Source organism: Anaerococcus jeddahensis, from assembly GCF_001182725.1.
Taxonomy (GTDB): domain Bacteria; phylum Bacillota; class Clostridia; order Tissierellales; family Peptoniphilaceae; genus Anaerococcus; species Anaerococcus jeddahensis.
Map to the genome: position 1 here is coordinate 1,038,083 of NZ_CWHU01000005.1, position 188,188 is coordinate 1,226,270.

Below are 188,188 nucleotides of genomic sequence, written 5' to 3' on the forward strand. Positions count from 1 at the left end.
TATTATTTTTACATTTCCAGAAGATTCTGTTCCGCTACCATATGATGAAACATCCATAAATTCCAAAGTGCAATCTATTTTGATATTCTTAGCAAGTTGAGCCATAAACATAATTGAACCTTTTAAAATTCCAACAAGCACAAGTTCGTTTTTATCTTCATAATATTCATTAATTTGACTTGCAAGTTGTTTTATTCTTTTGTTTAAACTTTCTTCATCAATTAGTACTTGGTCTATTACTTCTTCTAAATCAACTTTCATATATCCTCCACACTTATCATTAAAATATTATCATCATTTTTTTTCACTTTAAAATCTTCACTTCTTCTCAAATTAACAATCCAAGAAAGTTTATTATTTATAAACAAAAGCGGGATTTCATCTCTTAAATTTTTATCGATTTTTTCATCAATAAAGAAATTTTTGAGTTTTTTTCTTTTTCCATCTTTCATGGCAGTAAAATAATCGCCATTTACTCTATACCTTATTTTAATTGAAATATCATCAAAATTTTCAAAACTATAAAAAACTTTGTTCTTTTTACTGGAATTTTTGTAATAATCATAAGAAACTAGAGAAGTTTTAAATTTATATTTTCCAAAAATTTTCTCATCATTTGTTTTCATATAAATTTCTTCATATTTTTTTTGAGAATTTTTATTATTTATGTAAAAATCATAAGACCTATAATTTTTCTCAAATATCAAATCATCTTTAATAATTTTTTTACCATTTGATAAATACTTGATTTTCAAAAAATCTTCTATATTTGTTTTTGAAAAATCATTGATGTTACCATATAAAATTTCTATAGCCCTTCTAATAAGCCTTGCTTTTAAAGGATCTGAAATTTCTTCAAATTTAGATTTATCAAAAGAAAGATGATTTTTTTCTTTTTTTATTATAATTTTTTCAAGTTTTTCATCTTCAATTTCTCTTAAAATATCAAAGTCATTTTTTGCAATTTCAGATAAAGATACCAAAGAATTTTTAAAATTGGGATTGATCTTTTCTATCTCTGGTATTATTTCAAGCCTAATTTTATTTCTGGTATAATCAGTTTCCAAATTTGTGTAGTCAATGTGATAGGAAATTTTAAATTCATCCAAAAATTCCAAAATTTCACCTTTACTAAAATCCATTATTGGCCTAATTATATCTTCATTTTTATAATCCATAGCCCTTAGTCCATCAAGGCCTGTCCCTCTAATTATTCTCATAAGAACTGTTTCAGCCTGATCGTCCTTGTTGTGGGCAATGGCAATTTTTGGATTTTTATATTTATTTTTTACAGACCTAAAAAATTCATACCTTAAAATTCTTCCAGCATGCTCAGAAGATATTTTTTTCTCTTTGGCAAAAGTATCCATAGATTTTCTTTCAACAAAAGTCTCAAAAGATAAATTTTTTCCAGTTTCAATTACCAAATTTTCATCATTAGTGGCATCAGCCCTGTGCATATGGTTAAGATGGGCAAGGACAATATTAATCTTATAGAAATCTTTAACTTCATTTAATAAATAAATTAAAAATTGACTATCTGGTCCCCCGCTTGCTCCAACAATTATGGTATCATTTTCTTTAATTAGATCATATTTTCTTACAGTAGACTTAAACTTATTTATTATTTTCGTCTTTGTACACATATTCGTCTTTCTTGATCATGCCCAATTTTTCTCTTGCAACTTTTTCCATGTACTCGTCCGTATTTCTATTTTCATAATCTTCTTTAATAGAATCTATATCTTTTCTTAATGAAGAAATTTTACCAGATGTTAATTTGATATCATTATTTACAGTACCAATTTGTGCATTTATTTTATTATTAAAAGATTTAGCTAATAAAAAAACTAATACAAAGGCAAAGATACACATCATTAAAAATCTTTTATTTTTTTTGGACCTATTTTTTAGGTATCTTTCGTACTTATTCATCTAAAACCTCATACATTTCACTTGCGTCATTTTTTTTGGCGCCTTCAATTAAATCAAGGACTTTCACCTTCAAATTGCTTTTTCCAAAGCTAATTTCAATAATATCCCCATTTTCAACTAAGCTTCCGGGCTTTGCAATATTGCCATTGATTTTTACTCTTTCATTTAGGCAAGCATCTTTTGCAACCTGCCTTCTTTTAATAATTCTTGAATTTTTTAAAAATTTATCTATTCTCATTAAATCACCTTAAAATTATTATAACAAATAAAGCCCTATTTAGTCCATAAAAAACAATTTCATTTATTTTTTATTTATATAGTATAATCATAGTGGTGATATTATGAATAAAATCCTACATATAGACTGCGATGCTTTTTATGCTTCTTGCGAGGAGCTAAGGGATAAAAATTTAAAAAATCATCCTATGGCAGTCGGAGGTCTTTCAAATAAATCAATTATTACAACAGCAAATTACAAGGCAAGAGAATACGGAATTCATTCTGCCATGCCAGTTTTTATTGCAAAACAACTTTGCCCAAATTTAATTATGGTAAAGGTTGATAGAAAATATTATAAGAAAAAATCCCAAGAAGTTTTTGATATTATAGAATCCTATTCTCACATTAAAGAGCAAGTTTCAATTGATGAGGCTTATATTTATGTAGATAATGATGAGGATAAAAAAATTCTTGCCAAAAAAATTCAAGACCAGGTATTAAATCAAACTGGAATTGGTGTATCTATTGGAATTTCCTACAATAAATTTTTGGCAAAACTTGCAAGTGACTGGAATAAGCCTTTTGGAATCAAAGAAATAAATAAGGAAGATGTTCCAGAAATTTTAAAAAATTTGGATATAAAAAAAGTCCACGGGCTTGGAAATAAATCAGTTCAAAAATTAAAAGATATTGGAGTTTATAAAATATCAGATTTATTAAAACTTGACCAAGAATTTTTAGAGTCACTTTTTGGAAAACAAGGATCTTATGTCTACAAGGTTATTAGGGGCGAAGATAAGAGAAAAGTTCAAACAAATACAAAAAGAAAATCTATTGGGAGGGAATTTACTTTTAGAAAAAATACCAAGGATAAAAAAATTCTCTATGCCTATATTGAAGAAATTTCTGAAAAAATCGAAGAAGATTTAAGGCAAAAAGATATAAAAGCCTACACTATAAATTTGAAAATAAAAACAGAATATTTCAAAACTCATACCAAATCTTACACTCTCCAATCACCTATTTCAAAAAAAGATAATATTTCAAAAATTGCAAAAGAGCTTTTAGATCAAATTCTTTCTAATGAAAAATTAAGGCTTATTGGAATTTCCCTATCAAATTTATCAAAAAAAGATCATAGACAATTATCACTTTTTGATTTTTAAAATAAAAATCGCAAGCTAGTAAGAATTTACCTGCTTGCGATTTTTTTATTCTTCTTCGTTTTCAATTTTTTCTTCAACTTCTTCGGATTTTTTATTGTCAGTCTTTATTGTTTGTCTTAATTTTTCTTCAATTTCATTTAAAATATCTTCATTTTGTTCAAGATAATCTTTTACATTCTCCCTACCTTGACCAAGCTTTTCGCCGTTATAAGAATACCAGCTTCCAGCTTTTTCGACGATATCTTCATCAACTGCAGAATCTAAAATTACTCCAGATTTCGAAATTCCAGTTCCATACATTATATCAAATTCAACAACCTTAAAAGGAGGAGCAACTTTATTTTTTACAACTTTTACTCTGGTTCTGTTTCCAACCATATTATCGCCTTGTTGGATTGTTTTTATTCTTCTTATATCAAGTCTTACAGAAGAATAAAATTTCAATGCCCTACCACCAGTTGTTGTCTCAGGACTTCCAAACATAACTCCAATTTTTTCTCTTAATTGGTTTATAAAAATTACTGTTGTATTTGTTTTTGAAATAATTCCAGTTAATCTTCTTAAGGCTTGACTCATAAGTCTTGCTTGAAGACCCATGTGGCTGTCTCCCATTTGTCCTTCGATTTCTGCTTTTGGAACAAGGGCTGCAACTGAATCGACAACAATTAAATCTACCGCCCCAGATCTTACCAAAGATTCTGCAATATCTAAAGCTTGTTCTCCAGTATCTGGTTGAGATAAAATTAATTCATCAATATTTACGCCCAATCTTTTTGCATATTCTGCATCCATAGCATGTTCTGCATCGATAAAGGCACAAGTATTTCCTAATTTTTGATCTTCAGCAATACAGTGAAGAGTTAGGGTTGTTTTTCCTGAAGATTCTGGTCCAAAAATTTCTATAACTCTTCCTCTTGGAAGTCCACCAACTCCAAGAGCAATATCAAGATTTATAGCTCCAGTAGGAATTACAGTTACATCAACCTTTGGCGCCTCACCCATTTTCATGATTGCGCCTTTACCGTATTTTTTTTCAATATTTTTAAAAGCCTGACTTAGGGCTTTTTCTTTTTCCTTATCAATCTCTTTAGTCATGTATTTTCCTTTCTATTATAATTTATATTTTTAATTTAAATATCATCTAAATTTAAAACTTTTTTATTTTTAACCAAATAATCAATTCCTGATAAAACTGTCAAAACTACAGCTATATAAAATATTACAAGGCCTATTGAGTTAAGGGTTTGATTGTTTAATAAAAGCATAACTGTTGATACACATTGGCTCATTGTTTTTGCTTTTCCGCCCTTACTTGCCGCAATTGTAATATTGTTGCTTGCTGCAAGAGTTCTAAGTCCTGTAATAATTAGCTCTCTTGAAATTATCAAAATAACTGCCCAGCTAGGAATTATATTTGTTGCTGTTAATAAAACAAATCCTGCCATGGTCAAAATTTTATCAACTAATGGATCCATAAATTTTCCAAAAGTTGTAACCAAATTTCTACTTCTTGCAAGATGTCCATCAAGAGCATCTGTTAAAGATGCAACTGCATAAAAAAAAGCAGCAACATTATACAATCTACCAAAAATTAAATATAATAACACAAAAACTGGTACCAAAATCATTCTTACAGTCGTAACTTTATTTGCTATATTCATTTTACTCTCCTTCTAAATAGCTATGATCTACTAAAACTTTTCTAGGCTTGCTGCCCTCGTAACCACCAATTATTCCACGAGCTTCCAATTGATCAATTATTCTTCCAGCTCTCGCATAGCCAACTTTTAATTTTCTTTGGATAAGAGAAACAGAAGCTGTATTTTCATTTATAATAATTTCTATTGCTTCATTAATCAATTCATCTTCGTCGTCGTTTTCAATAACTTTTGTTTTTTCTTCAACAGTTTCCATAGCTTTTTTGTCATATTCTTCTTCGCGAGTTTCTTTTATATAATTTACAACTCTTAAAACCTCAGAATCTGAAACAAAAGCTCCTTGAATACGCATCGGTTTCATTGCATCTGACGGAGAAAATAACATATCTCCTTTACCTAGAAGAGTTTCTGCCCCACTCATATCAAGAATTGTCCTTGAATCAATTTGACTTGTAACAGCAAAGGCAATTCTTGATGGAATATTTGCCTTGATTGTTCCTGTTATTACATCAACAGTTGGCCTTTGAGTTGCAATAATTAAATGAATTCCACAAGCCCTAGATTTTTGAGCAAGTCTTGTAATATAATCTTCAACCTCGCCTGCTGCTGTCATCATCAAATCTGATAACTCATCAATTATTATAACAATATATGGAAGTTTTTCTATATTTTCATCGATTTCTGTAAGGTCTCTATATGAAGAAATATCTCTAACATGATTTTCTTCAAATAATTTATAACGTCTTTCCATTTCCCTGATTGCCCAAAATAATGAAGACGAAGCTTTCTTTGGATCAGTTATTACTGGCATAATCAAATGAGGAATTCCATTATAAATTGAAAGCTCTACGATTTTTGGATCAATCAATAGTAATTTAACCTCGTCTGGCGAATGCTTATATAAAATTGACATGATAATTGTATTTATACAAACACTTTTTCCAGATCCTGTCGCTCCCGATACAAGAAGATGGGGCATTTTTTCTATAGCAGAAACTTTTGGAGATCCTGATATAGATTTACCCAAAACAAAAGGAAGTTCCTTTGTGTTTTTTATAAACTCTTCGCTTGCTATCATTTCTTTTAAGCCAACAACTTCTTTTTTAGAATTTGGAACTTCAATTCCTACATGACTTTTGCCTGGAATTGGTGCTTCAATTCTTATATCGCTTGTTGCAAGGGCAAGAGAAAGATCATCAGATAAGTTTAAAATTTTTGAAACCTTGACTCCTCTTTGGGGTTTTAATTCAAAACAAGTTACACTTGGTCCAATGTTTATTTGAACAACTTTTGATTTTATACCAAAAGAATCCAGGCATTCTTCAATTCTTCTAGCCTTATCTTTAATATCATTTTGGTCAACTTCACTTCCATTTTCCCTATCATCCAAAAGGTCAAGTTTTGGAAATTTATAATTTAGAGTATATTCTTCCTTAAAAGTCTGGTCAAAATCTGACAAATCAACTTGTTTTGACTTGTAAGAATTTATTTTTGCTTTTTCAAATCTTTCATCAAAATCATCGTTTATATTTTTTTTGTTTTCTTCTTCTAAATTTATAACTTTATCAGAATTTGAATCATCTTTACTTTCATATTTTTCTCTTCTTGCATTTTTCTTCTCTTTAATTTTTTTAAGCTTTTTTTCCTTAAAATCGGTTTTTATTTTATTGGAAATTTTCATATATTTTTTTCCTACGAAATTTCCTAAATTTATCGAATTTTCTTTAACTTTTATAATTAAATCTTTATAAGATATGCCTCTTAAATTTTTGATTAAAGAAATCCAAAAAATAAGGTATAAAATTATAATTCCAGCACTTCCTATAAGAGATTCCAAATAAAAAGCAAGCCTTGTTCCCAAAATCCCTCCAGATTTTCTTATAAATCTTTCGGTTGTTTTTAAAGATATAGATAAATTATCGCCTAGAAATTTCATAGATAAAATTGCCATAGTAAGTAGAATCAGGATAAATAATATATTAAATACCCTAAGATTTTCCTTGAATTTATCTATAAATACAAACAAAAAGCTTGTAAAAATAAAAAGAAAAATAAAATAAGACATAAATCCAAAAAGTTTAAAATTATTATATGTAATAAAATCTCCAAGTCTTCCAGTATTTGGAAGGATTAAAAAAATAAATCCTAAAAGAGAGACAAACATAGAAAATATAGAAAATGATTTCTTATTGAATTTTCTATCTTCAGAATTTTTTGAATATTTAGATTTTTTTCTTTTTCTATTCGTATTTGTATTTGCCATATTCACCTCATATAAATTATATAACAAAGGGGAAAATAAATAAACTGCCTATTAATTGGCAGCCTCTATTACTTCTACAATATTTTTAAGGGCCAAGCCAAAAGACTTGGCCCAATTTTGTAGTTAGTTATATATTCTAAAAAATTAGTCTTCTTTAGATTGATTTTTTTCTTCTTCAATTAATAGGGCTTTTCTTGAAAGATTGATTCTTCCTTGCCTATCAATTTCAGTTACTTTTACCCTTACCTTGTCTCCAACTTTTAATACGTCTTCAACTTTTTCAGTTCTTTTTGTATCAATTTGAGAAATGTGTAAGAGTCCCTCTTTACCAATTGCAATTTCTACAAAGGCACCAAAGTTCATAATTCTTTTTACTTCGCCTTCATAAATATCTCCAGCTTTTGGATCAGTTACAATTGATCTAATCATTTCGATTGCTTTTTTGCCGCTTTCTCCATCATTACTTGCAACTGTTATGTGTCCATCGTCCTCAGTTTCAATTTTTACACCAGTTGCATCAATTATTTTATTAATTGTTTTTCCACCAGAGCCTATTACATCCCTAACTTTTTCAGGATCAATATCTATGGAAAAAATTCTTGGAGCATATTTTGATAAATCTTCTCTTGGTTTATCAATTGCTGAAGTGATTACATCAAGAATTTTAAGTCTTGCTTCATGAGCATCAGCCAAGGCTTCTTGTAAAACTTCTTTATTTATTCCAGAAATTTTCATATCCATTTGTAGGGCTGTTATTCCATCTTTTGTTCCAGCAACTTTAAAGTCCATATCTCCAAGATGGTCTTCAAGTCCTTGGATATCTGTAAGGATTGAAATTGAATCTTCTTCTTTGATTAAGCCCATTGCAATTCCTGCAACAGGTTTTTTAATTGGAACGCCCGCATCCATAAGTGATAAAGTTGATCCACAAATTGAAGCTTGTGAAGAAGAACCATTTGATGATAAAACTTCACTTACAACTCTTATTGTGTAAGGAAAATCATTTGTATCAGGTAAAACCGGAATCAAAGCCCTTTCAGCCAAGTGTCCATGTCCAACTTCACGTCTTCCAGGTCCTCTTAATGGTCTAATATCTCCAACGCAAAATGGTGGGAAATTATATTGATGAATATATCTTTTTGTAATTTCATCCCTATTCATTGAATCGATTACTTGTTCTTCACCAGGTGAACCTAAGGTTAAAACTGATAAAACTTGAGTTTGTCCTCTTTGGAATAATCCTGAGCCGTGAGCTCTTGGCAAAAGTCCAGCTTCTGCAGATAGTGGACGAATTTCTTTCATCTTACGTCCATCAGGTCTAATTTTATCAATAGAAATCATTCTTCTAACTTCTTTTTTCATTATAGAATCTACAGTCTTGTGAATTTCATCTTCACTTTCTGGAAATTCTTCTAAGAAGTCTTCCCTACATTTTTCTTCGATTTTATTAATATCGTCTTCTCTTTGAACCTTATCAGTTGTTCTTATAGAATTTTTAATATCTTCTGTATATTTATCTTTGATTTTTCTTTGAAGTTCAGTTTCAACTTCTTCAGAAACTTCCATTTTTTCTTTTCCAATATCATCAATAATGGTCTGAATAAATCCGCAAATTTCTTTAATTTCAGCATGAGCTACCATCATAGCTTCAAGCATTTCATTTTCTGATAATTCATTCGCACCAGCTTCAACCATGTTTATTGCATCAGCTGTTCCTGCAACTGTTAAATTTAAAGATGATTTTTCTCTTTGGTCCTTATTTGGGTTTACAATATATTTTCCATCAACATAACCAACAGAAACTGCAGCAACTGGTCCATAAAAAGGAATATCAGAAATTCCAAGAGCGATAGATGCACCAATTGTTGTCATACAATCAGGTTCATTGTCTTCATCTACAGAAAATGGAGTTGCAATTACTTGCACGTCATTGTAGAAATTTTCTGGAAACAAAGGTCTTAAAGGTCTATCCATTTGACGTGAAATTAAAATTGCCTTATCAGATGCCTTTCCTTCTCTTTTAATAAATCCACCAGGAATTTTTCCAACTGCATAAAGTTTTTCTTGGTAGTCACAAATAAGCGGGAAAAAATCTATTCCCTCTCTTGGTTTGTCGCTTGCAACAGCAGTAACCAATAAAATTGTATCACCAGTTCTAATTAGGCACTCACCATTTGTTTGCTCAGCAACTTTTCCAATTTTTATAGATAAATCAGATCCATTTTGTGACTTATATTCATAAGTTTTTTCCATTTTTTCTCCTAACTACAAAAAAGACGGGATAAGCCCCGTCATATTTAACTATTTTCTTAATCCAAGTTTTTCAATAACTTCACGATATCTTTCAATATCATTTTCCATTAAGTAATTTAAAAGACCTTTTCTACGTCTAATCATTTTGAAAAGTCCTCTTCTTGAAGAGTGGTCTTTTTTGTTTGCTTTTAAATGTTCAGTAAGTTCTTTGATTCTTTGAGTAAGAATAGCAATTTGAACTTCTGCTGAACCAGTATCTTTTTCGTCTTTTTGAAATTCTTTAATAATTTGTGTTTTTTGATCTTTATTTAACATAAAATCCTCCTAAATATATTCGCCATAACCATGAAATAGTCTGAGGAAGCTTAGTTCATAGTTAAGGTATCTTTGATATTATACCAAATATCTATATATTTGCAAAGAAAAATAAATTAAATTGTAAAAAAATTTTAAAAATCTATTTCATCAACAAGAGTCTTAAAATCAAAAATTTCATAATCATAGCCACAATCTTTTACAAGTTTAAAAATATCTTCATTTTTAATAAAAACTGTCTTAGTATTATCATCCGGATGAAAAGTCATAAGATTATTTTCTTCTATCATATCTTTATCAAAAAATACTTTTATATTTTCATCAGTATTCATCAAACCAAAAACTGAAATTATTCCAACTTCTTGCTCCATAATTTCATAGACTTTTTTGGGATCAAGAAAGTGCATTCCTTTTTCATTTAATAGTTTGTTGTAATCTTTTAGGCTAATCATTTTTTGATCATCCATAACAATTAAATAGTACTGTCTATTTTTTCTATTAGCTAAAAAAAGATTTTTTGTCCTAGCACCCTTCTTTCCTTCAATATATTTATCAGCCTCTTCCGTAGTTTCAGCTGGAGGATGTTCTACCATATCATAATTTATATTTAATTTATTAAGTCTATCAAAAACTTTTTTAGAACTACTCATAAATTCCCCTTAAATTTTCTAAGCACAGTTTCACTTCGATATTATTAATACCCAAAAGTTTAAAAGAAAAAAACACACAAAAAAAAGAGCAGTTTCCTACTCTTTTCTATATTTTTCTATTAAATTTCTTCCAGTTTTTTTATCTTTTTCCATTTGCTCTATTAATTCATCTGCTGATTTGAATTTATAATCAGGTCTTAAATATTCTAAAAACTCTATGCTTATATTTTTTCCATAAATATTTTTGGAAAAATCAATTATATAGGTTTCAATTTTTACTTCTTTATTTTCAAAAGTTGGATTTGTTCCAATATCTGTTAGGGCATAATAAAAATCTCTGTCTATATTTACTCTTGTAAAATAAACTCCCGATTTTGCTGTAACATATTTGAATGATGGTTTTAAATTTGCCGTTGGAAAATTTAAGAGTCTTCCCCTTTGGGCGCCTTTTACAACTTTTCCTTGCATTTTAAAAGGATGACCCAAATCTTTGTTGGCTTTTTCAATTTTTCCTTCTCTTACCATTCCTCTTATATCTGTTGAATTTATAATTTTTCCATCATCTAGCTCAAAATCTACAACTTTTGTCTTGTAAGCAAAATCATCTTGGTATTTTTTTAGAGTATTTGTATCTCCTTTAGCCATTTTCCCAAACCTGTAATTATCCCCAACAATAACATATTTTGTATTTAGTTTTTTATATAGGATTTTTTCTATAAATTCATAGGGTGATAGGTTTTTGAATTTATCAGAAAATTCTAAAAGGCAAAAACATTTTATTCCCATATTTTTTAAAATTTCAATTTTATCATCAAGGCTTGTAAGATATTCTTTTTCTCCATTTAAGATATTTTTGGTGTTTTCTTTAAATAATAAGACTGATGGGGTAAGATTTTTTTCCTTTGAAATTTTTATATTTTCTTTCATGAGCTTTTGGTGGCCTCTATGAACCCCATCAAAATTTCCAAGACTTACTACCTTTGGAGATAGGTCAAACTCATTAAAATCTAAGTCAAATATTTTTATATTATCCTTCATAAAACACCTTCTTAATCTTTAAAGTCTTGTTTTCATTTTTGTATTCCCCAAGTCCAATGAAAAAATCTTCAACATAAACTCTCAAATATCCTTCAACATTTTTTTCAAAATCAACTTTCATAGTCATTCCATTTGTAGCTTGTTTGTAATAAGACTTATCCAAAATGATTTTTTCATACTGACCCAAAGCCTTATCTATAGGAATTAGATTTTTTAAAATTTGATTAGGATCCATTTTTTCAAAATCTTCAATTTTTATGGCATCTTTTACATGAAAATCTCCAACTTTTAGCCTTCTAAGCTCTTTTACAGTGGCAAAAGTTTTTAAAATCTCGCCCAAATCATTTACAAGACTTCTTATATAAGTTCCTTTTGAACAAGTTATTTTTAGCCTTGCGTAGGGAAAATCAAAGTCAATAATTTCAAAATCATAAATTTTAATTTTTCTTTGTTTTCTCTCTACTGTCTTCCCTTCTCTTGCAAGCTCATAAAGTTTTCTTCCCTTGTGTTTTAGGGCTGAATACATGGGAGGAGTTTGTAGGATTTCTCCTAAAAAATTTTCTTTTATTGCCTTTTCCAAATCTTTTTTTTCAAAAGTATTTGAAGATTTTTCCAAAACTTCTCCAGTTATATCTTGGCTATCTGTTTTTTGACCAAAAAATGCAAGAGTCTCATAAATTTTAACTTCGTCCATTAAAAAATCTGAAACTCTTGTTGCTTTGTTGATTAAAAGTGGCAAAAGGCCTGTTGCAAGAGGATCAAGTGTTCCTGCATGGCCTATTTTTTTTATGCCTAGTTTTTTTCTTGCTTGATATACACATTTTCCTGAGGATATTCCTGTACTTTTATCAATTAATAAAATTCCGCTAGTCATTTATTGCCTCTTCTAAAATTTTTCTCATTTTATTTAAAGCCTCATCCATTGAATCTGCATTTAATGTAAATCCAGATGCTCTAATATGACCTCCGCCACCATTATTTCTTGCAATTTCTGAAACATCAAGATAATCTTTGCTTCTTAGAGAAATTTTATATTCATTTTCCCCGTACTCTTTTACAAGACAAGCAACTTCAATTCCCTTTAAATCTCTTAGCATATTTACAACAGATTCGCTATCCCCCATTTGAACACCAAAATCCACGCAAGTTTTTTGGCTTACTCCAACCAAAGCATAGGGCTTTTTAAATTCTACCTTGTTTAAAAGATGATTTTCAAATTGTAATTTTGAAATTTCCTTATTTTGGTAGAGATTTTTATAAATCATTTCAAAATCAGCCCCAATTTTATAAAGGTCTGCTGCAGTATAAAAAGTTAGCTCACTTATATTTGAATATAAAAATCTACCAGTATCAGTAACTAAGCCTGCATAAAGTAAAGTTGCAATTTCCTTATCCATTGGAAGATTTAATCTTTTTATAATTTCATAAACAAGTTCACAACTTGCAGGAGAATCTGAATGAATTATATTTAAATCAGTTTTTATAGATCCGCCTTTATGATGATCAATCACAAGAACATTTTTCGAATTTTTACAAATTTCTATAGCCTTATCAATCCTATCAAATTCTGAACAATCTACAATTATAAATAAGTCATATTCTTTTTGACTTGGATCTTTATAATTTTCAATTTGAGGAAGAAATTTTAAGTAATCATCTACTTGACTTATCTTTATTACATCTGCTTTTTTCCCATAAAGTTCAAGAGACTTCCTAAGACCAAGGGCTGATCCTAGGGCGTCTCCATCTGGATTTATGTGGGCTGAAATAGCAATTGAATTAGCCTTATCAATAAAATTTTTAAATTTTTCTAATTCTTTTTGACTAATCTTCTCGATTTTTGGCATTTTTTTCATCCCTTTTTATGGTTTCAGCAATTAGCTTATCCATATAGACGCCATGTTCGATAGAATTGTCATATTTAAACCTAAATTCTGGCATTGACCTAAGTCTCATTCTCTCGCCGATCAATTTTTTCATATAACCTTTTGCTTGGTCGAGTGCCTCTATTACAGATTCCTTTTTACTTTCATCTCCCAAAACTGAAACAAAAATATCAGCATAGGAAAGGTCGTTTGTAACTTCTACTTCAGTTATAGAAACTATTACATTGTCTGATAATCTTGGATCATTAATATCTTCTGCTATAATTTTTGATAATTCTTTTTGCATTTGTGAAGATATTTTTAAGGTTCTTCTTTTATCCATTCTATTCTCTTTCTTTTTCTATCATTTCGTAGGCTTCAAGCTCGTCGCCTTCTTTGATGTCGTTGAATTTTTCAAGGCCAATTCCACCTTCATAACCATTATTTAATTCTTTTGCATCATCTTTAAATCTTTTCATAGATTCAATATCACCATCAAAGATAACAACATTGTCCCTTAATAATCTTATCTTTGCTCTTCTTGGAATTGATCCGCTTGTTACTAGAACACCTGCAACCATTCCAGCATTTGGAATTTTGAAAGTTTCTTGAACTTTTGCACGACCAAGAACTTTTTCTTCAAATTCTGGATCTAGCATTCCTTTTAGAGCTTTTTCTACATCTTCGATTGCTTCATAAATTACAGAATAAGTTCTTATTTCAATATTATTTTCTTCTGCCATTTGAAGAGCACCTTGGGTTGGACGAACATTAAATCCAATTATTATAGCATTTGATGCTTGAGCAAGAAGAACATCTGATTCTGAAATTCCTCCAACAGCTCCTGCAATTACATTTACAAAAACTTCTTCATTTGAAAGTTTTGAGAAGGAACTTGAAACTGCATCTACTGTTCCTTTTACATCAGTTTTTACTATAATATTTAATTCTTTTAATTCTCCATCTTCAATGCCTTCATACATATCTTCAAGGTTAGTGTTAGATTTTTGAATTAGTCTTTCTTCTCTTTTTTGCTCTTTAGCACGATCAGCATAAAATCTTGCAGTTTTTTCATCTTCTACAGCAAAAATTTTATCTCCAGCTTCCGCCACATCGCTTAGTCCTAAAATTTGAGCTGGCATTGATGGACCTGCTTCTGAAATTGGTTCACCTTTTGAATTAAACATAGCCCTTATTCTTCCTGAAGAAGATCCAGTAACTACATAATCCTTATCGTGAAGAGTTCCTTTTTGAACAAGAACTGTTGCAACTGGACCTCTTGCCTTATCAAGTTGAGCTTCAATAATAATTCCAACTGCAGCCCTATTTGGATTTGCTTTTAATTCTTTCATTTCTGCAACAAGTAAAACCATCTCCAAAAGATCTTTAATTCCAGCGCCTGTTCTTGCAGATACTTCTACCATAATTGTATCTCCACCCCAGTCTTCAGAAACTAAACCATATTCTGTAAGTTCTTGTTTTACTCTATTTGGATCACTTTCTTCTTTATCCATTTTATTAATGGCAACAATTATTGGAATTTCTGCAGCTTTAGCGTGATTGATTGCCTCAATTGTTTGTGGCATAACTCCATCATCACCTGCAACAACTAAAATCGCAATATCAGTTGATTGAGCTCCTCTCATTCTCATTTGAGTGAAAGCCTCGTGACCTGGTGTATCCAAAAATACAATTTCTTTATCATTAATATCTACAGTTGAAGCACCAATATGTTGAGTTATTCCTCCAGCTTCCCCAGATGCAAATTGTGTATCTCTAATGGCATCAAGAATTGAAGTTTTACCGTGGTCAACGTGACCCATAACTGAAACAACTGGTGGACGAGTAGCCAAATCTTTTTCATCATCTTCAAAATCAAGATCTTTTTCTTGAACTTCAATTTCATCAACCTTAACTTCTTTTGAGATTTCTTTATTAAATTCAAGAGCAACAAGTTCAGCTTGGTCAAATTCTATTTGATCATTTAGCCCTGCCATAACTCCAAGCCCCATAAGTTTCATGATAACTTGATTGGCATTTTCTTCAATTTTATCTGCAAAAGCCTTTACTGAAATTGATTCTGGAATATAAATTTTTCCATCATCATTGTTATCAGCTTTTATTTCTCTTTTTGTTGATTTTTTTGATCTTTTATTTTGCTTTTTATTTTTTTTCTTATCTTTTTTATTTGAAGATTTTTTATTTTTTTTGTTAGATACTTTATTTTCAGAAAGATTTTCTTCTTGTTTAGCTGGTTTTTTTTCTATACTTTCTGATTTTTTCTCTTTATTTATTTCTTTTTTATCTTCTTTTTTAATATCTTTGGCTTGATCATCTTTTTTTTCTGTATCTTCGCTAAAGTATTCTTCTACTAAGTCAAGTTCATCACCACTAAGCACAGACATATGAGATTTTATTTGTAATCCAAATTCATCCCTTAGTAGATTTAACATATCCTTTGTAGATTTATTGTGTTTTTTTGCTAATTCATATATTCTTAATTTTTTAGCCATCTAATCACCTCTTTTATTTCATAGCAATTATCTCCTCGTAAAGATCATCACTAATTTCAGTTTTAAAAACTTTTTCTAATTTTCTTTTCTTTTTTGCTTCTTCTATGCACTTTTCATCTTTGCAAATATAAGCACCCCTACCATTTTTTTTGCCAGTAGGATCTAGGATAATTCCCTCTTCTTTGTTTTTAACTATCCTAATTAATTCATGTTTGTCTTTGTTTTCTCCACAAACTATACATTTTCTTTGTGGTATTTTTCTTTGTTTCATTTTTTCACCATTATTAATGAGTTATTCTTCTTCACTTTCTTCAATATCTTCTTTAATAATTTGGTCAAGGTCGTCTGATAGATTTTCTATATCTTCCTTTTCTAAAGACTCGCCTTCTTCTAAATCTTTGTTTACAACTTCTTCGTTTTCTTCAACAGATTCTATCTCTTCTTCATTTAAACCCAAAATTTCATCTATTTGATCTTGGTCTAAATTGTCATATTCTTCTTGGCTTTTTATATCAATTTTCCAGCCTGTAAGTCTTGCTGCAAGTCTTGCATTTTGACCTTCTTTTCCAATTGCAAGGGATAATTGATCATCTCTTACAACAACCAAGGATTGTTTTTTCTTATCGTTAATAAAAACTTCGTTTATTTCTGCTGGTGATAGGGAGTTTTTGATAAATACTTTTACGTCTTTGTCATAATTTATAATATCAATTTTTTCGCCTTGTAATTCTTCAACAATTGAATTTACACGACTTCCCTTAAAGCCAATACAAGCTCCGATTGAATCTATTTCTGGATCATTTGAAAATACAGCGATTTTTGTTCTAGATCCTGCTTCCCTATCAATTCCATAAATTTCAATTATTCCATTTGTAATTTCTGGAACTTCAAGTTCAAATAATCTTACAACCAAGGCCTTGTCTTTTCTTGAAAGAATTATTTGTGGCTCTTTTGTTGTATTTTTTACTTCTTTAATTAAAACTTTAATTCTTTGATTTGGAGTATAAGTTTCATTTTCTACTTGCTCTTTTAAAGGAATAATTCCTTCGATTTTATCAAGATTTATATAAACATTAAACTTATCTTCTCTTTGGACAACACCTGTTATTATTTCATTTGCCCTATCCAAATATTCAGAATAAACTGAATCTCTTTGGGCATCTCTTATTTTTTGGATAACAATATTTCTTGCAGTTTGAGCTGCAACTCTACCAAAATTTTTAGGTGCAATTTTTACCCTACATATATCTCCTAAATCAAGTTTTGCATCAATTTCTTTTGCTTTTGTCTTAGATATTTCAGCTATTGGATCATTTACTTCATCAACTACATTTTTAAGAGAATATACTTCAATTTCTCCAGTTTCTTGATTGATATTTACATCAACATTTTCATTATTATCGTAGTTTTTTTGGTAAGATTTAACCAAAGCTTTTTCCAATGCTTCAAGGATTACTTCCTTATCAACATTTTTACTTTTTTCAAGTTCCTCTAAGGCAATTATAAATTCTTTATTCATCTTTCCCCCTAGAAGACTATCTCAATTTTAATAGTCTTAATTTCACTTTTCTTAATTTCTCTTTGTTCATCTTCAAGCGCAAATATTAAGGAATCTTCTTTTATTTCTTTAATTTTCCCTATAAACTTCTCGCCACCTTTAAGTTTTACTTCTAAAAGCTCATCTTTATTTCTTTCAAGGTCTCTATCATTTTTTAGGGGTCTTGAAAGGTCAGGAGAAGATACTTCTAAATAATAAAATGATTTTATAAGGTCAATCTCATCCAATTTTTCGCTTAAAAAATTAGAAGTTTTTTCGCAATCATCAATGGTGATTCCCCCGTCCTTATAAATAAAAAACCTCAATATTTTATTTTTTCCTTCATTTACAAATTCGATATCTACAAGCTCATAACCAAGATCATTAATATCTTTTTCTAGATTTTCTTTTAATTTACTTATTAAATCCATAACTTCCCCTTTACATATTAAAAGAGTGGATTTGTCCACTCTTCGCTTAAAATTATTATACTCTCTATGTCTTAATTTTCAATTTTTAAAAATACGCTATATTATTTAAAAATAATATGAGTTTTTTATTTTATTTTAAAAAACTTTTTAATTTTTCTTTCCGGGATTTGGGATAAAATTATTGCAGCAAACATAATTAAACCACCAATAATTTCTCTTTCAACAGGTCTTTCATGTAAAAATAAAAATCCAAAAAAGGCAGCAAAAACTGATTCTAAAGATAAAATCAAACTTGCTATAGTTGGGTCAGTATCTTTTTGAGCAACAATTTGAAGGGTATAGCCTAGTCCTGAAGAAAATATTCCCAAATATAAAATCGCAAGCATTCCTTTCATTATCAAATTAATATCAGGTTTTTCAAATAAAATCATAAGAATTAAGGATACAAAACTTGCAATAAAAAATTGTATCATTGACATTTTTACGCTGTCGGCTTTTGGAGAAAATTTATCGATAAACAAAATATGAAAGGCAAAAAATAAAGATCCAATAAAAATCAAAATATCTCCCTTATTAATCGAAAATCCATCCTCAACCTTTACTGTCAATAAATATAAACCAATTAGAGCAAGAATTATAGAAATTCCTGTTTTTTTCGAAATTTTTTTGCCCATAAAAATTGCAAAAATCGGAACAATTACAACATAAAGTGAAGTAATAAAACCTGCTTTTCCACTTGTTGTATAATAAACTCCAGTTTGTTGAAAACTTACAGCAACTGCCATCACAACACCCGTAGCAATCGCTCCTTGGATAGTTGCAGTTTTTTTAAAGCTATCCATTTTTTTTAAACTTTTATTTTTTCTTAAAATTGAATATAAAAATAAAAAAATTCCTGCCGTTAAATTTCTTAAAAAATTAAAGGTAAATGGCTCAATAAAATCACTTCCAAGTTTTTGGGCAATAAAAGCAAATCCCCAAATAAAGGAAGTCAATAATAATAACAACTCACCCTTATGATGATTTTTCATGTCTACTCCTAAAATTTTCTTTAATCATTGCTTGTATTATATCAAAAAATTTATAATTTGTAAGATTTTTTTAATAAAAATAATTAAAAACTTATATCTATGACTTAACTTTGATAAATAAATGTATTTTCTTGTTATAAATATGCATATTTTTCTAGATTATTAAAAACAAATAAAAAACTCTAATAAAGAATTAATCTCTATTAGAGTTATAAATCACAAATCAAATAAAGACATTTGATTTTCTTCTTGCAAGCCTTCAATTATTTCTAAATTTTTTAAAGAATTCAGTGCGTTTTTATTTAATGAAGTTCTTTTTTTCAAATCTTCAATTGAAATAAATTTTGCTTTTTCTCTTTCAACAACTATATCTTTCGCCATAGCTTCTGAAACATCATCGACTGCTGAAAGCGGCGGTAAAATTTCTCCGTCTTCATCCAAAATAAATTTAACAGCTTCAGACTTGTACAAGTCTGCTTTTTTTATTTTTATATCTCTTGCAGCCATCTCTTCAGCAACCTCCAACAATGATCTTAGATTTTTTTCTCTTTGTGTTGGTTTTTCCAATTGATTAATTTCATTTAATGCATATTGAATTGATTTTAATCCTCTTACAATAACTGAGTATTGAAAATCATTTAATTTTGTAGAAAAATACGTTGCATAAAAAGCTTTTGGGTAATAAACCTTATAATAAGCAATCCTATAACTCATTAAACAATAAGCAACTGCGTGAGCTTTTGGGAAAAGATATTTTATTTTAAGACATGAATCAATGTACCAATCTGGGACATTATTTTCTTTCATATAATTTAAAGTTTCTTCAGAAAGTTCTTTTCCCTTTCTAACTTTTTCCATTATTTGGAAAGATTTTTTCTTATCAAGCCCAAGATTAATAAGTGAGTTCATAATATCATCACGGGTTGAAATTATTTGGTCAAATCCTGCTATTTTTGATTTTACCAAATCCTGAGCATTATTTAACCAAACGTCAGTTCCATGAGAAAGACCAGAAATTCTTGTCATTTCTGAAAATTTAGTTGGGAAAGTATCTTTTAACATTCCCCTTACAAAAGATGTACCAAATTCAGGAATTCCCAAAGTCCCAATTTCATTATTTGAAAAATCGTATTTTATATTTAAAGGTTTGGTTGAAGAGAAAATATTCATAACATTTTCATCATCCATTTGAAGCTTCAAAGGATCTGTATTTGTTAAATCTTGAAGACTTCTAATAATTGTAGGAACATCGTGGCCCAATAAATCAAGTTTTAAAATTACTCCGTGCATCATATTGTAGGTAAAATGAGTTGTTTTTATATCATCTTTTCCATCATCTGCTGGATATTGAACTGGAGAAAAATCATAAATTTCCTTATCGTTTGGAACAATCATTAATCCTCCAGGGTGTTGGCCAGTTGTTCTTTTTACATCGTAAAGTCCTCTTTGATATTTTCTAATTTGTGCATTAGAAAGATTTAGGTCATTATCTTCCATATATTTTTTAATATAACCAAAGGCTGTATTATCTTTTATAGTTCCAATAGTTCCTGCCCTAAAAACTTTTCCCTCACCAAATAATTCTTCAGTATATTTATGAATGGTTGGTTGATATTCACCAGCAAAATTTAAATCAATATCTGGTTCTTTGTCACCTTCAAAGCCTAAGAAAACTTCAAAAGGAATATCGTGGCCGTCTTTTTTCATTTCTGCCCCACATTTTGGACAAATTTTATCAGGCAAATCTATTCCAGCTCCGACGCTGCCATCAGTAATAAATTCAGAATGTTTACATGATGGACAAACATAATGAGGAGCAAGTGGATTTACCTCTGTAATATTTGCCATGGTTGCTGCAAACGATGAACCAACCGAACCTCTTGATCCAACCAAATATCCATCCCTATTTGATTTTTCTACAAGCTCTTTTGCAATTATATATAAAACCGCATAACCATTTGAAATTATAGAATCAAGTTCCTTATCAAGTCTTGTTTTTACAAGATCAGGAAGAGGATCTCCATAAATTGAAATCGCCTTTTCATATGTTGTATCTTTTAATTTTTTATCAGATCCTTCAATTTTTGGTGGAAAAGTTTCGTGAGGAATTGGCATAATGCTTTCAAGGCTATCAGCAATTTTATTTGTATTTTCAATTACAACTTCCATTTTTGTTTGATCATCTAGATAATAAAATTCATCAAGCATTTCATTGGTTGTTTTTAAATAATAAAGGGGATTATTTTCCTTATAATGGAAAAATTGTCCCTTGTGTAAGATATTTCTAAGAACATAATCTTTCTTTTCCATATATCTTACAGATCCTGTTGCTACAACTAATTTATTATGTTTTTTTCCAAGCTCTATTATTTTTTTATTTATTTCAATAATTTGATTTTCATCTCTTATTGATCCATTTTCTAAATCATCAGCAAATACACCGAGTGCTTCTATTTGGAAAAAATCAAAAAATTCACAGATTTCATCTATTTTTTCTTCTGCATAAGCATCTCTTATTGCCTTAAATAAAAGACCGTCTTTGCCACCTGAGCCAATAATTAAGCCTTCTTTATTTTCTTTTACCAAATCAAACGGAGTTTTGGCTTCAAAATTAAAATATTTCATCCTAGATTCTGAAATTATTTTATAAAGATTTTTAAGGCCAGTATAATTTTTTGCAAAAATAATTGATGAGAAATTTTCATGACGAGCAATAGGCCATTTTGTTTTTATAGAATTAATTTTTTCTAGGCTGAAATCTTTATTTTTTTCTTTGATTTTTTCAAATAATTTTATAAAAATTTTGGCAGTGGTAAGGGCATCATCGCTTGCTCTGTGGTGATTAAATGGTCCAACTCCTAATTTTTTTGCAAGTTTATCAAGAGAAAATCTTCCCATAGATGGAAAAACTGCCCTTGCCATTGGCAAAGTATCCAAATAAACTGGCTCAAACTCTAAAGACAAATTGTCGCAAGCCTCTTTTATGAAACCAATATCAAAATCTGTATTTTGTCCTACAAAATATGAATCTTTGGAAAATTCCAAAAATTTCGGCAAAATCTCATCAATTTTCGGCTTATCCATTACCATTTCATTTGTAATTCCAGTAAGCTCAACTACCTTTTGAGGAATCATTTTTTCCGGATTTACAAGTTCATTAAAAACTTCAACAATTTCACCATTTTGAACCTTTACAGCACCAATTTCTGTAATTTTATCAGAATATTTAAAAAGTCCAGTTGTCTCCAAGTCAAATACAATAAAATTTTGATCTTTTAAATCACTTATTTCGTTTATTTTTTTATTGTAATTATTGGTTAAAATTCTCAAATTTTTATCAACCAACAAAAGCTCTGCCCCTGCTAGCATTTTTATCCCATTTTTTCCAAGCTTATCGTACATATCTGGAAGGGCTTGTAGAGTTTCTGTATCTGTAATTCCACAAGCTGTGTGGCCCCAAGATTTTAATTTTTTTGCTAATTCATCCATATCAACAAAACCATCAAGGTTTGTCATTTTGGTATGAATTTCAAGCTCAACTCTTTTTTTAGGATAGGTATCAAGCCTTTCTTTTTTCTCACATTCTTCTATTGAATTTACTGTAAAAACATCCTCATGAGAATAGCTATCATAATTTAAAACTCCTTGGACTCTTACAGCCATATTTTCTTTTAAATTTTCAAGCTTATTTTTATTTCTTGGTTGAACAAACATCTTACAAGCTATTGCATCTGACTCATCTTCAAGGTCAAAAGAATAAATAAAATTTCCTCTTTTAGATTCAAATATATCTATGCCAAAAACCCTTCCCCTTAATGAAAGATTCATGCCTTTTTTGTCATATATTTCTTCAATTTTAAATTCATCAGCCTTAATATTTCTTCCATATTTTAGAATATCTGATGGATCTTTTTGGACTTTTTCCGAATTTTTTTTGTTATTTCTGGCATTTTGAATCATATTTTCAAGCTCTAGTTTTTTTAAATCCCTAAGGCTTGATGGTTTTTCTTCAGTAATATTTTCATCTTTTTTTTCTTCAAGATTTGCTAGGTCGAAAATATCTTTATCTTCATTTTCCGAATTTTTTTCTTGTATTTCGTCTTTTTTTTCTTCTACAATTTCTTCCTCTCCATCTTCATAGCCTGTTTCATAAAAATCTGGAAGAGGTTGATGTTCGTAAAATTCTTCAATTGGATTAACTTGTGGCTTATCATTTTTTATATCTTCATATTTTATGGCCAAATTTACATAGGAAAAATATTTTTCTAATTTTTCTTCGATTTCTTTTTCTTTTTTTCCCACAATTATTAATTTTAATTTGTTTAATTTTTTTGAATATATAGCATTTTTTATATAGTAATCTTTATCAGTATCAATGATTGATTTTAGACTAATTTTCATTTTTCTCATCTTTCAAAATTTCTTCAATTAGACTGTCTACTATTTCTTCTTGTTTTACTTTTTTTATGGTTATTCCTTTTTTAAATAAAAATCCATATCCTTTTGCGCAAGCTATTCCATAATCTGCTTCTTTTGCTTCTCCTGGTCCATTAACAGGGCATCCCATAATGGCAACTTTTAAATTTAAATTTAACTTATCAAGTCTTTCGCTTGCCTCATTTACAATTTCATCCAAATTTACACTTGTTCTTGAACAAGTTGGGCAAGAAACCAAATCAACTCCATCACGTCTAAGTCCTAAAGCTTTTAAAATAGTTTTTCCAGCTTTTACTTCTTGTACTGGATCTCCTGTTATTGAAACCCTAATTGTATCTCCAATTCCATCTTTTAATAAAGATCCCATTCCAATTGAAGATTTTACCAAGGCTTGATAAAGAGGACCTGCTTCTGTAACTCCTAAATGGAGTGGATAATCACAAAGAGAAGAAATTTTTCTATTTACATCAATCATTGTATTAACATCAGATGATTTTATAGAAATAACAATATCGTGAAAATCTAAATCTTCTAAAACTTTTACTTCATCAAGTGCAGAATAAACGAGGCTATCAACATTTACACCATGGTATTTTTCAATCATATCCTTATGAACAGAACCAGAATTTACACCGATTCTTATAGGAATATTTTTTTCCTTACATTTTTCAACTAAAATTTTAACCTTGTCAGCCCCACCAATATTTCCTGGATTTATTCTTAAACAATCACAGCCGTTTTCAACTGCAGCAAGAGCAAGCTTATAATCAAATTGTATATCTGCTACAAAAGGAAGATTGGTTCTTTTTTTAATTTCAGAAATTGCCCTTGCATCTTCAAGAGAATTTATTGCAGATCTTGAAATATCACAGCCTGCCTTTTCAAAATCATTTATTTGTTTTACAACTTCTTTTATATTTTTTGTTTCTTTTGTTGTCATTGATTGAATAGAAATAGGAGATCCTCCTCCTATGGCTACATCTCCTACATACACTTTTCTAGTTTTTTTCAATTTTTTCTCCTTAAAATAAGTTAATTAAATCTTTGATTGTAACTAGAAGAATTAAACTCAACAAGAGAATAAATCCTCCTATAGTAAATTTTTCTTCAATTTTTTTATTTACTCTTTTTTTAGTAATCATTTCAAACAAAGATGTAAACATTTTTGATCCATCAAGAGCTGGAATTGGTAAAAGGTTAAAAAATCCTAAATTTACACTTATATATCCCAAAAAGAATAATAAATTCATTGCTCCAAGATTTGCCTGTCTTCCCATTTCTTTTACAACACCAACTGGGCCAGATAGGGCTGAAAATCCTAATTTACCTGTAAATAAACTTTTTAATACAGTAAACATTAAAACAATCATGGACCCAACTTCTTTTATTCCAATTTTAATAGCTTCAAAAAATCCTACATCCTCATTTTTTGGAATAAAACCAAGTAGAGGTCTTTTATCTTCAAATTTAACCTTGACATTTCTTTCAATTTCTTTATCATTTCTTTTTACTTTCAAAGAAATTTCTTCGTTTTTATCGTGATTTTTATAAAATTTTTCTAAACTTTTTGAAATATCAGAAAATTCATTAATTTTTTCGCCTGAAATTTCTGTTATTTGATCATTTATTTTTAAACCTTGACTTTTTATAGGAGAATTATCAGTAAATCCTCCAATTTTTGTTGATGGTTTTCCAGTATTAAAAGATACAATGGCAAATAAAATTGCTGCAAAAATCAAATTTGTCAAAGGACCTGCAAGAATTGTCAAAAATCTTTTGTAGGCAGGTGCCTTGTCAAAGGATCTTTCATCATCACTTTCATCATCTTCCCCTTCCATGGCACAATATCCACCAATCGGAAAGAGATTTACAGAATAAAGAGTTTCCCCTTTTTGTTTTGAAAAAATTTTAGGCCCCATGCCAATGGCAAATTCATTGACCTTAATTCCACTTTTTTTCGCTATAATAAAATGTCCAAATTCATGAATCAAAATCAAAAATAAGAACATTATAATAGATAAAATAACCGACTTCATTTCTCTCCTAACTTATATTAATGTAAATAAATAAAGACAAGGGCTGATAAATAAGATTGAATCAAATCTATCCAAAATCCCTCCATGACCTGGAATCAAATTTCCATAATCTTTTATTTTACATTTTCTTTTTATAAACGATGCTACTAAATCTCCAGTTTCTGATAAAAATGCTGCAATTATTGTAAAAATAATTACTAACAATATATTTTTGTCAAGCTTTACATAATTTACATAGATCAAATTTAAAATCACAGCTCCACAAATTCCTCCGATAAAACCTTCTATGGTTTTGTGAGGAGAAATTGATTCTAATGATTTGATTTTGTGTTTGCCAATAGTTGAGCCTGTAAGGTAAGCAAAAGTATCTGAGCCCCAAGCAATAATATATAACATATAAAGATACATTTTATTATTAATTCTTATCGCACTTGACATAAAAATAGAAACATAAGTTACTACAAATAAAAGTGCAAAAAAATCTTCCATCCTATACTTTTTATTAAAAATCATATATACAAAAATTGCTATGAGTATGGATGTAAATCCAAACATAAATAAATTTTGATGGTTGCTAAAGGCATTTATAACAAAAAATAAATTTATTACCATAGCAAATTTTAAAGGAACATTGTATGACAAATTTTTCAGTGCATTTACCAATTCTTTTACAGCAATACACGAAAAAATCCCAAAACCAATTGCAAAATAAATTCCACCAAGATAAGTTATTGCAATTAATATAAAAAGAATTATTCCCCCGCCAAAAAGTCTCTTAGCTAGGTTCATTTATACCACCATACCTTCTATCTCTTCCAAAAAATGCATCAACTGCATCATCCAAATCTTTTTTCGAAAAATCTGGCCATAATATATCTGTAAAATAATATTCAGTGTAAGCCATTTGATAAATCAAAAAATTAGAAATCCTAAGATCTCCACCAGTTCTAATCAAAAGATCAGGATCTGGCATATTTGCTGTATATAAATAATTTGAAATATCTTCCTCATCAATATTTTCAAAATCTATCCCATCTTTTGCCATGTCCTTAAAAGCTTTTACAATTTCACTTCTACCACCATAATTTATGGCCATATTTAAAACGAGCTTATCATTATTTTTTGTTAGCTCGCAAACATCAAGACAAGCCTTTATAGTTTTTTCTGGAAGTTTTGATATATCTCCAATAATGTTTAATTTTACTTCATTTTCAACGAGTAATTTTGTCTTATCTTTTATAAATTTTGCCAACAATTTCATCAAATAATTGACTTCTATTTTTGGTCTTTTCCAATTTTCTGTAGAAAATGCATAAAGAGTTAGATATTTTATGCCTTTTTCCTTGGCATAAAGTGCAATATCCACAACATTTTCAGAACCTTCCTTATGACCCATAGATCTTGGCAAATTTCTTTTTTTAGCCCATCTACCATTTCCATCAAGAATAATGGCAAGATGATTAAGTTCTTTCTCCTTCATACACCCTTCTTTCTAATTTTATCTCTATATGATTATACCATAAGAAATTTAAGAATTAATAAGAAATATTTTTATAAAATACGAGAAAAATCAGCAGCATGAATTATTCAATAAAAAAGTAGATTACAATTTATCTTCTAATCTACTTTTAAAATAATTTTAAATTTTTTATAATTTTTTTTATCCTAATTTATATTTATTTACAAAATCTTTATTAGCTTTTAAAATCTCCCTATATTCTGTAATCATATTATAAAAAGTAGCTTTTTTTAGCCCTGACTCTTCCATAAATTTTTTGGAAGATATTTCCTCATTATCCCGTTTTTCATAAAGTTCTTCCCAATTATCTGGAAATTCCATTTTATTTCTTCCAGCATTAGATTTTCTATCAAAGTCTAGTTTGACAATATTATTATTTAAAAGTAAAGAATCAAGTATTGTTTTAAGTATAGCCTTATTCATAGGCTGTGATACACCGTATTCATAGCTTGTTTCAATTTCAGCAATTATCAAATATTTTTTTTGATTTATAAAATATTCTAATTCATTTGCTATATCTACCTTACTAATTCCTAAAGATTTAAGAGATCCAATAAGTAAGATATCATTTTTTTTCATTTCATCTTTTATTGAATTTAGTTCTCTAAAATTTCTTTTGTGTTCAACGCTTACAAAAATATCTAAATTATCTTTTCTTATTAAATCAATTATACCTTCAAAAATATTAATATCTTCTGTAGTTTTCGTATAAATATATAAAGACATTTTTCACCTCCTAAAAAACTTAAATAACTTATTAAATTTAAATCCTAATGCATTTTCAAGTTGTTTTCTATTAATTTTAACTTTTGACATTTCTCTGTTACATGAATACTTACATTCAAATTCCCCTGGTAAAGAATTGGTCCAACTTTCTAAAATTTTCTTAGAAGTTTTATCTGATCCAAACTTAATTATTACAATGTTTGTTTTTATTATAAAACAGTTAGGATCACTTTCCCATAGATTTCTTATTTCTTCTATAGCATCTTGTGAAATATATTTTGCATGGTAAGAAAAATCTTCATTCCAGTTTAGCTCTCTTACATAATCAGGCAAATCAAAATTATGTTCTTTAAATATTTGTATCAAAACATTTGAAGATATTTTAATAATATCTGGATAATAATCATCTGCTATATCATTCGAACCTATCATATAATTAATAATCCCATTAACTTCTTCTATCATAATTCTTAAATATTCTCTATAGAGTGCATTTGTTGCTCTCGCCTTAATATTTTTACTTATACCATCATATGCTACAGGATCAATATCTTTTTTTAGACCCGAATTATATTTAAGAAACGGCATTCTTTTTCTTTCAGGTTCTCCAGGATCACATATTTCATTACTTGCAAAAATAAAAAGTGCTTGTTCTTCTCTTTGACTATTTTCACATTGCTTACTATTTTTTATTTTTTCTTTAAGCCTTCCATAGTAATGTCCATCAATTTCATCTACAAATATTGGTAGACCCTTATATGTTTCTTGAATCATATCAATTTTTGCAGTTGAAACTTCTTTAGTTGAAAAGTGCTTTAAGTTCATATTTGTCATTAATTTTAATATCAACTCTGTCATAAAAGTTTTTCCTGTATTAGATGATGACGAAGCTATCAATGTAAATAAAGGAAGACTTGATGTAGGAATATTTTTAATATCTGCAACACATCTTAGCTTTGCATTGAAAGGCGATGAGAACATTATATTTAAAAGTTTATAATGTGAATCTCTTAGCTTATCAATATCTCCTATAAAATCTTTTTTGTAATTATCCATCGTTTCAAATAAGAGCTCTATATCTTTTTTTACATCTTCTTTTTTGGGATTTAAATCTATAACTTTATCATTTAAAAAGACTTCTCCATTATTATAATCAAAAGTTAGATTAGGATAATCTGTTTGAATTTCTTTAATATTTAATTTTTTTCTTTTAATTATCTTAGAGTTTACACTTATCCTTTTAATTAAATCTGGAACTATTTCAATAAAATCTTTTTTAGAATTTGCCTTTATATTATTTACTAGGATTTTATTCTTTTCCATTATTTTATCTGCATCTAAAGTATATTTTATACGCTCATAAATCTCGTCACTCTCATCTGGTTTTTCTAATAATATAGCTTCTTGTGTTTTTATAGCTTTTTTAATTATTGGTATATCTTTTTCTGGATCATCCTTTTTTGAAGATGCCACTACCTCTTCAGGGATATCATCAGACAAATTCCAAGCTGTTTCAAAATCTTCTAAATAAGTATCATAAGCATTTATTGTATCATCTACTTCATAAGTTTCAATTTGATTTCCAGACCACGCTTCGCTTGACATATTTGCAGAACTTATTATTACTCTAGTTTTTCCTTGATTAGATTTTAGTAAGTAGATTTTTCTATGATCAATAGTATACTTTGGAGATCTTATAAACAAAGAACCATCACCAATCCTTTTTACCAAATCTTTTTCTTTTCTAACATAGTCAGCAGCAAGTTCTGATAAAGTCATATTTTCGGCTAATAAATATGCTTCTGACCTTAATTTGTGTAGCTTGCTATCTCTTCTGACCATAAATCTTCCACCAAGTATAAGCTCTCCGTATTCAAACATATTTATAATTTTATTTATAAATTTAATATTATATGAGTATGTTATAGCCCTTATTTCATCGTATCCACTAAATAAATTCTCTAAAGTCTCATAACTAGTTTCCAAAAATCTTGTGTGATATATTTTATATTTATTTTCTATAAATTTTTGACTTGTACCATCATTAATCCCACCTAAATTTTTTTCATTTTCTTCAGTGCTAAATAGTGAAATTTGTTTCATGGTCCCCTCCAATTTTATAAGTCTATAAATTTACATCTATTTATGTACATTATAAATTTAGTCTATTAATTAGTCAATATTTTTATACTGATATAAAATTAATTTTTCCCAATATTTTTAAAGAATAAATAGAAGTTTTATTACAGTAGAAAAAATTAATATAGCCCCCACCAAAAGGTGGAGGCTATATTAATTTTTTCGATTTATTTAATTAAAATAATAAATTGAATCTAAAATTTCTTCGAAACTTGTAATTCCATCTAAAACTTTTTTTAATCCATTGTAAGTCATAGACTTAAAATTTTTTTCTTTATTCAATAAATCTAAATCATTTTTGCTGAAATTTTTATTTTCAAAGAAAAGATTTTTGTAATCATCATCAAAATCTACAATTTCTTCAACGGCTTCTCTTCCTAGATATCCATCGTGGCATTTTTCACAAGATCCTGGATCGTAAATATAAGTTTCTTCGTCTATATCAAAATAATTTTTTACAAAATTATATTCTTCTTTTGAAATTTTTCTTTTTTTCTTGCATGAGCAAAGTTTTCTTACAAGTCTTTGGCTTGCGAGAGTATTTACGGATTGTTTTATAAGATAATCTTCAACTCCCAAATCACGTAGCCTATTAATTGATGCAAAACTATCATTTGTATGTAGAGTCGTTAGAACCAAATGTCCAGTTATGGCAGCTCTTACTGCCATTTTTGCCGTTTCATTATCCCTAATTTCTCCAAGCATAATAATATCTGGATCTTGCCTTAAAATTGACCTAAGTGCACTTTGAAAAGTTAGGCCTATTTTTTCATTAATTGAAATTTGATTAATACCCAAAATATTAATTTCAACTGGATTTTCTATACTAATTATATTTCTATCTTCATCGTTTAATTTATTTAATAAAGAATAAAGGGAAGTAGATTTTCCAGAACCTGTAGGTCCAGAAAAAATTATCATTCCTGATTTATTTTTAATAGCTTTTTGTAAAATCTCTTTTGACCTATCAGTAAAACCCAATAAATTTTGAGCTTTTTTAAAATTTTCTATGGAAAGAATCCTTAGAACTAATTTTTCACCAACTATTGTATTTAAAGTTGAAATTCTAAAATCTATGTGAGGAAATTTTTCTAATTTCAAATATCCATCTTGGGGTCTTCTTTTTTCTGAAATATCTAGTTTTGAAGATAATTTAATTCTTGTCAAAAGTTTTATATAAGAGGAATAATCCATCTCGGTAATAATTCTAAGTTTTCCGTCAATTCTAAATCTAATTCTAGAAAAATTTTTATCCATTGGCTCAATGTGGATATCACTTGCATTTAAATTAAGAGCCTTTGTTATAAGCTCATTTATATAAAAATCAATATTGGTTTTAATTAAATTATTATCCATCACACGCTCCAATATTTATCATCCAAAGACCTATATCTTACAGCTTCAAGCAAGTGTTTTGCCTCAATTTTTTCGCATCCATCAAGATCTGCAATTGTCCTAGCCATTTTTATAATTTTATTGTAAGATCTTACAGAAAAATTATATTTATCGAAGGCCTTTTGGCCAATTTCCTTTACATTTTTATCAAGTTTTATATATTTTTTCATAAGCCTTGTTGAAAGAGCTCCGTTTGTAGAAATTTCTTCATTCTCATATCTTTTTATCTGAATCTCTCTTGCTCTTTGAACTTCTTCTTTCATTTCTTTTGAAGATTTAGTTTTTATATTGTCATCCAAATCTTTGTACTTTACAGGTTTTATTTCTATGTGAATGTCAATTCTATCAAGAATTGGCGAAGATAATTTTGACAAATATTTTCTTATTTCATTTTGAGTACAGGTACATTCTTTCAAAGGATTTCCATAATTTCCACAAGGACAAGGATTCATAGCAGCAATCAAAATAAAGTCTGCAGGATATTTTATGCTTGCCATTGACCTTGAAATATTTATTTCCTTGTTTTCCAAAGGCTCTCTCAAAGCTTCTATAGTTTTTTTGGAAAATTCTGGAAATTCGTCTAAAAATAAAACTCCCTTATGAGCTAAAGTTATTTCTCCTGCTTTTGGTATATTTGCCCCTCCTCCAATCAAAGAAACTTCGCTTGCTGAATGGTGGGGAGATCTGAAGGGTCTATTATTTATTAATTTTCCGCTTTCAAGAAGTCCCATTACTGAATAAATTTTTGTTACTTCAATTTTTTCTTCAAAATCCATATCTGGTAAAATTGATGGTAAATGTTTAGCAGAAAAAGTTTTTCCACTTCCAGGAGGTCCAATCATCAATAAATTATGGCCACCAGCTGCTGCAATTTCTAGGGCTCTTTTTAGTGAATCTTGACCTTTTATATCAGAAAAATCATAAGGATATGTAATTTTTTCACTTGTATTTGATAATTTTGTTTTGTAGGGAGATTTTTTTGTATTTTCGTTAAGATATGAAACTAATTCTTCTAAATTTAAAAATGGAAAAATATCACAATCATTTATTATTGCACACTCGTCCTTATTTTCATCTGAAATTATAAAATTTTTAAAGCCCTTTTCTCTCATAGAAATTACCATGGCAAGGGCACCTTTTACTGGGACAATTCTTCCATCAAGTGAAAGCTCTCCTATAAAAATAAAATCATCTTTTGAATTTTCAATTACTCCCATGCTTTTTAAAAGAGAAATTGCAATTGGCAAATCAAGTTGAGTTCCTTCTTTTTTTATATCTGCAGGCGATAAATTTATGGTGATTCTTCCTTGGGGAAATTTGAAACCAGAATTTATCAGAGCTACTCTAATTCTGTCTTTGGATTCTTTTATAGATGAATCTGGAAGACCTACAATATTAAAAGCTGGCATGCCTGAAGTTATGTCAGATTCAACTTCAACCGCTTTTCCTTCAAGTCCTAAAAGACTTACTGTATTTGTTTTTGAATACATTTTATTCTCCTAAACCCAAAATTTTTTGATATTTTTTAAAATCTTCGTGGACATCTGCACAAAATTCTCTATAAATTCCATCTTTATCTTTAAATCCTAATTTGTGGCAATGAAGTAATTGGTGATCCAAATTAAATTTGTGTTTTACATTTCCATAAACAGGATCTCCCAAAAGCGGATGATTAATATAGGTCATGTGAACCCTAATTTGGTGAGTTCTTCCCGTTAAAATTTTTATTTTTACCAAAGAATATCCATTATTTTCTGAAACAACTTCATACTTACTAATTGCATCACGACCAGAATTTCTCACAGCCATTTTTCTGCGATTATTTGGATCACGGTCCATAAAGGTGTGGATTGTTCCAGATTTTTTTTGGAAAATTCCATTACAAATTGCAAAATATTCCTTGTCAATTTTTCTTGTCTCAAAAAGATTTTTCAAATATTTATAAGATGAATTACTTTTTGCAATTACCATAAGACCAGTTGTATCCTTATCAAGTCTGTGAACAATTCCTGGTCTATCATCGCCTCCGATGTGGGATAAATTATCATAGCCAAAATGATCCAAAAGTCCATTTACCAAAGTTTTACTTACAATTGAACCTGCTGGATGGACAATTACATTTTTATCCTTGTCAATAATTGCAAAATCTTCATTTTCATAAATTATTTTTAAATTCATATCTTCAGCTTCGATTTTTGCTTTTTCAAATAATTTATCAGAAATTTCTATTTCATCTTCTAAAATTAATTTGTAGGAAGGTTTTATTTTTTTATTATTTACTTTTATTTTGTCATCTTTGATAAAATCTTTCACCTTTTCTCTAGGAATTTCTTCAAAAATATCTGAAAGATATTTATCAATTCTAATTTCTTTATTTGCTTTAATTTTCATACTTAAATTATAGCATTATGAAAAAATATATACAAAATAGGATTATTTAAAAAATTCAAATAAAAAAAACTCTTGCAAAATAAAATTTTGCAAGAGCAAATTAATTCTTTTAAACTTTTAATCTTTTTTCTCCATTATAAACTTCATCTATAATGCAAGAACCCAAGCATACTTCTCCATCATAAAAAACTGCGGCTTGACCTGGGGTTACGGCCTTTGTTTTATCGTAAGTGATTTCAACTTTTCCGTCATCTAAAATTTTCACATGAGATTTTATATCTTTTTGTCTGTACCTAAATTTACAGGTGCAATCAAATTCTTTTTTTAGTCCCTTTGCTGAAATTGATGATAAATTTGATCCTATTAGCCTATTTGAAAATAATTTTTCATTATTTTTTCCTTGGCAAACAATTAGTTCGTTTTTTTCTAAATCTTTTCCACAAACAAACCAAGCTTCACCTTCTCCACCAATTCCAAGTCCTCTTCTTTGACCAATTGTGTGATACATTAAACCGTAGTGTTTTCCCATTATATTTCCATCAGTATCAACTATATTACCTTCTTTTGCTGGAAGGTAGTGGGATAAAAATTCGTTGAAATTTCTTTCTCCAATAAAACAAATTCCTGTTGAATCTTTTTTATCGGCTGTCGCTAAATTATTTTCTTTGGCAATTTTTCTAACTTCTTTTTTGTCCAAATCTCCTACCGGAAATAAAACATCTTTTATTTGGTCTTGGGATAATTGCGAAAGAAAATATGTTTGGTCCTTGTTTGAATCAATACCTCTTAGCATTTTGGTTTCGCCTTCTGACCTATCAACTCTTGCATAATGACCTGTTGCAAGATAGTCTGCTCCCAAATCTTTTGCATAATCCAAAAATGCTTTAAATTTTATTTCCTTATTACACATTATATCAGGATTTGGAGTTCTTCCTTTTTTATATTCATCAAGAAAATATGAAAATACCCTATCATAATATTCTTTTTCAAAATTTATGGAATAATATGGAATTCCAATTTGATTGCAAACTTTAACTGCATCTTCGTAATCAACTTCTGCAGTACAAACTCCATTTTCATCTTCCTCGTCCCAATTTTTCATGAAAATTCCGCTTACATCATAGCCTTCTTTTTTTAATAAGAGGGCTGCAACAGATGAATCGACTCCACCACTTACACCAACGATAACTTTTATATCTTTCTTATCTTTCTTTTCCATCTATCCCCCTTAATTTTTTCAAAACTTCAAAAGTATAGTCAATATCTTCTTTTGTATTTGTAAAACCAAAAGAAAATCTTACAGAATGTCTTGCCCTTTCTTCATCATACATATTTTTTATAACATTACTTGCTTCAACACTTCCAGCCCTACAAGCAGATCCAACAGAAATGCAAATTCCGTTCATGTCCAAATATGTAAGAAGAAGTTCATTTTTAACCTTAGGAAAATATAAATTTAATATATGGTCAGTAGAATTTTCCAAACTTCCATTTATTTCATATAGGAAATTGGATTCTTCTAATTTTTTTACAAAATATGATTTTAATTCTTTGATTTTTTCTCTTTCACTTAAAGCCTTTGGGAAGGCTTTTGCCATTGAATATGCTCCCATAGTAAAAGAAGTTCCAGCACGCCTATCTTTTTCTTGCTCCCCTCCTTTAATGAGTGGATTTATTTTTTTATTACAATAAAGAACACCAAAAGAATTTATCCCTCCAATTTTGTGTCCTGAAAGAGAAAGTGAATTACAATGAAGTTTTTCTACATCAATATCAATATGAGAATAAGCTTGAACACAATCAACATGGAAAAAAACATCCTTATCTTTTAAAAATTCTCCAATTTCATAAACTGGCTCAATTGCCCCTATTTCATTATTTACAAACATCAAAGAAACTAATTTTACCTCATCTGTAAGTTTTTCTTTCAATTCGTCAAGAGAAAAATATCCATCTTTATCAACATCAAGAAAAATTGTTTTTTCCCTATTTACAGTATTTAAAATAGAATCATGCTCGATTTTTGAAGTAATAACAAAGTCATCCTTAAAATTTGACAAAATTGTATTATTTGCCTCACTTGCAGAAGATGTGAAAATTATATGGTTTGGATTTGCATTAATAGATTTTGCAATTGCTTGTCTTGATTCTTCCAATACTTTTTTGCCAGCCCTACCCAAAGCGTGCAAAGAATCAGGATTTCCATCAAAATTTTCCATATTTTCAAAAATATTTTTCAAAATTTCTTTTCTTTTTATTGATGTAGCTGCATAATCAAAATATATCATTAAAATTTCCTTTTAATTTATAAAAGACCTAAAAATTTAGGTCTTAGTCGTCAAATTCTTCTTTTAAAATTTCTTTTAAAACTTCAGCTTCTTCCTTTGTAAAAGTAATTCCCTTGCTCATTCTTGTGTGATCTTCATTCCAATCTCTCAAATCATACTTAGGATCCCTATCATTCCAAGAAACAAGATTTAATTCCTTTGTCCATCCTTTGGCATTTGTTGAAAGAACTCCTAAATTTTCCACTATATCATATTTTATTGCCATATAAACTCCTAACTATAATAATTTCTTGGCAAAGATCCAAGCAAAACATATTCAATCTCACTTGCTGCCATTTCCATCTTACGAATTCTGTTTTTTATTCTACCCTTTTGTTTTATAATCTCATCATCATCTAAATTTTTAATATCTTCTAAGCTTTTAAGAAAATTTTGAATTTTCCTATTGTCTTTTTTATAAGAAAAATCACTTTCTTTAATTCTATCGATTTTTTCAACAAAATCATAAAGCTTATGATCTCTCAATGAAACATAAGAATCAACAAAAAGCCTATCAAGCTTTTCCTTGTCATCATGAAATTGACTAAGATTTTCATATCCTGTCAAATAAAAATTCAATTCATACTCAGCCTTTATAAGGCGAATTTTTAAATCCAACAAATTTTTTTGATTTTTAGTTAAATTATTTTCATCAATAAGATCCATATTATCCTCTCCTTTGAGTATAATAACATAGAATAATTTCTTCTACAAGCATTGTATTATAAAGTTTTTAAAAATCAATTTTATCATTTTAAATTTATTAATTTGAATTTTTTTCAAAAGAAAAAACCTAGTTTAATCTAGGTTTGGTTTGTCTAACAAATCAATGTGGCAGTAGCCGTTTGGATTTTTTTCTAAATAATCTTGATGATAATCTTCAGCTTTTATAAAATTTTCTAATTTTTCGACTTGAATTTGAATTTTTCTTTCTTCATTTTTTTGTTTTTCTTTTATAAATTTTTTTGAAAATTCTAAATCTTTTTCATCTTTTGAAAAAATTCCACTTCTATATTGAAGACCTACATCATTTCCTTGCTTATTTATTGAAAACGGATCGATTATATAGTAAAAATATTCCAAAATTCTTTTTAATGAAGCTTCTTTCCCATCATAAGTAATTTCTACAGTTTCAGCGTGGAGAGTTTGGTACAAATTTTCGTAAGTCGTTTTTTCACAATTTCCATTTGCATATCCAACTAAAGTTTCTTCTACACCTTTTATGTCTTTAAAATATGCTTCAACTCCCCAAAAACATCCGCCTGCCAAATAAATTTTTTTCATTTTTTCTTTCTCCAATCATACTTTTTGCTTGGTTTTCTAAATTTAAAACTCATTAATGATTTTGATAAAACTGATGCTAACAAAATTCCAAATGAAATTGCTGATGCAACTGCCATGGTATCAAATAAAGTTACAAGAGCAAGGGATTTTTGTCCATCAATAAAATAAAATAAGGTATTATAAATTCCTTTTCCTGGTACTAGATTTATCATTCCTGGAACTATAAATAATATTGCTGGCATCTTGCATTTTCTTGCAAATATTTCTCCAACAATTCCAGTAAAATATGATCCCAAAAAAACCGACAAAAATAATCCACCATAAAAATCTCTAACTAGCATGAAAATTAAAAATCCTACGGCTCCAGCAAGAGATGATAGTCCTATTGATCTTTTAGGGCAAGAAAAAAACATAGCAAATCCTACAGCTGATAAATATGAAAATATAAATCCCAAAATATATTGCATATTTCCTCCTTAAAATAATGTCATTGGAAAAGCAACTCCAATTGCAAGAGCAAGGGAAACAAAAAATGACATAGCAAGTCCCGTTAGTCCACTTGTTGAATCTCCACTCATCAAATCTCTTATAGAATTTGTAAGTAAAAATCCCGGTACATAGGGCATCATTGATGAAATAATTACATTTGCCATATTAAAACCAAAAATAAATTCTCCTATTAGATGAGCAAAAAGTGAAACCATTATTCCTGCAGCGAAATTTTCTATAAAGTATCCGTACATCTTCTTTTCAATTTTAATAAAAATTAAATACGTTAAAAGTGAGACAATAAAGGTAACTGGTAAATCCAAAAGATTTGGTGTTTTTGAGTTAACTATCATTGGAAAAGCTGTTGAAGCAAGGGTTGCTCCAATGATTTTTAATTTAACATCTGCCTTGGAAGTTTTTTTAATTTTATCAAGTTCTTTTAAGGCCTCATCAAGGCTAAATTCATGATTGCAAAATTTTCTTGAAAATGAATTTACCTTATCAACTACTATTAAATTATTTCCCCTATTTTTTACCCTCTTAACATTTGCATAGGTCCTACCATCAACATTAAAAGAATATATTAAGGCGTTAAAAGTTGCAAAAACATCTATATCGCTTGCTTCATAAATAGATCTAATTATTCTTTCAACCGTATCTTCTACCCTATAAATTTCTGCACCATTTCTTAACATCATAGCTCCAGCTCTTGATGTGATTTCGAGCAATTTATTTATATCATCTTCCCTGTATTTCATATATATTCCTTTTTTAATACAAAAGTAACTTTCCTTAAATTAGAGGAAAGTTACTTAGAAAAATTTACATATTTTTGTATTTATTAATATTATCTAAAGAAAGAAATTCGTAAGCATCATTTATTTTTTGAAATTTTTCTGTCGCATCCGGATCTGTGCTTATGTCCGGGTGATATTTTTTGGCAAGTTTTCTGTATGCAAGCTTAATCTCATATTGATCGCTTGTATAGGCTACTCCCAAAGTATCACAGGCTTTTTGATATTTTTCCTTAAAACCAATATCATTTACAAATCCACCGTTTTGGTATGATCCTGTATTATAGCCACCATTAAAATTTCTTTCATCAAAATCAAATCCCGAAAAATTAAAACCTTGAAAAAATTCCTCAAATCTTTGATTCATTTCTTCTTGTCTTCTTTGTCTTTCTTCTTCAGCCTGTCTTCTTCTTTCTCTTTCTTGGTCTAGCCTATATTTTTTTGCATAATCTGATAAATTATCAAATCCTTTTTTCTCGCCTGAAATTAAGCTATCAGCCTTATCATACATCCATTCAATCAATGTATAGTTTCCATATCTTAAAAGGGAAATAAAAGATTTACCAAGAAATGGAACTACTGCAATTATTAAAAGTATAGTAAAAACTTTAGGTGGTATAGCTATAAAAAATAAAGGAAGTGCAAAAATTACTGAGCATCCAATTAGCATAATAACTTGACTTAAACCTTCAAAGACTGTAACTATAGCATTTAAAATATTTATTAAAAAATTAAATATAGAATTTAATGCACTTGCTAGTCCATGGATAAATTTTCCAAATATTTTTTTCACATTTTTCTCCAATCTAACATGATTATACCCAAGTTATTTTTATCTGTCTACTAACCAAAAAGCTCTTCATTATTAGAATTATAAAGTTTGTAATAAATTCCTTTTTTCTCAAGTAATTCTTTATGACTTCCTCTTTCAACAATTCCATCTTCTGTTAAAACTAGAATTGAATCCGCATTTATAATTGTAGAAAGTCTGTGAGCAATTGTTAATGTCGTCCTTCCCTTTGATAATTTTTCCAAAGAATCTTGAACAATAGCTTCACTTGTGTTATCCAAAGATGAAGTTGCTTCATCCAAAATCAAAATTGGAGGATTTTTCAAAAATACTCTTGCAATAGAAATTCTTTGTTTTTGACCTCCAGAAAGTTTTACTCCTCTTTCTCCAACATAGGTATCAAATCCATCAGGAAGTTCCATTATAAATTCATAAGCTCCTGCAAGCTTACTTGCTTTTATAATTTCTTCATCACTTGCGTCTTCTTTTCCATATAAGATATTATCTTTGATACTTGCTCCAAAAAGATAAACATCTTGTTGGACAATTCCAATATTATTTCTCAAAGAATCCAAGGTCAAATCATTAATATTTTTATCATCAATTAAAATTTTTCCCTTGTTTAATTCATAAAATCTTGGAATAAGTTTTGTAATTGTAGATTTACCAGCTCCAGATGGTCCAACTAGAGCAACATTTTCACCAATACTTATATCAAAATTAATATCCTCCAAAGTCCATGGATCTTTTTCGTCTTGGTCAGGATATTTAAAATAAGCATGGTCAAAGGAAATTTTTCCCTTAACATCTGTAAGTTTTTTTGTATTTTCCTTATCAAAAATATCAGATTTCATATTAATAACTTCATTAAATCTTTCAATTCCTGTAATCCCTTTTTGATATTGGTCAGTAAATTCTACAAGCCTATTTACAGTAGCAATAATTATATTTAGATATAAAACAAAGGCCACCAAATCCCCTGGGCTTATCTTTCCTTTTATTACAAAATTTCCACCCATAATTATTAAAACAGCATACATACTTCCAGCAAATAATTGGTTAATCATATTGTAAGATGCCATATTATAGTATTTTACTTTTTTGATATCGACAAATTTGTCATTGCCTTTTTTAAATTTCTTTTTTTCTAATTTTTCATTAGCAAAAGATTTTACAACATCTATTCCCAAAAGAGAATCTTCAATACTTGAATTTATTTCTCCAATTTGTTTCTTTTCACTTTTTACGGATCTTGAAAAAGCTCTTCTTTTTATTCTTGCTGCATAAACCATAAGTGGAATAATTATATACAAAACAAGAGTCAAAGGAATATTTATAGTCATCAATACTACAAATGATATTGAAAGTTTTATAAAACCTATAAAAAATTCTTCAGGACAGTGATGAGAAAATTCAGTTATATCAAAAAGATCTGTTGTCATCCTACTCATTAGTTGTCCAATTTTTGTTTCATTGAAAAAAGCTGTAGACATTGTCAAAAAGTGTTTGAAAATATCCCTTCTCATATCTTTTTCAATGTGAGCTCCCATTATATGGCCGTAAGATTGCATTACATATCTTCCGGCAACTTCTACAAGTTTTGTAAGAGCATATATTAATGTAAGTTTTAAAATAATTGAATAAGTCAGGCTAGAATTTGCTGCATGGTCTGTAAGCGTTGATAAAATTATTGGTAAAATTAATTCGCAAACAGTTGTTAAAAATGCAGAAAATAAATCGATAGCCAAAATATTTTTGTAATCCTTATAATAAGGAATAAATTTCTTAATTAATTCTTTATCAGAATAAGTTCTTTTTTCCATCTCTCCTCCTTTTATTTATACTCTAGTATTTTACTATTAATTTAAACTTAGTCACTTGATTTTTTATTTGTTATTGTTAAAATATTAATGAAGATATAAATAGGAGGATATATGGCAAGAATAATTGAAAAAACAAATCTTAATGATTCAACCATTAAATTTGTTGTAAATTCACCAGATATTGCAAAAAGAGCTAAGCCTGGTCAATTTATAATTTTAAGAATAGATGAGAAAGGTGAAAGGGTTCCTTTTACAATTTCTGAAACTGATGATGAAAACGTAACGATAATAGTTCAAATAGTTGGTGGAACTACTATAAGAATGAATGAATTAAAAGCAGGCGACGGATTTTTGGATTTTGTTGGTCCTTTGGGAAAACCAACTGAACTTGATCAATACAAGGGAAAAAATGTTTGTGTAATTGGTGGAGGTTTGGGAACAGCTATTGCATATCCTCAAGCAAAATATTTACATAAAATTGGAGCTCATACAGATGTAATCATGGGCTTTAAAAATAAAGACATAGTAATTCTTGAAGACGAATTAAAAGAATCTTCAGACAATTTATACATTACAACTGACGATGGATCTTACGGTAAACAAGGTTTTGTTACTGAAGTTTTAAAAGAAAATATTGAAAATGGAAAAAAATATGATCTTGTTTTGGCAATAGGTCCAATGATTATGATGAAAAATACTGCCCTTGTAACAAAAGAATATGACATTCCTACTATAGTTTCTTTAAACTCAATTATGGTTGATGGAACTGGTATGTGTGGTTGTTGTAGAATTACTGTTGGAGGCGAAATGAAATTTGCCTGTGTTGATGGACCAGATTTTGATGCTTTTGAAGTTGATTTTGATGAAGCCATGAACAGAGGAAGAAATTACCAACAAGAAGAAAGAGAACACATTTGTAGACTAACAGGAGATATGAGAAATGGCAAAATTTAATATGAGTAAAGAAAAGGTAAGCATGCCTGAACAAGATCCAAATGTTAGAAACAAAAATTTTGACGAAGTAGCTCTTGGTTATGATTTAAAAATGGCCCAAGAGGAAGCTCAAAGATGCGTTCAATGTAAAAATAAACCATGCGTTGACGGCTGTCCTGTTTCTGTAAGAATTCCAGAATTTATTCACCAAGTTGTTGAAGGTGATTTAGAAAAAGCTTACGAAATAATTTCATCAACAAATAACCTTCCAGCAATTTGTGGTAGAGTTTGTCCACAAGAAAACCAATGTGAAGGAGTTTGTACAAGAGGAAAAAATGGTGAGCCAGTAGGAATCGGTAGACTTGAAAGATTTGTTGCAGATTATAACATGAATAAGGATTATAAAAAACCTGTTGAAGTTACTGGACAAAATAAAAAAGTTGCCGTTGTTGGTTCTGGTCCTTCTGGACTTTCTTGTGCAGCTGACCTTGCGAAATTAGGTTATAAAGTTGTAATGTTTGAAGCTTTCCACACAGCTGGTGGAGTTTTGATGTATGGTATTCCAGAATTTAGGTTGCCAAAAACTTTGGTTCAAAAAGAATTGAAAAATGTAATTGGTCTTGGAGTTAAACTTCAAAGAAATACAATTATTGGAAGAACAAAAACAATAAATGAATTGTTTGAAGAAGATTTTGAAGCTGTTTATGTTTCAACCGGAGCAGGTCTTCCAAAATTCTTGGGAATTGAAGGAGAAAATTTAAATGGAGTTTATTCAGCAAATGAATTTTTAACAAGAATGAATTTGATGAAAGCATATAAATTCCCAGAATACGAAACACCAGTTCATATAGGCAAAAAAGTTTGTGTAGTTGGCGGTGGAAACGTGGCAATGGATGCGGCAAGAAGTGCAAAAAGAATGGGCGCTGATGTAACTGTTGTTTATAGAAGAAGTTTCGAAGAAATGCCAGCAAGAGCTGAAGAAAGTCACCACGCAAAAGAAGAAGGAATTAATTTTATGAACCTCCACAATCCTGTAGAAATTGAAGGAGAAAATGGTTGGGTTAAAAAAGTTAAACTTGAAATAATGGAACTAGGTGAAGAGGACAAATCTGGAAGAAGACGTCCTGTTCCTACTGGAAAATACGAAGAAGTTGATTTTGATTCTGTAATAGTTTCAATTGGTCAATCTCCAAACCCATTAATCAAACAAACAAATGATGATATAAATACAGAATCTTGGGGTGGAATTATAATTGATGATTCTACTATGACAAGCAAAGACGGAGTCTTTGCAGGAGGAGATGCAGTAAGTGGTGCTGCAACAGTAATTCTTGCAATGGGAGCTGGTAAAAAAGCTGCTGAAAATATCGACAAATATATAAAAAATAAGGCTAGATAATTAAATTTTTTACTTTTATTTTAAAATGAAAATCCGATATCACAAATTATATTATTATGTGTGGTATCGGATTTTTTTATAAGAATATATAAAAAAGCTTTTTTTTTTATTAATTGATAAAAAATTTTACATAAAAAATATCAACCCATACCTCTTTTTAAGGTTTGGGTTGATACTAAAAATTATTTACAATTATTTTATTTTATTTTTTCAATAATTCTTGATTTTGTCTCAAAATTATCGCTTGTTCCTGTTATAGAATTATTTTCTTTTGCCAATTTTGACATTTGATCAAGAATGTCTTTAGCTTGTGTTATATCTTTTGATTTATCAGATAATTTATCTATTCCCTTTGTTTTATAATCGCTTAATCCTTTTTGGAATTTTTCAAATGATGATTCGTATTGATCACTTCCATTTTTTAATTCTCCAGTTGAATCACTTAATTTATTTATTCCACTGTCTAATTGTTTAATTCCATTTGCCATTGGATTTATGGCTGTTTCGTTTATATTTTGAAGTGATGATAAAGCTTTTGATCTTTCTTGGAATTGTTTTAAACCGCTAGAAAGACTTGCTGAACCATTTCTTAGTTCTTCAGAATTTGAATCAAGCTCATTTATGGCATTTGAAAGCTTATTTACGCCTATTTGATTTTGATTAGCTCCAGCTTTCAATTTTTCAGAACCGGCTTTAATTTTACCTGTTGCCTCATCAATCATTACAACTGAATCTTCTAATTTTTTGATATTAGCTTTTGACAATCCATCAGATATTTGTTTGCTTCCTTCTGAAAGCTTAGTTGATGATGTTTGGATTTTTTCTTTTGATTGGTTTAATTTTTCGCTTACTTGACCAAGACCCTTGTTTTCTTGTCCGATTGCATTTGAAAGATCAGCAGAACCTTTTGAAATTTCTCCAAGGCCTGCTTTTATAGCAGCATTTCCTTGATTTTTTGCTCCAAGAGATTGAGCCTCAGACATAAGTCCTTGTTTTATAGCATTTAAATTTTCAATTTCTCCTGACATAGAACCATCTTCATTTTTTGCTTGTAAATTTCCTATGACCTGATCAATTGAGTTTATTTGTGCATTTAAATTTTCTATATCAGAGTCAAGACTTGGTAGGCTTTGAGCATTTTGATTAAGATTTTCTATTCCTTGATTTAAGTTTTTTGATGACTGATCAATTTTTGCAAGTCCCCCACTTAATTGACTTAGGCTATCTGCAAGTGGACTTATTCCTTTTGATAATTGATCTAGTCCATTTGATAAGTCACCCATTGAAGATGTAAGTTTTCCTAAATCATTATTATTTGAATTTTGTGTTAAAGTTTTTCTTAATGAACTTGTTCCCTTATTTAGTTTTTCAAGTGATGAATCTATTTCACTTGCACCATTTTTTAAGCTCTCTGCTCCTTGGTTTAATAAAGCCATATTCTTATTTATTTCGCAAACTGCTCCTGTATATTGGTTTACTCCAGAATAAAGTTTTGATCCACCATTATTTAATTGATTTACTGCTGAATTTACTGTTTGAATCTTTCCTGGTAAGCTTGAAAATCCATTTGCTAATTGGTCAAAAGAGCTTACAATTTTACTTGATCCTTGGGATAATTGTCCTGCTCCTTCATTTAATTTTCCAATTCCATCGTTTAATTTTTTGCTTCCTTCTCCTAATTTATTTGCTCCATCCACAAGTTTTGCTGCATTATCTTCAAGTTCATTTATTCCATTTTCTAATTCATCGATTGAAGAAAGCTTAGTTTCATCTTGGAAAAATTCATTACTTATTAGAGCATAAATTTCTGTAGGCTCATAATCTTTTACATCCATTTCCATTTCTATTTTATCTTTAAAAGAATCTATTTTGTCGTTTTCAATTAAACCCTTGAAATTTTCTTTTAAACCTGGAGTAAGGATTCCTGCAACTATTTGATTTTTTCCATCTTTTACAATTTTTCCATCATCTGTTGTAAGATTTTTAACCTTTGCTGAGTCAAAACTTATTTCTGTAAGAGCAAGGTATGGTGAATAAACTTCCTTTTCTTTGCCATTTATTTTTGCATTTGTTTTTATTTTATTCACTGCTTCTATTTCAATTTTTAAATGGCCAGATTTTCCCTTTAATTTATCAAAGGTCATTTCCTTTCCATCCAAAATATATTTCACATTGATATCAACTGGTAAATCTTCTTTTGTTTTTCCTTGGTAGTAGATATCCTTGCTGTCTTCATTCCAATTTATATATCCATTTTCAAGATCAACTTTTTTATCAGTTTTTAAATTTTTTACATCCTTTAAACTTGTTTTATCTTTTATTTTAATATTGTTGTCAGAATTTATCCAAATTGACCCAGTTTTATCTTTAATTTTGTCAGCTTCTTTTGTAACATAAATTGTTTCGTTTTTTCTAATATTTGCTTCTTGTGCGTAGGCAACATTAGTCATCAACAAGCTACTTGCAAGAACTAATGAAAATCCTTTCATTAATTTATTTTTCATATCTTCCTCCTAATTTAATCCCTTTGTAGTTTTTCTTATAAATGGAAATGCAATTTTAATTAATGTTGGCAAAAATAAGATTATAGCAAGCATACTTATTATTGCACCCCTTGCCAAAAGCATACAAATTGTTGATACTATTTCCATTCTTGAGTACAAACCAACTCCAACAGTTGCTGCCATAAATGATAAGGCTGAAGTAACTATTGATTTTGATGTTTCTTTTACTGTCAATTTTAAAGCTTGATCTACATCATTTACTTCTTTGTATTCTGCAATAAACCTATCCATCATTAAAATTGAATAATCTATGGTTGATCCCAATTGAACAACTCCAATAATTATTGATGTAACAAATGGAATAGTTTGGCCAAGATAAAATGGAATTCCCATATTTATTTGGATTGCAAGCTCAATTACAGCAATTAAAACCACAGGAATGGCAAATGACTTAAATACAATAGCAATAATTATAAAAACTATAATAATCGAAGCTATATTTACCATTTTAAAATCTCTATCAGATAAAACTGTTAAATCTTTTGTTAAAACTGCTTCACCTGTTAGATATCCTTTTTTATCGTGATTTTTTACAATTTTATTTATTTTATCTACTTGCTTGTTTACCTTATCAGATGCTGTTTGATATTTTGAATTAATCATTATCATTTGGTAGCCATTTTTAGTAAAATTATCTTTTAAATTATCAGGTAAAATTGAATCTGGTATGGTTAAACCTGTTAAAGAATTTGCACTTAAAACACTATTAACTCCATCAACATCCTTTAATTCATCTACAAGCGAATTTATATTTTTCTTGCTTAAATTTTCATCTACTACAACAAAGTGAGTTGATGCCATATTAAAATCTTTTTTCATTTTATTTAATGCAACTATAGAATCCAAATCTTGTGGCAAGGACCTGTCCAAATTGTAATATAAGTCAGTATTTCTTGCTCCATAGATTGCAGGAATAAATAAAATCAAAAAAGCGATAAATAATCCGTTTTTATGGTTTAAAACAAAATGTGAAGTTTTTTCAAAGGATGGCAAAAATATCCTGTGATTAAATCTTGCAACTAATTTTTCTGCAACCAAAATCATTGGTGGCAAAACAACTATCGTAGACATAAGTCCAAGTAAAACTCCCTTACTCATGACAAGACCAATATCTTTTCCAAGTCCTAAACGCATTATGATTAATACAATAAATCCTGCAAAAGTTGTAAGTGAAGATGCAAAAATTGATGATACAGTTTTTTGGATTGCTACATCCATTGCATCATTTTTATTTTTATTAATTCTCTTTTCTTCAACATATCTGTGATACAAAAATATTGAATAGTCTGTTGTAACTGCAAGTTGCAAAACTGCAGCTATTGCCTTTGTAATATAAGAAATTTCTCCCAAAAATAAATTTGTACCAAAATTATATAAAATTGCGTAGCCAATGTTTAAAATAAACAAAAATGGAATAATAGTTGATTCATTTGTAAGAGATAAAACAACCAAGGCCAAAACAACCGCCAAAGCCACATAAATTGGTGTTTCGTGATCTATTAAGTCTTTAGTATCTTTAACAAGTGAACTAATTCCACTTAAAAATTTCTCTTTGGATTCGATTTTTTTTATATTTTCTATAGCCTTCATTGTCCTAAAAGATGAAGAACTTTCGCTAAATTTTACCATTAACAAGGTGCAATCTTTTGAATAAAAAACATCCCTTATTTCATCTGGCAAAAATTCATTTGGAACACTACTTCCAAGAATTGAAGTTTTTGAAATAACATCTTCTACCCCATCAACTTTTAAAATTTCATTTTTAAGTTTATCAGCATCATAATCATCACCTTTTAAAAGAAGCATGCCTGTTGCAGCATTTTTAAAATCTTTATCAAGAATTTCTTGACCTTGGGTTGATTCTAAGTCAGCTGGCAAGTATGACAAAATATCATAATTTACACCAGTATTTTTATAAGCAAACCAAGAAGGTATTAATAATAAAGTCATTATTAGTAATACAAGTCTAGGATGATGTGAAATAAACTTGCTTATTTTTTTCATTTATTCTCTCCTATTCTATTAAAAATTTTTCTAATAATAGCAAATAAAACTGGTTTCATTTCATCAATCGTTAGAATTGAATCTTCCAAAACAGCACTTTTACAAGTAGACATCATAATCTCAAGAGTAAGTGATAAAATATATAATTTTTCAGACTCAGTATGGCTTGTTAAAAATAAATTTTCGTATTTATTTAAAATAAATTTCAAAGTTGAATCTGCCTCGCTTAAGCCATAATCATTTTCAATTTTCGTATAAAGAGTCCAAGTAATATTTTTACTCAAAAGATCAAGCTCAAAAGGATGAGAGATCAAATAATCAATAATGAAATCTACAAAAGAAATATATCTTTCAATAGGATCTTCTTGAGTACAAGTTTTTTCAGCACTTAAAATAATATCTGTTGCCAGATTTAAAACCATTTTTTCTTTCAAATCATTTTTATCTGAATAATACAAATAGAAAGTTCCAAGACCCAAATTTGCTTCTGTCATAATATCTCTGACTGAAGTTTTTTCAGATCCTTTTTTTTCAAAAATTTTTAAAGCTGCTTGCATGATTTTTTCTTTTTTATTTATTTGATCACTCATATATCTACTCCTTAACTCTTATAATGAACATCGTTCATTTATTGCTACAAATATATAATACAACTTTCTGAACAATGTTCAACTATTTTTTTAAAAAATTTTTAAAAAAAATCTCTACGAAGAGAGATTTCTGACTGTTTACAAAGTATACAAATCCTCATGCTAAGAATATCATACGGAAAAAATTGATTTGATTTCAAATTTTAAAATTTGTCAAAAAACGCACTGTTTGAGCGTTAGCGAGTTTGCGTTTTTAGAATTTTGGAATTTAGAAATCAACAATTTTTGAAGTCCGATATTCGTGCTTGAGGGTTTGTCTACGCTCTGAAATATCTGCTAAGAGAGATTTTAATTTATTTTTGAATTTTTTATTGCATATTTTATAATATCAAAACCAGAAGATATTTCATCTAAACTTAGATTTGCATAGCCCATAATAAAATAGTTTTCTTTTTCAAATTTGTTATAAGTAAACTTATTAATATTTACCAATCTTACACAATTTTCATTTAAAATCTTTGTAAATTTTTTTATATCCACCGAATCCTCAACTTTTATTAATAAATTGAGGGAATTTGATTTTGAAAGAAAAGAAATTTCTTCTATTTCTTCTAATTTTTTTAAAATATGCTCAAATTTTTTATAATAAATATTTTTCATCCTATTAATGTGTTTTTCAAATTCTCCGCTTTCAATAAAAGATGCTAGAGCTTTTTGCAAGAAATTTGAAACTGTATTTGAAAGGTCTTTAAAATTATTTTCATATTTTTTAAGCAAATCATCCGGCAAAACCATATAAGAAATTTTCATTGATGGAGCTATTAATTTTGAAAAAGATCCAAAATAAATAACATCAGAATTTTTATCCATTGCTTTTAAGCTTTCTGTTGGATATCCCTTAAATTTAAATTCGCTGTCATAATCATCTTCAATAATGTACCTATCCTTTGAAAGTGAAGCCCAATTTAAAATTTCTATTCTCCTTTGAATCGACATAACTGTACCCGTCGGAAATTGATTGAAAGGGGTCACAAATAAACACAAGGCATTTAAGTCTGATAACTTATCAATTTTTACTCCCTGATCATCAAGGTCAAGTGGGATTGGATTTTTTAAATCATAGGTGTAAAATTTATTTCCAAAGGCGTAGCCTGGGTTTTCAAAGGCAAAAAGTGTTTGGTCTGTGAGAAGTGTTTTTATCATAGAAAATAAATGCTCAGTTGATGATGAAATAATTATATTTCTAGCGTTTGTTTCAATATTTCTTGAATTTTTTAAATATCTTTTTATAGCCTCTCTTAAAGGCGGATAACCCTTATAAGATCCCTTGTCTAAAATCTTCAAATCTTTTTTATCAATAGCGTCTTTCATATATTTTTGCATGATTTTATAGGGGAAATTTTCATAATCAACACCACTGATTGAAAAATCATATTTGATTTTCTCATCTTCAATCTTCTTTATATTTAATTCTTTTTTATCCAAAATAATTAAATCATCAATTTTTTTACAATAAAATCCACTCTTATCTTTTACATAAATATAGCCTTCTTCCTCAAGTTTATAGTAAACTTTTTTTATTGTATTAATTGAAACATTGATATCTTTTGATAAATTTCTAATGGATGGAAGCTTTTCATCTTCTTTTATTTCTCCTTTTATTATTTTATTTTTAATTATTTGGTAAATTTTTTCGTAAAGATATTTTTTATTTCTTGGCAAATTCAAATACATCTGTACCCCTCATTTTTTTATTTTTTGTTACTTTTATTAGTTACAGTTTATCATATAATAGAATCAAGATAAATATTAAGGAGATAAAAAATGACTGAAAAAGATATAAATGCTAAATTTGAAAAAAAGGTTATTATGGACGTTATGAATGTTGAGCAAGCAAAAATTGCAGAAGCTTCTGGTGCAAGTGCTGTTATGGCTCTTGAAAGAGTTCCTGCAGATATTAGAGCTGCTGGTGGCGTTTCTAGAATGAGCGATCCAAAAATGATTGAAGAGATAATGAATGCTGTTAAAATTCCTGTAATGGCTAAAGTTAGAATTGGACATTTTGTTGAAGCACAAATTCTTGAAGCCTTGGGAATTGATTATATTGATGAATCTGAAGTTTTAACTGTAGCTGATGATTACAACCACATTGATAAAAAGAAATTTAAGACTCCATTTGTTTGTGGAGCAAGAAATATTTCTGAAGCTTTAAGAAGAATTTCTGAAGGAGCTTCAATGATTAGAACAAAGGGTGAAGCAGGAACAGGAAATGTTGTTCAAGCTGTAAGACATATGAGAGAAATAAACAGAGAAATTCAAAGAATTTCTGTTTTAACTGATGATGAAATTTTTACATATGCAAAAGATTTAGCAGTTGATGTAAATCTTTTAAAATATGTAAGGGATAATAAAAAACTTCCTGTTGCAAATCTTTCTGCTGGTGGAGTTGCAACTCCTGCCGATGCAGCTTTAATGATGCAACTTGGCGCTTATGGTGTTTTTGTTGGAAGTGGAATCTTTAAATCTGGAAATCCAGAAAAAAGAGCAAAGGCTATAGTAAAATCCGTAGAAAATTTTGATAAGCCTGAAATTATTTTAGAAGTTTCAAAAGATCTTGGCGAAGCGATGGTTGGAATAAATGAAGACGAAATAAAAGAAATTTTTGAAAATAGATAAGAAAAAATCAAACAATATGCCCCATATTAAAAAAATTCTGCATTAATTTGCAGAATTTTTTTATATTTTTTACATTTTTTCAAGTAAATCTTCTAACCATTTTTCATCTTCTGGGTCTGATGAATATCTTTTTTTAAGATCAATTGATTTTATTGCTTTCATATCTTCATCATCAAGTGAAAAATCAAATATTTCTATATTTTCTTTTATTCTTTTTGGATTTGTTGATTTTGGAATTGGCATTGATCCTCTTTCTATATGCCAACGCAAAACTATTTGAGCTGGGGTCTTATTATATTTATTTGAAAGTTTTTTTATCACAAATTCTTCCAATAATTCACTTCTTCCTCTAGCAATTGGTGACCAGGCTTGGTGGATTATATTATTTTCTTTTAAAAATCTTACTGTTTCGTCATTTTGAAAATGTGGACTTGATTCTAATTGATCAATTGCAGGTTTTTCTCCAATTTCTAAAAGTTTTTGTAATTGAGATAGCTCAAAATTTGAAACTCCTATTGTTTTTACAATTCCTTGTCTTTTGTAATCTTCAAAAACTTTCCATGATTTATCAAAATCTTTTCCAAACCAATGAAGTAAAACCACATCCAAATAATCTGTTTGTAATTTTTCTAAAGACTGGTCCAATGATTTTTTTGTTTTATCAGATCCAAAATCACTTGGCCAAACTTTTGTAGCTATTTGATATTCACTTCTTTTTATATTTGAATTTTTAAGCTCAGCTCCTATTATATCTTCATTATTATAAATTTTTGCTGTATCTAAATATTCGTAAGAATTTTCAAAAAATGCTTCAATTGCATTTGCCATGTCATCTCTGTCGGTAATTTTATAAGTTCCAAAACCTAATGCTGGTATTTTATTTCCATCATTTAATTTATAATATTTCATGTCATCCTCCTATTTTAAATCTTACCCTTAAATATATGATATAATCAATTTATGAAAACTGTATTAATAACGGGCGCATCAAGAGGAATTGGTGCTGCTATTGCAAAAAAATTAAATAATTCCTACAACTTGGTTTTAACTTATAAGGAAAATAAAAATAAGGCTTTAAATTTATTAAATGAATTAAGACTTACTAATCCAAATGTCATTGCAGTAAAATGTGATGTGAAAAGTGAAAAAGATGTTAATAATTTATTTGAAATTTCTGAGAAAAATTTTTCTCATGTAGATATTTTAATAAATAATGCTGGAATTTCTTATTTTGGACTTTTACAAGATATGGATTTTTCTTCTTGGAATGAGATTATAAATACAAATTTATCTTCAATTTTTCTTACTTCAAAAAGAGCAATTCCAAATATGGTCAGTCAAAAATCTGGAGTTATTATAAATATTTCATCTATTTGGGGAAATTTGGGAGCAAGTTTTGAGGTTGCTTATTCTGCAAGTAAGGGCGGAGTTAATTCTTTTACAAAAGCTCTTTCAAAAGAACTTTTGCCTTCAAATATAAGGGTAAATGCAATTTCTCCAGGAATTGTCGATACTGATATGACAAAATTAGACTTGTCTGAAGATGATAAAAAATCTTTGAAAGAAGATTTAATAGAAAAAAGATTTGCAAAATCCGAAGAAATTGCAAATCTTGTTGAATTTTTAATATCTGAAAAAGGCTCTTATATTACAGGATCTAATTTTGATATTAATGGTGGTTTTTATTAACTTGTTCAAATTCTTTGAAATTGTACCAATAAATATAGGATGAAATAACTTTTTTATCAAGGGCTTCTTCTATGGAGTCCTTGTAAATTTCAACTTGCTTGTCATAAAATCCTTCTCTTTTTATTGAATCTGTTTTAAAATCCATAAGAATAATTTCATCTTTAAATTCAAACATAATATCAATCTGTCCATTTACATAATAATCATCAATTTTTCTAAGGAAAGATTCTTCCTTTCGAATTTTTGGTGATTTTTTCATTAAATTTTGGATGATTTCCGAATTAAAAAATCCCAAAATATTTTCAAAATTTATATATGAAAGATATTCCTTTTTTATTTTTCCCAAATCAATTAATTTATTTATTTCTTTTTCTAGTGAATTTAAATCATAAGATTTTACTTCTAATTCTTGGAAAATTTTGTGGATTAAAGATCCCTTATCTGTTGGTGATAATTTTATTTCTTCAAAATTTGGTCTTCTAAAATCATAGGAATTTTCTTTTTGATCAAAGGAAGATTTCTCGTAGCCTTCATTTGATAAATCGTAATTTTTAGCTATTTCTGTTACAGATTTTTTCAAAGATTTATTAATATTTTCCTTATTTTTGTAGGAAAATTCAAAAATTTCTTCTATATTTTTATAAATTTTCTTATTGTAGGTATCTGAATTTATTATTTTATTTATATCAGTTAAATCCTCTTCTAGATTTTCTTCAAATTCTTCTACATATTCAATATTTAAAAATCCTTTATTAAATACGTCGGTTTTAAAATCAACGTCAACAAAATCACTAATGATTTTATCATTGCATAAAATTTTTAAAATCCAATCCATATATGATGATAAATCCAAAAGAGAATTTGCATTCAAAATATTTTCAAGACCCTTTTCATTTAAGTCTTTTTTCCCAATAATAGAAATTTTTCTTTCGGCTCGGGTTAGGGCGACATACAAAACTCTCATCTCTTCTTTTTTATCATTTAAGTTTGATTTTTCCAAAATCAAATCTCTTTTAATCGAAGAAATTTTTATCTTATTTTCCCAATCGGCAATGTTAATCCCAATTCCCAAGTCCTTATCCAAAACCATATCTTTTGAATTGTCACGAGTATTAAATCTTTTTGAAAAATCTGGCAAAATTACTGCTTTAAATTCAAGTCCCTTAGATTTATGAATGGTCATAATCCTAACTAAATTTTCTTCATCTGATAAATTTCTTGAAGCTTTCAAATTATCTTTTTTTTGATTTTTCAAATTATCAATATAGGTCAAAAATCCAAAGAGAGAATTTTCATTATTTTTATCATAATCATCCATCAATTCGATAAAAGCCTCGATGTTTTTTATTCTTTCATCTGCCCTGTCCCTTGCCTTTAAAAAGTCATAAAGTCCAGAATTTTCAAAAATAAAATTGGCAAAATCATACATATTTGAAAAATTTAAAATATAAGAAAAATCTGTAAAAATCGTATTAAAATCTGAAATTTTTTGGGATAGGTCATCTTCATTTTCTTCTCCATAAGCCTTAAATTTTTGGTAAAAATAAGATTTATTTGATGAAAGACTTATTTCTGCCAAATCATCTTCAGAAAAATTAAATATTTCACTTCTTAAAACTGAAAGCAGGCTTATATCATCGTTTGGATTTGCTATATACTTTAAAATATTTATAAAAAATTCTACCTCTACAGTTTCAAATGAAACTTTTGAAATGTCAGATGAAAATGGAATGCCTGCTTTTTTTAGTTCATTTTCGTATAAATAGGCTTTTGAAGATGCCCTTAGTAGGATTGCTATATCCTTGTATTCAAGCCCAGTCTTTATTAGATTATTAATCTCTTTTACCAGGTAAGCTTCTTCATTTAAATTTTTTGAAAGAGCTTTGATTGAAACTTTTGGGTAATTTTCATCAAATTCGAAATGATAGTTTAGCCTATGTCCATCGTCTTTATAGGCTATGTCTGAATTTTCTCTGGTCATGAGTCTTTCAAAAATATAATTATTGAAATCAATCAAGTCCTTGTCAGTTCTAAAATTTTTGGACAAATTTATCCTTAATGAATTCTCATCTTCTTCATAAGAATTTAATTTTTCCAAAAATAATTCTGGTCTTGCATTTCTAAAACCATAAATTGATTGTTTTACATCTCCTACAAAAAATAAATTGTTCTCATTTTTTAATTTTTCTACAATACAATTTTGAATATCATTTGAATCTTGGTATTCATCAAAGAAAATATACTTAAATTGTTTTTTCAATTTTTGATTTAATTCTTCATTTTCCAATAAATTTATAAATTCATGCTCCATATCAGAAAAATCCAAATAATTTTCTTCCCTTTTTTTCTGTGTATAAATTTCTTCAAAAGAAAAAACCAAATATTTTAATTCTTTTAAAATTTTCTCTTCCAATGGATCAAAAAATCCCCTAGTTAATGAATCTGTATTTCTTATCAAGTCTTTTATCAAATTAAATTCATCTTTGTAGGTATTTTTTTTTGACTTTACATATAAATTTTCGTTTGGGTCGTCTTGCTTTTTTGACATTGTGACCATTCTTGAAAGACTTTTTCCAAAAATTTCTATTATATCATCCCAAGGCTTTTCTTCTATTGAAGATTCTATATTTTCAAAAAAATTCAAGTCACTTTCAATCATCTCCACATACTTATCACGCATAGATCTTTCTTTAATAAAAATTTCTAGATTTCTTGCGCTTTTTATAATATTTTCAACTCTCTCTTTTATATAAGTCTTAAATTTTTCAAAATCAAAATTTGAACTTGTTTTATCTTCGAGCCATTTGTGAGGGTCTATTTGACTTTTTGAAAAATCATATAGGTCTAGGATTATTGTTTTTGCATCATCATCTGACCTATTTGATCCAAAATTGTGCAATAAATTTATAAATTCTCCGTCGTTTTTTTCGTATTCATTTTCAAAAAGCTCATCAATTGAATCTTTTCTCAACAAAGCTTGTTTGGAATCAGCTGCTATTTTAAAAGATGGTGAAAGATTATCGGACAAGTAAAAATTTTCCCTCAACATATCTGCACAAAAAGAGTGGAGAGTTTTTATAAAAGCATCATTTATAGATTTAATTTGATTTTTTATAAAAATTTTGTCAGACTTTTCTTCTTTAAGTAAATCATTTAATTTTTCCCTTATCCTATCTTTCATTTCAACTGAAGCCTTGTTGGTGAAAGTTACAATAATCATATTTTTTATAGGAATTTTTTCTTCAATCATCAAAGAAATCACCCTATCAACCAAAACCCTAGTTTTTCCGCTACCTGCAGCAGCAGAAACAATTATATTTTTACCCCTAGTTTCTATGGCTTTTTTTTGATCATCAGTTGGCTTAAATTTACTCATCTGATAGCTCCTTTTTTATATCATTAATAGAAATTTTATTATCCACATCCTTAAACTTATCTTGGTCTTTTGAATAATCAAATTTACAAATTGACTTGTAAGGGCAGTAGGTACATTCATAAGTATTTTGGTTTATTCTAAGAGGATTTAATTTTATATTTCCATTTTTAATTTCAAAAATATATTTTGAAATTAATTTTTTAATAAATTTTTCCAAAATTTCTTCTTCATCAAGTGAAAAAATATTAGCATTTCCCCTAGAAATTTTAAATATATCAGATTTTTTTCCATCAAAATCCTTATCCAAAAGCTTTAAAACTTCCTCATTTATTTTTACAATCAGGCCATTCATTTTTGTCTTATCATCATAGATTTTTTTTATTGCATCCTTATCATAAGCCTTATCAAGTTTTTTAACCTCATCTTTTAAAGGCAAATAAAAACTTGCAATAGGCAATAAATTTTCAGATTTTTTTTCTTTTATTGATAGCATGTAAACAAATAATTGAAGCTCAAAACCATTTAATACATTGGCAATTCTAATTTCTTTTGCTCCCGTTTTATAGTCAATTATTCTTACATAATTTTTAAACCTATCAATCCTATCAATTCTTCCTTCAAGATAATTTTTCTCATCAACATAAACTTGGGGATATTTCTCACCCCTTCCATACTTTTCCTCAACCCCATCAATTTGAAAGTCGCCGCTTTTTATTTGGTCGATTATTTTTTTTGAAGATTTTTGGGTTGACTCATAAATATTTGAAAGGATAAATTTATTTTTCTTATCCCCTGCTCTGTCCCTATCAAGAGAATTTTCGATAGCTTTTTCAAAACTTTCATTTACAATTTTTTCTAAATCTTTTTCATCTAATTTTTCAAGATCTATTCCTTGCAATTTTTTTGAAATATCTTCCATATTATAGTGGACAATATTTCCAATTTCTAAATAATCAACATCCAAATTTTTATTTTCTTTAGCCCTAAGTCCATAATTTACAAAATATTTGTATGGACATTTGGCATAAGTTTCAATTTCTGAAACTGAAAATTTATTTTTTGCATAAAGTTTTTTTGAAATATCTTCTCTTAAAGGAAATTTTTCATTAGAATAGGTAAGTCCTTTTAAAAATAAATTATAGGAAGAATTTTTGGAATAATTAAAATTATCATCGTAATCTTTTTTGTATTTTAAGTAAGTTTTTACAAATTCTTTTTCATTTTCACTTGTATTTTCCTTATTTTTTATATTCCATAAAATTTGGCTTGCCTTTAAATCTAAAAGATCAGTCGAATATTTTATATTAGAAAATTTATTTTGAGTGATTTTCTTATAAGTTATATTTGGGAAAATATTTATAATATCAGAAATACTTGTCGCCATATTCATAGGATCATTTGCCTTATTTATAAGAGAATAGGAGAAAAATATTTTTTCTGATGAAGTAAACATTCTAAGTAAATTTAAAAGAATTTTATCGTCCTTTTTTTCCTTATAAATTTTAAGGTCGTAGCCCTCATTTTCTAAAGCAGTTTTTTCATTTTCTGAAATTAAAATATCGCTATTATTATTTCCCGGAAAATAAATATCAGTCATTCCCACAAAAATTTTAATCTTCCTATCATTTATCCTATCTCTTGAAAAATCACCAATCAAAACTTGGTCAATTGCTGGAGGAATAATCCCAATTGATGAAGCTTCACATGATTTTTCTAATAATTTATAAATTAGATCAAGTCTTGTATAAGAATTTCCCAAAATTCCTGCGATTTGTTCCAAATTCGTCAAAAATTTATCCCAAACTTGGCTGTTTTCTTCAAATATATCAAGCCTGTTTTCCTTAATATTTTCTTGGAAATGATTAAATCCAGATTTAATTATTTCTGTATCAAGAATTTTAAAAATTTCTTTTACAAAATCAAGAGCCTTTAATTTTTCATTTCTAATTTCGTACAAGTCTTTGAGCAAGGAGATTATAATTTTTCTAATTGAATTTACTTTTTCAAGTTCTTCTATTTTCTCATTTTTTAGTTTCTCACCATTTTGATAAAATTTTTCATCCAAGGAAAAATATTTATCATCAAAAATCATTGATCCCTTAATTTTTCTTGTATTTATATAATTTTGAAAGGCCAAAACTCTTTCAAAAGAATTTTCTCCAAAATCAAGAACATTTGACCTTACAAAAGATTCAAGATCAGTTTTTCTAAAATTAAAAACAAGAATCCTAATCAATGAAAGCCAAGTTTTTACTATGTGATTATCAGATAATTTTTTTGACTTATCAATAAAAATAGGAATTTCAGCCCTTGTAAAAATTCTTTTTATAAGATTTTCATACTCATCGGAATTTGCCATTACAAGAGAAATTTCTGAGAAAGAATGGCCACTTCTTATAAGTTTTTCAATTATTAACGCCGCATTTTCTATTTCATTTTGGGATGAAATAGATTCAATTATATTTATATTTAAAGTTTTTTCCTCATAAATTTTCGGATTATATTTTTCAAAATTTTCATAAAGGTGTTTAATATCAGAAAGATTATTATTTTTTTCAAGATTTATTATTTTAATTTGGTCAATTTCTTTTAAACTTTCAATAAATCTCATACTTTGGTTAAAAATATCCATATCTTTAGCCATACTATTTTCATAATACTTATGGTCCATGGAAATTGAAATTGTTATTTTTGCCTCAATTTTAATTAACTCTCTAATAAAATCTAGTCTTAAATCTGACAAGAGATCGAATTTATCAAAATAAAAATTTACTCCCTTAAAAAAGTCACAATATTTTAAATTATCTTTTATAATTTCAAGCTCATCTTCTTTGTCGATATAAGAATTTTCAAGCTTTTTTAAATATGCTTCATAGATTAATTTGATTTCCTTAAATTTTAACCTAGTCATATAATCTATATTTTCATTTATATTTATTGATTCAAAAAAATCATCATCAAAATAATATTCTTTTATATTTGTAAAAAAATCAGAAAGATTATTTACAAAATCTATATCAAAAGATTTGTTTGAAAAAAGTTTTAAATTTTCATTTATTTCATCAAGCACACTTGTTAATAAGATTGCTTTTGAAACTTGATTTAAATTTTCTTTCTTTTTTAGGCTTAACCTTTGAGAAATATAGGAAATTAGAGATGAAAAAGATAAAACTTTAGCATCCATGACTGATTTATATTTAATTGAATCTATAAAATCCATATCACTTTCTAGGGTGTATTGTTCAGGAACAATTAAAAAAGATTTTTCTTTATTATCCAATTTTTTTTCTATATCTTTATAAATATATGATGAATTTTCCTCGGGAAATTTGCTCATTATAATTTTTATCATACAACCACCTTCAAACTTGATCCCTGTGTTTTTGAATATGAAACTTCAATTTTTGCATCAATTGCATCTTTTAATTCTTTTACGTGAGAAATTAAGCCGATAAATTTATTATCGTAGGATAATTTTTCAATTGTTCTTATAGCTTTTTCCAAATAATCATCAGACAAAGTCCCAAAACCTTCATCAATAAAAAGCGTATTAATTTTTATTCCACCATTTTCCCCACTAATTTCATCAGAAAGTCCAAGAGCCAAAGCAAGTGATGCAATAAAACTCTCCCCACCAGAAAGAGAAGCCTCACTTCTGATTTTTCCCGTATTTGCATCCAAAATTTCTATATCAAGCCCATAATTTTTTCTCTTATCGCTTGTTTGGGTTTTTCTAATCATTGTAAATTGACCATCGGTCATCTCTTTAAGCCTAATATTTGCAAACTTTAATATTTTTTTAAAATAATAGGATAAAACAAAGGTTTCAAAATTTAATTTTTCCCTACCAGAAACCTTGGACATTGAACCGTCTGCAATTTTTGAAAGTTTATAAAGAATCTCATCTTCATTTTTTAATTTACTAAGCTCTTTTTGAATTGAAATTATTTGGTCTTTACTTTCTTCTAATCTGGTCTTTTTAAGTTTTAAAGAAAATATAAAATCTTTAATTTTTTCTAAATCAATTTTTATTTTTTCTATTTTTTCTTTTATATTTTCTGGCTGGTATTCTTCTTTATCCTTGTATTTTTCAAGGCTTGATAATCTTATTGATAGGTTATTTAAATTTTTAAAATAATCTTCTATCTTGTCTTTTTTATCTGATAATTTATTTGAATTTTCCAAATATTTTAAAAACTGATCAAAATCCTTAAAATTTTCACTTATTTTTTCATCTAATAGCTTTTCATTTTTTGAAATTTTATCCTTATTATCTTTAATATAGGACTTATAACTTTCAATCAAGGAATTTAAAGAGGATTTTTCTTTTTCTAGATTTTTTATATTATCATCAAGATTTTTTATTCTTTTTTCTTCTATTTCTACAAAATTCCTATCTTCTTTCAAAGAATTTTCTATAGATTTTTTATTAAAATTATTAAGCTCTTCTTTTTTTATCTTATATTTATTTTCTAAATTTTCTATATCATCCAAATTTTCAAGTTTTTCTAACTTATTTTTTAAATTTTCTATGGATTTTTCAAAAGCAAAAGATTTTTTTTCAAAATCTTTTTTACTTCTTTTTTCATTTTCAAATTCATAGTAAAGACTTTCATATGAAATTTTAAGATTTTCTAATTTATTTTTATATTCATCAAGATTTTTCTTAATATCTTCTGATTTTTCCAAATTTTTATCTATAGATTTTTCCAAATCAGCGATTTTTTCTATAAGAACATCTTTTTTTATTTTTATATTTAAATATTTTTCATTTTCCTTTTCTAAATCTATAGAAAATGTATCTAAATACTCTATTTGTCCTTCAAAAATCCTTCCACAAATAGGACAAATTCCATTTTTATTTAAATCTTTCCTAAAATCATTTATCAAAATAGCTTTTTTATTTGACTCAGCCTTATCCAATAAATTTTTTGATATTTCAAAATCTTTCTTTAACTCTTCTAATTCTTTTTTTATCTTAGACAAATCCTTAATTTTTTTATCATTTAAAAGAGATTTTTCATAAATATTTTCATATTCAAAAACTTTTTGGCTTATCTTGTGCTTATCTTCATTTATTTTTTCAAGTTTTGCTGAATAATTTAATAAATCATTAGATTTTTCTCTTATTTTTTTATCTATAATATCTTTTTTATTTTTACAATCATCTATTTGATTTTTATAAGTTTTACCATCATAAAAATCTTTTTTATTTTTATCTAAGTCTTTTTTTAATTTTTCAAGATTAATAAATTTATCCAAGACTGATTGATTTTTTATTATATTTTCTTTTTTTTCACTAATAATTTTTTGGCTTTCTTCCCTATTACCGAGATTTTTTAAATTTTCTTTTAAATCTTTTTCTACTATAGATAATTTGTCTTTTTGATCGGATAATTTATTTTCGAATTCTTTTTGATTATTTTTTAAATCAAGAAGACTTTGGTAGTATGGCTTAAATTGAATTGACTTCTCTGCAAAAAATAACTCATTTTTCAAATTTTTAAAGTAAGTTTCATCTTCTAAAAGCTCAAGTCTTTTTTCATTTAAATATTTATAATTTTTTATTTCTTCATTTTCTTTTTGGTAAAAATTAAGTCTAGAATTCTCTTCTTCCAAGTTTTTTTCTAATAATAATTTCTCCTTGTTTTCTTTATAAAGATTTTTTTCAAGCTCGTCATCTATTTTTTCTATTATTTTAAAAATTTCATCAAAATTTTTAAGCTCTATTAATTGAGAGTCTATATTTTCACTTAAAAGATTATTTTTAGTGATTTCACTTTCAAGACTTTTTGAAATATTTTCCAAATTTTTCTTTGAGTCCTTGCTTGCTTCCTTTAATTTTTCCTCAATATCCTTGTAGATAAAAGATGAAAAAATCTTTGATAATAACTCTGCCTTTTTATCAGATGAAGATTTTAAAAATTTTGAAAATTCACCTTGAGCAAGGATCATGACCCTATTTAATTGGCTATAATCAAGACCAATTACTTCAACTATTTTTTTATTTGTTTTTTGTGGACCATCAGATATTAAAATTTCTTTTTCATTTTCAATTTTATAAAATTCTACGCCATGAGAAATATTTACATTAGCTCTTGTTTTTTTTGCTATTTGATTTGGAATTCTTTTTATCCTATAATATTCACCGTCAATTTCAAAAGAAAAATCAACATAGGTTAAAGGGTCATCTCCACCTAAAAAATCACTTCTAATATCATTTGAATTAAATCCCTCTCTTTGAATTTCTCCAAAAAGTGCAAAACTTATAGCGTCAAAAATTGTAGTTTTCCCACTTCCAGTATCTCCAGAAATTATAAAAATTTTTGAATCATAAAGTTTAGTAAAATCTATGAAAGTTTTATTTTTGTAGGTCATAAAGCCATACATCTTAAGTTTTACAGGTTTCATTGAATCACCTTTTTAAATACTTCTTTTTCATTTTTTTCCATATTTTCATCCATCTTAAACTTATAAAATTCTTCAAAAATCTCCATTACAGATAAATTTTCAAGGTCAAAATCCAAATCTTCATCATTTTCTATATCTATTGAATTTTCATAGCTAATTGAAACTGCATGAGGAAATTTCATTTTTAATTTTGCCATGGGAGAATCTATTGGATTTTCATCTTTTAAAATAAATTCAAGGTAAGAATTTGAATTTTCCATCTTTATTATATTTTCAAAATAATCACATATTCTTTCAAAATCATTTAATGGTTTTATTTCAATTTCTTTAATCCCAATTTCATCTTTTAAATCTACTATAGTAACGGATTTTTTTTGATTTATCTCAGAAAATGAATACTTGGTAAAAGTCCCACAATACCTAATTTTTTCATCAAGCACAAAGTGTTTTCTGTGAAGATGACCCAGGGCAACATAATCAAATTTTTTAAATACATGAGCATCCATAGCATCATTTCCACCAATTGTAAGAGGCTTCTCTCCTTCAATTTTTTCATCTTCAAATGCCTTTTCATTTGCATAACAATGAGTAATCAAGACATTTCTTTCTTTGTAATCAATATTTTTAAGTAAAACTTTATAAAGGTCAGTGAAATTTTCTATACTTGGATCAATCTCATTTTTCGCCCTTGCAAGAGAAATATATGGAATTGGATAAAAATTAACTTTTCCATATTCATCTTCAAAAGTTAATTTTTCATTAAATGAATTACCAAAAATATAATAAGAATTTTTTTCAAAAAAACTTTTAGAAATTTCAAGCCTTTTCCCTGAATCATGGTTTCCAGAAATTGCAATAATTTTTTTCTTCAAATTAAAAATAATTTCATCAACAAAATCAGAATATACCTTCATAGCCTCATTATTTGGAATTGATGTATCAAAAATATCTCCTGCAATCAAAACAATATCAATTTTTTCATTTTTAATAATTTCTAAAATTTGATCAAGACAAAATTTCTGATCTTCAAGTAAGGAATATGAGCCGATTGATTTTCCTATGTGAAGATCTGATAAGTGAAGTAATTTCATTTGTTTTACCTCACATAAATAAATTCATCGTCAGTTGAATTAAATGGATCATAAATATAATCGCAAAGACTTATCATTTTAATTTCATTAATATCTGTAATTTTATTATTTATTAAATATTTTAGCATTCTTCCACGCATTTGCTTGGTGTAAGATACAATTGAGCGAATTTTCCCATTTCTATTTTCTTTAAAGGTCAAAGTCAATAATTTTTGGTCTTTTTTTAAATATTTTTTCAAAAGTTTTGCATATTCAGCGCTTGCCAAATTTATAATAAAATTTTCATTGTAAAAAGCCTTTTTGTAGATTTTATCAGCCCAAAATCCATACATATCGACTCCTTTTGAATCCATATAAAGTCTATAATCAGAAATTCCTGTAAAAGGCTTACACAAACCATATAAAGCAGAAATAATATAGACATGGTCATTCAAATAAGATAAATCATTGAAATCTTCTTTTTTAAATTGCTTAAAAACAAGTCCATCATAGGAAAAAATTGCTGGATTTTTTAAATTTTTAAAATCAAATTCCTTGTAATCATAAAAAGCTTTTATTGCAAGATCATCATTACAAAAAAACATATTTGCCAAATCATTTATGGAATAATTTTTAAGTTTCTCAACCAATTCTCTAGTTTCATCTTCAAACAAAAGTCCTTCTGTTTTTTCATTTTCAAAATGTTTAAACCTTTTTGCAGGTGAAATTATTATTTTCATATCAAACCTTTCTGTTTTTCGTTCTTAATTAATTATAACATAGAAAATTTCCACAAAAAAAAGACAGGCGAACCTATCTTTTTAAAATTTTTTGAATTATTAGAGAAATTATCATACCAAAAACTGCAATTACCACTATGGCTCCACCCGGTTTTATACCGAGATAAAAACTTGCACTGATTCCTGCCATCATATAAATTATTGCAAGTATAATTGATTTTATAAAAGTTTCCTTATAAGATTTTGAAATCAAAAGTCCGCTTGCAACTGGCAAAACCATAAGAGATGATATCATCAAAGCTCCTACAGTTTTTGTAGAAATCGCAACAGTTATAGCAGTTAAAAATGTAAAAATGCTAGAAATTAATTTTGAATTAATTCCAGAAAGATCTGCCAGCAAAGGACTTATTGAATTATACAAAAGTGGATAATACAAGTAAAGGCTAAAAAATAAAACAAGAATAAAAATCACACTTACAATAAGTAAATCTTCTTTTGTAACACTTGTTATAGAACCAAATAAAAATGATTCAAAACTTGTACCACCTGGTGTAAAATCTGACAAAATTCCTGCAAGCCCAATTCCAAGACTCATTATAATTGCAGTTGCCATATCACCAAAACTTTTAAATTTTTTCCTAATTATTTCTATTGCAAAACTTGCAATAATACAAATTATTATTGACGTGAAAACTGGATTTATTCCAATAATAAGACCCAGAGCAACTCCCGATAGGGCTGTGTGGGATAAGGCATCTCCAATCATAGAAGTCCTTCTGTTTACCATAACAATCCCAATCATCGGAATTATTATTGCAAGCATGAGGCCAACTAAAAGAGCCCTTTGCATAAATTCATAACTAAGCATCAACTATCCTTCCATTTTTTAACCTTATTTCTCTTTTGGAAAATTCCCTAACAACATCCATTTCATGACTTATCATCAAAATTGAAATTTTGTGTTTATCATTTAAGTGAGCTAGAAGTTTAAGAAAGTCTCTTTTCGATTTTTCATCAACACCAACGGTTGGTTCATCCAAAAGTAAAATTTTTGGATCATTTACCATAGCCCTTGCAATCATTACTTTTTGAGCCTGACCTCCTGAAAGTTGGTTAAAAGGAACATTTAAAAGATTTTCTATATTTAAAATCTCAAAAATATCGTGAACTTTTTTATAACACTTTTTGTTTGGCCTATTAAAAATATTAAATTTTTTATATAAATTTAAAACTACAAATTCTTTCCCAGTAACAGGAAAAGCTAATTTATTTGCATCATTTACTTGAGGGACATAGCCAATTTTTGTATAATCATCAAAATCCTCAATATTTTGATCAAATAATTTTATTTGCCCAGATTTTTTCTTCAAATCTTTTAAAATTAATTTAATAAGGGTAGACTTACCAGAGCCGTTTTCGCCCTGGATAGTCAAAAAATCTCCCTTGTTTAAATCAAAACTTACTTTATTTAATATTTCATCCTTGCCATAAGAAAAGACTAAATCTTTAACTTCTATATCTTTCATCTATTTTAAACTGCTTTCCATTAATTCTAAGTTTTCCTTTATCATTTCTTGATAAGTTTTTTCATTTTTCAAATCGTCATCACTTGCATATTCTATAGTATTTATAGCTTTTGCGTCAAGTGATAATTCATTTGCCAAAGTCTTTACATTCTTATCAGATCCACCTTTTTCATAAAAAATTGCGGAAATTTTTTCTTTTTTTACATAATCAATGGCATCTTTCATTGTTTTTGCATCAGCTTCGTTTGTTGAAGTTATTGATGTAAGTGGGATTTGTTCTAAACCATAGTCACGAGCAAGGTAAGAAAATGCTTCGTGATCTACTAAGAATTTTTTATTTTCTTTATTTTTTAATTTTTCTCCGTAATTTTTATCAATTTCTTCAAGCTCTTTTTTTATTTTTTCAAAATTTCCCATATAATAATCTTTATTTTCAGGATCGATTTCAGAAAGCTTATCAGCAATATTTTTTGCTTGTATTATTCCATTTTTTGGAGATAACCAAACATGTGGATCATATAATCCATGGTGATGATGATGTTCTTCTTCTCCATCTTCATGATCGTGATCTTCTTCTTTTTCACTATCTTCGTGTTCATCTTCTTGGCTATCTTCATGTTCGTGGTCGTGGTCTTCTTCATCTTCAGTTTTTATTAAATCAATTCCTTTTGATGTATCAACCATTTCAATTTTTGATGCTTCTTCGACCTTGTCCTTCCAAGACTCAAGATCTGCTCCACTTAAAAACAAAACTTTTGCTTTTGATAATTCTGCCATATCTTTTGCAGATGGTTCAAAATCATGAACTTCTGTATTTAAATTTGTAAAAGATTTTACATTAAATTTATCTCCTGCAATTTGTTTTGTCAAATTATAAATTGGGTAAAAAGAAGCATAAATTGTTTCTTTATTACTATCTTCATTACTGTTTACACTTTGACTTGTTTCATTTGAATTATTTGAATTTACATTAGCTTTATCGTTATTTTTTGCACATCCTGTTACAAAAAGTCCTAAAGCTAAAAAAATTGCTAAAATTTTCTTTTTCATTTTACCTCCTTATTTGCAAATCATTTGCAAGAAATATTATATAACTGTTTTATTTTTTGTCAATATGGTAAGATAAATAAAAGAGGTGAGATTTTGAAAATAGATGATTTACTAAGAAAAAATAATATCAGAGTTACAAAGAATAGAAAAATAATTTTAGATAAAATTATAGAAAATAATGATCCAATTTCTGCTGAAGAAATATTGGAAAAATTTAAAAAAGAAAAAATTAACATGGATCTTTCAACAATTTATAGAAATTTAAATACCTTAGAAGAAGTAAACCTACTTTTAAAAAATACTAATACGGATGGAATTTCTTATTTTCAATTAAATTCAACTGACCACAAACATTTTATAAGCTGTATTTCCTGTGGTAAAAAGTTTATAATTGAAAATTGTCCAATCCATGATATTGAAAAAGAAATTGAAAATGAAACAGGCTTTATTATAAAAGGCCACAGTTTTGAATTTACAGGAATTTGCCCAGAATGCCAAAAAAAATTATATAAATAAATTTTTTTATGAAACTTTATTAGAATCAAAAAAATACAAAAATAAAAGTTGAAAAATTCAAATTAAATTTTTCAACTTTTTTATTTTATGTCCTTTTATTAAATTTTTCTTTATTAAATGATCCTACAGAATTTGCCACTATAATTGTTCCTGATGCATCTCCCGTTGTATTTATTGCAGTTCTTGCCATGTCGAGTATTCTATCTATTCCCATAATCATAGCAATTCCTTCTACAGGAAGTCCTACTGATGATAAAACCATAGATAAGGTTACAAGCCCAACTGAAGGAATTCCTGCTGTTCCAACTGATGCAATTGTAGCTGTCAAAATTACAGTCATGTAATCATTTAAAGTTAAATCTATTCCATAAGCATTTGAAATAAATACTACGGCAACTCCTTGCATTATTGCTGTACCATCCATATTTATTGTTGCTCCCAAAGGAATTGTAAATGAGGAAATTTTCTTATCAACTCCAATTTCTTCAAGAGTTTGAATATTTAAAGGAACTGTTGCATTTGATGATGCGGTTGAAAATGCAAAAGTCATTACTGGAAAATATTTTTTTAAAAAAGCAAATGGATTTACTCTTACAAATATAGTTAAAATTAACATATAGACTATTAGAAGTTGGCAAGCGAGTCCCAAAATTACAGAAAGCATATATGAAAGCATAGATAAAATTACATCATAACCAAGATTTGAAAATGTCCTTGCTATTAAGAAAAATACTCCTATTGGAGCAAGCTTCATTACAGCCATTGTCATACTCATCATCAAATCATTCATTTCTGTAATTATATTTCCTAAAGTTTCTAACCTATCTTCCATAGATGCAATTAAGAGTCCAACTATAACTGCAAAAATAATTATTTGTAGCATATCGCCCTTAGCCAAAGCCTCAATTGGATTTGTTGGAATCATATTTAATAAGGTATCCTTCATTGAAGTTTTTTCTCCAGTTTCCATACTAAATTCATTTGATCCCAATTTCATATTCATTCCCTTACCTGGTCCAATTACTGAAGCCAAAGATAAGGCAATAATTATAGCAAGAGCTGTTGTCAAAATATAAAATAAAACTATTCTTACTCCAACTTTTCCAAGAGTTTTTGTATCCCCCATATTTCTACAACCATCTGCAATGGAGAAAAATACCAAAGGCACAACAAGCATTTGCATAGCTCTTATAAACATTTGACCTAATAAATAAAAAACGCCGTCAATTATTATTTCATCTTTAATTTGACTTTTTGGAACAAAATAATGCATTACAATTCCAAGGACCATACCTAAAATAAGGGCTATGAAAATTTTTGACGTTAATCCAATTTTTCTTTGAGATTTACTTTTCATATCCATACTCCCTTCTCAAATAATCTTCAATGGCATCTTCCCAACTTGAGAAAGTATTGATTTTTAATAAATTTAAAAAATAATTGTCTATTCCTCTAAAGGCAGGTTCAAAATCTATTCTATCAGAATCTCTTTTCTCTTCAATTTTTGCATCAATTTTTGTTATATCCAAAATTTTTTGGGCAAAAGCTCTAAATGAACAAGTCCCCTCACAAGATGCATGATATGTTCCATAAGCATTTGTATCCATAATTGAAATTAAAAATTTTGATAGTTCATAAGCTGAGGTTGGAGAACCGTATCTTGATTTTGGAACTGTGACAAGTCCCTTTTTTGCTTCTTCTATTATAGATTCAACTAAATTATTTTCTTTTGAATAAAGTCTTGAAACTCTTACTATAAAATATCTGTTTGCAAATTCTTTTACAAATTCTTCTCCCATAAATTTACTTTTCCCATAAACTGTATTAGGATTTGCCTTGTCAATTTCTTTGTAAGGATGGATTGTTTGTCCATCAAATACATCTGCAGTTGATAATTGAATTAATTTTGCCCTAACCCTGTTTGATGCAATAGCTATATTTTTTGCACCGAGTGCATTTAATAAATAAGCCTTGTCAGGATCTTCTTCACACTTTAATCTGTTTGTTATTGCAGAGCAATTTATTATTATCTTTGGCCTATTTCTATCTACAAATAAATTTACTTCTTCTTGGTTTGTAATATCTACTTCATCTTTATCAGTTGCAATTATTTCAGCTTCTAAAGGATCCAAATATCTAAAAATTGTAGATCCAAGCCTTCCATGAGCACCTGTAATCCAAATTGTATTAATTCTCATAAATTTTCCTTTCTATATTAAAAAATAAAATATATATTCAATTATAGCACATTGCAAATATTTTTAATTAATATTTGCACAATGCTTTAATTTCATATAAATTTAAAATAAAAAAATGATGTGAAATCCTAATTCCTATTAGAAATTTAGACTTCACATCAAACTCTCTAGTTTAATCCAATATCTTTTCTATAATAAATATTTTCATATTTTATTTTCTCACAATCTTTATAGCAGATTCTTCTAGCTTCATCCAAAGTTTTACCCTTTGCGTTTATTGTAAGAACCCTGCCTCCATTTGTAAGGATTTTTCCATCAGATTTTTTTGTTCCATTATGAAAAATCACAGAGTTTTTGACTTGGTCAAGTCCATCTATTTCCTTTTCTTTTTCATATTTTAAAGGATAACCTTCTGAAACTAAAATTACTGATAGTGAATAATCATCTGACCACTTTACATCTTCTTTTTTTAAAGTTTTATCCAAAGTTTTTTCAATTATTTCAACAAGATCTGACTTTAATCTTGGCATTAGAGTTTCTGTTTCAGGATCACCAAATCTTACATTAAATTCTAAAACTTTTGGCAAATCATCTTCAATCATAAATCCAATAAATAGAATACCATTGTAAGAAAGTTTTGAATCATCTAGGCCTTTTTCAATTTGTCTTAAAATTTTTCCTATATTTTCCTCAGTTTTTTTTGAAAATTTGCTTGGAGAATAGGTTCCTACTCCTCCTGTATTTGGTCCTTTATTTCCTTCATAAATTTGCTTGTGGTCCTTGCAAGTTTCTAGAGGAAATAATTTATTATTTGATACCAAACACAAAAGTGAAGCTTCTTCTCCCTTTAAAAATTCTTCAATAACAACAGTTTTGCCCTCATCTCCAAAAATTTTTTTAATAAAAATATCATCTAAAGTTTCAATGGCTTTTTTCTCATTTTCACAAATTATAACACCTTTTCCAAGACAAAGCCCATCAGCCTTTATTACTAAAGGATATGAAAATTCTTTTAATGAATTTTTTGCTTGGTCAAAATTATCAAAAGAATTATATTTTGCAGTTGGAATATCATATTTTTCAAGGAAATTTTTGGTGAATTTTTTTGATTTTTCAAATTTTGCACATTCCTTATTTGGTCCAAAAATTTTAAGATTATTTTTTTCAAATTCATCAACAATTCCCATACACAAAGGATCTTCTGGGCCTACTATAGTAAGGTCGATTTTTTCTTTTTTTGAAAAATATACCAAAGCCTTTATATCTGTCGGGTCAATGTCAATGTTTGTACAAAAAGATTCAGTCCCTGCATTTCCCTTTGCCATAAAAATTTTATCAACCTTTTTTGATTTGGAAACTTTCCATGCTAAAGCGTGCTCTCTGCCGCCATTTCCTATAATTAAAACTTTCATCAAAAACTCCTATTTTTTTACGAAAACTTTCTTATTTTTTATGTACAATAAATCATCACAAAAATCTTTAACAGATTTTGTTAAAATTTCATGTTCTTTTTCCAAAACATTTTTTGAAATATCATCAACTGAATCTTCTTGGTCGATTTTTACAATTTCTTGGTAAATTATTGGACCTTGGTCTGGGTCTTTTGTTACAAAATGCGTAGTTGCTCCAGTATATTTAACCCCTTTTTCAAAAACTTTTTCGTGAACTTTTCTACCATAATATCCCATCCCACAAAATGAAGGTATGAGAGATGGGTGGATGTTAATAATTTTTCCTTCAAATTCATCAATAATTTTATCAGGCAAAATTTTAAGATATCCTGCAAGAACTACTAAATCAATTTTTTCTTCCTTTAAAGTATCAAGTAAAATATTATTATCTTTGCACACCAAAGTTTTGATTGATTCTTTTTTCGCTCTTTCTAGGCCAAAGGCATTTTCCTTGTTTGAAATAACTATAGATATATTTCCATTTATTTCTTTATTTTTACAAGAATCGATTATGGCTTGGAGGTTTGTGCCTGAGCCTGAAATTAAAACTGCAATTTTTTTAGAATTTGAGGTCGATTTTTTCATCATTTTCTACTATTTCTCCAAGATCCAAAAGTTCATCTTCATCAATTGTTTCTTTAACTATATCAATATCTTTTTTATCAACTGCAAAAACAAGTCCTACACCCATATTAAAGGTTTCATACATGTCTTTTTTATCAAGCTCTCCCCATTTTTCTAAAAGAGTAAATATTTTTGGAAGAGGAATATTGCTTACATCAATTTTTGCACATAGTCCATCTGGAATCATTCTTGGAATATTTTCATAAAATCCCCCACCAGTAATATGGCTTAGGCCATTTATTTCAATTTTTTCAAGAAGATTTAAAATTTCTTTTACATAAATTTTTGTAGGTTTTAATAATTCTTCTCCAAGACTTGTATCAAGTCCTTCAATTTTTTTATCCAAAGATAACTTTTCTTTTTCTAATACAATTTTTCTTACAAGAGAATATCCATTTGAATGGATTCCTGAAGATTTTAGACCAAAAATATGGTCACCTTTTTTAATTTTTTCTCCTGTAATTATTTTTTCCTTATCAACTATGCCCACGCAAAATCCAGCAAGATCATAGTCATTTTCCTTATAAAGACCCGGCATTTCTGCAGTTTCTCCCCCAATTAATGAAGAATTTGCTTTAAGGCAGCCGTCAGCAACACCTTTTACAATTTTTTCCATTTTTTCTGGAACAAGTTTTCCGCAAGCAATATAATCTAGGAAAAAAAGAGGTCTTGCTCCTTGACATAAAATATCATTTACACACATTGCCACACAATCAATTCCTATTGTATCGTGCTTATCCATCATTTGTGCAAGCATAACCTTGGTTCCAACCCCATCTGTTCCAGAAACCAAAACTGGATTTTTTATATCTAAATTTTCTAGGCTAAAAAGTCCAGAAAATCCACCAAGCTTACTTAAAACATTTTTGGATTGGGTTTTTTCTACCAAATTTTTAATAAGTTCAACTTCTTTTTGACCATTTTCTACATCAACACCGGCGTCTTTATAATTTATTGGCATTTTATTTCCTTTCTAAAGGGTTATATCCGTCAAAACAATTTTCATAATATGTTTTGTTTCCACAAGCTTCTCTTAATCCTTCTAGGGAAATAAATCCCAAAGAATCAGCTCCAATCATATCTCTTACTTCTTCAACACTTCTATTGTTGCTTATCAAATGATCCTTGTCAGGAACGTCAAAAGTAAATTCTTCCTCTTTTATAACTTGAGGAGATGCAATTCTTATATGAACTTCTTTAGCTCCAGATTCTCTCAAAATTTCTATAACTCTTTTTATAGTATTTCCTCTTACAATAGAATCATCAACAAGAACAATTCTTTTTCCTTCAATAAGATGTTTAATTGGATTTAATTTTATTTTAATTCCTTTTTTTCTCATTGAATCAGTTGGAAGAATAAAAGTTCTATTAATATATCTATTTCTTACAATTGCTCTTTCGTATTTTATATTTGATGCACGAGAAAAACCAACAGCAGAAATCAAACCACTATCAGGACTTCCTACAACTATATCTACATCTACTGGATGTTCCTTATAAAGAATTTCACCCATTTTTATCCTTGCATCATAAACGCTAACTCCATTTATTGATGAATCTGGTCTAGCTGTATAAACAAATTCAAAAATACAAGGAGCATTAGATTTTTCTTTTGCAAAATAAGATTCTTCGCCCTCGTCATCAACTATATAAATTTCACCAGGTCTTAATTCATGAGAAATTTCTCCATCAATTGATTCAATAACGCAAGATTCGCTAGCAACAATAAAAGAATCATCCTTTTTTCCTACGCAAAGGTTTTTAATTCCATAAGTATCTCTAATTGCAATCATCCTGTGTTCGCTAACAACTAAAATAGAATAAACTCCCTTTAAATTGTTAACGAAATCAATAATTTCATCAATAGAAGAATTTAATTTATTTACAACTTCTTCAGGACTAGTTTCATCCAAAAATTTTCCATCAATTGCAATTAAATTTTTACAATTTGAATTTTTTGGATAAAAAAGCCAAGGCATTGGCAAAAGTGTTTTATCATCTTCTTCAAACCTATATTTTACATGACCAAGACCAACATTTCCTGCAAGAGTCGAAATATTATCAAAGCTAATATTATTGGCAATTTCTCCCTCGCCTCTAATCTCTGATAATTTTTCGTGAGCAAGAAGAGAAATTCCCATAGCTTCCTGACCCCTATGTTGGATAGCATAGAGGCCAGCGTAAAGGTCTGGAAAAATATTTTTATATTTCTTTTTTGAAAATATTCCTACAATTCCGCTCATTTATTTGCCTTATATTCGTATTCAGAATTATCTATAGTTTCTTTCATCTTTTTTCTCATATCCTTTAATTTCTCTCTTAAAGAATCATATTTAATAGCTAAAATTTCTGTAGCCAAAATTGCTGCATTTTCTCCACCGCCTATTGCAACAGTTGCAACAGGAACACCACTTGGCATTTCAACTGTAGATAAAAGAGCTTCAAGTCCACCAAGATGAGTTGATTTTGCAGGAATTCCTATTACAGGTCTTGTTGTTAAGGCAGCAATAACTCCAGATAAGTGAGCAGCTTTTCCAGCAATTCCAATATAAACTTCGCTTTCATCTACGCTTTTTTCTACATATTCCTCTAAACTTTTTAAAGCTCTATGAGCAGAAATAACCTTAACTTCATAATCAATTCCAAATTCAATTAATTTTGAAACTACCTTATCAGCAATTGGGCTATCGGATAAAGAGCCCATGATTATAGAAACTTTCATATAAACTCCTTATTAAAGTCCTAAATATTTTGACAATTCCATTGGTTCAATATAAGTACCATCTTTATAAGCTCTCATATTTCCACCAGAAACTTCATCAATCAAAATAACTTCTCCAGTTGAAGCAAGTCTTCCCCATTCAAATTTTATATCATATAAATCAAGACCGTACTCAGCTAAAATATCTTTTACATGTTTTGCAACTTTTTTGTTTTCTTTAATAATTTCTTTGTATTCATCGTGAGATAAAATATTTAATTCAACCAAACAATCTTCATTAATAAGTGGATCTTCACGATCATCATCTTTTAATGTAATTTCAGAATAAGCATCAAGGTCTTGACCTTCATTAGCATAAAGTCCGTATCTTCTAATAAAAGATCCTACAGCCTTAAATCTTGTAATAACTTCTAAGCCTTTTCCAAAAACAGTACATTTTTTAATTTCCATAAGATTTTTATCAAGATCAGCTCCAAGATAATGAGTTTTTACACCAGCTTCATTTATTTTTTCAAAGAAAAATTTAGAAACTTTTAAACACTCCCTGCCAGCACCTTCTTTTTCACCAGCTACTTGATTTCCACCTGTATCAAATACACCGTCAGTTCCTGTCATTGTGTCCTTAAATAAACAATAGTATTTTCCATTTTCTTCAACCAAATTCTTTGTCTTACCTTCGTAGATAGTATTCATTTCTTTCTCCTTAAAAATAAAAAATATTGACAAAAAATAAGCCCAGAAGGACAGGCTACGAAACCTATCCTCCTGGGCTTTTGTCCCTCTGGTGTAATACTTTAAAATATCCGTACCGCTCGGTCTTGAATTAACAGATCCCTAGGTACACTTTCGCCCATTTCTATGAGCCATATTCATCGTTCAAGTTCATAATACCAAGCTATTTTTTAATTGTCAAGAAAGTTTTTTGATAAAATTTAATTTTTTTTATTTACGACTTGTAATTTAAAAAACTTACAATAAGATAATATCAGTTAAAAGAAAGGAGCGTGCATGTTTAAAAAGAAAAATCTAAAAAATATAATAATAATAATTCTTTTAGCAATTAGCATATTATTTGGATTAAATTATTACAAAGCAAAAAATGAGACTAAAATTGATAATAAATTAATTCAAAATAGGATAGAAAGTGTAAAAGAGCTTACAAGTTTAAAATATTCCTACACAAATATGGGCCAATTTGAAAATTCAAATAAATTTTATGGCTACGATATTCCTTTTACCCAAAAGAAATTTATAGTTTCTTATGACGGAGTGATTTCTTGTGGAGTGGATCTTGATAAAATGGATGTAAAAATAAGTGGAAAAAATATAAATATAAAACTACCAAAATCTAAAATTTTATCCCATGAAATTTATGAAGATTCTTTAAAAATTTTCGACCAAAAAACTTCAATTTTTAACCCAATACAAGTAGAAGACTACAATGAATTTGCTAAAAAACAAAAAAAATCTGTAGAAAAAAAAGCAATTGAGAGAGGAATTCTAACAGAAGCTGACAAAAAATGTAAAAAGGCTGTAAAAGACATAGTAAACATAGACAATAATCTAGAAGATTATACAATAAATATTCAATTTAAATAAGGGCAAGTCCCTTATTTTTTTGTGTTATAATAAAATAAAAAAAGGTGGTAATATGAAAATTTATTTAGGTTGTGATTTATTTACAGAAGGACAAAGATGGCAAGCAGAAGAAATTCAAAAAGCACTTGAAAAAGAATTTACTGACTTAGAAATTTATAATCCCGCAAAAAATTTACAAATAAACGACAAATCAGCAGGTTTTACAACAAATTACGATATACTTTTAGCAGATTATGAGAGATTGAAAAATTCAGATATATTAGTAGGCTTGATGGACACACAAGATTTAGGCCTTGCAGCAGAAATGGGAATAGCATTTGAAAAAGGCCTTGCACTATTTCAACTCTACACAGACATAAGACTAGAAGGAAGCGACAAAGAAGACAAGTTCCCTCCAATGAAAAAAGATATATTCCAAAATGATTTTATGTACATCAACAAACTAGTAACAGGCCTATCCTACGTAGATAAAACCGGAAAAAAATTCAAAAAGCCAAGAATTTACAAGAAAAAAGAAGACTTGATAGAAGATTTGATTTTGTATATTTATGAAAATAAATAAAAATAAGCTGTTGTAAAATGAATTAATCTTCATTTTTTGCAACAGCTTTTTTTGGCACGCCAAAGAGGAATCGAACCCCTATCTTAAGCTTCGGACACTTTTGTTTTACCATTAAACTATTGGCGCTTGATTGTAATGTTTGAAAATTGTATCCTATTTAAAAATCTTAAATCCATAAGGGTGTTTCCCAGTCCTGAATCTATATATATTTGTGAATTTTTATATTTAAATAATCCTTTATCAAATTTTGGAAAATATCCTTCTCCTGGAGCAAGAAGTGCACCAATAAAAGGAAATCTAACTTGACCTCCGTGTGTGTGGCCTGAAAAAATTATATCCATGGTATCATCAATATTATCTCTAACATTTTTTGAATAATGACTTAAAATTATATTTAAATTTTCTTCATTGGTTTTGTATTTTTCAAATGAATAATTATAATAAGATAGTCCATAAATATAAATTTTATTTTCTCTTATAATTAAATTTTCTCCATCATTTTTCAAATATTTTATTCCCAAGTTTTCAATTTTTCCAATAAAATCATCTAACATTGGCCCTGCTTCTTCGTGATTTCCTGTTATATAATAGGTTTTTATTTTTAATTTTGAAAGCTCTTTTAAAAATACTATTGCCCTATTAAGCTTTTTTTCTACCCCATAATCATTAATATCTCCAGTTAAAATTATAAAATCTGGATTAAATTCTAAAATTTTCTTCCTAAAATATTCCAAGTTTTTTAATTTATTTGAATGAAAATCGCTTATTTGGGTGATTTTGATTTCATGTTTAACTTTTTTATTATAGATATCCTGCCTTACTTCTTTCGCCCACTTACATTGATAATGAATGTAGGCGAAAAGAAGTAAAATTAAGCAAAATATTATAAAAATTATTATTTTATTCATCTAATTTTTCTATTCTTTCTATAAATATTTCTGAGGACATATCTGATGGCAATAAATATCCTCTTCTTGGTGAGAAAGATTTTTTTGAAAGGGCTGGACCGTCTACTGATACTGATCTTTTGAATTGGCTTGATGTAAGTCTTTTATAAAATGATTTAAGCCATTTTTTTATAGTTTTTTTATCATAATCATCTTTAAAGGCAATTTTTGCTTTTTCATAGATTTCTTCAACTGAAGAATTTTCCAAAAATTCATAGGTGAAAAAGTCAATTAATTCATAAGGCCCAATTATATCTTCAGTTTTTTGGCTGATTTTATCATCACTTTCATTTTTAAGCTCTGGAGAAATTGGAGTTTTTAAAATATCCTCCAATACTTCTTTTAATTTTTTATTTTCTGTATTTTCTACAAGATAGGAAACAATGTATCTTAATTCTGTTTTTGTCAAAGACGCATTAAGAGCATAAGATGCCATGTGATCGCCGTTGTAGGTTGCAAATCCTTGGGAAATTTCTGATTTATCTCCAGTTCCTATTACTAGAGCATTTTCCATATTTCCTATATCAAATAAAATTTGGGTTCTTTCTCTTGCTTGAGCATTTTCATAAGCTATATCTTGAGTTTTTCCATCATGGCCTATGTCTTTTAAATGAACATTTACAGCATATTTTATTACAATTTCATTTAATTTAAGACCGAAAGCTTCTGCCAATTTAAAGGCATTTGATTTGGTTCTCTTGCTTGTTCCAAAAGCTGGCATGGTATATAAAAGAATATTTTCTTTTGGAAGCTTCATTTTTTCAAAAGCTTTTACAATAAATAAAAGCGCCATAGTAGAATCAAGTCCTCCGCTTAAGCCCAAGATAACTTTTTTACAAGATATGGCTTCCATTCTTTGAATTAAAGCTTTTGTAACTATATCAAAGGCATCTTCTACATATAATTTTTTATCTTTTAAAATATATGGATATTTATCAACATTAATTAAAGCTGACTCATTTTTAAAATTATAGCTTTCAGCTGAATCTTCTTTACTTATTTCAAATGGAAAAATTAAATCTACTTTTTTATCCCTCTTACATTCTTCTATCTGACCATTTTTCCCAATAATATTTAGTCCTTCGTAGACAAAATCTGTTGAGCTTTCTCCAAGTCCTGTGCTTGAAAATAAGTAAATTGTATCCTGTGATAGGAATTTTATTTTATTTTCAATTTCTTTTTTTGAACCAATATACCTTGTTTTTGCTGATGGATTTAAAATTATATCTATATTATTTTTTGTTTTTGATATTTGAGAATCAGAAATAATCTTATCCTCATTTTCCCCAACACTTAGGGCAATTTTTACCCCTTCAATTTCTATAAAAGACTTATTATAAAGATATACAAATTCATCTTTAATATTAATAAATTCATCTTGAGGAAGATCAAATACATATTTTTCATAATCTTTGAAATTATCTTTAAAAAATCCTCCTAAAATGTCTCCATCTTTTAATAAAAATACCATATCATATATTTTTTTTCCTTGTTTAACTGGAAGACCAAGTGAAAATAAAGTATCAATATCTCTAGAGAATTTTTTCAATTCAAATAGTGCATCAAGCGATGAATTTAATATATCTTCATTTTTATATCCATGGTAAAGACTTGCTCCGGTAAGAGAAAGTTCTGGAAAAAGTAAAATATTTACTGAATCATCATTGGCTTTTTTTACTATTTCTTTTATTTTTTCCTTATTATAAGATACATCCCCAACTTTTATCTTAAAATTTTCTGCTCTTAATTTTAAATTTTTTTTCATAACAACCTCTAATCTTTTGCTTATAGATATTATTATATAAGATTTACAAAAAAACTGCCACAGTTTCCTGTGGCAGAATTGAATTTATTTTTATTTCTTTTGGTCTTTAGCTTTTTGGACTTCTTCTCTTCTTTTCTTCATTGATTCGAAAATTCCATCAACTAAAGCATCCATGTCTGGTTCTTTTGCAGATTTTAATGATGAAACAATGTTTACTTGTTCTGGAAGAACATCTATTAATTTCATTTCTTCATCCAAGAATTTTTCCATTTTATCTGCTGCTGTTGGAGCCCAAGTACCGTTATCCATTAATGAAACTGCTCTATTTTGTACGTTTAGAGCTGCCATATCATGGATAAAGTCTTTCATTTTTGGATAAATTCCAAGGTTGTATGTTACTGATGCAAGAACTATATTTGAATATTTAAATGCGTCTGCAATTAGGTAAGATACGTCTGTGCTTGAAACATCTCTTAAGGAAATATTTGTCATTCCTCTATCAGCAAGTTTTGAAGCAAGGGCTTGAGCTGCATATTCTGTATTTCCATACATTGATGCATAAGCAATCAATACACCTTCTTCTTCTGGTTGATAGCTTGACCATTTATCATATTTATCTAAAATATAGCCAAAATCTTTTCTCCAAACAAGTCCGTGAAGTGGGCAGATATATTTAATATCAAGTCCAGCTGCTTTTTTAAGAACTGCTTGAACGAAAGTACCATATTTACCAACTATATTTGTAAAATATCTTCTTCCTTCATCTAACCAATCTCTATCCCAATTTACTTCATCAGCAAAAAGTCTTCCGTCATTAGATTTAAATGATCCAAAAGCATCAGCTGAGAATAAAACTTTATCAGTTAAATCGTATGTCATTAAAACTTCTGGCCAGTGAACCATTGGAGCTTCTACGAATGTATATTCGTGTTTACCAAATGAGATTGAATCTCCTTCTTTAACTTCAATATATCTATCATCTACATGATAACCAAATTGTCTCATGAATAATATAGCTTTTTCACTAGCTATAATTTTTACATTTGGATAGTAGTGTAGCATTAATTCAATTGCTGAACAGTGATCTGGTTCCATGTGTTGGATAATCATATAATCAAGGTCACGATCTCCAAGAACTCTAGATACATTTAAGATATATTCTCTTGTGATTGCCCAGTCTACTGAGTCAATTAAAACTGTTTTTTCATCCATTAAAAGGTATGAGTTGTATGAAACTCCGTCTATAGGAAAAATATTTTCAAATAGAGCAAGTCTTCTGTCATCTCCACCTACATAATATAAGTCGTCTGTAACTTTTCTAACTGTATACATATATTCCTCCTACTACTTTCTGTCTTCTGGTACATCCATTTTAATGAATTGATCTTTAGCTTCTCCTGAAACTGGTGAAACCCAAGAATCTGGTAATTTGTCAAATGGTGTTCCTGGTTCTATTCCATTTTCAGGATCTCCTTCTTCAGGATTGTATTCATATCCAGAACCTAAATCTACATAGATTGGATTTGTAGGAGCCATTTTTCTTGGTTTAGATCTTTTTATTTTCTTCATTGGTGGTGCTGGTTTCTTTTCTTCACCATTATCTAATTCTTTGATTAGAAGTGGAAGAATTTCCATTGCATCACCAACTATACCATAATCACAGTTGTTGAAAATTGGTGCGTTTTTAGAATTGTTAATTGCAACTATTGTTGATGCATTTTTGATTCCTTTTAAGTGTTGTCCTGCTCCAGATACACCTACACCAATGTATAAGTTTCCTTTAAAAGTTTGTCCACTCATACCAACATATCTATTAATATCAACATATTTTAAAGTTTCTGCAACTGGTCTTGATGATGAAATAGCTGCACCTGCTTGGTAAGCCAACTCTTCAATTAATTTCATATTAGCTTTCTCGCCAATACCACGACCTGCTACAACTATTCTTTCAGCGTCAGGAATTGGAGTATAAGGATCGATTCCTACAGTAAAGTCATATCCGTCCTTTTTAAGTGCTGCCACAAGGTTTTTAACTGCTTCTTTAGGATCTCCCTCATAGATTTCTCCTTTTCTGACTCCTGCGATGGGTCCGGATTTTTTGTTTGATCCAACAGCTTTAACCTTTGGTGCTCTACCTACTGTGTGAGCTCCAACAACTACTCTCATTATTTCATTTGTACCTTCGTAGATTTGTGTAATCTTAGCATCTCTGTAGAATCTTTCAACATCGATTCCTTTAATAAATCCAGATCCACCGTACATTTGTAAAGCTTCATTAGTAATCTTTGATGCAAGATCTGATGCAAATTGTTTTGCCATAGCTGCATCTGCAGAATATCTTTCGTGATTTTCTTTCATTTCAGCTGCAGAATAAATCATAAGTCTTGCAGCTTTCAAATATGTTGCCATATCAGCAAGTTTAAATGTATTTGCTTGAAGGTGAGCAATTGGTAAACCAAATTGTTCTCTTTCTTTTGCATATGAAAGAGCTGATTCATAAGCGCCTTGGCCAATACCTAAAGCTTGAGAAGCTATACCGATTCTTCCACCATCAAGTGTAGCCATTGCAATTTTAAATCCTTGACCTTCTTTTCCAAGAAGATTTTCTTTAGGAACTTTTACATTGTCAAAATGTAATTCGGCAGTACTTGATGATCTGATACCTAATTTGTCATAGTGATCAGAACATGTGAAACCTTCCATACCTTTTTCAACAATAAATGCTGAAATACCATGAGTTCCAATTCCTGGAGTTGTTACTGCAAATACAACATATGTATCTGCTTTTGGAGCGTTAGTAATAAATATTTTTTTACCATTTAAAATATATCTTTTACCATCTAAATCAAGTTCAGCTGTAGTTTCTGTTCCACCAGCGTCACTTCCTGCGTTTTCTTCTGTTAATCCAAATGCACCAATTTTTTCACCTTTTGCTAAAGGAACAAGATATTTTTTCTTTTGTTCTTCAGTACCAAAAGCAAAAATTGGCCATGAACCTAGAGATGTATGTGCAGAACAAATTACTCCAACACCACCATCTACTCTTGATAATTCTTCCACTGTGATTGCATAGCTCATTACGTCTAAGCCTTGACCACCGTATTTCTTAGGATAAGGAATTCCTAAAAATCCTAATTCTCCCATTTCCTTTACAATTTCGTCAGGAAATTCGTTGTTTTGGTCAAGCTCAAAAGCAATTGGTTTTACTTTTTCTTCAGCAAATTCTCTGACTTTTTTACGTAAAGCTTCATGCTCATCTGTTGTTTTAAAAAGCATATATTCCTCCTAAAAAATATAATATCCATTTTTGTTTTACAATATAATTCTATACTGAAAATGTTTTTTTGTCAACACAATTTAATTTTATAAAGATTAAAAATAAAAATAAAATTAATTTGCAAAATATGAATATGTAAAACATCTACACTTAATATATAACCTAAAATCCTTTATTTAATCAAATTTATTTAAATTTTTGCAAAAAAATTATAAAATAAAAAAATTCAAAATCTATGAAAAAGTTTTCTAATTGGAATCTTAAAATTTAAAGCCTTTTGGATATTATTTTTTATTTAAATTTAAAGTTAATAAGGTATAATAGATTTAATGATTATAATAATTATGGAGGTTATATGCAATTTATAAAAAAAGCTTACGATAATATTTATTGGGTTGGTGCCAATGATAGGGGCTTAAAAAGATTTGAAAATATGTTTACCCTACCAAATGGTGTAACTTACAATTCATACATTATTAAAGATGAAAAAAATGTTTTAATGGATGGATCTGATTCTTCTGTAATAAGAACTTATCTTGATAATGTCAAAGAAGCTCTTGATGGAGAAGACTTAGATTATATTATTGTTCAACATATGGAACCTGATCATTGCGGATCAATTGATTTTATTTTAGATAAATATCCTAACTGTAAATTTGTTGGAAACCAAAAAACTATTAAATTTTTCCACCAATTCTATCCAAATGATAAATATGATGAAGATAGATTTTTAGAAATTAAAGATGGTGACGAATTAAATATTGGAAAAAGAAATTTAAAATTTGTTTTTGCTCCAATGGTTCACTGGCCAGAAGTCTTCATGACTTATGAAACCACAGAAGGTTTATTCTTCTCAGCTGATGCTTTTGGTTCATTTGATGTTTTGGAAGGTCACATTTCTGCAAAACACTATATCAAAAAACAAGCTTGGGTAGATGAAAATAGAAGATATTATATTAATATAGTTGGAAAACAAGGAAGAATGGTTACAAATCTTCTTAAAAAAGTTTCAGATTTTGAAATCAATGCAATCTTCCCTCTTCACGGACCTGTTTATGATGATAAAGAATCTATTGAATTTATCCTTGATAAATATGACAAATGGGCAAATTTCAAACCAGAAACAAAGGGTGTAGAAATTGTATTTTCATCAATGTATGGAAACACAGAGTTAGCTGCTGATATTTTAGCATCAAAACTTGATGAACTTGGAGTTGAAGAAATAAAATTATACGATGTATCTGATACAGATTTTTCATATATAATTGCTGATTCTCACAAATATTCAAACCAAGTTTTTGTTGCAATGAACTATAACGCAGGCCTATATCACAAAATGGATGCACTTTTAAGAGAATTAGTTGGAACAGGATATCAAAACAGACATATTTCTTTCATCCACAACTTCTCATGGGGTGGAAAATCTCTTGAACAAGCAAAAGAAATTCTTGAAAGCGGAAAACACGAATATGTTGGAGAAGATTTCATAATTAATTCTTCAATGAAAAATGATCAAGTAAAAACATTAGAAGAATTAGCTAAGGCTATTAAAGAAGATTTAGATAAGTAAAAAAATATTTAAAAGATGCGAGATTCGCATCTCAGAGTGTAGACAAAGTAAGATTTTAGCTAATATTTTATTTTATAATAAAAATTAAGCTACGTACCATCTCGACTAGATAAATGTGCATTGATTTTGCACATTTATCCCTAAAACTAAGTGAAAAATCACGAATGAGTTTGCGAATCAAAGGTGTTTTAGTGTAAGTGAAACGAACGCATGGAGAGATCTCATGAGATTTCTCGGCTCACTACGTTCGATCGAAATGGGCAAATTTTTAGTTTGTCAACAGACTGAGATGCAAGATTCGCATCTTTTTTTGTACAAAAAAAGAGCATATTACTATGCTCTCAATTTTCAGTCTTTTGGTTTATCTTCTTCTGGGATATTTTTGTTATCGTATGGGGATTTGTAGATTGATTCTTTAGCAAATTGTTTTACTGCCTTGCCTGTTTTTAATTCTGAAATTAAGGTTCCAGGTCCTCCAACGCATCCTCCAACGCATGCCATTCCTTCTAATAAAAGTCCGTCTTTTCTTCCAAGTTTTGCCATTTGGGCAAGTTTTACACAATCAGCAAGTCCTTCTGCTTTTTCTACTTTTACATCCAAGTCTGGATTTATTTCTGAAATTCTTCTTTTTACTGCTTCAGCTACTCCTCCGCTTACTGCATAATTTCTTCCAGTTTCTGATGCATCTTGCCAATCTTCTTCAATTTTTATTTCTGCAGGATCTATATCTTTTGCCAAGAACATTCCCATTAGCTCTTCATAAGTTATAACATAATCTATAGTTTCTGCAACTTCTGGTCTTCTTGCTTCAAGTTTTTTGGAAATACATGGACCAATGAATGCTACTTGAGCTTTATCATCCATTTTTTTGATGTGTTTCCCAGAATAAATCATTGGTGTTGATGATTCTGAAATTTTATCATTTATTTCAGGGAATTTTTTCTTTACCATTAATTTCCAAGAATAGCAGCAAGATGTTCCCATAAATGGAATTTTTTCTGGCACACTTTCTACATATTCGTGAGCTTCATTTAAAGTTGTAAGGTCTGCTCCAAGTCCTACTTCGATTACATCTTTAAATCCTAATTTTTTTATTGCCTCTTTTATTTGAACAGGAGATGCCATTTGTCCAAATTGTCTTACAAAGGATGGGGCAACTATTGCATAAACGTGTTCATTTGTATTTAAAGCTTTTGCCAATTGGTAAATTTCTGTTTTATCTGAAATTGCTCCAAATGGACAAGCGGTTATACATCTTCCACATGCTACGCACTTATCATCATCAATTTCTGCCCTTCCTAACTTATCGCTTTTTATAGCTTTTACTCCACAAGATTCAGCACATGGTCTTTTTGTGTGAGCAATTGCATTATATGGACAAGCTTGAACACATTTTCCACATTTTATACATTTTTCTTGATCTATTATTGATCCTTTTGACGTATATGTAATAGCATTTTTCGGACACACATTTACACATGGGTGAGCAATACAAGCCCTACAAGTATTTGTAACTTCTACTCTATTTTCAGGACAAGCTTCGCAGGCAATTTTTATTACTGAAACAAGAGGTGGTTCATATTTTTTTATATCATAATCTTCATCATCCAAACCATCAGTAATTGCTCCAGTATTGTCTGCTGTTCTTGCGTGAAGTCCTACTCCCATTCTTAGTCTTTCGCCCATTACGGCTCTTTCTCTAAAAATATTTTCCCTATATGATGCTTCTTCTCCTGGAAGTATTTCAAAAACTTCTGTCGCTATGTCATAAATCGGCCTGTTTTCAAAAGCAATTTTCGCTATATGCTCAAAGGCCATCCTTCTAATATTTAATATATTTATGTATGTTTCTTTCATTATTCTTCTCTTCCTTACAAAACTTTTTCAAATATTATTTAAATTTATCTTCAAAGGTTGTATCTAATATGTATTCCATAATTACTTCTGTTTTGGCGTTTGTAAATAATTTTCCATCTACAAGTACAACAGGTGCATTTTTTTTATTTTTTTTGCACTCATTATTGCATGTTATCATTTCTATTTCAAGATCGATATTTTGAATATCTAAATCACCCTTATAAAGCCTGTCATTAAATTCTTCTACAAAATCTGATAATCTGTTATAAATTATGTCCGATCCTAGCATGGTACACCTTGCGCCTGCACAAACTTGTATTTTCATATCTACTCCTTAAAAATTTTAATAATTACTCATATTAATTATAACAAATAAAATAGAAAAATAAAATTATAAGCTTGGAATAAAGATTGTAAATTTTGTTCCAAAGCCGTATTCACTTTCGACTTCTATATTATAATTTAAGTAATCACATATATGTTTTACAATTGATAAGCCAAGTCCTGTTGATTTTAATGTTCTTGTTCTTTGCTTATCTGCCACGTAAAATCTTTCAAAAATCCTAGAAAGATCTTCTTTCTTTATTCCTATACCCCTATCTTCAATAAATAATTTGATTCCCCTATCATCTTTTTCATAATTTATAGAAATTTTCCCATTTACTTTGTTGTATTTGATTGCATTTTCATAAATATTGGATATAAGGTCAGTAAAAAGTGATTCATGAGTTTTAATATATAAATCGTCCATATTGTTTTCAATTTCAATATTTTTCTTATCAGAAATTCTTTTAAATCTACTTATGCTTTTATCAACTACATTTTTAATATTTACACTTGCTCTTCCCTCGGCCAAATTTTCTTCGTCAAGTTTTGAAAGTTTTAAAATATCATCTATTATATTTAATAGCCTATTTCCTTCTTCATTTATGATTTTTCCAAATTCTTTTATATCATTATTTTTTGCAAGACCTGTAGCAATTAATTCTGCATAGCCATTAATGCTTGTAAGAGGAGATTTTAATTCGTGACTAACATTTGCTGTAAATTCTCTTCTCAATATTTCAGCTTTTTTATTTTTTGAATTGTCAATTACTATGATTATATAAGAGACAATTTCTTTATCTATTATTGGATCTATATATAATTTTAAAGATAAGTCATCATGGTTAAGTTCAATATTTTTACCTTTTTTAAGAAGCTTAGTCTCTCTTATAGCAAGTTTATAGGCATCATGTTCTACTAAATTTTCTAATTTTTTATCCTTTTCAATATTTAATAATTCTTTGGCAGCCTTATTGATTATTAGAATGTTTCCTTTTTTATCAAAATAAATAAAGCCTTCTTCCATGTTGGAACTTACTTTTTCAATATCTAAAATCCTTGCTTTTAAATTTGAATTTTCTTTTTGAATTTTTTTCTTTTCAAGTCTTAAATTTTCAACATATTTTTTTGGATTTTCTTTAAAATTATCAAATTCAATTTTATCATTTATTCTATCTTTAAAAGGATTTGTTATTCTATCATAAAGATAATTTGTGAAAAATTTATTAATTATTAGGGCAAAAATCATGCCAAAAATTAAAATATAGATTCTTTTAAAAAGATATAAGATAAAAGTTTCATTATAAAATTTTATTGCGATAATTTTATTCTTGGATTTTTTTGCAAAAACTTTTGTTTCTTTATTTATGTAATTTTTTTTAGATTTTTTTACAATATCAATATCATCAAATTCATAGTTTTTTATTACATTTTTATTTATTCCAGAATTATATAATACCTTTCCATCTGTATCTTTTAGTAATAGGTCAATATTATAGGAATTTTTAAATTTATCTAACTTCTTTTCATCAATTTTTTTATAAGTAAGAAAGCTCAAGGAATTTTCTACAAATTCATCTTGAGCTTTTTTTTCTTTTTGATATGAAAATAAAGAAGATAATATAAAAATAATAATAATTAACGAGCTTGTTATAATATTAATATTTCTATTAATTATTTTTTTCATATTTCTCCAAGTTTATATCCTAAATTTCTTACGGTTTTTATTTGTACGCCTGCAGATTTTAATTTATTACGAAGACTTGCTATGTGAACATCAACAGTTCTTGTTTCTCCCTCGTAATCGTAACCCCAAATTTTTAGTAGAAAATCTTCTCTTGTTATAACATTACCAATATTAGCCAAAAATAACAAGAGCATTTCAAATTCCTTGTAGGTTAGATCTATTTTTTCACCATCAACTTTTACGGTTCTTTTTTTGATATTTACTTCTATGTTTGCGTAGGTTAAATGTTCTCTATCTTTTTTCTCGCTTCTTCTTAAAACTGCCTTTACTCTTGAAATTAATTCCAAAATTGAAAATGGTTTTGTAATATAATCATCCGCTCCACTTTCAAGGCCCAAAACTTTATCAAATTCATCTGTCCTTGCTGTAAGCATTATTACAGGAACATTTGAAAATTCTCTAATTTCTTTCAAAATTTCAATTCCATCTTTTTCAGGTAACATTATATCTAGAATTAGTAAGTCCACACTCTCTTCTCTTACTGATTCTACAACGTCCAGACCATCTTCAAAGCCTCTAACTTGATAATCTTTTTCTGATAAGGCGTATAAAACTAAATTTCTTATCGACTTATCATCTTCTACAACATAAATCATAATCTTGTTGAATAATCAGCTATTTTGGCTAACCTATCTCCAAGTCTTTCAAAATATTTATAGAAAAGTACTTTTTCAGACAATTCCATTGGTGTGATTTGGTCTGATTTTGTTAATTTTACAAGATAATGGATACAATCTTCAAATAATTCATTATTTATTTCATCATCGTCAATTGTTCTTAGAGCAAGTTCGTTGTCGTTATCTTCAAAACTTTGGATACTATTTAAATTCATATTTTTTTGATTTTTTATAAAAGTTTTTACAAATTCTTTTTCTTCTTCTCTTAAAGGAAATTCCAAAATAATTGCAGCTGCTTGGGCTATATGATTTGAAATTCTCTTGTAAGTTGATGCAAGTTTAATAGACATTTGCAAAAATCTCAAGTCCCTTGCAACTGGTTGTTGCAAAGCTAAAAGATCATAGCAAAATCTTTCTATATCTGCTGCATATTGTCTTGTGTCATGGTCAAGGTCAATTATTTCTTCAAGATTATTTTTTTGACCATTTTCAAGATATAAGACAAACCTATCATATGACAATTGAATCAATTCTGATACGTTTTTTTCCATTTCCCTAATATTATCTAAATCTTCTATATATCTTGTTCTCATATCAACCGAACCTTCCTGTTATATAATCTTCAGTTCTTTTGTCCCTTGGATCATTAAATATTTTTTTTGTTTCATCCATTTCAATTACATCTCCAGTCAAGAAAAATGCTGTTCTGTCAGAAATTCTTGCTGCTTGTTGCATATTGTGTGTAACTATTACTATTGTATATTTACCCCTTAAATCTTCTAATAACTCTTCAATTGATGCTGTTGAAATTGGATCTAGGGCACTTGTTGGCTCGTCCATCAAAACTATTTCTGGATTTACAGAAAGAGTTCTTGCTATACAAATTCTTTGTTGTTGACCACCAGAAAATGATAAAGCATTTCTATCTAATTTATCTTTTACTTCATCCCATACACTTGCAGCTTTCAAAGATTTTTCTACAATTGCATCAAGCTCATCCTTATCTTTTATTCCATCAATTCTTGGTCCGTAGGTTATATTGTCATAAACTGATTTTGAAAAAGGGTTTGGAGTTTGAAAAACCATTCCTACATTTCTTCTAAGACTAACTACATCAACATCTTTTTTATTTATATCTTTTCCATCAATTTCAATTAAACCTTCTATTTTACAATCATCGATTAAATCATTCATCCTATTAAAACATTTTAAAGTTGTAGATTTTCCACAACCACTTGGTCCAATGAAAGCTGTGATTTCATTTTCTTTTATTTCCATATTTATTTTTTTTAGAGCTTGAAAATCTCCATAATATAAATCTAAATCTTTTACATTTATTATTGTATTTCTATTATCTATTCTTTCTGATTCTTTTTTCCCAAAAAATGTTTCTATTCTTGTTTTATCATTAGATAAATATTTATTTTTATCTTTTGTTTTTTCCATTATTCTCTCCTTATTTTACTATAGCCTTAGAAATTTTTGCTGATACAAAATTTAATAGTATTACAAAAACTAAAAGTAATACTGCAGTTGCATAGGCTTCTTTTACGTGGAAACCTTCTGTTGATAGGACATACATATGAACTGCCATTGTTCTTGCAGAATCTAGTATTGATGTAGGTGTTTTTGCTACTGTTCCCATTGTATAAATTAGGGCTGCAGATTCACCAACTATTCTTCCTGTTGATAAGAATATTCCTCCCAAAATTCCATTTATTGCTTCTGGAATTACTATTTTAAAAATTGTTTGAATTTTTGTAGCTCCAAGGGCAAGTGATGCGTGAGCTTGGAGAGGATTTACATTTAAAATTGCCTCTTCAGTTGTTCTGATTATGGTTGGAAGAATCATAATTGCTACTGTTAAACATCCTGCAATCAAAGAATATCCCAAATGTAGGGCGTCAACAAAAAACAAATATCCAAACAAACCATAAACAATTGATGGGATTGATGAAAGAATTTCTGTAGCAAATCTTACAGATTTTATTAAAATTTTATTTTTTGCATATTGTGACAAGTAAATCGCTGTAAAAATACCAACTGGCAAGGTTACTATTAGGGTTATTACAATTGATAAAAATGTTGTAATAAGAGCTGGCATTATTGAAACATTTTGTGATGAATATTTTAATTCAAAAAGTGAAGGTGAAATATTTGGTATACCATTTATTAAAATATAGGCAATTACTATTCCACCTGCTGCAAATCCCAAAAGTGACAACAAATAAATTAATATTTTAAAAGAATTTTTCATTACTACCTCTACATTCTTGCTTGATCTTTGTTTCTTATAAAGTTAAATACGATATTTATCAAAAGAATAAATACGAATAAAACCATACCTGTTGCTATAAGGGATTCTCTGTGAAGACCAGACGCATATCCCATTTCCAAAACTATATTTGTTGTAAGGGTTCTTACTCCATCAAGTAGACCGCCTGGCATTCTTGGTTGATTTCCAATTACTAAATAAACTGCCATGGTTTCTCCAATTGACCTACCAATGGCAAGAATTATTGAAGAATAAATTCCGCTTTTTGCATAAGGCACCATGACTTTTCTAATTGTTTCTTCCTTTGTAGCTCCAAGAGCAAGAGAACCTGTATAAAAAACTTCTGGAACTTGTTCGAGGGAATTTTTTGAAATATTTACCATTGTTGGAAGAATCATTATTGCTAAAAGGATTGATGCAGTGAGCATATTCATTCCACCAGTTTTAAAAGTTTTTGAAACAAATGGAACTATAACCATCATGGCAAAAAATCCATAAATAATCGAAGGAATAGCTGCCATCAAATTTATAAGGCCGTTCAAAAAATTATAAGATTTTCTTGAATAATAGGCCATAAAAATTGATACAGCAAGACCAAATGGTATTGCAATTATTGCTGATAAAACTGTTACAATAATTGATCCGACAATCATTGGTCCTATTCCAAAAAATGCAGGTTTTGCTGTTGGAGCCCATTTTGTTCCGCTGATAAATTTAATAAGTCCATATTGGCTAACAAAATCTATACCTGATCTAAAAATAAAAAAGGTAATTAGAATTATTAATAAAATGGACATAATAGCAGAAATTAAAAATACAATTTCTCCAAATTTTTCTTTAAAAGATTTCATTTTATTTTAACTCTCCTGTGTTTGTTATCTCTCCTGTATAAATACCTCTTAACTCTTTCATTGTTAAATCATTTATTTGAGTATTTTCTTTGTTTACAATTATTGCTATTCCATCTATTGCAAATATTTCTGATGAAAGACTATCATCATTCAATTTATTTGAAATCATAGCTATATCTACAACATTGTCTTTTACATTTTTTAAACCTGTCAAAGATTCGTTAGATAAAACTTCAACTTCAACATTTTTATTTAATTTTTCATAATTTTCAGCAAGTTTTTCTACAATTGAACTTAGGGATGAAGAACCAGTTATGGTCAATTTCCCTTCAAGATTTTTTGCCTTATATTCTTTTTCGTTTGTTAAGGCAAGAAGTCCGTCTTCTTCAATCAAGTTTTTTGCACTTTTACTTTTCACATATTCCAAAAAATCTTTGGATAAGTCTGTTTGAGAATCTTTTTTGTAAGCAAGGCCGAAAGGTCTTTGCAATTTATATGATCCATCTTCAATTGTATCTTTATTTGGACTAACACCATCAATTTTTACAACCTTAACTGAATCATCCAAAGCAGTAAGTGATAGGTAGGCGATTGCTGTTTTATCAACTCCAACAGCCTTTAAAACTCCATTTGTAGAATTTAATACCATAGAATTATCTGTAGTCATATCTTCATAATTTCCTTTGTTATTTTCTTTTATCAAACCAACTTGTTCAATAAAACTTTTTCTCGTTCCCGATCCATCTTCCCTACTTGTAACAGTAAGGTCAAAATTTTTGCTTTCTTTTACTTCAGTTTTTTTTCCAGAGCAAGAGGTTATCAAAACTAAAGTAGATAAAAACAATAATAATTTTTTTACCATATGAACTCCTTTTTATTTTCTTACATAATATTATTAAATCCTTGTATGGAATTGATAAATCCTATGTAAAATCTATGTAAAATTAATAAAATTCACAAAAAAATAAGCTCATAGGAAATCTCCTAGAGCCTATTTAAAATTATTATTTGCTTAAATCAGCTGTATTTTTAATTTTTCCTGAGAAAATTTCTTTTAATTGGTCTTTTGTTAGATCATTTAATTTAGAATCATCTTTATTAACAATTACAGCTATTCCATCTTTTGCTAAAACTTCTACTTGAAGTTTATCTTTTTCATCATCTTTTAATTCTCTTGATGCCATAGCAATTTGGCTTACGTCAGAAATTGTTGATTCGATTCCTGAAGATGATCCTGTAGATTGGATTTCAATATTTGCATCTGGGTTTACATCTTTATATTTTTCTACAAGTTTTTCCATTAGAGGAGTAACTGATGTTGATCCTGCTATAGTTAAGTTTCCTTTAACTTTTTTAGCCTTGTAATCTTTTGCTTCTACTTTTATATATCCTTCTTTTCCAACTATTTCTTGAGCATCTTTACTTAAAACAAAGGCCAAGAAATCTTTTGCTAAATCGTCAAGTTTATCTTCTTTAAAAGCAAGGTTGAAAGGTCTTTGTAAAGTATAATCACCAGATTCAATATTTTCTTCTGTTGCTTCTGCTCCATCAACTTTTACTTTTTTAACATTATCATTAACAGATCCCAAAGAAACATAACCAATTGCTGATGGATCTTGTGATACAGTTTGCATTACACCGTTTGTAGAATTTTGAACTACAGCTTCATCGGTTGTTGTATCTTTCTTTTCACCATCTTTTTCTTCTTCAAGACCAACAAGTTCAATGAAGGCTCCTCTTGTACCAGAACCATCTTCTCTTGATACAACAGTTATATCAAAATCTTCTTGATCAGAATTTTTTGTATCCCCGTCTTTTTTCTCACTTGCTGTACTAGCATTTTCAGTTGGATTTGATCCACTTTCATTTGCTTTGTCATCCTTATTTCCACAAGCTGATAAAATCATTGATAAGGAAAGTGCTGCAACTATAATTTTTGAATTTTTAATTTTCATTATTTACTCCTTTAATATTTGTAACTTCACAATGTATAATAAAGTATTTTTATTTCAAATTGATTAGGTCAATGTAAAGTTTAGGTTAATTTTTAAAATTTCTTGTAATTTATTCTAAAACCTATATAATTTAATAGTAAAAAAAGAACAAAGTATTAGGAGATAAAATGCAAGAAATAAAAATACCAGAAAATTATCAAAGTGATAAGAATTTATATAAGACACAATTGTTGATAAAAGAAATTAAGGATTTTTTCCAAATAAATTTATCAAACAATTTAAATTTAAAAAGAGTATCAGCACCTTTATTTGTAGAAAATTCTACTGGTCTAAATGATAACCTATCTGGTGTTGAAGAACCTGTAAAATTTACACTACCAGAAGCAAATAATGCCAGCATGGAAATAGTTCATTCCCTTGCAAAATGGAAAAGATATGCTCTAAAAGAATATAATTTTGCAATGTACGAGGGACTTTACACTGATATGAACGCAATAAGAAGATGTGAAGAACCAGACAACACTCATTCATTTTATGTTGACCAATGGGATTGGGAAAAAGTAATAAAAGAAACAGATAGAAATGAAGATTATCTAAAATCAACAGTTCTTACAATTTTTAATACCCTTAGGGCCTTGGACGAATATCTTTGTAGATTGATTCCAAAAAGAGTAAAATTGTTGCCAAATAATATAAAATTTTTAACAAGCCAAGAACTAATAGATGAATTTCCAGAATGTAAAGACAGCAAAGAAAGAGAAAGAGAAGCTTGTAAAAAATACAAGGCAGTATTTTTAATGCAAATTGGAAAAGAATTATCAAACGGTAAAGTTCATGATTTGAGATCACCTGACTATGATGATTGGAATTTAAATGGAGATATTTTAGTTTACAATCCAGTTTTAGATGATGCTTTGGAATTATCTTCAATGGGAATAAGAGTTGATGCAAAAACTTTAAAAGAACAATCGAAAATTGCTGATTGTGAAGAAAGATTAGAATATAAATATCATAAAATGCTAGTAAATAACCAATTGCCACAAACAGTTGGAGGTGGAATCGGTCAATCAAGACTTTGTATGTTCTTCTTACAAAAAGCCCATATAGGAGAAGTTCAAGTTTCCTACTGGCCAGATGAAATGAGAGAAGAATTAAAGAAAAATTCAGTTATTTTATTATAAATTAAAAAAGGACCTTAAGTCCTCATGACGTTTAAAATAAGAATATTAAATAAATTAGACCAAAAAATTGAGCGGGGAAATCTTTTTGAGATTTCTCCGCTCCTTTCAGTCGGTCGAGATGGGTTTGTAGCATATTTTATTTTTAAATTTTAAAAACTTATTTAAATAACTTTGTCTACACTCTAAAACTTTTTGCCCTTTTTTAATTTTCAAATTCTTTTATTTTACCAATAAAAAATTTTCCATATTGGCTCAATTTCTTTTCTCCTACTCCTTTAATTTTTAAAAATTCATGTTCATTTTTTGGCTTAAGTCTTGCCATATCAATCAAAGATGCATCGGAGAAGACAATAAATGGTGGGATATTTCTTTTTTTAGAAATTTCTAATCTTAATTTTTTCAAATTATTAAATAAATCTTTGTCATAATCAGAATTTCCACTGAATTTTTCAATTTTTTCTTTAATATTATCTTCTTTTAAATCCCTAATAAAAACTTTCTTATTATAAAACAAAACTTCTTTTGATTTTTCATTTAATTTTAAAATTGGATATTTTAGGCCAGAAACTTTTATATAGCCATCAGCAACCAAAACTCCAATCAAATCCTTTATATATTTTGAATCATTTTCTTTCATTATTCCAAAAGTTGAAACAGCTTTTAAATTTTTTTCTTTAGAATTTTTATTATTTGATCCTTTCAAACAATCAACGATTGTAGAAGTTCCATATCTTTGATCAAGTCTATAAATACAGGATAAAACTTTTTGGCTATCAAGGCTTGCGTCAATTTTTTCATAGTCATCTAGGCAATTTGAACAATTATCACATTTTTCTTTTGCTTCTTGGCCAAAATATTCCAAAATAAAAGCCCTCAAACATTTATTTGTATTTACATAATTTATTATTGTTTGAAGTTTTTCAAGCTTAACCAATTGATAGGCTCTGTTTGGAGATTGGGAGATCAGATACTTATTTATAACTATATCTTGAGTAGAATAAAGTAAAATTGCATCAGATTTTTCACCATCTCTTCCAGCTCTTCCTGCCTCTTGGTAATAAGATTCCATATCTTTTGGCATATTCATATGAATTACATATCTAACGTCTGACTTATCAATTCCCATTCCAAAAGCATTTGTGGCAACAATTATATTTTTTCTATCATAAATAAAATCTTCTTGATTTTTCTTTTTATCCTTATCACTAAGACCTGCATGATAAAAAGTTACATTATAAGATAATTTTTTCAAATATCTATAGCAAGACTCTACTCTTTTTCTTGTAGAAGCATAAATTATCCCAGATAAATCTTTTTTATCTTTTAAATACGAAGAAATAAAAGCCATTTTATCCTTGGGTTTTCTAACTTCAAACAATAAATTTTCTCTGTCAAAGCCAGTAACTTTTACAAACGGATCAGATAATTTCAAATTTTTTATTATATCTTCCCTTACAGCCTTAGTTGCTGTAGCTGTAAAGGCTGCTATTTGAATTTTGTTATCAAAAAGATCATAAATTTGTGGAATAAGTTTATAAGATGGTCTAAAATCATGGCCCCATTGGGAAATGCAGTGAGCTTCATCAACAGCTACAAAAGAAATATTTACTTCCATAATAAAATCTATAAAAAATTCATTTTCAAGTCTTTCTGGAGAAATATATAAAATTTTAATTTCATTTCTTTTGATTTTTCTTAAAGTTTCTGTGTAAGTTTTGATATCTTGGCTTGAATTAATAAATTCTGCCCTAATTCCATTTTCCTTTAAAGAATCTACCTGATCTTTCATTAGAGAAATTAAGGGAGAGATTACTAGACAAATTCCATCAAGCATCAATGCCGGAAGTTGATAGCAAATTGATTTTCCTCCACCAGTTGGCAAAACTCCAAGAGTATCATTTCCATTTACAATATTTTCAATTAATTCTTCTTGACCTTGTCTAAAAGAATCAAAACCAAAATATTTTTTCAAACTTTTTAAAGTATCCATAGCCCACCTTTTTTCTAAAAAAAATAATTAAGCTTAAAAACTTAATTATTTTCTTCATTCGTATTAATATTTTCTTCATTTGAATCAGAATTTTCATTTGAATCCGGACTAGAAACATTGATAAATTCTTCTTCCTTTATTGCATTTTCATCACTTTGATTAAATAAAATATCTCCAACATCAGTTTTAAGATCTAGTGATTTCTTTTTATTTTTTCCACTTGTATAGCCATCAAGAATATTTCTATAAGAAACATTTTCCAAAACAAAATTTCCTACATTTAGCCTTGCATTAATTTTAAAAGATTTAACAGAGTCTTTTGTTTTTATTTTTATATCTCCATTTTGACTTTGCATTTTTTCATCAGCCATAAGCTTTGTATCAGTTACAATAATATTTCCAGTTTTAGTATTTAAATCAGAATTTTTAAGCTCAGATTTTTTTATAAGAATAGATCCTGCATTATTTTCTACAGATCCAGAAATTTTGGAATTTTCAAAACTTACATTTCCACTTTCTAATTTAAAATCTACATCATCTGAAATTAGGTTTGTAACTTTTACATCGCCCGCTCCAAGTTTTAACTTTACACTTTCAAGCTTCATATTTTTTGGCAAAAATATCCTTACAATTTGAATTTTATTTTTCATATAAAGTTCTTTTCCCTTTATCTCTGAAGATAATTTCAAATTCCCATCTTTATATTTACTTTTAACTTCATAAGAAAGGTCATCTTTATAAAGGTTTGTATATTCCACATAAGGATTTGTAGAAGATTCTTGAATTCTTACATCGCAAGTTTTTAAATCTAAATTTATTGATTTTATTTCATCAAGGTCAACTCTCATAATCTTTGATGAATTATAAGAATTTTCATTTATCTCCTTGGATGACTTGCCTTCTTTATTGGCAAAATCAATATTTCTTGATAAAAAGAAAATCAAAGCCAAAAAAATTATGGCAAAAAATCCTATAGCTATCTGCTTTCTATCAAGTTTAAAGCTATTATTTTTTTTATTTTTACTCATTTAACTCTCCCATAATAATAACTAACTTTTTAAATTGCTATAGTCAATACTTTCAAGATAAAGCCCACCAGCTTTTAAAGTTGGATTTGCTCTTTTCCTATTATTTTCATTAAAATAATATTTAAAATCTTCAAGGCTAATTTTTCCACGACTTAACTCAATCAAAGAGCCAGCCATAATTCTAACCTGATTATGTAGAAAACTCTCAGCCTTAAAATATAAATATAATTTATTCTCATTCAAAACAAAGTAGCAATCGTCAATTTTTCTTATTGTATTAATTATATCATTTTTTTCGCTGAGCATAAAGGCTCGAAAATCATGTTCGCCTTTTAAAATATCCATTCCTTTTTGAAGCTTATCAAAATCAAGTTTATAAGTTACCTGCTCCATATAATTTCTATAAATTGGATGGAGAATTTTTTCCAAGGAAATCACATATTTATAGGTTTTTGTCTTAACAGAAAATCTCGCATGAAAATTTTTATCAACTTTTTTTGAAGATAAAGCTAAAATATCATCTGGTAAAAATTTTTTAAGATGAAAATGAAATTTATCAGCCCTTATATTTTTTGCAGTCAAAAAATTTATATACATTTCATTTGCATGAACTCCGCTGTCAGTTCTTCCGCTTGCAATAATCCTATTTTCTTCACCAGTAACTTTTCTAATTGCATTTTCCAATTCTTTTTGAACAGTTCTTCTATCATTTTGAATTTGAAAACCCTCAAATAAAGACCCATCATACTGGATCTTTAATAAAATATTTTGAATTGTCATATGAAAAAATTAATAATAACTACAGCACAAAATAAAATAAAAAGGATCAAAACTATATAATCAATTTTTGTCATTTTTATTTCATTTAGCCTCGTTCTTTCTCTACCAATCCTATAAAGTCTTGCCTCCATTGCAGTTGCAAGGTCATCACTTCTTTTAAAAGAATTTATAAAAAGTGGAACCAATAAGGGAATCATATTCTTTGCTCTATTAATTATATTTCCAGATTCAAAGTCTGCCCCCCTTGCCATTTGAGCCATTTTAATTCTTTGGGCTTCTTCAAAAAGAGTTGGAATAAATCTTAAAGAAATTGAAACCATCATGGCAAGCTCTCCTGCCGGAAAACCAAATCTTTTTAAAGGAGAAAATAATTTCTCTAGCCCATCTGTTAGCTCCATTGGAGATGTTGTAAAAGTTAAAACTGAAGTTGAAACAACTATCATAATAATTCTTACAAACATAAACATAGTTTTATAAAGTCCTTCATAGGTTGCTGTCAGTGAAAAAATAGTAAAAAGTGTTTTTCCACCTGTTGTAAATAAATTTATAAGTCCAGTTATAAGTAAAATCCAAATTAAAGGTTTTATACTTCTAATTAATGATTTTACAGGAATTTTTCCTACAATTATCATCACAAATAATAAAATTACAAAGGGAATATATCCTAGAAAAGTTTGAACAAAAAATATGGTAATAATAAAAAGTAAAGATGCAATTAATTTTACTCTTGGATCTAGTTTGTGAATAAAAGTATCGTATGGTAAATACTGACCTATAGCTATATTATTCATTTTTAGCCTCCAAATATTTTTTTAATTCAATCACGGCATCTTTTACAGTATAAATATCATCTCTAACATCTTCGCCTTTTTCTTTTAAGGCTTTCATAAATTTTGTAACTTGAGGAATATCAAGTCCTATTGATAATAAATCTGTTTTTGTAAAAGTATCATAAGTTGATTTATCTGAAAAAACTTCTCCCTTGTTCATTACAATAACCCTATCAACATATTTTGCCACATCCTCCATAGAATGAGAAACCAAAATTATTGTAAGTTCTGGATCATTGTCATAAAGTTTTAAAATTTCTCCAAAAATTTTATCTCTACCTCTTGGATCAAGACCTGCTGTAAGTTCATCCAAAACCAAAACTTTTGGATTCATAGAAATAATTCCACAAACAGCCACTCTTCTTTGTTGGCCACCTGATAATTCGAAAGGAGATTTTTCACCTATCTTTTCATAATCAAGACCAACAGCTTCCATAGAATTTCTTACTCTTTTTTGAATTTCTTCATCATCAAGTCCCATATTTTTTGGACCAAAAGCAATATCTTTAGCAACAGTTTCTTCAAACAATTGATTTTCTGGATATTGAAAAACAAGCCCTACTTTAAATCTGATATCTCTTCTTGTTTTTTTATCTTTTGTATTTATTCCTTCTACAAAAACATCTCCGTTTGTAGGAATCAACAAGCCATTTAAAAGTTGGACTAGGGTTGATTTTCCAGATCCGGTTTGACCAATCAAACCAATTATCTCATGTTTATTTATCTCTAAATTAATATTTTTTAGAGCGTAGTTGTCTTCTTCACTATCTTCATTATATACATAATCAACATTTTTTAGTTCAATTTTCATACTAGCTCCAAAAATTCTTCTATATTTAAAGGCAATTTTTCAAAATTATAACCTTCTTTTTCAAGTTCATAGGCAATCTCTGTAACTTGAGGAACTGTAAGACCTAAATCTTTCATCTCTTTTACCTTTGAAAAAACTTCTCTAGCACTTCCTTCAAGAGCTTTTTCTCCCTTATTTAAAACAATTATCCTATCAGCAAGAGCAGCTTCTTCCATGTAATGAGTTATGTGAACAACTGTCTTTTTATAATTTTTATTTAGAGTTTGAATTATATCCATAACATCATTTCTTCCTTGAGGATCAAGCATGGCAGTTGGCTCATCAAAAATAATACAATCTGAAAGCATAGCTATAACTCCTGCAATAGAAACTCTTTGTTTTTGTCCACCTGAAAGTGCAGATGGAGATCTTTTTACATAATCTTGCATTCCAACAAGCTTAATTGCTTCTTCTACTCTTTCTCTAAGCTCAGGATTTTTTACTTGTAAATTTTCTGGACCAAAAGCCACTTCATTTTCAACAGTTGTAGCAACCATTTGGTTGTCAGGATTTTGAAAAACCATAGAACATTTTTCTCTAATATCCCAGATTTTTTTCTCATCTTTTGTATTCATTCCACAAATCAAAATATCTCCTTTAGTTGGAAATATTTGTCCATTTAAAAGTTTTGCAAGGGTGGATTTTCCTGAACCGTTGTGACCCAAAATTGCCACAAATTCTCCTTCTTTAATAGATAAATTTAAATTATTTAAAGCAAGAGTAGAATCTTTTTCATTTTCTTCTGAATTATTTTTATAAGAAAAATTTAAATTTTCAATTTTAATCAATTTTTCTTCCTTTCAATTAGTAAATATAAAAAGTGACTATCTAAAAATAGATAGCACTTTTAAAAATTAATATAACATATTTGGTGAATTGTTTGTTGATGATTCGTAAACAACAACTGGAGTATTAAATTCTATAATAGAATATAATTTTGCTGCTTGATCTGGTGGCATATTTATACATCCATTGGATCCAGAATACATGTAATAATTTGAACCAAATGTACTTCTCCATCCAGCATCATGTAGTCCTTCACCATCCCATCCAATTGGCATCCAATATTTAACAGGAGTCACATACCTACTTCCATCAAAATTTGTTCCTCTTAAATCCTTATTCGTTTCTTTTGAAAGAATAGAACCTACACCAATATTTGTAAATGCTTGATGAGCTGCATCACCAGTAACTACTGGTGTAGAGATTACTAATTCTCCGTTTTGGTAATACCATAAATGTTGTCTTGAAAGATCGACTTCAACATAAGTATCTTTCAAATCAGATCCATCATCATATCTTTCAAAGCCTTCTCTTTCATAAATAGGATCAATATTTGCTGATTTTTTTTGATCAAAAGATTTTAAAACTGAATTAATAGTTTCTTCTTGATTCATGATAAAACCATAGACACCAGGATTTACAGTAATTTCTCCAAGATCACTTGCCTTAAATTTCCTATTTTTACCATAGGTATTTGTTTCTTCTGCCATTTTTGAAACATATTGGGCTAGCTTATCATAATTTAAGGTCAATTTTTTATCTTTAAATTCAATCATATCTGCTAGAGTTTTACCTTCAATTTTATAATCAAAACCTTTGATATTAAATTTATAAGATAATTTTAAAGCATCATTTGCTTCTTTTAGAGCTTTTTGTAAATTTTCATCTTTAGCATATACTTTTGGACGTTCATAAAATGACTCATCCATTTTTATATCAGCATTTCTAGTTTTAATTGCAGAAACTAGACTTTCTTTTAATTTTTTATATTTTACCTTGTTTCCTTCAACTTCTTTATTAATTTTAAATTCTTTTCCATCAAATTCTAATTTTGCATCTTTAGGCTCAACAACCTTATTCATTAAGTTTGAATTTTTTATAATATTATCAAGTTTGTCTTCATTAAAATTTACCTTGTAATCGAAATCAAAATTTTCTTTTGTTAAAAAACTTATTGGCCATTTTAATGGATTTTGATCAAGACTTGCTCCTTTTGGAATATTTGCCTTGTAATCAACATCTTTTGAATTAAATGCTAATTCTTTGTCATCTAGTCCCTTAAAATTAATATCAAAATCTCCAACACTATCACCAATTACTGATTCTTTTGGAGCAAATGATACATTTTTTCCATTAACATGGGTATTTGGTAAACACACAAAGGAAAACAAAACTGTTCCTATTATATATATTCCTACTACAATACCGCCGATTGTAATCAATACTTTATTTGACTTTTTATTTGTTTCATTATTAATAATAATAAGCACCTCCTAATAACTGTAATTATAGTACCACTTAAGAGTCAATTTATCTATCTTTTTTTGGTTTTTTACCAAAATATTGGTAGAGGTCGACTTTTTGTCCCCCGTTATATAATTTTCTCTTTTTTGATAGCTTTCTTTTTATATTTTTATCAATTTTTTCATCAGATGAAATTATAAACATTGACCAAGTATCTAACTTTTTAAATTTTTCATCAATCATTTGAGAAATTTTTTCCTTATCAAATTTTGACAATCTTTCGCCATATGGTGGATTTGAAATGAAAATTCCAAAATTATCCTTTAAATTTATTTCCTTAAAATCTTTATTTAAAAAAGTAATATCTTCATAAACTCCTGCATTTAAGGCATTATTTTTGGCAAGTTCTATTGCATTTTTTGATATGTCTGAGCCTAAAATATTAATTTTTTTATCATAATCGATTTTTTCGTAGGCTTCTTTTTTTATTTGTTCAAATCTTTTTTTATCGAAAAATTTAAAAGATGTAAAATCAAAATCCCTATCAAGGCCTGGTGCAATATTTCTTTCTTTTCTTGCAGCTTCTATTAAAATAGTTCCTGATCCACAAAAACCATCAAATAAAAACCTATCATCTTTATAAAAAGATAAGTCTATAAGAGCTGCCGCCAAATTTTCTCTTAAAGGAGCTTTCACACTTCCTTCCCTGTATCCTCTTTTGTGAAGGCCATCTCCTGATGTATCAAGGCAAACTGAAACCATATCCTTTTCAATCATAACTTCAATTTGAACTCGAGGCCCTGTTTTTTTAAATGTTGAAATTTTATATTTTCTTTTTAAAGAATCAACAATTGCTTTCTCACTTATTGATTGGATTGATGGAAGTGAAAAAAGTTTTGATTTGTAAGTTCTTGCATTTACTATAAAATTATCGTCAATTGACAAAAAATCAAACCAGTCAATTTTATTTATATTTTCAAATAATTCCTCAAAACTTTTTGCCTCAAATGATGCAATTTCTAAATATATTCTGTCAGCTTCTCTTAAATTTAAATTAAAAAAAGAAACATCATCCAAATTTCCATTTAAAATTATTTTTCCATTTAAAACTTCAAAATCTTTGTAATTTTCTTCTTGTAATTGTCTTTTTATTAAGCTTTCTAAACCAAAGCTTGTTGTAATAATAATTTTTTCCATAACACTTATATTATAACAAATTTGGACTTTTTAAAAAACTCTTATATTTTTGTTATTTTTCTATAAGCTTGGGTAATAATATAGATGTAAATGAAAATAGGAGGATTTTATATGTTATTAACACAAACAGTACAATCAGGTGATTGGAAAAACGAAAAACACGTACCAGAATTAGAATATAAAGAACTTGGTGAAGGAAAATATGAAGTTTCTGCTTTTGTAGGAAAAGAAATTGCCCATCCAAATACTTTAGAACACCACATTTCTTGGATTAAAGTTTTCTTTGTTCCAGAAGGTGGTAAATTACCAGTAGAAATTGCATCTTATAATTTCTCAGCTCATGGTGAAAGTGAAATTTTCACAACTCCAAAAGCTGTTGGTGAATTTAAATCTGATAAAAAAGGTACTTTATTTGCTCTATCTTATTGCAATATCCATGGCCTTTGGGAAAATTCTTTAGAAATTAAATAAGAATAAAAATTTAAACTTAAAAAGACGAGAATTAATTCTCGTCTTTTTCTTTACTAATCAATTGGCAAAAATCCAAATCCAAATAATCCTGGACCTGTATTTGCTCCAAGACTTGGGGCTATTTGTGATGTCAAAAAGAGGCTTGATTTTTCTTTAAAATCTTTTAATTTTTCTTCTAAAATTTCAGATCCTTTTTTGTAGCCACCATTTGAAATTACCATGTAATATTTATCTATTTTTCCCAAGTACTCACTTGCAAGTTTTTCCATTTCTTTTATAACTTTTTTCTCTCCCCTACAAGTTTTTACTATGTGGTATTTTCCATCAACTGGATCACATAAAACTATTGGTTTGATATTTAAAAATTCTCCCACTTTACCAAAAGCTTTTGGAACTCTTCCTCCTGCAATTATATATTTAAAAGTATCGATAGTGAAAAATATTTTTGATTCTTTTTTCTTCTCTTCAATCATTTCCACTATTTTTTCAAAATCATATCCTTTTTTTATTAAATCTTTGGCATAAATTGCAAGTAATCCTGTTGTAAGAGCAACTGATTTGGAATCAACTACTCTTATATCTAGTCCTTCAAATTCTATTTGTGAACATAAATTGAAAAATCCTGTGAAATTTTTTGATATGGTAATTATTATTAATTTTTCATAGCCATCATTTTTTATTTTCTTAAATTTTTCTTCTAACTCGCCTGGTGAAGGAATAGAAGTTTTTGGCAATTTTTCATGTTTTTTTATCCAATCATAAAATTCTTCTGCTTTTAACTCTTCTTGTTCTATATAAAATTCTCCATCTAAATTTACATAAAATGGCATCAAATAAATGCCAAATTCCTTAGCTTTTTCTAGATCTATGTCTGATCCAGAATCTACTAATACTGCTATTTTTTCCATTCTATTTAATCCTTTATGTCTACAATAATTTTTTGACCCTTATCTATAATTGGCCTAAATACAGTTTCTTTCAATTTTATTTCTCTCGCAAATCTTAGGCTAATTTTTTCATGGTCTCCGCTGTGAATTGGGAACATCAGCTGTGGCTTTACGGTATCTGCAAAAATTTTTGGACCCTTATAATAATTTTCGCCCAACCTATAATCAACCGGAAAGAAAGCTATATCTATCGGTTCGTTTTTAATTTTTTCAATTTGGTCGATAAAAGCATAATACTCTTTTTTTACACTTTTGTCATCATAATCTTCCCAAGCCCAATAATTTAAATCGCCTGCGTGAAAAATTTCTATTCCATCGATATATAAAATTATAGAAATTCCTTCATCGGTTGATCCAAAAGTTTTAATAGAAATTTTTCTTCCTTTAATATTAATTTCCTTAAATTGATATGGGTCGACAAGATATACATTTTTAGAATTATACAAAGATTTCAATTGATCCATGCCCAATTTATTTTCTTTTATATAAATAATATTATCATCACTTTCCAAGCGTGCTATATCGCTTGATAAAATATAAGTATAGTTTTTCATATTAGGAATTTTTAAAATTTCTGAAGTGTAGTGGTCAGAGTGTCCATGACTTGCTACAAAAATTACATTTTTATCTTCAGGTATATTTAAAACTCCCTTATAATAATCAAATATAATAAAATAATCCCCTATTTCAACACTATAGCAGGAATGATAAATATAAGTTATTATAATTTTTTCAATCATCCAAATTCTCCTAATTTCTTCTAAGATAAGTATACCCAAATTTGATAAATATTAATGATTTTTTGGAATTTTCTGGTAATATTAAAAAAGAGAGGAGCTAGTATGGGAAAAGTAAAAACAAATGCAATGAGACTTTTAGAAAATAAAAATATTGAATATGAAGAAATAGAATATGATTTGGGTGGAGAATTTAAATCAGCAGTGGATGCTGGCAAAAAATCTCACGTCGATTTAAATATAATGTATAAAACTATAGCAACAATTTCAAAAGATAATGAGATTATAATTTATTTAGTGAGATCTTATGATTCAATTGATATGAAAAAGGCTGCAAAAGTTGCTGGAGTTAAAAGTATTTCAATTCTTCCAACCAAAAATTTAAAATCAAAAGTTGGCTATCAAAGAGGAGAAACAACTCCCCTTGCCATGAAAAAAGATTATCCAGTTTTTATTGATGATAGCGCAAAAGATCTTGATAAAATGATTGTTTCTGGTGGAAAATGTGGAGTAAGTTTAAAATTAAATCCATTTGATTTAGCAGATGCTGTAAATGGAAAATTTGAAAATATAAGACAATGATTGTAAAAGTTTTTAAAAATAATAAATTATACCAATACCAGGCAACAGACGTTTTTGACCTAGATAATAAATTAAAAAATAAAGATTTTTCAAAGCTAGAAAAAACAAATCAAAAAGAAAAAATAATTTTAAATTTTAAAAATGATAAGGAAAATGAGATATTAAGGCTATTAGTAATTTTATCTCCAATTTTTATAACAATTTTTGATAATTCTACAAATCTTGAATTTTTTAGGAAAAATTTAGAAAAATCTAATTTTGAATATGGACTTTATCCTAATTTTTTTGAGGATTTTTCCAAAGAAAAATATTTTGAATTTTATAAAAATCATGAAAAATTTGAGGATATAATTTTAAATGAAGATGAAAACATTGATTTTACAATAAATTTTCTTGAAGATAAATATATTTTGGCACTTGCTTCATTGATTGAGGTGATTTTTTCTAAATATAATAGGAAAAATTTAATAATATATTTTAAAGAAATTCGAAATGATATAGTAATAAATGGGAGAAGATCAATTCTTGCAAATGATATTTATGCCTTTTACTTGTCAAAATATTTGGTAAATTGGGCTCTAGATCTTATGAAAATTGCAAGATATAAGGATAAAGAGAGATATTTTTATATAGAAGAAATATATAAACTTACAAATAATTTAAAAAGACCAATAAAAAAAAGTGATGTTTAAGAAAAGTAAATTTTTCTCTAACATCACTTTTTAATCTTTAATGGGGCAATAATTATCAAGCTATATTCTAACTAAAGATTAGTATTATCCATTTTTAAATTTTTAGAAATTTGGAAGAATATTAAGCTAATTTTATTACATTTGACCTATGTTCAACTATATTAACTATTGATTCATTTGCATTTTTCAATAAATTTCTTAAAGATGTAGTCGGCTTAGCTGATGGAAAATCTTTAACTATATTTTCAATATAATTTTTATTTAGCTCAGTTCCAACATTAAATTTCATCATTCCTTTTTCTGCACATTTGTGGAAATCCTCATCTGAAACACCTGTTCCACCATGTAAAACCATTCCAACATCTGTCAATTCTTTTGTTAAAGTATCGAGTAATTCAAAATTTATTTTGGCTTTTCCATTATATAAACCATGAACTGTGCCTATAGCTACGGCTAGGGCATCTATTCCAGTTTCTTCAACAAATTTTACTGCATCTTCAGCTTTGGTATAAATTATTGAATTTACTTTTTCTTCAATTCCATCTTCTGAACCGCCTATGCTACCAATTTCACCTTCAACACTTACATTTCTTTTGTGTGCATATTCTACTACTTCTTTAGTATTTTTTATATTTTCTTCAAAATCTAGTGATGAACCATCATACATTACACTGTTATATCCAGCATCAATTGCTTTTTTTATAAATTCTATATCTTTACAGTGATCCAAGTGAATACATAGATCTATATCTTTAGCAAATAATTTTGCTGTAGCCACTATCCAATCAAGACCTAAATATTCAGCAGTTCCTTTTGAAGTTTGAATTATCAATGGACTGTTAGATTTTTTAGCTCCTTCTACAATGTATGGAAACATCTCCATACAATGTAGATTAAAAGCACCAATTCCTCTAATTCCTCTATATTTTTTAAATAATTCTTTTAAATTCAAATACATTATCTTCCCCTAACTATATCTTTTGATTTTTGCATCAATGTATCAATTCTATCTAAATTGAATTTTATTTTTTCATCTTCCCCATTCAATCTAGCTTCACTTAATTGCTTGTTATATAATTTCATTAGATAAGTAAAAACTTTACCTAATTTTTTATTTTCTTCTATATATTTTTCTAATTTATTAATTGCTGAATCTATATCATTTTTTTCAACTAATTCTTTGCATTCATCCAGCAATATTTTTTCTACATTATTTTTATTTTCTTTTTTATCTTTATTTTTTTTAAAAAACATTTTAAATTCCTACAACTCCAATAATTGGTTTAATTATCCAAGCATACAATAAGGCTGCCGCAACTGTATCCACATCTGTAGCTGTTGCATTTATGAATCCCATAGAATTAAATATCATAACTAGTAATGCCGGTAATAAAGTAATGAATAACCCATGAGCTATACCTCCAATAATTGTTCCTCTTGTTCCGCCAACTTCATTACAGAAAATTCCAGCTGTACCTCCAGCAAAGAAATTTGATAACATACCTGGTAAAAGCATTGCTAATCCAATTTTAGGGAAAAATAACATTCCTATAACTGTTCCTATTGTTGTTGAAACGAATCCTAAGGTAACTGCATTAGGTGCATAAGGAAATAGTACTGGACAATCTAAAGCAGGTTTTGCATCTGGTACTATTTTAAGAGCTATTCCTCTAAATGCTGGAACTATTTCTCCAAGCAATAATCTAACTCCTGCTAACAATACATAAACACCTACAACAAATTGCATTCCTTGTGTAAATGCATAAACTATATAATTTAAGTTGCCTGTTCTTTCTGCTACTACTTCTGGACCTGCAAATATTGCTGTTATTATAAATAACAATATCATAACAAATCCTACAGATAAATAAGTGTCATTTAAAAATGATAATGATGATGGTAATTCAATATCTTCAGTAGAGTGTTTTTTATTTCCTGTAATTTTTGAAACTAGTGCTGCAAATAAATATCCTATTGTACAAAAATGTCCTAATGCTATATCGTCACTACCTGTTATTTTTCTTACTATTGGTTGTGCAATTGCTGGCATTGCTACTGCAAAAATACCTCCGATAATTGATCCTATTATAATATTAGGAACAACCCCAAATCCTGCATCTGAACCAAAAACTATTACCATTGTAGCCATCCATAAAATAGCTTGTCCTGTTAAAAATATATATTTCCACTTAGTGAGTCTTGCTATTATTATATTTACTAAAAATATTCCCAAAAATGCTAATGCTATTTGATTTCCAAGACCAAGTTCATTCATTGCTTGACCATTAACTGCCTCAATAGATGGAACTATTCCTTGCATTCCAAATCCAGCTGTAAAAATTTCTCCAAAATATATTAATACTTGAACTATTATTGATGAACCAGCTGATAAAACTAAATAACCTAACATAGTTTTGAAAGTACCTGATACTATATCAGCAAAACTTTTCTTTTGTGCTAATAATCCTATAAAAGCTATTAAACCAATTGTTATAAAAGCTTGGGTTAAAATATTATTAATAATAAAATTTAATATTGCCATAAATTCCTCCTATAATTTTCCCATTTCTATTAAAACCGGCTCTAATTTTTCTTTAATTTCTTTTTTATCAATCAATTTATCCAAATATATTACTCTTGTATCCAAATTATATTTGTCTATTTGATTTTTAAAGTTAGAAGCTAGCATTAATATATCTGCTCTAGTTCCTGCTGCTGAAGAAATATCACTGTGGTCGACTTTTGCATCTACTCCTAAATCCTTCAAAACACTTTCTACCGACATTTGGCAAGCAAAGCTACTGCCTAATCCTGCACCACATACAACTAAAATATTCATTATTTCTCCTCCTTTACTAATGAATTTAAAAATGTAAGCTTATCTTTTTTTGATAAGTTTAAAAAATAATTTAAGTTCTCTACTAAACCTTTTTCAATTATATTTATAATATTTTTCAACATTTCTAAATGATTTTTATTGTCTATTGCTGTAAATCCAATTAAAACTTTAATTGCATCTTTATTATTGTCATCAAAATATATATCATTTTTTATTGTTATAATAGAACATCCTATTTTTAAAGCTCCATTTTCTGGTCTAGTATGTGGGATTGCTACATTAGGGCTTATCATAATATATGAGCCATAGTTTTTAACATCTTTTATTATGTTATATTTATAATCCTCATTAGCGTAACCAGATTTTTCTAATAGCTTCCCACTTTCAAGTATTGCTTGTTGCCAATCTTTAACTACAAGGTCAAAGCTTGTATTTTTTTCTGTAAATTCCAAATAATCACTCCATTTCTAAAGTTAATACTTCTTTAAATTCATTTAAGCTATCGCTATTTATTAATTTATCTACATTTTTTCTTGAACTAAAAACTTTAAACATCTTCTTAAACATAACATCCCAGTCTTTGATTTTATATTTCGGTATTAATAATAGCATTACTACAAACACCTCATCATTATCCCAACTTATTGCTTTATCATTTATTAAAACTGCAATTTTCATTTCTTTTGCTGTGTATGATAGGGGGTGTGGTATGGCTATCCTATTTCCTAGGCTAGTATTTCCCATTTTTTCTCTATCATATATGGACTGAATTTGTTTTTTATTAAGTATATTTTTATTTTTCAAATCTAATGTTAAATAATCCAACAATTCTTGCTTATTTTTAAATGATTTTTTGTAGAATAAATCATCATCAAATACTTTAAGATATTCTAAATTTTTTGCGTATCTTAATTTATTTTTTACTATATTTACTTCTATATTATTTAAAATGTAATTAACTTTTATCGATCCTTCTATATTAATTGAATTATTCAAGCTACTTAGTACTAAATCATAATTATCAAACATACAGTCTTTATATTGACTTGAAGATATGATATCTATGTTTTTAATTTCTTTATCAAATTTTTCTAATAGAGAATATTTTAGAAATCTAGCTGTTGATAATCCTGCTCCACAAACTATCAAAATATTACTTCCAGATTCTTTTTTATTATTGTTTACTCTATTAAAAGCAGTTCCTAAATGTAAGGCTAAGAATAATATCTCAGTGTCATCAATTTCTCTTTTAATAACAGAGTGTATTTCTTCGGCTGCCATTATTCCCATATCATAAGCAATAGGATATTGACTTTTTATTTCTGATAAATCTATATGGTTAATGGAGCTATTTAGCATATACCTATTTATTGAAGTTGTAAGATGGATCCTCAAACTTCCTGTAAATATCTCGTCATTTGAAAAATCTATTGAAAAATCTCTTTTGATCCTATTAATTATTTTGTTATATATATCGTTTACAATTTCATCTGTTTCTAATTTATCATCGTCTTTTGAAAATTTTTGACTTGTTATTAAGTGCTTTGTTAGATAGTAATAATCGCTGGATAGATCGTAATTTAGCCTTTCTTTTATTGTTTCTATTAGCTCATTTACAATATCTTTCTCAACCGATTTATTCATAGTTTGTAATAAATCTTTATCGTAGTTAATTTCATTTTGATTTCTAATTATAGAAATCAAAATATGAATCACAAAACTATTGAAAGCAACTCCTGTTAAGGATAGGTCATATTGATTTAAAATGTTTATTGTTACTCTTTTTATTTCGTCAATTTCTTTAATATTAAATAAGTTAATAGAGTCTAAAAAATATTCATAATCATTAGATGAAGAAAATAATATGTTTGACATACATAATCTTATATTGTTTTCTTTACCTTTTATAAATATTCCTTCTTTATTGTTTACTACTAGCTCTATCTCATAGCTTTTTAATACTTCTCTAGTATCCTCTATTAGCTTTTTAAGGGTATTTTGGGAAATATAAAACTCTTCTATAAAATCTATGCTATATTTTTTTTGCTTAAAGTAGTTATTAATTAAGAGTGTGTTTATAAATCTTCTTATCAAAATTTCATTTTCATCTTCTGAATTATATAATTTATGCAGTTCATACATAGTTGAGTTTTTACTAAGTTTTATCCCCTTGCCCTTTGCAACGGTCAATCTATTACCATCACTAAGTTTTGTATTTATGCTATTAACTTCATTTAATACAGTTCTATCGGATACATTTATTATTTCTGCTATTTCTTGGCAAGTTATTGTATCTTTAGACTCTAATAAAATTCCTATAATTTTCTTTTGCCTATTTGTAATTTGCATTTAAGTTCTCATTTCTATATCCAGAAATCTATTAATAGCATCTATATCTGCATATTTTTTTGTAACATCTATTTCCAGAAGCTTGCCTAATTCAAATTTATCGTATTCTCTTAATTTGCAATGTTTTATAAATTCTTCAAGGCTTATTAGATTGTCTTTTCTTTCTTCTAAACTCACTTTTCTATTTTTGTCATAACTATTCAATAAGTGTGCTGGATTTCTACTTTCATCTAAGTCTCTTTTAACTCTTCTTTTATAAATTTCTTCTATATCTCCATTTAATCTAATCGTAATTGACTTATAATCATATTTAAAAGACAATTCTTTCAAAGTTGGATATTGCAAATAACTAAATGGATAGTCTATTACAATGTCCTTATTTTCACTCATCATAGAGTTTAATTTCATATAAAAAAACTCAAAACTCAAATTATATATTTTCTTTTTTTCTTCTTTATTCTTAAAACCTAAGTTATCATATATAAACTCTTCAATCTCATCTATTGAAATATATTCTAAATTCTTATTGTGTTCTATCAAGCTATTTATGATACATGTTTTCCCTGTGGCTGGATATCCCGCTAAAATTATTAAATTTTTCATAAGTCCTCCATCACATTATTTTACTTTTTTCTAAAAATTAGATTTTATTACTTTAATTGATTTAATTATAAGTGATTATTAATATTTCATTAAGTAGCTTTTTTTCGTTACAACGAAATCATAAAATTAATATTAAAATTTGAAATAAAAATTTAAAAAACAGAATATAAAATCTTAAAAGAAAAGTCAAAAAAAGACGTGAAAATTTCACATATTTTTTTGACAAAATAATATTTAATAAAAAAATGATGCTACAAAATAAGTTTAATTATTCTGTAGCACCATTTGTTATTTTTTCCACTTCATTAAAACCAAAGATCCCGTTAAAACTAAAATCAAACCTATAAACAATCTTATCGTAAAAACTTCTCCCAAAATTATTACCGATAAAATTGATCCGAAAATTGGGATAAATAATTTAAAAACTCCAAATTGGTTTGCACTGTGATTTTGTAAAACAATGGTCCATATTGTAAATGAAGTTGCTGTAATAAATGCTCCATAAAAAAGCATGATAAAAGCCTTTAAATTTATATAAACTGGATTTATAAGTAGAAATTTTCCTAGAATTATTAAAGGCAAGGACCCCAAAAATAAAGCCAAGCCATTTAAAACATAAGGATTCGATCCTTTTGAATATTTTCTAAGCAAAACTGAGGCAAGAGCATTTATAAAAGTTGAGGTGAAAATAAATCCTTCTCCACTTAATTTAAATCCACTTCCCATTTTTTGATTTGAATTTACCAAAACAATTCCAGCTGTTCCAATTATTAAAGCAAGAATTGTGTTTGATGAAAGTTTATCTTCAGGAAGTAAAATGAGTGAAATTATTACAATCATAAAAGAATTTGAAGCTTGAATGATTGAAGATTTTACTCCACTTGTATTTGATAGGCCTATATAATAGAAAAAATATTGCAAAAAAGTTTGAAGTATTGCAAGAACTATTACCAATTTAATATTTACACTTCTAAATGAAATTTTACTTTTCCCAAAAATTTTCGCATAAAAAAACGCCAAAATTCCTGCCATGAAAAACCTAATTCCCGCAACATAAACCTTGGCAAAGGTATCATAAGATTTAACATCCAAAACTACATAAGTAGATTTAATAAGGGGGATTGCACTCCCCCATAAAAACATTGCTATTAAAGAAAAAATTACTGCATTTTTTTTATTTTTTAGCATATTTGTCCTATCTTTTTTCTCCAAAATATGACAAAGAATACATGCCTGGTCCAACATGAGATCCAATCAAAGATCCAATTGGAGCAAGGCTTACTTTTGCATTTGGAAATTCTTCTTCAACCATTTCTTTTAATTTTTTTGCATTTTCATCAAAATATGCATAACCAATAAGAACTTCTTCAGATAAATCTGGATTCCAATTTTTTTGGAAATTTTTAAATAAAACTTTTATAGCTCTTTTTGTTCCTCTTTCAAGTTTTAAAACTTCAAGTGATCCATCATCTGTAATGTGAATAACTGGTTTTACTTTTAAAAAATTTCCTATATCAGCACTGGTTTTTGAAATTCTTCCACCCTTATAAAGATATTTAAGACTTTCAACCCCAAATTGGGAAACCATATATTTTGAATCTTCTTTAATAAAAGAATCAATTTGGTCTATATCTTTTCCTTCTTCTTGCATTTTTACAATAATTTGGCACAAAAGCCCTGCGCCAGTTGATGCTTGTTTTATATTATAAATATAAATTTTTCTATCAGGATATTTTTTCTCTAAAATTTCTTTTGCTTTTTGGGCATTTTCAAAAGTTCCTGATAAAGCATCGCTTAAACCTATATAAAAAATATCTTTTCCATCTTTTAAAACTTCTTCAAAATATTTTTCAAATGAAGCTAAATTGACTTGACTTGTTGATACATTTTTATCATCTAGCATAAATTCATAATATTTATTTAGATTTTCCAAATCTGTGCCTATGATTTCATAGACCTCATCTTCCATATTTGATTGCATGGGAACAATGATTATGTTTGAAGATTTTATAAAATCAACATTCATATCACTAGAACCATCTGTAATTATTCTAAATGTCATAACTCTCCTTAAATGTAAGCGGAAATTTCATCAATTTTTACGCTAATTTGATTTCCATCTTCCATATCTTTTACAGAAACCATTTTATTTTCATATTCTTCTTGACCAATAATTAAAACTTTTTTCACGCCAATTTTATCGGCATAATTAATTTTTTTCTTAAACTTACCATCCTCAAGATATATATCTACTTTATACCCTTGATTTTTTAAATTATTTGCAATCTCAATAGCATAGAAATTTAATTTTTCATCCATTGGAATAACCAAACAATCTGTAAATTTTTTCCTATATTTTTCTAAAAGACCAAGCTCTTGGAATTGATAAAATAATCTTGTAAGACCAATAGAAAGACCTACTCCTGGTAAATTTTGCTTTGAAAAATTTCCAGCAAGATTTTCATATCTTCCACCAGAGCACACACTTCCAATGGATTCATATCCATCCAAAAATGTTTCATAAACGGTAGAAGTATAATAATCAAGTCCACGTGTAATTGATAAGTCAATCATAATTGATTTATCATCAATCCCAAATTTTATCATATAATCATAAACTTCTTTCAATTCCTTCAAACCAATTTTATAATTTTCATTTAAGTCTAAAGATTCAAGATAAGTCAAAAGTTCTCTATTTTCTCTTTTATTATTGATAAGATCCATTAATTTATCTGCTTTTTCTTCGCCACAAATCTCATCTAAAAGTTTTTTTGTATTTTCATCGCCAATTTTTGCTTTTTTATCAATTGTTCTTAAAACTTCTTCCCTTTCAGAAATTTCAAGTGATTCAAAAAATCCATTCAATAATTTTCTGTTGTTAATGTGAAAAGTAATTCCATCAAAATCTAGCTTTTGAAAAATATCATAAATTACCTTTGGTAAAAGAGCATCATTGTGGATTGATAAAGAATTATTTCCAATAATATCAATATCGCATTGGTAAAATTCCTTGTATCTTCCTTTTTGATTTCTTTCTCCCCTATAAACTTTGGCAATTTGATATCTTTTAAAAGGAAAATTCAAATCAGAAAAATGTTCTGATACATATCTTGCAAGAGGAACAGTTAAATCAAATCTCAAAGACATATCTTTTTTTGAAGAATCAATTCCAAAAATTTGTTTTTCAGTTTCTCCGCCGCCTTTAGCAAATAAAATATCATTTTTTTCAATAGCTGGCGTATCAATAGGCAAAAATTGATAAGATAAAAAAGTCTCTTCAATAATTTTTTTTATATAATCAAAAACTAGTTGGTCATCTGGTAAAAGTTCCATTACGCCTGAAATTGTTTGTGGTTTTACTATATTCATTCTAATCTCCTAATCATATCCATATAAAAGATCCAGTATCAATTAAATTAGTATCTGGATATAATAATTTTAAATTTTCTTTATCTACTATATTTTTAATTATATCATATGAATTTAATCTTTCTATATTTCCATTAAATAATAAGGTTTTCTCGCCAATTTTTCCAAAACATCCGCCCAAAAATCCCTTCTCAAATCCATCAAGAGGAATATTTTCTTCTTTCATTAAAGTTATGGGTAGAATATTTTTTGATTTTTTAAAAATTCCCATATCAGAAGTTAAAAGATTTTCATTAAAAACAAGCATAGAACATCTTGTGTAGCCTTGTTTTACAAATAAGTGATTGATGTTTTTTTCTTTAAAATATAATTTTATATGCTTTTCTGTAAAATCATTGTGAATATAGAAATTTTTAAATTTCACAATATTATAAAGTGCATCGTAAGGATATTTTTTTGAAACTTCATCGCCCTTAATTACATTAATATTTTTAAGATTTTTTTTATAATAATCATAAACATTTTTATCAACAATTATATTCTCATCATCCAATTTAAAAATCGATAAATCAGGATGATCTGAAATTCTTTTATCAAGATTTGGATTATCAATTGTTTTTAAATATTTAATTTTTTTTAAATCCAAAAAATCTGTAAATTCTTTTTTAGATTTGTGGCTAATAATTAACATAATTCTCCTTAAATTTAGGTACAAAAAAAGTCCTCAAAGAGGACAAATTTGGAGGCGCCACCCAGATTTGAACTGGGGATAAAGGTGTTGCAGACCTCTGCCTTACCACTTGGCTATGGCGCCATATGGAGCGGAAGACGGGATTCGAACCCGCGACCCTCGCCTTGGCAAGGCGATACTCTACCACTGAGCCACTTCCGCACTTTCTGGTGCCCAGAGGCGGAATCGAACCACCGACACGGGGATTTTCAGTCCCCTGCTCTACCGACTGAGCTATCTGGGCAAACACTACTCTTATAGTATAGAATAATTTAGATTTATTGTCAAATTTTTTTGGGAATTTTTAACAAATAATTAATTTATCTATTCAAAATGAATGCAAATGTAATTATACTAGAAAAAAATAATTTAGCAAATAAATTTTTATTAATAAAAAAAGAGCCTAGCAAAAATTTTTATTAATTTGCAAGGCTATGGTCATAAGGTTGCGAAATTTCTTATCCCTTATTTATATACCCTGGCTGAAATTTATCATGTAAAAAATTGGTAAATTTATTTTAAAATTTTTTGGGTATAAACTTAATACAAAAATTTAGGAGGTATTATGAAATTTAAATCAATTCACACTTGTATATACACTGATAACGATAAAGAAAGTATAAAATTTTATGAAGATGCATTAAATATGCATATAACAAGAAGAAAAGATTATGATGAAGATGAATTTTCATTAATTTATATGGCAACAGATGATGGAGCTTATGAACTAGAACTCACTTTTAACCATGACGGAAGAAAATATGAACATGGTTCTTATTATGGACACATGGCATTTAAAACAAAAGAATTTGAAAAAGCCTATGAGCTTCATAAAAAAATGGGAATTGTAAGCCAAGAAATTGGTGGTCTATCTGATGGATCTGATAAATTTTATTTTATAAAAGATCCCCAAGGTTTTTCTATTGAAATAATTGAAGAAAAATAATTAAAATTTGATAATTTATACTAAAAAAATCGGACCTTTCTAGGTCCGTTTTATTTGTGATAGGGTTCATTATTTATAATTTTGTAAGCCCTATAAATTTGTTCTATCAAAATTAATCTCATTAATTTATGTGGGAAGGTCATTTTTGAAAATGATAATTTATAGTCTGCCTTATCACTTATTTTTTTTGATAAACCATTTGATCCTCCAATTACAAAAACCAAATCTTTTCCCATTCCATAGGTCATTTGATCTTTTATTAATTTTGAAAATTTTTCTGATGATAGGCTTTTGCCTTCAATTTCAAGGCTTATTATGAAGGAGTTTTCTTTTATTTTTTTTAAAATCCTATCTGCTTCTCTTTCTTTTACAATTTCTAGTTCTTTTTCTGATAGATTTTCCGGAGCTTTTTCATCATTTACTTCAAATATTTTCAATTTTACATAGGGTTTTAATCTTTTTTCATACTCACCGATTGCATCTTTAAAATATTTTTCTTTTATTTTTCCTACACTTACTATTGAAATATTCATTTATTAAATCTCGCTTTTATATAATAAATTGGCATTTTTTTATTTCTAAATTTTCTCTCGTATTCACTTATGTATTTACTTTTTTCTTCTGACAAATTTTCATTTTTTTCAATTATATCCATAGAAAAATCTTCAAAATATTTAAGTGAAGCTTCATAAAAATCTCTATTATCAGTTTTAAGCTCTAAAATCGCCTTATCTTTTATAATATTTTTGTACCTATTTAAAAATCTTTCGTGGCTTAGCCTTCTTTTATGGTGACGTCTTTTTGGCCATGGAGTTGAAAAATTTAAATAAATTCTTGAAATTTCTTCACCTTCAAAAATTTCTTCCAAATTTTCTGCATCTGAAATAAGGCCTCTAACATTTGTAAGTTCACTTTCTTTCATTTTTCTACTGCAAACTACAAAGGCATTAGTATTTACTTCAAGGCCTATAAAATTTATGTTAGGTTTGTCTTTGGCAATTTCTACCAAAAAATCTCCCCTACCAGACCCAATTTCTAAATATATATCATTATCATTTCCAAAAATTTCTTTCCATTTCCCCTTATTTTCTTTTCCACCAAAAAATATTTGAGGATTTTCTTTCATTTCTGGAATTGCATTTTCTTTAAATCTTAATCTCATTTCCCATCCTTTCTATTAAGTAATAGTTTACAAAATATTTGTAATAAAAACAAGAAAAGAAAATTTTAATTTTAAAATCCTAAATACCTATTGACATTAATATACTATGTTGTACAATGTATATAGCGATAAGATAAATTGAATTTTTAATAGAAAGGATTGTTATGAATGAAGATTGGATTTCTCAAATTAAACGTGGAACTTTAGAATATGCTATCTTAATTTTAATTAAAAAAAAGGATAGATATGGCTATGATTTAATTCAAACTCTTGAAAAATATCCAATGTTACAAACAAAGGAGAGCACTGTGTACCCACTACTTCGAAGGCTTCTAAAAAATAATTATTTAGAAGCTTATTGGAAAAATATAGAAGAAGGCACTCCTCCAAGAAAATATTATAAAATTACAGAACTTGGAAATTTTTATTTAAATGCTTTAAAAAGAGATTGGATGATTCTTGTAAAAAATATTTCAGATCTTAGTGAGGAAGAAAAATGAAAATTAGTAAAATTGATTATAATTTAGAAAAATATTTATCAAAAGTAGACAGCAATTTAAAATATATGTCTATTTCTGAAAAAACTGATATTTTAAGTGAACTTAAAAATTCATTTTATGAAAGGCTAAATGATGGACAAAGCTCTGAGTATATAATTTCTCAAATGGAAAGTCCAAAAGACTTAGCATTTTCTTATATGGGCGATAGTATTGTAAAAAGTAAAGATTTTTCCTTTAAAAATTTAATTATGGCTATAGGATTTTATTCTTACGCTTCATTTGCGTGGATTTGTATTATACCAACTCTTGCAATACTTTCCATCTCTTTTTTCTTTTCTAGTGGCATTAGCACATTTGCAGGTATAATGGGACTTTTTAAAGGAATAATTCACATTAAACCAATCGATGAATTAAAATTTATCTTTTTTGGATTTGAATTAAAAGGGATTTCTGCCTTAATTGCAGGCCTTATTTTAGCCTTGCTATTTTTTGTAATTGGAATTTTATTTTGGAAAGCTACAATTGCTACAATTAAATTTTTGCAAAAGCAAAAAAGGAAATTAAATAATGGAAATTGATAATCCAAAAAACTTGCAGAAATTATAAATTTAGCTTATAAAAATTTTTGTAATCAAAACTACCAGCTTAGCTGGTAGTTTGCATAGCGCCTATAAGGTGCGAATACCGGCACGCCCCTATTGGGACTCCGAGTATTCCATCACATGCACCACTTTCCCAACTACTGCTTAAGCAGTTTTTTTTATTTGTTTTTATTTGACTTTCTCGTAAACGGGTCATAGTATTCCTTTATACTTATTTGGTCTGTATAATAATCTTCTTTTAATTGATTTTGTATATATTCTTTTATTTTCTTTTCATTTCTTCCCACTGTATCTACATAATATCCTCTACACCAAAAATGTCTATTTCCATATTTATATTTTAAATTAGCGTGTCTATCGAATATTATCAGTGAACTTTTTCCTTTTAAATATCCCATTATTTGTGATATTGAGTATTTCGGTGGAATTTCTACCAACATGTGGACATGATCTGGGCATAGTTCTGCTTCTATTATTCTTATTCCTTTTCTTGAACACAGTTGTCGAAGTATACTTCCTATATCTTTTCTTAATTGTCTATATATTACTTGTCTTCTATATTTTGGTGCGAATACTATATGATATTTGCATCTCCAGCTTGTATGCGATAAAGTATTTTTATCCATGATTACCTCCTTGTTTAATTGTGCATGTGACTATCACAATTATACTTTAAGGAGGTTTTCTTGGTGCTTGAAGCTAAAGCTAAATCCCTCCACCTGCATAGCAGGTGGTTTTTTGTTTCGCTCTCTTTCGTTCGCTCAACTCACTTAAGTGGACAAGAAAAACCCAAAATCCAAGTATGGATTTTGGGCTTCAGAAAAAATTATTTTCTTTTAATTTTAAATAATCCGACAAGTGCAAGGGATAAACTTGCAAATATTGAACTTAAAGATTTTACTCCTGTTTTCACATTTGTTGATTTTGTGTGAATTTTATTTAGGCCTTTATTTTCAAAGTCAGAATCTTTTTTAGAGTTTTCTGCTTTTACTTTTTTGCCCTTTAGCTTGCTTTTATTTGATGATCCATTTTCACTTTTTGATTTTTGGTCATCGTTTTTATTTTCATTTTTATTATTCTCATTTTCATCCTTGTTAGATTTTGGATCTTCTTTTACAAATGACACTTCGCTTAGTCTAGTATTTAAAACTTCTATTGCACTATCAACTTCTTGTTGACTTGCACTTTTATCATTTAAAATTCTAACTGCATTTTCTAGGGCTATATTATAAGTTTCAACATTTTTATCTTCTAATACTACTTTTTTGCCCATAATATTTTCTATATATTTTTCTAATTTTGAGTAATCTGTATTATTTTTTCCAAAATCTGGATTTGAAATTTTCTCATCAGTTTTATTTATTGTATAAGTATCTACAACTTTTCCATTTTGATCCATTGTAACAATTTTAAATTGATTTTTTGAAAATGTTAAGTGGGAGAATAATTGACTTCTATCATCAAGTGACCTATTTACAAACCATTGGTCCTCTCCTATTGGATTGTAGAATTTTGCACCTGCTGATGCAGACATGGTCAAAAATAAAGTTCCTTTTGGATTTACCACTTGGTTTTTACCATAATCAATTCCGATTCCATCAACTATAACTTTTCCATTCGGATAAATTTTATTGTTGAAAGTTTCTGAGAAACTATCTTTAATTTCTGCGTTTGGATCGTTCAAATCTGTTCCATAAGCATCTTTGAAAGATAAAGTTTTTTCTCCACCAAGCATATGTTTTGATCTTGTATAAATATGATCGTGTCCATTTAATACAAGGTCTATATTGTTCTTGTTAAATATTTTTACAAGCTCATTTCTTCTTTGTAAAATATCATCATCAGTGGTGTGAGTTGCTGTGGAATATGGTGCATGGTGGAAAGATACGACTTTCCATGAAAATTTTGACCCTCTTTTTTCTTCAGCTTGTTTTATAGCTTCTTGGATAAACTTTTCATGCTCTTTTGAATCATTTACATTTGAATTTAAGTTTAAGAAAAGTGTATCTCCATAAGAATACCAAAAATCTCCAGGTATATAGGTTCTTGTTCCATCTTCATTTTCTTTTGAAATTGAGCCGAGTTTTGATTCATTTGCTAGATAAAAATGATCAGAGAAAACTGTATTTTGTAAACTTGAATCTTTTCCATCAATATATGTTTCGTGATTTCCAGTTATTGATGAAAAAATTCTTTCTTTAAATAAGTCATTATCAAAGAAATAATCATATTCTCCTTCATAACCAGCGATTTCTACATTATCTCCCATTGAAAAATAAAAATTAGGATCAAGCTCTTGAGCTTTTTTTAAAGTTTTTGCAAAATCAGCCTTATCTTGGTCAACTTTTGCTTGGGTATTTTTGTTTAAGCCGTGTTTATCCCAAACACTATCTCCTGATCCCATTTGAGGATCGCCCAAATAAACTAAGGAAAACTCATTATTTTTTCCAAGAGCCTTAGTCCTTAAAGTGAAAGTATTACTTTTAAAATCTTCATTTGTAATGTAATAATTGTAATTTTCACCAGGTTTTATTTGAACTATTGATGTATAAGTAGAATAACCATTAGAATCACCAGTTTTTCTTGCCCTAATTGGTTTGTATTCCTTATTATTGAAAATTAATTTGCTATTTTCATTTACTTCACCTTTACCAAACCAAGTTACAGCAACTTCATTTTCATTTTGGCCAGGATTTATTGTAATATCTTTTATAGGGGTATCTATGGCTTTTAAATTATTATTTGCATACGATCCATTTTTCTTACCATATTCTCCCTTCGTTTGATCTAATTTTTCTTTTACTTTTGAATCAATATTTCCTACGTTCTTATCTTCCCCAAAACTTTCTCTTTCAGTTTCAGTTGCCCTATTAAATTTATTTGTTCCATCGGATTCTCTAGTATTTTTTTCATTTTTTGGGAAGGTTACTTCGTCATCTTTTGGAATGTCAGCTATATTTTCTTTTCCTTCTTGGTTTTGTTTTTCAGTAATTTCTATATTTGTACTAGCATCTTCACTTGCAAAGGATACATTTTCCGGAAAAATTGTAGTAGTCACACTTGCAATTAATAAAGCCAAAAATAATTTATTTTTGTTTTTCATTATTTCCTCCTTAGGATAATCATTCTGTAAATAATATAGCGAATTTTTATTAGAAAATTTATAAAAATTTGTAATAATTATGTATAATTTATTTAATATTATTACAAAGGTTACAATTTCGCTAATCTATTGATATTTTTCTCTTTATAATTTATAATTAATTTCATTGGGGGATACATGAGAAAACACAAACAAATAGATTCATTCACTTTTTTAAGAGCTATTTTTATTATTGCCATTTGCATATTTCACTCATCAGTTCAAATTTTACCTGGTGGCTTTATGGCAGTAATCGGCTTTTTTGTTATGAGTGGATTTTTAATGATGAAAAAATTAAATAATATAGAAGACTTTAATTTGAAAGAATTTAAAATAAATATTCAAAAAAGATTTTTAAAGCTTATGCCTAGCTTAATTTTTGTAATAAGCATATCTTTAATTATATCTTTGATTTTTTCTAGAATTATTTTTCACGATTCTATCAAAGCTTCAATTCCAACTGTCCTATCTTTTCAAAATTTGTACCAAATTTTTAAGGGTGGATCCTACTTTACTAAAAATGGATATTTTTCAATCTTTACTCATTTTTGGTATATATCCATGCAAATTCAATTTATTTTAATTTTTTATTTGATAAATTATTTTTTGGATAAATTTAAGGATAAATATAAGAATATGCTTAGTGATAAGAATATAAGAATTTTTATTTTTGGATTAATTTCAATAATTTCAATTTTCTTGATGATTATTCTTTCTTTTGATAAAAATAATATTTCAAGAATTTATTATGGTCCTGATACAAGAATTAACGCGATTTTTATTGGAGCTATAACTTATCTTTTAGTATATGATTTTTCAAAAATTATTGACTTATCTAAAGAAAAAAACTTTTCACCAAAATATGTTTTGTATGCTCTCTTGTTTTTAAGCTTTATCCTTTACTTTTTTGTAAATGGTGAAAATTTATATACTTATAGGATAATTATTCCTATTTATACCTTAATTCAAGCTTTATTAATTGGTATTTTATATACTTATGAAAAAGAGAATATAATTTCAATTAATAAAAAAGAAATGGGCTTTGTAAAAACTATTCTTTATTATATAGGACTAAGATCTTATTACATCTATATGTGGCAATATATAATAAATACTTTTATATCCTATGCCTTTGCCCACACTACAAAAAGTAGGATTTTGGCTTATATTTTGGAAATATTTTTGGTTTTGATTTTATCTGAAATAACTTATTTAATTTTCCAAAAGAAATTTGACCTGAAAAAATATTTTATTATATCTGCTGTAATAATTTTAAGTATGAATGTTTTGGCAAACTTTATTCCAAATCCTAAGGCAGAGGATATGAAAAATCTTGAAAAAAGAATTAGCGATAACAAGGAAAATATAAAGAAAAACAACGAAAAATTTTTACAAGATCAAAAGAAAAAAGAAAGCAAAAAAGAGAACAAGAATATGATTTCAAATTCTAATGAAAAAGACAAAGACAAAAAAGAAAATGATAATAAAAAGTCTGAAAAAAAAGAAATTACTTTTGAAAAAAAAGCTTATGATGATTTTAATTTTACTGAAAAAGAAAAAGAATTTTTGAAAAACACTTCAATTACTGCAATTGGGGATTCGGTTTTAATAAATATTGATCCTTTTATCAGAGAATTTAATCCAAATCTTTATCTTGATGGTGAAGTTGGAAGACAAATGACTGATGGTCCAAAAGTTTTACAGGATATTAAAAACAAGAATGGACTTGGAAATATAATTCTAATTAGCCTTGGTTCTAATGGAACTTTGAGCGAGCAAAATATGCTTGATATTTTAAATATTTCTGAAGGAAGAAAGGTATTTTTTGTAAATACTGTCAACAGCCAATCTTGGGAAGGACCAATAAATGCAAAAATCAAAAAATTCTGTGATGAAAATAAAAACGCCTACATGGTTGATTGGTATAAATTTGCCAAGGAAAAAGCAAATTTATTTGCCAAAGATATGGTTCATCCTGAAGTTGAAGGTTCAAAAGCCTATAGAAATCTAATTGAAAGAGAAATCATTAATTCTTTTGCAAAATAATAAGCGTAGTGTCAAACGACAACTACGCTTTTTTTAATCTAATTCTAATTTTCCAGTATATAATTGATAGTAAGTTCCTCTTTTTTTCATCAAAGATTCGTGATTTCCTCTTTCAATTATTCTTCCATCATCCATTACCATTATTACGTCAGAATTTTTGATTGTTGATAATCTGTGGGCAATTACAATTGATGTTGATCCCGTCATAAGATTATCCAAAGCTTCTGTTACTGTAAGCTCTGTTGCTGAATCGATTGAACTTGTTGCTTCATCCAAAATTAACATTGACGGCTCATCAACTGCTGCTCTTGAAATTGAAACCAATTGATTTTGTCCGTCTGACAAACTTGAACCATTTCCATAAATTTTTGTATCATAGCCTTGAGGAAGTCTTCTTATAAAAGAATCTGCTTTGCTCATTCTTGCTGCAGCTTTTATTTCCTCATCACTTGCATCAAGTCTTCCATATCTTATATTTTCATAGATAGAATCTGTAAATAAATTTACATCTTGAAGAACCATTCCAAAAGCTCTTCTTAAAGCTTGCTTTTGAATTTTATTAATATCAATATCATCAACTTTGATTGAGCCTGAATCAATATCATAAAATCTTGTGATTACATTTGTTATAGTTGTCTTCCCAGCCCCAGTTGATCCTACAAAGGCGATTTTTTCTCCTGGTCTTGCATAAAAACTTACATCTTTTAAAATTTGATTTTTCCCATCGTATGAAAAATTAACGTGTTCAAAATCAATTTTTCCTTCAAGTCTTTTATAAAATGCCTTTCCATTTTCAATTTTCTTCCAAGCATAAATTCCTGTTAAAGTATCTGATTCATGAAATTTTCCATTTTTATCAATTGTTGCGTGAACTAGGTCAATATAACCCTCGTCTTTTTCGCCTTCCATATCCAAAATTTCAAAAATCCTATTTGCCCCAGCCATAGCTTGGGCCAAGACATTTGCTTGTTGGGAAACTGTAGCGATTGGATTTTGCAATTGCCTTACATAGGTTAAATATGTTACCAAAGTTCCTACAGTCATTTGACCAATAATTGTAAGAAATGCTCCAGCTATACAAATTATTGCGTAGGAAATATTAATTCCATTTTTTAAAAATGGCATAATTTTTCCCATAACTGTATTTGCCTTCCAAATTAATTCTCTAACCCTATCAGCAGTTTTGTTAAATTCTTCTATCAAATTATTTTCAAAATTAAAAACTTTTACAACATTTTGGCCCGATAAAGTTTCTTCTATAAATCCATTCATTTTCCCAATTTCCACTTGGTTTTTTGAGAATAATTTCGTGGATTTTTTTATTATTCTTCTTAAAACAGCAAGCATTAAAAATATTGTAAAAATTGTTAGAAGTGTAAGTTTTATATTAATTACAAACATCATTATAAAAGTTCCAGTAAATAAAAGAAATGATTGTAAAATATTTGGTATTGATGATGATAGGGATTGACTTAGCATATCTGTATCATTTGTAAATCTTGACATTATTTCCCCGTGGGTGTTTTGGTCAAAAAATCCAACTTCCAAACTTTGAACTTTTTCAAATAATTCATTTCTTATATCTTTTACACTTCTTTCACTAACCCTTACCATAAGTCTTGAAAAAATTAGAGAAGTTATAATGCTTGTTCCAAATAAAATTATCATTTTAATAATATTTGCCCTAAGGCCAGATATATCTGCCTTTAATATAGTATTATCAATTGTAGGTCTTAAAAGTGCCATTCCAAAAATTTGGCTTGCTGTTGAAATAATTACAGAAATTATAACAAGGCACATTTGCCACTTATATTTAAATAAATATTTTAAAAGCCTTTTTATTGCACCCTTGGAAGTTTTATTTTTGGATGAATTTAATTTATTTTTCATCTATATCACTTCCTTTCTCTTGCATATCGTAGGTTTTTTTATAAAATTCGTTTTTATTGTAAAGTTCATAGTGACTTCCAATATATTCAATATATCCATCTTTCATAACCATAATCCTATCACAGCCTTTAAAAGATGAGACCCTTTGAGATATTATGATTTTTGTAAGTTTATCGGAATATTCATTTATTCCATCAACAATTTTTCTTTCTGTTTTTGTATCAACTGCTGAAGTCGAATTATCTAAAATTAAAACTTTTGGCTTTTTTAACAAAGACCTTGCTATACAAATCCTTTGTTTTTGTCCACCAGAAACTCCACTTCCTCCTTGGCCCAAAACAGATTTATATCCATCTTTTCTTTCTTTAATAAATTCATCTGCACAGGCAATTTTTGAAACTTTTTCAACTTCTTCAAAGGATGCGTTCACATCACCCCACCTTATATTTTCTTCAATCGTTCCAGAAAATAGGGTGTTTTTTTGTAGAACAATATTTACAGCATCTCTTAATTTTTTAAGATCATATTTTTTGATATTTTCTCCACCGACTTTAATTTCCCCTTCACAAATGTCATAAAGTCTTGGAATTAATTGTACTAAACTTGATTTGCTTGAACCAGTTGAGCCTAAAATCCCAATTGACTCTCCTTCTTTTATGTGAAGATTAATATTTTTTAGGGCAAAATTATCAGAATCTTTTCCGTATTTAAATGAAACATTTGAAAAATCAATTGAACCATCTTTAACTTCAAGATCCTTTATTTTTTCATCATTATTCATGTAAGGCTTATGTTCTATAACTTCAGCAATTCTAACAACTCCAGGACTTGACGCCATCATTTGAACTAAAACCATAGAAATTCCAATAAAAGCTCCCAAAAGCATCATTGAATACATGATAAAGCTCATTAGCTCTCCAACTTGAATTTTTCCACTAATAATTTCATTTCCGCCAAGCCAAACAATTGAAATCATTGATCCAAACATAATCACATTTGCGATTGGAAAAATATAGGAAATTGCTCCACCAGCCTTATCAATTAATTTAAACATGGTGAAATTTTGCTCTCTTAGCTTTTTAATTTCAAAATCATCTCTTACAAAAGATTTTACAACCCTAATATTTGCCAAAGATTCTTGGATAATTTGGTTTAATTTATCAAATTCTTTTCTGTATTGTCTAAAACCAGGAATTGCTTTTGACATGGTAAAAAATATGGCTACAAGCAAAAGTGGCAAGGTCACCAAAAACAAAAGTGAAAGTCTTGGTGAAACTTTTACTGATAAAATTACTGCAACAATCGCCATGACCAAAGTTTTTATAATAAATCTTACTCCCAAAAATACAGAAAATATTATTTGTTGGATATCACTCGTAAGTCTTGTTATTAAAGATGAAGTCCTAAATTTTTCCAAATCTTCAAAGCCAAATTCTTGAATTTTTCCAAATGAAATTTTTCTTAAATTCGCTCCAAAACCTGAGGATGTTGCAGATGCGTGTTTGGTTGCGACCATTCCTGTATACATGCACAAAAGTGAAACTAAAATCATTAGCCCACCCAAAATTAGAGTCATTTTTATATCTTTCCTGCTTACTGCCCTGTCAATTATAAGAGCCATTATTGTTGGAACAACAAGCTCCAAAATAGTTTCTATAGTTGTTGCAAGCATAGAAATTTTTGCATTTTTCTTATAGTCACCAAAGGCTGTCATAAGATATTTAAAATTTTCAAAAAATTCTTTTAAACTATTCAAATCTCCTCCTTATTAAATTCGCACAAAATTTCAGCAAGGTCTGAAAAATCATTTGTCATTTGATCAATTTTTTCTTCTCCCAACTTATCATACAATTTTTCATTAAATTCAATTAGGGGTTTTAAAAATTCATCAGCATAAATTTTTCCTTTTTCAGTCAATACCAAAATTTTTACTCTCTTATCGTCTTTGTCTGAAATTTTTTTTATATATTCTTTTTCACAAAGCTCAATTATTACATTATTGATTGTTTGCTTGGCAACAGCCATTCTTTCCACAATCATAGCTTGAGTGATTTTATCTTCATAAATTAGAAATAAAAAAATTGCAGTCTTAATTCCATTCGCTTTCATATCTTTAAAGCTCTGGTTTTTTAGGCCCTGCACTTTTCTAATTAAGGAAAATAATTTAAAAATTTCAAGTGATTTATCTTTTTTCATTTTCTTCCTTTCTATTTTAAATTATTATAGTCCTAAAATGGACTTTGTCAATAGCCTCTAAAAATTTTTGTTGTATAATATCAGTTGAGGTGAATTATGATAGATTACTTAAAAGAAATAAATTTAGATCAAAATTTAATAGATAAAATAATAGAATTTAGAAAAGCAAATATAGATGATGAAGATAAAGATAGAATCGTTAAACCAGAATTTAAATATTATGGAGAAGATGTCTTAAAAAAAGCAATCACTGCAATTTTATCTGGAAAAAATATTTTACTTTCTGGCCCAAAGGCTACAGGAAAAAATGTTTTGGCCCAAAATCTTTCCTATATTTTTAATCGTCCCTCATGGGATATTTCTTTTCACGTAAATACTGATTACAATTCCTTGGTTGGAGCTGACACTTTTAAAGATGGAAAAGTTATTTTTAGAAAGGGACCAGTTTATGAATGTGCAAAAAAAGGCGGATTTGGAGTTTTGGATGAAATAAATATGGCAAAAAACGAAGCAATTTCTGTCCTCCACGCAACTTTAGACCACAGACGTGTAATTGATATTCCAGGTTATGACAAAATAAAACTTGATGATAAGACAAGATTTATTGCAACAATGAATTATGGTTATGTTGGAACAAGAGAAGTAAACGAGGCACTTGCTTCAAGATTTATGGTTATAAATATGCCAAATATTACAAGGGAAAATTTAAAACATTTACTAAAAGATAAATTTCCAAAATTAAAGGAAAAATATATGGAAACTTTTATAGATATTTTTGAATCTCTCCAAGAAAAAAGTGAAAATTCTGAAATTTCTACAAAATCAGTTGACCTTAGGGGACTAATTTCCGCAATTGAAACTATGGAAATTGGACTTAATCCATATGATGCAATTGAGATGGGACTTATTAATAAATCTTTTGATGAATTTGAAAGAGAGCTTGTAAGAGATTGCGTTGATTCAAAACTTCCAAAAGAAATCAAAGAGAGTGTATTTGATGACTGATACTTTTGAAAAGTTAAGGGCTATGAATGTAATTTGGGATTTTGCTGATGATTATAAAATATTTCCCAAATCCTACTATCCTATGGATAAAAATTACAAAAATATAATTGAAGGATACAAGTTTAAAAATTTTAGGCTTGATTTGTTTTCTTCATTTTTTTCCTATTTAAAAAAAGACAACCCTTTTTTTGAAGAATTTAAGGCAATCACCCTTCTTTTGTTGGAAGATTTATCCTACAGAAAATTAGAAAAAACAAATCTTGTAATAAAAGATTTAAGAAAATCTTATGCAAAAAAAATTCTCGACAAATACCAATACAAAAAAGAAACCGACAATGTTTACGAACAAATTGAAAAGGCCTATTATGGGAAAATTTTTAATAAACCCATAACCGAAGCAAGGCTTGTAAGAGATTTTTATGGGGAACTTTTTTCAATTAATTCCTATAAATCAAGCGAAATAATTGAAAAATTAAACAAGCTTTTCAAAAAATATTTTCTTTTTGAAAGATTTGACCAATACAATGAGCTTTTTGATCAAATGATAAAGGAAGAAAAACCCAAAAATTTTGACCATGAAGATATGGATGAGTCTGATATTGAAAAAAATATAGAAGATCAATTTCAAATTCAATCAGCAGAATTTAATGGTTATATTTATTTTGAAGAAAAAAAAGAAGATATGAACAAGGATATATTTATCTTTGAAAAATCTGATAATGAAAAAGACAAAAGAGAGGATGCCTTTATAGAAGATTTTTATGGAAAACTTTCTATAAGCAAAAAAAGGCAAGAACTTTTGGAAAAAGAACTCGCCAAGGGCATTCATAAATCAAAAAAATTGTATTTTACCAAGGGAGAATACACCGATTCCCCAAATGCAAAATTCAATCAGAAAGTTAGAAAAAAACAAAAGGAAAAAACAAAAGAATATATTGAAAATAATCTTTCAATAAACAACAGGGCTGTAAATGAACTAACAAGAACTATAGAAAATTCTTTGGCAAATCACGAAGAATATGAGCTTTATAGGAAAAATTATGGGCTTTTAGATTCTGTCAATGTTTGGAGGGCTCCTGTATTAAATGAATCGAAAGTATTTTTTTCAAATAACAAAGATCCAAAACCTAAATTTCAACTGGATTTATTGATTGATGGATCGGCAAGTCAAATAAAAAGACAAAATCTTGTAGCAAATCAAGCTTTTATAATTGCAAATGCCATGGACAAGGTAAATATTCCAATAAGAGTTTCTTCCTTTTCAACTTTAAGAGATTATACAGTTTTTAATATGTACAGAGATTTTAAGGATAAGGGAAAAAATGAAAATATTTATAATTTTTTCGCTTCCGGCGCAAACAGAGATGGCCTTGCCTTTAAAACAATCCACAAATTAATCAATGAAGATAAAAATGAAAGTGTAAGAAAAATTTTAATAATTTTATCGGACGGCCGCCCAAACGATGAAAAGCACAATATAAATACAGTAAATGCAAAAATTAAGGACCAATATATAGACAAAAAAGCAGTTGATGATACTGCAAAAGAAATAAGATCTTTAAAAAACGACGGAATCCAAGTTTTGGGAGTTTTTACTGGAGAAGATGAAGATATAGAAAACGCAAAATTAATATACGGATCTGATTTTTGTAGAATAAAAAATTTAGACAATTTTTCAAAAATTGTTTCAATTTATATGAAAAATTTAATAGCAAACTAAAGATGACCTAATATTATACTAGGTCATCTTTTAATTTATTTTTTAATTTTATGATAAAGATGGTTTACCATCTTCATTACTTCTGGAATTCTTGATAAAAGAATTGTAAATATATAGAAAATCGCCCCTAGAAAAATTGATATAAACATAGCTAATAGATAAGACATTTTTCCGCTTAATACTCCGTAGCTTTTCCAAACTATTATTCCCATTAAAATTGATAAGACTGTAATTTTTATGAGTGATTTTAGTGATGATTTGAAATTTAATCTTCCAAAATTTTTCCTAAATTTATAAAGCATCATTAATGCTCCAGCGAGCGCTGAAATTGTTGTTGCAAGTGCCAATCCTTCTATATCAAAAAAGTTAATCAAAATAAAATTGAGAATTACATTTATAATTTGTTGGATTACAACTATTATTACTGGTGATTTTGAATCTCCAACTGCATAAAAACCCTTGTCAATAACATCTGAAAAAGATTGAAAAATTACAAAGGGTGCATAGGAAATAAGCATGGCTGCTGTAATAATTACTGATTTATCATCAAAGGCTCCTCTTTGATAAACGAGTTTTATTATTGGAACTGCCAAAGCCATCATCCCTATTGTTGCAGGAATTACCAAAAGCATGGTTGAAACTATGGCTGAATTTATGTGACTTTTCATATCCTCAAATTGTCCACTTTGACCCAAATGTGAAATAGTTGGAAAAATTGAAGTTGTAACTGAAACTGTTATAACTCCTGTTATTAATGATAAAAGAGTTTTTGAATATCTTAAATAAGATATTGATGCATTTCCAAAAAAGTAGGACGCCATAGAATTATCTACTGTAAGAGCAATTTCTCCTGCAGCTGATGAAACTATAACTGGAATTGCAATCCAAACTAATGATCTAATATATTTATTGTGTATATCAATTGTGTTTGAATGTTTGTAACCATGATCTCTGTTTGCCTTTGGAAACATTATATATTGCAAAACATTTCCCAACAAACATCCTATTGCAAGAAGATATGGATTTTTGGCAAGGCCTGAAAAAATTGTAAAGGCAATTATTATTACATTCATTATTATGCCAGTTACAGCTGGTATAAAGAAATTTCCTTTTAAATTCAAATATCCCCTAAATACTGCTGAATATAGATATGCAAATATTGCAAACATTATAATTCTTGTAAATACAATTGCTGTTTGTAAAAGTTCTCCCTTTAAATCAGGAGAAAATAATTTACAAAAAGCTCCAGCAAAAATAAATCCAATAATTACTGCAACAAGACCAAATACCATCAAAATATTAAAAATATTTGAAGTAAATTCTTCAGCAGCCTCTTCTCCCTCTTCATTTTTTGCCTTGGTGTAAATTGGAATAAATCCAAAAATAATACCTGATGCGACAAAATTTGCTATAACAACTGGAAGAGTATTCGCAACAGCATAAATTGCAACTATATCTCCCGCTCCATAGAAATAAGCCATAACAGATTCTCTCAAAAATCCAAAAACTTTAGAAAGAATTGTTACCATCATTAACATAAAAGCAGTTTGTCCCATAAATACCTCTCTTTTTATATTATAAATTTTATTATATCTTTTAAAATCTTGCTTGCAATAAGCTAAATTTTAAAAAAATAAATAAAATTTATTTATTTTTTTAAATCATAATACAAAAAATAAGCACAAGAAATAGACCTATAACTTGTGCTATAATTTATTATTTTATTTTCAAGTACTCTTCTAAGGAAAGATTATTTTCAAACATAGACTTGGCATTTTCTACACCAACATATCTAAAGTGCCAGCATCTTTCTTTTTTGCCGGTTATTTTTTCCTTATCTTTAGTATATCTTTGTATAAAGCCGTATTTATAAGCATTTTCCTTTAGCCATTTATACTCGTCAGTTTCTTTAAATTTGTTTGAATATTTTGTACTATCAGTATAAAAATCAAAACATGTTCCTGTTTGGTGCTCACTAGTATAAGGCAAGTCAGCATCAGGATTCTTTTGATCTAATAATTTTTCTTCACTTTGGCCTAATCTAAAATCTGATGCAATTTTTAAATTCAAGCCTTGTCTTTGTATATCAATAAGCATAGTATCAAAAGCTTTTTTGCTAGTTGGATCTAGGCCTGGATTAAAATCTTTTGGTAAAGGGTTTTTTTCATTTACAAAAATAACACCATTTACTACATAAATATTTTCATCATCTTTAAGTTTTCCAAGTCCGTACTTATTAACATAATAAAAATCATCATTGATTTTAATTTTTGAAAAAGAATTTTCCGTACCATAATACTCAACATATTGATTTTTATTAATACTTACGTCAGTTTTTGTAAAATCACTTGGCTCTTGGTAGCAGTATTGACTTTTCAATGATTTTACATAGGATTTCATAGTATCGCTATAACCATCATTGTCAATTTTTTCTCCATCAGTGATTACAACACTTTCAAAGCCAATTGGTGTTGCAACTTGAGTTTTAATTGCTTTTATTTCTTTATTTTCTTCTTTTGCCTCTGCTTTTTTATTCGCTTGGGCATACCTGTTTTCTACTGGTTTTCTAATTTGAAAATCATCAGTTTTTCTTTTAAAATCTATATTCAAAGCTCCTGTTATCAAAAGAGCACATATTCCAACTTTAATTAAATTTTTTCTTCTTTTTATCTTTTTTTCTCTTAATTTTTTGCGTCTTAAATCTCTAATACTTTTGTTTGCCATTTTTAGTTTTCTTCCTTAAATATATTTCAATATAACTAAATTTACGTCTGTGGGATTGTTTTCAAAATCATATAAATATATTTCAATTTATAAAAAAAGATTTTAAAAACTCTATAATATTTTCTTAACTCCATTATAACACAAGTCTTAGGAAATATGTAGAGTATAAATGATTTTTTCTTGAAATTTATTAAAAAAAATCGCTAAAAATTAAAAATTCTAATTTTAGCGATTTTAAAATTTATTTTCTAAAAAAATCTTTTATTTTTTCAAAAAATGTTTTCTCTTTTTTATCCTTATTTTTATTTTCTTCTATTGGAAAATTATTAGGTATTATTTCTTTTTTATTTTCTAAACTTTTCTCTTTTGCCCTAGCTTTTGCGATCTCTATAAATTTTTCTTGGGCAATTAGATTTTTTTTATTTTCTACCTTTTCGTATTCGCCCTTAGAGTTCATTATTCTTGTCTTTACATCATCAGCAAACATGATATCTAAAAATTCTAAAATACGTTTTTTTATAGAATCTTGGTAAATTGGGCAAGCAACTTCCATCCTATTTCTAATATTTCTTGTCATAAAATCTGCTGATGAAATATATAATTTGCAATCATCGCTATGACCAAATTGATAAACTCTGTGGTGTTCAAGAAATCTTCCAACAATTTGGTGGATTTTTATATTTTCCGTCCTATTTTTTATTCCGGGTAATATACAAGTAATTCCTCTGACCATAAGGTCAATTTTCACTCCCTCGTTTGAGGCTTCTGATAATTTGTCGATCAAAATTCTATCAGAAATTGAATTCATTTTAAGTCTTATATAACCATTTTTGCTTTCTTTTTGCCTTTGTATTTGTTCATCAATTAACTTATCAAGCCTTCTTTGCATAGGTTTTGGTGAAACTAAAAGATGTTTGTAGTCCCCATCAAGATTTCCTATCATTATATTATCAAAAACTTCCTTAACATCAGTCCCAATTCCTACATTACTTGTCATAAAAGAAAAATCTGTATAAAGTTTTGCAGTTTTTTCGTTGTAATTTCCCGTTGCAATTTGACTTGTGTAGGCAATTTTATCATCTTTTATTCTTGTTATTAAACAAACTTTTGAATGACACTTGTAATCATCAAAGCCATAAACAACTTTGCAACCTGCATTTTCAAGTCTTGATGACCAAATAATATTATTATTTTCATCAAATCTTGCCCTTAATTCCATCAAAACAAAAACTTCTTTTCCATTCTCAGCTGCTTTTATAAGAGCTTTTGCAATTTCTGAATCTTTTGCAATTCTGTATAAGGTAATTTTTATGCTTATAACAGATTCATCAAGGCTTGCTTCATTTAATAATCTAATTACTGGATCCATACTCTCATAAGGATAGGATAAAAGAAGATCATTTTTTTCTATTTGATCAAGCATCGGAATAACGTCATCAATTTGGTTTGATTTTTGTGGCGAAAAACTTTGGTAAAAATATTTTTCTTTTAATTCTTCGGGCATATCGCCAAGCATATCAAAAACAAAGCCTGCCCTCATTGGAGATTTTGTTACAAAAACATTTTCTCTTTTTAAAGGTAGTTTTTCCAATAATAAGGCGAAAACTTCTTCCTCAATTTCCTCATCAAGTTCAAGTCTTACAGGTTGAAGTCTTTTTCTTCTTTTTAAAACATCTTTCATATAAGACCTATAATCAAGGTCGACGTCATAATCATCATCATCGTAAGAAATATCTGCATTTCTCGTAACAGACATTATATGCTTTGAAATGCACTTATAGTTATCAAAGACATTTTCCCCAAATTCTTTAATAATATCTTCGATTAAAACTATAGTTGTTTGTGAAACTTTCAAAAACCTATCAATCTTATCTGGAACATATATTATTCCAAAATAATTCCTATCTTTCTTATTTTCTCTTTCTTTTACAAGATTAAAAATTACATTTATAGAAAGATTTGGTAGCCTTGGAAAAGGCCTTACCCTATCAACAACTTGAAAATTTAAAATAGGTTCAATTTTGCTATCAAAGTAAAATCTCACAGTATCATAATCTTTTTTGTCAAGATTTGAAACTTTTTCAATATTTATTCCTTCACTTTTAATATCATTTATAATTCTAGAATAAACTGAGTCTTTTTTTTGGTATAATCTTTTACATTCTTTCATAATGGCAGCAAGTTGATCTTCTGGAGTCATGTTTGACTTATTATCAACTGCCTTTTTCTTAAGCCTTGTCAAATCCTCAAGCGAGCCAACTCTAACCATAAAAAATTCTTCTAAATTTGTATCAAAGATAGAAAAAAATTTTAACCTTTCAAATAGCTCAACATTTTTTTCATCTGCCTCATCCAAAACTCTCTCATTAAATTTTAGCCAAGACAATTCTCTGTTTTGCGTAAAAGATATATCCATTTTTTATTCCTTTCCTAGTACTTCATTGTAAACATATCCCTCTCTTACACCAGTTTGACTTATATTAATCACATCAGCCTTAAAATATTTGGCAATTTTATTTAAAATAATCATTCCAGGAATAAGAGTGTGAACCCTATCAGCCTTTACAGAAAGAATTAAATCCAAAAGTTCTTTATTTTCATGGTCAATCAGATCTTTTATCATGTCTTTGAGCTTTTTCCTATCCATAGAAAAATTATCCTTATCAATATCATAATATTCATTGTATAATTTTAGGCTTGCCCTAGCAGAACCACCAACTCCACACAAGGTATCATGATTTTCTTGATAGAAATTCCTCTCTATTAATTCATCTTCAATGGCCTTTTCAATAGCCTTTATATCATCTTTTGTAGGAAATAAAAATTCAACATTATCATTAAAAGCAGATAGAGAACCGATATCAAGAGATGTAGATTTAATTACCTTTCCTTGCTCAATTATTACAATTTCACTAGATCCACCGCCTATATCAGTCAAAACACCCTTTTGAATTTCAAGTGATGAATTAGCTCCAATAAAGGCAAATTTTGATTCCTCTTCACCAGATAAAATTTCAATATCAAAGCCTATTTCATCCTTAACCTTTTTCAAAATTTCACTTCTATTAGAAGAATCTCTGATTGTTGCTGTTGCAAAAGGTAAAACCACATCTATATCATCAAAATTATCAATAAGGTGTTTGAAATTTCTCAAAGTATCCATTAGTCTTTCAACACCCTTATCATTAAGTTTTCCATTTTTAATATATGACCTAAGACTTGCACCATCTTTTTCATTAAATAAATTGTGGATTATTCCATCTTTTTCCTTGTAAACTGAAAGTCTTATAGTATTTGATCCAATATCTATAACTGCATATATCATATAATTTTCTCCTTTTTATTATTTAAAATCCATGTAAAATTTATGTAAAATTTAATTACAGGCTTTTTTAATTTTAATTTCCCTTTCCATAATAATATTTGTCATCTTTTGCGAAATTTCATTTACATCAGTCATATAAATTTCTATATTTAAATTCTCATCCTCATCAAAAACAATATCCCTTGCCAAAACCTTGGCTGGGTCAATAATATTTGCATCATAAGTAAGATTTTTCTTAATTTCATTTTCTATAATAGGATAATGAGTGCATCCCAATATTATATTTTCAATTTTTTTCTCATTTGCAAAAGCCAAATATTTTTTCAAATCATTTTCAATATTTTTTCCACACACTTCCCCATTTTCAATAAAAGAAACCAAAGAAGGGCAGGCTTTTTCGTAAACTTTTTTGTCCGAAAGGCTTTGGATTTTTTCTTTATAACCATGTTTAAGGCAAGTTGCCCTTGTCGCCATAACAAATACACCGCCTTTTTTATTCAAAACTTCCTTAACTGCCTCGTCCGTAATAGAAATAAATTTCTTATCAAAAGTTTTTCTAAGCTCATCAATAGCAAGGACTGAAACTGTATTACAAGCAACCACAAAAAAATCAATATCTTTTTTAATTAAAAATTTAACTATATTTTTTGAAAGATTTATTATTTCTTGGCTAGACTTATCTCCATAAGGTACATTTTTATTATCACCCAAGTAAAAATAATTTGCCTTATGTTTTTTTGACAATTCTTTAAGAACTGTAAGTCCTCCAAGTCCAGAGTCAAAAACGCCAATATTAGTCATCTATCAAGCTCACCCTTTCAACAAATTTAAAATCTCCTTTAATCAAATCAAAAGCCTTGTTGATTTTCCCTTCATCAAAAAATACAGCAAAAATACTTGCCCCACTACCACTAAGAAGAGCCTTAGATGCACCAAGATTTTCAAGCCTATTTTTAATATCAAAAAGATGAGGATAATTTTCATATACAACATCTTCCATCACATTTCTAAAATCTTTAACTATATTCTTATCGGAAGATTTTAAGCCACCAATTATTTTATCTGTTTTAACGTTTCCATAATCTCCAAGTCTTTTATAAACAAAATTTGAAGAGATTTCTGTTCCATCATTAATAAGAAGTATTTTCATATCCAAATTAATGTCAATTGGCGATAAAATTTCACCAATTCCTTGGGCTCTGGCAGATTTTTTCAAAAAGAAAAACGGAATATCAGCCCCCAAACTTTTTCCAATTTCAAAAATTTCCTTATCACTTAAATTTAAATCCCACAAATCATTTAAAGCCAAAATCATTTCAGCACAATTTGTAGATCCTCCAGCAAGACCTGCAGCTATTGGAATATTTTTTTCCAAATAAACATCAACTCCAGGCAATTTAACCCTATCTTTTAAAATATCCCAAGCCTTGTAAATCAAATTATTTTTAATATTTTCATTAGATAAAACTTGACTGTTGGTTTTAATACTTATCTCATTACTATTATTTTTTTCAATTTTTAATTTATCAAACAAAGAAATCCTAGTCATAATAGTATCAATTTCATGATAACCATCATCTCTTTTATACAAAGAATCTAAACTAAGATTAATTTTCGCATAACATTTTCTTTCCATAATTACCTCTATATAATTATACCATAAGGACTTAGTTGAAAATGAAAAGATAACAAATTTAAATTAATAAATTACACAAAAAAAGACTTTACATTTGCAAAGTCTTTTAAAATTTAAATTATTTAGAATAATCGTAGAATCCTTTACCAGTTTTTCTACCAAGATCTCCTGCTCTTACCATTTGTTTTAATAATGGGTTTGGACGATATTTGCTATCACCAAATTCATTAAATAAAACTTCCATAATTGCAAGACATGTATCAAGTCCTATAAGGTCAGCTAAAGCCAAAGGTCCCATTGGATGGTTTGCTCCAAGTTGCATTCCCTTATCTATATCTTCAACGCTTGCAAGTCCATCATATAAAACTCCGATTCCTTCATTGATCATTGGAATTAAAAGTCTATTTACAACAAAGCCTGGACCTTCTTTTACTTCAATTGGTTGTTTTCCAAATTCTTCAGCAAGTTCAAATACTTTTTTGTTTGTTTCATCGCTTGTGTGAAGTCCTCTGATAACTTCTACAAGTTTCATTACTGGAACTGGATTGAAGAAATGCATTCCTATTACATTTTCTGGTCTTTTTGTTGATGCAGCTATGTCAGTAATAGAAAGTGAAGATGTATTTGATGCAAGAATTGCTCCTTCTTTAACTACTTCATCTAATTCTTTGAAAATTTCTTTTTTAAGTTTTGGATTTTCTGTTGCAGCTTCAATAACTATATCGCAATCAGCTAAATCTTTAACTTCTGTTGTGTAAGAAATATTTTTAATAGCTTTTTCTTTAGCATCTTCTTCCATTCTTCCCTTAGAAACTTGTTTAGAATAATCTTTTTCAATTCTTGCTTTAGCGTTTTCTAAGAATTCATCTTTGATATCTCTTACTACTACTTCGTGGAATTTAGCAGCTACTTCTACAATTCCGCCACCCATAATTCCTGATCCAATTACACCAATTTTCATATTTACTCCTTTGTTTTTTTAAAACGTTTCGTTTGCTTGTTAAATTAATAACTTATACATATATTATAACATTGTTTTCCCGTTTTATCAAGAAATATTGACTTTTTTTTAACTATTTATTGGATTTTCTCCAAATTCTCATTTTTTCAGCTTCTTTTATAAGTTCTTCTCTAAATTCTGGGTGAGCAATTGAAATTAATTTTTCTGTTCTTTCCCATAATGATTGTCCTTTAAGATTAACCATACCAAATTCTGTTGCAACATAATGAGTATTTGCTCTACATCCTGTTGGTTGAGTTCCTTGCAATAAAGTTGGAACTATATTGGAATGTCTTACTCCTTTTTTATCAACTCTTGATGAGTGTAGGGTTACAAAAGATTTCCCCCCCTTAGAATTATATGCACCAAGCATAAAATCAAGAGCTCCACCTGAACCAGAAATATGTTTTGTTCCTGAACTTTCAGCAGAAACAGTGCCATTTAAATCAACTTCGAGGGCTGAGTTAATTGACATGAAATTATCTAAAGCAGAAATTTGTTCAATTCCATTACAATAATCTACTGGTGCGGCACAAAGTTCTTCATTGTTATCAATAAAATCATATAATTCTTTGCTTCCAGCTGCAAAAGCATAAACTTGTCTACCCCTATCAATATTTTTCTTTTTACCTGTAATTTTCCCAGCTTTTGATAGTTCAACAAAAGAATCTACATACATTTCTGTATGAACTCCCAAATCTTTTAAATCTGAATTTGCAATTTCATTTCCAATAGCTGTAGGAAGTCCACCAATTCCAATTTGTAAACAAGCTCCATCAACTAATTCTTCAACTACAAATTTTGCAACTTCTTTATCTAAATCACTTGGTTGAGGTTTTCCCAAAGCAATCATTTCAGGATTTGATCCTTCAATAATATAATCAACTTCCTTTATGTGAACACAATTTTCATATCCGCCAAGTCCTCTTGGAACATTTTTATTTACTTCAATTATAACTATATCAGAATTTTCAATTGCAGCATAAAGATGTGATGCAGAAACACCAAAATTAAAATATCCATGTTCATCCATTGGGCATGCTTGAGTTACAAAAACATTTGGTTTTTTTATTGAAGTTCTATAATATTTTGGAAGCTCTGAATATTTTAATGGCGAATAAAATGCTCTTCCTTCACCTGCTAATTTTCTTATAGGTCCAAGTGAGTGCCAAGAGTTATAAACAAAATGTTCATTTGTTGGATCAGCATCAAATATTTTGAACTTTTCAAGTTCTACTCCGCCTCTGACAACGATGTCATTTAAATTAGAAATTTCTTTTGCCAAAGCTTCATCAAAATCGTGTGGTGAAACTACTCCCCATGAATAATCTACATAATCGCCGTCCTTTACAAGTTTTGCAGCATCCTCTGCACTTATTAGTTTTTCCTTATAAAGCTTACTATAGTCCATATCATCCTCCATTTGCTTTTATATTTTAAAATATAGAAAATTTATCTTATCTTTAATAAAAATTAAGGATGAGACTTATCCCATCCTTAAAATTAATTTGAGATACTAATAAACATATACCCAAATTTATAAATTTATTCTAATTTATTTTCCTTTTTTCTTATTTATTGCTTCTGTAAGTTTTGGTACAACTTCAAATAAATCTCCAACTATACCATAATCAGCTCTGCCAAATATTGGAGCATCTGGATCTTTATTTATAGCTATAACTTTATCAGCTGCATTAATTCCTGCCAAGTGTTGGATAGCTCCAGAAATTCCTACAGCTATATAAACTCTTGGTCCTACAGTTTTTCCAGATTGTCCTACTTGGTGAGAGTGTGAAATCCAACCAGCGTCTACAGCCGCACGGCTTGATCCAACAGTTCCATCAAGTGCATCAGCTAAATCTTTAATAAGTGAGAAGTTTTTAGGATCTCCAAGTCCACGTCCACCAGAAACTATAAATTCAGCTCCAACTAAATCAACTTCATCTCCTTCATCTCTTGGAATGAAATCTAAGATTTTTGTTCTAGCTTCGCCTTCAAATTTGATATCTTCATCAATTACTTCAATATCATCTTTAGCTCCAATAGCTTCTTTTGAAAATACTCCAGGTCTAACAGTTCCCATTTGTGGTCTGTGGTCTGGACATAAAATCATAGCCATTAAGTTTCCACCAAAGGCAGGTCTTGTCCATCTAACTTCTTTTTTCTCAGCATCAATGTCAAGTTCTGTACAGTCTGCTGTAAGTCCTGTGTGAAGTCTTGCAGAGACTCTTGGTCCCAAATCTCTTCCTTGGTTTGTTGCACCAATCAAGATTATATTTGGACTATATTTTTTAACTAATTGATCTATTGCATCTGCATAAACTTCTGTATTATATTCTTTATAAACTTCATCATCAACTGTGATAATTCCATCTACACCGTATTCTTTTACTTCTTCTTTAGCTTTATCAACATTTGATCCGATAATTATAGCATAAAGTTTTTCATCGATAGCATCAGCCATTCTTCTTCCTGGATTCATTAGTTCAAGTCCAACATTTACAGCTGATCCATCTTCTTTAGTTTCTACAATTACCCAAAGATTTTTATTTTCACTCATCTATATCCTCCTAAATAAGTTTCTCATCAGAAAGAGCATTTATTAACTTATCTACAGAAACACTAGCATCTCCATCGTTGTAGATTTCTCCAGATTTCTTATGTTCAGGTGTATAAGATTTTTTAACTCTTGTTGGTGAACCTTTAAGTCCTATTGCTGTTTCATCAATATTTTCTTTTAGTTCTTCAAAAGTGATTTGTTCGATTGTAGCTTTTTTAGCTTTCATTTTATTTTTGATTTTTGGATATCTTAATTCTTCATCACCATATTTTGTAAATGTAATAAGTGCTGGAAGTTTAGCTTGAATTTCTAATGCTCCGCCTTCAACTTCTTTAAGAACTTTAATTCCTTCATCATTTAACTCAGCTGTGTAAGCATAAGTTACTTGTGGAAGATCTAAGTGTTCAGCAATTTCTGGACCTACTTGAGCTGTATCTCCATCGATTGCTTGAAGACCACAGAAGATTAAATCATAATCGCCTTCTCTTTTAGCAACTTCTTTGATAGCTTCTGAAATAATATAACTTGTTGCAAGTGTATCAGATCCACCAAATTTTCTATCAGTAACCAAGTATGCCTTATCAGCTCCTACTGCAAGAGTATCTCTAAGCATAGATTCAGCTTGAGGTGGTCCCATAGAAATTACTGTAATTTTTACATTTTCTGGATCTTTATCTTTTATTCTTAATGCTTGTTCTAGAGCAAAAGCATCATAAGTATTTAAGATACTTGGAACTCCCTTTCTAATAAGAGTATTAGTTACAGGATCTATTTTAATTTCATTAGTATCTGGAACTTGCTTTGCACATACAAATATATTCATTTATTCCCCCTAAATTTTTCTACTATCTTAATAATGCTCCTGATACAACCATTAACATTACTTCTGAAGTACCTTCATAAATTTCTGTAATTTTTGCATCTCTCATCATTCTTTCAACATCATATTCTTTGATATATCCATATCCACCAAGAATTTGAACTGCTCTATCAGCAACGAATGATGCTGTTCTAGAAGCTTTTAATTTTGCCATAGCTGCTGCTACTGTGTAAGATTCACCAGCATCTTTTAAGCTAGCTGCTTTATAAACTAAATTTCTAGCTGCTTCTATTTCTATAGCCATTTCAGCTAATTTAAATTGTGTATTTTGGAATTTAGCTAAAGGACGTCCAAATTGTTCTCTTTCTTTAGAATATTGAACAGCTTTTTCTAAAGCACCTTCTGCAATACCAAGAGCTTGAGCTGCGATTCCTATTCTTCCTCCATCAAGAGTAGCCATAGCAATCTTAAATCCTTTACCTTCTTCTCCAAGTAAATTTTCTTTTGGTATTCTGCAGTCTTGGAAGATTAATTCCATAGTTGATGAACCGTTGATTCCCATTTTGTTTTCAAGTGTACCAAAATCAAATCCTTTTGTTCCTTTTTCAACTATAAATGCAGATATTCCGTGATTTCCTTTTGATTTATCTGTCATAGCAAATATTACATAAATATCAGCATATCCACCATTTGTTATAAAGATTTTTGTACCATTAAGTACATATTCATCTCCATCAAGTTTTGCAGTTGTTTGTTGACCTGAAGCATCAGTTCCTGCATTTGGTTCTGTAAGACCGAAAGCGCCTAATTTTTCTCCGCTTGCAAGTGGTGTTAAATATTTTTTCTTTTGTTCATCATTACCAAATTTATTAATACAATCAGCTGATAGTGATGTGTGAGCTGATAAAATTACTCCTGTTGATGCACAATATTTTGAAATTTCTTCAACTGCAAGTACATATGTAAGTGTGTCAGCACCTTGTCCGCCAAATTCTTCACCAAATGGGATTCCAAAGAAACCTAATTCTTGCATTTTTGCAACTGTTTCTTCTGGGAACATATGTTCTTCGTCAACTTTTTGAGCTAAAGGTTTAACTTCGCCTACTGCGAAATCATGAAACATCTCTCTCATTTCTTCATAATCTTCTGATAATTTATACATATTTTCTCCTAAATAATTTTCCATATTTATTATTTTTATCCTTAAAAATAATATTTAGAAACACTTTTGATTGCCTATGTTATTATATTAACAATCGAGCTTAGACTTGTCAAGCCTTTTAGCTAATAATTTATCAAGCTTTTTAAGCTTTAAGTCCTAAAAAATTTTGAAAATCTTTTTAAAATCATAAAAAATTATTTTGCAATTTTTTTTAATTATTAATGAAATTTTTATTGTAAAAAGATATCCCAAAATATTTTTACCTACATCATAATCATATCATAAGAAGGATATCTGTCAAATCTTTATCAATATATATTATTGAAAATTTCTCTGTACTTTCTATTATTTGAAATTTTCTTTTTTAAAATTTCTTCTATATTTTTTTATTTATTTAAAATCCAAATTAAAATTTTTATTATTTAGTTTAATAAGGAAAACTTTTTATCATTGTTAAAATTATGTTATACTTAGGTAGAAATCTAATATAATAATTTAAATTTAAATATTAATTATGGGTAAATTTTAGGAGAAAAAATGAGTTACAATAAAATTAATAATGAAATTATTGAAAAAATTAAATCATCCGTCAATGGAAAAGTTTATGTTGGTAAAGAAATCAATGAGGATTTTTTTCACGATGAAATGCCAATTTACGGAGAAGGAATTCCTGATGTTTTGGTTGATGCTAATTCAAAGGAAGATGTAGCTAGTATTATGAAAATTTGCAATGAAAATAAAATCCCTGTTCTTGCAAGAGGTGCTGGTAGTGGTTTGACTGGTGCTGGTGTTGCTATTAAAAATGGTGTAATGATTAATATGCAATCTATGAACAAAATTTTAGAATTTGACGAAGACAACATGGTTGTTAGAGTTGAACCTGGTGTTTTATTAAGTACTTTGGCTCAAACTTGTCTTGATAAGGGATATTTATATCCACCTGATCCAGGCGAAAAAAATGCTACACTTGGCGGAAACGTTTCATTAAATGCAGGCGGAATGCGTGCTGTTAAATATGGCACAACTCGTGATTATGTAAGAAAAATGGAAGTTGTTTTGCCAAATGGAGAAATTACAACTTTTGGATCTATTGTTTCTAAATCTTCTACTGGTTATTCTTTAAAAGATTTGATGGTTGGAAGTGAAGGTACTCTTGGAATTATAACTGAGCTTACTTTAAAAATCGTTCCAAATCCAAAACATACTGTATCATTAATCGTTCCTTTTGAAGATTTGGATGATTGTATTTCTACAGTTCCAAAATTATTCCAAAATAATTTAAATCCTCAAGCAATAGAATTTATGGAAAGAGATATAGTTATAGCTAGTGAAAAATACATAGGAAAAGAAACTTTCCCAAAAACTATGGAAGGAATTGATGTTGGAGCTTATTTATTAATTTCTTTTGATGGAGATGATGAGGATTTAATTGATAATACTCTTGAGCAAGCTGCTGAAATTTTGGTTGATAACGGGGCTATTGATGTTTTGGTTGCTGATACTCCAAATGCAATCAGAGATGCTTGGGCTGCAAGAAGTTCTTTCCTTGAAGCAATTGAAACTCAAAATAAACTTTTAGACGAATGTGATGTTGTTGTCCCTGTTACAAAAATTGCTGAATATATAAACTTTGTAAATAAGGAAAGTGAATCTTATATGTTTGATGTAAAATCATTTGGTCATGCTGGTGATGGAAACTTACATATCTACACCCTATCAAATGAAGAAGATAAACTTGATCAATTTAAAGAAGAAGTTGATAAGTTCATGGATGTAATTTACAAAAAAGCATATGATTTAGGCGGAAAAATTTCTGGCGAACACGGAATAGGTCATGGAAAGAAAAAATATCTAAAGAATTTTGAAGGTCAAACAAATATTGAAATTATGAGAGGAATCAAAAAAGCCTTTGATCCAAATATGATTTTAAATCCTGATAAAGTAATAGCTTTATTAGGAGAGTAATATAAATAAAAGAATTAATAATATATTAGAATTTAAGAAATGAATAAAATTATGAATTAATTTTAAATATAAACTATCCTTTTCTTAAAAAGATTTAATTTACTCCTGAATTTACAGAGTTTATGAATATAGTAAGAATCCAATTAACAATTAAATAGCTTCCTGTTGGTAATTCTGGAAGTTGGATCCTAATAATATAAATGTTTATGACCTTAATTTAAATAACAAATTTATATAAATTTAAAATGAGCCTTAATCGGCTCATTTTATTTGTTTTTAATATAGTATTTATAACTTTCTAACACTGTCCTATACCCATCTTCTTCTAAGATATTTTCTATATATTCTTTTATGGTTGAAGTTGGAAGAATTCTGTGATGATTTTTTTCTACTATTTTTTCTAAATCATTTTTTAAAATAGAAACGTCTGAAGAATTTAGTTCTATTTCCCCATCTCTTGCTGCATTTTTTATGGATCTTGAAATTTTTTCTATATCAAATAATTCAATTTTCCCATTTCTTTTTTTTACATACAATTTATTATCCAAAAAATTTTCAATAACTTCAATCTTTGCCTTATCCAACTCTTCTGCAATTTCTTCAATTGATAGATTTTTTCCTTTGTAATAATCGATAATTATTTTTGTTAAATCCAACATAAATTCCCCCTAAAATTTTTCTTATTATATTCTTACCCCAATTTTTTAGAAAATAAAAAATTGGACAAAATCCAATCTCAGTTTGTTGACAAAGTATACAAATCCTCATGCTAAGAATATCATACGTAAAAAATTGATTTGATTTCAAATTTTAAAATTCGTCAAAAATCGCACTGTTCGAGAGCTTAGCTCGAGTTTGCGATTTTAGAATTTCGAAATTTAGAAATCAACAATTTTTGGAGTCCGATATTCGTGCTTGAGGGTTTGTCTACGCTCTGAGATTGGATAAAATCCAATCTTTTTAATTATTATTTTTTTGTATAATTTGGTGATTCTCTGGTTATTTGGATATCGTGTGGGTGGTTTTCTACGAGGGTTGCTGGGGATATTTTTACAAATTTTGATTTTTCTTCTAATTCTTTTAAATTTCCTGCTCCAACATAGCCCATACCTGAGCGAAGTCCGCCAAGAAGTTGATAGATTACATCTCCTACATATCCTTTTATGGCAACTCTTCCTTCTACTCCTTCTGGAACAAATTTTTTGGTATCATTTTGGAAATATCTGTCGCTTGATCCTGATTTCATAGCAGAAAGTGAGCCCATGCCCCTATATTCTTTGTATTGTTTTCCTTCAAATACTATTGTTTCTCCTGGGGATTCTTCTGTTCCTGCAAATAATGATCCTGCCATTATTACACTTGCTCCACAAGCGAGAGCTTTTGTAATATCTCCTGAATATTTTATACCACCATCGGCTATAATTGGAATATTATATTCTTTTGCAGCTTTTACACAATCAATTATTGCAGAAATTTGTGGAACTCCAACTCCTGTTACAACTCTTGTTGTACAAATTGATCCAGGTCCAATTCCTACCTTAACAGCATCTACTCCGGCTTTTATCAAATCTTTTGTAGCTTCACCTGTTGCAACATTTCCTGCTATTAATTGAAGATCTGGATATTTTTCTTTTATTTTTTTAATTGCAGTAATAACTCCTTTTGAATGACCGTGAGCTGTGTCGACTGTTACAACGTCAACTTTTGCGCTAACTAAAGCGTCAATCCTATCCATCATATCGCGAGTAATTCCTACTGCAGCTCCAACCAATAACCTATCGTGATCATCTCTTGCAGAATCTGGATATTGTCTTGATTTTTCTATATCTTTAATTGTAATTAGGCCTTTTAATTTATAATCATCATCAACTATTGGAAGTTTTTCAACTTTTCCTGATTCCATTTTTTTAACGGCATCTTCCATAGAAATTCCAACATGACCAACAATAAGCCCATCTTTTGTCATTATATCATCAATTTTTACATTTTCATCATCTTGAAATCTTACGTCCCTGTTAGTCAAAATTCCCTTTAAAGTCATATTATCATCAACTATTGGAACTCCGCTTATTTTATAATTTGCCATTATTTCCAAGGCTTCTTTTAAAATATTTTCAGGATTTAAATAAAATGGATCGGTTATTACTCCATGTTCACTTCTTTTTACCCTATCAACTTCTTTGGCTTGGTCTTCAATTGACATATTTTTGTGGATTATTCCAATTCCACCTTGTCTTGCCATAGCAATTGCCATTTTTGATTCAGTTACTGTATCCATTGATGCTGACATTAATGGGATATTTAATTTGATTTTATTTGTAAGATTTGTTTTTAATGAAACTTCGTTTGGTAGAACTTCTGATGGACCTGGAACCAAAAGTAGGTCATCAAATGTTAATCCTTCTCCTATTATTTGCATAAAACCTCCTATTTTTTAAAATAATTTATTGCGTTTTCAAATATTTTTTGTTCTTCTTTATCGTAAATATTTTTATATAAATCTGAGTCTAATCTTTCAACATGGCCCATTCTTCCCAAGATTTTTCCGTCTTTAGATAAAATTCCTTCAATATTATAGTCTGATCCGTTTGGATTTATTTCGTATACAGAAAAAATTTGACCATTTTCTAATAAATCTTTATATTTTTCTTCATTTACAATAAACCTGCCCTCACCGTGAGAAATTGGAATCTTGTAAGTTTTTTCCAAATCAAGATCACACGTCCATGGGCTTTGGTTGTTTAATACCTTTGTATCAACAATTGTTGAAATGTGCCTGTCATTTGTATTGTAAGTAAGTGATGGATTATCTTCTTCGATTTCTTTAATTTTTCCGTAAGGAAGAAGACCAGTTTTAATTAAAGTTTGGAAACCATTACAAATTCCAATTATTAAACCATCATTTTCATCAAGCATATATTCAATTGCATCTTTTATTTTTTTATTTCTTATAATATTTGCCAAAAATTTACCAGAACCATCTGGCTCATCTGCCATAGAAAATCCACCAGGAATGGCAAAAATTTGTGAATTTCTGATTGATTTTGAAAGATTTTCAATAGACTCTTCTATAGCTTTCTTATCTAAGTTTCTAAATAAATTTATTTCAACTTCTGCCCCATATTTTTCAAAGGCTTTTTTTGTATCCCATTCGCAATTTGTTCCAGTTACAGCAAGAATTGAAACTTTGACCTTATCAACTGGTTTTTTTGATTTTAAAGAAACTTTCATCTCTTTTTGGTCGATTATTTCATAAGGAATTTCTTCTTTTGGTACAAAAACTTGATTTAATTCATTTAAGTAAGATTTTTCTAATTTTTCACCGTCTAATTTTTCTCCATTTACAATTAAATCCTCAGAAAATTCTCCGATTTTTTCAACAAAGTCTAAATCTTCTACATATTCAACCACAAAAGATCCAAACATTGGATTATATAAATTGTCAAATTCTAGGGTAAAATTAGAATTTCCCAAGGCTTGTTCGTAAATATTTGCTAAAACTCCCTTATTATCAAGAGCAATTGTAGAAATAATTTTTCCATCTCTCATAGCCCCGATTAATTTTTCCAATAAATTTTTGTAATAATCAAGGTCAAGGGTCATATCGGAATTATATTTTGCCCTAACTAGACCAATTTTTCCTTTTCCTTTTAAATCATTTGATTTTATATTTTCAATATCTTCAGTTGTTGTTGCAAAAGAAATTAAAGTTGGTGGAACATTCAAATCTTCAAAGCTTCCACTCATTGAATCTTTTCCACCGATTGGAGGCATTTTGAAAAAGTTTGTTACTTCAAAGGCTCCCAAAAGTGATTTCAATGGTTTGGACCAAGATTTTTCATTATCCATTTTTTCGTAAAATTCTTGGAAGGATAATCTTATTTTTTCCAAATCGCTTCCAACAGAAACAAGTTTTGCAATTGATTCTATTACTGCGTAATATCCTCCCAAATATTGGCTTTTTTCTGATAAATATGGGTCAAAGCCGTAGGACATTATTGAAACAGTTTTAGAAGCTCCTTCATTTACTGGAATTTTTGCAACCATGGCTTGGGATGGATTTACTTGTTTTTTTCCTCCAAGTGGTTGAAGAACTGTATTTTGTCCAATGGTTGAATCAAATATTTCTATTAGATTTCTTTGACTTATCACATTTAAATCTTTTATTTTCTCATAAAAATATTTTGGATCAGAAGATTTTTCTGTCAAATATTTAGGAACTTCTTCGCTTACAATATTAACTTTTGCATTTCTGTCTGCTCCATTTGTATTTATAAAATCGTAGGAAATATCTGCAATTTTTTTATCTTCATAGAACATTCTCATCCTATTTGTGTCAGTAACTATCCCAACTAGGGCTGTTTCTACATTTTCTTCCCTACAATATTTTTCAAATTCTTCCCTATCATTTTTATCAATTAAAACTGCCATTCTTTCTTGGGATTCTGAAATTGCAATTTCTGATGGCTTTAGACCTTCATATTTTAATTTAACTTTTGAAAGGTCAATATCAATTCCATCATAAAGTTCTCCAATTGCAACTGAAACTCCACCAGCACCAAAGTCGTTACATTTTTTTATAAGTTTTGAAACTTCGCTTCTTCTAAATAATCTTTGAAGTTTTCTCTCTTCTGGAGCGTTTCCTTTTTGAACTTGGGCAGATTCTGTAATTATTGAAGTTAATTTGTGAGATTTTGATGAACCAGTTGCTCCACCAATTCCATCTCTTCCAGTTCTTCCCCCAATTAATAAAACTATATCATCTTTTTTTGGATTAAGTCTTTTTACATTTTCTTTTGGAGCTGCAGCTATAACTGCCCCACATTCCATCCTTTTTGCCTTGTAACCTTCATGGAAAATTTCTTTTACAAATCCTGTTGCAAGACCAATTTGGTTTCCGTAGGAAGAATATCCCTTGGCAGCAAGTTTTGAAATTTTTCTTTGAGGAAGTTTTCCTTCCATTGTCTTATCGACATCTTCCAAGATGTTTCCAGCACCTGTAATTCTCATGGCTTGGTAAACATAACTTCTGCCTGAAAGTGGATCTCTTATTGCTCCACCAAGACAAGTTGATGCCCCACCAAAAGGCTCAATTTCTGTTGGATGGTTGTGGGTTTCATTTTTAAACATCAAAAGATAATCTTCAAGACTTTCTTTTCCATTTTTTTCTACCCTAACTTTTACATAAACAGAGCAAGCATTTATTTCGCTTGAAACTTCCAAATCATCAAATTCATTTTTACTTCTCATATATTTTGAAAGAATCGTTCCAAAACTCATAAGATTTATTGGCTTTTTAATTTCAAGCTCATCTCTCATTTTTAAATATTTTTCAAAAGAATTTTTAATAGCCTCATCAAGAATAGTTTTTGCCTTTATATCAATATCAAGATTTGTATTAAAAGTTGTATGCCTACAATGGTCTGACCAATAAGTATCTAATATTTTTATTTCAGTTTCGTTTGGATCCCTATTTTCTTTTTTAAAATACTCCCTAACCATTTTTAAATCATTTTCGTCCATTGCAAGGTCATGAGCTTTTAAAAATTTAGAAATTTTCTCATCTGAATAATTTATAAAGCCCTCATAAATTTCATTTTCAAGATTTTTTTCCCTTTTTGTATCCAAACTTTCTGGCATTTCTTTTAAATCAATTTTGTGACTATCAACTGGATTTATCAAATAATTTTCAATTTTTTTAAGGTCATTTCCATTTAATTTTGAAAATTCGTAAACTGTTGCAGTTTTACAATCTGTTTTTTCATCCAAAATTAAATCTAGGGTATCAAGAACTCCCTTTCTTCTTTGGTCAAATTGACCCGGAAGATATTCAACTGCAAGGGAAGATTCAAAAGAATTTTCAAGTTTTTTTGCCTCATCTTTGGCATAAACATAGTCAAGATTTCTTTCGGATAAGACATTATTAATAGCCTTATCCAAATTTTCATCGCTTATTTCAAGGTCGTATCTGTTGTAGATGTTTAATTTTTCTAATTTTATTTTTAAAAGATTTTCAATTTCTTTTTTAACTTCCTTGGACTTGTAATCGAACCTATCTTTTTTTCTTACATAAATTCTCTTAACTGATTTTTTCATATCATATCCCTAATGTCTAAAGTGCCTATTGTTGGTAAATACCATGGACATTTTGTATTCATTACATTTTTCAATAGAATCTTTATCTCTAATTGATCCACCTGGTTGGATGATTGATTTTACCCCGATTTTGTGGGCAAATTCTACACAATCATCAAATGGGAAAAAGGCATCTGAAGACATAAGAGAATCTGTAAAGTCTACATCTGGGTGGTTATTTTTGATTGATTCCAAAGCCCAAATTCTTGAAGTTTGTCCACAACCTACTCCCAAAGTTTTTCCATCTTTAACAATTACAATTGCATTTGACTTGGTATATTTTACAACTGTCATGGCAAATTTTAAATCGTCGATATCTTTTTTATCTGGTTTTACTTCAGTTACAACTTCAAAATCATCTTCTTTTGTATCCCTATCTTGGACTAAAACTTTTCCTTCTAAATATTTTACATCTTCTTTTACAAAATCTTTTGAAAGGTCAACTTTTATTAGACGGATATTTTTCTTTTTAGATAAAATTTCCAAAGCTTCTTTTGTAAAGTCATTTGCTGCAACAATTTCAAGGAAAATTTCACTCATCATGCTTGCAGTTTTTTCATCCACTACCCCATTTAGGGCAACAATTCCACCAAAAATTGATAGAGAATCAGCTTCGTAAGCTTTTTTATAAGCATCAAAGGCATTTTCTCCAATAGCAGCCCCACAAGGTGATTGATGTTTTAAAGCTACACAAGAATTTTCCCCAAGTTCTTTGGCAAGTTCCAAGGCAACATTTAAGTCATTATAATTGTTAAAACTCATTGCCTTTCCGTGAAGAATTTCTATATCTTTCAAAAGTCCTTTTGCATAAGTATCTTCATAAAGGCTTGCCTTTTGGCTTGGATTTTCTCCGTATCTTAAATCTTCAATTTTTCTAAGACCGTAAGTTTTATATTCGCTTTCTTTTTTGGTCAAATCTTTGAAAAATCTAGAAATTACACTGTCATAATAAGCTGTAAGAGAATAAGCCTTCATAGCTAAATATCTTCTGTAATCCAAATCAACTTGATTATTTTCTAATCTTTCTAAAAGTTCTTCATAATCTTTAGGATCTGTCAAAACAATACAGTCCTTGTGATTTTTTGCAGCAGATCTAATCAAAGTTGGTCCGCCGATGTCAATATTTTCAATAATATTGTCAATATCATTACTCTTTAAGGACTCTTCAAACTTATATAAATTTACAACAACTATATCAATATCTTTGATATTATTTTCTTCCACAGTTTTTTTGTGATTTTCGTCATCTCTTTTGTAAAGAATTCCTCCATGAACATAAGGAGATAAAGTTTTTACCCTACCATCCAAAATTTCTGGAAAATTTGTAATCTCTTCAATTTCCTTTACATCTACTCCGCTTTCTTTGATTTTTTTATATGTACCACCAGTAGATACAATTTCAACTCCCAAATCACTTAAGCCTTTAGCAAGTTTTTCGACATCCTTTTTATCAGTAACAGATATTAAAGCTCTCATTCTTCCCTCCAAATTATAATTTTAAGCTTTCAGTCTAAATTAAAGACAAGAAAAGGGAAGCTAATAAAATATTAGCTTCCCTTGATAAGACATTAAACCATTCATAGACAAAATTGGGCATAGAAATCCAAAGACATATCTAAGTCTTTCAATTTTTTTCATAGATAAAATTGTATTTACAAATTTATTAATTTTAAAAATAAATCTCATCATTAATTCCCCCAAATGAATGTAAAATAATCATACCATAGTTTTTTAAAAATTAAAGATGTATTTTTATTTTTTTCTAATTTGTATATTTACAAAAAAATTAACTCTTCTTACTTTTTTTTCTCAATTTTTTAAAAAAACTTTGTAAAATTTCTAGACTTTCATCTTGCATTAATCCAAATTCTGCATCTAGGAAATGTAATTGGCTTCTATCTCCCGTGATATTTGTATTTGATCCGCAAGCTCCTCTTTTTACATCGGCAAGGGCAATTACTAATCTTTTGATTCTAGAATTTATTATTGCTCCTGCGCACATTGAACAAGGCTCCATTGTTACATACATGGTGCAATCTTCTAACCTAAAATCTCCAATGTATTTGCTCGCCTGATCAATTGCAAGAATTTCTGCATGCTTAAGAGCAGATTTTCCCTTGTAAGTATAGTTGTGGCTTCTGGCAATTATTTTTTCATTCTTTACTATCACACAGCCTATGGGAACTTCTTCTTCAAGCCTTGCAAGTTTTGCCTCGTTTATTGCTTCTCTCATATAAAAATAATCGTCCATATTTTTCCTTTCATTTTTAAAATATAAAAAAAGACTATTGCTAATTTTATTTTGCAATAGCCTTATATTTGGCGTCCTGAAGAGGATTCGAACCTCCGACACCCGCCTTAGGAGGGCGGTGCTCTATCCAGCTGAGCTACCAGGACCTACTCCAACATTATAGCAAAAAAGATAGAAAAAGTAAAACTTTTTCTATCTTGCTATTAGGCATTCTACTAAAAAATTGCAAGCATCTGTGATTGTTCTTTTTATTTTTGTAAAAGTTGATGCTTTTTCTTGGTCCTTTTTGCTAATTAAATTTACTTGGTAAGATTTATCTTTATAACTAATGTAAGATTTTCCTAGAACATCGCCTTTTTTGATTGGTGCTTTAATATTCTTATTTATTATTGTTTTTACACTTGGCATTTCCTTATCTTTAGTTATAAATCCAACATTTTTATCTGGATATAATTCTACATAGCCTTCTTTAACTGAATTTACTTTTATTGAATCGCTTGGAAGATTTGTATCTGCAAGTTTTTTGTAATTAAAATATCTTGATACATAATAAATCAAATCTATCATGGCTGAATTTCTAAATTCATTATCTTCAGCTCCCATTACAATTCCTATTGCCCTAAATTCATTTTTTGGATCAAATTTATTCATGTCGATTGTTGTTGTAAGACAATGACCAGCTTCTTCAGTAGTTCCAGTTTTTAATCCATCTACACCCTTTACTTCATCTTTTAAAGGAATTGTTGATTTTTTGTTGATATTTTTTTCATTATCATTAATTCCATCAAGCTTTGTATATTCTAAAATATCTGGATATTTTTCAAGAATTATCCTTGTTAGCTCAAATAAATCTTTGGCTGATGATGAATTTTGTTTACCATTTTCAGTATTTATACCTGATGCGTTGTAATAGCTTTGGCTTTTTAATTTTAATTCTTGGGCCTTTTTGTTCATTTCCTTGGCAAAATCATCTTCACTTCCTGAAATTTTACTTGCCAAAAGATTTGCACAGTCATTTCCACTTACAACCATAAGGCCTGTTATTAATTCCTTTACTGTATAACTTTCACCTTCTTTAATTCCCATTGAAGAATATTCAGGTCCAGTTAAACTTTCCGCTTCTTTTGTACCCTTTACTTTTGTATCATAGGAAATTTTTCCACTATCAATGGCTTCTCTTGTTAGTAAAAAAGTCATAAGCTTACTCATTGAAGCAATTGGATAAGCCTTATCGGCATTTTTTTGGTAAAAAATATCTCCACTTTCCTGATTTCCTATAAGATAAGCCTTAACATATTGGTCGGCTCCAACAATATTATCTCCTTCTTTTGCAACTGTATCGTCTGCAAAAGATAAAAGAGGAGAAAATACAAATAAAAAAGCCAAGGCAAATATAAAAAATTTATTGCTTTTTTTCATGCATACTCCTAAACTTGTAATGATTCCATTTTTTTGAAATTCTTTCTCAAAAGTTTCAATGTATAAACATCGTCTTTTTTGGGATAAGAAAATTCAAATTTTTCAGCTAATTTCATCCCAACTTTTCTAAATAATTGACAAGATGCAAAAATTGAACTATAAAAATCCATAATATCATTTGACCTAAAAGTTAAAATCAATTCTTCTTTAAGATCTGCTTCCAAGGTATGGATAAAGTTTTTGCCACTTTCACCTGCATCCATTCCCTGGTTAAATTTATCGATAATATACCAATTAAGCAATTTAAAAAGCTCATCTCTCATAGCTTGCATCTTAAATCCAGCACTTATAATATCCCTTGACAATAAATTAAATGAAACATCCAAAGCAAGAGAAAAAAAGTTTTTGCCACATTCATCAAATTCAAATTCCCTTGGGAGCTTAAAAACAAGATTAGCCTCTGCCACTTCTTCTTTAAGATTCATTTCATCACAAACAAATTCAATATTTCCAGGACAAAGTTTTATAAATTCACCCGCCCTATCTTCAGCAAGAATATTTATGGAAATTTTTGTTGAATCATTAGCGTATATCTCAAATTTTGTAAATTGTTGATTCTTTTTATCAAAATCAAAAGAATCTTTTTTCTTATTAATTATTGCATAATCATCAAAAACTTTTTCTAAATCATCTTTAATTTTTGAAATTATAATTTCAGAAAAAACAGCGTAAACATTTGCAAAATGTTCATTATTATTTTCTTCTTTTATGAAAAAAATAGCCTTGACCTTGTCATTTGATTTAGAATAATCTTTAAATTTTTCTATAATATAACTTTTCATAACCACATCTTTCTCTTAAACAAATATTAGTCTTATACACTAATTTTACCACAAATATCAAATCTTTATAAGAAATTAATTCTCATAAGCTTTTAAAAAATCTTTCAAAACTTGTGCACTCATTCCCCAAATTACAGGTTTTGTATTATAAAAATAAAAATTGTGATATCTTTGCCAAAAATTATAATTCTTCCCATTTGGAATTTTTTCAAAAGGAAAATCATCTGGCAAATCCATCTTAAGCTTTGCCCTGTATTTTTCTGGCGGATTATTTTTCAAATAATCAATAGAAACTGTAAAAATAGAATCAACTTCCATATTGTAAGAAATATTTTCAAAATCTTTATTAATCCTTCCATAATATGCTTTAATAATCCTATTTGAAGAAGATAAAATCATAGAAGAATAATCTACCAAAGAAATATCCTTCTCATCTAAATTCAACTCTTCCCTACATTCCCTAATAGCTGCCATTTCAAAATTTTCGCCTTCATGAAGCCCTCCACCAGGAAAAGAAACTTCCCCAGCTTGCGAAACAATATTGCTTCTAACCTCAAACAAAATATGGTCTTTGCCGTTAATATTTATTATAGGAATAAAAACTGCATATTTTGATAATTTTTTATAAAATTCGTCATCAACTTGTAAATTTTTCATAACTTCTCCTAATATATTTTCACATATACTCTTATAATTATTATACTGTTTTAAAAATATTTTCTAATTATGCAATTTTCATAGAAAAAATGGGTATAAAAAAAAAGGAAATGAAGAAAAAGGAGTTATTATGTGGAAAGAATTTAAAGAATTTATATCAAAAGGAAATGTAATTGACATGGCAATAGGTCTTGTAATGGGATCTGCTTTTACTGCAATTGTAAAAGCAGTTGTAGATGGAATTTTAATGCCAATTATTTCAGGACTTACAGCAGGAGTCGATTACGAAGACTTAACTATTAATTTTTTCGGATCAAAATTATTAATAGGTAGTGTAATTAATGCTATTATAACATTTTTAATTATTTCATTATTTTTATTTATAATTGTTAAAACACTAAATAAGGCAAAAAAAGAAGAAGTTGTAGAAGAGACAACAAAAATTTGTCCTCACTGTAAAAGTGAAATAGACATTAAAGCAACAAGATGTCCTAACTGTACATCAAAGCTTGAAGGATTTTCTGAAGAAATTAAATAATTTTTAAAAAAATAAAGCAGGCTTAAGAGCCTGCTCAATCTGTTGACAAAGTATGAATGTATAAAATATTTTATTTTAAAATAAAAATTAATCTACGTACCATCTCGACTAGATTATTGTGCCTTGATTTGGCACAATCATCCCTAAAACTAAGTGCGAAAGCACGAAAAAGTTTGCGAAGCAAACGTGTTTTAGTGTGAGTGGAACGAACGCACGGAGAGATCTCATGAGATTTCTCAACTCACTACGTTCGCTCGAAATGAGCAATTTTTAGTTTATCGACAAACTATGCAGGACTTAAGCCTGCTTTTTCTATAGAAAATTTTATCTTCTTTTTTCCTTAACATAATCACAAGAATTACATTTTATTTCATCAGTTGACCTATTTTTTTTGTGGACTAAAAGGTCTCCGCATTTTGGGCATTTTTCTCCTGTTGGTGGATCCCATGTTGCGTAATCACATTTTGGAAAATTTGAACATCCATAAAATCTTTTGCCTCTTTTTGAAACTTTTTCTATAATTTCTCCATCATTACATTCTGGACATTTTACTCCAGTTGTTTTTACTATTGATTTTGTAAAATCGCAATCTGGGAAATTTGTACATCCAATAAATTTTCCATTTCTTCCATGTTTTACTGCAAGAGGATGGCCACATTTTGGACATTTTTCATCCAAAATTTTATCTTTTACCTTATAATCTGTTGTATCTTTTGAAACTTGTTTTAAATCTTTTTCAAATCCCTTATAAAAAGATTTTAAAACATCCTTCCAATAAACTTCATCTTGGGCGATTTTATCTAGCTCATCTTCCATTTTCGCTGTAAATTCTACATTTATTATATCGTCAAAACTTTCTTGTAAAAAATCATTTACTCTTATTCCAAGTTTGGTTGGAAGAATTTTTCTTTGTTCAAATTCTACATAATTTCTTGAAATAATTGAAGCGATGGTTGATGAATAAGTTGATGGTCTTCCTATTCCATATTCTTCCAAAGTTTTTACAAGACTTGCCTCAGTATAATTTGCTGGTGGCTTTGTGAAATGTTGGTCTTTTATAATTTCAAGGGCTTTTATAATATCTCCCTTTTTTAAATCTGGTAGGATATTTTCATTTTCTTTTGCATTTGAAACTTTCATAAATCCATCAAACAAGGTTATTTTTCCATTTGTTTTAAAAATCACCCCGTTTGTATCAAAAGAAATTGACGTTGACAAATATTCATAATCTGTCATCTGACTTGCTACAACTCTTGTCCAAATCAACTTGTAAAGTTTATATTGTTGGTCTGTCAAATATTCTTTTACACTGATTGGATCATTGTAAATTGAAGTTGGTCTGATTGCTTCGTGGGCATCTTGGCTTGTTTTTGCTTTTTTGGAATATGATTTTCCCTTTGAAGCGTATTTTTCTCCAAATTTTTCCTTAATATAAGATAAACTTTCTCCAATAATTTCATTTGAAAGTCTTGTGGCGTCAGTTCTCATATAAGTTATAAGACCAACCCTTCCCTTTTGTCCAAGGTCAATTCCTTCAAAGAGTTGTTGGGCAAGTGCCATGGTATATTTGGTTGAGAATCCTAATTTATTTGAAGCATCTTGTTGAAGAGTTGAAGTTGTGTAAGGCTTTTGAGCCTTTCTTTTCTTTTTTGTTTTTTGAATATCAATAACTTCAAACTTATCCTTATCAATCCTATTTAGGATTTTTTCTGCCCCATTTTCATTTGAAATTTTCATTTTTTTGGATTTTGATCCATAAAATTCAGATTCAAATTCAATTTTACTTTCCTTGTGTTTAGCAGTAATTGTCCAATATTCTTCAGGCACAAAAGAATCAATTTCTCTTTGCTTATCAACAATTAATTTTAAAGCAACTGATTGGACCCTACCTGCAGAAAGACCAGATTTTACTCTTTTCCACAAAATTGGTGAAATTTCATAACCTACAATCCTATCCATAACCCTTCTTGCTTGTTGGCTATCAACCAAATTTTGGTCGATTTTTCTTGGATTTTTAATAGCATTTTTTACATTATTTTTTGTTATCTCGTGAAATTCTACCCTATTTAATTCATTTTCATCAAGTCCCAAAAGATATTGTAAATGCCAGCTTATAGCTTCACCTTCCCTATCAGGGTCTGTTGCAAGAAAAACTTTATCCACGCTTTCAGCTTCTTTTTTTAAAGCATTTATTGTTTTTGCCTTTCCACGAACTTTTATATATTTTGGTTCAAAATTATTTTCTATATCCACTCCAAGTTTTGACTTTGGCAAATCCCTAAGATGACCATAGGTTGCTCTTACCTTATAATTTGAGCCCAACATCCTAGTGATTGACTTAGCCTTGGTTGGAGATTCTACTATTACTAAATTTTTTGCCATTTAATCCCCTTTGCTTACGTATTCATTATTTCCCATATTTTCTATATAATTATTTAATTCCAAAAATATCAAAATGTAATTTACATCCTCAATCGACATAGATAAATTTTGCGAAATCTCATCTGCGCTTGAAGATGGCTTATCGATTATATACTTTACTACATTTGCAGCATCTTTATCAAGTCCATCAAGATTAATTTTGTTTTTTTTCTTATTTATATTTTTAAAATCTTCAATTTCATCAATTATATCAGATGCATCCATTACAAGTTTTGAGCCTTCTTGAATTAGTTTATTACAGCCTTTTGAATAAATTGAATTAATATTTCCAGGAAGACAAAAGACTTCCCTTCCTTGTTCAAGGGCAAAATTTGTTGTAATCATTGTTCCAGATTTCTCCTTTGCTTCAATAACACAAACTCCCTTGCTAAGTCCTGAAATTATCCTATTTCTTCTTGGAAAATTATAGGCATTTGGTGGAGTTTCTAGTGGAAATTCTGAAATAATTAAGCCTTTTTCCTCAATTTTTTCATACAAATATTTATTTGCCTTGGGATAAATTATATCAAGACCTGAACCAATTACCCCAATGGTTTTAATATTATTTTCAAGGCTAACCTTGTGACTAATTGCATCAATTCCATAGGCAAGACCCGAAACCGTCCTAATATTTGTATCCTTAAATCCTTCAACAATTTTTTTGCAGGCCCATTTACCATAGTCAGTACATTTTCTTGCCCCTACAAAGGCTATGGCGTTTTTGTCTTCTTTTTCCAAATTTCCCTTGTAATAAAAAAGAGCCGGCCTATCTTCAATATAGGATAAATTTATTGGATAATTTTCATCAAAAATTGTACAAATTTTATAAGAACCTTTAAAAACTTTTTCCCTATAAGCCTTAAAATCTTCCAAATTTTTCAAAGAAAATATCTTTTCCTTATTTATCTTAGATAAATTATCAAAAATTTTCCTATCAAGGTCAAAAAAATTGTCCAAATCAAGATTCTCACAAAAATCCAAAATTATTTTGTTGGATAAATTTATAAAATTAAAATATAATAATAAATCTTTTTTGTCCATCTAATCACCAAAAGCGTTTTTTATGTAATGAATTTTTTTATTTTCAAGATAAACTTCGCAAACATCAAAAGAAATCAAAAATTCACCCAAATCTTTTTCCATTATATAGACTTGAGCTGTTTTTTTGATTCTTTCTTGTTTATAATAATCAACATCCAAAATTCCAGGTTTAAATTGGTCATTTTTCCTAGTTTTAACCTCAACAAAGGTTAAAATATCATCTTTTATACAAATAATATCAATTTCTCCGTAGGGTTTTAGGAAATTTCTTTCTAAAATTTGATAGCCTTTTTTCTCCAAATATCTTTTTGCTATATCTTCCCCAAAATCTCCTATTGATCTTTTTTTACTTTTCATAAAAAAGACAGCTGCCTTTCATGAAATTTTCTTAAAAAAGTTTTTCTATGAATTGGACATTCCCCAAATTTTTCAAGGCCCTCATAGTGTTTTTTTGTCCCATAGCCTGCGTTAGTTTCAAAAGAATAATATGGATAAATTTTTGAAAAATTTTCCATAATTTTATCCCTCCTAACCTTAGCAAGAATTGATGCACAAGAAATGGCATATTCATACAAATCTCCCTTTACAATATTTAATTGCTTAATATCAGTATCAATTCTTTCAGCATCAATCAAAACAATTTGAGGTTTTTTTTCAAGGTCTTCAAGGGCATTTTTCATAGCAAGCCTTGTTGCTTCTTTTATATTTATTTTATCAATAAGGATATTATTTGCATAACCAAAAGCATAAGAAATCGAATCATCAATGATTTTTTGATAAAGTTCTTTCATCTTTTTTTTGGATAATTTTTTAGAATCTGTGACGCCCTCAATGTGAGAATCTTTTTTCATTATAACTGCACAAGCAACAACAGGGCCTGCCAAAGGCCCCCTTCCAACTTCATCTATTCCTGCAATCAAATCATATTTTTCGTGTATTTGATTTTTGATTTTGTCATTAAATTCAGAATACCTAGGCTTTTTCAATTGTTATCCTTCCAAGTTTTCCACTTCTAAAATCATTAAAAATTAAATTTGCACACCTTGTATAATCAACTTCACCTTTTCTAATAATTGCCCCTCTTTTTATTCCAATTTCTTCATAAATTTCAAGAGCAGTCTTATCAGCATCTATCTTATACCTTTCTTCTAAATTTTTTGGATAAGATTCTTTCATAAATTCAATAAATTTAAGGCATAATTCCTCAATATTTAAAATTTCATCCTTAATTGCGTTGGTAAAAGATAGGTGAAGACCTGAATCTCCTTCAAGCTTTGGCCACAAAACACCAGGAGTGTCCAAAAGTAAAATGTTTTCATTTGTTTTTATCCATTGTTTTTGTTGGGTAACACCAGGCCTATTTCCAACCTTAGCACCCTTTCTTTTAGCAATATTATTAATAAATGTAGATTTTCCAGAATTTGGAATACCAACAACCATCATCCTAATATTTTCATTTTCAATATTTTTTTCTTCATTTTTCTTAAATTTTTCTGAAAGAATTTCTTTTGCTATCTTATAAATTTCTTTTGTATTGATTTTTTCTTTAGAATTCATTTTTATAGCTTTAACCCCATCAGATGCAAATTTTTTAATCCATTTTTCATTTTCAACAGGGTCTGATAGGTCAGTTTTATTCATTATAATAATTCTATCTTTTTTTTCAGTAATTTCTGAAATCAAAGGATTTCTAGATGATTTTGGAATTCTTGCATCTATTACTTCTAAAACTATATCAACAAGCTTTAAAGAATTTATTATTTCTTCTTTGGTCTTTTTCATATGACCCGGATACCAATTTATATTCATATATCCTCCTAATCTTTATTTTATATTTTATCACAAATATTTGCGAATTATAAAATAAAACACCTTTTCTATCTAAATTAAAATTTATTTCATTTATAAAAATTTCACAAAATCTCAAGGCATGAAATTTGTAAAAATCCAGTTTTAAAATATGATATAATATTACAGAAAAACTGTTGAAAATATAAAATTAAATCTAGGTAAATTATATGATTTTCCTATCATAAATTACGGAAAAATTAATAGATGAAAAGATGAATAAATTAGACTTACAAAAAGCCATAAACACAACTCCTCACACCATAAAAAAGGGGGCGATATGAGATTGTTAATATGGATATACTTGGGAGAATTTGTAGTATTTTAATTGTGATATATCGGATGTATTGGAATATAGAATATTAGATAATTAAGTGGTTAATGAGAGATGGGAAACTATTAAGAGAAGATTGGAAAGAAGATTATGGAAAATAAAAATAAAATAAAGAATTTTTTAAAAATTATCTTAAAGATTTTTGTATTGTTACTGGCAATCGTCATTTTCACTGGTGGGATTATGCTTGCCATATCACTAATTTTTTATGGACAGACCTACTTTAATAGCGACTATAAAAATGCAAACCTAGTGATGTTAATGGGAACTACGGGTCAACTATTGGCAGCCATCTTTTTTGTAAAATTTATTTTGAAAAAGAAAATTGATTACATCTTTTTTAAGATGGAAGGGCTTGCCAAGAACATTGGCATTGGATTATTCCTTGGTTTCTTGCAAATTTCAATTTATGTCTTATTAGACATGGGAAGGGGAGTTCTTGAATACAGTGGAAGTAGCTATGGTAATTTTAATTTGATTTTTCTTGCCTACTTTATAGCATTTTTTATCCAATCAACATCAGAAGAAGTCTTGATAAGAGGAATCCTAACGAGAGTTCTATTTGATCGATTTGGAAGAAAAGTTTCAATCCTACTTCCTTCGATTTTTTTTGGACTTTTGCACCTAGGTAATGATGGAGTTACAATTTTATCCACTCTTAACACAATCCTAGTGGGTATATTTTTTGCAAAATTACTATTTTATAAAGAAAATATTATGTTTACCTCTGGAGTTCATGCAGGTTGGAATTTTTCCATGGCAATGATTTATGGCTTAAACGTAAGTGGCTTTAGTGGATTTGATAGCTTACTTAACTTTAAAATTTTAAATTATAACTTGTACGATGAAATTTATGGACCAGAGGGCAGCATAGTGGTAACATTTATTGAAATTATAAGTATTTTTATTATATTTTATTTAGAAAGAAAAAAGGAAGTAAAAAATAGATGATAAAAAAATAGTTTATTCAGGAATTTAACCTTAATGTTCTATAACTATTGAAAATTATATTAGAACCCTTAAAATTTTTATTGAACTTCAAGATGAGTACAACTAAAGATGGATTTGGTAATTCCACTTAATAAAAACGGATGCCCTCCTCAATGGAGTGAAGAAGTATTTGATATGGTTTTAGAGCAGGCTGAAAATTATAAAAACTAGTGAAAAGGCTATGAGCATTAAACTCATAGCCTTTTCTTTTACCACCTAAAGACTCTCTGAATCAGGTTTATAGAATTCCTAATTCAATGAGCCTTTAGGCCTTATTTTTAATAATTTGTTTTTTCTTTAACTTTTGCAGCCTTACCTTGACGTCCTCTTAGGTAATTTAGTTTTGCACGTCTTACCTTACCACGTCTTACGATTTTGAATGCTTCAAGTCTTGGTGAGTGATATAGGAATGTTCTTTCAACTCCTACACCATAAGAAAGTCTTCTTAGTGTGAAAGTTTTTCCAAGATTTCCTTCTTTTATTTTGATTACTACACCCTCAAAGTCTTGGAGTCTTGTTTTGTCTCCTTCTTTGATTCTGTAGCTTACTCTTACAGTATCTCCAACTCTAAAGTCTGGATTATCTTCACGTAGTTGTTCATTTTCTATTTTTTTGATTAATTCCATCGTGATCCTCCTTGATATATCTATCGTATAAATCTCTTCTTACTCTTTTGGTTTTTTGAAGAGATGATTTTTTTTGCCACTCTTCTACCAATTTATGATTTCCACTATAAAGTTCTTTTGGAACCATATATCCATTAAAATTTCTAGGTTTTGTGTACTCATCATATTGTAGTAGACCATTGTAGTGTGAATCTGTAACTAATGATTCTTTTTTCCCAACAACTCCCCCAATAAATCTTGAAAGGGAATCTATTAATACCATGGCAGGGATTTCGCCACCGGTTAAAACATAATCTCCAATTGAAACTTCATAATCAACATAGTGGTTGGTAATTCTTGCATCAATTCCTTCGTAGTGACCACAAATTATTACCAAGTCTTCAAAATCTGCAAATTTGATTGCTAATTTTTGGTTTAGGATTTCTCCTGCTGCAGACATGTAGACTACTTTTGATTTTGAACTTTTGTTAGCTATTAGGGCATCATAAATTGGCTGAGGTCTCATAAGCATTCCTGCTGCACCTCCAAAGACTGTATCATCAACCCTGTTGTGTTTGTCCTTGCTATAATCTCTTATATCAACAAGATTAATTTCAATTAGTCCTTTTTCAATTGCCTTTCCTATAACTCCATAGCTTTTTAGAAATTCAAAAGATTCGGGAAAAAGTGTAAGTATAGTTATTTTATTCATAATCTTTGAAGTTTTCCACTTCTATTTTTTTATTTTCTAAGTCAACATTTTTTACTGTAGCATTTAAGGCTGGAAAATAAATTTCTTTTCCGTCTTTTTCTATGACATAGATATCATTTGGATAAACTCCAGTGATAACATCTTTTATAAAACCAATTTCTTGATTTTTTTCATAGACTTTTAGGCCAATCAAATCAAATAAATAATATTCACCATCATTTAATTTTCCCAAGTCCTTGTCCTCGATAGTAAGTTCGTGTCCAATAAACTTTTCTACCTCATTAATATCATCATAGTCCTTGAGTTTTATGATAATACTACCCTTGTGCTTGAAAGATGATTCAATTGTAACTTCTTTTCCATCAAGTAAAAGTTTTGATCCTTTTTCAAATCTTTTTTCATTGTCAGAATAAGATTTTATTTTTAGATTTCCTTTTATCCCATGTGTTGTAAGTATTTCTGCTACAGTTATTTTCATATTTTTATATTAACCTTAACATCTTCTTTGACTGCACAAGCACGAGCAATGGTTCTAATGGAATTTATAATATTTCCACCCTTTCCTATAACTCTTCCCTTGTCAGCTTCAGCTACGTTAATTTTTATGTTAACTTCTCCGTTGTCTTCTTCTAATATTATTCCTACAGCATCCTTGTTTTCAACAAGTTCTGTAACTATTAGTTTGACTAATTCTTTCATTTTATTAAGCTAAAACGTTGTTGTCGTTAAATAATTTTTCAACAATTGATGTTGGTTTTGCACCATTTTTGATCCATTGTTTAGCTTTTTCGTTGTCAATTTTGAATTCTTTTGGTTCAGATACTGGATTATATGTTCCAATTTCTTCGATGAATTTTCCATCTCTTGGACTTCTAGAATCTGCTACAACTACTCTGTAAAATGGTCTTTTCTTTTGTCCCATTCTTTTTAATCTAATTTTAACTGCCATCATAACCTCCGTTTTTTTAGAAGAAAGGCATATTGAATTTTCTTTTGCCTTTTCTACCTTTTTTCATATTAGTAAATTGTTTCATCATTTTCTTTAGTTCTTTGAATTGCTTTAATAATTTATTTAATTCATTCATATCAACCCCAGATCCCTTGGCAATTCTTTCTTTACGACTTTTGCCAATAATCTCAGGTTTTTCTCTTTCTTCTTTTGTCATAGAAGATATTAAAGCTTCAATCCTTACAAATCCTTTTTCATCAACATTTACATTTTTAAGCATCTTGTTGTTTACTCCAGGAATCATAGCAAGTAAATCTTCAAGCGGTCCCATATTTCTTATTTGATTTATTTGTTCAACAAAATCATCAAGAGTATAGGATTGGTTTCGCATTTTTTCTTCAAGCTCTTTTGCATCTTTTAAAGAAACTTGCTTTTCTGCCTTTTCAATAAGAGATAAGACATCTCCCATACCAAGTATTCTTGATGCCATCCTATCTGGATGGAAGGCTTCAAGATCATCAAGCTTTTCGCCTGTACCAATAAATTTAATTGGTTTTCCTACAACTTGTCTAATTGAAAGGGCCGCTCCACCTCTTGCATCACCATCAAGTTTTGTTAGTATAACGCCAGTAATATCAAGATATTCATCAAATGTTTTTGCAACATTTACAGATTCTTGACCAACCATAGCATCAACTACCAAAAGTATCTCGTCAGGTTTTACAGCTTTTTTAATATTTTTAAGCTCATCCATCAAACCTTCATCGATTTGAAGACGTCCGGCCGTATCCATAATAACAACATCATTGTTATTTCTTCTAGCATATTCCTTAGCTTCATTTGCAGTTTTTACAGGATTTTGCTTTCCCTTTTCAAAAACTTCAACCTCGGCTTGTTTACCTACAACTTTTAATTGCTCAATAGCCGCAGGTCTATAAACATCAAGGGCAACTAATAGAGGATTTCTGCCTTCCTTTTTTAATTTCCTGACAAGTTTACCAGAGTGAGTTGTCTTACCTGAACCTTGCAAACCTACCATCAACACAACGTGTGGAGTAGATCCCTTAAGCTCAAGCTTGGAATTTTCCTTACCCATAAGATTTGTAAGTTCTTCATTTACAATCTTAATGACAGTTTGACCTGGAGTAAGAGATTCCATAACATCTTGACCCATAGATCTTTCTTTGATTTTTTTGACAAACTCCTTAACCACCTTGTAGTTAACGTCAGCTTCAAGCAAAGAAAGTTTAATCTCTCTGGCTGCATTATTGATGTCTTTTTCGCTTAATTTTCCTTTTCCTGTAAGTTTACCTAAAGTATCTTGTAACTTCTCAGAAAGATTAGAAAAAATCATATTTTCACATCCTAAATTTTATTTATCATTTCATCGATCATATCGATAGCTTCACTTTGATTTGAACTTTCGATCAACTCTCTTAACAAAGATAAGTCATCTCTAAGCTTATTTTTCTTCTTTATTAAAGAAAGCTCATTTTCAAACTCAAATAACTTGTCAACTGACCTTTGAATCATATCCGATATGGCCTGTTTAGATTTATTGTTATTTTGGGCTATCTCGTTTAATGATAAATCTTCATTGTAATAACAATTTATGACGTCTTTTTGTTTTTCATTTAAAAGCGATCCATAAGTGTCAAACAATCTTGCAACTTGTACTAATTTTTCCATATTCTCACCCGTCAAGTAATTTTCTTGACCTATAAAGTATACTAGAAAAATATAGTCATGTCAAGCTTTTTTATTGACCTATTAAAATATTGTATTTTCAATTAAATAATCTATTTTTACACAAAAAAAGAACCCAAAAAGAACCATCACTTTGGGATTGTAAGAAAAACATTTTTGAGTGACATCTTCAAGCGGTAAAAAACGACCATGCAAGAGTAGGAATGCTCCTGTGTGGTCGTTTTCTTATGCTCAAGTACCGAAAAGGGTTGTAAGGTTAGTTATAATATTTAGTTAAACAGCCCCTCTGTATCGAGTATATACATACTCAAAAATCTGCTGACGGTACATAGAGATGCTAAGCTCATCGTAACACTCAGGCAAATCTGCCCAAAGGGTATCACGGATCAGATTATCAATAGCTGCTTTTGTTTCTTGCTTATCTGTCCAATGGTCAAATTCAGCAACTTTCATTTTTATTTTCTGTAGTAGTGATGTTGCAACTTCTTTTAATTTCTTGATGTCCGTTTTACTTAAATCTTCGCGGAATAACATATCGTAAAGAGAAAGTTCTTCATCACTTGTAAATCCTTCACGGACATAGCGTTGTTCTTCTTGGCTCATTTGATTAGCCAAATCCATCAATTCCATGAAAGTCTTTTCGATTGTAGCTCTGTCCTTTTCACTGTTATAATCATCAATAATTTGCTGATAGCGATCGTAGTAGTTGATTCGATCAGGATTAGCAAAAAGCATACTATCAAGCTTATGCTGAATAACTTCTTCTAAATCCTTTAAGGCAAGGTTCTTTTTCTTAACCTTTGCAAATTCTTTTCGAAGAAGATCGAAATCAATTGCACTGATATCAAATCTGCGTGCTTGTTCACGAACCATAGTAGGTGTATCCTCAATTTCAACATACTCACTTATAATTTCATTAATTTCAATCATTAGGTCAGTGGTATTGATGTGCTTACGCTTTTTTTGAAGTTCAGCATATATGGCGGCAATAGCTTCATACTGCTTACGAGCGTGACCAGTGATATCATCTCTGTCAGTATATTTCATTAGACGATTCAATTCAGATGCATATGTTGTAAATGTTTTTTTATCTTCAATCGAACCGCATACTGCATTAGCTGCTTCCTGAAGGTATGATAACTTCATAAAGTCATAAGCATTGATAAGCAATTCCAAATCAAAATCATTTTCATTCAAGAATTCATCTGTTTTGCCTATAGTTTCGATAATACGAACAATAAGTTCATCCTTATCTACTGTAGGGTCTGAACCACCATTTCCACCAACATTAGCAGTATAATCTGCAAGAGCCTTTCTTAAAGCTTTTACGATTCCAATATAATCTATAATCAAACCATTGCTTTTGCCTTCGCTTACACGGTTGGCACGCGCTATGGCCTGCATAAGAGTATGAGCCTTTAATGGCTTGTCGAGATATAGGCATGAAAGACATTTAACATCAAAGCCAGTAAGCCACATTGCACATACAAAGACAACACGAAGGGAATTTTTTGAATCCTTAAATTCTTTATCCAGCTCACGCTTTTCCATCTTTGTACGGTGGGTCTTTATGTCTAGATGCCATTTTTTAAATGTTTGGATTTCATTTTGTTCCTGACTGATTACAACAGCCATTTCAGTTTCTTCCATCCATTTGATTTTTCTTTCAAGTTCAATACTCTCTTGTTGACTGGCATATTTTAAATCTTTTTTTAAGGCTTTTATTTCTGCTTTCCAATATTGTTGAACATAATTATACATACGGACGCAAGTGACCTTGTTTAAGCAAACAAACATAGCTTTTCCGCTTGTCCATAAATCAGAGTAGTGACTCACAAAGTCTCTTGCAATAGATTTTAGTCTAGGCTCGGCTGTGAGTAGGTGGATTTCTTTTGCAAATTCAGCTTCTAGCTTATCCTGTTGGTTAACATCAAGGTCAGCATTTTCAATAGCATCAAGAATTTGATTCGTGATTTCAGGATTGTGTAAGTCAACAATTTTTTCTCCACGATTCTCGTAGTAAAGAGGGACAGTGGCCCCATCTTCAACGGCTCTTTTAAAGTCATAGACTGATACATAACCACCAAAAGTACGAGCAGTAATATTATCACTCGAAAGTAATGGTGTACCTGTAAAGCCGATTCGTGCAGCAGTAGGCAACAACTTCATCATATTATCGGCAAAGATACCATACTGACTACGGTGTGCTTCATCTGACATGATAATTATATCGTGGTCAGGATAGATAGGCTTTTCATCAGCTTTGTTAAATTTTTGTATCAAAGTGAAAATAAAGCTTGGATTTGCTTGTAGTTTCTTAACAAGGTCATCTCCACTTGTAGCAATAAATTGAGAAGCCTTTATATCTTTACCAAGAAGTCCACAATTCTCAAATGTATCACTAATCTGCCTATTAAGTTCATCACGGTCTGTAAGGATTAGAAAGGTTGGTGTTCCTTCCATTTTCCTTCGCACCTTTTTTGCAAAAAATACCATTGAATAACTTTTGCCAGAGCCTTGTGTATGCCAAAAAACGCCAAGCTTTCCATCATTAAGATTTCTGTCCGCATAAGCTTTCATAGCTTCGTTTACACCGAGGTATTGGTGGTTACGGGCAAGTATCTTCGCGGTGTGACCACCAGAATGATCATATAGGATAAAATTTTCAAATAAATCAAGGAAGTTCTCTTTCTTACAAATTCCACGAAGCATTCTTTCAAGGGCAACACTTCCTTGGTCTTCTTCAGAAAGTCGCTTCCATTCATGGAAAAATTCATACTTGCTGCCAAGGGTACCAACCTTAGCCTCTGTTCCATTTGAAAGCATAAGGAATGCATTGTAATAGAACAAGTGCGGAATGGTATCCAGATAATCGGTGTAATTATCTTCATAGGCATTTTGAACGTCCACAGTATTTCTCTTAAGTTCTACAAAAAGAAGTGGAATACCATTTACAAAGCCTACGATGTCAGTTCGTCTGCGATATAAATCTCCATGAATCTTAAGTTCCTTTATTGCAAGGAAATAATTCTTATCAGGATTCTGAAAATCAATAACTGCAGCTTTTTTAGTTTCGGTCTGTCCATTTGGCTTTTTGACTGTAACTGGAATACCATCACGAATTAAAAAATATTTTTCTTCATTTATTTGGAGGAGGGAGGAAGTAGATAGTCTCTTTTCTAAAAGCTCCTGAGCCTCTCTTATCTGATTTTCATTTATCCACGGATTGAACTTCCTAAGAGCCTCAATGAAATATCGACTAAGCAAAATATCCTTATAGCTTTCTCGACCAAAAGAACCATTTTTGCCTAGGACTTCTGTATTATAGGCAAACTTAACATCCCGGCCTAATTCATCACGGAGTAAATTACCAGCACTTTCCTGTACAAGGATATTCTCTGAATAATCATAGGTCATAATTTTCCACCTCCTTTACACTTCGATTTCTCCACTCATAAGTTTGGGCAATAAACGGTCACGGGCATTTTTTAGGCTTTCGATCTGTTTCGAATGGTTAATTATTTGATGATACAAGCTTTCCGCTATGCAATTATAAGTATCTAAAATTGAATGCGGTGGAACCAATATATTCTGCTGAGCTAAGAAATCTTTCCAACGATAATTGACAATACTGCTAGCACTTTTCTTATCAAACTCAGTTGTCTTACCGCTAGAACGTAGGAATTGAAAAGTATCATACATATACTGAGAATATGGCAATTCATTTATTCTTACCAGTTTGCAGAAACTTGCGCAGATAACAGGACTGCCATATGATTCAAGCATTTCTTTTGTAATCAATAAAGTTCTTGCAACGCCTTCTGTTTTACTACCACCAGATACCTCAAAAACAATATCACCCTCTTGTAATATTCTCGATGAGAGATTACTTTCAGTATGGTATCTAAAAGGGATGGAAGACATATCGCCATGAGTAATCCCGTAAAGATCTGTTCCACGGATTACGTAAGCTGGCTTCTCACTCTTTTCCTTTATGTTTTCTTCACCCCAACCGCCTCCGATATCAAATGAAATCATATTGCGAAGGGAAACATTTTTCCATCCCTCAGGCAGGCCATCGACAATCTCCACATCTTCATATCCCGGGAAATGCAAATCAACAAACCATTCCTTGTAAATCCTCTGGGCTGCTTCTTCGAGAAGTTTAATTTGTTCCTTGTTGTTTTCAATCAACCAATTATAAGAATCAAGAACACTTACTATTTTATATTGTGTCTCAATTGGCGGAAGATATACTTCAATTGAATTAAATGCACTGTGAGGCAAGTCAGGTTGAGCTGCACCTGTAGCTCTACTATTTGCCTCTTCATAAAAGCTATTTTCCTGCAATGCATAATATAAATACTGCTGATTCAATATAGATTCATCATTAGACGTAACAGTAAAACAATTATTATGTACTACACCATGCTGATTTCTAAAAACGAGCCCTACTTGACCTGTTCTCGTATATATAATATCGCTTTCTTCGGCAATAAATTTTTCAGGTATGGTATCTCTAACAAAAACGCTAAAATTCCCATCTTTCATATCACCAATTCTTAAAAGATGTAGTTGAGTAGGCTCTTCTGACATATGGTGATTAGTCTTTTTGTTAATTGCAAATCCTTGTCTTAAAGAAACTAATTCTCCTATTTGTTTTTTTTCCCAACTCATAACCCCATCTCCTTCAAATTCTGTGAGATGGAATCCATAAAGTCGTTTGATTCTGCTTGTAGAGAAAGAAGTTCTTTGTGGATTTCTGTCATGCGTTCTTCAAAGTCCACGCCATCATCTTCGATAGGAGCAACACCTACATATGCTCCCGGAGTAAGTGACCAGCCTTTTTCTTCGATTTCAGAAATGGTAGCAAGCTTACATAAACCAAGTATATCGGCATATACGCCTTCACCAAATTTCTCATAAAGCCAATTAGCTTCCTTGGCTACCGTGAGAACTTCGGTAAGTTCTGCGATTTTAATATCATAAGCTTCCTGTGTTTTTTTCTTTTCACGCTTTTCAGCTGATTCGACAGCTTTCTTTGTTTCTGAACGTAGTGCTTTTGCTTTCTCTGATAACTCATGCACCTGTTCTGCAAAAGGCTTATCACTACCAAGTGCGAAGCGATACTCGTTAAGAAGAGCAGAGTATTTATCAATCTCTCCACGATAAAGCCGCACAATTGCATTCATGTTTTTAAGCTGCCATTCAGACCGTTCGTTAAGAGTACGGTCTACGACTGTATAGTAATTTCTTGCATCGATGAAAAGGACCTTGTCTTTGATAGGCTCGGCTTTTCCCTTATCAAAGAACCAAAGAGAACAAGGTAATGATTTGGTATAGAAAAAGTTATTACCGACACTAATCATGGCATCGACATGACCTGTTTTAACAAGACTTTCTCTGATGATTTTGTCCTTGCCTTGACTATCTGTAGCAGATGAAGCCATGACAAATCCTGCACGACCTTTTTCATTGAGGTAACTATAGAAGTAAGAAATCCAAAGATAATTCGCATTTCCAACTTCTTTATTTTTATTAACGCTTGGCATGCCAAAAGGCAGACGCTTGGCACTTTCACATGATTCGGCCTTTACCTTATCTACATTGAAAGGTGGATTTGCCATTATATAATCGCAAGAACCTTCAAGGTTGTGGGCATCGTAATAGAAAGTGTTAGCTTGGTCGCCGGATTTTATGACACCGGTAAGGCCATGAACTGCCATATTCATAAGACAAAGCTGAGCGTTATATTCAACCTTCTCCTGACCATAGAAGGTCATAGCGCTGTTAGCGTTTATTCCAGTAGCATTTACAAAATCACCTGACTGAATGAACATCCCACCACTGCCACAGGCAGGGTCCAGTAAGACGCCACTTTTAGGTTCAATAATATTAACAATCATCTTTACAAGAGACTTAGGTGTAAAGAAAACACCATCATCTGATGCTATATTTTTTGCAAATTTATTTAAGAAGTACTCATAGATTCTTCCGATGATATCTCCGCCGATTGTATCAAGAGCAGAGTTATTAAATATACGAAGAAGTTCTGCTAAAATCTCATCTGAAAAATCAGTATAGCTTTTAGGCAGTACTCCTACTAATTGCTCGCTCTGATCTTCAATGAGCTGCATAGCATTGTTGACTACTTCCCCTAAACTATTCATAGTGTGACCATCTTTATTAACAAGTTCTGCAGAAGAAATATCTTCAGGAAGGTTCAACAAGTAATCATATTGTGCTTCTTTTGGAAGATATAAGGCACTCTTAACTTTGAAGTCACTTGCCTCAATAGGCATAAGTCGACCTCCACGAGATGGACGTCCTTTTAAAATCTCTCTTTCAACCATCTTGTATCTACTATAGGCGTAGCGTAGGAAAATAAGCCCAAGTACAGGCATACAATATTGATTTGATGTCAGTTTTGAACCTGCACGTAATAAATCAGCGGATTCCCATAATTCTGATTCAAGTTTTCTTATATTAATCATTTAGATTTCCTCTCCACTTTAAAGTTAAGCCATGACTCTTCAAGGCCTGTATATTCCAAATCGTTCTTAAGACAGAACTCCTTTATATTCTTCATTGCATTAAGGTTAGGCTTTGCTTTACCGCCTTCCCATCTATTAACAGTAGAAAATGCCACTTGTATTTCTTTGGCAAAGTCGTGCTGTGTTAAAAAGCATCTCTTTCTGATTCTTTTAATTTCTTCTGGAAATCCCATCTTGCATCTCCTTTTCTTGAATATCTCATAAATATAGCGTTATCATATCACAAAAATGTGAATTTTTCTACTCTCCAGTCTATATGTAACTTTTGCAGATGGACTGGAGAGTAGAAAGAACTGGACCAAAGACAAATTGAACTTAAGGAGTTCATAGATAAATCAAAAGAAGTTTTGTAGAGAGAATTGATGCTTACAAACCAAAAAAGGTACTGGAATTAACTAAAAAAAGACAATTTGTATCCATTGAAACTTCATTGATGCAGTTGATATTCCGGCAAAGCATGAAAAAAACGGCATAACCTACATTTTCGTAAGTTATGCCGATTATTTCAGATATTAATAATTCCTAATTGATTTCACCTATTAGGATTTTTTCTTTACTATGGTCTTAGCCAATCAGGAAGTATTTGATTATTATCTTCTTTTTCTTCCTTATTTTCATTTTTTGGGTTTGCTTCTTTGAATTCTTCTATATTTGATGAGTCCATGGTAAATTTAAAATCAAAATCTTTTACATCTCCTGCTCTTACAATTTCAATTTTGCATGTATCGCCTACATTGTAATTTAGAAGAATTTTCTTTAAGTTTGACATATCTTTTACTCTTTGTCCATCAATTTCTGTAATTATATCGCCTTTTCTAAAATAATTTTTTGCATCATCTGAAATTGATTGAACATAAACTCCATCTTCGCTTCCTACTGTTTTTGGATCAATATTATTTGATTGTAAAAGTAGGTCAAGATTTATTCCTGTAATTCCCAAATAAACTGAGTTAAATTTGCCGTTTTTTGCTATTTCTTTTATTACTTTTTTTGCTAAATTTACTGGTATTGCAAAACCTATCCCATCGGAATTTCCTGCTTTTGCTGTGTTTATTCCTATTAATTCTCCTTTTGAATTTAATAGGGCTCCACCTGAATTCCCTGCATTTATTGCTGCATCAGTTTGCATTAATCCGTCCATTCTTGCTCCATTTTGAAATGAAACGGTCCTACCAAGTCCTGATATTATTCCGCTTGTAACTGTTGATTGTAGTTCAAGACCTAGTGGATTTCCGATTGCCACCGCCTTATCTCCAACATTTACCTTATCACTATCTCCCAAATCTATTGGGCTTAAATTATTTGCTTCAACTTTTATTACAGCAAGGTCAAGGGTTGTATCATTCCAAACAAGTTTCGCTTTTTTTGTTTTATTGTCTGATAATAAAACATTAATTTCACTGGCATCTCCATTACTTACAACGTGTGAATTTGTCAAAATATATCCGTCTTTTGTAACAATTGATCCTGAACCAACTCCTTCAACATAACCTGTTTGTGGTCCAAAAATTGTATTTTGAGTTGCTTTTGTTTTAGTTGTAATTCCAACTACAGAATCTATGCTTTTTTTAACAACAGCCCTTTCCATTGTTATTTCATCAGTAGGATTTATATTTACAACACTTTTATTTTTAGTCTCTTTTGGTATTTCATTTTTATTTTCATTTTTTAAAGAACTGCCCAAAAGTGAAAAAACTAAAAATCCACCCAAAACAGCTCCAATAAGTCCTGAAAGAAAATTAGAAAATCCGCCAGAACCTCTATTTTTTCTAGCCATATTCCCTCCTTATACTTTTGTCTATATTATTATATACAAAATTGTAAATAATATGTTATTAATATTTTTTAAAATTTTAAAAAATATTTTGGAAAATTTAATAATCAAAAAAAAACAAACCCAGAAAATTCTGAGTTTGTTTATAATTTTTTATTACATTACAGCCATTGCAATTGATAAAATAATTATATTTGCAATCATTACTATAAAGAATGGTTTCTTTACCCATTTTAAATATGAAGAATATTCTACTCTTGCTGCTGCAAGTCCACCCATTACAACTCCTGATGTTGGTGTAACAAAGTTTACTAATCCGCAGGCAGCACAGAATATCATAATCATGATATTAGGGTCATATCCTAATTGATGAGCAAGTGAACCCATGATTGGAATTGATAAGGCTGCTAGTCCTGATGTTGATGGTACTAAGAATGATAATACCATGTAAATCAAGTAAGCAAGTGGAGCAAATACGAATGGTGATACTCCTCTTAATAATTTAGCTGAATTTTGTAGAATGAAGAAATCTAAGTGTGTAGCACTCATTACTACTGTAATTCCTCTTGCTACTGCTATGATTAATCCTACAGATAATAAATCTGCAGCTCCTGCTATAAATCCATCTACGTATTCTTTTTCACCAATTCTTGCTACTATAGCAATTACTATACTTGAAAGAGTAAATAAAGCTGCCAAATCTTTAAAGTACCATTGTCCTAAAGGTGAGCCTGTTAGGAAGTCTGACCAACCAAAAACTTTCAAATAAGCTTCTTCATCGCCATGGAAATTAATATCTGCATAAGAGATAAGTGAAGCAATCATTATTACAAATGTAATTGCAAATACTGTTAGAACTGCTTTATGAGTTCCTGTAAATTCTAATTCTCCTTCAGTATCTTTTGCAAAATATTCTTGCATTTCATGTTTTTCATTTGATGATAATACTGAATTTTCTTTATTTTCTAATAATTTCTTAGCATAATTTAATACAAATTTTATAACAATTATATCTGTTGACAACCAAAGTATAACACCAATAATCATTACTGTTGTTGCATTTGATTTAATTCCAACTGATTCTAGAGCTCCCATAGCTGCAGATGTTGCAAATGGGTTGATTGTTGAACCTAGTACACCGGCTCCGGCTCCGAGTAGAACTGTACCAACTGCTACCATTGTATCTAGTCCTGCTGCAACCATTGCTGCTGTAATTAATGGATAAAAACCAATTGTTTCTTCTGCCATTCCGTAAGTAGATCCACCTACTGAGAATAAGAACATTAATACTGCAATTAGTCTTCCTTCTTTACCTTTGTTCTTTCTTACTAATGAACGAATCCCAGCTTCCATAGCGCCAGTACTCATAACTATACCTATAAATCCACCAATACATAAAATGAATATAATAAGATCAGCGGCATCCATAAATCCGTTTGGAATAGCCATTACAAAGTCACTTAAGCTAGCACTTTGCACAGTAACTGTTTCTCCTGCCTTAACTTTATCAATAAGTTCGCCGTACTTACCTGGATCCAATGTTTTGATAATATCTTTATCTATTGGTTGTCCATTTGTTAATAAAGTGATAAGACATACAACAGCTAGAACTATCATTAAGATAGAAAATGCACTTAGTGATTTTTTCTTCTTTTTTTCCATAGAAAACTCCTATTTTTTGATTATAGTTCCTGTTTTTCCTTCTAATGCTTCAGCTGCTTTTTCTAAAGATGTAATAAGTGCTTGGCCTTGATCTGAATTTTCAACAAATTCTAAACAAGCTTCTACTTTTGGAAGCATTGAACCAGGAGCAAAGTGTCCTTCTTCAATATATTGTTTAGCTTGATCAATTGTCATTTCTTTTATTTCTTCTTGATTTGGTTTGTTGAAATTAATCATAACCCTATCTACTGCTGTTAGAATCACTAACATATCAGCATTTAATTCTTTTGCTAACAATGCAGATGATCTGTCTTTATCGATTACAGCTGGCACACCTTGTAAACCTTCTTCTGTGTTTATTACTGGTACACCACCTCCACCTACTGTTATTACGATATTTCCGTTTGAAACCAAATTTTCTACTACGTTTATTTCAACGATTTCTTTTGGTATTGGGCTTGCTACAACTCTTCTGTAACCTCTTCCCGCATCTTCAACGTACTCATATCCGTTTTCTTTTGCTTTTGCTTCAGCTTCTTCTTTAGTTAAGAAACTTCCTATTGGTTTGGTAGGTTTGTTGAAAGCTTCATCATCTTTGTCAACTAAAACTTGTGTTACTACACATGCAATTTCAGAATCTTTGCCTCTTTTTTTAAGTTCATTTCTGATTGATTGTGATAGATGATATCCAATATATCCTTGGCTCATTGCTCCACATTCAGGGAAAGGCATTTCTGGTGTATTTCCACCATTATTTGCTGAAAATTCCATAGCATTGTTTATCATTCCAACTTGTGGACCATTTCCGTGTCCAACAGCAACATCATAATTTTCTGATAAATCTACTATTGTTTTAGCTGTCTTTTTAACTAATTCTAATTGCTCTTCAGGGGTATTGCCTAAAGCATTACCCCCGAGAGCGATAACTAATCTTTTTTTTGTCATCTGTTATATATTATCCGTTTCTTTTTCTACTTTAATGTTGCATACATTATAGCTTTGATTGTATGCATTCTGTTTTCTGCTTGATCAAATACTTTACTTTGTTTTCCTAAGAATACTTCGTCTTTTACTTCCATTCCATCAAGATCATATTTGTCTCCGAATTTTTCGTTAACATCTTTTCCTGTTGTTGTTTCAAGATCGTGGAATGATGGTAGACAGTGTAAGAAGATTGCATCGTCATCAGCAAGGTCCATAACTTTTTGGTTTACTTGGAATGGGTGAAGAATTTCAATTCTCTTTTCCCAAACTTCTTTTGGTTCTCCCATTGATACCCAAATATCTGTGTAAACTGCATGAGCACCTTTTGCTGCTTCTTCTACGTTTTCTGTAAATTCAACTTTTGATCCGTGAACTTTTGCAAATTCTTTAGCTTCTGCAACTAATTTTTCATCTGCCCATAATTCTTTTGGACCGCAACCTGTGTAGTTGATTCCAAGTTTAGCACATGCAACCATAAGTGAGTTACTTACGTTATTTCTGCAGTCGCCCATGAATACAAAGTTTAATCCTTTAAGGTATCCAAAGTTTTCTTTGATTGTTAGCATATCTGCTATCATTTGTGTTGGGTGGAAATCATCTGTAAGACCATTCCATACTGGAACTCCAGAGTATTTAGCTAATTTTTCAACTAAGCTTTGATCAAATCCTCTGTATTCGATTCCGTCATAGAATCTTCCAAGTACTTTTGCTGTATCTTCGATTGATTCTTTGTGTCCCATTTGGCTTGAACCTGGATCAAGATATGTTACTCCCATTCCTAAGTCCATTCCTGCAACTTCAAATGAACAACGTGTTCTTGTTGAAGTTTTTTCAAATAATAATACTATATTTTTTCCTTCTAGATATCTGTGAGGTGTTCTTGTCATTTTTAATTTTTTGAACTGTTCACCTAAATCTATTAGGTATTTAATTTGGTCTTCTGATAGGAATTTTAATCCTAGTATACTTTGTCCTTGTAAATTTACTGGCATTGTTTTTTTCTCCTTAAATGTTTTTCTTTATTAATTTTTTATTTAGTTACTAACTTACTTTTTTTCTTATAGTTCTCTTTCAAGAGGCATTGACATACATCTTGGACCACCACGGCCTACTGTAAGGTTGGATGCGTCTAATTCTAGTACTTCAATTCCTTCTTTTCTTAGTACTTCGTTTGTTACAATATTTCTCTTGTAAACTAAAACTTTTCCTGGAGCAAGTGTTAATGTGTTTGATCCATCATTCCATTGTTCTCTTTCTGCAGCAATTGGGTCTCCACCACCACATGGGATTAGACGAACTTTTTCAATTCCTAATGCTTTTGCAAGGATTTCATCTAATTTTCCTGATGCTGTTTCAATGTGTAATTCATTCTTTTCAGCATCTTTTGTTATGATTTTAACTTCCATTTCTTTGATTATTGCTGGATGGTATGTGAATGCATCATAATCAATTTGTGTAAATACTGTATCTAAGTGCATGAAAGCTCTGTTTTCATCAATCTTTAATGCATAGATTTTTTCAATTTTATTTTCTACATCACCAAAGAATAATTTTTCAGCTAATACTTTGATTGCTTCATATTGTGTTCTTTGAGAAATACCAATTAGTAGAGTATTTTCATTTCCGTTGAATGTATCTCCACCTTCTATATGGTATTCATTTTTTCTACCATAAAGATCTGGAACTTCTTTATATTCTGGGTGGAATCTAAAGATATAATCACAGTAGATTGTTTCTCTATTTCTTGTTACAGAATACATTTTATTTATAACTGCACCGTATCCTACTGATGCAAATGGATCTCTTGTAAAGTATAGGTTTGGCATTGGGTTAATTGCAAGATATGATTTTCCTACAACCATTTCATGAAGATCTTCTTCTGTGAAAAGTCCTAGTTCTTTTAATGTTAAACCAGCCATTGTTTTTTCAACAAATTCTTTTGTATCTTCAATTTTTTCTAAATATTCTTTAGCTTTTGCAAGGATTTCTTTATCTTCACATCCTGTTTCACTTAAATATTGTTCTAAGAAAGTTTCTCTTAATCCTTCATTAGCATCTAGTGTTTCAGCCATTAAATCTTCAAGATAAACAACTTCTACACCGTTGTCTATCATGATATCTGTAAATCTATCATGTTCTTCTTGAGCTAATTTTAAATCTGGAATATCATCGAATAATAATTCCTCAAGAGTTGATGGTGTTAAATTTAATAATTCTTCACCTGGTCTGTGTACCAAAACTTTTTTAAGTGGCTTAATTTCACTTGTTACTTGTATTTTTGTCATACTTCCTCCTAAAATATATATAAATAGAGTGAACTTTAAATTAAAAAAAGGCTACGCTTAAATACCTTTTTAAAATCGAATTTTATTAATCACTCATATCGTTTACATCAATAGTATACTCTAATCATTTTATTTTTCACGACAAATTTTTGATACTTTGTTGTAAAATATATTCAAATGAAAAGATTTTCACAAGCTTTTTTTAGGAAATTTATTAATAAATGGCTAATTATTAGTAAAAAGATTGATTTTATTATATAATATAGATATATAAAAAAATAAGATAAAGAGGTTATTTATGGTTATAAGTAATATACAGACCAAAATTTCTGCAATTTCAGATTTATCCAAAATTTGTAGTTTTGAGGTAGAATTTCAAGATAATTCTACAAATACCTTAATTCATAGTACTGCAAGGCTTCTCCTATTTAAAAAGGGCAAGGGCAAATTTATGATAAATGGTATTGAATATTTAATAGAAGAAAATACAATGATTTCAATTTTGCCTTGGGATATTACTACAATTACCGATGTAAGTGAAGATTTAGAATTTTATAAAATAGTCTATAATTTTCAATTAATAAATGATGATTTTCGAAATATTTGTAATTTTAGAAAAAATCAAATCAATTCCATAGAATTATTATCACAAAATCCAATAAAAATTTTAGATAATAAATCTTTTGAAGATATAGAAAATTCTTTTATAGAAATAAAGAACGAGGTAGGAAATGATTCTTTCCAAGAAGAAGTAAAAGAAAAACCATATTCTGATGAATATCTAATTTCATCAATTATTAGAATATTAATCAAGTTTTTAAGATTTGAAACTAAGTGCGAAATAACTACAAACGAAAATCGAGAGCACCAAAACAAAATTAATCAAATTCTAAGATATATGTACTCACATATGAGCGAAAAACTTACTCTAGATAGGCTTGCCTCAACATTTTTCATCAGCAAGTCATCACTAACCAAGTATTTGGAAGAAAATACTGGTTTTACATTTTCTGAACTATTAAATAGGATAAGATTTTCAAAAGCTATAGACTTATTGATGTTTTCTGACAAAAGCCTAAATGATATAGCAAAAAGCGTGGGCTATACCGATTCATCCCACTTTACTAAAATTTTTGAAAATACAGAAGGCATAAATCCTGGAGAGTTCAAAAAATATTACAATATTAAACAAGTAAGCTTAAAACAAAATGAAGCTGAACTTTTAGATAAGGTAATAAAATACGAAATCAAAAACTTTACAAATTCAGATCTAACAATAGGAAAAGTTGCAAAAAAATTTGGTATATCAACATCAGAAGTAAACAGACTTATCTATTTTCAATTTGAAAAAAATTTCTATGAATTTTTAGATTCACTTAGAATCTCAAAATCCTGTGAACTCCTAAAAACGACAGATTTGAAAATTATAGATATAGCCATGAAAGTTGGGTATAATTCAACAAGAACCTTCCAAAGAGCCTTTAGGAGAATTGTAGGCCTATCCCCTAACGATTTTAGGACAACAATAAACTTCCAAGACTCTGAAGGAAATATAATATAAAGGAGAAAAATATGAAATTTATTGCAAGCGAATCTTTTTGGGAGCTTTTCCCAGAAGCTGAAATAGGGCTAATCCTATTTAAAGACATAAAAATGGAAGAAAAATCAAATAGAGAAATAAAAGATAAACTAGATGAAGCACATGATAAAGCCCTAACTTATCTTACAAAACCAGTATTAAGCGAAAATCCAGTAATAAAAGTATGGAGAGATGCCTTCAAATTATTCAAAACCAAAAAAGGAGCACGTTCATCAATAGAAGCCTTACTTAAAAGAGTTTCAAAAGATCAAGACGTTGGAAGTATAAATCCCCTAGTAGATATATACAATGCTACATCATTAAATTATGCACTACCATGCGGGGCTGAAGATATAGACAAATTTGTTGGAGATTTGAGACTAGAAATCACCAAAGGTGGAGATGATTTTATGGCTATAGGAGATGATAAAAATTCACCAACCCTAGAAGGAGAATTATGCTATAAAGATGATGAAGGTGCCGTTTGTAGATGCTTTAACTGGAGAGATGGTCAAAGAACCATGATTACAGAAGATACAAAAAATGCTATTCTTTTTATGGAAAGCATAGATTCAGATAGAAAAGAAGACCTAAAAGAAGCAATAAACTACCTAGCAGAAAATCTGGAAAATCACCTAGAAGGAAAAGTAGAAGTTCACTTTTTAACAAAAGAAAATACAAGCGTAGAAATAAAATAAAAAACTAAACAAAAATAAACTGACCCCAGAAAGTTAGATAAAAACTAACGAAAGAGGTCAGTTTTTTAATGTAAAATAAAAAAATTTGAATTTCAAACAAATATTTACAAAAAAAATTTAAAAAAGTATTCTTCAAATCAATAAAAAAATTCTTAAACAGATATTTACATAAAAAAATTCTTAAACAGATATTTACATAAAAAAATTAAATAAATTGATTATTTTAAAAAATAAATTTTAATGAAACACAAAACGTAACAAAATAAAAAAAAGACAGCTTACAAACATTGTAAATAAGCTACCTTTTTTAAGCGTGGCGCGGCATTGAGGATTCGAACCCCAGGCCTACTGGTCCGTAGCCAGTCGCTCTATCCAACTGAGCTAATACCGCTCAATATATAAATAAAATATTGGCGCGCCTGAGAGGAGTCGAACCTCTGACACACGGATTAGAAGTCCGTTGCTCTATCCAGCTGAGCTACAGGCGCAAGTTAAAAATAAAATATAAAAAAATTTGGCGCGCCTGAGAGGAGTCGAACCTCTGACACACGGATTAGAAGTCCGTTGCTCTATCCAGCTGAGCTACAGGCGCAGGTTCAAAATAAAATAAAAAGATATTTGGCGCGCCTGAGAGGAGTCGAACCTCTGACACACGGATTAGAAGTCCGTTGCTCTATCCAGCTGAGCTACAGGCGCAAGTTAAAAATATATATCTATTATTAAAGTAACACTTTAATCTAATACAATTATAACACAAATTTTCTTAAATTAAAAGTATATTAAAATGGAGCGGGTGAAGGGAATCGGACCCTCGCAACCAGCTTGGAAGGCTGGGGCTCTACCACTGAGCTACACCCGCAAATATTGGAGCGGAAGACGGGATTCGAACCCGCGACCCTCGCCTTGGCAAGGCGATACTCTACCACTGAGCCACTTCCGCAAAAATAATATGAAATTGATTTCATTTTTTTATTTAAATACATCTCAAAGATATATTCAGTATAAATATATTATAGCATAAAATATATTATCAATCAATTCTATTTTACAATAAAATTGGAGCTGATGATAGGACTTGAACCTACAACCTATTGATTACAAATCAATTGCTCTACCAATTGAGCTACATCAGCACATTGGATCTCTACTGAAATCCAAATGGCGACTTAGATGGGACTCGAACCCACGACCTCCGCCGTGACAGGGCGGCATTCTAACCAGCTGAACTACTAAGCCATAAAAGGTTAAAATCATGAAAAATATTGGTGGAAGTAACAGGGCTCGAACCTGTGACCCCCTGCTTGTAAGGCAGATGCTCTCCCAACTGAGCTATACTTCCATTTTGGACACTACCGGAATTTGAACCCTGTCCCCTGTGGGGTTTAAAATCTGAAAGATTTTAAATCTTCGAAATGAGCCGTTAGGCGAATCCGAAGAACAATGCCGTCGTGACACGGTGGTTTCCCTCTAAAACGAAGGATAAATCTTTTTTTTTATAATATTTTAAAAGTCGGCTTGTTGACAAAGTTGCAAGCAACTTTGAAACACCGCGACATCTGACCTTCATACCATTTGCTTAGCAAATGGTGATAGGTCATTATGGTGACCCTACCGGGATTTGAACCCGGGATACCGCCGTGAAAGGGCGATGTCTTAACCGCTTGACCATAGGGCCATATGTGATTTTATTGTTTAAAAAGTATGGTTGCGGGAGTAGGATTTGAACCTACGACCTCCGGGTTATGAGCCCGACGAGCCACCAAGCTGCTCCATCCCGCGATAATGGTGCCGAGAATCGGAATCGAACCGATACGGTGTTTGACCACCGCAGGATTTTAAGTCCTGTGCGTCTGCCAGTTCCGCCACCCCGGCATATGGCGCTCAGGGTGGGGCTCGAACCCACAACCTACCGGTTAACAGCCGGGTGCTCCACCATTGAGCTACCTAAGCACATACAATATGTATAAATAAAAAAGATGAAATCTTTACAACAATTGTAACAAAATTTGTGAAGAAAAAATCTTCACAAAAAAGTAAGTTTGGCAACTTCCTAGTCTCCCGGGAGGTCTCCCTCCGAGTACCATCGGCGTTAGAAGGCTTAACTTCTGTGTTCGGTATGGAAACAGGTGTATCCCTTCTGCCATTGTCACCATATTCATGACCTACCAACGAAAACTTGTTTTCGTTGGTAGGTCAGATGTCGCGTAGTCCAAATCTTTGATTTGGCTTACGGAGCCGACTCACCCAACTTAATATTTAGGTTAGTTCTTTGATTTTTACCTAATAATTAGTTTTAATTCTCTTAAGACTTAATCAATAGCTATAAATATTTCCAGTCAAGATATAAAGTTTAGTATCCATTAGCTTAATACATTACTGCACTTACACCTTGGACCTATCTAAGGTATTTTCTTTACCTACTCTGAGAAATCTTATCTTGAGGGTTGCTTCGTACTTAGATGCTTTCAGTA

166 protein-coding genes, 18 tRNA genes and 2 rRNA genes (1 of these 186 only partly in view) are annotated in these 188,188 nt (G+C 29.0%); 24 read left to right on the forward strand and 162 right to left on the reverse strand.

The window, feature by feature from the left end; all coding sequences use genetic code 11:
* The 4 genes in view from hpt to BN2087_RS08110 are tightly spaced (each overlapping or abutting the next) and all read right to left on the reverse strand, a layout consistent with a single transcriptional unit that may run on beyond the window.
* Window positions 1-261, reverse strand: partial view of a hypoxanthine phosphoribosyltransferase gene (hpt, locus tag BN2087_RS08095; RefSeq protein WP_049691265.1) — the beginning only. It extends 291 nt beyond the left edge of the window; the window shows 261 of its 552 coding nt (coding positions 1-261); it begins with the start codon at window positions 259-261; its stop codon lies beyond the left edge, outside the window.
* A complete protein-coding gene (tilS, locus tag BN2087_RS08100; protein ID WP_049691266.1) occupies window positions 258-1,646 on the reverse strand; it encodes a tRNA lysidine(34) synthetase TilS in 1,389 nt (462 codons plus the stop codon). Before tilS ends, hpt begins: the two co-directional genes overlap by 4 nt.
* Complete coding sequence (locus tag BN2087_RS08105; RefSeq protein ID WP_049691267.1) at window positions 1,618-1,935, reverse strand: FtsB family cell division protein; 318 nt, start codon at window positions 1,933-1,935, stop codon at window positions 1,618-1,620. The genes tilS and BN2087_RS08105 overlap by 29 nt, the downstream gene beginning before the upstream one ends.
* Window positions 1,928-2,173, reverse strand: a complete 246-nt coding sequence (locus BN2087_RS08110) for an RNA-binding S4 domain-containing protein (RefSeq protein ID WP_049691268.1) — start codon at window positions 2,171-2,173, stop codon at window positions 1,928-1,930. Before BN2087_RS08110 ends, BN2087_RS08105 begins: the two co-directional genes overlap by 8 nt.
* Before the next feature lie 103 nt (window positions 2,174-2,276).
* On the opposite strand from BN2087_RS08110, the gene BN2087_RS08115 reads away from it, so the two are divergent.
* Window positions 2,277-3,320 (forward strand): DNA polymerase IV, encoded by a 1,044-nt coding sequence (locus tag BN2087_RS08115; RefSeq protein WP_049691269.1) that lies wholly within the window; start codon window positions 2,277-2,279, stop codon window positions 3,318-3,320.
* A 45-nt stretch (window positions 3,321-3,365) separates the two neighbouring features.
* On the opposite strand, the gene recA is transcribed toward BN2087_RS08115, so the two are convergent.
* From recA to BN2087_RS08285, 34 genes are all read right to left on the reverse strand, one after another.
* Window positions 3,366-4,415, reverse strand: a complete 1,050-nt coding sequence (gene recA / locus BN2087_RS08120) for a recombinase RecA (protein ID WP_049691270.1) — start codon at window positions 4,413-4,415, stop codon at window positions 3,366-3,368.
* A 35-nt stretch (window positions 4,416-4,450) separates the two neighbouring features.
* Window positions 4,451-4,981 carry a CDP-diacylglycerol--glycerol-3-phosphate 3-phosphatidyltransferase gene (gene pgsA / locus BN2087_RS08125; RefSeq protein ID WP_049691271.1) on the reverse strand — a complete coding sequence of 177 codons (531 nt, stop codon included), beginning with the start codon at window positions 4,979-4,981 and terminating at the stop codon, window positions 4,451-4,453.
* 1 nt (window position 4,982) lies between these two features.
* Window positions 4,983-7,241, reverse strand: a complete 2,259-nt coding sequence (locus BN2087_RS08130; RefSeq protein WP_049691272.1) for an FtsK/SpoIIIE family DNA translocase — start codon at window positions 7,239-7,241, stop codon at window positions 4,983-4,985.
* Window positions 7,242-7,385: 144 nt separating this feature from the next.
* Complete coding sequence (locus tag BN2087_RS08135; RefSeq protein ID WP_049691273.1) at window positions 7,386-9,494, reverse strand: polyribonucleotide nucleotidyltransferase; 2,109 nt, start codon at window positions 9,492-9,494, stop codon at window positions 7,386-7,388.
* 48 nt (window positions 9,495-9,542) lie between these two features.
* Window positions 9,543-9,809: a 30S ribosomal protein S15 gene (rpsO, locus tag BN2087_RS08140; RefSeq protein WP_049691274.1), complete on the reverse strand. Its 267-nt coding sequence runs from the start codon at window positions 9,807-9,809 to the stop codon at window positions 9,543-9,545.
* Between the two features lie 134 nt (window positions 9,810-9,943).
* On the reverse strand, window positions 9,944-10,459 hold the full coding sequence (locus tag BN2087_RS08145) for a YbaK/EbsC family protein (RefSeq protein ID WP_049691275.1): 516 nt from the start codon (window positions 10,457-10,459) through the stop codon (window positions 9,944-9,946).
* Window positions 10,460-10,555: 96 nt separating this feature from the next.
* Entirely contained in the window at window positions 10,556-11,497 is a 942-nt protein-coding gene (locus tag BN2087_RS08150) for a bifunctional riboflavin kinase/FAD synthetase (protein ID WP_049691276.1), read from the reverse strand.
* On the reverse strand, window positions 11,487-12,371 hold the full coding sequence (gene truB, locus BN2087_RS08155; protein ID WP_049691277.1) for a tRNA pseudouridine(55) synthase TruB: 885 nt from the start codon (window positions 12,369-12,371) through the stop codon (window positions 11,487-11,489). The genes BN2087_RS08150 and truB overlap by 11 nt, the downstream gene beginning before the upstream one ends.
* A complete protein-coding gene (locus BN2087_RS08160; protein ID WP_049691278.1) occupies window positions 12,364-13,344 on the reverse strand; it encodes a DHH family phosphoesterase in 981 nt (326 codons plus the stop codon). The genes truB and BN2087_RS08160 overlap by 8 nt, the downstream gene beginning before the upstream one ends.
* Window positions 13,322-13,705, reverse strand: a complete 384-nt coding sequence (gene rbfA / locus BN2087_RS08165) for a 30S ribosome-binding factor RbfA (RefSeq protein WP_049691279.1) — start codon at window positions 13,703-13,705, stop codon at window positions 13,322-13,324. The genes BN2087_RS08160 and rbfA overlap by 23 nt, the downstream gene beginning before the upstream one ends.
* Before the next feature lies 1 nt (window position 13,706).
* A complete protein-coding gene (gene infB / locus BN2087_RS08170) occupies window positions 13,707-15,875 on the reverse strand; it encodes a translation initiation factor IF-2 (protein WP_049691280.1) in 2,169 nt (722 codons plus the stop codon).
* A gap of 13 nt (window positions 15,876-15,888) precedes the next feature.
* Window positions 15,889-16,146: an RNase P modulator RnpM gene (rnpM, locus tag BN2087_RS08175; protein ID WP_049691281.1), complete on the reverse strand. Its 258-nt coding sequence runs from the start codon at window positions 16,144-16,146 to the stop codon at window positions 15,889-15,891.
* A 21-nt stretch (window positions 16,147-16,167) separates the two neighbouring features.
* Window positions 16,168-17,394: a transcription termination factor NusA gene (nusA, locus tag BN2087_RS08180; RefSeq protein WP_049691282.1), complete on the reverse strand. Its 1,227-nt coding sequence runs from the start codon at window positions 17,392-17,394 to the stop codon at window positions 16,168-16,170.
* Between the two features lie 8 nt (window positions 17,395-17,402).
* Window positions 17,403-17,843: a ribosome maturation factor RimP gene (locus BN2087_RS08185; RefSeq protein ID WP_049691283.1), complete on the reverse strand. Its 441-nt coding sequence runs from the start codon at window positions 17,841-17,843 to the stop codon at window positions 17,403-17,405.
* A 125-nt stretch (window positions 17,844-17,968) separates the two neighbouring features.
* A complete protein-coding gene (locus tag BN2087_RS08190; protein ID WP_049691284.1) occupies window positions 17,969-18,874 on the reverse strand; it encodes a DMT family transporter in 906 nt (301 codons plus the stop codon).
* A gap of 216 nt (window positions 18,875-19,090) precedes the next feature.
* Window positions 19,091-23,284, reverse strand: a complete 4,194-nt coding sequence (locus BN2087_RS08195; RefSeq protein ID WP_049691285.1) for a PolC-type DNA polymerase III — start codon at window positions 23,282-23,284, stop codon at window positions 19,091-19,093.
* On the reverse strand, window positions 23,265-24,323 hold the full coding sequence (ispG, locus tag BN2087_RS08200) for a flavodoxin-dependent (E)-4-hydroxy-3-methylbut-2-enyl-diphosphate synthase (RefSeq protein ID WP_049691286.1): 1,059 nt from the start codon (window positions 24,321-24,323) through the stop codon (window positions 23,265-23,267). The genes BN2087_RS08195 and ispG overlap by 20 nt, the downstream gene beginning before the upstream one ends.
* Window positions 24,324-24,333: 10 nt before the next feature.
* Window positions 24,334-25,347: an RIP metalloprotease RseP gene (rseP, locus tag BN2087_RS08205; protein ID WP_049691287.1), complete on the reverse strand. Its 1,014-nt coding sequence runs from the start codon at window positions 25,345-25,347 to the stop codon at window positions 24,334-24,336.
* Between the two features lie 12 nt (window positions 25,348-25,359).
* A complete protein-coding gene (locus BN2087_RS08210; protein WP_049691288.1) occupies window positions 25,360-26,136 on the reverse strand; it encodes a phosphatidate cytidylyltransferase in 777 nt (258 codons plus the stop codon).
* Window positions 26,123-26,827 (reverse strand): undecaprenyl pyrophosphate synthase, encoded by a 705-nt coding sequence (locus BN2087_RS08215; protein ID WP_049691289.1) that lies wholly within the window; start codon window positions 26,825-26,827, stop codon window positions 26,123-26,125. Before BN2087_RS08215 ends, BN2087_RS08210 begins: the two co-directional genes overlap by 14 nt.
* Before the next feature lie 180 nt (window positions 26,828-27,007).
* Entirely contained in the window at window positions 27,008-27,592 is a 585-nt protein-coding gene (locus BN2087_RS08220) for a hypothetical protein (protein ID WP_049691290.1), read from the reverse strand.
* A gap of 3 nt (window positions 27,593-27,595) precedes the next feature.
* A complete protein-coding gene (locus tag BN2087_RS08225) occupies window positions 27,596-29,695 on the reverse strand; it encodes a phospholipase D-like domain-containing protein (protein ID WP_049691291.1) in 2,100 nt (699 codons plus the stop codon).
* A 207-nt stretch (window positions 29,696-29,902) separates the two neighbouring features.
* Window positions 29,903-31,087 carry a GspE/PulE family protein gene (locus BN2087_RS08230; RefSeq protein ID WP_049691292.1) on the reverse strand — a complete coding sequence of 395 codons (1,185 nt, stop codon included), beginning with the start codon at window positions 31,085-31,087 and terminating at the stop codon, window positions 29,903-29,905.
* Window positions 31,087-32,616, reverse strand: a complete 1,530-nt coding sequence (locus BN2087_RS08235) for a YifB family Mg chelatase-like AAA ATPase (protein WP_049691293.1) — start codon at window positions 32,614-32,616, stop codon at window positions 31,087-31,089. The genes BN2087_RS08230 and BN2087_RS08235 overlap by 1 nt, the downstream gene beginning before the upstream one ends.
* Before the next feature lies 1 nt (window position 32,617).
* Complete coding sequence (locus tag BN2087_RS08240; RefSeq protein WP_049691294.1) at window positions 32,618-33,517, reverse strand: RluA family pseudouridine synthase; 900 nt, start codon at window positions 33,515-33,517, stop codon at window positions 32,618-32,620.
* A gap of 109 nt (window positions 33,518-33,626) precedes the next feature.
* The gene (gene mnmA, locus BN2087_RS08245) at window positions 33,627-34,736 is read right to left on the reverse strand and encodes a tRNA 2-thiouridine(34) synthase MnmA (protein WP_049691295.1); all 1,110 of its coding nucleotides are present in this window, start codon (window positions 34,734-34,736) and stop codon (window positions 33,627-33,629) included.
* Window positions 34,720-35,805, reverse strand: coding sequence for a cysteine desulfurase family protein (locus BN2087_RS08250; protein WP_049691296.1), 1,086 nt, complete (start codon window positions 35,803-35,805; stop codon window positions 34,720-34,722). The genes mnmA and BN2087_RS08250 overlap by 17 nt, the downstream gene beginning before the upstream one ends.
* A 43-nt stretch (window positions 35,806-35,848) precedes the next feature.
* Window positions 35,849-36,070, reverse strand: a complete 222-nt coding sequence (locus tag BN2087_RS08255; RefSeq protein ID WP_004838352.1) for a YdbC family protein — start codon at window positions 36,068-36,070, stop codon at window positions 35,849-35,851.
* 8 nt (window positions 36,071-36,078) lie between these two features.
* On the reverse strand, window positions 36,079-36,510 hold the full coding sequence (locus tag BN2087_RS08260) for a hypothetical protein (RefSeq protein WP_049691297.1): 432 nt from the start codon (window positions 36,508-36,510) through the stop codon (window positions 36,079-36,081).
* 132 nt (window positions 36,511-36,642) lie between these two features.
* Window positions 36,643-37,128: a peptide-methionine (S)-S-oxide reductase MsrA gene (gene msrA, locus BN2087_RS08265; protein WP_049691298.1), complete on the reverse strand. Its 486-nt coding sequence runs from the start codon at window positions 37,126-37,128 to the stop codon at window positions 36,643-36,645.
* Window positions 37,125-37,595 (reverse strand): threonine/serine exporter family protein, encoded by a 471-nt coding sequence (locus tag BN2087_RS08270; RefSeq protein ID WP_049691299.1) that lies wholly within the window; start codon window positions 37,593-37,595, stop codon window positions 37,125-37,127. Before BN2087_RS08270 ends, msrA begins: the two co-directional genes overlap by 4 nt.
* Window positions 37,596-37,604: 9 nt before the next feature.
* Window positions 37,605-38,375 (reverse strand): threonine/serine exporter family protein, encoded by a 771-nt coding sequence (locus BN2087_RS08275; protein WP_049691300.1) that lies wholly within the window; start codon window positions 38,373-38,375, stop codon window positions 37,605-37,607.
* Window positions 38,376-38,439: 64 nt separating this feature from the next.
* Complete coding sequence (locus BN2087_RS08280) at window positions 38,440-39,204, reverse strand: J domain-containing protein (RefSeq protein ID WP_049691301.1); 765 nt, start codon at window positions 39,202-39,204, stop codon at window positions 38,440-38,442.
* A 50-nt stretch (window positions 39,205-39,254) separates the two neighbouring features.
* A complete protein-coding gene (locus BN2087_RS08285) occupies window positions 39,255-41,024 on the reverse strand; it encodes an ABC transporter ATP-binding protein (protein WP_049691302.1) in 1,770 nt (589 codons plus the stop codon).
* 111 nt (window positions 41,025-41,135) lie between these two features.
* Here BN2087_RS08285 and BN2087_RS08290 point away from each other — a divergent pair, with 111 nt between their 5' ends.
* Window positions 41,136-41,978 (forward strand): sulfide/dihydroorotate dehydrogenase-like FAD/NAD-binding protein, encoded by an 843-nt coding sequence (locus BN2087_RS08290; protein ID WP_049691303.1) that lies wholly within the window; start codon window positions 41,136-41,138, stop codon window positions 41,976-41,978.
* A complete protein-coding gene (gene gltA, locus BN2087_RS08295) occupies window positions 41,965-43,356 on the forward strand; it encodes an NADPH-dependent glutamate synthase (RefSeq protein ID WP_049691304.1) in 1,392 nt (463 codons plus the stop codon). Before BN2087_RS08290 ends, gltA begins: the two co-directional genes overlap by 14 nt.
* Window positions 43,357-43,553: 197 nt before the next feature.
* Here the strand turns inward: gltA and BN2087_RS08300 are convergent, their stop codons facing one another.
* The 4 genes from BN2087_RS08300 to pdxR form a co-directional block, all read right to left on the reverse strand.
* Complete coding sequence (locus BN2087_RS08300; protein WP_049691305.1) at window positions 43,554-45,860, reverse strand: coiled-coil domain-containing protein; 2,307 nt, start codon at window positions 45,858-45,860, stop codon at window positions 43,554-43,556.
* 9 nt (window positions 45,861-45,869) lie between these two features.
* A complete protein-coding gene (locus tag BN2087_RS08305; protein ID WP_049691306.1) occupies window positions 45,870-47,924 on the reverse strand; it encodes an efflux RND transporter permease subunit in 2,055 nt (684 codons plus the stop codon).
* Window positions 47,921-48,514 carry a TetR/AcrR family transcriptional regulator gene (locus BN2087_RS08310; protein ID WP_049691307.1) on the reverse strand — a complete coding sequence of 198 codons (594 nt, stop codon included), beginning with the start codon at window positions 48,512-48,514 and terminating at the stop codon, window positions 47,921-47,923. Before BN2087_RS08310 ends, BN2087_RS08305 begins: the two co-directional genes overlap by 4 nt.
* Window positions 48,515-48,862: 348 nt before the next feature.
* Complete coding sequence (gene pdxR, locus BN2087_RS08315) at window positions 48,863-50,248, reverse strand: MocR-like pyridoxine biosynthesis transcription factor PdxR (protein WP_049691308.1); 1,386 nt, start codon at window positions 50,246-50,248, stop codon at window positions 48,863-48,865.
* 90 nt (window positions 50,249-50,338) lie between these two features.
* Between pdxR and pdxS the strand changes: the two genes are divergently transcribed.
* Window positions 50,339-51,190: a pyridoxal 5'-phosphate synthase lyase subunit PdxS gene (gene pdxS, locus BN2087_RS08320; protein WP_049691309.1), complete on the forward strand. Its 852-nt coding sequence runs from the start codon at window positions 50,339-50,341 to the stop codon at window positions 51,188-51,190.
* A gap of 69 nt (window positions 51,191-51,259) precedes the next feature.
* Here pdxS and BN2087_RS08325 read toward each other — a convergent pair whose 3' ends face one another.
* Window positions 51,260-52,099, reverse strand: coding sequence for an aldo/keto reductase (locus BN2087_RS08325; RefSeq protein ID WP_049691310.1), 840 nt, complete (start codon window positions 52,097-52,099; stop codon window positions 51,260-51,262).
* Between the two features lie 51 nt (window positions 52,100-52,150).
* Between BN2087_RS08325 and ymfI the strand changes: the two genes are divergently transcribed.
* Window positions 52,151-52,879 carry an elongation factor P 5-aminopentanone reductase gene (gene ymfI, locus BN2087_RS08330; protein WP_049691311.1) on the forward strand — a complete coding sequence of 243 codons (729 nt, stop codon included), beginning with the start codon at window positions 52,151-52,153 and terminating at the stop codon, window positions 52,877-52,879.
* Here ymfI and addA read toward each other — a convergent pair.
* From addA to BN2087_RS08370, 8 genes are all read right to left on the reverse strand, one after another.
* A complete protein-coding gene (addA, locus tag BN2087_RS08335; protein WP_049691312.1) occupies window positions 52,860-56,255 on the reverse strand; it encodes a helicase-exonuclease AddAB subunit AddA in 3,396 nt (1,131 codons plus the stop codon). The genes ymfI and addA overlap by 20 nt on opposite strands.
* The gene (locus BN2087_RS08340) at window positions 56,248-59,607 is read right to left on the reverse strand and encodes a PD-(D/E)XK nuclease family protein (RefSeq protein WP_049691313.1); all 3,360 of its coding nucleotides are present in this window, start codon (window positions 59,605-59,607) and stop codon (window positions 56,248-56,250) included. The genes addA and BN2087_RS08340 overlap by 8 nt, the downstream gene beginning before the upstream one ends.
* Window positions 59,604-62,666 carry an AAA family ATPase gene (locus BN2087_RS08345; RefSeq protein ID WP_049691314.1) on the reverse strand — a complete coding sequence of 1,021 codons (3,063 nt, stop codon included), beginning with the start codon at window positions 62,664-62,666 and terminating at the stop codon, window positions 59,604-59,606. Before BN2087_RS08345 ends, BN2087_RS08340 begins: the two co-directional genes overlap by 4 nt.
* Entirely contained in the window at window positions 62,663-63,757 is a 1,095-nt protein-coding gene (locus tag BN2087_RS08350) for an exonuclease SbcCD subunit D (RefSeq protein WP_049691315.1), read from the reverse strand. Before BN2087_RS08350 ends, BN2087_RS08345 begins: the two co-directional genes overlap by 4 nt.
* A 5-nt stretch (window positions 63,758-63,762) precedes the next feature.
* Complete coding sequence (locus tag BN2087_RS08355; protein ID WP_049691316.1) at window positions 63,763-64,476, reverse strand: YaaA family protein; 714 nt, start codon at window positions 64,474-64,476, stop codon at window positions 63,763-63,765.
* Between the two features lie 73 nt (window positions 64,477-64,549).
* A complete protein-coding gene (locus tag BN2087_RS08360; protein ID WP_049691317.1) occupies window positions 64,550-65,344 on the reverse strand; it encodes a metal ABC transporter permease in 795 nt (264 codons plus the stop codon).
* Window positions 65,337-66,002 carry a metal ABC transporter ATP-binding protein gene (locus BN2087_RS08365; RefSeq protein WP_049691318.1) on the reverse strand — a complete coding sequence of 222 codons (666 nt, stop codon included), beginning with the start codon at window positions 66,000-66,002 and terminating at the stop codon, window positions 65,337-65,339. Before BN2087_RS08365 ends, BN2087_RS08360 begins: the two co-directional genes overlap by 8 nt.
* A complete protein-coding gene (locus tag BN2087_RS08370; protein ID WP_049691319.1) occupies window positions 66,003-67,052 on the reverse strand; it encodes a metal ABC transporter substrate-binding protein in 1,050 nt (349 codons plus the stop codon). It abuts the gene before it with no gap.
* A gap of 93 nt (window positions 67,053-67,145) precedes the next feature.
* Here BN2087_RS08370 and BN2087_RS08375 point away from each other — a divergent pair, with 93 nt between their 5' ends.
* Entirely contained in the window at window positions 67,146-67,568 is a 423-nt protein-coding gene (locus BN2087_RS08375; RefSeq protein ID WP_049691320.1) for a Fur family transcriptional regulator, read from the forward strand.
* An 85-nt stretch (window positions 67,569-67,653) separates the two neighbouring features.
* Here the strand turns inward: BN2087_RS08375 and BN2087_RS08380 are convergent, their stop codons facing one another.
* The 8 genes from BN2087_RS08380 to BN2087_RS08415 all read right to left on the reverse strand — a co-directional run bounded on the left by BN2087_RS08380 (window position 67,654) and on the right by BN2087_RS08415 (window position 75,256).
* Window positions 67,654-68,925 carry a dicarboxylate/amino acid:cation symporter gene (locus BN2087_RS08380; protein WP_049691449.1) on the reverse strand — a complete coding sequence of 424 codons (1,272 nt, stop codon included), beginning with the start codon at window positions 68,923-68,925 and terminating at the stop codon, window positions 67,654-67,656.
* The gene (locus BN2087_RS08385; protein ID WP_049691321.1) at window positions 68,915-69,766 is read right to left on the reverse strand and encodes an SDR family oxidoreductase; all 852 of its coding nucleotides are present in this window, start codon (window positions 69,764-69,766) and stop codon (window positions 68,915-68,917) included. Before BN2087_RS08385 ends, BN2087_RS08380 begins: the two co-directional genes overlap by 11 nt.
* A gap of 167 nt (window positions 69,767-69,933) precedes the next feature.
* Entirely contained in the window at window positions 69,934-71,178 is a 1,245-nt protein-coding gene (gene purD / locus BN2087_RS08390; protein WP_049691322.1) for a phosphoribosylamine--glycine ligase, read from the reverse strand.
* 9 nt (window positions 71,179-71,187) lie between these two features.
* Window positions 71,188-71,805 carry a phosphoribosylglycinamide formyltransferase gene (gene purN, locus BN2087_RS08395; RefSeq protein ID WP_049691323.1) on the reverse strand — a complete coding sequence of 206 codons (618 nt, stop codon included), beginning with the start codon at window positions 71,803-71,805 and terminating at the stop codon, window positions 71,188-71,190.
* A complete protein-coding gene (gene purM / locus BN2087_RS08400; RefSeq protein WP_049691324.1) occupies window positions 71,777-72,802 on the reverse strand; it encodes a phosphoribosylformylglycinamidine cyclo-ligase in 1,026 nt (341 codons plus the stop codon). Before purM ends, purN begins: the two co-directional genes overlap by 29 nt.
* Before the next feature lies 1 nt (window position 72,803).
* A complete protein-coding gene (locus BN2087_RS08405) occupies window positions 72,804-74,084 on the reverse strand; it encodes an amidophosphoribosyltransferase (RefSeq protein ID WP_049691325.1) in 1,281 nt (426 codons plus the stop codon).
* Entirely contained in the window at window positions 74,081-74,563 is a 483-nt protein-coding gene (gene purE, locus BN2087_RS08410; RefSeq protein ID WP_049691326.1) for a 5-(carboxyamino)imidazole ribonucleotide mutase, read from the reverse strand. The genes BN2087_RS08405 and purE overlap by 4 nt, the downstream gene beginning before the upstream one ends.
* 12 nt (window positions 74,564-74,575) lie before the next feature.
* On the reverse strand, window positions 74,576-75,256 hold the full coding sequence (locus tag BN2087_RS08415) for a phosphoribosylaminoimidazolesuccinocarboxamide synthase (RefSeq protein ID WP_049691327.1): 681 nt from the start codon (window positions 75,254-75,256) through the stop codon (window positions 74,576-74,578).
* 315 nt (window positions 75,257-75,571) lie between these two features.
* Between BN2087_RS08415 and BN2087_RS08420 the strand changes: the two genes are divergently transcribed.
* Both BN2087_RS08420 and BN2087_RS08425 read left to right on the forward strand, forming a co-directional pair.
* The gene (locus BN2087_RS08420; protein ID WP_049691328.1) at window positions 75,572-76,162 is read left to right on the forward strand and encodes a DUF4230 domain-containing protein; all 591 of its coding nucleotides are present in this window, start codon (window positions 75,572-75,574) and stop codon (window positions 76,160-76,162) included.
* 52 nt (window positions 76,163-76,214) lie between these two features.
* Window positions 76,215-76,724 carry a nucleoside 2-deoxyribosyltransferase gene (locus BN2087_RS08425; protein WP_049691329.1) on the forward strand — a complete coding sequence of 170 codons (510 nt, stop codon included), beginning with the start codon at window positions 76,215-76,217 and terminating at the stop codon, window positions 76,722-76,724.
* 52 nt (window positions 76,725-76,776) lie between these two features.
* Here BN2087_RS08425 and BN2087_RS08430 read toward each other — a convergent pair.
* The 5 genes from BN2087_RS08430 to BN2087_RS09165 form a co-directional block, all read right to left on the reverse strand.
* Window positions 76,777-76,850, reverse strand: a tRNA-Arg gene (locus BN2087_RS08430).
* Window positions 76,841-77,632: a metallophosphoesterase gene (locus BN2087_RS08435; RefSeq protein WP_049691450.1), complete on the reverse strand. Its 792-nt coding sequence runs from the start codon at window positions 77,630-77,632 to the stop codon at window positions 76,841-76,843. The genes BN2087_RS08430 and BN2087_RS08435 overlap by 10 nt, the downstream gene beginning before the upstream one ends.
* Window positions 77,625-79,436 (reverse strand): NAD(+) synthase, encoded by a 1,812-nt coding sequence (gene nadE, locus BN2087_RS08440; protein WP_049691330.1) that lies wholly within the window; start codon window positions 79,434-79,436, stop codon window positions 77,625-77,627. The genes BN2087_RS08435 and nadE overlap by 8 nt, the downstream gene beginning before the upstream one ends.
* A gap of 90 nt (window positions 79,437-79,526) precedes the next feature.
* Window positions 79,527-80,768: an FprA family A-type flavoprotein gene (locus BN2087_RS08445; RefSeq protein WP_049691331.1), complete on the reverse strand. Its 1,242-nt coding sequence runs from the start codon at window positions 80,766-80,768 to the stop codon at window positions 79,527-79,529.
* Window positions 80,769-80,780: 12 nt separating this feature from the next.
* The gene (locus BN2087_RS09165) at window positions 80,781-82,712 is read right to left on the reverse strand and encodes an acyl-CoA dehydrogenase family protein (RefSeq protein WP_082144193.1); all 1,932 of its coding nucleotides are present in this window, start codon (window positions 82,710-82,712) and stop codon (window positions 80,781-80,783) included.
* Window positions 82,713-83,068: 356 nt separating this feature from the next.
* Between BN2087_RS09165 and BN2087_RS08455 the strand changes: the two genes are divergently transcribed.
* Window positions 83,069-84,283, forward strand: a complete 1,215-nt coding sequence (locus tag BN2087_RS08455; protein WP_049691332.1) for an FprA family A-type flavoprotein — start codon at window positions 83,069-83,071, stop codon at window positions 84,281-84,283.
* Between the two features lie 348 nt (window positions 84,284-84,631).
* Here BN2087_RS08455 and BN2087_RS08460 read toward each other — a convergent pair whose 3' ends face one another.
* The 10 genes from BN2087_RS08460 to BN2087_RS08505 form a co-directional block, all read right to left on the reverse strand.
* Window positions 84,632-86,140, reverse strand: coding sequence for a 4Fe-4S dicluster domain-containing protein (locus BN2087_RS08460; RefSeq protein ID WP_049691333.1), 1,509 nt, complete (start codon window positions 86,138-86,140; stop codon window positions 84,632-84,634).
* A 34-nt stretch (window positions 86,141-86,174) separates the two neighbouring features.
* Window positions 86,175-86,465: an NADH-quinone oxidoreductase subunit E gene (locus tag BN2087_RS08465; protein WP_049691334.1), complete on the reverse strand. Its 291-nt coding sequence runs from the start codon at window positions 86,463-86,465 to the stop codon at window positions 86,175-86,177.
* Window positions 86,466-86,531: 66 nt separating this feature from the next.
* Window positions 86,532-88,151, reverse strand: coding sequence for a sensor histidine kinase (locus tag BN2087_RS08470; protein ID WP_049691335.1), 1,620 nt, complete (start codon window positions 88,149-88,151; stop codon window positions 86,532-86,534).
* On the reverse strand, window positions 88,148-88,807 hold the full coding sequence (locus BN2087_RS08475) for a response regulator transcription factor (RefSeq protein ID WP_049691336.1): 660 nt from the start codon (window positions 88,805-88,807) through the stop codon (window positions 88,148-88,150). Before BN2087_RS08475 ends, BN2087_RS08470 begins: the two co-directional genes overlap by 4 nt.
* Entirely contained in the window at window positions 88,804-89,421 is a 618-nt protein-coding gene (locus BN2087_RS08480) for a phosphate signaling complex PhoU family protein (protein ID WP_049691337.1), read from the reverse strand. The genes BN2087_RS08475 and BN2087_RS08480 overlap by 4 nt, the downstream gene beginning before the upstream one ends.
* 1 nt (window position 89,422) lies before the next feature.
* Complete coding sequence (gene pstB / locus BN2087_RS08485; protein ID WP_049691338.1) at window positions 89,423-90,274, reverse strand: phosphate ABC transporter ATP-binding protein PstB; 852 nt, start codon at window positions 90,272-90,274, stop codon at window positions 89,423-89,425.
* Window positions 90,275-90,284: 10 nt separating this feature from the next.
* Window positions 90,285-91,085 (reverse strand): phosphate ABC transporter permease PstA, encoded by an 801-nt coding sequence (pstA, locus tag BN2087_RS08490; protein WP_049691339.1) that lies wholly within the window; start codon window positions 91,083-91,085, stop codon window positions 90,285-90,287.
* An 8-nt stretch (window positions 91,086-91,093) separates the two neighbouring features.
* Window positions 91,094-91,954 carry a phosphate ABC transporter permease subunit PstC gene (pstC, locus tag BN2087_RS08495; protein WP_049691340.1) on the reverse strand — a complete coding sequence of 287 codons (861 nt, stop codon included), beginning with the start codon at window positions 91,952-91,954 and terminating at the stop codon, window positions 91,094-91,096.
* A 1-nt stretch (window position 91,955) separates the two neighbouring features.
* Entirely contained in the window at window positions 91,956-92,816 is an 861-nt protein-coding gene (locus tag BN2087_RS08500) for a substrate-binding domain-containing protein (RefSeq protein WP_049691341.1), read from the reverse strand.
* Window positions 92,817-92,958: 142 nt separating this feature from the next.
* Entirely contained in the window at window positions 92,959-93,909 is a 951-nt protein-coding gene (locus BN2087_RS08505) for a substrate-binding domain-containing protein (RefSeq protein ID WP_049691342.1), read from the reverse strand.
* A 167-nt stretch (window positions 93,910-94,076) separates the two neighbouring features.
* Here BN2087_RS08505 and asnA point away from each other — a divergent pair, with 167 nt between their 5' ends.
* Window positions 94,077-95,090, forward strand: a complete 1,014-nt coding sequence (gene asnA, locus BN2087_RS08510; protein ID WP_049691343.1) for an aspartate--ammonia ligase — start codon at window positions 94,077-94,079, stop codon at window positions 95,088-95,090.
* Window positions 95,091-95,292: 202 nt separating this feature from the next.
* Here asnA and recQ read toward each other — a convergent pair whose 3' ends face one another.
* The 8 genes from recQ to BN2087_RS08550 all read right to left on the reverse strand — a co-directional run bounded on the left by recQ (window position 95,293) and on the right by BN2087_RS08550 (window position 104,012).
* The gene (gene recQ, locus BN2087_RS08515) at window positions 95,293-97,080 is read right to left on the reverse strand and encodes a DNA helicase RecQ (RefSeq protein WP_049691344.1); all 1,788 of its coding nucleotides are present in this window, start codon (window positions 97,078-97,080) and stop codon (window positions 95,293-95,295) included.
* A 41-nt stretch (window positions 97,081-97,121) separates the two neighbouring features.
* Window positions 97,122-98,108: a DUF4097 family beta strand repeat-containing protein gene (locus BN2087_RS08520; RefSeq protein WP_049691345.1), complete on the reverse strand. Its 987-nt coding sequence runs from the start codon at window positions 98,106-98,108 to the stop codon at window positions 97,122-97,124.
* 21 nt (window positions 98,109-98,129) lie between these two features.
* Window positions 98,130-98,888 (reverse strand): tRNA pseudouridine(38-40) synthase TruA, encoded by a 759-nt coding sequence (truA, locus tag BN2087_RS08525; RefSeq protein ID WP_049691346.1) that lies wholly within the window; start codon window positions 98,886-98,888, stop codon window positions 98,130-98,132.
* A complete protein-coding gene (locus tag BN2087_RS08530) occupies window positions 98,885-99,679 on the reverse strand; it encodes an energy-coupling factor transporter transmembrane component T family protein (protein WP_049691347.1) in 795 nt (264 codons plus the stop codon). Before BN2087_RS08530 ends, truA begins: the two co-directional genes overlap by 4 nt.
* Window positions 99,672-100,529 (reverse strand): energy-coupling factor transporter ATPase, encoded by an 858-nt coding sequence (locus BN2087_RS08535; RefSeq protein WP_049691348.1) that lies wholly within the window; start codon window positions 100,527-100,529, stop codon window positions 99,672-99,674. Before BN2087_RS08535 ends, BN2087_RS08530 begins: the two co-directional genes overlap by 8 nt.
* Window positions 100,526-101,356: an energy-coupling factor transporter ATPase gene (locus tag BN2087_RS08540; RefSeq protein ID WP_049691349.1), complete on the reverse strand. Its 831-nt coding sequence runs from the start codon at window positions 101,354-101,356 to the stop codon at window positions 100,526-100,528. The genes BN2087_RS08535 and BN2087_RS08540 overlap by 4 nt, the downstream gene beginning before the upstream one ends.
* Before the next feature lie 66 nt (window positions 101,357-101,422).
* Entirely contained in the window at window positions 101,423-102,793 is a 1,371-nt protein-coding gene (locus BN2087_RS08545) for a L,D-transpeptidase family protein (protein WP_245190873.1), read from the reverse strand.
* Between the two features lie 88 nt (window positions 102,794-102,881).
* Window positions 102,882-104,012 carry a THUMP domain-containing class I SAM-dependent RNA methyltransferase gene (locus BN2087_RS08550; RefSeq protein WP_049691351.1) on the reverse strand — a complete coding sequence of 377 codons (1,131 nt, stop codon included), beginning with the start codon at window positions 104,010-104,012 and terminating at the stop codon, window positions 102,882-102,884.
* A gap of 111 nt (window positions 104,013-104,123) precedes the next feature.
* Here BN2087_RS08550 and BN2087_RS08555 point away from each other — a divergent pair, with 111 nt between their 5' ends.
* Complete coding sequence (locus BN2087_RS08555; protein WP_049691352.1) at window positions 104,124-104,483, forward strand: desulfoferrodoxin family protein; 360 nt, start codon at window positions 104,124-104,126, stop codon at window positions 104,481-104,483.
* Between the two features lie 53 nt (window positions 104,484-104,536).
* Here the strand turns inward: BN2087_RS08555 and BN2087_RS08560 are convergent, their stop codons facing one another.
* Window positions 104,537-105,391: a DegV family protein gene (locus BN2087_RS08560; protein ID WP_049691353.1), complete on the reverse strand. Its 855-nt coding sequence runs from the start codon at window positions 105,389-105,391 to the stop codon at window positions 104,537-104,539.
* Window positions 105,392-105,396: 5 nt separating this feature from the next.
* A complete protein-coding gene (locus BN2087_RS08565; protein ID WP_049691354.1) occupies window positions 105,397-106,170 on the reverse strand; it encodes an MBL fold metallo-hydrolase in 774 nt (257 codons plus the stop codon).
* Window positions 106,171-106,272: 102 nt separating this feature from the next.
* Between BN2087_RS08565 and BN2087_RS08570 the strand changes: the two genes are divergently transcribed.
* Both BN2087_RS08570 and BN2087_RS08575 read left to right on the forward strand, forming a co-directional pair.
* Window positions 106,273-106,749, forward strand: coding sequence for a YbaK/EbsC family protein (locus BN2087_RS08570; RefSeq protein ID WP_049691355.1), 477 nt, complete (start codon window positions 106,273-106,275; stop codon window positions 106,747-106,749).
* On the forward strand, window positions 106,746-107,441 hold the full coding sequence (locus BN2087_RS08575; RefSeq protein WP_049691356.1) for a hypothetical protein: 696 nt from the start codon (window positions 106,746-106,748) through the stop codon (window positions 107,439-107,441). Before BN2087_RS08570 ends, BN2087_RS08575 begins: the two co-directional genes overlap by 4 nt.
* A 121-nt stretch (window positions 107,442-107,562) precedes the next feature.
* On the opposite strand, the gene BN2087_RS08580 is transcribed toward BN2087_RS08575, so the two are convergent.
* The 14 genes from BN2087_RS08580 to BN2087_RS08645 all read right to left on the reverse strand — a co-directional run bounded on the left by BN2087_RS08580 (window position 107,563) and on the right by BN2087_RS08645 (window position 117,575).
* Window positions 107,563-108,399 (reverse strand): class II fructose-bisphosphate aldolase, encoded by an 837-nt coding sequence (locus BN2087_RS08580; protein ID WP_049691357.1) that lies wholly within the window; start codon window positions 108,397-108,399, stop codon window positions 107,563-107,565.
* Complete coding sequence (locus BN2087_RS08585; RefSeq protein WP_049691358.1) at window positions 108,399-108,695, reverse strand: hypothetical protein; 297 nt, start codon at window positions 108,693-108,695, stop codon at window positions 108,399-108,401. Before BN2087_RS08585 ends, BN2087_RS08580 begins: the two co-directional genes overlap by 1 nt.
* A gap of 1 nt (window position 108,696) precedes the next feature.
* Complete coding sequence (locus tag BN2087_RS08590; protein WP_049691359.1) at window positions 108,697-109,983, reverse strand: PTS sugar transporter subunit IIC; 1,287 nt, start codon at window positions 109,981-109,983, stop codon at window positions 108,697-108,699.
* A 9-nt stretch (window positions 109,984-109,992) separates the two neighbouring features.
* Window positions 109,993-110,280, reverse strand: coding sequence for a PTS sugar transporter subunit IIB (locus BN2087_RS08595; protein ID WP_049691360.1), 288 nt, complete (start codon window positions 110,278-110,280; stop codon window positions 109,993-109,995).
* Entirely contained in the window at window positions 110,280-110,732 is a 453-nt protein-coding gene (locus BN2087_RS08600; RefSeq protein WP_049691361.1) for a PTS sugar transporter subunit IIA, read from the reverse strand. The genes BN2087_RS08595 and BN2087_RS08600 overlap by 1 nt, the downstream gene beginning before the upstream one ends.
* A gap of 4 nt (window positions 110,733-110,736) precedes the next feature.
* Window positions 110,737-112,629 (reverse strand): BglG family transcription antiterminator, encoded by a 1,893-nt coding sequence (locus tag BN2087_RS08605; protein ID WP_049691362.1) that lies wholly within the window; start codon window positions 112,627-112,629, stop codon window positions 110,737-110,739.
* Window positions 112,630-113,232 carry a hypothetical protein gene (locus BN2087_RS08610; protein WP_049691363.1) on the reverse strand — a complete coding sequence of 201 codons (603 nt, stop codon included), beginning with the start codon at window positions 113,230-113,232 and terminating at the stop codon, window positions 112,630-112,632.
* A 288-nt stretch (window positions 113,233-113,520) separates the two neighbouring features.
* Window positions 113,521-114,420: a DMT family transporter gene (locus tag BN2087_RS08615; protein WP_049691364.1), complete on the reverse strand. Its 900-nt coding sequence runs from the start codon at window positions 114,418-114,420 to the stop codon at window positions 113,521-113,523.
* A gap of 7 nt (window positions 114,421-114,427) precedes the next feature.
* Window positions 114,428-115,294, reverse strand: a complete 867-nt coding sequence (locus BN2087_RS08620; protein WP_049691365.1) for a DegV family protein — start codon at window positions 115,292-115,294, stop codon at window positions 114,428-114,430.
* A gap of 8 nt (window positions 115,295-115,302) precedes the next feature.
* Window positions 115,303-116,601, reverse strand: coding sequence for a histidine--tRNA ligase (gene hisS / locus BN2087_RS08625; protein WP_049691366.1), 1,299 nt, complete (start codon window positions 116,599-116,601; stop codon window positions 115,303-115,305).
* 13 nt (window positions 116,602-116,614) lie between these two features.
* Window positions 116,615-117,292, reverse strand: a complete 678-nt coding sequence (locus BN2087_RS08630; RefSeq protein ID WP_049691367.1) for a DUF6873 family GME fold protein — start codon at window positions 117,290-117,292, stop codon at window positions 116,615-116,617.
* Window positions 117,293-117,341: 49 nt separating this feature from the next.
* Window positions 117,342-117,415 (reverse strand) — tRNA-Cys (locus BN2087_RS08635).
* 3 nt (window positions 117,416-117,418) lie between these two features.
* Window positions 117,419-117,493, reverse strand: a tRNA-Gly gene (locus BN2087_RS08640).
* A gap of 6 nt (window positions 117,494-117,499) precedes the next feature.
* Window positions 117,500-117,575 (reverse strand) — tRNA-Phe (locus tag BN2087_RS08645).
* A gap of 321 nt (window positions 117,576-117,896) precedes the next feature.
* Between BN2087_RS08645 and BN2087_RS08650 the strand changes: the two genes are divergently transcribed.
* Window positions 117,897-118,277 carry a VOC family protein gene (locus tag BN2087_RS08650; protein WP_049691368.1) on the forward strand — a complete coding sequence of 127 codons (381 nt, stop codon included), beginning with the start codon at window positions 117,897-117,899 and terminating at the stop codon, window positions 118,275-118,277.
* Window positions 118,278-118,327: 50 nt separating this feature from the next.
* Here the strand turns inward: BN2087_RS08650 and rlmH are convergent, their stop codons facing one another.
* Together rlmH and trmB are read right to left on the reverse strand one after the other, a co-directional pair.
* Window positions 118,328-118,810, reverse strand: coding sequence for a 23S rRNA (pseudouridine(1915)-N(3))-methyltransferase RlmH (rlmH, locus tag BN2087_RS08655; protein WP_049691369.1), 483 nt, complete (start codon window positions 118,808-118,810; stop codon window positions 118,328-118,330).
* Window positions 118,807-119,439 carry a tRNA (guanosine(46)-N7)-methyltransferase TrmB gene (gene trmB / locus BN2087_RS08660; RefSeq protein ID WP_049691370.1) on the reverse strand — a complete coding sequence of 211 codons (633 nt, stop codon included), beginning with the start codon at window positions 119,437-119,439 and terminating at the stop codon, window positions 118,807-118,809. Before trmB ends, rlmH begins: the two co-directional genes overlap by 4 nt.
* 164 nt (window positions 119,440-119,603) lie before the next feature.
* Here trmB and BN2087_RS08665 point away from each other — a divergent pair, with 164 nt between their 5' ends.
* Both BN2087_RS08665 and BN2087_RS08670 read left to right on the forward strand, forming a co-directional pair.
* Window positions 119,604-119,939 carry a PadR family transcriptional regulator gene (locus tag BN2087_RS08665; protein ID WP_004838217.1) on the forward strand — a complete coding sequence of 112 codons (336 nt, stop codon included), beginning with the start codon at window positions 119,604-119,606 and terminating at the stop codon, window positions 119,937-119,939.
* Window positions 119,936-120,517: an HAAS signaling domain-containing protein gene (locus tag BN2087_RS08670; RefSeq protein WP_049691371.1), complete on the forward strand. Its 582-nt coding sequence runs from the start codon at window positions 119,936-119,938 to the stop codon at window positions 120,515-120,517. The genes BN2087_RS08665 and BN2087_RS08670 overlap by 4 nt, the downstream gene beginning before the upstream one ends.
* Before the next feature lie 182 nt (window positions 120,518-120,699).
* On the opposite strand, the gene tnpA is transcribed toward BN2087_RS08670, so the two are convergent.
* Together tnpA and BN2087_RS08680 are read right to left on the reverse strand one after the other, a co-directional pair.
* Window positions 120,700-121,167 carry an IS200/IS605 family transposase gene (gene tnpA / locus BN2087_RS08675; protein ID WP_049691372.1) on the reverse strand — a complete coding sequence of 156 codons (468 nt, stop codon included), beginning with the start codon at window positions 121,165-121,167 and terminating at the stop codon, window positions 120,700-120,702.
* Between the two features lie 200 nt (window positions 121,168-121,367).
* A complete protein-coding gene (locus tag BN2087_RS08680; protein WP_049691373.1) occupies window positions 121,368-123,644 on the reverse strand; it encodes a metallophosphoesterase family protein in 2,277 nt (758 codons plus the stop codon).
* A gap of 177 nt (window positions 123,645-123,821) precedes the next feature.
* Between BN2087_RS08680 and BN2087_RS08685 the strand changes: the two genes are divergently transcribed.
* Entirely contained in the window at window positions 123,822-125,729 is a 1,908-nt protein-coding gene (locus tag BN2087_RS08685; RefSeq protein WP_049691374.1) for an acyltransferase family protein, read from the forward strand.
* A gap of 33 nt (window positions 125,730-125,762) precedes the next feature.
* On the opposite strand, the gene BN2087_RS08690 is transcribed toward BN2087_RS08685, so the two are convergent.
* Genes BN2087_RS08690 through BN2087_RS08700 form a run of 3 tightly spaced genes read right to left on the reverse strand, consistent with a single transcriptional unit; the run spans window position 125,763 to window position 129,815 of the window.
* Complete coding sequence (locus BN2087_RS08690; protein WP_049691375.1) at window positions 125,763-127,619, reverse strand: ABC transporter ATP-binding protein; 1,857 nt, start codon at window positions 127,617-127,619, stop codon at window positions 125,763-125,765.
* On the reverse strand, window positions 127,609-129,375 hold the full coding sequence (locus tag BN2087_RS08695) for an ABC transporter ATP-binding protein (protein ID WP_049691376.1): 1,767 nt from the start codon (window positions 129,373-129,375) through the stop codon (window positions 127,609-127,611). The genes BN2087_RS08690 and BN2087_RS08695 overlap by 11 nt, the downstream gene beginning before the upstream one ends.
* Window positions 129,372-129,815, reverse strand: a complete 444-nt coding sequence (locus BN2087_RS08700; protein WP_049691377.1) for a MarR family winged helix-turn-helix transcriptional regulator — start codon at window positions 129,813-129,815, stop codon at window positions 129,372-129,374. Before BN2087_RS08700 ends, BN2087_RS08695 begins: the two co-directional genes overlap by 4 nt.
* 96 nt (window positions 129,816-129,911) lie before the next feature.
* Between BN2087_RS08700 and BN2087_RS08705 the strand changes: the two genes are divergently transcribed.
* Window positions 129,912-130,820 carry an AAA family ATPase gene (locus BN2087_RS08705; protein WP_049691378.1) on the forward strand — a complete coding sequence of 303 codons (909 nt, stop codon included), beginning with the start codon at window positions 129,912-129,914 and terminating at the stop codon, window positions 130,818-130,820.
* A complete protein-coding gene (locus BN2087_RS08710) occupies window positions 130,813-132,540 on the forward strand; it encodes a vWA domain-containing protein (RefSeq protein WP_049691379.1) in 1,728 nt (575 codons plus the stop codon). The genes BN2087_RS08705 and BN2087_RS08710 overlap by 8 nt, the downstream gene beginning before the upstream one ends.
* 35 nt (window positions 132,541-132,575) lie before the next feature.
* On the opposite strand, the gene murJ is transcribed toward BN2087_RS08710, so the two are convergent.
* The 11 genes from murJ to BN2087_RS08765 form a co-directional block, all read right to left on the reverse strand.
* Window positions 132,576-134,096: a murein biosynthesis integral membrane protein MurJ gene (gene murJ, locus BN2087_RS08715; protein ID WP_049691380.1), complete on the reverse strand. Its 1,521-nt coding sequence runs from the start codon at window positions 134,094-134,096 to the stop codon at window positions 132,576-132,578.
* Between the two features lie 160 nt (window positions 134,097-134,256).
* The gene (locus BN2087_RS08720; RefSeq protein WP_049691381.1) at window positions 134,257-135,264 is read right to left on the reverse strand and encodes a M15 family metallopeptidase; all 1,008 of its coding nucleotides are present in this window, start codon (window positions 135,262-135,264) and stop codon (window positions 134,257-134,259) included.
* A gap of 241 nt (window positions 135,265-135,505) precedes the next feature.
* Complete coding sequence (locus BN2087_RS08725; protein WP_049691382.1) at window positions 135,506-137,680, reverse strand: RNA degradosome polyphosphate kinase; 2,175 nt, start codon at window positions 137,678-137,680, stop codon at window positions 135,506-135,508.
* A 3-nt stretch (window positions 137,681-137,683) separates the two neighbouring features.
* Window positions 137,684-138,589 (reverse strand): Ppx/GppA phosphatase family protein, encoded by a 906-nt coding sequence (locus BN2087_RS08730; protein ID WP_049691383.1) that lies wholly within the window; start codon window positions 138,587-138,589, stop codon window positions 137,684-137,686.
* A gap of 51 nt (window positions 138,590-138,640) precedes the next feature.
* Complete coding sequence (gene murI, locus BN2087_RS08735; RefSeq protein ID WP_049691384.1) at window positions 138,641-139,390, reverse strand: glutamate racemase; 750 nt, start codon at window positions 139,388-139,390, stop codon at window positions 138,641-138,643.
* Window positions 139,383-140,225 carry a 4-(cytidine 5'-diphospho)-2-C-methyl-D-erythritol kinase gene (ispE, locus tag BN2087_RS08740; protein WP_049691385.1) on the reverse strand — a complete coding sequence of 281 codons (843 nt, stop codon included), beginning with the start codon at window positions 140,223-140,225 and terminating at the stop codon, window positions 139,383-139,385. The genes murI and ispE overlap by 8 nt, the downstream gene beginning before the upstream one ends.
* A gap of 118 nt (window positions 140,226-140,343) precedes the next feature.
* Window positions 140,344-141,186 carry a 3-hydroxybutyryl-CoA dehydrogenase gene (locus tag BN2087_RS08745; RefSeq protein WP_049691386.1) on the reverse strand — a complete coding sequence of 281 codons (843 nt, stop codon included), beginning with the start codon at window positions 141,184-141,186 and terminating at the stop codon, window positions 140,344-140,346.
* 112 nt (window positions 141,187-141,298) lie between these two features.
* Window positions 141,299-142,636, reverse strand: a complete 1,338-nt coding sequence (locus BN2087_RS08750) for an acetyl-CoA hydrolase/transferase C-terminal domain-containing protein (protein ID WP_049691387.1) — start codon at window positions 142,634-142,636, stop codon at window positions 141,299-141,301.
* A gap of 144 nt (window positions 142,637-142,780) precedes the next feature.
* Window positions 142,781-143,785, reverse strand: coding sequence for an electron transfer flavoprotein subunit alpha/FixB family protein (locus tag BN2087_RS08755; protein WP_049691388.1), 1,005 nt, complete (start codon window positions 143,783-143,785; stop codon window positions 142,781-142,783).
* 10 nt (window positions 143,786-143,795) lie between these two features.
* Window positions 143,796-144,608, reverse strand: coding sequence for an electron transfer flavoprotein subunit beta/FixA family protein (locus BN2087_RS08760; RefSeq protein ID WP_049691389.1), 813 nt, complete (start codon window positions 144,606-144,608; stop codon window positions 143,796-143,798).
* 22 nt (window positions 144,609-144,630) lie between these two features.
* A complete protein-coding gene (locus BN2087_RS08765) occupies window positions 144,631-145,767 on the reverse strand; it encodes an acyl-CoA dehydrogenase (protein WP_049691390.1) in 1,137 nt (378 codons plus the stop codon).
* Between the two features lie 537 nt (window positions 145,768-146,304).
* On the opposite strand from BN2087_RS08765, the gene BN2087_RS08770 reads away from it, so the two are divergent.
* The gene (locus tag BN2087_RS08770) at window positions 146,305-147,732 is read left to right on the forward strand and encodes an FAD-binding oxidoreductase (protein WP_049691391.1); all 1,428 of its coding nucleotides are present in this window, start codon (window positions 146,305-146,307) and stop codon (window positions 147,730-147,732) included.
* Between the two features lie 266 nt (window positions 147,733-147,998).
* On the opposite strand, the gene BN2087_RS08775 is transcribed toward BN2087_RS08770, so the two are convergent.
* From BN2087_RS08775 to BN2087_RS08815, 10 genes are all read right to left on the reverse strand, one after another.
* Window positions 147,999-148,391 carry an ATP cone domain-containing protein gene (locus BN2087_RS08775; protein ID WP_049691392.1) on the reverse strand — a complete coding sequence of 131 codons (393 nt, stop codon included), beginning with the start codon at window positions 148,389-148,391 and terminating at the stop codon, window positions 147,999-148,001.
* Window positions 148,392-148,699: 308 nt separating this feature from the next.
* Window positions 148,700-150,151 (reverse strand): IMP dehydrogenase, encoded by a 1,452-nt coding sequence (gene guaB, locus BN2087_RS08780; protein ID WP_049691393.1) that lies wholly within the window; start codon window positions 150,149-150,151, stop codon window positions 148,700-148,702.
* A gap of 8 nt (window positions 150,152-150,159) precedes the next feature.
* Window positions 150,160-153,828, reverse strand: coding sequence for a phosphoribosylformylglycinamidine synthase (locus tag BN2087_RS08785; RefSeq protein ID WP_049691394.1), 3,669 nt, complete (start codon window positions 153,826-153,828; stop codon window positions 150,160-150,162).
* A gap of 9 nt (window positions 153,829-153,837) precedes the next feature.
* A complete protein-coding gene (purH, locus tag BN2087_RS08790; RefSeq protein WP_049691395.1) occupies window positions 153,838-155,343 on the reverse strand; it encodes a bifunctional phosphoribosylaminoimidazolecarboxamide formyltransferase/IMP cyclohydrolase in 1,506 nt (501 codons plus the stop codon).
* A 60-nt stretch (window positions 155,344-155,403) separates the two neighbouring features.
* Window positions 155,404-155,556 (reverse strand): hypothetical protein, encoded by a 153-nt coding sequence (locus BN2087_RS09215; RefSeq protein ID WP_156181265.1) that lies wholly within the window; start codon window positions 155,554-155,556, stop codon window positions 155,404-155,406.
* 97 nt (window positions 155,557-155,653) lie between these two features.
* Entirely contained in the window at window positions 155,654-156,118 is a 465-nt protein-coding gene (locus BN2087_RS08795) for a nucleoside deaminase (RefSeq protein WP_049691452.1), read from the reverse strand.
* 69 nt (window positions 156,119-156,187) lie between these two features.
* Window positions 156,188-156,264, reverse strand: a tRNA-Arg gene (locus tag BN2087_RS08800).
* A gap of 46 nt (window positions 156,265-156,310) precedes the next feature.
* Entirely contained in the window at window positions 156,311-157,537 is a 1,227-nt protein-coding gene (locus BN2087_RS08805) for a D-alanyl-D-alanine carboxypeptidase family protein (RefSeq protein ID WP_049691396.1), read from the reverse strand.
* A gap of 8 nt (window positions 157,538-157,545) precedes the next feature.
* Window positions 157,546-158,379, reverse strand: coding sequence for an aminoglycoside 6-adenylyltransferase (locus BN2087_RS08810; protein ID WP_049691397.1), 834 nt, complete (start codon window positions 158,377-158,379; stop codon window positions 157,546-157,548).
* Window positions 158,380-158,454: 75 nt separating this feature from the next.
* Window positions 158,455-159,036: an NUDIX hydrolase gene (locus tag BN2087_RS08815; RefSeq protein WP_049691398.1), complete on the reverse strand. Its 582-nt coding sequence runs from the start codon at window positions 159,034-159,036 to the stop codon at window positions 158,455-158,457.
* Window positions 159,037-159,166: 130 nt separating this feature from the next.
* Between BN2087_RS08815 and mscL the strand changes: the two genes are divergently transcribed.
* Window positions 159,167-159,574 carry a large conductance mechanosensitive channel protein MscL gene (mscL, locus tag BN2087_RS08820; RefSeq protein ID WP_049691399.1) on the forward strand — a complete coding sequence of 136 codons (408 nt, stop codon included), beginning with the start codon at window positions 159,167-159,169 and terminating at the stop codon, window positions 159,572-159,574.
* A 324-nt stretch (window positions 159,575-159,898) separates the two neighbouring features.
* On the opposite strand, the gene topA is transcribed toward mscL, so the two are convergent.
* From topA to ylqF, 5 genes are read right to left on the reverse strand one after another with little or no spacing between them, the layout of a single operon-like run.
* Window positions 159,899-161,956: a type I DNA topoisomerase gene (gene topA, locus BN2087_RS08825; RefSeq protein WP_049691400.1), complete on the reverse strand. Its 2,058-nt coding sequence runs from the start codon at window positions 161,954-161,956 to the stop codon at window positions 159,899-159,901.
* Window positions 161,957-163,036 (reverse strand): DNA-processing protein DprA, encoded by a 1,080-nt coding sequence (gene dprA, locus BN2087_RS08830; RefSeq protein ID WP_049691401.1) that lies wholly within the window; start codon window positions 163,034-163,036, stop codon window positions 161,957-161,959.
* Window positions 163,037-163,393 (reverse strand): YraN family protein, encoded by a 357-nt coding sequence (locus BN2087_RS08835; protein WP_049691402.1) that lies wholly within the window; start codon window positions 163,391-163,393, stop codon window positions 163,037-163,039.
* On the reverse strand, window positions 163,390-164,022 hold the full coding sequence (locus BN2087_RS08840) for a ribonuclease HII (protein ID WP_053094094.1): 633 nt from the start codon (window positions 164,020-164,022) through the stop codon (window positions 163,390-163,392). Before BN2087_RS08840 ends, BN2087_RS08835 begins: the two co-directional genes overlap by 4 nt.
* Window positions 164,009-164,845, reverse strand: a complete 837-nt coding sequence (gene ylqF / locus BN2087_RS08845; RefSeq protein WP_049691403.1) for a ribosome biogenesis GTPase YlqF — start codon at window positions 164,843-164,845, stop codon at window positions 164,009-164,011. Before ylqF ends, BN2087_RS08840 begins: the two co-directional genes overlap by 14 nt.
* 556 nt (window positions 164,846-165,401) lie before the next feature.
* Here ylqF and BN2087_RS08850 point away from each other — a divergent pair.
* On the forward strand, window positions 165,402-166,169 hold the full coding sequence (locus tag BN2087_RS08850; RefSeq protein ID WP_245190875.1) for a CPBP family intramembrane glutamic endopeptidase: 768 nt from the start codon (window positions 165,402-165,404) through the stop codon (window positions 166,167-166,169).
* A 317-nt stretch (window positions 166,170-166,486) separates the two neighbouring features.
* Here the strand turns inward: BN2087_RS08850 and rplS are convergent, their stop codons facing one another.
* The 16 genes from rplS to BN2087_RS08930 form a co-directional block, all read right to left on the reverse strand.
* Window positions 166,487-166,834 carry a 50S ribosomal protein L19 gene (gene rplS / locus BN2087_RS08855; protein ID WP_040396696.1) on the reverse strand — a complete coding sequence of 116 codons (348 nt, stop codon included), beginning with the start codon at window positions 166,832-166,834 and terminating at the stop codon, window positions 166,487-166,489.
* Window positions 166,806-167,525 (reverse strand): tRNA (guanosine(37)-N1)-methyltransferase TrmD, encoded by a 720-nt coding sequence (gene trmD, locus BN2087_RS08860; RefSeq protein WP_019117403.1) that lies wholly within the window; start codon window positions 167,523-167,525, stop codon window positions 166,806-166,808. Before trmD ends, rplS begins: the two co-directional genes overlap by 29 nt.
* Window positions 167,518-168,003, reverse strand: a complete 486-nt coding sequence (gene rimM / locus BN2087_RS08865; RefSeq protein WP_049691405.1) for a ribosome maturation factor RimM — start codon at window positions 168,001-168,003, stop codon at window positions 167,518-167,520. Before rimM ends, trmD begins: the two co-directional genes overlap by 8 nt.
* Window positions 168,000-168,224, reverse strand: a complete 225-nt coding sequence (locus BN2087_RS08870) for a KH domain-containing protein (protein ID WP_049691406.1) — start codon at window positions 168,222-168,224, stop codon at window positions 168,000-168,002. The genes rimM and BN2087_RS08870 overlap by 4 nt, the downstream gene beginning before the upstream one ends.
* A gap of 4 nt (window positions 168,225-168,228) precedes the next feature.
* On the reverse strand, window positions 168,229-168,474 hold the full coding sequence (gene rpsP / locus BN2087_RS08875; RefSeq protein ID WP_019117400.1) for a 30S ribosomal protein S16: 246 nt from the start codon (window positions 168,472-168,474) through the stop codon (window positions 168,229-168,231).
* Window positions 168,475-168,490: 16 nt separating this feature from the next.
* On the reverse strand, window positions 168,491-169,828 hold the full coding sequence (gene ffh / locus BN2087_RS08880; RefSeq protein WP_049691407.1) for a signal recognition particle protein: 1,338 nt from the start codon (window positions 169,826-169,828) through the stop codon (window positions 168,491-168,493).
* An 11-nt stretch (window positions 169,829-169,839) separates the two neighbouring features.
* Window positions 169,840-170,163 carry a YlxM family DNA-binding protein gene (ylxM, locus tag BN2087_RS08885; protein ID WP_049691408.1) on the reverse strand — a complete coding sequence of 108 codons (324 nt, stop codon included), beginning with the start codon at window positions 170,161-170,163 and terminating at the stop codon, window positions 169,840-169,842.
* 291 nt (window positions 170,164-170,454) lie between these two features.
* On the reverse strand, window positions 170,455-173,598 hold the full coding sequence (locus BN2087_RS08890) for a type I restriction endonuclease subunit R (RefSeq protein ID WP_049691409.1): 3,144 nt from the start codon (window positions 173,596-173,598) through the stop codon (window positions 170,455-170,457).
* Window positions 173,599-173,613: 15 nt separating this feature from the next.
* Window positions 173,614-174,858, reverse strand: coding sequence for a restriction endonuclease subunit S (locus tag BN2087_RS08895; protein ID WP_049691410.1), 1,245 nt, complete (start codon window positions 174,856-174,858; stop codon window positions 173,614-173,616).
* Window positions 174,855-176,675: a class I SAM-dependent DNA methyltransferase gene (locus BN2087_RS08900; RefSeq protein ID WP_049691411.1), complete on the reverse strand. Its 1,821-nt coding sequence runs from the start codon at window positions 176,673-176,675 to the stop codon at window positions 174,855-174,857. Before BN2087_RS08900 ends, BN2087_RS08895 begins: the two co-directional genes overlap by 4 nt.
* A complete protein-coding gene (locus BN2087_RS08905) occupies window positions 176,672-176,908 on the reverse strand; it encodes a helix-turn-helix domain-containing protein (protein WP_049691412.1) in 237 nt (78 codons plus the stop codon). Before BN2087_RS08905 ends, BN2087_RS08900 begins: the two co-directional genes overlap by 4 nt.
* 383 nt (window positions 176,909-177,291) lie before the next feature.
* Entirely contained in the window at window positions 177,292-178,512 is a 1,221-nt protein-coding gene (locus BN2087_RS08910; RefSeq protein WP_049691413.1) for a S1C family serine protease, read from the reverse strand.
* 153 nt (window positions 178,513-178,665) lie between these two features.
* Window positions 178,666-180,171, reverse strand: coding sequence for a YfcC family protein (locus BN2087_RS08915; RefSeq protein WP_049691414.1), 1,506 nt, complete (start codon window positions 180,169-180,171; stop codon window positions 178,666-178,668).
* Between the two features lie 9 nt (window positions 180,172-180,180).
* The gene (gene arcC, locus BN2087_RS08920; protein ID WP_049691415.1) at window positions 180,181-181,116 is read right to left on the reverse strand and encodes a carbamate kinase; all 936 of its coding nucleotides are present in this window, start codon (window positions 181,114-181,116) and stop codon (window positions 180,181-180,183) included.
* Window positions 181,117-181,142: 26 nt separating this feature from the next.
* Window positions 181,143-182,147, reverse strand: coding sequence for an ornithine carbamoyltransferase (gene argF, locus BN2087_RS08925; protein ID WP_049691416.1), 1,005 nt, complete (start codon window positions 182,145-182,147; stop codon window positions 181,143-181,145).
* A gap of 66 nt (window positions 182,148-182,213) precedes the next feature.
* Window positions 182,214-183,440: an arginine deiminase gene (locus BN2087_RS08930; RefSeq protein WP_049691417.1), complete on the reverse strand. Its 1,227-nt coding sequence runs from the start codon at window positions 183,438-183,440 to the stop codon at window positions 182,214-182,216.
* A 298-nt stretch (window positions 183,441-183,738) separates the two neighbouring features.
* Here BN2087_RS08930 and BN2087_RS08935 point away from each other — a divergent pair, with 298 nt between their 5' ends.
* Entirely contained in the window at window positions 183,739-185,001 is a 1,263-nt protein-coding gene (locus BN2087_RS08935; RefSeq protein ID WP_049691418.1) for a helix-turn-helix domain-containing protein, read from the forward strand.
* An 11-nt stretch (window positions 185,002-185,012) separates the two neighbouring features.
* Complete coding sequence (locus tag BN2087_RS08940) at window positions 185,013-185,717, forward strand: B3/B4 domain-containing protein (protein WP_049691419.1); 705 nt, start codon at window positions 185,013-185,015, stop codon at window positions 185,715-185,717.
* A gap of 314 nt (window positions 185,718-186,031) precedes the next feature.
* Here BN2087_RS08940 and BN2087_RS08945 read toward each other — a convergent pair.
* From BN2087_RS08945 to BN2087_RS09015, 15 genes are all read right to left on the reverse strand, one after another.
* A tRNA-Arg gene (locus tag BN2087_RS08945) sits at window positions 186,032-186,108 on the reverse strand.
* Between the two features lie 20 nt (window positions 186,109-186,128).
* Window positions 186,129-186,205 (reverse strand) — tRNA-Arg (locus BN2087_RS08950).
* A 27-nt stretch (window positions 186,206-186,232) separates the two neighbouring features.
* Window positions 186,233-186,309: transfer RNA gene (locus BN2087_RS08955), tRNA-Arg, on the reverse strand.
* A 27-nt stretch (window positions 186,310-186,336) separates the two neighbouring features.
* A tRNA-Arg gene (locus BN2087_RS08960) sits at window positions 186,337-186,413 on the reverse strand.
* 89 nt (window positions 186,414-186,502) lie between these two features.
* A tRNA-Gly gene (locus BN2087_RS08965) sits at window positions 186,503-186,576 on the reverse strand.
* Window positions 186,577-186,582: 6 nt separating this feature from the next.
* Window positions 186,583-186,657 (reverse strand) — tRNA-Gly (locus BN2087_RS08970).
* 117 nt (window positions 186,658-186,774) lie between these two features.
* Window positions 186,775-186,850, reverse strand: a tRNA-Thr gene (locus tag BN2087_RS08975).
* Window positions 186,851-186,876: 26 nt separating this feature from the next.
* Window positions 186,877-186,953 (reverse strand) — tRNA-Asp (locus tag BN2087_RS08980).
* Window positions 186,954-186,980: 27 nt separating this feature from the next.
* A tRNA-Val gene (locus BN2087_RS08985) sits at window positions 186,981-187,056 on the reverse strand.
* A 261-nt stretch (window positions 187,057-187,317) separates the two neighbouring features.
* A tRNA-Glu gene (locus BN2087_RS08990) sits at window positions 187,318-187,392 on the reverse strand.
* A gap of 27 nt (window positions 187,393-187,419) precedes the next feature.
* Window positions 187,420-187,496, reverse strand: a tRNA-Met gene (locus tag BN2087_RS08995).
* A gap of 4 nt (window positions 187,497-187,500) precedes the next feature.
* Window positions 187,501-187,589, reverse strand: a tRNA-Leu gene (locus BN2087_RS09000).
* A gap of 3 nt (window positions 187,590-187,592) precedes the next feature.
* A tRNA-Asn gene (locus BN2087_RS09005) sits at window positions 187,593-187,667 on the reverse strand.
* Between the two features lie 87 nt (window positions 187,668-187,754).
* Window positions 187,755-187,871: ribosomal RNA gene (rrf, locus tag BN2087_RS09010) — 5S ribosomal RNA — on the reverse strand.
* A gap of 178 nt (window positions 187,872-188,049) precedes the next feature.
* Window positions 188,050-188,188, reverse strand: a 23S ribosomal RNA gene (locus BN2087_RS09015); the annotation flags it as partial.

What these genes read in the sequence shown, in the direction of transcription:
- tilS (WP_049691266.1), bottom strand. Translation starts at nt 1,646, where the DNA reads ATGTGTACAAAGACGAAAATAATAAATAAGTTTAAGTCTACTGTAAGA.
- BN2087_RS08105 (WP_049691267.1), bottom strand. Translation starts at nt 1,935, where the DNA reads ATGAATAAGTACGAAAGATACCTAAAAAATAGGTCCAAAAAAAATAAA.
- BN2087_RS08110 (WP_049691268.1), bottom strand. Translation starts at nt 2,173, where the DNA reads ATGAGAATAGATAAATTTTTAAAAAATTCAAGAATTATTAAAAGAAGG.
- BN2087_RS08115 (WP_049691269.1), top strand. Translation starts at nt 2,277, where the DNA reads ATGAATAAAATCCTACATATAGACTGCGATGCTTTTTATGCTTCTTGC.
- recA (WP_049691270.1), bottom strand. Translation starts at nt 4,415, where the DNA reads ATGACTAAAGAGATTGATAAGGAAAAAGAAAAAGCCCTAAGTCAGGCT.
- pgsA (WP_049691271.1), bottom strand. Translation starts at nt 4,981, where the DNA reads ATGAATATAGCAAATAAAGTTACGACTGTAAGAATGATTTTGGTACCA.
- BN2087_RS08130 (WP_049691272.1), bottom strand. Translation starts at nt 7,241, where the DNA reads ATGGCAAATACAAATACGAATAGAAAAAGAAAAAAATCTAAATATTCA.
- BN2087_RS08135 (WP_049691273.1), bottom strand. Translation starts at nt 9,494, where the DNA reads ATGGAAAAAACTTATGAATATAAGTCACAAAATGGATCTGATTTATCT.
- rpsO (WP_049691274.1), bottom strand. Translation starts at nt 9,809, where the DNA reads ATGTTAAATAAAGATCAAAAAACACAAATTATTAAAGAATTTCAAAAA.
- BN2087_RS08145 (WP_049691275.1), bottom strand. Translation starts at nt 10,459, where the DNA reads ATGAGTAGTTCTAAAAAAGTTTTTGATAGACTTAATAAATTAAATATA.
- BN2087_RS08150 (WP_049691276.1), bottom strand. Translation starts at nt 11,497, where the DNA reads ATGAAGGATAATATAAAAATATTTGACTTAGATTTTAATGAGTTTGAC.
- truB (WP_049691277.1), bottom strand. Translation starts at nt 12,371, where the DNA reads ATGACTAGCGGAATTTTATTAATTGATAAAAGTACAGGAATATCCTCA.
- BN2087_RS08160 (WP_049691278.1), bottom strand. Translation starts at nt 13,344, where the DNA reads ATGCCAAAAATCGAGAAGATTAGTCAAAAAGAATTAGAAAAATTTAAA.
- rbfA (WP_049691279.1), bottom strand. Translation starts at nt 13,705, where the DNA reads ATGGATAAAAGAAGAACCTTAAAAATATCTTCACAAATGCAAAAAGAA.
- infB (WP_049691280.1), bottom strand. Translation starts at nt 15,875, where the DNA reads ATGGCTAAAAAATTAAGAATATATGAATTAGCAAAAAAACACAATAAA.
- rnpM (WP_049691281.1), bottom strand. Translation starts at nt 16,146, where the DNA reads ATGAAACAAAGAAAAATACCACAAAGAAAATGTATAGTTTGTGGAGAA.
- nusA (WP_049691282.1), bottom strand. Translation starts at nt 17,394, where the DNA reads ATGAATAAAGAATTTATAATTGCCTTAGAGGAACTTGAAAAAAGTAAA.
- BN2087_RS08185 (WP_049691283.1), bottom strand. Translation starts at nt 17,843, where the DNA reads ATGGATTTAATAAGTAAATTAAAAGAAAATCTAGAAAAAGATATTAAT.
- BN2087_RS08190 (WP_049691284.1), bottom strand. Translation starts at nt 18,874, where the DNA reads ATGAAAAATCATCATAAGGGTGAGTTGTTATTATTATTGACTTCCTTT.
- BN2087_RS08195 (WP_049691285.1), bottom strand. Translation starts at nt 23,284, where the DNA reads ATGAGAAAAATGAAAATTAGTCTAAAATCAATCATTGATACTGATAAA.
- rseP (WP_049691287.1), bottom strand. Translation starts at nt 25,347, where the DNA reads ATGAAGTCGGTTATTTTATCTATTATAATGTTCTTATTTTTGATTTTG.
- BN2087_RS08210 (WP_049691288.1), bottom strand. Translation starts at nt 26,136, where the DNA reads ATGAACCTAGCTAAGAGACTTTTTGGCGGGGGAATAATTCTTTTTATA.
- BN2087_RS08215 (WP_049691289.1), bottom strand. Translation starts at nt 26,827, where the DNA reads ATGAAGGAGAAAGAACTTAATCATCTTGCCATTATTCTTGATGGAAAT.
- BN2087_RS08220 (WP_049691290.1), bottom strand. Translation starts at nt 27,592, where the DNA reads ATGTCTTTATATATTTATACGAAAACTACAGAAGATATTAATATTTTT.
- BN2087_RS08225 (WP_049691291.1), bottom strand. Translation starts at nt 29,695, where the DNA reads ATGAAACAAATTTCACTATTTAGCACTGAAGAAAATGAAAAAAATTTA.
- BN2087_RS08230 (WP_049691292.1), bottom strand. Translation starts at nt 31,087, where the DNA reads ATGGATAATAATTTAATTAAAACCAATATTGATTTTTATATAAATGAG.
- BN2087_RS08235 (WP_049691293.1), bottom strand. Translation starts at nt 32,616, where the DNA reads ATGTATTCAAAAACAAATACAGTAAGTCTTTTAGGACTTGAAGGAAAA.
- BN2087_RS08240 (WP_049691294.1), bottom strand. Translation starts at nt 33,517, where the DNA reads ATGAAAATTAAAGCAAATAAAGAAATTAGAATTGATAAATATCTTTCA.
- mnmA (WP_049691295.1), bottom strand. Translation starts at nt 34,736, where the DNA reads ATGGAAAAGAAAGATAAGAAAGATATAAAAGTTATCGTTGGTGTAAGT.
- BN2087_RS08250 (WP_049691296.1), bottom strand. Translation starts at nt 35,805, where the DNA reads ATGATATATTTTGATTATGCAGCTACATCAATAAAAAGAAAAGAAATT.
- BN2087_RS08255 (WP_004838352.1), bottom strand. Translation starts at nt 36,070, where the DNA reads ATGGCAATAAAATATGATATAGTGGAAAATTTAGGAGTTCTTTCAACA.
- BN2087_RS08260 (WP_049691297.1), bottom strand. Translation starts at nt 36,510, where the DNA reads ATGGATCTTATTGATGAAAATAATTTAACTAAAAATCAAAAAAATTTG.
- msrA (WP_049691298.1), bottom strand. Translation starts at nt 37,128, where the DNA reads ATGAAAAAAATTTATTTGGCAGGCGGATGTTTTTGGGGAGTTGAAGCA.
- BN2087_RS08270 (WP_049691299.1), bottom strand. Translation starts at nt 37,595, where the DNA reads ATGCAATATATTTTGGGATTTATATTTTCATATTTATCAGCTGTAGGA.
- BN2087_RS08275 (WP_049691300.1), bottom strand. Translation starts at nt 38,375, where the DNA reads ATGAAATACAGGGAAGATGATATAAATAAATTGCTCGAAATCACATCA.
- BN2087_RS08285 (WP_049691302.1), bottom strand. Translation starts at nt 41,024, where the DNA reads ATGGAAAAAAGAACTTATTCTGATAAAGAATTAATTAAGAAATTTATT.
- BN2087_RS08290 (WP_049691303.1), top strand. Translation starts at nt 41,136, where the DNA reads ATGGCAAGAATAATTGAAAAAACAAATCTTAATGATTCAACCATTAAA.
- gltA (WP_049691304.1), top strand. Translation starts at nt 41,965, where the DNA reads ATGGCAAAATTTAATATGAGTAAAGAAAAGGTAAGCATGCCTGAACAA.
- BN2087_RS08300 (WP_049691305.1), bottom strand. Translation starts at nt 45,860, where the DNA reads ATGAAAAATAAATTAATGAAAGGATTTTCATTAGTTCTTGCAAGTAGC.
- BN2087_RS08305 (WP_049691306.1), bottom strand. Translation starts at nt 47,924, where the DNA reads ATGAAAAAAATAAGCAAGTTTATTTCACATCATCCTAGACTTGTATTA.
- BN2087_RS08310 (WP_049691307.1), bottom strand. Translation starts at nt 48,514, where the DNA reads ATGAGTGATCAAATAAATAAAAAAGAAAAAATCATGCAAGCAGCTTTA.
- pdxR (WP_049691308.1), bottom strand. Translation starts at nt 50,248, where the DNA reads ATGTATTTGAATTTGCCAAGAAATAAAAAATATCTTTACGAAAAAATT.
- pdxS (WP_049691309.1), top strand. Translation starts at nt 50,339, where the DNA reads ATGACTGAAAAAGATATAAATGCTAAATTTGAAAAAAAGGTTATTATG.
- BN2087_RS08325 (WP_049691310.1), bottom strand. Translation starts at nt 52,099, where the DNA reads ATGAAATATTATAAATTAAATGATGGAAATAAAATACCAGCATTAGGT.
- ymfI (WP_049691311.1), top strand. Translation starts at nt 52,151, where the DNA reads ATGAAAACTGTATTAATAACGGGCGCATCAAGAGGAATTGGTGCTGCT.
- addA (WP_049691312.1), bottom strand. Translation starts at nt 56,255, where the DNA reads ATGAGTAAATTTAAGCCAACTGATGATCAAAAAAAAGCCATAGAAACT.
- BN2087_RS08340 (WP_049691313.1), bottom strand. Translation starts at nt 59,607, where the DNA reads ATGATAAAAATTATAATGAGCAAATTTCCCGAGGAAAATTCATCATAT.
- BN2087_RS08345 (WP_049691314.1), bottom strand. Translation starts at nt 62,666, where the DNA reads ATGAAACCTGTAAAACTTAAGATGTATGGCTTTATGACCTACAAAAAT.
- BN2087_RS08350 (WP_049691315.1), bottom strand. Translation starts at nt 63,757, where the DNA reads ATGAAATTACTTCACTTATCAGATCTTCACATAGGAAAATCAATCGGC.
- BN2087_RS08355 (WP_049691316.1), bottom strand. Translation starts at nt 64,476, where the DNA reads ATGAAAATAATAATTTCACCTGCAAAAAGGTTTAAACATTTTGAAAAT.
- BN2087_RS08360 (WP_049691317.1), bottom strand. Translation starts at nt 65,344, where the DNA reads ATGCTTAGTTATGAATTTATGCAAAGGGCTCTTTTAGTTGGCCTCATG.
- BN2087_RS08365 (WP_049691318.1), bottom strand. Translation starts at nt 66,002, where the DNA reads ATGAAAGATATAGAAGTTAAAGATTTAGTCTTTTCTTATGGCAAGGAT.
- BN2087_RS08370 (WP_049691319.1), bottom strand. Translation starts at nt 67,052, where the DNA reads ATGAAAAAGAAAATTTTAGCAATTTTTTTAGCTTTAGGACTTTTTGTA.
- BN2087_RS08380 (WP_049691449.1), bottom strand. Translation starts at nt 68,925, where the DNA reads ATGAAAAGTAAATCTCAAAGAAAAATTGGATTAACGTCAAAAATTTTC.
- BN2087_RS08385 (WP_049691321.1), bottom strand. Translation starts at nt 69,766, where the DNA reads ATGAGAATTAATACAATTTGGATTACAGGTGCTCATGGAAGGCTTGGA.
- purD (WP_049691322.1), bottom strand. Translation starts at nt 71,178, where the DNA reads ATGAAAGTTTTAATTATAGGAAATGGCGGCAGAGAGCACGCTTTAGCA.
- purN (WP_049691323.1), bottom strand. Translation starts at nt 71,805, where the DNA reads ATGATGAAAAAATCGACCTCAAATTCTAAAAAAATTGCAGTTTTAATT.
- purM (WP_049691324.1), bottom strand. Translation starts at nt 72,802, where the DNA reads ATGCCAATAAATTATAAAGACGCCGGTGTTGATGTAGAAAATGGTCAA.
- BN2087_RS08405 (WP_049691325.1), bottom strand. Translation starts at nt 74,084, where the DNA reads ATGAGCGGAATTGTAGGAATATTTTCAAAAAAGAAATATAAAAATATT.
- purE (WP_049691326.1), bottom strand. Translation starts at nt 74,563, where the DNA reads ATGAAAGTTTCTATAATCATGGGCTCTTTATCCGATAGCCCAATTGCT.
- BN2087_RS08415 (WP_049691327.1), bottom strand. Translation starts at nt 75,256, where the DNA reads ATGAATACTATCTACGAAGGTAAGACAAAGAATTTGGTTGAAGAAAAT.
- BN2087_RS08420 (WP_049691328.1), top strand. Translation starts at nt 75,572, where the DNA reads ATGTTTAAAAAGAAAAATCTAAAAAATATAATAATAATAATTCTTTTA.
- BN2087_RS08425 (WP_049691329.1), top strand. Translation starts at nt 76,215, where the DNA reads ATGAAAATTTATTTAGGTTGTGATTTATTTACAGAAGGACAAAGATGG.
- BN2087_RS08435 (WP_049691450.1), bottom strand. Translation starts at nt 77,632, where the DNA reads ATGAATAAAATAATAATTTTTATAATATTTTGCTTAATTTTACTTCTT.
- nadE (WP_049691330.1), bottom strand. Translation starts at nt 79,436, where the DNA reads ATGAAAAAAAATTTAAAATTAAGAGCAGAAAATTTTAAGATAAAAGTT.
- BN2087_RS08445 (WP_049691331.1), bottom strand. Translation starts at nt 80,768, where the DNA reads ATGTATACAGTTAGAAAAGTTACAGACGACTTATATTATGTAGGTGGA.
- BN2087_RS09165 (WP_082144193.1), bottom strand. Translation starts at nt 82,712, where the DNA reads ATGCTTTTTAAAACAACAGATGAGCATGAAGCTTTACGTAAAAAAGTC.
- BN2087_RS08455 (WP_049691332.1), top strand. Translation starts at nt 83,069, where the DNA reads ATGCAATTTATAAAAAAAGCTTACGATAATATTTATTGGGTTGGTGCC.
- BN2087_RS08460 (WP_049691333.1), bottom strand. Translation starts at nt 86,140, where the DNA reads ATGAAAGAAACATACATAAATATATTAAATATTAGAAGGATGGCCTTT.
- BN2087_RS08465 (WP_049691334.1), bottom strand. Translation starts at nt 86,465, where the DNA reads ATGAAAATACAAGTTTGTGCAGGCGCAAGGTGTACCATGCTAGGATCG.
- BN2087_RS08470 (WP_049691335.1), bottom strand. Translation starts at nt 88,151, where the DNA reads ATGAAAAAAATAATTAATAGAAATATTAATATTATAACAAGCTCGTTA.
- BN2087_RS08475 (WP_049691336.1), bottom strand. Translation starts at nt 88,807, where the DNA reads ATGATTTATGTTGTAGAAGATGATAAGTCGATAAGAAATTTAGTTTTA.
- BN2087_RS08480 (WP_049691337.1), bottom strand. Translation starts at nt 89,421, where the DNA reads ATGAGAACAAGATATATAGAAGATTTAGATAATATTAGGGAAATGGAA.
- pstB (WP_049691338.1), bottom strand. Translation starts at nt 90,274, where the DNA reads ATGGAAAAAACAAAAGATAAAAATAAATATTTATCTAATGATAAAACA.
- pstA (WP_049691339.1), bottom strand. Translation starts at nt 91,085, where the DNA reads ATGAAAAATTCTTTTAAAATATTAATTTATTTGTTGTCACTTTTGGGA.
- pstC (WP_049691340.1), bottom strand. Translation starts at nt 91,954, where the DNA reads ATGAAATCTTTTAAAGAAAAATTTGGAGAAATTGTATTTTTAATTTCT.
- BN2087_RS08500 (WP_049691341.1), bottom strand. Translation starts at nt 92,816, where the DNA reads ATGGTAAAAAAATTATTATTGTTTTTATCTACTTTAGTTTTGATAACC.
- BN2087_RS08505 (WP_049691342.1), bottom strand. Translation starts at nt 93,909, where the DNA reads ATGAAAATTAAAAATTCAAAAATTATAGTTGCAGCACTTTCCTTATCA.
- asnA (WP_049691343.1), top strand. Translation starts at nt 94,077, where the DNA reads ATGCAAGAAATAAAAATACCAGAAAATTATCAAAGTGATAAGAATTTA.
- recQ (WP_049691344.1), bottom strand. Translation starts at nt 97,080, where the DNA reads ATGGATACTTTAAAAAGTTTGAAAAAATATTTTGGTTTTGATTCTTTT.
- BN2087_RS08520 (WP_049691345.1), bottom strand. Translation starts at nt 98,108, where the DNA reads ATGAGTAAAAATAAAAAAAATAATAGCTTTAAACTTGATAGAAAGCAG.
- truA (WP_049691346.1), bottom strand. Translation starts at nt 98,888, where the DNA reads ATGACAATTCAAAATATTTTATTAAAGATCCAGTATGATGGGTCTTTA.
- BN2087_RS08530 (WP_049691347.1), bottom strand. Translation starts at nt 99,679, where the DNA reads ATGAATAATATAGCTATAGGTCAGTATTTACCATACGATACTTTTATT.
- BN2087_RS08535 (WP_049691348.1), bottom strand. Translation starts at nt 100,529, where the DNA reads ATGAAAATTGAACTAAAAAATGTTGATTATGTATATAATGAAGATAGT.
- BN2087_RS08550 (WP_049691351.1), bottom strand. Translation starts at nt 104,012, where the DNA reads ATGGAAAAAATTATTATTACAACAAGCTTTGGTTTAGAAAGCTTAATA.
- BN2087_RS08555 (WP_049691352.1), top strand. Translation starts at nt 104,124, where the DNA reads ATGTTATTAACACAAACAGTACAATCAGGTGATTGGAAAAACGAAAAA.
- BN2087_RS08560 (WP_049691353.1), bottom strand. Translation starts at nt 105,391, where the DNA reads ATGGAAAAAATAGCAGTATTAGTAGATTCTGGATCAGACATAGATCTA.
- BN2087_RS08565 (WP_049691354.1), bottom strand. Translation starts at nt 106,170, where the DNA reads ATGATTGAAAAAATTATAATAACTTATATTTATCATTCCTGCTATAGT.
- BN2087_RS08570 (WP_049691355.1), top strand. Translation starts at nt 106,273, where the DNA reads ATGGGAAAAGTAAAAACAAATGCAATGAGACTTTTAGAAAATAAAAAT.
- BN2087_RS08575 (WP_049691356.1), top strand. Translation starts at nt 106,746, where the DNA reads ATGATTGTAAAAGTTTTTAAAAATAATAAATTATACCAATACCAGGCA.
- BN2087_RS08580 (WP_049691357.1), bottom strand. Translation starts at nt 108,399, where the DNA reads ATGTATTTGAATTTAAAAGAATTATTTAAAAAATATAGAGGAATTAGA.
- BN2087_RS08585 (WP_049691358.1), bottom strand. Translation starts at nt 108,695, where the DNA reads ATGTTTTTTAAAAAAAATAAAGATAAAAAAGAAAATAAAAATAATGTA.
- BN2087_RS08590 (WP_049691359.1), bottom strand. Translation starts at nt 109,983, where the DNA reads ATGGCAATATTAAATTTTATTATTAATAATATTTTAACCCAAGCTTTT.
- BN2087_RS08595 (WP_049691360.1), bottom strand. Translation starts at nt 110,280, where the DNA reads ATGAATATTTTAGTTGTATGTGGTGCAGGATTAGGCAGTAGCTTTGCT.
- BN2087_RS08605 (WP_049691362.1), bottom strand. Translation starts at nt 112,629, where the DNA reads ATGCAAATTACAAATAGGCAAAAGAAAATTATAGGAATTTTATTAGAG.
- BN2087_RS08610 (WP_049691363.1), bottom strand. Translation starts at nt 113,232, where the DNA reads ATGAAAAATTTAATAATTTTAGCGGGATATCCAGCCACAGGGAAAACA.
- BN2087_RS08615 (WP_049691364.1), bottom strand. Translation starts at nt 114,420, where the DNA reads ATGCTAAAAAATAAAAAAAATGCAGTAATTTTTTCTTTAATAGCAATG.
- BN2087_RS08620 (WP_049691365.1), bottom strand. Translation starts at nt 115,294, where the DNA reads ATGACATTTAGAATAATTACAGATGGTTCTAGTGATATGAATGTTGAT.
- hisS (WP_049691366.1), bottom strand. Translation starts at nt 116,601, where the DNA reads ATGAATATAGTAAAACCACAAACAATTTCAGGCGTAATGGAACTTTTA.
- BN2087_RS08630 (WP_049691367.1), bottom strand. Translation starts at nt 117,292, where the DNA reads ATGTTAATTATTAGCCACAAATCTAAAAAAGAATTTACAGATTTTTTG.
- BN2087_RS08650 (WP_049691368.1), top strand. Translation starts at nt 117,897, where the DNA reads ATGAAATTTAAATCAATTCACACTTGTATATACACTGATAACGATAAA.
- rlmH (WP_049691369.1), bottom strand. Translation starts at nt 118,810, where the DNA reads ATGAATATTTCAATAGTAAGTGTAGGAAAAATAAAAGAAAAATATTTT.
- trmB (WP_049691370.1), bottom strand. Translation starts at nt 119,439, where the DNA reads ATGAGATTAAGATTTAAAGAAAATGCAATTCCAGAAATGAAAGAAAAT.
- BN2087_RS08665 (WP_004838217.1), top strand. Translation starts at nt 119,604, where the DNA reads ATGAATGAAGATTGGATTTCTCAAATTAAACGTGGAACTTTAGAATAT.
- BN2087_RS08670 (WP_049691371.1), top strand. Translation starts at nt 119,936, where the DNA reads ATGAAAATTAGTAAAATTGATTATAATTTAGAAAAATATTTATCAAAA.
- tnpA (WP_049691372.1), bottom strand. Translation starts at nt 121,167, where the DNA reads ATGGATAAAAATACTTTATCGCATACAAGCTGGAGATGCAAATATCAT.
- BN2087_RS08680 (WP_049691373.1), bottom strand. Translation starts at nt 123,644, where the DNA reads ATGAAAAACAAAAATAAATTATTTTTGGCTTTATTAATTGCAAGTGTG.
- BN2087_RS08685 (WP_049691374.1), top strand. Translation starts at nt 123,822, where the DNA reads ATGAGAAAACACAAACAAATAGATTCATTCACTTTTTTAAGAGCTATT.
- BN2087_RS08690 (WP_049691375.1), bottom strand. Translation starts at nt 127,619, where the DNA reads ATGAAAAATAAATTAAATTCATCCAAAAATAAAACTTCCAAGGGTGCA.
- BN2087_RS08700 (WP_049691377.1), bottom strand. Translation starts at nt 129,815, where the DNA reads ATGAAAAAAGATAAATCACTTGAAATTTTTAAATTATTTTCCTTAATT.
- BN2087_RS08705 (WP_049691378.1), top strand. Translation starts at nt 129,912, where the DNA reads ATGATAGATTACTTAAAAGAAATAAATTTAGATCAAAATTTAATAGAT.
- BN2087_RS08710 (WP_049691379.1), top strand. Translation starts at nt 130,813, where the DNA reads ATGACTGATACTTTTGAAAAGTTAAGGGCTATGAATGTAATTTGGGAT.
- murJ (WP_049691380.1), bottom strand. Translation starts at nt 134,096, where the DNA reads ATGGGACAAACTGCTTTTATGTTAATGATGGTAACAATTCTTTCTAAA.
- BN2087_RS08720 (WP_049691381.1), bottom strand. Translation starts at nt 135,264, where the DNA reads ATGGCAAACAAAAGTATTAGAGATTTAAGACGCAAAAAATTAAGAGAA.
- BN2087_RS08725 (WP_049691382.1), bottom strand. Translation starts at nt 137,680, where the DNA reads ATGGATATATCTTTTACGCAAAACAGAGAATTGTCTTGGCTAAAATTT.
- BN2087_RS08730 (WP_049691383.1), bottom strand. Translation starts at nt 138,589, where the DNA reads ATGATATATGCAGTTATAGATATTGGATCAAATACTATAAGACTTTCA.
- murI (WP_049691384.1), bottom strand. Translation starts at nt 139,390, where the DNA reads ATGACTAATATTGGCGTTTTTGACTCTGGACTTGGAGGACTTACAGTT.
- ispE (WP_049691385.1), bottom strand. Translation starts at nt 140,225, where the DNA reads ATGGAAAGAAAATGTTATGCGAAAATTAATCTTAGTTTAGATTCTTTG.
- BN2087_RS08745 (WP_049691386.1), bottom strand. Translation starts at nt 141,186, where the DNA reads ATGAAAATTGGTGTAATTGGATCAGGAATTATGGGTGGCGGAATTGTA.
- BN2087_RS08750 (WP_049691387.1), bottom strand. Translation starts at nt 142,636, where the DNA reads ATGGACTATAGTAAGCTTTATAAGGAAAAACTAATAAGTGCAGAGGAT.
- BN2087_RS08755 (WP_049691388.1), bottom strand. Translation starts at nt 143,785, where the DNA reads ATGAGTGAAAATAAAAATCTTTGGGTAATTGTAGAAACTAAAGAAGAT.
- BN2087_RS08760 (WP_049691389.1), bottom strand. Translation starts at nt 144,608, where the DNA reads ATGAATATATTTGTATGTGCAAAGCAAGTTCCAGATACTAATGAAATT.
- BN2087_RS08765 (WP_049691390.1), bottom strand. Translation starts at nt 145,767, where the DNA reads ATGTATAAATTATCAGAAGATTATGAAGAAATGAGAGAGATGTTTCAT.
- BN2087_RS08770 (WP_049691391.1), top strand. Translation starts at nt 146,305, where the DNA reads ATGAGTTACAATAAAATTAATAATGAAATTATTGAAAAAATTAAATCA.
- BN2087_RS08775 (WP_049691392.1), bottom strand. Translation starts at nt 148,391, where the DNA reads ATGTTGGATTTAACAAAAATAATTATCGATTATTACAAAGGAAAAAAT.
- guaB (WP_049691393.1), bottom strand. Translation starts at nt 150,151, where the DNA reads ATGCAAATAATAGGAGAAGGATTAACATTTGATGACCTACTTTTGGTT.
- BN2087_RS08785 (WP_049691394.1), bottom strand. Translation starts at nt 153,828, where the DNA reads ATGAAAAAATCAGTTAAGAGAATTTATGTAAGAAAAAAAGATAGGTTC.
- purH (WP_049691395.1), bottom strand. Translation starts at nt 155,343, where the DNA reads ATGAGAGCTTTAATATCTGTTACTGATAAAAAGGATGTCGAAAAACTT.
- BN2087_RS09215 (WP_156181265.1), bottom strand. Translation starts at nt 155,556, where the DNA reads ATGATGAGATTTATTTTTAAAATTAATAAATTTGTAAATACAATTTTA.
- BN2087_RS08795 (WP_049691452.1), bottom strand. Translation starts at nt 156,118, where the DNA reads ATGGACGATTATTTTTATATGAGAGAAGCAATAAACGAGGCAAAACTT.
- BN2087_RS08805 (WP_049691396.1), bottom strand. Translation starts at nt 157,537, where the DNA reads ATGAAAAAAAGCAATAAATTTTTTATATTTGCCTTGGCTTTTTTATTT.
- BN2087_RS08810 (WP_049691397.1), bottom strand. Translation starts at nt 158,379, where the DNA reads ATGAAAAGTTATATTATAGAAAAATTTAAAGATTATTCTAAATCAAAT.
- BN2087_RS08815 (WP_049691398.1), bottom strand. Translation starts at nt 159,036, where the DNA reads ATGAAAAATTTACAAGTTGATGACGAATTTTATAAAAAATTATCAAAA.
- mscL (WP_049691399.1), top strand. Translation starts at nt 159,167, where the DNA reads ATGTGGAAAGAATTTAAAGAATTTATATCAAAAGGAAATGTAATTGAC.
- topA (WP_049691400.1), bottom strand. Translation starts at nt 161,956, where the DNA reads ATGGCAAAAAATTTAGTAATAGTAGAATCTCCAACCAAGGCTAAGTCA.
- dprA (WP_049691401.1), bottom strand. Translation starts at nt 163,036, where the DNA reads ATGGACAAAAAAGATTTATTATTATATTTTAATTTTATAAATTTATCC.
- BN2087_RS08835 (WP_049691402.1), bottom strand. Translation starts at nt 163,393, where the DNA reads ATGAAAAGTAAAAAAAGATCAATAGGAGATTTTGGGGAAGATATAGCA.
- ylqF (WP_049691403.1), bottom strand. Translation starts at nt 164,845, where the DNA reads ATGAATATAAATTGGTATCCGGGTCATATGAAAAAGACCAAAGAAGAA.
- BN2087_RS08850 (WP_245190875.1), top strand. Translation starts at nt 165,402, where the DNA reads ATGCTTGCCATATCACTAATTTTTTATGGACAGACCTACTTTAATAGC.
- rplS (WP_040396696.1), bottom strand. Translation starts at nt 166,834, where the DNA reads ATGGAATTAATCAAAAAAATAGAAAATGAACAACTACGTGAAGATAAT.
- trmD (WP_019117403.1), bottom strand. Translation starts at nt 167,525, where the DNA reads ATGAATAAAATAACTATACTTACACTTTTTCCCGAATCTTTTGAATTT.
- rimM (WP_049691405.1), bottom strand. Translation starts at nt 168,003, where the DNA reads ATGAAAATAACTGTAGCAGAAATACTTACAACACATGGGATAAAAGGA.
- BN2087_RS08870 (WP_049691406.1), bottom strand. Translation starts at nt 168,224, where the DNA reads ATGAAAGAATTAGTCAAACTAATAGTTACAGAACTTGTTGAAAACAAG.
- rpsP (WP_019117400.1), bottom strand. Translation starts at nt 168,474, where the DNA reads ATGGCAGTTAAAATTAGATTAAAAAGAATGGGACAAAAGAAAAGACCA.
- ffh (WP_049691407.1), bottom strand. Translation starts at nt 169,828, where the DNA reads ATGATTTTTTCTAATCTTTCTGAGAAGTTACAAGATACTTTAGGTAAA.
- ylxM (WP_049691408.1), bottom strand. Translation starts at nt 170,163, where the DNA reads ATGGAAAAATTAGTACAAGTTGCAAGATTGTTTGACACTTATGGATCG.
- BN2087_RS08890 (WP_049691409.1), bottom strand. Translation starts at nt 173,598, where the DNA reads ATGACCTATGATTATTCAGAGAATATCCTTGTACAGGAAAGTGCTGGT.
- BN2087_RS08895 (WP_049691410.1), bottom strand. Translation starts at nt 174,858, where the DNA reads ATGAGTTGGGAAAAAAAACAAATAGGAGAATTAGTTTCTTTAAGACAA.
- BN2087_RS08900 (WP_049691411.1), bottom strand. Translation starts at nt 176,675, where the DNA reads ATGATTAATATAAGAAAACTTGAATCAGAATTATGGGAATCCGCTGAT.
- BN2087_RS08905 (WP_049691412.1), bottom strand. Translation starts at nt 176,908, where the DNA reads ATGGGATTTCCAGAAGAAATTAAAAGAATCAGAAAGAGATGCTTTTTA.
- BN2087_RS08910 (WP_049691413.1), bottom strand. Translation starts at nt 178,512, where the DNA reads ATGGCTAGAAAAAATAGAGGTTCTGGCGGATTTTCTAATTTTCTTTCA.
- BN2087_RS08915 (WP_049691414.1), bottom strand. Translation starts at nt 180,171, where the DNA reads ATGGAAAAAAAGAAGAAAAAATCACTAAGTGCATTTTCTATCTTAATG.
- arcC (WP_049691415.1), bottom strand. Translation starts at nt 181,116, where the DNA reads ATGACAAAAAAAAGATTAGTTATCGCTCTCGGGGGTAATGCTTTAGGC.
- argF (WP_049691416.1), bottom strand. Translation starts at nt 182,147, where the DNA reads ATGCCAGTAAATTTACAAGGACAAAGTATACTAGGATTAAAATTCCTA.
- BN2087_RS08930 (WP_049691417.1), bottom strand. Translation starts at nt 183,440, where the DNA reads ATGACAAAAATACAAGTAACAAGTGAAATTAAGCCACTTAAAAAAGTT.
- BN2087_RS08935 (WP_049691418.1), top strand. Translation starts at nt 183,739, where the DNA reads ATGGTTATAAGTAATATACAGACCAAAATTTCTGCAATTTCAGATTTA.
- BN2087_RS08940 (WP_049691419.1), top strand. Translation starts at nt 185,013, where the DNA reads ATGAAATTTATTGCAAGCGAATCTTTTTGGGAGCTTTTCCCAGAAGCT.